We start from the raw sequence: 230,686 nt of genomic DNA, 5'->3' as shown, positions 1-230,686 counted from the left end.
AACTACCAGCTATATCAAACCACGCCGATTATTGAGCCGATTTTTAACTTTACCCTTGCTCACAACTATGGCGCGGCGTTTAGTTTTTTGGCAGATAAAGGCGGCTGGCAAAAATGGCTATTTAGCGGACTGGCACTGGCTGTTTCCCTTGGCATCATGGCGTATCTACGCAAAATACCCCAACAAGCCAAATTATTGGCTTTGGGCTTGTCATTGGTGATGGCGGGCGCTTTGGGCAATTTGATTGATCGGGTACGTTTGGGCTATGTGATTGACTTCTTGCATGTGCACTATGGCAATGCGTGGCATTTCCCGATTTTTAATATAGCTGATGTGGCGATTAATATTGGCGTTGTGTTGATTTTAATCGATGCGTTTTTATTAGAATCCAAACGTAACACCCTTTAATTTTTAGATGGATGAACAACCGCATGAATCATGACATTATTACGCCAAACGAACAAACCCGCATCACTCAAGACTCAACTGTTGATTTGCATTTTGAGGTCAGCTTAGAAAATGGCACCGTCATCGACTCAACCTTTGAGCGTGGCGAACCTGTTCGCTTGGTGGTGGGTGATGGTAGTCTGCTTGAAGGGTTTGAGAAGGTACTTATCAACTTGACAGCCGGTGACACGCGCACCGCATCGCTGTCGCCTGACGAAGCGTTTGGTCAATGGAACCCTGATAACGTACAGACTTTTAGTCATGCGCAGTTTGCCGTGACGGGCAATCTGCCTGAAGTGGGCACCATGATGGAATTTGAAGACAAAGGCAAAACCACGCTCGTGGGTGTGGTCAGTGACGTCACTGAAGACGCCATCAAAGTGGATTTTAACCATCCATTGGCAGGTCAAAATATACTGTTTAAAGTGCAGATTTTTAGGGTGACGCCAAAAGACAGTAAAGGTATCACACTCAGCTGATATTTAGCTGAATGGAAGCTTTCAATAAACAATCACTGACAATAAAAATCGCTGATTAACTCTCAGCGGTTTTTTATTGTCTATCAATTAACCGTTTGGGTATCATCGTCTGCCGCATCACCTTCTTTTGCGTCTGATTGTTCTGCCAGTCTTGCACGCTGCTCAAAACGTTCGCCCGTCGCTTTAATACCCCACACCAATTCCACAAAAGCGCGGTTATTGATGAGCGGCTCATCTTCAATAATCAAGAAATAGCCCGTTTTGTTGATCCATAAAAACACAATACTGGTATTGGGCATCAACATATCAATACTGGTAAAAAATGACACCCCATAGCCATGTACCGCCCAACCGCGTTGCTGTTGGCGTTCTAAAAAGCCATAAAAATCGGCGGCGGCTACCGACAGCGTCTCTGCTTGTTGCTGGGTAAAGCCCATTTTTGCCAGACAGAAGCCTTCATCTGACGCAATTACGACGCGGCGACTACCCGATAGACTCGCTGCTACATATTTTAAAAAATTATCCAGCTGCACGTGCGGAGCGATCACCCGCTTTTCAATGGTCTCAATCCAACCTTCTTCGATAAACATATCTAGCCAAGTGTCACTATAAAGCTCACCCCATGCCCGCGCCGTCATACTTTCTTCAGGGGCGAGCACCGCTTGCAAGGCTAGTTGCTGCTCTGAGGGATTGGCACTTGAAAAACCATGCAATACCCCGGCAGGCGTTAAAATTATATAAGTGTCGTTTTGTTCTGGCATGGTGCTTTCCTTAAATTTTGATAGACGGCAAAGGTCATGTTGTCAATCACTGTGATAGGCTTGGTAAATTCAAAAGCTAATTCATTCGGCTATAATTAAGCGGCTTGCTTGGCAAAATATTCTTTGGTTTCAAGCCATTTGTCATTAAAATCCCATTTGTTTTTTGACATTTCCCACCAAACCATACTAAATGCCAATCGGTCATGACAAACAACACAATGGTTAAAGAACTCTTCCTCGATTTCGGCAATTTGCTCAGCTTGGTCTTCTGGATCGTCTTCTTCTTCCATGATATCTAATAGCGAAGCAATCGTCATTTGTGCCACTACTTTTGAGTCATCAGTGGACACACGTAGTTGGTGTTGATAAGTGTTCATTGAAGGCGATACCAATACGCTCCAGCGCGTGGCAAGATTGCTGACGCTAAACACATACTCACCATGATTGACGCATTGGTCAAACCCTTGTAGCAGCGTTGGGGTTAGTTTTTCTCTCACTTGGTTGAGCATACGGTCACCAAAATAGGGCACGTCAAACCAACAACCATAAAACATATCGGCTAACGCACCTTGCAACGGCTCTTTTTCATCAAGCTCCATCGCTGCCATGATGCGGCTGGTGTGGATATCCATGTTCATCGGTTGGTCAATCACTTGTCGACTATAGAGACGAAAACTAAGCCAATGTTTTTGAAATTTTCTACGATTACGATTCGACAATGAATACATGCTGATTCCTCAAAAAATTAGCCTAATTATATAAAAAGTTATGTGACAAGGGTGAGGTATTAATGACTAGTGCTATGAAAAATCCACGCATTTATCCCCTACTATACTATTAAACCCGATTGCAATCAAAACGCTTCAGCATAAAAAAAGCGCAACTTCATCTAAACATGAATTGCGCTATTGGGCAAGATGACAAGCTTGACCGATTAATCCAATAAGGTATCCATCAAATCAATCATAAACTCGCCGTCTTCTTGGGTCATCGGCTCAAAACCGTCGCTCATCCCCAGTTCTTGTAATACTTGTTCGCCCTCTGCGGTGTCTTTTAAGCTTAATAAGGCATCGATAAATGGCTCACTGTCGGCAAAACTCTCTTTAACCAGCAACACATGGCTGATATCGCTCAAATCACTTTCAACCAATACCTGCATTTGCGATAAGGTCAAGCGTGACAAGCTATGATAGACATCTGATAAAAAGAATGCCGCATCGGCTTCGCCTTTAATCAAATTACGCGCAGCGGCTTGGTAAGTCTCGGTAACTTTCCAAGTAATGTCAGCTTCTAACAAATCCACGGCTTCTAGCAAACGAAGCCCAATCAATTTGACATCATGGTTGTCTGCCATGACAATGGTGCAGCCTGCTTTTAAATCCTCAAGTGCTGCAATGCCACTGCCGGCTTTTGCAGCAATCACCATTTCATCAGATTTGCCCAGCGGACGAGCCACGGCGCGATAACCCTGCTCCCGAATCATGGTCGCTGCGTCAAAGGGATTGGCATAGATAATATCCACGTTTTGCGCTTGGATTAAGTCGTTTTGTTCATGCGCAGACGCGGGTGTCAGTAAGTGAATGTGAATGCCGGATTTTTTTTGTAGCAGTGTATTGAGCATATGCCACCCTGCAAAACGCTCAGGTGCGAAGTCAGGCGCAATGAGTAAATTAATTGTCATTAGGCTTGCTCCTCTAGCATTTTGCGATACAGTGCTTCAGCTTGCGCGATTTTGCTGCGTGATGGTTTACGTCGTACCGACGTATAGCCAACCGTTTCGCCATGGCGGATATTGGGCACAGCTGTCGCATACACCCAGTAGTAGCTACCATCTTTGCACAAGTTTTTGACATAGCCATGCCATTTTTTGCCCGCTTCGACTGTTTGCCACAAGTCTTTAAAGGCGGCTTTTGGCATTTGTGGATGTCGCAAAATATGATGCGGCGCGCCAATTAATTCATCACGGCTATAGCCACTGATATCTACAAAGGCGTCATTGGCGTGGGTGATAATGCCATCTAAATCCACGCGTGACACGATAAGTTTGCCATCGGGATAAGGTAGCTCGTTTTCGGTGGTATAAACGATACGACTTGAGCCATCTGAGTAAGTCAGACGATGCGCTGTAGCATCGCCAGCAGGTTGGTCCATATCGGGTAATTGTACAGATTTCATTACCTCTCCTTATAAATTTTTGATGGATAAATTTTTGATTGAGTCACGGTTGCTAATATTAGTGATAGGCTGACTGTGATAGACTCAAAAGGGGAAAATTTTTACTGTTTATAAGTTTTAGATAAGTTTTGATAAGGCTTCAGCCGCACGCTTCATATCCAAGAACACTAGACCCAATTTGGCATTTGGTTTGGTCAAAATGGTCAATACCGCTTCTGTACCCGATGCCGACATAATCACATAGCCTTTTTCGCCTTGTACCATGACGCGCTCGATACTGCCACGCGCGAGTTCTCGACCTGCACGGTCACCGAGTGATAGTAGCGCCGCTGACATCGCACCGACACGGTCTTCATCAATGCCCGCTGGCAATGCTGACGCAATCATCAAACCATCGGTCGAAATCAACGCCGAGGCTTCTACATCAGCTGAAGAGCTGTTTAGGTCGTTTAAGATTTGTTGAAACATATCGGTACGCATATCAAGAACCTTTTTAGTAAACAAAATTAGGGGTTAGTGGGCAAATTTAGTGGGCAAAATAAAAATAAACTTGCACCCATGCAATCCGTATTAAAATCATTCTTAATTATGGCTGGCATCGTGCAAAAATAATAGGGCAAAAATAGAAGGGAAATGTTGTTAAGTGAGGGGCTGATTAAGCGGTGCTCATCGGTGGTTTATGGAGGTTAACGGTTCAACCCCCGTATCCAATCTATAATCGCAACTGAGTGTCACATAACGTTTTGCTGGGTAGTATGATAACATAATTTAATAAAATTTTTACATTTTATTACAATGCAAAGAGACTGAAAAATTTTAGTGAGCGTCTGTGATGTGATATTCATAGGATAAAAAAAAGCCAAGACAATAAGCGCTTGGCTTTAATAATTAACTATAAGAAAACCGTAACTATTAAGGCTATTTAGCGTGAACCACTTGTTGGTGCAAACGCGCCAATCCATCCACCATGCGCTGCTGCAAGATAGCGGTAATTTCATTTCGGGTTTTACCCGCAGGGTCAATGGCTGCTAACGGCAACACATACGCTTTGGTAGGACGATTATCAAGGACACGTTTGACGCTATCTATCAAGCCAATATCGCCATAATACGGAATGTTTTGGTCAAGCTCGCCATCTTGGTTGACATAGCAAATCACAATCGGTTGAATGAGCACTTGGCTGTCCATCGCAGACTGCAATAAGTTACCATATATACGTTTAATCGCTGTGCCGTCTGTGGTCGTCGCTTCTGGGAAGAAAACCACGGGTGAGCCTTGCGATAAAAACTCACTCATTTGCTCACTGATTTTACTGGTATCGCCCGAACCGCGCTTGATAAATAAGGTATTGGCGGTGGACGCCATCCATCCAATCACTGGCCAATGCGCAATTTCGGCTTTGGACAAAAAGAAAGTCGGTATAATACTACCCACCACAGGGATATCGAGCCAAGAGATATGGTTGCTCGCCCATAGCGCGTGATGTGTCGGTATTGGCTCAAGTGCAGTCACCTCAATGCCTAACGATTTGAGCGATTTTTTACAGAATTTTTGAATCAATTGGATGATTTGCTGATTATCGGGATTTGGTGTGCGGCTAATTTGCCAAGCATAGCCAATACCTGTTTGAATCGCAGCCATTAAGCTCACAACGCGCTTGCTGCGTTGCCACTGGGTCGCCAAATTCTTTTTACTGTAGGTAGCAGGTTGTCGCAGTTGTTTTGCCGTTTCGCTTAGTAGGTTGTTAATCGTCAGCACAGATGGGGCGAGGTTAGAGTCAGATTTTTGCATAAGGTAAGTATGTGAGTGAAAAATTGTGGATGTAGTATAGCAAATTATTGGGCACACGGCTTACTGCGTCTTTTTGAGTTTCAACAATAACCCAATAGCAATCACTAAGTATCAATAGCCGAGTAATAATAACCGACTAATAATAACTAAGTATCAATCACTCAATAACAGTAACCAAACCCGGTTCATCTTGATTAAGATTAGCACCTTTGCCTTTATCAATAAACAAGTTAGTGCAAATAGTGCTGATAGCGCGGTTTAACTTGTTCAAACGGCAACCAAACAAACACATCGGCACAATCAAACTCAGGGTCATAACAAGCCGCTTCACCAAGACTACAGCCCATTTTGACATACATTTTTAACAGCGCTGGCAAGGCAAAATTTTGCGGATTCGCCAAGTCCACATCAGCCACTTGCGCCAAATCGATAGGCGATAATTTGTCTTCTGGCAATTTACGGGTCACTTTGACATCTAACTTGGTGCTATCAAGCTGATGATCTAACCAGTTTTGCACATTGCCCTCTTCCATCGGAACTGAGGCGCAGCCCATAAATGCGTTGACATTGTAAGCTTTGGCGACTGCCGCGATGGATTCCCACAAATGATTAATCGTGGTAATACCTCGGTAATCTGGGTGCACACAGGTGCGACCGATTTCTAGCACATTATAGGGGTAATCATCGAGCAAGCGACCCAGTTTAAACTCATGCTCGCTATAAAACTGCCCAGCCTTTATCGCGCCGTTTTTATCGAGTAAGCGGGTGGTTGCCACCGCGAGTGGTTGCCCAAAGCTATCTTGTTTGGTTTCGTCATACACCACCACATGGGTGCAATAATTATCAAAATCATCCCGATCTAGCGGCTGCTCTGAGCTTGGATGAAATCCCGCAAAACTTACTGAAAACGCTTGGGTAAAGGTCAAAGTACGTAGGCGCTGGGCATTGAGTAAGTGCTGCTCGGTTTGTAGCGAAAACTTATCCTCACTCACGTTAATAATTACTGACTTAAATAATGGGCGATGACGCGCACTTGGGCGGCTAATCGTTGGCTTCACCAGCGGTGCTAGCGTCTCTACCACTGGCATATCAGCAAAATTATGTGCCAGCAACTGCGCCATCAACTGGGTATTAAAGAGACTATCAACAGGATAAGTGGCGATATCTTCGTATAATTTGGCGCCGTTATTTTGTTCTACAAAATTAGTTTGTTCTACAAAATCAGTCATCTTAATGTCACCTATGGTGGTTTTTGCTATGGCATTAGCCAGCTGCTGAGCGAAAAATGCCTTAGCTTGTCATTGACTCATTCTCAAAGCTACAAAGCCGCCATCATCCGATTGGATGGTCAGTCAGTCTGTATAAGGTCAGTATGCGTGACACCCGTGTCTTTTCAATGACGTTTTCATGGCAAAACCATGACTAAACCTTCGTCTTTACCTCCGTTTTAAGTTACTAATTGTAAATTTGACTAAAAGTTCTGCAAAAAAAACCTTATATTGATATACATAACCCATCTATCGTGTCTAGCACTTTTTCTAACGCGGCTATCGACTATTTAAGCGAATGTTTAATTTAATATAATTAGATATAGACACATTTTTACACTCACAACGAAAGGATAAATCATTGGAGTATTTTGAGCGTTATGAAGGTGGTGAAAAAGCCATCTTAGTCCATTTAAATATTACCCATCTCAATGACCCAGACGATTTGGAAGAATTTGAATTGCTGGTGGACTCAGCTGGGGCGCAAAAACAAGCCTTGGTCACAGGTACGCGGTCTAAGCCTGATGCCAAATATTTTGTGGGTACAGGTAAAGCTGAAGAAATCGGGGAACTTGTCAAGCAATACGAGGCAGATATTGTCATTTTTAACCATAGTTTGACCCCATCGCAGGAGCGTAATATTGAGCGCTTGGTGCAGTGCCGTGTGCTTGATAGAACGGGTCTTATCTTGGATATTTTTGCCCAGCGTGCTCGAACCTACGAAGGTAAACTGCAAGTTGAGCTTGCCCAGCTCAATCACTTAGCGACTCGCTTAGTACGCGGCTGGACGCACTTGGAACGCCAAAAAGGCGGTATTGGTCTGCGCGGCCCAGGCGAAACCCAGCTTGAAACCGATAGACGCTTGTTACAAGTGCGTGTCGGGCAGCTCAAAGCCAAGCTTGATAAGGTCAAACAAACCCGCGCGCAAGGTCGTGCCAAACGCCAAAAATCATCAGTACCGACAATTTCATTGGTGGGTTATACCAATGCGGGTAAATCTACCTTGTTCAATACCCTGACCCATGAAAACACCTATGCCGCCAATCAGCTATTTGCGACGCTTGATCCGACGTTACGGAGTGTGTCATGGTCAGGCGTGGGTAAGGTGGTACTTGTCGACACGGTCGGTTTTGTTCGTCATTTGCCGCATGAGCTAGTGGAAGCCTTCCATGCCACGCTAGAAGAAACCTTAGAGGCAGATTTGTTACTGCATGTCATTGATAGTCACCGTGAAGACATGCATGAGCAAATCGCCGCGGTACAATCCGTGTTAGCGGAAATTGATAATCAAGTGCCTGTGCTAAATGTGTTTAATAAAATTGATCTCACAGGTGAGCCGCCGCACATCGGTTATAGTGATAAAGCCAAGCCCAATCGGGTGTATGTCTCTGCCCATGAGCAATTAGGTATCGAGCAACTCACCCTTGCCGTGCAGCAGTTATTGGTAGGTCAATTACAGCGGTTTGAATTAACCTTACCCGCCAATTTTGGACAATTGCAACACGAACTGCATAAGTTAGAAGTGATTGAAGACCTCAGCTATGATGAAACAGGTCAAACCAAACTGACTGCCATGATGTCGGTGGACAAGCTTAAGCAGTTGTTGGGTGAATTCGGTATCGCCCCTGAGGAAGTGTTGTCGCAAGCACAAGCCAAACTGCTTGCGCCAGTGCTTGAACCATTTGAACAATTACTACAGCAGCCATTGGATACCGCCGACGAGACATAACTTGTTAGCCATTTAACAATATAACAATAGTAGACCTGTATCAAAATTTAAGTTGGTGCAGGTTTTTTTTGGCTGAATAAATGACCATACCACGCGATAAACTGCGCTTATTGACCATAAGTTGATTAAATCTTAAAAATATATTCGTCAATTTGTCATTCTTTTGTCATGTCGCCCGTTGCGCTATCAGATTTTTTTCAGTTATTTTGGGGGTTGTTTGAGTTTATTTTTTATCAATATCAAACATTTAGGTTATTTTCCCCAATTTATGTGGATAACCATGTGGATAACTTCTGACTTGACAACAATAAACCGCATATCGCTATAGGTTATCTCTAAATTGGTCATTTTTTAACCAATTATTTTATTTATATAAATCATAGAGTTATAGTTTTTTGCAAAGTGCAAGCAAAAAATTTTACTTTTTTTTTAAGATTTAAGGCTTGAAAATTTGATAGTTTTTATGGCTAAAAATTTTGAGCCCTTGTTTTTCTAATCCTTCGTATCCAACCCAAAAGGTCTACAAGTTTTTTGGCCATTTTTCCTCTTTTTCCCCTTATCTGATTTTTTGTAAACTTTAACCAGTTTTTGACAGATTTATGGTATATTTCCTGCCAATTGTTTTATAATATTGTTATCAAATGTCATTGAAACATAACGAATTTTATCTTTTTATGTCGGTTTAAAGCATTACGCTAACTTCAAATTTTATAGTCATGTGCTTTACAGTCACGTATTGTCAAAAATTTAACATAGGTATATTTATGGTATTGTTTGCAAAGAAACCTCGCCTACCTTATTGGCTAGCGGCTTCTCTATTGTCATTGGGCAGTTTGGCAAATATGCATGCAGCGAACGCTGGCAATATGTATGTGTTTAAAGACAGCAATGGTCAGGTGCTGTTGACCAATGTAGTCAGCAACAACCGCCCTGCAGGGAATAACTTCCAAAATTTTACCAAAAAAGTCAAAGTGACTTATTACGCGGATACCAATGTGCATAGTTATAGCAATTGGGGCGCCAATGAAGCTGCAGTACCTGCCAGTGCGCGTGGCAACAAAAATAGCTACGATAGCATGATTTTGGCTTCGGCGCTGCGTCATGGGGTCGACCCTGCATTGATGAAAGCCATGATGCATACTGAATCAGGTTTTAATCCCAATGCGCGCTCACCTGTTGGGGCTCAAGGGTTAATGCAATTAATGCCCGCGACGGCTAGACGGTTTGGTGTGTATAATGCTTGGAACCCTGCGGAGAACATCGAGGGCGCAGCCAAATATTTGAAATTTTTGCAAAGCCGTTTTGGTAATATCCAGCATGTGATAGCGAGCTACAATGCGGGTGAAGGCAACGTCATAAAGTATGGCGGTATTCCCCCCTTTCGTGAAACTCGTGACTATGTACAACGTGTGTTAAGCCGTTACAACAATCTATATCGTAATGACCCCAATCTTCGCTCTAGCACTAGCAGCAATGGTTTGCAAAATGTTAGCTACAATTCCGCTAACTCTTATACTATCGTCCGCTAGCAAGCGTGTCTATCACCGCAAAGCCAGAAGCCTAAAGCCAGTTTAATACTGGCTTTTTTTATGTTACAAATTTATGCCACTTTTCCCTTTAATTTGTTGCATTAAACGCTATTATACTACATATCATAGTTAACTTATTATCGATAAGTATATTTAATCGTTTGATTGTCTTTAGGAAACCGTCATGTTACGAATTGGCTTATTTCTTTTAACTAACCTAGCGGTAATGGTGGTGTTTGGTATCGTCATGAATGTCATCGCGCCAATGCTAGGGTTCAATTTGGGCGGCACAGGCACGACTAGCCTGCTGGTGATGTGTTTCATCTACGGTATGATAGGGTCTTTTGTATCGCTGTTGATGTCAAAATGGTTGGCAAAACGCTCTACAGGTACGCAAGTTATTGAACAGCCTGCTACCCAGTTGGAAGTTTGGCTGGTCGAAACGGTTCGCCGTTTAGCGCAAAACGTCAATATTGATATGCCAGAAGTGGGTATCTTTGATAATCCATCGCCCAATGCCTTTGCGACAGGTTGGAATAAAAACAAAGCTTTGGTTGCGGTATCGACTGGGTTACTACAATCGATGAACCAAGAAGAAGTCGAAGCGGTACTTGCCCATGAAATTGGTCACGTTGCCAATGGTGATATGGTGACCTTAGCGCTTGTGCAAGGAGTGGTTAACAGCTTTGTGATGTTCTTTGCGCGCATTGTGGGTTTATTTGTAGATCAGGCGGTATTTAAAAATGACAGCAATTCACCTGGCATGGGCTATTACATTACCAGTATGGTGTTAGATATTGTGTTTGGTATTGCTGCACAAGCGGTTGTCATGTGGTTCTCTCGTTACCGTGAATACCGTGCGGATGAAGCAGGCGCGCGTTTGGCGGGTAAATACAACATGATTGCTGCCTTAGAAGCGTTAAAACCTGCCAGCCAGCATCCCGACTATATGCCACAAGGCATGAAAGCCTTTGCGATTAATGAAGGTAAAGGGGGATTTAGTTTTGCCCAGTTATTTGCCAGCCATCCCTCCCTTGATGACCGTATTGCCCATTTAAAAAAATTGGCTCCCTAATTATTTTGACCACTTGTTTTAACAAGGTAAAAAACCCAATCAGTGATTGGGTTTTTTAGTTAGTTTGTAATACATTTAGAAAATACCTTTGACAGTATTAAAATGACTTATTTAGCCAGTTTTTGTGCATCCATGGCATCTTTGTGTAGACGGGTGTTGAGCTCATCGATGATTTCAATCCAACCTGCATCTGCACGGTATTCGTCTTTTAAAAATTTACGTTGGTTGTCGCTCCAAAAAGGTGCATCGCTCAGCTGGACTGATTGCGCCAGTTGATTTTCTTGAATAAATTGTTCAACCGCAGCATCATCGCCATCCATACCCATTTGTTCAAACAACATATTAATGTTTCTTTCGCCATCTGTCATCATTGTAGTTCTCCTAGTACTCTAAAAAGTATCAATGGTTATTGTAATATCATTATTTTTTAGCACTCATTTTAGTCAAAAATTATCAAAAAAGTGCCATGGGTTATTCTTACCGTTAGACCATTGTAGCCAAAATTGGGTAAAAAAAATGTGATTTGATTGTATAGTGTGGTTATTTCATGTAAAAAAACCAGCCTAATGAGACTGGTTTTTTTCGGTTAAAATATTCTAACCTAATTAGTTAGGAAGTAAGTGGCTTACCGCATCACGCTCTTCAGCCAATTCAGTTTCGGTGGCTTTCATTTTTTCTTGTGAGAAAGCCGATGAAACGTCTAGCCCTTCAACGATTTTCCAATCGCCATTTTGGCAAGTACATGGGAATGAATAGATAAGACCTTTTTGGATGCCATATTCACCGTTTGAGTAAACACCCATAGATACCCAATCATTCTCGTCGGTGCCTAGTGCCCATGAACGAATGTGTGCAATCGCAGCGTTTGCAGCAGATGCCGCTGATGAGGCACCACGTGCTTTAATGATGGCAGCACCACGTTGTTGTACGTTAGGGATATAAGTACCTTCGTACCAATCACGTTGTACTTGCTCTAGGGCAGGTTGACCTTTTACAGTCGTGAAGGTCAAATCTGGGTACTGGGTTGAAGAGTGGTTACCCCAAATGATCATTTTTTTGATGTCATTCACAGTAGTTTCAGTTTCTTCTGCCAATTGCGCCATACCACGGTTGTGGTCAAGACGTGTCATCGCTGTAAAGTTACGTGAGTCTAAGTCTGGGGCATTGCGCTGTGCGATTAAGGCATTGGTGTTGGCTGGGTTACCCACAACCAATACTTTGACAGTACGGCTAGCGTTGTCATTTAACGCTTTACCTTGTGCAGAGAAGATGGCGGCATTGGCTTCGAGCAAATCTTTACGCTCCATGCCTGGTCCACGAGGACGGGCACCCACAAGTAGTGCATAGTCCGCATCTTTGAACGCAACATTAGCGTCGTCAGTTTGTACGACGCCTGCTAGCAATGGGAATGCACAATCTTCAAGTTCCATTACCACACCTTTTAAGGCTTCTAAGGCTGGCGTGATTTCTAATAATTGTAAAATGACAGGTTGGTCTTTACCTAACATATCACCCGATGCGATACGAAATAATAATGAATAACTGATTTGACCAGCAGCACCAGTCACCGCAACACGAACAGGCTGTTTCATTGAAAGCTCCTATTATGATAAGTACAAGATCCTTTGCAAAAGCAAGGCAGTGAAAAAAGCAGAAAAAGTTGTCTAAAAAAGCTTGCCTAGTTTATCACTTGTCACCATCAAAGACCATAAATTTATGGGGTCAATTGTCGGGTGAGCTTGACAATTATGGGTTAAAGTAAGGCAAAGAACAAAATAAAAAACGCTTAAAACTAGGCAAAAATTGATACCGCCATCCCTCAATAATTACCATCAATCAAAAATTGACTAGGACAGGCGTAAGAGCGGGTGGCACATTGGGCAAACCGTCCGTTATTGTCATAGCACACGTTAATATAGGTCAATACAGATTGACCTGCACTATTTTTTTGACAGAAAAAATTAAACGAGTTTGGTTTCATGCCAGGGTTTAAAGATAATAATTGGTGGCTCAAGCCACTGGACGTGAATCGATAACTGCGACCGCTACTGAGTTCTTTTGGGAGTTTTAATTGACTGGCAAGCGAGTTAATGGTACGAAAATAATTAGGGGTACTTAGGCCACTACAGCGGCCATACTGCTGCCAGATATTTTTGCGAATATTACCATCTGGAATGACTTTTGAGGTGATCTTTTCTTGCAGTGGCGACATGCTGTAACGGCTATTACTACAAGACTGGTTCGCCACCCGATAAAAATTCACCGTCATCGGGTTGCCTTCGATACATTGGCGAAGATTACCCATGTATGGGTTGAGCTTGCAGACAGCAGGGGATAATTCCACCCCTAAAACACTGTCGGCATGGGCAGCTGGGGTCGCTATAGTACCCATCACCGCCAAGCAGCCAACTGACAAATAGCCGCTAAACCTTGCGCTTTTTTGATGACTTGAGTTGATAACTAAACTCGCTAAATTTTCCGCCACCTCATCTTGAAACTTTGCTCTAATCTTTAACGACCCCAATGTGGCGGCGTGTGATGCCGCGTGCAAGTTGGTAAAATCGAGTAATGTTTTTAGACAAGATGACAGCATAACAATTAAACCAAATAGTTGGTGATTAAAAACAAGCAGGTTGCTTTAACGTTTACAGTGAGCTTTTAAATTTACAGTGAGCTTTTAAAATAGAAGTGATAAAAATGGTCATTGACTTATTAATTTTTTGCTTGAAATAACTAAATTTTTGCCAAACGAAACTAATGTTTATGAGTCATGCCAATTTTTTGAAATCATACTAACTAGGTCAGATTTTGTAAACCCTGTATATACTAAAAAACAACAGTAATTTATTGAACATTATCAATCAATTAGCTGTTGTTTTTGCGAAAATTTAGCAGGTTTATTTAATTCAGATTAATTTAATATTTAGCAGCAATGGTACCCATACGCTGACTAATCGGTTGGTTGCTGCCGCCAAGAAGCACATCATAATTGGTCGCATTTTCCATCACAGCTTTGACATAATTGCGCGTTTCTGCATAAGGAATGGTCTCAACATACTGATCGGCTGCTAGGCTACCGTTCTCAGGCTGCCAAGTTTTGGCCTTACCTGGCCCTGCATTGTAGCCCGCGGTGGCTAGTACAGGCTGACCGCCCAATTTATTTAAAATATCGCCCATATAATACGTACCATAGCGGATATTGGTATCGCCCCCTGCGACGCGAGATGGCTCATACGGTTCGCCCAATTTACGTGCGATATAGCGCGCGGTGTCTGGCATGATTTGCATCAACCCCCCTGCCCCGACACCCGAACGCGCGCCGATATTAAAACGGCTTTCTTGACGCATGATGCCATACGCCCAGGCAGGATCGATGCCTGCTTGGCGGCTGTATTGCACGACACTAGACTGATGGGGCATCGGGAATGCCAGTGCCGAATTTGGAATCGTTTTGGTAGACTCCAATGCGTAGATAGCACGGTCATACCATCCCATGTCCGATGCGGTTTGCGCCGCTGCCAAAATCATCGTCTCATCACCACGGTCACGTGCTTTTTTTACTGCCCAGTTCCATTCACGGTTGGTATAGGCAGGATTGGCGGCAAGTTTATAGAGGGTAAATGCGCGATTAAAGAAACTATCGCTTGCGAGGCGTGAGTAATCACTATTGCTCACCGGTGGATTGGTCGGTAAGCGGTCAAAACGCTGCCCCAGTTGGTCTTTGGAGAGCAGTCCATAATAGTCATTGGTTTGCGCCAATTGACTAAATAGCTGATTGGCTTGTTGACGCTGCTGGTTAGTGCCGCCCAATTTGTAGGCTTTGGCAAGCCAATATTGCCATATCGGTTGCTGCTGATTTTTATAGTCCATTGCGCCAATGGCTTGTGCCAAATCTGACCATCGGCTATAGCGTATCGCTGCTTGGGCATAGTTTTCGGCTTCTTCATTATTAAATGGTACGCCCAGACTTTTTTGCATCCAATCAACCGCGTCACTACTAAACCCTTGATCGGTATTGACGCCCATCCTTGCCACACCCAAGGTACGGTAGGCATATTGACGAGTTTTGGCATCAAAAAACTGCGGGTTTCGCCCCACATCATAGTTGAGCTGCATCGCCGCTTCACTGACAGATTTTTTGGCAAGTTGCCCTAAGCCATATAAATATAAATACCGATTGCTGGCGGTCGCTGGCATACTTCCGATTTGTGAGAAAAACGCATTGGGACTGCTACTGATGCTCATGAGCTGATTGTAGCTCATCTGCACGCCCAATCGGCTGGCAAGCTGCACGATGTCACCATTGTTGCCCGTGCGTAGCATACGGTACAGTCGCTGCTCACGGTCATCATTGCTAACCATGCGATTGCCATTGAGCTCTGTCGCCAACTGTTGGCAAAGCTGTGGCAATTTTTTATCAGTATTGAGCCAAACATTACCTTTTTCGGTATAAGCGCGCATGCTATCGCCACCATGATTGAAGCCTAACGCAATGGCACAAGCTTCACTAGCATCAGGATTGGTTACATAGCTCGCCACTTGTCTAACCGCATCATAATCACCCATCCGCGCTTTGGTTTCCGCATAATCCGCTGCCAATTTTTCTGCCATCGCTGTTTGTGGATAACGGTTGGCAAAACTCACAATCGCTGATGCCGGCTGAGCGTCTAAGTCTTTATTAAGCTGCCAATATTCTGGATACATGGCTAGACTGCCACCCGCCATCATTTGCTGATAGTTGCCCATTTGCGATAAGTTGCCACGGCTAGCTTCACGTTCGGCTTGGTTAAAATAACTATCCGCCGTGCTAGGCGTCCCTACAGAATAGCTACTTGCACAAGCAGACTCTGCAAAAACAGCAATCACACCGCATGAAATCATCGAAAGCTTGAGATTTTTCATAATATATTGGTAAGACCTTTAATAAGAAATAAGATAAATAGGCAAAAAATGACAAAAGTAATGTAAAAATTGGTTAACCTTGCTGAAGCGATTATAACGATTGTCGACTAAAAAAAATTTACCCAAATCTCAACTAATTGTATAAAAATGTTGCAACTTATTTTATATAACCAATAGTTTTTTAATTTTAAATTTAATTAACTATAAATTATATATTATTTGGCTTATGATAAGTCTTCTATTAGCGACCAATAAATGCGATAAGCCATGACCCATACCCAACACGCCCTAAATATTCAACAATACCAAGACAAATCCCACAACTACCTTAATAGCGCTGTCCATGCGCAAGGCGCTGAGTTCGACAAAATAAAGCAGTTGATTGAGACGCACAAGCTTGCGCATATATTGGATTTGGGCTGTGGCGGTGGGCACGTCAGTTATCAGGTAGCGCCTGTTGCCACATCAGTAATTGCTTATGATATTACCCCTACGATGACCGAAGTTGTCGCCAGCCAAGCCAAAACACGCGGCCTAACCAATATTACCACGCAAATCGGTACGGCGGAAAAGTTACCCTTTGCCGACCACCAATTTGATGCCATTATCACGCGCTATTCTGCGCACCATTGGCAAAATGTACCACAAGCGCTATTTGAGATGCATCGCGCCCTAGCTGACGGTGGCAAAGTGGTGATTGTCGATGTGTTGGGCAATAGCAACCCTGTGCTCAATAATTTTTTACAGACCATTGAAACCATCCGCGATCCCAGTCATGTCAAAGATTATAGTCTTGCCGAGTGGTTGTATTTTGCAGAAATCACCGGCTTTAGCGTGACGACTGTCGAGATGCAAAAACTGGCGTTAAATTTTGACAGTTGGGTCGCCCGTATGCATACCCCTGATACCAGCATACAAGTGATTCGAGCCTTACAAAAAAATTGTGCCGCGCCTGTTAGACAATATTTTGAGATAGATGAGGCTGGCAATTTTAGCACCGATGTCATTTATTTAGTGCTGTCAAAATAATCACTACCGCATCTTGCCAAAAAAATCTGTTATAATTAAGGGTTTATTTTAGGCGAAACATTTAGGTGTAGTCATGACAGTTGCTACTTTTGACCCAAAAGCACAGATTTCCAAAACTCAAAATTTGGTAACGCCAACGCTAGCGGCGAGTGTTGAACCCACCAGGCCACCAGCAGATACTCGTGTCAAACGCGTGTTTATCGAGACCCAAGGCTGTCAGATGAATGTGTACGACTCTGAAAAGATGGCAGATGTGCTAGGCGACTCCCATGGCATGGTGCTGACGGACAATCCTGAAGAAGCCGATGTGCTGCTCATGAATACCTGCTCGATTCGAGAAAAAGCGCAAGAAAAAGTATTTTCTGAACTCGGACGCTGGAAAAAGCTTAAAGAGAAAAACCCGAATCTGGTCATCGGTGTGGGTGGCTGCGTGGCGTCACAAGAAGGCGATAAAATCCAAAGCCGTGCCCCGCATGTCGATATGGTGTTTGGACCGCAAACCCTGCATCGCCTGCCAGAACTGTACGACCAATCCACCAAACAGCTGGATGTCAAACCCAAAAACCGTATCGGCGTCGTCGATGTGTCTTTCCCTAGCATTGAAAAATTTGACTTTTTACCCGAACCCAAAGTGGAAGGGTTTAAGGCGTTTGTATCTATCATGGAAGGCTGCTCAAAATACTGCTCATTTTGCGTGGTGCCTTACACCCGCGGGGAAGAAATCTCGCGTCCCCTCGATGACGTACTGGCCGAGATTGACAGCCTTGCTAGCCAAGGGGTACGTGAAGTAACGCTATTGGGGCAAAACGTCAATGGCTACCGCGGCGAAAAACACGATGGTACGATTTGCCGTTTTAGTGAGTTATTGCATTATGTGGCGCACGTTGACGGCATTGAGCGCATTCGCTATACCACCAGCCACCCACTGGAATTTAGCGATGATATCATCGAAGCGTATGCCAAAATACCAAAACTGGTATCCCACCTGCACCTACCTGTGCAAAGTGGCTCCAACGCTATCCTAGCCGCCATGAAGCGTAACCACACTATTGATATCTACATTGAGCAAATCCGCAAACTGCGCGCGGTGCGCCCTGATATGTATTTATCAAGCGATTTTATTATCGGTTTTCCCAATGAAACCGACCAAGATTTCCAAGATACGCTCAATCTTGCCAAAGATTTGGATTTTGACCATTCGTATAGCTTTATTTACTCCAAGCGCCCAGGCACCCCTGCGTCAGACTTGCCCGACAATGTCGATATGGCAACCAAAAAAGCCCGTTTGGCTGAGTTTCAAAAGGTGATTGTCGATTCGACTTGGGCAAAAACCCAAGGCATGGTGGGTCAAACCGTGCGTGTGTTGGTGGAGCAACATGGCGACCGCAATCCTGAATTTTTGATGGGAACGGCGGATAATACGCGAACGGTATTGTTCAAAGGCGATGATGCGTTGATTGGTAAACTGGTGATGGTGAAAGTCACACGTGCCATGAGTCCGCATTTGGTGGAAGGTGAGTTGGTTGAAGTTTTAGGTTAATATAATGGCATTTGACATGTGGTTTGATTGTGACAATGAGAAAATCAATTGTCAAATCTCGCATGAGGACGAACGTATTTTACGTTTAGCCGAAGGTAACACTAACTTTTCAACGCTTACTTGGCTATTGGATAACTTTTATAATGACCCAGTGATTTATCCGAATGTTGCTAAATCACTGGTCGTTGAATTAAATAATTTGGCAGACTATTTTGCGAAAAATAACCGTAAGCAATATATCACTCACTGTCAGAAAATCGAAAACTTTATCCGTTTGTCAATTGAAAAAATGCAAGTTATTCATTGCATCAGTGACTAAAACACATAATTTAAACAGTAGATTGTGTGTGAATTTTCATCGCCATTACTTGGCGAATCATTTCACTGATATGTTTTTTAGTATCATCATCTTGGGTTGCAAGCCAATCACTCACATCTTTATCCAGCAAATGCTGTTGTTCTCGCAACCGATTAAGATGAGAAATTTGTGTCGCTCTTTGAGCATTTGAGAAATCGTATTCAGTTTGCATATTGTTTTTCCTCGTTTTTGGTTGCTTTTCGTGCAGATATTAACCGAATCATATCATCATTATCCACATAGCAATAGACAACAACTAATAAGCGATTTGCCATTCCTAATAATACAAATCTTGGTTCATCTTGGTCAAAATCTTCACGTACTAGCGCATTCGGGTCAAGTAATGCAATTTTTGCTTCATCAAAACTTACACCATGTTTGATTTTATTACTCTCAGCTTTATTTTGGTCAAAAGTTATTTGTATCAATTTAGCGACCTATATTCATTTTTTCATTAACACTAGAAAAATATATCACATCTCTTTTTCTTTCGTCACCCTTAACACTTCTTCCAGCGTGGTTTTCCCTGCCAATACTTTTTTGAGTCCATCGGCACGAATTGACGGTGTTTTGCTGCGCGCATAGGCTTCTAACTCAAACTCGGCTGTTTGGCTATGAATCAGTTGTCGCAGTTTGTCATCGACAGGCACCACTTCATAAATCGCAGTACGTCCCCGAAACCCTGATTGATTGCACTTCTCGCAGCCCACAGGTTTTGGCAGTTTAATCTCTCCGACTTCGCCTATTTCAGTAAAAATTTGACTTTGAAATTCATCGGCGGCTGTCCACGTGTGGCAATGCGGACACAAGGTACGCACTAGTCGCTGTGCCACCACGCCAATGAGGCTTGATGACAACAAAAACGGTTCAACCCCCATATCTTGTAGCCGCGTCACCGCACCAATCGCGGTGTTGGTATGCAGGGTCGAGAGTACCAAGTGACCTGTGAGTGACGCTTGCACCGCAATTTCCGCAGTCTCTAAATCGCGAATCTCCCCCACCATCACCACATCAGGGTCTTGGCGTAGCATGGCTCGCAAACTACGGGCAAAGGTCATGTCCACTTTATTATTGACTTGGGTTTGCCCGATACCATCTAGCTGAAATTCAATCGGGTCTTCAGCGGTCAAAATATTACGGGTGTTATCGTTCAAATCCGTTAAAGCCGCGTACAGCGTCGTGGTTTTGCCCGAACCTGTCGGACCTGTGACAAGAATAATGCCATGGGGGCGATGAATTAAGTGTTTAAGCTCGCTATAATCATTGTCTGACAAACCCAAATAGGTCATATTTAACCGACCCGCTTGTTTATCCAAAAGCCGCATCACTACACGCTCACCAAAATTTGATGGCAAGGTCGACACCCGCACATCCACTTCTCGCCCAGCCAGACGTAATGAGATGCGTCCATCTTGCGGTACCCGTTTTTCAGCGATATCGAGTTTTGCCATCACTTTAATACGCGACACCAGTAGTGGTGACAGTTCCCGTTTTGGACTGACGATTTCTTTAAGCACCCCATCTACCCGAAAGCGCACCGATAGCCGTTTTTCAAAGGTTTCGATATGGATATCTGAGGCGTTTAGGCGGATGGCTTCGGACAATAGTGCGTTAATCAGGCGAATGATGGGCGCGTCGTCTTCTTGGTCCATCAAGTCTTCCGTCTCAGGGACACTGTCAGCAAGACTCATCAAATCGGGATGGTCTTCAAGTCCAGCGGCAATATGCTGAGATTCCCCTGTGTTGCCTGCATAGACAGCGGCTAACTGCTTTTCAAAATCATCACTTTGCGCCATGGCAAAATTCAATGGCAGTGGCACCCCTGCTTGACTGGCAAAACGGTTGGCTTCGTTGATGGCTTCCATGGGGGTATCCGCCGTCATCAACAAGGTCGGCGGGGCAGTTAAATCTTGCGAGTATTGCAACAGCAGTTGATGACGTTTGGCAAAACTATAGGGCAAGGCAATCGGATTTAGCATAGGGATTATCAAATGAAATAAGCCAAGAAAAGATGCGTTCCATTGTAGCTTATCAACAGGACAAATCCTACCAAGGCGCACAAAAAGACCCTGAGACAAGCTATATTTTGTTATACTAAAGCATTTTTTACTGATTGATAACCATGACAATCAAACTCTAAAAAGGGATGACAATGACCCAAACTACTTCAACTCAAAATCCTGCGACCCAAAATTCTTCAAGCCAAAATACGCTGACCGCCCCAAACGACCTGCTACACATTGGTTCGCGCACATTTAACTCTCGTTTGCTTGTCGGTACTGGCAAATATACAGATTTGGCACAAACAGGCGAAGCCATCGCTGCCAGTGGCGCACAAATCGTCACTGTCGCCATTCGCCGCGTAAATATCGGGCAGAAAAAAGATGAACCCAATCTACTCGATGTGATTTCTCCCGAAAAATACACCATTCTACCCAACACCGCTGGCTGTTTTGACGCGGCTAGCGCCGTTCGTACCTGTCAATTAGCGCGTGAATTGTTGGATGGGCACAACCTTGTCAAACTTGAAGTATTGGGCGATGAAAAAAACTTGTATCCCAACGTCATCGAAACTGTCAAAGCCGCTAAGACCTTAATTGATGATGGCTTTGATGTGATGGTGTACACCTCAGATGACCCAATTGTTGCCAAAGAACTAGAGAGCATGGGATGTGTGGCGATTATGCCATTGGGCAGTTTGATTGGCTCAGGTCTAGGATTGCTCAACCGCCATACTTTAAGTCTAATCATTGAGCAGACCCAAGTGCCGGTCTTGGTGGATGCAGGTGTGGGTACCGCTAGTGATGCCGCCATTGCCTTGGAATTAGGCTGTGATGGCGTACTGATGAACACCGCGATTGCCCATGCGCAAAACCCTGTATTGATGGCCTCTGCCATGAAACATGCGGTGATGGCTGGACGCGAAGCCTTCTTGGCGGGTCGTATGCCAGCACGCTATATGGCACAAGCTAGCTCGCCACAGACTGGCTATTTTTTCCGCTAATTTATTATTTCACACTTAAGGACATCGCATGCGTCTGCTCACCGCCATTGACCAGTTATTCATCTTACTTGAAAATCGCAATCAGCCGATGCACATTGGTGGGCTGTTCTTGTTTGAGATTCCCGATGGCGCAAGCGATACCTTTGTCAGTGATTTGGTGCAGCAGATGGTCACGCAAAAGACGCCGCCGAGTTTTCCGTTTAACCAAGTGTTATATCATCTAGCATGGTGGAAAACCGATGAAAATTTTGAAGTCGACCATCATTTTCGCCATATCGCCCTGCCAAAACCGGCACGCATCCGTGAGCTATTGACTTACGTGTCCCAAGAGCACAGCAAATTACTCAACCGTGCCAAACCGATGTGGGAATGTCACATCATCGAGGGAATTGAAGGCAATCGTTTTGCGTTGTATTTTAAGATTCATCATTCTATGGTCGATGGGATAGCGGCGATTCGTTTGGTGAAAAAATCGCTATCAGAATCGCCAACCGAGCGTATTAGCTTGCCAATTTGGTCGCTAATGACCCGTCATCGTCACCAACTCGATGCGTTGATACCAGAAGATAAATCCATTCTGCGTGTCGTCAAAGAGCAAGCGCTGGCTATCCCACCCGCCATCAAAGCCTTAGGTAAAAATGTGGTGGAGCGATTTCACAAAGACTACATTACCACCACCCAAGCGCCAGATAGCCCCCTCAATCAACCGGTATCAAGCTCACGGCGTATCTCTGCCCAATCTTATGAGCTTATTCGTTTTCAAGCCATCGCCAAACATTACGCCGTGACCGTCAATGATGTGATTTTGGCGATTTGTTCGGGCGCGTTACGCCGTTATTTGCTCGATATCAATGGCTTACCCAAAAAACCCTTGATTGCCTTTGTACCCTTATCACTGCGCGATGACAACGATAGCGCAAGCCAACACGTTGGCAATCAAATTACCTTTATTTTAGCCAATCTTGCCACTCACCTTGCCGACCCTGTTGCACGGTTAAAGACGATTAATGGCAGCACCAAAAATAGTAAAAAACGCTTTTCACGGATGAAGCAAGCCTCGTCGATTATTTATAGTGGGGTTGCTTATAGCCGTTCAGGATTGCAGGTACTTACGGGTCTGTTTCCCGATTATCGCGGTTTTAACTTGATTATCTCAAATGTACCAGGCTCCCATCAGCCATTGTATTGGCAAGGGGCAAAACTGCAGGCGTTGTATCCTGCCTCGATTGTGCTCAATGACCAAGCGATGAATATCACCTTGTGTACTTACGTGGATAAAATCGAGTTTTGTATCGTCACCTGTAGCCAAATATTGCCCCATAGCCAACGATTACTCGCCTATATGGAAGAGGAACTCAAGCAATTTGAATCGCTCATGAACAATTAGGCTAATGCAAACTTTTATAATAAAAAACGGCAGTGACTGCCGTTTTTTAATGAAATAAACTTTATTTTATATTTAGTGATTTAAGATTTTTGACAAGAAATCTTTCGCACGCTCGCTACGCGCACCGGCAAAGAATTCTTCACGGCTGCAGTTTTCAACAATATGACCTTGATCCATAAAGATAATACGGTTGGCGACTTGGCGCGCAAAGCCCATTTCGTGGGTCACACACATCATGGTCATGCCCTCATTAGCAAGCTCAATCATCACCTCAAGCACCTCTTGAATCATCTCAGGGTCAAGTGCGGAAGTTGGCTCATCAAACAGCATTGCAATCGGGTCCATACTGAGCGCACGCGCAATTGCCACACGTTGCTGCTGACCGCCTGACAATTCGGCAGGGTATTTTTTGGCATGCGCTGACAGGCCCACGCGGTCAAGATAACCCAAGCCTTTTTTCTGCGCTTCAGACTGACTACGACCCAATACTTTGATTTGTGCCAAGGTCAAATTTTCTAAGATGGATAAATGCGGAAACAGTTCAAAATGCTGAAATACCATCCCTACCCGGCTACGTAGTTTTGGCAAGTCGGTTGCTTTGGCGCCGACCGACATGCCATCAATCAAGATTTCACCTTGTTGAAAGGCTTCAAGCCCATTGACGGTTTTGATTAAAGTTGATTTGCCGCTACCTGATGGACCACAGATGACGGTCACATCGCCTTTATGCACATGCGCGGTACAGTCGGTCAATACTTGAAAGTCGCCATACCATTTACTGATTTTGTTGACATTAATCATGATATCGGGACTGGCGTGTCCACTGTTTGATACCAAGCCACCAAATTCGTTGAGCCAGGTGGTTTCATCAATTTTAGTAACTACTGACATGTTATTTTCCTTTATTCAATATTGATTAAGCCATGCGAAAGCGTTTGCGTAGGTGGTTGACAGCGGTCGATGCGGTTAGACTGACCACAAAATAAAACGCCCCTGCCAGCAAGATATAGGGGGTGAGTAACCCCATCAAGTCACCGCGCACGTATGAGGCTCGGAAGAAATCCACCAAGCCAATCGCAAACACCAACGTCGTATCTTGGAACAAAATAATCGACTGTTGTAGAAGTAGCGGAAACATCTTGCGAAACGCTTGTGGCAAAATAATAAAGCGCATGGTCTGACCATACGTCATACCCAAGGCTTTAGCAGCATTGACCTGTCCTTTGCCAATTGACTGGATACCCGCACGTACAATTTCAGAAAAATATGCGGCTTCAAACACCATAAATGCCACCACGCACGAAGTAAACGCGGTATCCAACGTCAAATACGTGCCCGTCACCAAGTTGTACACCATCGGTACAGCAAAATAAAACCAAAGCAATACCAACAGCAGCGGCACTGAACGGAAAAAGTTGACATACAGCTTGGCAGGCACGGCTAAAATTTTTATCCCTGATAACCGCATCAAGGCTAGAATCGTACCCAGCGCTAAACCGCCAATGATAGCTAAAAATAACACTTTGAAAGTGATCCATAAGCCACCCATCAACCCGGGCATTGCGGCTTGTAATTCCATCATATTCATGCGCCACCCCCATCGATTTGACCTTTGATGCGTAATTTTTTCTCAAGCCAAGTCATAAAATAAATCAACACCAAATTAAACAATAAATAAATAATCGTGGTAAAGGTATACACTTCGATATTGTTCTGGGTATATTCACTGATAGTTTTGGTTTGACTAATCAGCTCAGTAACCCCGACCAATGAAGCGACCGAGGCATTCTTAAAACAGTTGGTAAGCTCAGAGCTCATCGGTGGCAGAATCACCCGAAATGCCTGTGGCAAGACGATATGGCGATACGTCTGTGGCAAGGTGAACCCGAGCGCATAGGCAGCATTGGTCTGCCCTTTTGGCAATGATTCAATGCCCGTACGCACTTGCTCAACGATACGCGCCGCAGTAAATAACCCAAGACCAATACTTGCCGAAATCACCGCCGAGGTATTTGGGTCTAACTCCTGAAACCACCATTTTTGTAAGGCAGGTGTCAGCCAAGTAGGTGCCACATAAAACCAGAAGAATAACTGTATTAATAGCGGAATGTTACGAAAAAAACTCACATAAGCCGTACCAATCGCTCTAGCAGTTTTATTTGGTAAAGTACGCATAATACCTAAAATCGTACCGATAATTAAGGCAATCAGCCAGCCACTCCCACCAATGACCAACAGCCATTTAAAGCCTGTTAATAGCCACTGCCAGTAGACTTCATTGCCTACACCTGTTGGTTGCAGCAACACGCCCCAATTCCAACTATAATTCATTGCCACCCCCAAAATCCTGTCTAGCAAATTGATTTACCCAAAAACTAAAACTGACGTAACCACAATTGATAGGTGATGACGTCAGTTTTATGTTGGATAGTAACCTTCCTAACCTAGTTTGTTGTTATCCCATCAACTAAGGTTTTGTTGCACTTGCAATTGCATTGCTTGCAGATGCCACAGCGGTTGCCACATTACTAGCGCCCGTTGCTACGGCGTTGACGGTAGCAGATGCGGCTGCATTAGCAACGTCTTTTGGTTGCGCGCCGTCATGTGGGTTTGCTAACAAGTCTTTTAAGTTGTCAGACATTTGGAAGTTCATATTGATGTTTTTTGGTGGAATCGGTGACATGAACCATTTTTTGTAGATGTCGTTGATTTCACCTGATGAATAAGTCGCAACCAACGCATCATCGACTACTTTTTTGAATTCACTATCGTCTTTACGCATCATACAGCCATAAATTTCATACGATTGTGGGGTACCAATAATGACCCATTTGTTTGGATCTTTGGCTTTGGCTTTTTCACCCGCAAGCAGTACGTCATCCATCATGAAGGCTGCCGCACGACCGCTTTCTAACATCAAGAAAGATTCGCCGTGGTCTTTGGCAGAAACGATGTTAATGCCCATTTTTTTGTCATCGTTGAGTTTTTTGATAAAACGCTCAGAGGTAGTACCTGCGGTAGTCACTAAGGTTTTGCCTTTTAAATCCGCAAAATCTTTGATGCCTGAATCTTTAGCGGTTAATAAGCGAGTACCAATCTCAAAGAAACCGTTTGAGAAAGCCACTTGTTTTTGGCGCTCTTCATTGTTGGTGGTTGAACCACACTCTAAGTCAACCGTACCATTTTGTACCAATGGGATACGGGTTTGTGAGGTTACGAGGTTGTAACGCACTTTGAGGTCTGGCATATTCAATTGTTTTTTGACTGCGTCAACAATTTTTAATTGGAGGTCATGAGCATAACCCACAGGTTGGTTTGGCGTACCTGCGATATAAGAAAATGGAATTGAGGAATCACGGTAACCCAGTACGATTTCCCCTGATTTTTTAATTTTATCGAGCGTTTTTTCACCAGTAGCCGCTGCCGCTGGTTGGCTACCTTCAGTCCCTGCCGCTTTGTTGTCGCTGGCTTTGTTACAACCTGCAAGACCTAATGCCATAATAGCAACAGTTGCTAAGGCGATTGGCTTTTTAGAGATTAAAATCATCCTATGATCCTTGTCGTATGATACGTTCTTAGTTAATCTTTTCGCTGTGTGGCATTCAATGCCAAATCGAGTAAAAAGACTCCCCCCATCTCTTTATGCTTATCCTTCCCTGTCCTTCATCATCTCTCATTGCACCTATTAAAATTTGGCAAAACCTTGCACAATGACTGATAAAAAATAGTTTAGGATACTCAAAAGATTTAAAATGTGTGTTTATAGTAATTTACTTTTCTGTGTTGTGACAATAGATTTACAAAAAATATTTTTTTCTTTATCGACAATTTTTTTACCATTTTTTTGCTATTTTGTATTTTATCCCCATTTATAGCTCAATAAATTGATTAAAACTCACTTAAGATAGGTTATTTATGACAACAGCGACTCAAGTACTTCACGATTTTGATATGCGCCAACGTTTTTATTTTGAGAAAAGCCCTGTACGCGGTGACGTGGTACGCATCAATGACAGCCTGCAGACGATATTGCAGCAAAAAGATTACCCAGTTGCCCTGCAAAAACTACTTGGGGAAATGTTGGTTGCGGCAAGCTTGCTGATTGGTACATTAAAAATCGAAGGTCGTCTATCCATTCAATTACAAAATTCAGGTGCAGCCGCGGATACTGAACAGGACAGCTTAACTTGGGCGATGGCAGAGTGCGACCACCAAGGTCACATTCGAGGTCTTGCAGAGTGGACAGGCTCGTGGCAATCCGCACAAACGGCAAATGATGCCTTTGCCAAACTTGGTAAAGTGGGTGAAGGGGTGTTATTTATTAATATCCAACCCGATGCCACGTATGGCACACAAGCAGAAGGCTATCAAGGCATCGTTGAGCGTGTGTCAGATAACCTAGCTGATTGTTTGGCACATTACCAACAGCAATCCGTACAGATTCCTACCCTAATCAACTTGGCTTGTGATGGTGAGCAAGCGGGCGGTATCGTGCTGCAGTTGCTACCACGTACCACAGAAGAAGAGTATGAGACGGTGGATAATGACTTGTTCCCCCGCTTAAAAATTTTAACCAAAACGCTAAAAGCTGAAGAATTAACCACCTTGCCAGCTGATGAGATTTTATATCGCTTGTATCATGAAGAAGACGTGGTGACGGCTGAGCCTATGCCGTTGACCTTTGCTTGTACTTGCTCACAGCAGAAAAGTGAATCGGCAATTTTTCAGTTGGGCAAACCAGCTGCATTAGAAATCGCTAATGAGCATGGGGGCGCGGTGGCGTTAGATTGTGGTTTCTGCGGACATGTTTACCGTTTTGATCACAAAGATATTGAAATGATTTTTGCTTAATTTAATGGATTGCATAGCTACTTTTACATCATTTAAAATAGCGCAATATTGGTTACGCTTCTAGTTGATGTGATAGCCAAAACTAATACCAAAGTTACAAGTTAACTTTGGTATTTTTTTGCATATTTGATAAGTTATAAGCATCAAGTTTGCGATAACTTAAGTTAAACTTGATAAGTTTTAGATTAAAAATTAATTAGGAAAATAATATAATAGAAAATAAGGATATCGTTATGTCAGTGGCAAAAAATATTGAAATTAGTAGCAGCTCAACGGTAAGTTTTGAAGATGCGATCAAAAAAGGCATTACACAAGTCAACAAAACGGTTAATAACGTGGAAGGTGCTTGGATTAAAGAGCAAAAAGTACGCATTAGTGATGGTAATATCACTAGCTATAACGTGATGATGATTGTTAGCTTTGTAATTGAAGATGACAGCACTGATTTAAAATAAAGATTTTATTTATCCATAAAAAACCCTAGCATAGGCTAGGGTTTTTTGTTAGTTGCCATTACTCTTCCACCCATTTGCCTTTTCGATAAACCAAGGCAAATTTAGTCGCTTTTCCGTCTTTTTCTGAGCCGATATATTGCTCTGCATTTTTACGACTCCAACGCAAAATTGTTGGATTGCCCTCATTGTCGGTATCTGGCGCGGTAAATAAATACTGGAATTTATCTTCCAACTGATCTTGTATCGCGCGTAACTCTGACAGTTTTGGTGGGCGCGTCTCGCGCACTTTAGGAAATTTTGACGCTGCCAAGAATAACCCTGCTGCCCCTTCACGCAAAATATAATGGTCATCAAATTTTTGTGATTTGAGTTCTGGCATAGGGATTGCGGTCATGCGTGGCGGCGCTGCATCGCCATTTTTGAGCACTTTACGGGTGTTATTGCACTGCTGACAGGCAAAATAGGCACCAAAACGCCCAGTTTTAAGCACCATTTGCCCATCGCATTTATCACAAGGTATGGTAGGCACATCGTCATTGCCTGCGGTTTCAAAGACGCCTTTTTCTAATAGATAGCCATCACAGTCAGGATTGTTACCACAGACATGGAGTTTTAACCCGCCATCGACGATATACCCATCCATCGCGGTATGGCATTTCGGGCAGCGTTTTTTCTCAAGTAGCGCTTGTATCTCGTCGTTGTTGTCCGCGTCGTCCTCACCGAGATTTTGGCTCTCTTTACTGGTTTGGCTATGAAAGGCTTCCACAGGCATCAAATTTTTGGTGCCTTTACAACGCTCTTTGGGGGGTAAATTATAGCCGGTACAACCCAAAAACACCCCTGTAGAGCCTGTACGGATCTGCATTGGGCGCTGACATAAGTCACAATGGATATCTGGGACATCGGTTGGGTCATTGGGCTTCATGCCGTCTTCGTCTTTGGCACGCTCTAACTTGCCTTTAAAATCGCCATAAAAATCATCCAGCACTTTTTTCCAGTTTTGCTGACCTTCAGCGACTTCATCTAGGTTTTCTTCAAGCCCAGCGGTAAAAGTATAGTCCATCAAATGCGGAAAGCTGTTAACCAATCTGTCAGTGACAATATCACCCATTTTTTCGGCGAATAAACGTTTGTTTTCTACCTTGACATAACCACGTTCTTGAATGGTTGAGATGATAGCGGCATACGTGGACGGACGACCAATCCCACGTTTTTCCAGTTCTTTGACTAGGCTTGCTTCAGTATAGCGTGCCGGTGGCTTGGTAAAATGTTGGGTAGGCTCGATACTATCGACCACCAATTTTTCCCCAATTTTTACATCAGGTAATAGATTGTCTTCATTTTTGGCCGGGGGCTGTACTTTGGTATACCCATCAAAGGTCATCACCCGACCTTTGGCTCTAAGCTCAACCTCACCAGCATTGACAATCAACGTCATGGATTGGTACTGCGCAGGTGGCATCTGACACGCCACAAACTGGCGCCAAATCAGCTCATATAAACGCTGGGCATCGCGCTCCATGTCTTTTAGCGAGGCAGATTGTACAAGTACGTCTGAGGGGCGAATCGCTTCGTGCGCTTCTTGGGCGTTTTGCTTGTTGCCATACACATTGGGCGATTTTGGGACATATTTTGTGCCGTATTGTTTGTCGATAAAGCCGCGCACACTGGTGAGTGCATCCGCTGACAAAAAAGTACTGTCGGTTCGCATATAGGTGATATGACCTGCTTCATACAGGCGCTGAGCTAGCATCATGGTTTTTTTGACAGGGAAACCAAGGCGGGTACTGGCGGCTTGTTGCAGTGTCGAGGTGATAAAGGGTGCAGCGGGTTTTGACTGGGTGGGTTTTTCTTCCCGATCTGCTACGATAAAATCGGATGTTTCAAGCAATGCGACAACGGCATGGGTCTGTGCTTCGTTTTCTAGCGACAGGGGTTTGCCCGCTTTTTTTACCGCTTCTAGGCGAATGGTCTCTTGTTTGGCTTGCTGGCTGTGGGTATTACTGTGGATTTCCCAATATTCCACTGGGGTAAAAGCACGAATTTCACGTTCACGCTCCACCACTAGACGCGTGGCGACAGATTGTACTCGCCCTGCCGATAGTCCGCGCGCTACTTTTTGCCATAGCAATGGCGATACCATAAATCCTACCACACGGTCTAAAAATCGTCTGGCTTGCTGCGCGTTGACACGGTCATAGTTTAGCTTGGTGGGGCTTTTAAAGGCATTTTGAATCGCGTTTTTGGTGATTTCGTTAAATACCACACGGCTGTATTTGTCATCACTGCCGCCGATGACCTCTTTGAGATGCCAGGCAATCGCTTCCCCTTCTCTATCCAAGTCGGTTGCAAGATAAATTTCTTTGGCGTCTTTGGCAAGGGATTTTAATTCTTTAATCACTTTAACTTTGCTGGGTAGAATTTCATAATGTGCCACCCAGTCGTGCTCGGGGTCAATCCCCATGCGCCGTACCAAGGCTTGCTGCGCTTTTTGCTCTTTAGTGAGCTTGGTATCCGACTTATCGTCGGTTTTTGCTGCGCCAGAACCCGACACAGGTAAATCACGCACGTGCCCCACACTAGAGCGGACGATAAAATCATTTCCCAGATACTTATTGATGGTTTTGGCTTTGGCAGGGGATTCCACAATCACCAAGGCTTTGCCTTGCCCCGACGTTTTAGGCGCTGTTTTTGATGCTTTTGATGCGGCTGTTGATTTGGGCGCGGCGGCTTTGGTTGCGGCTTTTTCAGCGGCTTTGGTGTCTGTTTTTGTATCAGCCGTGTCCGTGGTTTTGGTTGATTTTCTCGCTGTCGGTGTTTTACTCATGTTGGGTTCACAAAATCATTAAAAAGGGTAAGTTAAAATACGAAAAGTTAGTTATTCTGCACCAATTTGGCATAATCATGCAATTTACTTTTTAACATGATTAGGTCTTTTTCGGTGGTTTCAAGTTCTGATTTCATGCCCAGTTGGCTATTTTCTTGCCAATAAATACACACAAAATTGGCTTTACAGCTTAAACCTTTAATGGTTGTTGCGATGGCGTCCGGCAAATCCACCTCCCGATTATCGAGCGCAAAATTAGCGGGATAATGCCCGGTAAAGGGTCGCCATTTGCCCTCAATCACTTGATAATCACAGGGGCGCATCTTCGCGTCCTCAATCACCACGCCGTATTGCGCCATCATGCCTTTACCGCGTTCACCTGTATCGCCGATAATCCAATCAGGGCATGCGACCAGTTTTGGCTGCACGCCGACGCGTCTGGCTGCCATGCGCAGATTATCACGCATGGTCTCGCGAGCAGAGGGTTTTAACCCCATGATACTACCGATAATAAACACCCCGATGGCGATGGCTATCCATATTCCCATTGATTATATCACTCGTACCAGCTGCTATTTTTGGATTTTTTAGATGAGGTTTTTGCTTCAGTTTTGGTGTCAGCTTTGTTTTCGGCTTTGGCGTCAGCTTTATCAGTCGGCTGCAGCTCGGAAGCTAGCATATCCATAATTGGCTGCCACTGGGCTTGAATGTCTCGATACGGTTTTTGGCTTTTATCAAAAATCGTCAAGCCGCGCTCTGCCAAGGCTTGATAAATACTACGCTCAGATAGCCAAGCCAGTGGCTGCTGCCCAATATCAGTAAAATACGCCATCAGTTTTTCGGTCGGCTCATTGTCCTGCATCAATTGACTACGCACGCGATTGGCAACCAGATAAATATCGACTTTGCCTTTGCGGATACGTTTGATGTCTTCTAGGCTTTTTAAAAAGCGTTTGGTACTATCAATATCAAAGAAAGCGGGTAAAACAGGAATTAAAATTGCCTTGCACTCGGCAATCAGCTGTTCGGCTTTAGTGCCTGATAACGCACCTGGGGCATCAATAATCAGCCAGTCATTTTTACCCAAGGTTTTTGGGATATCACCGATATCATTGCTATCGCGCCAGTCAATACCGATAATGGCAGGTACGTCCGCTGGGCGCATTTTTAGCCACTGTAGGCTTGATTTTTGGGGATCTGCATCTGCCAATGCCACTGTTTTGCCTTTGTTTGCCAATGCCGCCGCTAGACTGACCGCAATCGAGGTTTTACCACATCCCCCTTTTTGATTGGCGATTAAAATTTTTTGCATGACCCTCACCCTGTTGATAAAAAATTAATGCAATATCACCACATTAACTCAAAATTTTGACCCTGTTAATTTGACGCTATTCATTTGGTTGTATTAAGTAGCCTAACAAAATTTTAACCATTGATAAATGCTTTTATATAAATAATCTGCTAAATTAAAAAATATCAATTCATTAACGGTTTGATCGGTTTAGCCAGTTTTTGACTGGCTAATAGCGACTTTAAACTTCAAAGGTACCACCATGACGATGCTTTCATTCATAGAGACCTATCACCCAGCAACCACCTCAAAAAAAATGCTTGGACTGTTTGCTATCACTGCCTCGATGACAGGTTGTGCTACCTTGGGCGGCGGATTAACACCCACTCAGTGCCAACAAAGCAATTGGCAAACCATTGGTTATCAAGATGGTTTACTGGGTCGCAGTCAAGATTATATTCAAAAGCATATCAAGCAATGCGCTAAAGCCAATGCTGTACCCAACCAGCAACAGTGGCGACAAGGTCGTGAAGCAGGGTTAAAACGTTATTGCACACCGCTACGTGCTTACCAGTTGGGACGTGAGGGCTATGACTACAATGATGTATGCCCACAATCGATGACGCTTGATTTGTTAAAAGCGCATGACGAAGGTTATCTCAACTACCAACGTGAGCAAAGGCTAAATCAACTGTGGTACAACACCGACCCATTTTGGGGCTCACCCTTCTATAGTAATCGTTTTGGTGGTTGGGGCGGTTTAGATAGAAGGTCACGTCCGTATTATCCGCGGAGTGTACCTAACAACCGCTATCCAAAATACACTGATACCCATCAGCCTACATCAAGCCAACCTGTAGCGCCTCGCCCTGTTATGCCAAGCCCCGTTACCCCTAGCAATGATGCAAACATAGGGTCAAAAAAATAATCGCGGCTAAGATAAAAACAACGTGACAAACTTATCTTGAAATTTTGTTTTGAAATCTCGTTGCACAATCTCATTGAACGATGGAACCCGATGCGTCATGACAATAATTTATAGGTTAAAACTAAAAAAGAAGTTCGGGTGTTTTTAACCGAAGTTTTTTATTAAACCAGTAGCTTATTAAATCAACCGCTTATCACCTCAATAGCTTAACCCATTACAGCAGCCAAAATAGCCGTGTGCTTGACCCGCTTAGTTATCAAATCAAAGGATTGATTGTCGGTATTTTTTGGCTCTCAGCGTTTTGGCTGGCATTGGATTTTTGAGGCGCTTTGGGTTTTTGAGACCCTTTGTTTTTCTGAAACTGGGTGGGGTCAAAAGTTTGCACGCTTGGGGCAATCGGCACCCCTTTTTGCTGCAGCTGCTCATCAATCTGCCCCGCTTGGATGTTTTCCCCTTCAAATACACGGATATGCTCATCACGCTGTAACTGCAAATTTTCAAAGTCAAACAACTCACGGTCAGCCAGCTGTGACGGTGCGACATTTTGCATCGCGCCAAAAATTGAATCCAAACGATTCGGGTATTGTTGGTCCCATGCGCGCAGCATGTCATTAATCATCGCCCGTTGTAGGTTTTCTTGGCTGCCGCACAGGTTACAAGGAATAATCGGAAACTGCTTGTAGTTGGCATATTTGATAATGTCTTTTTCTTCCACATACGCAAGCGGACGAATCAAAATATTTTGCCCATCATCCGATAGCAGTTTTGGTGGCATGGCTTTGAGACTACCGCCGTGAAATAAATTTAAGAAAAACGTCGCCATGATATCATCACGGTGATGACCGAGTGCCACTTTGGTTGCACCGATTTGTTTGGCAAATCCATATAACGAACCACGTCGCAGACGTGAACACGCAGAACAGTAAGTTTTACCTTCTGGTACGATTTGCTTGACCACGCTATAGGTGTCTTTTTCTAAAATATAATAGGGAATGCCGTGCTCGGTCAGATAGTTGGGCAAAATATCTTCAGGATAGTCAGGTTGCTTTTGGTCAAGATTGACGGCAATCACATCAAACTGAATCGGTGCTATCTTCTTTAAGAACAATAAAATATCCAGTAAGGTAAAACTGTCTTTACCGCCTGAAATACACACCATGACCACATCACCGTCTTCAATCATGTTGTAGTCACGAATCGCCCAAGAGACCAGCTTACGTAATTTTTTTTGTAGCTTGCGAAAACGCGCGGATTTGATGTCATCGCCTTTGCTGTCACCTTTAGCATCGCCCCAGCTTTGCTGCGCTTCATTGTTTAACGCTTCGTTTTCTAAAGCATCACTGTCTGACGCCTCACCACCCCAATCATTATCATCAAGCCCATCTATGTCACTATCTAAGTCTACGTCACTCTCTAATAGTTGGGCTGATAATTGGGGATTTAATTCAACAGCAGGCATGGTTGCTGCTGGGCTTACAGAATTGTTTGATTGCATAAGATACCTAACTGATGATAAACCGATAAATAAACCTATGATGACGCTATCGCCTATCAACGACGCGTCATTTATTGGAAAAATTGCAAATAAAAAAAAGCATTTAACGTAAGGCAGACCAACTCCTCACAATAAATGCTTGATTGAGCGTATCTATAACCGCCTATCAGATAGAAAACAGAAAACGCCTATCACATAGTCGGCTATTATACGGCAAAATTGCGCGCTTGTAGTCATTTGAATGACATCTTGCTGTTTTAGAAGATATTTTTTATCCGCGTCATCCAACTGGTATTTTCTTTTTTCATTTGCGCCTCGATTTGTTTTTGCTGCTCCTCAAGCTTGATATCCATCAGATTTTTTTCTTTAAATAAACCATATTGGGCATCGCCTTTATAAAACTCAGTTTCACGATAACTGTCATACGCATGTTTGAATAGCACATTGAGCACAGCGGCGAGCGGCAAAGCAATCAGCATACCGGCAATGCCTGCCAGTGCCGCCCCGGCAAGTACCGCAAATATCACCCACAATGGTGATAAACCAATTTTATCACCCAACAATAACGGCTGCAAAACATAACCTTCCACCGCCTGCCCTACCATAAAGGCACCGACAATTAGCACTAAATGTACCCAGTCCACGCCAAATTGAAACAGCCCTGCAATAATCGCCGCAATAAAGCCAAGGGTAAAGCCAAGATACGGCACAAAACTTGCGATACCCGCCATCATACCGATGATAAGACCGACTTTAAGTCCAATGAGTTGTAATTGCACCGCGTACACCATACCGAGCAACACCATCACCAGTAGCTGACCTTTGATAAATGACATTAACGCTTCATCACTTTCTTTGGCGATACGATAGACCGATGGAATATAACGGTTGGGAATCATATGACGCATTTTTACCAAGCGCTCATCCCAATTATATAAAAAATAAAACATCAAAATCGGCACCAGCACCACAATGCCCGCCACGTTGATTACATTCATGCCTGATAACATTAAATTGGTAAAAAATGAGCGCGCATCGGTGATATTGTAGTTTTCTTTGAGATAATCCACCAAGCCTTTGGACATATCACGCACTTGCATGGCAGGCAAGCGTATGGGGGTGTGAGAACGCACCCAGCCTCGCAGCGTATTGTTATAATAGTCAATTGCCGTTGGTACATACTTCCATGCCGATTGTAACTGCTCCCACACCAGCGGAATGAGCCACCAAAGTATCAATCCAATCATCAGCCCAGTGGACAAATATACCAGCAAAATCGCCACCCAGCGGCGAATGTGTGCCTTGTCCTGTAATTTTTGCACGAGCGGATTAATCGCATACGACAAAATAAATGCTACCAAAAATGGTAAAATTACCGATTGCAATTGATAAATGATATAGCCTATTGCAACCAAAAATAGCGATATAAATACCCGTTTGAAAAACACATCTTTCGTAAATCGATAAGGGAATGGGTTGTACATAGGTTCCTCAAAAAAGCCAAATACGCCAAAAATATAAGGGTAATGTCAAATAAAAGACGGTCACTGCCATCGTTGTATTTTTGACTAATTTTAGGTAATTTGACAAAAATAGATAGCGCAAACTGCACAACTCATACAAATATTTAAAGCTATGTTATAACGCCCTATCACATTTGTGGGGTTAGAAGGCATCATTAATGATAAACAGCCTAATGCTAGCCAGCTAGCAAAGCGATGGATTATTTTTCTTTTTGATGGGAATTTGGGTATAATGCGCGTATTACTTTTCCCAATGATTCTGGCGATAGGAAGACCATGACTACACAACCCACTTCGTTAAGTTATAAAGATGCTGGCGTCGATATCGATGCTGGCGAAGCGTTAGTTCAGCGCATTAAATCAGTTGCCAAAGCAACTAGCCGCTCTGAAGTCGTCGGTGGTTTGGGTGGATTTGGCGCCTTGTGCCGTATTCCACAAGGCTATAAATCCCCTTTATTGGTCTCAGGGACTGATGGTGTCGGTACCAAACTCAAACTGGCTTTACAACTGCATCAACATGACACCATTGGTCAAGACTTGGTAGCGATGTGTGTCAATGACCTGCTAGTCTGTGGCGCCGAGCCGTTATTTTTCTTGGATTATTATGCCACAGGAAAACTGGACGTCGATACCGCGGCAACGGTTATCACCGGTATCGGTGACGGCTGTAAATTGGCAAATTGTGCGCTCATCGGTGGCGAGACGGCTGAAATGCCGGGTATGTACCAAGATGAAGATTATGATTTGGCAGGTTTTTGTGTGGGCGTCGTCGAAGAGTCGGAAGTTATCACGGGTAAAAACGTTGCCAACAGTGATGTATTAATCGGTATCGCCTCTAGCGGCGTGCATTCAAATGGTTACTCACTGGTGCGTAAAGTCATTGAAGTCAGCGGTGCGGATGTTGCCACTGAACAATTAGACGGCAAAGCATTAAAAGACATGTTGATGGCACCGACAAAAATCTATGTCAAAGCCATTGGACAACTGCAAAAAACCTTGGGCAACGCAAGCTTGCATGCGATGGCACATATCACCGGCGGCGGCTTGACGGAGAACCTACCACGCGTATTGCCCGACCATTTGGCGGCGCAAATTGATGTGAAATCTTGGACATTCCCGCCTGTATTTGCTTGGTTGCAAGAAAAAGGCAATATTGCGCAAATGGAAATGTACCGCACTTTTAACTGCGGTGTGGGTTTTGTCGTCGTGGTACCGGCAGATAAAGCAGACCAAGCCATTGCCTTACTCAATGACCAAGGCGAAACCGCATGGAAATTGGGTGAAATCGTTGAAAGAACAGGCGATGCGGTAACCTATCGCTAATGTTATCCGCGACTCAATCGGTTACTTTACTATTGGGCTATTTTACCCTTAATTTACCCTTAAGCTAATTTACCATTGAGCTAGTTTACCCTTGCGTTAATTTAAAAGGTGCGTTTTTACGCACCTTAGTTTTTCCAACCTATTGCTTTGCTATCCTTATGAAGTTGAACATGACAAACCCTACCCCGTTAAAAATTGCCGTCCTCGTCTCTGGCAGTGGCAGTAACCTGCAAGTATTAATTGATAAGCAGCTACAGCAACTATTGAACATTCAAATCGTGGGCGTGATTAGTAATAAAGCCGATGCCTACGCGCTTGAGCGCATCCGCCTTGCCAATGAGCAGCAAGCTAATATTGCAACCGCAGTGATTGCGCGTGACGATAATGGCAAAAAATATACCCGTGTCGGTTTTGAACAACGGGCACTGCAAGAATTGCGCGCGTGGCAACCTGATTTGGTGGTGTTGGCAGGATTTATGCGGATTTTAACGCCGCTGTTTATTGATGGTGTCACCAGCAAGGATGGATTAAACGTGCCGATGATAAATCTGCACCCGTCACTGCTGCCCAATTATAAAGGCTTAGATACCCATACCCGCGTGCTACAATCTGGCGAGCGCTATCATGGTTGCAGCGTGCATCTGGTAACGAGCGAACTCGATGCAGGGGAAGTCATTGCCCAAGCGGTGACCTGCGTCAACGCGGCTGAGAATGCTAGCCAATTACAACAGCGCGTCCATGCGATGGAGCACCAATTGCTGCCTATGGTAGTGGGGTTATTTGCTGAGCGGATTATTTCGCTTAACAATAACCAACTCACCAACCGCCTTGGACTCAATTTGCCTATGAAATTATGGTTATAGTCAAATTATGGCTCTAGTCAAAAAAAACGCCTACAATCAAATTTAGGCGTTTTTTATGTGTATCACAGTTTACCCTCGAAGTGCCCATACACTCAATATCACGATTAGCAAAAATACATAGCGCCCTACCCACACGTTATCTAAAAATGCGTTAAAGCAAAGCTTGCGGTCATAGGTAAGACATTGTTTATTTTGTCGATAAAACATGGCAACGATAGGTAACAGCGCCAATACTGAAAGCGCGCCAAAATAATGCCAAAACACGCCCGCCAAACTGAGCAAAAACACCCCTTGAAGTAGGCTAATTATCAACACATCGTGTTTACCAAATAAAATCGCGGTGGATTTGACCCCGATTTTTAAATCATCCTCACGATCTGCCATCGCATATTGGGTATCATACGCCACCGTCCAGCACATATAGCCGAAAAACAGCAGCCAACACCAAATATCAACCTCGGTCTGACCTGTTAATACTTGCGATACCGCAACATACGCCATCGGAATCGCCCAGCCGAAAGCTGCCGCCAAGAATACTTGCGGCAAATGGGTAAAGCGTTTCATAAACGGATAGATAAACGCCAACGCCACCGCACCAAATGACCAAATAAAAACCTGCACAGGCAAAAATATTAATAGCGATGCACTCACCCAAGATAAAATTAAAAACGTCCAAACCGCTTCTTTACCCGTCAAGCGACCATCCGCCAGCGGTCTACCTTTGGTTCGCGATACATGACCATCGACTTTTCTATCAGCAAAGTCATTGATGGCACAGCCTGCCGCTCGCATCAACACCGCACCTGTCGCAAAGATTGCCACCACATGCCACGGTGGGAGTTGCTCAAATCCTTTTGCCGCCAAAAAAACCGCCCATAAAGTCGACCAAAACACCAGCTCAATGCCCACAGGCTTATCAAAGCGGGTCAAGTGAATATAGGCTTGTAGCTTATCTTTAAAAGACAGAGTGTGTGTAGTCATAGCATGTTTAATTAAACTAATCAAAAAGGGGGATAAAGTTGATGCTAGTGTAACGCTAAACGTTAGCCAAATCGTCGATAAATTTGTTACCTTAACTTTACAGCTGTAAGCCAATCATCAGCAGCTCATAATCCAGCCCAATCGGCGATTGGTCTTGCAAATAGCGTCTAAATGTCGCTGTATCGATGCTGTCTTTGCCAGAGACGGCGCCGCCCATTTGCTTGAGATTTTTTAACAGACTTTTTAAATTGTCATAAGAAAAAGCAAACGATTGCTCGGTGTGATAAATTAGCGTGCCTTGCCGCTGTTGCCGCAAGGTCTCTATCGCCGCTAGCCAAGCGTGACTGGATAAAAAATCAAAAACAGGTAACTTGGGAAAGCGCTGACGGACTTCATAAAAAGAGCCTGCCACCGGAATCGCCAAATGCAGCTGACCTTCGGTTTTAACAATGCGCCCAAGCTCTGCGATAACACTTGGTGATGTCCAATGAAGGGCAAAACTACTCATTACCAAATCGGCAGATTGATTTGCCAATGCCATATCTGCCATATTGGCGCAGAGCGCTTGGCTGTGCAGCATCATTGGGGACTTTGGTAGCGACGAGACTGGGGTAGATGACAGTGGCATCGACAAAAGATGCTCGACTCGCTGTTGCCAAATTGCAAGCATACTGGCAGCAGTATCGACGCCATATAACTGAGCGGAAGCTAACGCTGCGTTTTGTAGAAACTTTGACATCACTGCCTGAGTCAATTTTCCTGTGCCACAGCCCACATCAACCATGCACATATCGGTTACGCCAGTATGGTAACGCACAATGAGCTGCGCCAAGTGCTCTGCCACCTGCGATTGAATCGGTGTGGCGGCATCGTATGAGGTGGCAAATTGTTCAAAAACAGGGGTGACTCTAGAGGACATAATTGACTAAAACAACAAATCAGTTAACTTTAACACTATTAATCAGCCCTGCATAGTCATAATCGTCTTGTGTGAGCAAATCAACCCCGCAAGGCAAATTGCCTATCCAATCCAAAAAGCGATTAATCATAGCTTTGCCAACAAAAGATTTGCCATGCTGCGGCACAATCATCTCGACATCTAACTGTCGAACCGCATCTGCCCAAAAGCGGGTGACTTTATTACTGACCATGTAGCGCTGATGAAATCCTCGCATGGTCGGAATATGCGCGTCAAAATCTTCCACTGGCACATTCGCATCACCCAACAACGAAGCCCCCATATCGCCTGAAAATAAAATTTTGCTGATGGGGTCATAAAACTGAAAATTACCTTCTGAATGCAAAAAGTGCGCAGGCAAAGCAAATAACTGGCTTTTCCCCAAAGGCAACACCGCGCCTTCATCTGGTAGCGCAATCAAGCGCTTAAGATACCCTTCTTGCAGACGGTCAGTGGTAAACGCGGAGTTAAGATGCGGTAAAAAACGCTCCCACAATCTTGAGATGACGATATTGGCTTGGGTATGCAATAGCCAACGCGGCAATGACGCAATGATATCGGGGTCTTGGTGTGAGCCAATCACATAGCGAATATGCCTTATATCCGTATGTTTGAGTAGTGCTAGGGTGAGCGGCGTATAGGTCAAATCCCCACCTGGGTCAATAACCGCGCCGACAGTTTCCTCATCTGAGTGCAAAATTAAAAATTGATTGGACTGAATACCGTCACCTTTTACCAAATCACTAAACATAATGCACTGATGCTTGCCATTATCAAAAATTATTTTACCGCTCATAACCTATCTACCCATTTAACCGACAAATAAAACTTAAACTACTGATAAAAAACGCTATCACACACGCTATAAAATTGTGCAGCAAAGTGACTTTGAGGGACTTTGAATGACTTTGCAAACCATTGTTAACCGTTCGTTATTTGCCTCAATAAACTGTCTTTAAACCCTTAAAAATAGTAAGGATTATAGCACTTTATTGACGGGGTTGAGGGCATTTCTGCTTAAATCCATGTTAACTAAATTATGCTCAAATTTGTTTTTAGTGGTATCATACCAAGCAATTTTTTAGGCAAAATTTGTGTGCTTTAAGCGCATGATTGCTGCAAACGGTAAAGGCAATTTGTTATGATTTTGGCACTTGAAAGTGTATTTGACCAATGCTCGGTGGCATTCGTGGATTTAGCAGGTAATGTCATCGCTGAACAGACCCTGACGGGAAATCGTCTGCAAACCCAGCAAATTTTGCCGATGATACAAGCGCTGATGACGGCATCATCGATTGATTGGTCACAACTGACTGCGATTGCTTTTAATCGAGGTCCCGGGGCTTTTAGTGGCATACGCATTAATACGGCGGTAGCGCAAGCCATCGCCTTTGCCCATGATTTGCCTTGTTTGCCGGTATCAAGCCTGCAAGCTGTCGCCCAATCGGCATTTGAACTACACCAACGCCCTCACGTATTGGCGCTGACAGATGCGCGCATGAACCAAGTGTACGCAGGTGAATACGCCATGAGGGATGGCATCATGCAGCTTGTGGCAGGCGCTACTGAGCATTTGCTTGATTATGACAGTGTGATAGACAAAGACTTAGCCTTAGTAGGGAATGGCGCAACCTTGGTCAATGCGCAGCTAGGTCAAGCCATCTTTGCCGATATTCGCCCCTCAGCGATTATCATTGCCAAACTTGGGCTAATCTTGTACCAGCAGCACCAATCCGTCCCTGCTGAGCTGGCGTTGCCAGTTTATTTAAGAAATAATGCGTGGAAAACCCTAGCCGAACAACAAAAGGCTTAATTTATCGGCTGATTACTCATGTTGTGTTAAGTTTGACTCGCTACCCTTTACCTTGTTATAAGCGCAAAAATTGTTAGCTTTGACTGTTAATAACTAACATAGTTGGATACGTTATGGATCTTATTTTGATTTTTAAAGCCATCATCATGGGCATGGTTGAGGGCATTACCGAATTTTTACCGATTTCAAGTACCGGGCATTTAATTCTTGCCGATTCCCTGTTAAATTTTTGGACCAAAGACAAAGCCGACTTGTTTATCGTCGTCATTCAGCTGGGTGCGATTTCAGCGGTAATTTATTTGTACTGGGGACGGCTATGGCGCGCCTTGATGGGACTTATTACGGGTAAAGACCCTGAGCGTAAAAACCCGCGTCAATTGGGTATCTCGCTGATTATTTCCACCATTCCGATTATGCTGATAGGTTTGCTGTTTGATAAAGCGTTAAAAGCGGCGTTATTTAACCCAACCGTGGTGGCAATCTCATTGATTGTCGGTGGTTTGATTATCTTTTGGGCAGAGCGCCAACAACACAAACATACGGTCAAATATGCCGAAGCGGAAGATATTGATATTAAAACGGCGATTATCATTGGTTTGATTCAATGTCTTGCCTTGATTCCTGGTACTTCTCGCTCTGGTTCTACCATTATTGGCTCCCTATTTTTGGGTGTATCACGTAAGGCGTCTGCGGAGTATTCTTTCTTCTTAGGTATTCCTGTATTAGTAGGTGCTGGCCTATTAGATCTGACCAAAAACCATCATATTTTGACCAGCGCTGAAGACTGGACCATCATGGCAGTGGGTGTGGTGGTCTCATTTATTTTTGCCATGATTTTCATCAAATGGTTGGTTAACTGGGTCAGTACCCGTGATTTTACGATTTTTGCTTGGTGGCGCATCGTGGTAGGCGTACTGGTACTCATCGCTGGTATGTTAGGCTATATTTGAATCCCTATGCTATCTCATCAATCAATCCAACTGTATTATGTTGACACTTTGCCAAGCGAGCAGCGTTTGGCAAACGTCGAAACCATACTCGCCCCTTTATCCGTCAATTTACAACCACAAAAGATTACTAGCAAAGTAACTCAAAAATGGCTGAAATCAGTCGATGATAACAGTGTGCTGATTGATGAGGTAGGTGATGTTTTTGTCATCGCAGCGGGCATGAAAGTCAGCCCAAATTGGCAAAACCTACAACAGCGGGTGGTCAAAGCGGGCAAAAAAACTGAACTGCTACTCAAAGCCATGCAGCTACAAGCCAGCATGACTGTCATTGATGCAACCGCAGGGTTTGGGCATGATAGCTTAATCTTGGCAAGTACCGGTGCCAGTGTGACTTTGCTTGAACAGCAGCCACTCATGTTTTTGCTACTGCAACTAGAACAGCAAAAAATGGCGCAGCATCGCAACTGGCAAAAATTGATGAGTCGATTAACGATTTATCATGGCGATGCGATAGAATTGCTGGCTAAGTTGCTAAAAGTCGACCGTGTCTATCTAGATCCGATGTTTCCCGCTGATAGCTACAAATCAGCGGTTAATAAACATATGCAGATGTTGCATACTGTGACGACCCCACCGTCGATTGCGCAAGCCCAACAATTATTGTCGGCGGCGTTGGCGCAAATAACCCCCAATGGTATGGTGGTAGTCAAACGACCTAAATCAGCGCCTTTTCTTGCAAACCAATCGCCCAACCTAAGCCTATCAAATGATATCGTGCGTTTTGATAATTATTTGAACAGCATTTAGTTTGAATAGCGTTTAGATGAAGCGTTAAAAAAAGCTGATGGGTATCAGCTTTTTTTGTGGGTTTAGTTGTTATTGACCAACCTTTTGGTTACCGACGGCAGGCGCTGCATCATCGCTGGCTTTTGGTGCGTTGGGCGAAGCAGGTGCATTATCAATCACGGTATCATTTTCCGTAATCTTATCCATGTCTGAATTATCCGCGCCGCCGTCATCTGCAGCGTCTGCCTCGGTGTTACTCGCTGGCATCGCATCAACAGGGGTCGCTGCTGTGCCACTGGCGCTGGTAGCGTCAGGACCGGCATCTACGGTGGCATTGGCTTCGGTCACAGCGGCGCTATTTTTTTCATCGGCAGGCGCAGCTGACATTGGTACGGCTTGTGATTCTGCCGCTGATGCTGCCGCGGCATTGTCTGTGCTGTCTGTCTTTTTATCACAAGCTGTCAACGTAAGCGCCGATACTAAACTCAGCATGGTGATTTTTGCTAGTGTGTTTTGCATGGGTAATCCTCTACTATCAATAAATCGCTCAACCCGACAACGTACTTGATAGTCTATATAGTAAAAATTGCTCAATCAACAAGGTTGCTAATTCAAAGATGATAATGATATCACCTTAAATTTTGCCATGGCATTGCTTGTATTTTAAACCCGAACCACATGGACAAGGGGCATTTCGGCTAATTGCTAAGTTGGCATAAGGATTGTCACCATTTTCAGCCATCTCTGGACTCGCGGTTGCCGCTGCTGAGCCGCTTAGACCAAATGAATACGTGGCTCGCGTGCGTTGCTGGCGGTTACGCGCAATCATGTCTTCATCGTCACTTAGCTCACCGGTCACGCCATTCATTTCTTGGTGCTCAAAATGCAGACGCATCATCTCGGCTTGTTCACGTTGCTGGCGCTCAAGCTCAGCGATTTCTTCTGGCGTTGGGATATGAACACGCGCTAAATCTTGCACGGTTTCAGACTTGATAGCACCAAGCATACTTTGGAACAATGAGAAAGACTCAGATTTATATTCTTGCTCAGGATTTTTTTGCGCATAGCCTCGCAGATGGATACCTTTACGCAGTTGATCCATTTGGTTTAGATGTTCTTTCCAATGCTTATCTAGACTAGATAGCATAAAGTGACGCTCAAGCTGGGCGGCATTTTCTTCACCCATTTGCTCACGGCGAGCACGGTAGTTGAGTAACGCAGCCTCGATAATTTTTTGGCGTAAGCCTTCTTCATCCAAACGACGATCGGCATCTAGCCAGTCATTGATTGGCATATGAATACGAAACTCACTTTCAAGCTCGTCTTCAAGCCCATCAATGTCCCATTGGTCATCAATCGAACCGGGTGGCACGAACTGGTCAATCAAGGCATTGTACACATCGTAGTGCATCGCTTCGATACCTGCTTGTAGATTACTTTCGGCAAGCAGTTCATCGCGCTGTTTATAGATAACCTTACGTTGTTCGTTGGCAACGTCATCGTATTTGAGTAGGCTCTTACGGGCATCAAAGTCGCGGTTTTCCACTTTGCTTTGGGCGTTTTCAATCGAGCGTGACACCATTTTGTGCTCAATGGCTTCGTCTTCTTTTAGCCCCATGGCGCGCATCATATTCACCACGCGATCGCCAGCGAAAATCCGCATCAAGTCATCTTCAAGCGACAAGAAAAAACGCGACTCCCCTGGGTCACCTTGACGACCCGCACGACCGCGCAATTGGTTATCAATACGGCGCGATTCGTGACGCTCAGAACCGATAATATGTAAACCACCCGCCTCTAGCACTTGTTGGTTTCGCACTTGCCATTCGGCATGGGCTTGCTCTTTCATTTCAGGGGTGACGTTGTCGATTTTGGCGAGCTCTGCTTGCCAGTTACCCCCCAAGATAATATCAGTACCGCGACCTGCCATGTTGGTGGCAATAGTGACCGCATTGGGGCTACCTGCTTGCGCGATAATATCGGCTTCACGCTCGTGCTGTTTGGCATTAAGGACGTTATGTTGAATGCCTTCTTGTGTCAATAACTCTGAAAGCACTTCACTGGCTTCAATGGTTGCCGTCCCCACCAAAATCGGTGCCTGTTTTTCTTGAATGCGTTTGATTTCGCGAATGATGCCTTGATATTTGCCCATTTTACTTAGGAAAATTTGGTCATCAAGGTCAATACGCTGAATCGGTTTGTGGGTGGGGATAATCACCACATCTAAATCGTAAGTTTGTTTAAATTCCGCAGCTTCGGTATCGGCTGTACCTGTCATGCCTGAGAGTTTGTCATACAGACGGAAATAATTTTGGAATGTCGTGGTGGCAAGCGTTTGGTTTTCGGCTTGGATTTCAACTTGTTCTTTGGCTTCAACCGCTTGGTGCAAACCTTCTGACCAGCGGCGACCGGGCATGGTACGCCCTGTGTTTTCATCGACAATGATGACTTCGCCTTCATGCACGATATAGTGAATGTTTTTAACAAATAAATGGTGCGCACGAATCGCGGCTTGAACGTGGGCTAGTAGTGGCAAGCGCGTTGGGCTATATAGGCTCTCATTTTCGCCAAGCTCGCCTTTTTCTACCAAGAATTTTTCGATTTTCTCGTAGCCTTTTTCGCTGATTTCGATTTGACGATTTTTTTCATCAATCCAAAAATCCTGCTCACGGTTTTCGCGGTTGCCTTCTTCGGTTTCTGAGCGTTTGAGGCGCGGGATGATGGTGTCAATCAGCCTGTACATAGCCGATGAGTCTTCGGCTTGACCCGAGATAATCAGCGGCGTACGCGCTTCATCAATCAAAATCGAGTCAATCTCATCGATGATACAATAGTTGAGTCCGCGCTGTTTTTTCTCATCTAGGCGAAATACCATATTGTCACGCAGGTAGTCAAAGCCGTATTCGTTGTTGGTACCGTAGGTAATATCTGCGGCATAGGCCTCAAATTTTTCCATCGGGTCTTGCTGTGAGTAAATCACGCCGACAGTCAAGCCCAAAAAGTCAAACAACGGGCGGTTTAGTTCGGCATCACGGCTTGCCAAGTAATCATTGACGGTAACCACATGCACGCCTTTACCGCTAATCGCGTTGAGATATATCGCAAGCGTTGCCATCAAGGTTTTACCTTCACCCGTGCGCATCTCGGCGATTTTACCTTCGTGCAGGGTGATACCGCCGATGAGCTGTACATCGTAGTGACGCATGCCAAGGACACGTCTTGAGGCTTCACGACAGACCGCAAAAGCTTCAGGTAAAATGGCATCTAGGCTAGTACCCTGCGCAAACTGGGTTTTAAATTCCGCAGTTTTCTGTTTTAATGCTTCGTCAGAGAGGGGCTGGATTTTGGGTTCTAAGGCGTTGATTTTGTCGACCAACTTACGCATTCGCTTAAGCTCACGGTCGTTTTTGGTGCCGATAACCTTGCCTATCATTTTGCCTAACATACGAGGATTTTCCTAAAGTGCTCAAATCAATAAGTGCGATGACTTTTAATACGATGATGGTTAATAAAGGTATTCAAAATAAATTTTGCTATTATATATGGGTTTGCTTTTTTTAGATACAAGGTTATGACAGCCTGTAAGTTTGAAACGCTCCCCTCTATTACCTTTATCTTTATGAATCCATCCCCATAATTGAGCTTTATTTTCGAGATTTTCATTGTTGAAATTTTCTTGAAAGATTTTAACCCATCTTTGCCATTATGCTATCGAGTTTGCCATGACTGCCCCATTGACCCCACAACAACTGATTCATCAATTACCCAAAGCCGAACTACACGTACATATCGAAGGCACATTTGAGCCGGAGCTGATGTTTGCCATCGCTAAACGCAATCAAATTGATATACCCTACCAAACCATTGAAGATGTCAAAAATGCCTACAATTTTCATAATTTACAATCGTTTTTGGATATCTACTATGCCGGCGCAAACGTTTTGGTCAAACAGCAGGATTTTTATGATTTAGCGTGGGCGTATTTTGAAAAATGCCAGGCTGATAATGTGGTGCATACGGAAATTTTCTTTGACCCACAGACCCATACTGAGCGGGGGGTGGATTTCGCCACCTGTTTTCAAGGGCTTTATCAAGCCAGCTTAGATGCCAAGGCAAAAATGGGCATCACCTCGCATTGGATTTTGTGTTTTTTGCGTCATTTGAGCGAAGACAGCGCGTTTGCCACCCTTGAGCAGGCCTTGCCATTTAAAGATAATATCATTGGCGTGGGGCTTGACTCTAGCGAAGTGGGCAATCCACCCGCCAAGTTTGAACGGGTATTTGCCAAAGCTCGAGCGCTTGGGTTTTTGACGGTGGCGCATGCGGGCGAAGAAGGCGATCCCGCGTATGTTTGGCAAGCGTTGGATTTGTTAAAGGTCAATCGTATCGATCACGGTGTGCGCTCGGCAGAAGATGATAAACTCATGCAACGCTTGATAGCTGAGCAAATGCCGTTGACGGTGTGTCCGTTAAGTAATCTTAAACTAAAAGTGGTGCAAGACATGGGCGAGCACAATATCAAAACCATGCTGCATCAAGGCGTGTGCGTGACGGTGAACTCAGATGACCCGGCATATTTTGGTGGCTATATGAATGACAACTTTGTCGCTATTGAGCAGGCGCTAGCGCTATCAAATGAGGATATCAAACAATTGGCAATCAACAGCTTTAACGCGTCTTTTATAGATGATGCTGAAAAACAGCATTGGATCTCAAAAATCGAATCGCTTTAAGCTTTTAAATAAGTTGGTAAATAAGCTCTAAAAAATAGGCTGGAACTAACGCGCATTTGTGCATCCCAGCCTTAACCAACCTCACACACCCAACATGGTGCGACAAACGCACCTGTTGCTTAACTTCATAACGTTTAACCATTATGACCCAGACCATGCCTCACAATCTTGACCATCATACCCCCATGATGCAGCAATATCTCACCCTAAAAGCGGATTATCCCCATGCCTTGGTGCTGTACCGGATGGGCGATTTCTATGAGCTATTTTTTGATGATGCCAAGCTTGCTGCCGATATTTTGGGCATCACCTTGACCCGACGTGGCAAAGATAAACAGGGCAATACCATCCCGATGGCAGGCGTGCCGTTTCATTCGGCAGACGGCTATATTGCTCGGCTGATTAATGCCGGGCAAACCGTGGTGGTCTGTGAACAAGTTGAAGAAGAAAAGACTGAAGACGAGCCTGAAGAAAACATTGTAGCAAAAGACACTGCAGCCAAAAGCATAGCAAAAAAAACCAGCAAAACAAAAGCCAATGCCGCTAAGATTATGGAGCGTAAAGTCGTCCGTACCTTGACCGCAGGGACGCTGACCGATGATAACCTCATCACCCAAGGACAAACGCCAACGGTCGTCGCGATCAGCTTTGCCAAACAGCAAATGTCGGTGGGATTGGCGCAGCTGGATTTGGCACAAGGACAAATCCGCGTCACTGAGCTTAACTGCGACAGCCATACTGCACTACAAAGCGAGCTTGCTAACGCGCTCGCCCGCTTTGATCCCAGTGAAGTGCTGATAGATGAACAGCTGTCTGAGGCATGGCAACATTTTTTGCAGGATTGTCTGAGCGCAAATAGTCCAACAGCTAGTCTGCCGCCGATTTTGTCACAGCCGCACAGTTATTTTCTGCCCAATAACGCCCTTGAACATCTGACCCAGCATCTAAGCGTCACCACGCTGGCAGGGTTTGGCATTGAGCAAAAACCGCTTGCCATCTCATCGGCATCGGTTGTACTGCATTACGGCAAACAGACCCAGCAAGCTGATTTACGCCATATTTGCAGCCTACAGCTCGAGCATAACGGCGATTTTTTGCAGCTTGATACCATCAGTCAGCAAAATTTGGAAATTTTTAAACCCGTGTTGGCATCGGGTATTTCGCTGTTATCGGTGATTGATCATTGCCAAACGCCGATGGGCAAACGCGCTTTAGTGCATCATTTGCGCCGACCGCTACGCAATGTCACCCTGATTAACCGCAGGCTTGATGCGGTTGAACAACTGATGCAATTGCCGATAGCAGCGTTTGAATTGCTTAAACAAACATTAAGCGAAATCAGCGATATCGAACGCATTGGGGGACGCATTGGCTTGGGTTCAGCAAAACCGACCGATTTGCTCAAATTGCGTCTGAGCTTGGCGCAAGCGTTAGCGTTGTCAAAGCAGTTGCAGCAATATTTTGATTTTAACAACATAACGACGCTAACTGCCGAGACGCCTTTGCTTGCCATGCTTAGCAAACAGCTACCTGATTTAGCTTTAACTGACAGTTTTGCCAATATCCATGCCTTGCTAGAGCAAGCGATTGTCGATGAGCCGCCCGCCCACATCCGTGATGGCGGCATGATAAAAAAGGGCTATGACCCACAGCTTGATGAATTGCAAAATCTGCATGGCAATATCGAGCAAACTTTGGAAGCATTGGCGGTGCAAGAGCGGCAAAAAAACAACCTGCCCATGCTCAAAGTGGGCTTTAATAAAGTGAGCGGATTTTATTTTGAACTTAGCGCCCTGCAAGCCAAGAATGCGCCTGAATATTTTACCCGCCGTCAAACGCTCAAAAATGCTGAACGCTTTATCACGCCAGCGCTCAAAACCATTGAAGAATCCTATTTATCGGCACAAGGGCAAGCGTTGATCCTTGAAAAACGTATCTATGAAAACCTGCTGGGTCAGCTCAAATCACAGCTTGGCGATGTGCAGCGCCTTGCCAAAGCGATTGGGTATTTGGACGTGCTTGCCAACTGGGTCAGCCTAACGCGTTTGCAGAATCGCTCTCATCATAGTAAAAACTGGTGCCGCCCGTTGTTTAATACCACGGATGATACCGCAAGCCTCAATATCCAAGGCGGACGGCATATCGTGGTTGAAGCAGGTCAACAGCGCCAAGCTCACCATCAGAGGCCATCGCTTGACCCATTTGTCGCCAATGACTGTGTCATGGGAACAGCCAATCAACTTGAACGCTTGATGCTCATCACCGGGCCCAATATGGGCGGTAAATCGACCTACATGCGTCAAACCGCCCTCATCGTATTACTTGCTTGTTGTGGTGCATATGTCCCTGCGCAGTCGGTAACACTCGGTCGTATTGAACGGATTTTTACCCGCATTGGCTCGGCAGATGACTTGGCAAGTGGTAAATCTACCTTTATGGTCGAGATGATTGAAACCGCCAATATCATGAACCAAGCCAATGCCAACTCATTGGTACTCATGGATGAAGTCGGTCGTGGCACCAGCACCCAAGATGGTCTAGCGATTGCGCATGCGTGCGTGAATTATTTAGCAGAAAAAATCGGCTGTTTGACCCTATTTGCCACCCATTATTTTGAGCTCACTGAACTGGCTGAGCGACACCCCAAAATGTTTAATCAACACCTTGTCACCCAAGAAATCAATGGGCAGTTACTACTACTGCATAAAATCGCACCCGGGGCGACGCATCGCAGTTTTGGATTGCATGTCGCCAAAATGGCAGGTTTGCCGCAAGACTTATTAGCCCAAGCGCAATATTATTTGGATAACCAAAGCGAACAAAAAAATTTGCCCAACAATCCTTTACCCTATCCACCAAAAGATGAGCGGCAAATGGGTCTGGATTTGCAAAGTGCAGCAGCTGACTATCAAACGTTGAAGGCTGATGAATATAAGCTTATCCAACAACTCAACGCCCTAAACCCTGACGAGCTGACGCCGAAACAGGCGTTAGAATTTATTTATTCATTAAAGGAATTGTTAAAAAAAGCGTAACGCGCTAAAATAATACGATTGTATTTTTTATGCTTTTAACATTTGTGCAACTAAAAAAAGGTAGCCACCGCCATGACTTTCGTCGTTACTGATAACTGTGTTCGTTGTAAATATACTGACTGCGTTGAAGTCTGTCCTGTGGACTGTTTCTATGAAGGTCCGAATTTTTTGGTCATCCATCCTGATGAGTGTATTGACTGTGCGCTGTGTGAGCCAGAATGCCCTGCCAATGCGATTTTCTCAGAAGATGAAGTGCCAAAAGGTCAAGAAATATACATTGAACTGAACGCAGAACTCGCCGAAAAATGGCCAAACATCTCTGCCATGCACGACCCACTACCCGATGCCAAAGAATGGGATGGCGTACCCAATAAATTACAGTATATTGAAAGATAGCCTTTCTAACATACGCCATTTAGGTGATTTTTAGCAAGATGCTATAAACAGGATTCTATAAACAAGATGCTATAAAACAGCCTATAGAACAAGGACGGCAATCAGTGAATATTGATTGCCGTTTTTATATTGTCATCTCTTATTATGCCAACGTTGTTGTCTATCTGCTTAACTTAACCTCTTTAGCTTAGCCTATTTTTTTACGAATTGATTATGAAAAAAAACGCGCCATTGGTTAGCGCGTTTTTAGTGTCACAGTAACATCAGCCTTTTACGGCACTGCCCCAAACTGGTACCACGGTTTGCATCAATGGTTTTAATAGTTTGATATTTGCTGCAAAGATAGAGCCTGTTTGCATCGCATTGTGTGCGCCTGTATGGTCAACCACAGTACCACGTGCTTCAGTGACAATTAATTCACCAGCACATATATCCCAAGGTTTGATAGACATTTCAAAATAACCATCAAACCGTCCCGCTGCGACATATGCCAAATCTAACGCGGCTGAACCCACACGGCGCACTTGACCGCCTTGTTCGCAGATTTTTTGTAAGCTTTCAAAATGCTCTTTGGCATACGATACTCTACCTTCCGCGCGGTTACGCTCAAGCGGATGACCTGTGGTAAAAAAGCCGCCATCAATGGTTTTATGCTCACTGACGCTGATACGGCGTTGGTTGAGACGGGCGCCTTTACCACGACTGGCTGAGAACATCTCATCACGCACTGGGTCATAGATGATGCCATGTTCGGTGACGCCATTTTTTTGCACGCCGATTGAGACACAAAAATGCGGTAAGCCATGAATAAAGTTGTGGGTACCATCTAATGGATCAATGACCCAGCACCAGTCTTTATCATTGCCCTTGCCTTCTTGTAGCCCAAATTCTTCACCCAAAAACGAGTGGGTTGGGTAGCTTTCTTTAAGCATCGCGATCAATAATTCTTCGCTATAACGGTCGATTTGGGTCACCAAACCATCTAAGCCTTTGCTTTCAATCGTGAACTCTAGCTTGTGGCGATTGTTGTGTGCATTTAAAATCTCTTGACCTACTTTTTGTGCAGCGCGGGCTGCCATGACGACCATCGGTTCCATAATTGACCTTTTGTTGAAGGATAAAAATTTAAAATTTATGACAAAATCGTTTGCATCTGTTTGACCACACCCGCGACATCTAGCCCACAATCGGCTAATTGCTGCTCAGGGCTGCCATGCGCGATATATTTATCGGGGATACCGATATTAAGTAGCGTTGGCAAGGTTTGGCTTGTTTTTGCTGCTTGAGCAACGAGGTATTCATTGACCGCACTACCGGCACCGCCCATGATTTGGTGTTCTTCAAGAGTAACAATGGAGCAGTTTTGCGCCAATAGAGTATCTATTAATTCGCTGTCTAACGGTTTAACGAACCGCATATTATAAACAAAAAACGTCGTCGTTGGGTAAGTTTCGGCTAATTTTTGACACGCCGTGACCGCCGTCTTTACCATGGTACCAAAAGCAAGCACCGCAACTTTTTTAGCCACGTTGCTCATACCTTCAGCAGTGGCATCAATAGTCTGTTCAAGCGCTGCCTTACCGATTGGATACATCGCTTGGTTTTTATCAATCTCTGCCCCAATGCCGTTACCGCGTGGATAACGTACGGCAGAGGGTCCAATATGCTCATAACAGGTATTGAGTAAGTTATAGCACTCATTCTCATCTTTTGGACAAGCAATCACCATATTAGGCACAGTTCGCATAAAGGCGATATCAAACACCCCCGCATGAGTCGCACCGTCTTCACCAACCAAGCCCGCACGGTCAATGGCGAACATCACATCCAAATTTTGCAAAGCCACATCGTGAATCAGTTGGTCATAGCCACGTTGTAAAAATGTGGAGTAAATCGCGACAATTGGTTTGACGCCTTGGGTTGCCATACCACCCGCTAGGGTCACTGCATGTTGCTCGGCAATCGCCACATCAAAGAACTGGCTAGCAAAGCGCTTGGCAAATTCGGTCATGCCTGAGCCTTCAGCCATCGCAGGGGTGATTGCCATCAGTTGTTTGTCTGTGGCGGCTTTATCGCAGATAAACTCGCCAAACACTTGCGAGTATTTTTTGGCGGGGGTGGCTACAGTAGCTACGGGCTTTTGGCTGTCAACTGGCACAGATTTTTCTTGCGCTGGGTTGATTTTCTTAAGTTTGGTAATGGCATGATAAGTAATCGGGTCACATTCTGCCGGTAAAAAGCCTTTACCTTTCACCGTATGCACATGGACAAGCACCGCACCTTTCAACTGCTTGACCCGTTCAAATACTTGAGTCAATTTGGCAACATCATGCCCATCAAACGGTCCAAAATACTGAAAACCGATGGCTTTAAACAAGTTTTCGGGGAACACTTCATCAATGAGTTTATTGGCGATTTTCTCAGGTAATGTCTCTAACTGAGAGGGTTTAGGAATACCTTTTTCTGCCAATTTTTCGACAATTTTATTGGGCAAGCGCGATGTCCAGTCATCTAAAGCTTCGTTTGCCATGTGCAAATAATGACGAATACGGCGGTCTTCACTGGAGATGACGCGCTTGGTAAAAATCGCATCACCGTTTTTATCGATATCGACTGCCAAACCACGCTGCCAAAGGGTGGCTAAATGTTTAGAAAATCCGCCCGTTGCCTGTGAGATTGACATGTCATTATCGTTGAGCACCACAATCAAATCGGCATTTTGCTGCACCGCGTCATTCATCGCTTCAAACGCCATGCCGCCTGTCATAGCACCATCACCGACGATGCTAACCACTTTGTCATGTTTGCCTAAATAGCGCATAGCAAGCGACATGCCCAGCCCTGCAGAAATCGCCGTCGATGAATGCCCAACGCCAAAAGTATCATACTCAGACTCATGACGCTCAGGGAAAGCGGTCAGCCCATGTTGGCTACGAATGGTGGTAAGCTTGTCACGGCGACCCGTTAAAATTTTGTGGGGATAGGCTTGGTGCCCTACGTCCCAGACAATTTGGTCTTTGGGTGAATTAAAGACATAATGCAGTGCAATGGTGAGCTCTACGACGCCAAGGTTAGAACCAAAATGCCCGCCGCTGACGCCCGTTGTATACAGCAAAAACTCACGCAGTTCATCGGCTAATTGCTGTAATTGCGCGGTACTCATTTTTTTTAGGTCATCAGGACTGTCCACACCATCGAGCAGCGGCGTATGCGGCTTTAGCATAGGGATGGTATCAAAGGTTTTTAATGGGTATTTTTGGTTAGCTATTTTAGTTTTTGACATATCTTGGCTGACACTTTTCATTGCTTACAGGGACTCGATGAGCCCTGTTGACACAGGTGAAAAAAATAAATAGTTAAAACGCACAATGACTATTAACACCTTATTGCTGGCACAAAATTGACAGACTGCCAAAGCGTTGGGCGCTTGAAAATCTAGGTGGCTAAGCTGGCATTACCAGCTTTGAATTGCCAATGTGGCGCATGAATGTGGCATAATAGCATTTTTTTGTTGATTAAACATCAAACCTCGCTATTTTAGATTGTATCTTATAGCTTCTATAAAGTTTAGACTAAAGCCTTGAGTTTTTGATAAATTTTGACAAAAAAGTTGCGTCAGATAGCATGTGAGCCTAGCTTGCGGGTTATTGATAAGATGGGTAATGACGCTATCCTTCTTGATATTTTAATCAATGCCTTCATGTAAAGGGCACTTTTATTTTTGGGTTTACCGACTTGGTTCAGTTGTTTGAGTCAGTGGGTCATTTTTTTGGAGTAGTGGGTGTCGTATCAATTTATCACGCAAGCAACCTTACCAACAGCGCATGGGCTATTTGATATTCATGTGTTTGAAGATACGGACGACACGGCACGCGATGCGCTGGGCAATCGCAAACATGAACACGTTATGCTGACGGCAGGCTTGCCCACGGCCGATAAATCCAAAATCCCATTGGTACGCATTCATAGCGAATGTTTGACAGGGGATGCCTTTAGTTCGCTTAAATGCGACTGTGGCCCTCAGCTCAACGCCACCATGCAGATGATTCAAGCTTATGCTAAAAATGGCGGCTGCGGGGCGATTTTATATTTGCGCCAAGAAGGGCGCGGGATTGGACTGACCAACAAAATCCGAGCTTACGCGCTGCAAGACCAAGGACATGATACGCTTGATGCTAATTTGCTGCTCGGTTTGCCTGCCGATGCTCGCACCTATGAGATGTGCAAGCCGATGCTTGAGCATGTCGGTGTGGATAAGCTAAAGCTGATAACCAACAACCCCAACAAAATTGACTATCTCAATGATATTGGTATTGAGGTGGTAGCGCGCGTGCCGCTGTTGGTGGGTGTCAACCCCCACAATGAAGCCTATCTCAATACCAAAAAAGCGCGTATGGGGCATATGATTGAGAATGGATTATAAAATTCATTCTCATGACATCACACAAAACCCATGGTTTATTTTTACCATAAATTAATCCCAAGCGCGCCCAGCATCATTTTTGCCCCCACAATCAGCAGCAGACCACCAAACATGCGCTTTAAGGTGTTGGCAGGCAATTGGTGCGCCAATTTTGCCCCCACTTTGGCAAATAAATAACTCATCACTGAAATACACAAAAACGCAGTGATATGCACAAAGCCAATCGCCTCAGCGGGCAAACCCTGTACATCTTTGCCAAAAAACATAAACCCGAGCGCTCCCGCAATGGCAATCGGTAAACCACAGGCTGCTGACGTACCCACCGCTTGTTGCATGGTCAAACCAAAACGGCTCAAAAACGGCACGGTAAAACTGCCACCGCCAATACCAAAAATCGCCGATGCTGCGCCAATCAAGCCCCCCACCCCTGTTTGCACAGGCGCAGATGGCAAGTGAGTGGTCGCGACAACTTCCGATTTTTTAGCCAGAAGCATTTTTAGCCCCATAAACAGCGCCATGCCTGCAATCAAAAACGCCAAGACCTTACCATGCAATAAATCTGCGATATAAGCACCAACAAAACTACCAACCACCAAGCCAATCGACATATTGCGCCATACATCCCAGCGCACGCCACCGCGCTTATTGTGCGATTGCATGGAGCTTATCGATGTCACCACAATCGTGGCAAGCGATGTCCCGACCGCCAAATGGGTAATAACGTCGCTTGGATAGCCATACGCTTTAAAAATCGCCATCAGCACGGGTACGATAATCAATCCGCCACCGACACCAAATAGCCCAGCACAAGTGCCAGCAAATGCCCCCGCCAGCAAAAACCACAGATACATCATTTTTTGCATTTCCTTTGATTAAAAATAGCGTTAGTATAGCAAACTTATCTTTTTGACGTTTGTAACATTGTGCCTAAGCTTATAAAACCCACCCTATGTACCCATCCTTATGAGAATTGATTCGCTTTGCCATACCCACTTAGCCAGCACCCACTCAACCAACAGCCAGCTAATTGATTGGATGGTGCTAAGCTATCACGACCAGTCGCCCACCGACCATAACCGACCGCATTTTAGCCGCCCCCATTTACTCACTGCTGATACCCAATCAGGCGGACGTGGTCAACATGGCAGAACATGGCAATCACCGCTAGGCAATGTTTATTTATCGCTGTATGTGCCGACACAAGCCTATGCTTGGCAGCAAAATCTTTGCTTATCTTATCGATTAGATGGTCGCTTGTCACTGTGCGTGGGTTATCAGCTCAGTCAAATCCCTATCATAGAAGCCATCAACCAAACAAGACTGGCAAAGCATTTGCCCACCATTGGCGTCAAATGGGTGAACGATGTCGGTTTTTATCAACCACAAGACAACCTACCTGACCAATTTCAAAAACTCTCGGGTATTTTGATAGAGCCTGTCAATGTCGCAGGTCACATGCTAGGGGTCGTCATCGGTGTGGGGGTCAATATTGCCCATGCCCCTGTGCTGACCCAGCAAACCCAAGAAGGCTTAAACTACCAAGCAATAAGCCTTCAAGACTTGACAACGCAGCGCTTACAGCCCAGTGAGTTTTATCAGCCCATTAGCGATGCCATAGCCAATGCGATTGGGCAATTTAATCAGCTGCAAGCGGCTGAAGCGAGCGAGCAATTTATCCATGATTTTGCCCAAAGAGACGTATTAAAAAACAAGCATTTGCAAATTCATAACGCCTTATCTGAGCAATCAATAACAGGCATTGCAGCAGGTATTGATGCGCAAGGCTGTCTACTCATTGAGCAAGCAGATGGCAGCATACAAACGATTTGGACAGGCACCATTCAAGTTTTGGATTCAGCCGTTTCATCCTTGCAGGCAAATAAACACACATAAAGCATCCCACTCAAAGGCTATTATTTATGACAAAACTTTGGCTAGACTTGGGTAATACCCGCTTAAAATATTGGCTAACAGACGATAGCGGTCAAGTGCTCGATCATGCGGCTGAGCAGCATTTGCAAGCGCCTGCCGAATTGCTCAAAGGGTTGACCTTTCGGCTTGAACGACTCAATCCTGATTTTATCGGGGTGTCATCTGTACTTGGACAAGCCGTCAATAATCACGTCGCAGAAAGCCTAGAGCGATTGCAAAAACCGTTTGAATTTGCCCAAGTCGATGCCAACCACGCGCTGATGTCAAGCGACTATAACCCTGCCCAACTTGGCGTTGACCGCTGGCTACAAATGCTCGGTATCATCGAGCCTAGCAAAAAACAATGCGTGATTGGCTGCGGCACTGCCGTTACCATTGATTTGGTCGATCAGGGTCATCATTTGGGGGGCTATATTTTCCCCAGTATCTATTTGCAGCGCGAGTCGCTATTCTCAGGAACGCGCCAGATTAGTATTATTGATGGCACTTTTGATAGTATAGATTCAGGCACCAATACCCAAGACGCGGTGCATCACGGTATTATGTTATCCATTGTTGGGGCAATCAATGAAACCATTCATCGCTACCCACAATTTGAAATCACCATGACAGGCGGTGACGCCCATACTTTTGAGCCGCACCTATCAGCCAGCGTGGAAATTCGGCAAGACTTAGTATTGGCGGGACTACAGCGTTTTTTTGCCGCTAAAAAATAACATTAAAAATCAAAACTAAAAACCAGAAATAAAATTAACCGTTAAGAAAAAAAAGGAAATTACTGATGAAAAAAATCATTCAAACCACAAGTATCGCCTTACTCACTACGAGCCTATTGACCGCCTGTATGACTGCGCCTACGTTGCCCGCCAAACCAACGCCCTCAACAGTCAACCAACCCGCCAATGCCACTCGCACGGTCACGCTTGCGCTGGGTCAAAACATCTTTGTTAAAGAAAACCAGCTAAATCTGACTTTTGATAAAGTGCTCAATGATAGCCGCTGTGCCACAAGTGTACAGTGTATTTGGGCAGGTAATGCTACAGTAGCGGTCACGGCTATGACTACTACCTCTCGCCCACAAACTCTCAACCTATCGATTGGGGATTTGCGCGGTGACTTGCGTCAAACACAGCGTTTCGCCAATATGGATATTACCCTGACTGCGCTATCATCCACCCCTGTATCTAGTCAATCTGCTGCCACGTCAACCAGCAATCTGCCTACTATCACCTTGACGATTAAGCAAATTCCTTGATTGTTGTATCCCTAAAAAAGTAATAAAAAAAAGGGGTTAATTACCCCTTTTTTATACCTAATTAGTGGTTTAAACCGTTGCCACCATCGGGGCTTCACGTTCAACTTTTAATTTCAAAATGCGCGATGTTGAAGTTTCTAGAATGGTAAACTTATAGGCACCGATATCAATGGTTTGATTGACTTCTGGGACATCGGTCAACTGCGAAATCAAATATCCGCCAATGGTGAACTGATCGGCATCGAGTAGCAAATCTGGATCGTCAAGCTCCAAACGTAGTTGGTGCAAACTTGCTGTGCCATTCACAATCCAATAATCGTCATAGGGGATAATTTCTAAGGTTTCATCTTCATCAGGGAACTCACCTGCAATCGCCTCTAACACATCAAGCGGTGTCACAAGACCTGCGACTTGACCGTATTCATCAATCACCATTGCCAAATTACCTTTGGCTTTTTTAAGCATATTGAGCAGCTTTAGATTGTCAATGCTCTCTGACACAAACACAGGCTGCTGCTTGTTAAGTAAGGGTTTAATGGCGGTTTCAATATCTGCGACATTGTTATCAAGCAAATCCAAAAAGTCTTTGGCGCGTACTACCCCAAGCACTTTATCAATGGTATCTCGGCACACAGGGAACAAGCTATGCGGCGTATCAAGCAATTGCGCGCGCATTTCTTCGCGGCTACCGTTGATATTGACCCAAGAGATATCATTGCGCGGCGTCATGATGGTATGTACATCGCGCTCATTGAGCGCTAGTACGCCACTAATCATATAACGCTCTTCTTGCGCAAAAGGCATACTATCAAAATCAAAATGTTCTGAATTATTCTCTGGGGTAACCGCTTCTTCAGTTTTACCACCCATTAAACGTAAAATCGCATCCGCGGTACGGTCACGAATCGGAATTTGATTTTCATATTTGGTTTTATTGCGTTTGGCTACTTGGTTAAACGCTTCAATTAAAATTGAGAACGCAATCGCCGCATACAAGTAACCTTTTGGCATATGAAAGCCTAGTCCTTCAACAATCAAACTAAAGCCAATCATCAGTAGAAAACTTAAACACAAAATCACCACGGTTGGATGACGACCGACAAACTCGGTGAGCGCTTTAGAGGCAGCCACCATCAATGCCATGGCAATGATCACTGCCGCCATCATGATTTCAAGGTGTTTTGCCATACCTACAGCGGTAATCACCGCGTCAAACGAGAACACCGCATCTAAAATCACAATCTGTGCGACAACCGCAATAAACCCTGCTTGCACTTTACTTTGGTTGGTATGCTCAGGTTTTCCTTCTAGCCGCTCATGCAGCTCCGTAGTTGCTTTAAACAGCAGGAACACCCCGCCTACCAATAAAATAATGTCGCGAACCGATAAATCAAAACTTCCTAATGTGAGAACAGGATCGGTTAAGGTGATGAGCCATGACATCATGGACAAGAGCACCAATCGCATGAGTAATGCTAAACCTAGACCTAAATTTCGGGCTTTAGCGCGCTGGTGCGGCGGGAGTTTATTGGCTAAGATGGCAATAAAGACAAGATTATCAATACCTAAAACAATCTCAAGAATGACAAGCGTCGCAAGGCTTAGCCACGCTGACGGGTCAGATAGTAGTTCTAACATAGTGGGTCAGTTATTCTCTTGTTATGAGGGGCAAAAAATAAAAACAGCAAAAACGAAAAATCAGCCGTTACCTTAGCAAATCATAGCAAAAAATCAATGACAATTTGTGTCTGCTTTTTTAGATGGCATGCCAATTGTGCCAATACAACACTTGGTCTTTAACCTTACCCAAACCCTACATAGCTACTGCATCAACTGACCTTGCCAAAAAATATACTGATCGGTCATTTCATTTGATTCACAAATTCTTGATTTAGGTTAATTTAATCGATAGGACAGCGAAACTTCATTATGACTTTACAAGGATAAGTATATGTCACATCATCGCTTTATGCGCCGTGCCGCCAAAGGATTGCTTTTTTCTTCCATCGCATTTTCTGCGTCTTCTTATGCCTCAAGCTATTACAACTGTGCCAATGCCACTGGCTGTGTCGCAGTCACCTCCCTAAGCGCCACCTCAGATTTTGCAAAAACCAAATACCCTATCGTACTTGCTCATGGGCTTGGTGGCTGGAGCAAAATGTTTGGTTTGGTCGATTATTTTAATGGCATTCCTCAAGATCTCACCAAAAATGGCGCAAGTGTGTATGTGACCAAGACATCAAGTGTCAATGACACCGAAGTGCGCGGTGAGCAGCTACTCCAACAAATCAAAACCATCATTGCCATCACCGGCAGCCCGAAGGTTAACTTAATCGGTCATAGCCACGGTGGGATTGATATTCGCTATGTGGCGGGGGTTGCGCCATCGCTAGTCTCGTCTGTGACGGCGATTTCTAGCCCTGAGCAAGGCTCAAAAATGGCAGATTGGACGGTCAAAATGGTGACTGAAGGCAGTGCAGCTGATGGCTTACCCGCTGGCGAATTTAATACCGCCTCTTTAATGGCAATCAAATTTTTTGAATTGGTGGGCGGTGTGATGGATATTGGATCTGGCGTGCCACTGAATCAACTGCAGCAGCAAGATGGCTGGGCAGCCGTCAATTCACTCACCACCAATTACGCAGCCAAATTTAACCAAAAATTCCCTGCAGCAATGCCGACCAGTTATTGTGGATACCCAAAAAACACGGTGGTCAATAATGTACGTTACTACTCATTTAGTGGCGCCCAAACTATGACCATGCTTGTCGATCCGTCTGATACGGTATTGGGGTTGACGGGTTTATCATTCAATGGCGAAGCCAATGATGGTCTTGTCTCACCCTGCTCAAGTCGTCTCGGTGAAGTGATTCGTGATAACTATAAAATGAATCATATGGATTCAGTGAATCAGGTATTTGGCATTGTCAGTTTGCTAGACACCAATCCATTGACTGTCTATCGCAACCAAGTCAATCGCTTAAAAGGTCAATCGTTGTAAGCTTATGCCTATGGTTCCTTCAAACAACCCTGACACAAACCAACGACCGATAAACTGGCTAATAATCGTATTAGCCAGTGGCATCATCGCATTATTGATAGCCTGCATCCTGTGGTTAAAACCTAAGGACGCTGTCAAAACAGCCAATCCTTTGCCGCAGGATGCCGCTAGTGCGATGCCATCTGGTGTATTGCCGTCCAATCAAACCATCACGCTCGCCCATGCATCCTCCGTCAGCGCGAACGCTAACCCCTTGCCCACATCACTGGCCACATCGCTGCCCAAATCACTACAAGGCACCCAAGTCGATGGCGAAATTATTATCGATGAAAATAAGCAATTGGTGGTGACCGCAGGTTTGCGCCGACTGTTTGATTACTTTTTGTCCGCACAAGGGGAAGAGCCCTTAACCCAGATTGAACAACGGGTGATTGCCTATATTCGTGAACATACGCCTGAGCCTGCCGCAAGCCAAGCGGTTAACATTTTTCAAAATTATCTCACCTATTTGACTGCTGTCAGCCAGCTAGATAAGCCTAAAGTACAGCAAAACCCCAACGTCAGCGCATTAGATTTATCTGCGATTAAGAACCAATTACGCGCAGTACAACAGCTGCAAGCCCGCTATTTTGACGCCAAAACCCGTGAAGCCTTTTTTGGGGATGAACAAGCCCTCAATGACTATAACATGACGGTCGTCGAAGCCAAGCAAAACGCGCAACTGAGCAATGACCAGCGCCAAGCCATCATTGATAAGGCACAAACTGCCTATATCGCCAGTGTTAAAGACCCAAATCTACAGACAAAGCTAACCGAGCAGCGCAATATTGACAAGTTATTAGCGCAAACGCAGCAAATGCAGCAGCAAGGGGCAACGCAAAGCCAAATCAATGCCTTGCGTAGTCAATACGTCTCGCCTGAAGCGGTCAAACGGCTTGAGCAGCTTGACCAATCCGAAGCACAATTTGCACAGCGTGTGGCAACTTATCAGACACAGTCTAACCAAATACTGAGCAAATTGGGTAATGTGCCGCAAGCACAGCAACAAATTGTGGCATTACAGCAGACGATGTTTACGCCTGAAGAACGGCTACGCCTAGATGTATTGACAAAGCAGCGTTAACTTCCCCGTTAAAATGAGTTAAAGGAGTTAAATGCCCTGTTGAATTGCCACAGGCGCGTTTGAGCCTATTTTACCCGGTAGCGGGCTGAACGTGCGTGGGCATCCAAATTTTCTTCCACCGCCAATATATCGGCGGTTTTTGCCAACGTTTGGCTACCTTGCTCGCTACAATAAATAATCGAAGATTTCTTTTGAAAATCATACACGCCAAGCGGTGAACTAAAGCGTGCGGTACCTGACGTTGGCAACACGTGATTAGGGCCAGCGCAATAATCGCCAATCGCTTCAGGGGTATAGCGCCCCATAAAGATAGCGCCCGCATGGCGGACATCTTTGAGCATCGCTTCTGGGTCATCTACCGATAATTCCAAATGCTCAGGCGCAATGCGGTTAATCACCTCAATACCCTCTGCGCGGTCTTTCACCAAAATCAGCGCGCCACGGTTGGCAATCGCCGCTTTAGCGATGTCAGCTTTTGGCAAATCTACTAAGGCTTTTTCGATTTCCTGCGCAACTTTTTTAAGTAACGGCTCAGATGGGGTGACAAAAATCGCTTGCGCGACAGTATCATGCTCAGCTTGCGACAATAAATCCATGGCTAACCAGTCGGCTTTATCATTTGCCACACCTTCGGCATATACCAGTACTTCCGAGGGGCCGGCAATCATGTCAATGCCCACTTGCCCAAACACGGCGCGTTTGGCGGCTGCCACGTATTTGTTGCCAGGTCCTGTGATTTTATCAACTTGCGGGATGGTGTTAGTACCGTAAGCCAACGCTGCCACCGCTTGCGCGCCCCCAATGGTAAAGACTTTATCCACACCCGCCAAATAAGCGGCTGCCAATACCAAGGGATTTAGTTCACCATGAGGGGCAGGCACCACCATGATAATTTGCCCGACCCCTGCCACTTTTGCGGGTAACGCATTCATTAAGACACTCGATGGATAACTTGCCAGCCCACCTGGCACATAGATACCCACTTTATCAAGTGGCGTAACTTGTTGTCCAAGCGTATTACCTAGCGCATCTTGATACGTCCAGCTTTCTTGCCGTTGGCGCTCGTGAAAAGATGTGACGCGCTGTGCCGCCAGTTCAAGCGCTTGCTTGATTGTAGGGTTTAACCCATCAAACGCTTGTTTGAGCTTTTCTTGTGGAATCTCTAGCTCAGCAAAGGTTTTGGCAGGATGGTTGTCAAATTGTTGGGTCAGCTTTAACACCACCTCATCCCCACCCTGACGCACTTGCGCGATAATATCATCGACCGTAGCCAGTAGCGCTGAATCATTTACCGTTTCAAAAGCAAGCAGCTCTGTCAATTCCTGCTCAAAACTGGCTTGTTGGCTATTTAACAATCGCATGGTATTCCCCTAAGAATAAAAAATGACTAACCCATAGCATAACAAATTTTTCATGTATGAAAGCGGATTTTTAGCCTGCACAGCTTTGCCAACTCATCCAAATCGGCGCATCAAAGCTTGCGCATCAAAATCAGCTAAACCGAGCAAACCCGTCACCACTTTTAGTTTTCGCCCAGTTAAAAAAAGACGTCTTAATAACGTCTTTTTTAATTTTCAATGTCTTGATTTTCAATGTTTTTATCTTCAAAGACAACTTTAATAATGCTGTAGATTGTCGAGTGCATACACAAAGGTTTGGATTTTCGCACCATTGTCAAGCGTGGCGGTTACTTCAATGCGCTGATAGGCTTCACCTTCAAACTCATCTAGCCGCGCCCAATGATTGACCAAATCATCCGACGAAAACACCCATCCGGCTACCATGTCGCCTTGTTCATCTAGGATGACTGCAGGAAATCCAAGTGCCGAACCCCAACCGCCATCTGGCATCAAATGCCCACGAATAGTCGCAGGTTGCCAACTGCCGTTGTTGATGGGTGTCATGATACTGTGGTTATCGCGATTGGGCGCTAGCGTGCCATACACAAAAAGATGCTGCATCATGGTAATTTTTGAACCGTTACTGGGTGTTATCAGCGACGCTTTGCTTGAAACTTTCAATGATTGGCTCAAGCAGGGCAAATTTGCGTTTATAACTGACTTGATTGACAATCAAACGCGAAGAGACTTGGCAAATCTCTTGGCGCGGCTCTAGACCATTGGCTTTTAAGGTATTACCGGTATCGACCACATCTACAATCAAATCACCCAAGCCTACCAATGGCGCAAGTTCCATGGAACCATAGAGTTTAATCACATCCACTTGTTCACCGCGACTGGCAAAAAACGCGCGCGTCACATTGACATATTTGGTGGCAATTCGAAGACGACGACTGGGTAATTGTAGCCCCACTTTACCTGCCGTCATCAAACGGCATTTGGCAATTTGTAGGTCAAGCAATTCATATAAATTGCTTGAGCCATGCTCCATCAGCACATCTTTACCCGCTACACCAAAATCCGCCGCCCCATGCTCCACATAGGTTGGCACGTCACTGGCACGTAAAATCAAAATCCGCACGTCAGCATGCGTGGTCGGGAAAATAAGTTTACGTGATTCTTCTGGGTCTTCAAGTAGTTCGATACCTGCCTTTTTTAGCAGGGGCAAGGTATCTTTTAAGATTCGCCCTTTGGATAACGCTAAGGTAAGACCGTTATAATTGGCATCATTTGCTTGTATCATTGTCTTATACCTGTTATTCGCCTTTTACCCGCTCAATGGTGACGCCCAAGCCGCGCAGTTTATCTTCCACATACTCATAACCACGGTCGATGTGGTAAATGCGCTCGATACAGGTCTCGCCCTGGGCTGCCACCGCTGCCATTACCAATGACATAGAGGCGCGTAAATCGGTTGCAATGACAGGCGCGGCATTGAGTTTATCGACGCCTTGAACAACGGCAGTATGACCATCGACCTTGATATTTGCGCCCATACGTTGCAGCTCAGGGACATGCATGTAGCGATTTTCAAAAATATTTTCAATAATGGTACTGGTACCTTCTGCAATACAGCAAACTGTCATGAGCTGGGCTTGCATATCGGTTGGGAACGCAGGGTGTGGTAATGTGCGGATATCAACGGCTTTTGGACGACCCGCCATTTTGACATTAATCCAGTCGCTGCCAACGGTGACTTGGGCGCCCATTTCTTCAAATTTTTTAAGCACGGATTGCATTAAGCTTGCTTCAGTTTTTTTGGCAGTCACTTCGCCGCCTGTCATCATGGCAAGCGCAAGATATGAGCCTGTTTCAATACGGTCTGGTACTACTGAGTACTCACAGCCATTCAATTTGTCAACGCCTTCAATGGTCATATAAGCGGTGCCAATGCCTTCAATTTTTGCGCCCATTTTGACAAGCATATTAGCCAGATCAACCACTTCTGGTTCACGCGCACAGTTTTCTAGGTGCGTGGTTCCTTCCGCCAATGCCGCTGCCATGATGGTGTTTTCAGTGCCGCCAACCGTGACCATATCAAAGGTAAAATGACAGCCTTTTAGCCGACCGCTAGCGGGTGCTTTGGCTTTGACATAGCCATTTTTAACGGTGATGGTCGCTCCCATCGCTTCCAAGGCTTTTAGATGTTGGTCGACAGGGCGTGAGCCAATTGCGCAGCCACCAGGTAGCGACACTTCAGCCTCCCCAAAGCGCGCAAGCAGCGGTCCCAATACCAAAATCGATGCACGCATGGTTTTGACCAGCTCATACGGGGCATAGTAGCTATTGATGGTACTGGTATCGCAAGTCACCGTATCGCCGTTCTTTTCAATGGTGATACCCGTTCCCGCAATCAATTTGACCAAGGTATTGACGTCTTTGAGTGTCGGTACATTGTGCAGGGTGGCGGGGGTTTCTGCCAAAATCATTGCCGCAAGCAAGGGTAATGCCGCATTTTTTGCACCAGAGATGACCACTTCACCTTTGACCTGGGTGCCACCCGTGATTAAAAATTTATCCATGTGTTTCTCCTAAAAATGGCTTATTGCGCAGCTTGTTTGGCTTGCATCTCATGCCACTGGGCATAGGTCAACGCTTGGATATTGAGTGCATGGATTTCACCTGACGCAAATTTATCAGACACCAACCCCAATACGGCTTGTTGACGTGCGACAGGACGTTTACCCTCAAAGCTGTCATCCACCACGCGCACATCAAATTTGTTGCCTTGATTGGCAGCTTCGATTTTGCCACTCGGAAAATGGGGTTGTAGTAAAGTAATTAAATCTTGTGCGTTCATGGGAAATACCTAATAAAAGAGGGGTAAAATTATACTATTTTGCTGCGTAGCATAGCATAATTTTTGCTAAGTTTATACGTTATACAAAATGCTTAATTTACGCTAAAAGCGTCCTTAATCCACGTAGGCGTTGGCATGACAGCCTGCCGTGCAGCTAAAACGCCTTCATAAATTACTACATCAAAGCGAATGTCAAAGGTATCAAATTGTGGATGCGCTTGTAAAAAAGCTGCGGTGGTTTTAATGATTTTACGTTGTTTGGCGGGGGTGATACTGTCTAAACTTGTGCCAAATTGGCTGGCTTTTCGTTGACGCACTTCGACAATGACTAAGCAAGGGATTTTTTGCGTCAGCTCAAGCATCACCAAATCAAGCTCGCCCAAGTTTTTGTAGTGCCAGTTTTTGGCAAAAAACGTTAAGCCTTGCGCTTCAAGGTAGTGTTTGGCGAGGGTCTCAAAGTGGTCGCCTTGGCGTTGTTTTGGTGAGGTGAGTTTCATTTTGAAGGATGATTGACTATGTTAAAATGAAATTTATTATACTTTGAGAATTAAACAATGCAAAATCCAAAATGCCAAGTTTATCCTAACCTTCCCTTTGAAAATCTCATTCCCGCCATTGATGCGATTCATTATGACGGCCGTACATTGCGAGTAACATTGCTATTTAAACCACAAGATTATGAGTTAGTATATTTAGACTTTGAATATGTCATGGGTTTTAGAATGCTTAGAGAAGGAGATTTACTAGACTTTCCAAATGATGAATACCCTAAAAATTGGTTATTATCTGTTTCAGAAAATGGCTGGTATGAACAGGAAAAATTACGAAAAGGCTTTACTTCACAATATGTCTTTGACATGAAGGGTAACCGCCCAAATGAATTCTTTATTCTGGGTGAAAGTGATTGTATTAGTGTTTTAACGAGTCTCACAGATGTTCCAAAAATAACTTTCATTGAACGATAATTTTATAAAGAAAACGAGAAAAATATGACTTCAAATCAAGGCACACTCTATATCGTCGCCACCCCGATTGGTAATTTATCCGATATCACCGCCCACGCCATCGACTGCCTAAAAAGCGTGGCTATCATCGCCTGCGAAGACACCCGCACCTCGGGCAAACTGCTCAACCACTTTAACATCCCCACCAAAACTTGGGCTTATCACGATCACAATGCCGAAGTACAGACCCCTAAACTGATTGAGATATTACAGTCAGGGCAAAGTATCGCGATTATCAGTGATGCCGGCACCCCACTCATTAGCGACCCTGGTTTTCGACTGGTGCGCGCCTGTCACCAAGCCGGTATCAAAGTCTCGCCGGTTGTCGGTGCCAGTGCTGCCATAGCCGCCTTATCGGTCGCAGGATTACCCTCAGACAAGTTTTATTTTTACGGCTTTTTGCCTGCCAAAACCGCAGGACGCCAAAGCGAATTGACTAAAATCAAGGATTTAACCGCCACGCTGATTTTTTATGAAGCGCCCCATCGTATTGTTGAGTGTATCGATGACATGATTATGGTGCTTGGCGACAATCGACAAGTGACGTTTTGCCGTGAGATAACCAAAACGTTTGAAACCATTTATCCATCAACGCTTGGTGAACTAAAGCAGTTTGTTGCAAGCGATGCCAATCAGCAAAAAGGGGAAATGGTACTGGTGGTCGCTGGGGCAAGTGAATTACAGAATCATGATAATCAGCACGATGAATTGCTAAAACGACTATTGCAAGATTTGTCAGTGAAAAAAGCCGCACAGCTCGCGAGCGATATCACAGGGACGAAAAAAAATGCCTTATATGACAGAGCTTTACGACTACAACGGATAGTAGAATAAACGCTGATACTTTTCATCAGCGCTACCCCGTCAAGTGATGAAATATATTAACCATCGCTAAAATCGCAACTATCACTAATCATTAACACCAAACTAATTAGCGGCTAAAAGCTAAAACAACCTAAGACACACTTTAGTTAATGCAAAAAAGTTGGGTGCAATCACGCAGCTTTTTTGGGTGATTAATGCAAATTTTCCCCAATTAAAGCAACCAATTGTTCCGCGATTTTATCTTTACTGGCTTTTTCTAGTGTCGCCCCTGCTGCTCTATCCCTGAAAAACACCGTCATGGCATTGTCATCACTGCCAAAACCAATATCGGTGCGGGACACATCATTACAAGCAATCATATCTAAGTTTTTGGCGTCAAGCTTGCCACGAGCGTATTTTTCTACATCTTGGGTTTCTGCCGCAAATCCTACCACAAAAACATCAGGGAATTCTTTGGCAATGGTCGCCAAAATATCAGGATTTTTCACCAAATCCAGTGCCATCTGATCTTGCGTTTTTTTAATCTTTTGCGGCACGACATCACGCGTGCGGTAATCAGCGACCGCAGCCGTGGCAATAAAAATATCGGTCGCTGTCCTGACAGGTTCGACTTCGACATCATTGCCGAATTCATCATGGTCATGATGGTGGTGATGATGCTCATGGTCATGATGAGGGTGGTCATGGTCGTGATGGTGGTGGTCATGGCACTCACATATATCGTCACTGGCGCATTGGCGAGCAGTCATTAGCATTTCTTCAGCCGATAACACATCGATACGATTGACCAGTAGTGGCGTTGGTAGGGGCACTTTACCCCCAACGATCAAGGTCACCCTCGCGCCTGCATTACGGCACGCTTTTGCCAGCGCAAATCCCATTTTGCCCGTGGAATGATTGGATAGATAGCGCACAGGGTCGATGGCTTCAATCGTTGGACCTGCGGTGATTGTCACATTTTTACCCGCCAATACTTGTGGGGTGATTTGCGCTGCGATGAAATATTGCACGTATTCAAGCAACTGCTCTGGCTCTGGCAATCTTCCCTCACCGATATCACCACAAGCTTGCTCACCGCTGGCTGGTTGGATGATTTCATAATCATAATCGGTTAACGTCTGCAAATTAAGTTTGACCGATGGATGTTGCCACATTTGCTGATTCATAGCAGGCGCCACCAAAATCGGGGCAGCGGTAGCAAGGCAGACGGTAGTGAGTAAATCATCCGCTATTCCCATGGCCAGTTTGGCAATCGTATTCGCGGTAGCAGGCGCGATAATCAGTAAATCCGCCCATTTTGCCAGTTCAATATGCCCCATTCCCAGCTCAGCGCTCTCATCCAACAAGTCGATATGCACTGGGTTACCCGTTAAGGCCTGCAGCGTTAACGGTGTGATAAAGGCTTGTGCGCTTGCCGTCATAATAACACGGACGTCATAGCCATTTTTAATCAATAGTCGGGCAAACGAGGCGGATTTGTAGGCAGCAATACCGCCTGTAATACCAAGAAGGATATTTTTCATAAGATAAAAGCACTAAAAAATTTTGCCTATAGTAACAATTTTCCGCCATTTTAGGTATGATTAATCATCATTTATTAGGAAATGCCTATGGCAATCAAAGACTGGCACCAAGACGAGCGCCCCAGAGAAAAGCTACTGCAAAAAGGCGCTGAGAGTCTATCCGATAGCGAGATTTTGGCAATATTCTTACGCACAGGCACCAAAGACCAATCCGCCATCGAACTGGCTCGTGGCTTGATTGAGAAATTTGGCAGTCTGGCTCAGTTACTATCTGCGCCTAGTGAAGCAGTCATGGCGTGTCACGGTATCGGCATGGCAAAATACGCGCAGATTTTGGCAAGCCTTGAGATGGGCAAACGCTACCTTGCCAGCCAAGTCAAACAAGCCCCTACCCTTAACGCCAGCCAATTGGTCAAAGACTATCTGACTACGCAGCTGCGACCGCTCAATCGCGAGGTGTTTGCGGTGCTGTTTTTGACCAATCAACTCACCTTAATCCAGTATGAGGTATTATTCACAGGCGGTATTTCATCGTGCTCAGTATGTGTGAGGGAAGTGTTGCGCTGTGCGTTAAAATACGGGGCAAGTCAGCTTATTATCGCCCATAATCACCCAAGCACCTCTGCCACAGCGTCACAGGCAGATCTGGAAATTACTCGCAGTTTGGCAAAAGCGTGTCAGCTTGTCGATATGACTTTGATTGACCATATTATCGTGGGTCAAGATGGCACGCTTTCTTTACAAGAAACAGGCAAGATGCCTTAGCGTTTGACGCGGTTTTTAACCATTATTACTACCCAAATCATCATCAGTAAACCAATGATTAACGCAATCATCGCAAAAATGGGTGAAAAAATCGACAAAGCCGACAGCCCTATCGCTGTCCCGGTTTCTGCCACTGAAACAGCGGGATTTGCCAAACCGCCCGTCGTCGCAGTCGAAGCCACGCGCGTGGTGGCAGCTGTACCTTTAATCGTAGCCGCAGCGCCGCCGCCAGCAATGATCGCTAGCGCCCAAGTCATGGCAGGACTCATATCGGTCAATGTCGAAGCCATGACCAATGTTCCTGCAATCCCTGCGAGCGGTACAGCAACCGTATCTAACAGATGATCAACCAACGGGATTAAATAACTGATCGACTCTGCAATACTGGCTACGCCTAAAATAATTAACGCAGGGGTGGATGCCACCCATTGCCAGCTATCATTAAGGGGAATGATATGAAAATATGCCGCACAACTGAGGGCAAACAGCGGTACAAACACACGAAACCCACTACTTGCCGCCAAGCCAATCCCAAGAAAAATACTTAAAATCATTTCAGTTGTCATATGTTCTATAGTCTAAGTATGAATAATGTTACCACTATCATAAATAAAAATTATTAAGAAAAAAACACATATTTAATTAGCATCGCGAAACACATCACCACAATCACCGGTCGAATAAACTTAGTGCCCCCTTTAACGGCCATCCTTGCACCCAATGAAGCACCAATAAATTGCCCCACCATCATAGCAACTCCCACTGACCAAAGCACTTTTCCACCCAACACAAAGAACATCAATGAGGCGGCATTGCTGGTAAAGTTGAGTAATTTGGCATTGGCAGTCGCGGTAATCATATCCAAGCCCCGCATGGTGATACCGCCTAGCGCAAAAAACATCCCTGTACCAGGGCCCAAATAGCCATCATAAAAACCAATTAAGGGTGACATCCCATATTGCCATTTATTTTTGCTGATTCGTGGTGCAGATTTGACCTCACCAATATTGGGTGCAAACAGATAATAAATACCAATAAGCGCGATTAAAAAAGGAATGCCTTTGGCTAATAGCACTGGCGGAGAAAGTTGCACAGCCATAGCGCCTAGCACAGCTCCGACAAAACAGGCGATAATCGAACGCCAAATTTGCTTGGGGTGAATCTTGCCTTTGCGTATCATGGTAATAGAAGCAGAAAGCGAACCTGCAGTCGCTTGCAGCTTATTGGTGCCCAAGGTATAAAGCGTAGGAACATTTGCCATTAACAGGGCAGGAATAGTTAGTAAGCCGCCACCCCCTGCCATGGCATCTAAAAATCCTGCAATCCCCGCGACCAACGTTAACATCACTAGTACATCAAAACTCAGCTGCATCATATTTCCAAAGGTTAATTGAGGAGTTATCACTATAAACAAAAAAACCCCATAAGCGCGAACCTATGGGGTTTTTTTAATCAGGATGATTAGTCACGGTCTACTAATTCAACGTATGCCATCGGTGCAGCATCGCCATCGCGATAACCACATTTGATGATACGTAAATAACCACCTGGACGCGCTTTGTAGCGTGGGCCTAGTGTCGTGAATAATTTACCTACAGTCGCTTTATTACGTAAGCGGTTAAACGCTAGACGACGGTTAGCAACTGAATCTTCTTTTGCCAAAGTAATTAGCGGCTCTGCCACACGGCGAAGCTCTTTAGCTTTAGGAAGAGTAGTTTTGATGAGTTCATGTTCAAATAGTGAGTTGGTCATATTTTGGAACATGGCCTTACGATGGCTGCTGGTACGACCCAACTTAACTCCACTGTTACGATGTCGCATGGTCAAACTTCCTTTAAATTTTAACGGCTACGGTAAGAGAAGCGGTCATCAACACGTAAATCAGCAGGTGGCCAATTTTCAAGGCGCATACCAAGTTCTAAGTCTTTAGAAGCAAGGACGTCTTTGATTTCAGTTAATGATTTCTTACCGAGATTTGGGGTTTTTAACAACTCAGTTTCGGTGCGTTGTACCAAATCGCCAATGTAATAGATATTTTCCGCCTTCAAGCAATTTGCTGAGCGAACCGTTAATTCTAAGTCATCCACTGGGCGAAGTAGCACAGGGTCAACTTCTTCTTTTTCCTTAACAGGTTCTGGGGTAGCTTCCGCTTCAAGGTCAACAAATACGGCAATTTGCTGCTGCAAAATCGTTGCTGCTTTACGAATCGCTTCTTCTGGATCGATAGTACCATTGGTTTCAAGTTCGATAACCAAACGGTCTAAGTCAGTACGTTGTTCAACACGGGCATTTTCAACTTGGTATGCCACGCGTAAGATTGGGCTATAGCTAGCGTCCAATTTTAAACGACCAATAACTTTGTTATCACCAGAATCTTTGCGTACATTGGCAGGCTCATAACCACGACCTACTGCTACACGCAAACGCATTTTTAAATGACCACGATCACTTAATGTACCTAAAACTAAATCAGGATTGATAATCTCTACATTGTGAGGTAACTCAATATCTGATGCTAGTACAGTGCCAGGACCTTGTTTGTCAAGGGTCAAGAATACTTCATTTTGATCATGCAATTGGATCGCTAAACCTTTTAAATTTAATAATAGATCTAGCACATCTTCTTGCAACCCTTCAAGGGTTGAATACTCATGATCAACGCCTTCGATTTCAGCTTCGATTACAGCTGCACCAGGCAATGAAGATAATAGAATACGACGTAGGGCATTACCTAATGTATGCCCAAAACCTCGTTCTAACGGTTCGAGCGTGACTTTGGCGTGTGTTTCATTGACCGTGTCCACATGAATGGCATTCGGTGTAAGAAACTCAGTAGCATTTAGCATCATTTGTCACCTCGACTTTATAGTAAAATTAATTATTTAGAGTACAACTCAACGATTAAGCTTTCGTTGATTTCGCTTGGTAAATCAGCACGCTCTGGCGCTTGTTTAAAAGTACCTTGCAATTTGCTGTGATCAACTTCCAACCATACAGGTGTGCCACGTTGACCCGCCAATTCAATTGCGTTTTTGATACGTAATTGTTCTTTGGCTTTTTCGTGTACGGCAATCACATCACCATCTTGTAATTGGATTGAAGGAATGTTCACACGAACAAACTCATCACGACCCGCTTTTTTTACTAGAATAGCACGATGGCTAACTAATTGGCGAGCTTCTGCGCGAGTTGCACCAAAACCCATACGATAAACAACGTTATCGAGGCGACGTTCTAACATTTGAAGCAAGTTTTCGCCAGTTGCGCCTTTCATACGCGCAGCTTCTTTATAGTAGTTTGAGAATTGACGCTCTAACACACCATAAATGCGTTTTACTTTTTGTTTTTCACGAAGCTGTGCAGAATACTCTGACGTTTTGCTACGTGGATTACCATGTTGACCAGGGGCACGGTCAGCTTTTTTGGTTTTTTCTTCGTACGCTTTTACGCCTGATTTTAATTGTAAATCAGTACCTTCACGACGAGAAAGTTTTAATTTTGGACCTAGATAACGGGCCATGAAAGTCTCCTTATACGCGACGTTTTTTCGGTGGACGAGTTCCGTTATGAGGAATCGGGGTTATATCGCTAATGCTGTTTATTTTATAACCCAATGCACCTAAGGCTCTTACCGCAGACTCACGACCAGGTCCTGGACCTTTAACCAAGACATCAACATTCTTGACACCATATTCTTGTGCTGCTTTACCAGCAACTTCAGCCGCAACCTGTGCAGCAAATGGTGTAGATTTACGTGAACCACGGAAGCCTTGTCCACCAGCGGTGGCCCAAGCCAAAGCATTACCTTGACGATCGGTAATCGTTACAATGGTGTTATTAAAAGACGCATGGATGTGCGCTACGCCCTCAGCTACCGAGCGGCGAGTCACTTTTTTGCGACTACGAGTGTCTTTTGCCATCTTTTAGCTTCCTAAGTTAATTATTTTCTGATTGCTTTACGTGGACCCTTACGAGTACGCGCATTTGTTTTTGTGCGTTGACCATTTACTGGTAAACCGCGACGATGACGCAAGCCACGATAGCAACCTAAGTCTACTAAACGTTTAATATTCATCGAGATTTCACGACGCAAGTCACCTTCAGTCGCATACTCTGCAACTTGGGTACGGACAGCATCAAGCTGAGTATCATTTAGTTCACTGATTTTAGTAGTTGGTGCAATGTTTACCGCTTCTAAAATTTTAGCAGCAGTGGTACGACCAATACCAAAAATATAAGTGAGTGAAATGATAGCGTGCTTGTTGTCCGGAATGTTTACACCGGCAATACGAGCCATTGACATTTCTCCAATTATAAGGAAAAGATGAGTTAATCATCTACTGATGTAGCATTTTGAAACACTTGGTTATCTACAAATGTGTCAAAATAACGACAAGTAGCGGATAATACAGTATCCGCTACCTGATTTCAAGTCCAATCTAACAATTTAGATTAACCTTGACGTTGTTTATGACGCGGTTCTGCACTACAAATAACGCGAACAACGCCTTTGCGGCGTACAATTTTGCAGCTACCGCAGATTCTTTTTACAGATGCTTGAACTTTCATTTTCAGCTCCTAGTAGTAGTTATGAATGCTTGACTTCCATAGTTTGCATCAGCGAATAATCATGGTATTGGTGAGTCATTAAGTGCGCTTTAACTTGGGCAATAAAGTCCATAATCACGACCACACTAATCAGTACTGAGGTACCGCCTAGATGAAACGGAATACCAAACGCAGATTGCAATATCATCGGCATCAAACAAATAATTGTCATATAAATCGCACCAATAAAGGTTAAGCGATTTAATACATGATCTAAATAACGTTGAGTTTGTAAACCTGGACGAATACCTGGAATATACGCCCCACTTCGTTTCAAATTCTCTGATACTTCTTTTGGACTAAATACCAACGCGGTATAAAAATAACAAAAGAAAATAATCAAGGCTGCAAAAATTACCAAATACAGCGGCTGGCCGGGTGATAACACTAATGCCATATTCTGCAAGAAACTTTGAAAAATATTGGGATTGGGTGATTGACCTACCCACTGTCCCAAACTCGCTGGGAATAACAACAATGAACTGGCAAAAATCGCTGGAATAACCCCTGCCATATTAATTTTTAATGGCAAATGCGATTGCTGCTGTGCATATATTTTTCGTTCTTGCGATTGCTTTTGGGCATAGTTGACTGGGATACGGCGCTGTGCACGCTCAATAAATACAATCCCCGCCACCACCGCTAACGCCAATAAACTAAATATCAACAAGGCAATCATATTCATTTGACCTTGCTGGACAGAGTTAATTGACTGTGTGACCACTTGTGGAAAAGTCGCTACGATACCCGCTAAAATTAGCATTGAAATACCGTTACCAATACCACGTTCAGTAATCTGTTCACCTAACCACATCAAAAACATCGACCCTGCAACCAACGAGGTTACCGCAGGAATATAAAAACCAAGACCACTGGTTAATGTGAGATTCTGACTAATCAACCCTGTACACATACCAATTGATTGAACCAAAGCTAAGGCAAGGGTTAATTGGCGTGTATACTTGTTGATTTGGCGTTGACCGGCTTGGCCTTCTTTTTTTAATGCATCCAATGATGGTATAACCGCCGTCATCATCTGGACAATGATTGAAGCAGAAATATAAGGCATAATCCCGAGTGCCATGACTGACATCCGCTCTAATGCCCCACCAGAAAACATATTAAACAAACCTAAAATAGTATTTTCATTGGTTTGAAAAAATTTCGATAAGCTTTCTGGATCCATACCAGGAATAGGTACGTGTGAACCGAAACGATAGACGACTAAAGCACCCAACAAAAATAGTAAACGATTAAATAATTCATCGTACTTACGAATAAATGCTAGAGGATTCATCGATGTTGAATGCTTAGTCATGTAGGATTACTCCTCAACAGTACCACCAGCTGCTTCAATAGCCGCTTTAGCACCTTTAGTCACTTTAACACCTTTAAAAGTATATGCTTTGGTTACGTCACCTGAAAGGATGATACGAACACGTTGCATATCGTGGCGAATGATATTCGCTGCTTTTAAAGACTCAACGCTTACCACGTCACCATCAACTTGGTTCAATTCTGATAAACGCACTTCTGCCGTTACCATTGCAAGTTTACTGGTGAAACCAAATTTTGGCAAACGACGGTATAAAGGCATCTGACCGCCTTCAAAACCTGAGCGAATACCAGAACCTGTACGTGAGGTTTGACCTTTGACACCACGACCACCGGTTTTACCGATACCAGAACCGATACCACGACCACGGCGAAGTTTATTTTTTCTTGAACCTTCAGCTGGGCTCAATTCATTTAAACGTAGACCCATTATACTTCCTCCACTTTAACTAAGTAGTTAACGCGGTTTACCATACCACGGGTCGAAGGGGTATCTTCAACTTCGACAGTATGTCCAATACGACGTAACCCTAAACCTTTCAAACAAGCTTTATGGCTTGCTAGGCGATGGGCACTCGATTTTACTTGAGTAACTTTCATTTTTTTCATGTTAGCTCACCTTAGCTTAGCCCAAGATTTCTTCAACTGATTTGCCGCGTTTTGCCGCAACTTTTTCAGGAGAAGACATTTCTTTTAACCCGTTGAAAGTTGCACGTACAACGTTAGCGGCATTGGTTGAACCATAGCATTTTGCTAATACGTTTTCTACGCCTGCAACTTCTAATACTGCACGCATTGCACCACCCGCGATAACACCGGTACCTTCAGAGGCTGGTTGCATATACACGCGGCTTGCACCGTGGCTAGCAGTAATAGGATGTTGAAGGGTTGTACCTGCTAAATCAACGGTAATCATATTACGTTTGGCAGCTTCTAGTGCTTTTTGAATCGCTGCAGGCACTTCACGCGCTTTACCACGACCAAAACCAACACGACCATTACCATCACCTACCACTGTGAGTGCGGTGAAAGAAAAGATACGACCACCTTTTACAACTTTAGATACACGGCCAACTGTGACTAAGCGCTCTACTAAACCGTCTGTTTGTTCAACTTTTGCCATGATTAGAACTCCAATCCATTTTCACGAGCGGCTTCAGCTAATGCTTTAACACGACCATGATATTTAAAACCGCTACGATCAAACGCAACTTTAGTAATACCGGCAGCTTTAGCGCGTTCTGCAATTAATTTACCAACGGCAGTTGCAGCTTCGATGTTGCTAGTTTGACCAGCACGTAAAGTAGTATCTAACGTTGAAGCTTGGGCTAATACTTCACCACCCGTTGGTGAGATAACTTGTGCATAGATGTGGGTGTTAGTACGATTAACAGATAGACGATTTACGCCTAAACCACGGATATGTGCACGGGTTTTTTTCGCTCTGCGAAGGCGAGCAGCTTTTTTATCAAACATGTCATTTCACCTTATTTTTTCTTAGCTTCTTTACGAGCGACATACTCATCGCTATAACGAACGCCTTTACCTTTGTAAGGCTCAGGTGGGCGATAGCCACGAATGTTTGCTGCTGCTTGACCTAGCTTTTGTTTGTCGCTAGATTTTAACACGATTTCAGTCGCAGTTGGAGTTTCAGCAGTAACACCTTCAGGTAGTACATATTCGATTGGGTGTGAGTAACCTAAGTTTAGGTTAACTTTATTGCCAGCAACAGCGGCTTTATAACCAACACCAATCAATTGTAGACGACGTTCGAAGCCTTCAGTAACACCTTTAACCATGTTGCTTAATAATGCACGAACTGTACCAGTGTGCATCCAACCGTCTTTGGTGTCAGATTTTGGTGAAAGAATAATTTGATTATCTTCCTGTTTTAGCTCGACCAAATCATGCAGGCGTAAAGTTAGCGTACCTTTGCTACCTTTAACTTCAACCTGCTGACCGTTCAAAGTAACACTTGTACCATTTGGTAGTGCTACAGGGGCTTTAGCCACACGAGACATACGGGTAATTCCTATAAAAGTGATAAAAAAACGAACAGGCACAACAAACTATGCCTGTCCCTCTTAATGTTGATTAAGCTACGAACGCAATAACTTCGCCGCCTAATCCAGCTGCACGAGCTTCACGGTCGCTCATGATGCCTTTACTGGTAGAGATGATTGCTACACCTAGACCTTTTTGGACACTTGGTAGTGCATCTTTACCACGGTATTGACGTAAACCTGGACGACTATAACGTTTAATCGTTTCAATAACTGGTTTACCTTCAAAATATTTTAACTCGATAGTTAATTCAGTTTTACCTGTACCAACTTCTTGAGTTTCTGCGGTTGCAACATAACCTTCTTTCACTAGCAAATCAGCAATTGATTTACGTAGTTTTGAGTTTGGCATAGTCACAGACGCTTTTTGAGCCATTTGTGCATTACGGATACGAGTCAACATATCAGCAACGGTATCTTGCATACTCATATTGTTTCCCCTTACCAGCTTGCTTTATGAACGCCAGGTACATCACCTTGCATTACTTTTTCACGAATCATGTTACGTGAAAGACCAAATTTACGGAAATACCCATGTGGACGACCTGTCAATGCACAACGGTTACGTAAACGTACTGGTGAAGCGTCACGTGGCAGTGCTTGTAATGCCAGCATGGCGTCCATACGTTCTTCATCAGTTGCGTTAATGTCGCTGATAATTGCCTTAAGCTTTGCACGCTTCTCAGCATATTTAGCAACAGTCGCTTCGCGTTTAAATTCGCGATTAATCATACTTTTCTTTGCCATATTGCCTTATCCTTGCTGTTAGCCCTTGAATGGGAAGCCGAATGCTTTAAGCAATGCACGACCTTGATCATCAGTTTTTGCGGTAGTCGTAATGGTAATATCTAAACCACGAATACGGTCGATTTTGTCAAAGTCAACTTCAGGGAAAACGATTTGCTCTTTGATACCTAGTGAATAGTTACCACGGCCATCAAATGCTTTATCTGTAAACCCGCGGAAGTCACGAATACGTGGAATAGCGATTGAGATTAAACGATCTAAAAATTCGTACATCTGTTCGCCACGTAACGTTACTTTACAGCCGATTGGCCATTCTTCACGGATTTTAAAGCCTGCAACTGATTTGCGAGCTTTGGTTACTACAGGTTTTTGACCGGCAATTGCCGTCATATCCGCTAATGCGCCCTCAAGAACTTTTTTGTCTTGCGCTGCATCACCCACACCCATGTTTAGGGTGATTTTGGTGATTTTAGGGATTTCCATAACGTTGGCTAAACCAAGCTCTTGCTGAATTTTTTGCTTAAGCTGTTCGTTATATTGTGTTTTAAGTCTTGCCATTACTGATACCCTTAGATGGTTATGCAGTCGCCACAACTTCACCAGATGAACGATAAACGCGTTGTTTTTTGCCTTCGTCATTCAATTGGTAAGAAATACGATCTGCCTTTTGGGTTGCTGCATTATAAATTGCAACATTTGAAATGTGTAAAAATGCTTCTTTCTCGATAATACCACCTTCAACGCCAGTCTGTTGGTTTGGCTTTTGGTGTTTTTTAACGATGTTGATGCCTTCAACTTTTACACGGTCTTCTTTTACTGCTAGTATTGTACCTTGCTTGCCTTTATCTTTGCCAGCAATTACAATCACTTGGTCGCCTTTACGTAATTTTGCCATGTTTTCCTCACAATACTTCTGGGGCTAATGAAACAATTTTCATAAATTGTTCGCCACGTAGTTCGCGGGTTACTGGTCCAAAAATACGTGTTGCAATTGGTGCTTTATTGTTGTTCAACAACACAGCTGCATTATCATCAAAACGTAGTACTGAACCGTCAGGACGACGTACACCAAACTTCGTGCGTACGACTACCGCGTTCATTACATCACCTTTCTTGACACGACCGCGTGGAATTGCTTCTTTCACAGTCACTTTAATGATGTCGCCTACTGATGCATAACGACGATGTGAGCCACCTAGCACTTTAATGCACATAACTCGTTTTGCACCACTGTTGTCTGCAACTTCCAGCATTGTTTCAGTCTGAATCATCGCGTTACTCCATAAATTGGCAAAACAAGTCTTTGCCACAATAAGCCATTTTTAAGGTGGCGTATTGTAGCAGTTACTGACTTACTTTGCAATTATAACTATCTATTTAAGTTAAATTAAATATTAACTGCTTTTTCTACGACGTCTACTAACACCCAAGATTTGGTTTTTGATAGTGGACGTGTTGATTTGATACGAACTGTATCACCAACGCCACACTCATTGTTTTCATCATGAGCATGTAGTTTGGTAGAACGGCGAATCATTTTGCCATATTTGGCATGACGAATACGACGCTCAACAAGTACCGTAATGGTTTTATCCATTTTGTCACTGACAACTTTACCAGTGACTGTACTTTGTTCAGTAGCGTTAGCTTGGTTGGTATTTTGCTCACTCATGATTAAGCCCCTTGGTTTTCGGTGTTCTGTTTTTCAGAGATAAGAGTCTTGATTTGAGCAATCGTACGACGATTTGCTTTAATCTCATGGGTGTTGCCTAACTGACCAGTGGCTTTTGCCATACGAAGACGAAATGTTTCTAATTGTTTTTCGTCTAGTAATTGGGTCAGCTCTTCGACTGATTTGTCTTTAAGTTCACTGATCTTCATTACATTATCGTCCGTTTAACAATGGTGGTTTTGAAAGGCAACTTGGCAGCTGCAAGCGTGAACGCTTCAGTTGCTAGCTCGTCAGAAACCCCTTCGATTTCATAAAGCATTTTGCCTGGTTTGATTTCGCATACCCAGTATTCTACTGGACCTTTACCTTTACCCATACGAACTTCTAGTGGTTTTTCGGTAATTGGTTTGTCTGGGAATACACGAATCCAAATTTTACCACCGCGCTTGATACGACGTGAAATCGTACGACGAGCAGCTTCGATTTGACGTGCAGTCATACGACCACGTTCTACTGATTTAAGTCCGATTGTACCAAAAGATACGCTACTACCACGGTGAGCTAACCCCGTATTACGTCCTTTTTGTACTTTACGAAACTTGGTACGTTTTGGTTGTAACATATCGATTAACCTCTGTCTTTAGCTGGGCGCTCACTACGTGGGCGGTCGCTACGATCATTACGAGCACGACGTTTTTGAGGTGCACGTGCTTGTTTTTCTTCTTTGACTGGATTATATACACGGTTCATGCCATCAAGCACTTCTCCACGGAAAATCCAAACTTTTACACCGATAGTACCGTAAGTGGTTTCTGCGCGTACATTTGAGTAGTCAATGTCAGCACGTAATGTATGCAAAGGTACACGACCTTCACGATACCACTCTGAGCGCGCAATCTCAGCACCGCCAAGACGACCTGATAGCTCAACTTTGATACCTTGTGCGCCAGCTTTCATACTGTTTTGAACAGCACGTTTCATAGCACGGCGGAACATCACACGACGTTCAAGTTGTGAAGCAATACCATCAGCCACTAGACGTGCGTCTAAGTCTGGTTGGGTGATTTCTTCAATGCTAACTTGTGCTGGTACGCCCATTAATTTGGTAAGTTCTTTTTGTAGGCTTTCAATATCTTCGCCTTTTTTACCAATGATAATACCAGGACGTGCCGTGGCGATAGTGATTTTAGCTGCGCCCGTAGGACGTTCGATGCTAATACCGCTGATCATCGCTGCTTTAAGCTTTTTCTCTAAATATTTACGAACTTGTAAGTCGTTGATTAAGTATTCAGAGTATTTTTTTGGATCTGCATACCAGTTAGCGTTTGATTTACGGATTACGCCAAGACGGATGCCGATTGGATGAACTTTCTGTCCCATATTATGCTCCTACCTTAACTGTGATGTGGCAAGTACGTTTGCTAATACGGTCAGCACGACCTTTGGCACGTGGTAAAACACGTTTTAACGTAATACCTTCATCCACATAAATGGTAGAAACACGCAATGTATCGATGTCTAAACCATTGTTATGCTCAGCGTTAGCAATCGCAGATTCTAAGCATTTTTTAACCAATTTAGCGGCTTTTTTGTTGCTAAAGGTTAAGATATCTAATGCACGCTCAATTGATTTGCCGCGAACTTCGTCAGCAACTAAGCGTACTTTTTGTGCCGAAATGGCGGCACCGCGTAATTTTGCAGTTACTTCCATGATGAGCACCTTATTTCTTAGATTTCTTGTCAACGCCGTGACCACGATATGTACGGGTTGGGGCGAATTCACCAAGTTTATGACCAACCATTTGCTCGTTTACGATAACAGGTACGTGTGTACGACCGTTATGAACAGAAATAGTTAAGCCGACCATTTGTGGCAAAATCATTGAGCGACGTGACCAAGTTTTGATTGGTTTGCGTGAGTTAGTTTCTAACGCATTCTCAACTTTGGCAAACAAGTGCGCATCGATGAATGGACCTTTTTTCAATGAACGAGGCATGAAATTATTCCTTATTTCTTATTGACGCGACGACGGCGGATAATCATGTGGTCAGTACGTTTGTTAGAACGTGTTTTAAGGCCTTTAGCCTTTTGACCCCATGGGCTGGTTGGGTGTTTACCGAAGTTACGACCTTCACCACCACCGTGTGGATGGTCAACTGGGTTCATTGCAGTACCACGAACGGTAGGACGAACGCCACGCCAGCGGTTGGCACCTGCTTTACCCAATGATTTAAGGTTATTTTCAGTGTTTGATACTTCACCGATAACCGCACGACAATTTACGTGGATACGACGAGTTTCGCCTGAACGTAAACGAACGATTGCATAGATACCATCACGACCCAATAATTGAACCGCAGCACCTGCTGAACGAGCGATCTGTGCACCTTTACCGATTTTAAGTTCGATATTGTGAATCACTGTACCTACTGGAATGCTACGTAGTGGTAAGCAGTTACCTGGGCGAATTGGTGCAGTTTCACCAGAAATAACGGTATCGCCTTGTTGCAATTTTTTTGGTGCGATGATGTAACGACGCTCACCGTCTGCATATTTAAGTAGTGCGATGTGCGCAGTACGGTTTGGATCGTACTCAATACGCTCTACAACAGCAGGGATGTTGTCTTTGTTACGTTTGAAGTCAACAACACGGTAATGCTGTTTATGACCACCACCGATATGACGGGTAGTGATGCGACCGTTGTTGTTACGACCACCAGTTTTGCCTTTTGACTCTACTAATGCTGCATAAGGACGACCTTTGTGAAGGTGTGGATGCACCACTTTCTCGACAAATCGGCGACCTGGTGATGTCGGTTTGGCTTTTACGATAGGCATTGTGTAATCCTTATTCGTTGTCAGCAGCAGGTTGTTCTGCTACGTCGGCTACTTGAACATCTTGACCAGCTTTTAAGGTCACATAGGCTTTTTTGAAGTCTTGACGACGACCTACCGTGCGACCAAATCGCTTTGTCTTACCTTTAACATTCAAAGTGTTAACTTTAACTACTTCAACACCTTCAAACATTAATTCTACGGCTTTTTTAATCTCTTTTTTTGTCGCGTTGGTGTCAACTTTGAACACTTGCACACCTAAAGTATCGCCCAAGATTTGAGATTTTTCTGAAAATACAGGTGCTTTTAGTACCTGATATAGTCTTGCGTTATTCATGCTAACACTCCCTCAATTTCTTTGGCGGCTGCGACAGACATGATGACTTTGTCAAACGCAATCAGGCTAACTGGATCAACTTCAGTGCTACCTAGTACGCTGACGTATGGAATATTGCGAGCAGCTAAGTAAAGATTTTCGTCAACTTCATTGGTAACGATTAATGCTTTAGGGGCATTTAAGTCTTTAAGTTTAGCGATAAGCTCTTTAGTTTTTGGTGCTGAAATGCTGATGTCATCAACCAATACTAAACGGTCTTGACGAATCAATTCAGCAAGAATGCATTGCATGGCACCACGGTACATTTTACGGTTCACTTTTTGTGACCAATCTTGTGGTTTGGCTGCAAATGCGCGACCACCACCGACCCAAATTGGGCTACGGATGGAACCTGCACGTGCACGGCCAGTACCTTTTTGACGCCATGGTTTTTTACCACCGCCAGATACTTCACCACGCGTTTTTTGAGCACGGCTACCTTGACGACCACCCGCTAAATAAGCGGTAACTACTTGGTGTACAAGTGCTTCGTTGAATTCACGACCAAATGCTACGTCTGATAGCTCAACCGCCGAACCTGTTACTGTATTTAGATTCACGTTAATCCCCTTGATTAAGCTTTAACTGATGGACGTACGATAACGTCGCCACCGTTGGCACCAGGAATTGCACCCTTGATAACTAGGATACCTTTTTCAGCATCAACTGAAATCACTTCTAAGCCTTGTACGGTCACACGTTTGTTACCCATTTGACCTGGCATTTTTTTGCCTTTAAATACACGACCCGGTGTTTGGTTTTGACCTGTAGAACCCACAACGCGGTGAGATACTGAGTTACCATGTGTCCAATCTTGTGAACGGAAGTTGTGGCGTTTGATACCACCTTGGAAACCTTTACCTTTGCTGGTACCAATTACGTCAACGATTTGACCTACTTGGAACAAGTCAGCAGCGATTTCACTACCTGCTTCGCGGCCTTCAAGTTCGCTGTCTTCGACGCGAAATTCCCAAGTGCCACGACCTGCAGCAACGCCAGCTTTTGCAAAGTGACCTTTTTGAGCTGCATTAACACGAGAATCACGACGTTCACCAGTTGTTACTTGGATAGCTTGGTAGCCGTCTGTGTCTTGTGTTTTGATTTGAGAGATACGGTTGGCAGTAACTTCAACAACAGTGACAGGAATTGAAACACCTGCTTCTGTGAAGATACGAGTCATGCCGCATTTTTTTCCGACTAAACCGATCGCCATGTTGTTAACCTCTTAATTTTTACTGTTATTCAATATAGGTGTTACCCTAAGGGGTTAGCCTAATGCGATTTGTACATCAACACCCGCCGCCAAATCTAACTTCATCAGTGCATCGACTGTTTTGTCAGTAGGCTGAACGATATCTACCATACGTTTGAATGTGCGGATTTCGTATTGGTCACGGGCATCTTTGTTCACGTGTGGTGAGGTTAAGATGTTAAAGCGTTCAATGCGAGTTGGTAGCGGTACTGGACCACGAACTTGTGCACCTGTGCGTTTTGCGGTATCAACAATCTCTTGAGCTGATTGGTCAATCAGACGATGGTCAAAAGATTTAAGTCTGATACGGATTTTCTGGTTAGCCATGCCAGTAAGCTCCTAATATAAAGTTTGATATGGGTTAATTTGCGTTGGGTGTTAAGCTGTTATTGAGTAAACACCTAACTTGCATTTTTTACCTGTTTTTGACAGGCACTTTTTGAAAGTAAAAAAATTTCAGTCCCACTCAAACCATTAACTTGCAATACATAGATAGCATTATTAATAGTCGGTGAAACTGTCTTCTTTAATTTCGTGTCGCAAACAATGGAGCGACTGTATTAAAGGGCTTATTCTTTTATGAATTGACGAATCATCTTCGTCGCCCTGCAATAAGTTAAGTGGGCTGTATTATACCGATTTTTTGGGTAAAAGCAATAGGCTAATCTAGCAAAATATCATATTGTTCTTGGTTAAAACGGTTATCACTCTCCAAGTTAATCGGGCGACCCAGCAAATATTCCATTTCTGCCACCGTATCCGCCTCAATGGTTTCAAGCAAATCAATCACCCCACTATTTGCGACGACAGTAAATTTCTTAGGGGCATTATAGGTTCTAGCGCAGCGCATCAATTCGCGGAAAATCTCCAAACACACGGTTTCGGCACTTTTAACAAAGCCTTTACCGCCACAGGTTGGACACGGCTCACAAAGCTGTTGTTGTAGGCTCTCACGCGTGCGCTTGCGAGTCATCTCTATCAGCCCAAGCGCTGAGACTTCGCTGATGTTGGTTTTGGCATAATCGCGCTTTAATTGTTCTTGCAGGCTTGCTAGCACTTCATCGCGGTGTTGTTGCTCTTGCATATCGATAAAGTCAAGAATGATAATCCCGCCCAAATTACGCAGTCGCAGCTGACGGGCGATGGCGTGGGTGGCCTCTAAATTGGTTTTATACACCGTATCTTCAAGAGAACGCCCTCCGACAAAAGAGCCTGTATTGACATCAATGGTGGTCATGGCTTCGGTTTGGTCGATAATAAGATAACCGCCTGATTTGAGATTAACACGGCGATTGAGCGCGTCTTTTAAATCCTCTTCAACGCGGTGAACATCAAATAACGCCTGCTCGCCTTCATACAATTGAATACGTGGATAAATGAGTGGGACAAATTCTTTGGCAAAATGACGAATAGCATCAAACACTCTAGCGTTATCGACCGTCACCCTTTCAGTCTGCTCACCAATCAAATCTCGAATCGCGCGCAAAGGTAGTGATAAATCTTGATAAATCAGCTCAAAACGGCGATGGGTCGGCGTTTGTTCACGGCGGGCTTGTACCATACGCCAAAGCTGTAGTAGATAATAAATATCTTCTTCTAGCTTGGATTGCGGGATATTTTCGGCAGCGGTACGGGCAATCAATCCGCCTTGTAGATTGACTTGGTGCATCAGCTCGCCAAGCTGTGTTTTTAACCGCTCTCGCTCATCGCCATCAATCCGCTGAGAGATACCGATATGTTCACCATACGGCAAGTACACCAAATAACGCGAAGGCAATGACACATCCGTCGTCAGTCGTGCGCCTTTACTGCCTAATTGGTCTTTAATCACTTGCACCAAGATACGCTGTCCTTCATACAAGCGGTTTTCTATCAACTCGTTAGGCGGTGGCTGATAGGTGGTTGTGGTCATCGCAAGCGTGGTGGTGTCAGGGTCTAAGGTGTTGTCAATTGCGGGGTTTTGCGGTTTGGGCGGTTCAATGGCTGAAAGCTTAGGACGCAGGGTCTGCATATCATTGACGTGCAAAAATGCGGTGCGTGATTGCCCAATGTCGATAAACGCCGCCTGCATGCCTGGCAATACGCGCACCACTGTGCCAAGGTAGATATTGCCTACTGAGCCAAGTTTGCTATGGCGTTCGATAAAGATTTCGTTGAGTATCCCATCTTCGAGCACCGCGACTCGGCTCTCAGATGGGCTAATGTTGATGAGTAGTTCTTCGGTCATTATTAACAGCTTTTTAAAATTTTTAGTTGCCGTTATTCTACTCGAAGTTAGTTATCTGCACAAAGCTAAACTAAATTAGCTGTTGTTTTAGTTCATTGATTGTGGTCACAAGCTTAGTTGGATGTTCTTTTGCCAAAACATCGGCTTTTTCACAGCCATAACTTACAGCAATGCTATCCATCTGTATTGCATTTGCCATACGGATGTCATGAATACTATCACCGACCAATATCGCATCTTCCACCGTTTTACCCGTTTCGCTCAAAATTGCTTGCAGCATGAGCGGATTGGGCTTACCTGCGGTTTCGTCAGCGGTTTTGGTGAGCGTAAAAAACGCTTGAATGCCAGAATTGGGTAGCACGCGCTGCAGCCCTTTTCGTTTTTTCCCTGTGGCAATCGCTAGTGTTTTGCCTTGTGCGTGTAAATCTTGAATCAATTCTTTAATACCATCAAACAGTTTGTCGTTGTCGCAATGCTTGACATAATATTCTGAGTAAGTCGCTAAAAGTTCATCATATTTATCGCTGTCATTGGGAAATAGCATGGGAAACGCATCGACTAACGCAATGCCGATAATAGATTTTGTCGCTTCATCAGTGACGGTTAAACCGTGCTTTTCAGCAGCATAGCGCATGGCATCGACGATTAAGCCCACCGAATCCATCAACGTGCCATCCCAATCGAAAATGATTAGCGATTTGTCTTTGAAATTATTTGTTGTCATTTTCTATCTTCAATTTCATTAAAATAGGGAGATAATAATTTGTCTTGCTGACATTCAAACTTACCTTTTTTTAAACTATACACTTGAAATTGATTGTCGAATCCTGCTTTATCTTCATCGTCAAAATAATGAAGCAACCCATATGAGCCAACAGCATTTTTAGCAAGCCACTGATAAATTTCTAAAACGTCAAAAAATTCTTGCGATTTATGATTATGAAACCCAAAAATCATAAATTGATAGTTGCCATTTAGAATACCCGTTTTAATCTGTGGATTTTCTAAATTTTTAAAGGTCATATCTATTTTAGAAAGAAATTCTTGCCAAATTTTACCCATCATCTCTTCAGATTCGTTGGCTTCATTAAAACCTTCTCGGACACACACCCAACCATAATATTCAATCATTTTCATTACCAATTAAACTTTGCATATCCTCTGGCAATTCGGCTGTAATTGTTTCATATTCTGGAATAGCAAGCTGATAAGCATGCAAGCACAAACGGCGCACGCTTTTATCGCCTTTAGCTACATTCGGATTATATTTATCATCACCCAATAATGGATGCCCGATACTCGCCAAATGCACCCGAATTTGGTGGGTACGCCCTGTCAGCGGTTTGGCTTCAATTAAGCTGACTTTTTGACCATTTAACTCAAATTTTTGCAACACTTTAATTTGGGTTTGGCTTGGCTTACTGTCTTCGGATTTTACATCTACTTTGACACGGCGTTCACCGCTTTTGCCTTCTTGTGTGGCAGGCAACGTGTATTTTAGTAGCGGTTTATCAATGGTTTGTGTTTCGCTACTTATCCAACCTACCACCAAACACAGATAGGTTTTTTGCAAGGTTTTTTCTCGCAAATGCTCTTGTAAAGTTTTAAGGGTTGAGCGTTTTTTGGCAATCATCAGTAAGCCAGAGGTATCTTTGTCAATGCGGTGTACCAACTCAAGGTATTTTTTACCCGTTACTTCTCGCATGGCTTCAATCACGCCAAAACTCTCGCCACTGCCGCCATGCACCGCCATACCCGATGGTTTATTGAGCACGATTAAACCCTCATCTTCATATACAATGCGCTCAAGCAAGCTCTGGGCAAAGTCAGGGCTTATCACGGGTTTTTCACGCGTGGCAAGCTTGATGGGTGCAATGCGCACCACGTCATTACGCTGCAGTTTATCGTGGGGTTTACAGCGTTTGCCATTGACACGGATTTCGTCGGAACGAATCATGTTATAGACGTGTGAGCGCGGCAGTCCTTTAAGACGACCCAACAAAAAATTATCAACACGTTGGTCATGCTGCTGGCGCGTGACGGTCAAGTAATTGACTTTAGCAAAATCTAAAATATCGTCATCTGCAGACTGCGGTTGTTTACTAGGCGGTTGTTTACTAGGCGTGCGTTTTGGGGTTTGATGAGCCGATTGCTGCGATGGGGTGTCGCGTTTTTTGCTAGGATGGGCAGGACGTTTGGGAGACTGCGAGTGCTCTGTCATATTTTGATAGCCGTTTACATAAAAATTTGCTATAGTTTAGCAGTTTAGTGCCTGTGCCGCTATGAATTCGCGCCATCAATTCGACTTAAACCCTGTTAAGCTTCATTTCAAAGTAGTGTATGCGGGATAATTAAACTGTCGCTTTTGGTGTCGCCCATACAGCCGAAATTTATTCATGGCAGTATGACTCACGATAGGGCGCACTAAACTGCCAATATTTATAGATTTTAAGACTGATTTTAATCAATATCAGCACACGACATACGAGTAACGAAGATAATTGTCATTTGAAAACATGTTCAAATAGTTTGTAAAGATTAGTGATATATAGAGATAACAGATAAATGGTGGGTTTTGTGCCTTACAACCACAAAACTGCTGGTAACGATTAGCGTATTATGCGCCTAGGTAAATGAACTCAGTAGTTGCGATTTTGAGATAAACGTTTACGGTTTTGGATGATTTACCATTTTAAATTGCCCACGCCTTTGTAAAACCTAACTTATCAGGCTTGCCATTTAAAGCGAAAACTAACGCTAACACTTTTTGACCAATAGGGAAAAAGGGTTCATTCATTTGTCCTAAAACGCACATTGTTTTGGGCAACAACCCCCAATCCAGCATGATGGCTGTATTTACCTAACAGGCTTACAACCTCGCTATGGCAATAATCCAACTTCATCATGCAATTTTTGGTGAACAACAAACCTTGTTATCAAGCGTTGTCAAGCCACTTGCGCTTGCTATCAGCGAGTCTAGTCAAAACTGTTTGACGTTGTTTCATCAAATGTTTGATAGCAACATTTATCTACGCTCGTATGTTTTGTGTGTTTAGGAGAAAACACATGAAGCGCATCCTCATCAATGCTACCCACGCTGAAGAAATCCGTGTTGCCCTGTGCAATGGCAATCATTTGTATGATTTCGATTTAGAAAACCGTACCCGCGAGCAAAAAAAAGCCAATATTTATAAAGGTCATGTGACCCGTGTCGAGCCATCGCTTGAAGCGGTATTTGTGGAATACGGTTCACAACGTCAAGGTTTTTTACCGATTCGTGAAATCGCCCCAGAGTATCTAGCAGGCGACCCTCGCTCTACCACTAACATCAAACAACTGATTAAAGAAGGCGATGAACTCATCGTTCAGGTGGAAAAAGAAGAACGTGGTAACAAAGGCGCTGCGTTATCTACTTTGATTTCATTGGCGGGTCGTTATTTGGTATTGATGCCCAACAATGCGCGTGGCGGCGGTATCTCTCGCCAAATCTCTGGTAAGTTGCGCGATGAGATGAAGCAAGCGTTAAGTGATCTAAGACTACCCAAAGGCATGAGCGTTATCATCCGTACCGCAGGGATTGGTAAAACCACGGATGAATTACAACAAGACCTTGACCATTTATTAAACATTTGGAAAGGCATACAACAACAAAGCCAAAAATTTCCCTCACCTCGCCTGTTGCACCAAGAAGCTGGCGTAGTCACCCGTGCCGTACGCGACTACTTGCGTGATGATATCACGGAAATTTGGGTCGACAATGAATACGCCTATAATGAAGCGGCGAATTTTATTGAAGCGGTGATGCCGCAGCAAGCGAATAAACTGCGCAAATACACTGACTATGAGCCGATGTTTGCCCGTTTTGGGATTGAAAAACAAATCGAAACCGCCTACCAACGTGAAGTACGTTTGCCAAGCGGCGGTTCGATTGTGATTGACCAAACTGAAGCCCTGGTATCGATTGATATTAACTCATCAAAAGCCACCAAAGGCGCGGATGTCTCAGAAACGGCGTTTAATACCAATTTGGAAGCGGCAGATGAAATCGCCCGTCAATTACGCTTGCGTGATATGGGTGGTTTGATTGTTATTGACTTTATTGACATGGCAACCGATGACCACCAAAAACAAGTGGAAAATCGTCTCAAAGAAGCCACCAAAAACGACCGTGCGCGTATCCAATTCGCTGAAATTTCACGTTTTGGACTACTTGAAATGAGTCGTCAACGCTTGCGTCCGTCACTTGAAGAAGCAACAGGTTACCTCTGCCCGCGTTGTCACGGTACCGGTATGATTCGTGACTTGCGTTCACTTGCTTTGTCAATCATGCGTCAAATCGAACAACGTGCACTACAAGAGCGTCATGGCGAAATACAGGCCGAAGTGCCAACCGATATCGCCGCATTTTTACTCAACGAAAAACGTGAAACGCTGGTGTGTCTTGAGCAAGAAAGTGGCACGCGCATTACTATCTTGCCGCATGCGCATCTTGAATCCCCCGAGTTTAATATCACTTATAACAGTGATGGGTTTGCGCCATCGAGCTATGAGCGTGTCGCCGAAAGCCAACAACAAGAATATAAAGACCGTGGCTACGATACTAGCAACTGGCACACCGATGACAATGAAGTCAGCCGTGTAGCACCGACAGGTAATCATAATGCCTGGAGCAGTGCTAGCAACGCCGCTAATACCACGCCTAACCCTGCAACACCATCCAATAAACCTCAGCAAACTACCAACAATACGACTGCCCCCAAAGCTGCCGCACCACAGCCCGCGCAGCCGGCTGCCACTGTGCCTGCAACCTCTGCAGTCGCTTGGCTATCGAACTTGTTTGCTCCTACCCAGCAAGCCCAAGTCACTCCACATTTTAGTGGTCAAGATGCCGCTTCGGCGATTGAAAGTCTCGTCAATACCGGCGCGCAAAGCTTGGGTGTGCAAGGTCAAATCAATCACGCCGCATTGACGGCAAGCATCCCTGTAGTGAGCACAAACACCAGCGAAACTAGTGCCAATCCCTATCAAGAAGCGTCTCAACAACCTTCAGCCACGGCTGAATCAAGCGATAAAGATGCCGAGCGCCGTAAACGTGGCAACCGCAAACCAAAGGCTAAAAAACCAAACCGTTATCAATCTGAAACGAGTGAGGCGGAAGTTTCATCACAGGACACTGACAGCAATAAAGACAAGTCAAACGATGCGTCAAAAACTGCCAAAACGAGTGAGCTGCCAAAACGCGAGCCGAATAGTCGCCGTGACAGCCGCGGGGTCAAAGAACGTCGTGCTACACTAGCGAATGAGGATAGTAACGCGGTTGTAGTCAATGATGTGACAGCGACTGATACCGCTGTTGCCCCTGTCGATGGTAGAAAAAACAACCAATCCAGAGCAGACAAACCGAAAGGCACCAAACAACGTGACCCCAACAGTGTGCAAGTTCAAGTATTTAAAACTGAACAACAGCAGCCTATAGCTGCGGTTGAAACAACGCATCTCTCGCTAGATGCCAGCAAAAGGGAAATTGCAAAACCTGAGGTGCAGCCACTAGCATCGGCTACGATGCCCGAACCCACAACACCCGAACAGGCAATTCAGACGCCAGTTAACCCTAGCAGCGTTACAGTGTCCAATGACGAGGTAGCAGAGCTTTCTACAGCATCCACACCATCTGCGCCATCCGCTGAGCAAGCCCCTGCCCAGCTGGCAGTGACACCGAGCCAAGGTCGTGCCAAAAATGACCCACGCGAAGTGTATAAGGCTTATCAAGCGCAATTTAGCCCAGTTGCCTCTGTGGTGAGCACTTCGGTGACAAAAATTTCAGGTACGGTCAGTCAGTTTATTAACCAGTACCTAGATAATGCCGCCGAAAAAATGGCAACCGACAGCGTGGTTAGCTGCTTTATCCAAGCCATCGACGCTTTTAATCATCAAGCTGCTACCACCACTACCCCAGCAAAAGATAATGTCGTAGTGGCTGAACAACAGCGTTTTGGGCAGTATTTTAGAAATTATGGTTATGCCAGTTTATCCGCGCAAAACTTGGATGATTATCATACGGCCATTTTGCCCGCCAGTCAGTTCCAATGCCAAGCAGGCAAAACTGACGCTGCGCTGCCAATAGTGACTAAACGCGCCATCAATGATCCACGCGGCGCCATAATTGATACCGCTGTCGCTCAAGCGCCGACTGACTCAAACCCGTCAGTTGCTGAGCCTACCCCCAATCAAACTGACAGTGTCACCGGTCAAGTAGAAGCAGCCTCAACTCAATCAGCCTCACCCAGCCAAAACCACCTGTCATATCAAGCAGGTAGCGTAGGCGCATGGATTGTGGCGCGCTTGGGCGATAAAGGTCATGCGTTGATTGAGCAAGGTAAATTGGTCGAAGCTTACTTGCAAGCACACAATGCGCCAGTCGCTAACCGACCAACCGAGCCAGTCTCTGCAACAACAATAGCAGATGACGCTACAGCCAATCAGGACGTTGACTTAGTGCCAACAGCTGATGAATCCGCAGTAGCCTTTAATACTGACAGCGAAGGTGTTGAAGCAACGGACGTAGAAGATAGCGCAGAAGCAGCGGCGCAAAAACGTAAAACCACACCGGTAAGTTATAAGAACATGATTGAAAGTGTGGCAGAGCAAATGAAACCGGCAACCGTTGGTATGCTGACCTTGGCAACCCCAAAAGCACCCAAAACCCGGACGCGTAAAGCTAAGGCGAGCGAAAAACCAGCAGCCAAACCCAAAACGCGTACCAGTAAAAAGGTGGAAAATGCCGTGGTTGTCACTAAAAAATCCACCACCACTCCCCAAACTGACGTAGCGCCCTCTCACGATGAGTCGGTAACGCCGCAGCACAATCAGTAAGTCAATCGTGTTTGCATGTATGTATAGCAGTAAAAAAAGCAGTTCAACATAAACTGCTTTTTTATTTTAGCTACAAATTTTAGATACAATGAATGAGTGGGCTTGTCTAATGGGCAGGCTTATTACGAATTTTTGAGATGACTGTCATGATCGCAACTACCACCAAACCTGCTACCAAACCAACCAGTGCATTTAATAAGTTAGTGGTTAAGCCTGAAAACGCCCCTGACAAGTCACCTAAATGTTCAATCCCATGATATAACGCACCAACGCCGTGTGCCAAAATACCACCACCGACCAAGAACATCGCCAAAGTACCGGCGATTGATAGCACTTTCATCAAAATAGGCGCAAAGGCTAATAAGGCTTTACCTATACTTTGTGCCGCTGATGACGATTTTTGCTGCAAGTGCAGCCCCAAATCATCTATCTTGACAATCATGGCAACAAAGCCATACACACCCACTGTCATGATGAGTGAAATTGCTACCAGTGTTGCCGCTTTATTCAGTAAAGGCACCGTTGCCGCGATGGTGCCGAGTGTAATCACAATGATTTCAGCGGATAAAATAAAATCTGTCCGCACTGCCCCTTTGATTTTTTCTTTTTCATGCGCCACCAAATCCACACTTTCATCGGCATTGGCTGCTAACCGCTCGGCTTGCTCGGGATCATTGCTCGCGGGGTGTGGCCAAAATTTGTGCACCACTTTTTCTGCCCCTTCATAACACAGATATAAACCACCAATCATCAATAATCCTGTTACCAAGGTTTGTGAAATTGCACTGATAATCAAAGCCAGCGGCACTAAAATCACTTTATTGACTAAAGAGCCTTTGGCGACACTCCACACCACAGGCAACTCGCGATCGGCTCGTACCCCTGATACTTGATTGGCGTTGAGTGCCAAATCATCGCCCAACACGCCCGCCGTTTTTTTGGCAGCGACTTTTGTCATCACCGATACATCATCTAGGATGACACTAATATCGTCGAGTAAGGTTAATAAACTAGCAATTGCCATGATAAATTCCTAAAAAATAGTAAAAGATGAAAAAATAATAATAGTTATTAAACTGGCTGACGATTTATTAGTTTACAAATTTGTCATTCAAACACAATGTTTAAATTGTATTGCAACTTATCAAAAGTTATTTGCTTAAACGCTGAATTTTTTTAAAAAACCTAGTTAAGCAAACTTTGTTAAACAACCTTTTAATCCATTAATAGAACTTGGCTTTGAGCCGGTTGCTTTTAGCGCACCAAAAGATTGAAACAAGCGGAAAGATTGAGACGAGCAGAAAGATTGGAACGGGCAAAAATGTGAGCCCCGACCTAGTAGACCTGATAGATTATTAACAATAAGTTGACAGGGGTAGCGCTCATACGCCATAACAATATGGTAAAATAAAAACCTATATTAACGTTCTGTGGGTTTTCTCATGCTCATTCGTTTTGCAACTTATCGTTCTAAAACCTCATTAGCTACCCGTTTAATTACCAGTGTCATCACCGTGGCTGGCATTGTTGGTTTGGCAGGTTGTGATAATGCCCAATCGCGCACACCCGTCAATTCTGAAAGTCAGAAACACGAAGCGAGTAGCAGCTCAGCCACCGTGACAAAAAATGAATCACAGCTACAGCAAATGCTGGCGGCAAATTTAGCCGAATCAGGTATCACCGCCAAAATCACCTCGGTGACAGCGACGAGTATGCCAAACATCTATTGGGTCAAAGCCGAAGGTTTACCGGCATTTTTCACCGATGCGACAGGTCAATATGTGGTACAAGGGGATATCATCAAAGTCGGTGGTGCCAAACCTGAGCACATCTCAGCGAACTTGCAAGCGCAAGATGCGAAAGCCAGCCTTGCCACCATTGATAAAAAAGACATGATTATCTTCCCTGCCAAGGGGCAGACGAAAGCGGCAATATATGTGTTTACCGATGCAGATTGTGGTTATTGCCGTAAATTCCACAGTGAAATTGATGAAGTAAATGCACTGGGTATCGAAGTACGTTATCTACCTTGGCCACGTAGTGAACAGACCATGCCAATCATGGAAAAAATCTGGTGTAGCAGTGACCGCAAAAAAGCCTTAACCGATGCCAAATTGGGCCTGCCTATCAATGCACCGACTTGCAGTAACCCCGTACGTAAAATTTATGAATTAGGCGCAAATTTGGGTATCAATGGCACCCCAGCCGTGTTTGACACAGAAGGTCATCAACTTGGCGGTTATGTGCCACCTGCTGAATTGGCACAGGCGCTCAACCTCAAATAAGTTCATCACCCCTGATGGGATAAAAACCAGCTAGTGCTCATTAGCTGGTTTTTTTATTTTAATTTTTTTGGGCAATTAGATTTTATACCTTACCAATCACAAGTTAGCATGGTATATTTAGCTAGCCAATTTTTAAACTTTTATTTTTATATTTTTGACATTTGAGAATTTTTTTTATGAATAATCGACCTATTCAATTAGCGATTTTAGGGCTTGGTACTGTGGGTACTGGGGTGGTTGAACTGCTACAAAACAACCTTGATGAAATGATGCGTCGCACAGGACGTGAGATTAAAATTACCCACGTAGGGACGCGTCGCAACCGTACCGATATTCCAACAGACATCAAACAATCTGCCGATTTGCTTGCTATCATTCAGCAAGATGATGTGGATATTGTGGTGGAATTGATGGGCGGTACGACCACAGCTAAAGAGGTGATTTTAGCGGCAATCGAGCATGGCAAACATATTGTGACTGCCAACAAAGCATTATTGGCAGAACATGGCAATGAGATTTTTGCCAAGGCAGATGCCAACGGCGTCAAAGTGGCGTATGAAGCCGCGGTTGCCGGCGGTATTCCGATTATCAAAATCTTGCGTGAAGGCTTAGCTGCCAACAAAATCGATTGGCTCGCGGGCATCATCAATGGTACAGGCAACTTTATCATGACTGAAATGCGCGATAAAAAGCGCGACTTTGCAGATGTCCTCGCTGAAGCCCAAGCCCTGGGTTATGCCGAAGCCGATCCGACATTTGATGTCGAAGGGATTGATGCTGCGCATAAATTAACGCTACTTGCGTCAATTGCGTTTGGTATCCCGCTACAATTTGACAAAGTTTACTGTGAAGGCATTACCAAAATCACCCAGCAAGATGTACGTTATGCCAACGAGCTTGGCTACCGTATCAAGCATTTAGGGTTTGCCAAACGTCGTATTTTAGACAGTGGTGAAGAAGGTATTGAATTACGTGTACACCCGACTTTGATTCCAAAACAGGTGTTACTTGCCAATGTGAATGGGGTAAAAAATGCCATCATGGTTGACGCAGAGCCTGTCGGACAAACCTTGTATTACGGTTCGGGTGCCGGCGCAGGCGCGACCGCATCCGCTGTGATGGCAGATGTGGTGGACATGGTACGCGCCCTTGCTGAGACCAATGATTCAACCGCCAATTTGGTGCCGCATCTGGCGTTCCAGCCTGAGACACTCAATAACACACGCATCTTATCAAGCGATGAAATGATCACAGGCTACTATCTGCGCCTACAGGTCAAAGATGATTTAGGTGTACTAGCAGAAGTCACCCGCATTTTAAGTGAGTCTAAAATTAGTATTGATGCAATTTTGCAACAGCCAGCACATGATGATACTAGCACTGATTTGCCTGTCATTATTATGGTTGACCCCGTTGTTGAGCGCAATATGAATGAAGCGATTGCAAAAATTGAAGCGTTAGATACCGTGACAGATAAGGTGGTGCGCATTCGGTTGGATGAGTTAATGCAGTAAAATTTAGGTAGACTTGACTGAGATATTTTACAGTATTTTCAGTAGTTTAATTTGTATTTTAACTATGATAATATGAAATGTATCGCATTAGCAAAACTTAAAACATCTATTGTGATTGGCATGGTTGCCGTTTACAACCCTGTTTATAGACCCTAGTGATTTAGGTCGTAGTTTGCTTGTGACAACAGAAACCCTAACTCAAAGGAAATTTAATATGGAAAATTCAGTCGTAATCGTGGATGGCGTTCGCACCCCAATGGGTGGATTCCAAGGTGATTTGAACGAAGTATCAATGCCAGAGCTTGGTGCAACCGTGATTAAAGAAGCCGTTAACCGTGCCGGCGTAAAACCAGAAGAGATTGACGAGGTTATCATGGGGTGTATCTTAACCGCAGGTGCAGGTCAAAGCCCAGCGCGTCAAGCGATGCGTAAAGCAGGTATCCCAGATGCCACAGGCGCAGTCAATGTCAACAAACTTTGTGGTTCTGGTATGAAAGCTATCATGCTTGGTGCCAACTCAATTCGTAGTGGTGAGTTTGATATCGTGGTAGCAGGTGGTATGGAATCAATGACCAACGCCCCTTATGTACTACCAAAGGCACGTGGTGGTTATCGCATGGGAGATGGCGAGATCAAAGATACCATGTTCTTAGATGGTCTTAAAGATGCTGATACCGGCAAGTTAATGGGTGCATTTGCGCAAGAAATGGCAGATAAACGGGGCATCACACGTGAGGCGATGGATGCATTTGCTATCGAATCGCTAAAACGCGCCAATACTGCCATCAATGAAGGTCACTTCAAAAACGAAATCGTTCCAGTTACCGTGAAAACTCGTAAAGGCGATGTGGTCATTGACACGGATGAACAACCTGGTAAAGCCAATGTAGACAAAATCCCAACCTTAAAACCCGCGTTCTCAAAAGATGGTACAGTCACTGCCGCTAACTCAAGCTCAATCTCTGATGGGGCAGCCGCCGTTGTATTGATGTCAGAAGACAAAGCCAAAGAAAAAGGTTTAAAACCAGTCGCACGTATCGTTGCCCAAGCCACTCACTCACAACACCCAAGCGAATTTACCATCGCGCCCATCGAGTGTGTGAAAAAAGTTTTAGCAAAAGCTGGCTGGAGCAAAGAAGACGTTGATCTTTGGGAAATCAATGAAGCATTCGCTATGGTAACCATGCTTGCTATGCAAGAAAATGACCTTGACCATGCTAAGGTTAATATCGAAGGCGGTGCTTGTGCATTAGGTCATCCCGTGGGGGCATCAGGTGCGCGTATTGTAGTCACACTCATCAACTCACTCAAACGCACAGGCGGCAAAAAAGGCATTGCCAGCCTATGTATCGGTGGCGGTGAAGCCGTTGCATTAGCGATTGAATTAATCTAATTGTCTCATGCTAAAAAAAATCCCTAATCTATATTAGGGATTTTTTTACTCAACGATCGATCTATAACAATCAATCTATCAAGCAATCATCTGATTTTTAGGTTGATATAACTTATGATTGCCAAAGCTAAAAGATTACCCATCACTGTCAAGTAAAAAGCCCTACGAAATTCTGGTTTGGTTGATTTATGGCGCAATAACCAATGGGCAAACGCCGCCCCTACCCAACCCCCAGCAAAAGCTAATTTATGGAGTGACGCTTCTTGCACGCGCCAATCTCCATTTTGTGCAGCTTTTTTATCATGCGCGTATAGCAGATAGGTCGCCAAACTTATCGCAAAATACCAACCAATAATCCATAAGGGTAAGTGCTTAACCAGCACAACAGCGGTCAGTAACACAAAAAACAGCACCCCAATAGCCACCCACGTGAGTAATGTTTGATTTTTAAGGTCATTTTGAGCTTGACGAACTTGGCGGGCATGTTGCTGGGCAATTTTTTGTCTGACAAACGTCTGTTGCTGCACGTTGATAGCACAGGGTTTGCCATCTCTGCCTTGCCCTATTTCAAAAACTACCGCTTCATTAAGCACAGGACGTTGGTTTGCTCGGTATTCACTGATATGAAAAAAGATGGCTGAGTTTTGTAAATTGTTATCCGTCCGCTCAATAAATCCAAAGCCTTTGTCATCTTGCCAGCGGGTTATTTTGCCCTGATATTTTGTCATCGAAAATCACCTAATATATATGTTGATAACTCATTATTTTTTATTACTTATCTTTTATAACGCCTTATTGGGTGGGCAATGGTGTTTCGCGCTAAGTGCTCTACCCGACTTTTTTCTATGTTTTTAATTTATTGCTAAAAGCCAATTTTTTTTACGCTTGGTTGCAAAAGTTACTTAAGACAACTGCCAATTACACCCTCTAAACAAAAATTTATCAAATCCTACTACTTAATGGGAGCTTTTTTCAGTAATCTTGTTTGCAAGTCGAACGATTAAGCGTATGACATTTTTCATCGTTTTTATCATCGGCGATTTCAACAATCAAGCATCTGTTTCAACAACCAAGTAGCTGTGAAACAGCTAATTTGTTGAATTTTAAAAATTTTATTATAACAATTTTCATTTAACTATAAAAAACTATCTTATATTTATTTAGTTTTTAACTTAACTACCTTAATAAAAAATAAACAATAAGATATCTAAAGGAGATTTTTCCATGGCAAGTTTAATACGTTTACGCGATATCCAAGATACCCACGTTGACCTTTTAGGTAACGATTATTTTGATCCAACTGGTAAAACCGCTTATGGCGCCAATGGCGACAAAGTGGGTAGTATTCAAGGTGCTTTAGTTGATGAGAGCACAGGCCGTATTCGCTATTTCATTGTTGATGTAGGTGGCTGGTTTAGCTCGAAAGAAGTTTTAGTACCAGCGGGTCTAGCTCGTATTCAAGACGACAATGTATACTTTGATTCGCTCAGCCGAGATACTGTTGAAACAATGGATAGCTACGATCCTGACTACAATTACAGTATTGAAGAACAAACGGTTCGTGACCGTCACGTATTTGACCGTGCTGCCACACCTGTTAAGCTTACTGATAACGATTACCAATCACCTAATACATTACAGTTACTTGAAGAACGCATTTCAGTCAATAAAGACAAAATCGTAGCGGGTTTACTAAAAGTTGGTAAACATGTTGTGTCTGAGCCACGCACTGTCAACGTTGAATTAACTGAAGAACAAGCGCATATCCAGCGTACACCAGTTAATAAACCTACTGATCGCAGCATTGGTGATAATGACAATGCTACTATTGAGGTTGAACTTGAAGCAGAACGTGCAAATGTTAACAAACAAACTTATGTCACTGAAGAAGTTAACGTAGATAAAGTGGCACAAACTCGCACTGAGACCTTTAATGAAACCGTTCGCCGTGAAGAGTTAGATGTACAAAAAGATGGCGTTGAGCGTGTAACGGGTGTTGATACCGTCGATGGTAATGTATCACCTGCAATTGATCCAAATGCGCCCCGTAAACTTTAATAATTAATATCATTAGATAATTGATTACTATAGATTTTAACTTCTGCCAACGGTGTTGCCATTGGCTTGAAAAAGGCAGATGATTTCATCTGCCTTTTTTGTGGTTGTTATATATTATTACAGGATTTTGGAACAATAACTTTGCAATGGAAAACACTTTATGAAAAACCCGATGACAAATACTACCGAACTAGACACTAATGATACCCATACTCATGATAACATTGTCAAAACCGTCGATCTTCGTGAAGATACCACTAACACCTTAGAGCTATTAGCTGAACGCCCCCAAGTGCAAATTGAGCGATTTATCAAAGACAATATTAAATTATCAAAAAAAATTATTAGCCAAACAGTTAACGTTCCTGTGACACTCAATCAAGAAGTCTTAGTGATTGAACATGTGTTTACGCAGCCTAGTGCCTCTCATGATAATTTAGTTAGTGTGGTTACTAATAACGTCAATGTGCCACAGTTGATGGTGAATGGGCAAGCGATTACTTTAGGCGATACCCCGATTGAGATTCCTCTACTTCAACAAACAGCGAAAGTGAATATTGAAACCATTGTGGCGGAAAAAGTACAGTTAATGACCCAAAACGTCAGTCATGAAACGCAAATTCCTGTGACATTGCGTCATGAAGAATTGGTGACTGAAAAAGTTGAATATGATGAGCCTACGGTATTAGCGACAACGCATATCGCCCCTGAAGAGGTTAACCTAGTTTCAAAGTAATCCCATTCTACTTTGGGTGAGCTCGCTTTGGCTTCTGTTGGTGTGTCTTTTGTTGGCGTGTGTTGGTATGTAATTTGGCTGTGGCATACATCAACATAAGTGTTGTAATGTCACACCCAGCATTTTTAATTGATTAGGTTTAATCAATTAGGCTCGATGATGGGCGGGTAATGTTGATTTATGGCTAATCTCTGGCAGTAAATCCAAAAACCCTTGGATATAAGCCACCTCTTTACTTGTGGTACGGGTCGCCGCATAAAGCTGGCAAAACACGCCTTCCCCCAATGCCCTTGATATGACCCAGCCTTTTTTTTCGTATTCATTGACCACCCAATTCGGTAACGAGGCAACCCCACGTTCGCTCGCAACCAGCTGAATTAACATCGCGGTCAATTCTGTGGTTCTTAGTTTCTTGGGCGCAAGTCCTGCAGGGGCAAAAAAATGCGCGATGATATCAAGGCGTTTGGCCTCCACAGGATAGACGATGAGCGTTTCATCAATCAAATCTTCTGGCAAAATCGGCGATTTTTTATCGACTAATGGGTGCGTTGGTGACAACACCAAGCGACTTTCATATTGGAATAACGGCAGATAGCTGATTCCCTCCAAGGGTAAGCGACTGGCTGTGATAAGCACATCAATTTCTTCATCGAGTAGCATTTGGTGAGGCTCAGGTTCAAAGCCTGAGCTAAAGTCCAGCTCAACATCTTGCCATTCCCTGCGATAACGATTAAGGATAGGCATCAACCAATCAAAACAACTATGACATTCCGAGGCCAAACGCAATTGTCCCGTTTGACCACGACCCAGTCTTTTAAGGTTGGCGGTGGTACGATTAAATTGCGGTAGCACACTGTCCGCAAGTTTGAGTACTTCTTTGCCCGCCGGGGTAAAGCTTAGTGGTCTTGAGCGGCGATTGACGAGGCTAACACCATAATAATTTTCGATTTCTTTGAGCTGATGGGAGACTGCTGATGCCGTGACATACAAGTCCTCAGCCGCGGCAGCAAGCGAGCCTTGCTCACGTAGTGCGGTCAATAATTGAAGGTGGCGGATTTCAAGCATAAAATAATTTTACCATTTGCCAAGCCCAAAAGAAAAAAGTTCACGATTTGGTGAAACCATGAACTACTTTAACAAGAAACGTGAAAAAAGTTAATCAGTTTCAATGTCAAAGCGGCAGTATTACCCAGTCACCTTGACTAACTATCACTGATAATTTGGTTTTCTTCATCTTTGATATAACGGGTAACGAGTAATTGGTCAATTTTATGATGATCAATATCGACTACTTCAAATTTATAACCTTGATATTCAACAAAATCCGCAGGACGAGGAATTTTGCGCAGTTTATACATCATAAAACCCGCTAAAGTTTCATAATTATCCCAATCAGGAAAATCTTCGATACCGAGCGCATGTTTGACATTTTCAATCGGTGTAGTACCTTCAATCAGCCATGAGAATTCATCACGCTGGATAATCTGCTGCTCATCTTCAATCGGTGCGACCCAATCCCCCATCACTGTCATCATGATATCAGAGAGCGTAATGACACCGACAATGAGCGCATACTCGTTCATTACCACAGCAAATTTTTCTTTACTAGAGCGAAAACGGTCTAGCAGCTCGGATAAGGTTAATGTATCGGGGATGATTAATACATTACGAATCGTAGTTTCATTGAGCAAAATTTGCGACTGGTTACTAAGAAGTTTTACCAAAATATCTTTGGTATCGACATAGCCAATCACTTCATCAATATGGTCTTTACATACCAAAAATTTTGAATACGGGTAATTGGCGATTTTTTGGCGGATACTTTGCTCAGACTCGCCAAGGGTGAAATACACCACATCCTCACGGGTGGTCATGCTAGAGGGCACATTACGTTCTTCAAGCTCAAAAACGTTTTCGATAAAGTGATGTTCTTGCTTGAGCAGCACCCCCGCTTGTGCACCTGCATCCACCACGGCAGAAACATCATCAAAGGTGATATTTTCTTCTCTTACCATGTTGATTTTAAAAATTCTAAAAATCAGATTTGCCAGCCCGTTGATAATCCATGCCAGCGGCTTAAATACTTTGATTGACAACAAGACAGGCTCAATCACCGCTAACGCCACGCGTTCTGGGTTAATCATGCCAATGCGTTTGGGAATCAAATCAGCAAACAAAATAAACAACAAAGTGACTAGCAAAAATGACATTATAAAACCGATATTATCAAGCATTTTGCCTTGATAAAATGGCGAAATAAGGTCAATAAAGTAGGGACGAAGCGCAGACTCACCGACAATACCGCCCAAAATTGCCACGGCATTTAGCCCTATTTGTGAGGTAGCAAAAAATTCGGCAGAATTTTCTTGTAAATGTAAAATTTTATTGGCGCGATTGTCACCCGATTCTGCCAACAACTTTAGCTTGATGCGTCTAGCACCTGCCAAGGCAATTTCGGAAATGGAGAAAAAACTGGAAATCAACACTAATATACAAATAATTAGTAGATTTTGGAATAAACTCACAATACACCTATATTTATCTATTTTTATCTAGACAACATAACAGATTTGGTAAAAAATTTCTTAGACTTTATAGTAAAGCAATATTAGTAAAAAAACATGGCTGAAGAAAACTGGCCGCGTAAAAAAACCCTTGATTGAAATCAAGGGTTTTTGTTACAACAAACTGTTTATACACGTTCAATAATGGTGGCAATCCCTTGACCCAGACCAATACACATGGTGGCAAGACCGAGTTGGGTGTCTTGTTGTTCCATCACATTTAGAAGTGTGGTGGTGATACGTGCACCCGAACAGCCTAGAGGGTGACCTAACGCGATAGCGCCACCATTTAGGTTAACGATGTCTAGTTTGTCTTGTAGGTTTAAGCCCTTAAGAACCGATAAGCCTTGTGCGGCAAATGCTTCGTTTAGCTCGATGGTTTGCATATCGTCGATGCTCATGCCAGCGCGTTTTAAGGCTTTTTTGGTGGCAGGCACTGGCCCATAACCCATGATAGCGGCATCACAGCCTGCAACTGCCATACCGCGAATACGGGCACGCGGTGTTAGTCCTAAATCTTTGGCTTTTTGTGCAGACATGATAAGCATCGCAGATGCACCATCAGATAAGGCTGATGAGGTGGCAGCTGTTACGGTACCGCCTTTAGGATCAAATACGGGGCGTAATGCCGCAAATGATTGCATATTGGCATCAGGACGAATCACCTCATCGATGGTGCAAAGTTGTAGGTTACCGTTTTCGTCATGACCTTCAATGCCGATGATTTCGTTCTTGAAACGACCTTGCTGTGTCGCTTCCCAGGCACGGCGATGTGATTCTACACCAAACGCATCTTGTTCTTGACGGCTGATGTTATTCATACGTCCGAGCATTTCAGCGGTTAAACCCATCATGTTAGAGGCTTTTGCATAATATTTTGAAGCCTCTGGGTTGATGTCAATACCGTGCATCATGCCCACGTGACCCATATGCTCAACACCGCCGATAATGAACACATCACCTTGACCGGTCATGATTTGTGCCGCTGCGGTGTGAAGCGCTTGCATGGATGAACCACATAGACGGTTGACCGTTTGACCTGCCGTAGTACGTGGTAATTCAGCCAATAAACCAATGTTACGACCAATATTCATACCTTGCTCTAGGGTTTGGTTGACACAGCCCCAGATAACATCTTCTACAAGTTTGGTATCAAACGGGTTACGCGCTACCAAGGCTTTAACAAGCTCGGCAGACATGCTGTCAGCGCGTACATTGCGAAACATACCATTTTTTGATTTGCCCATTGCGGTACGAACGCCATCGACAATCACGACATCTTTTGGACTTAATGTAGTCATTCTATTCTCCTTAAAATTTATAATCGTCGATTACGCTTGTGGGTAAAAAGTTTTACCATTTGCCGCCATATCACGAATCATTTGTGGCGCTTCATAGGCTTTACCTAGGCTTGCGTATTTGTCGCAAAGGGCTAGGTAATTTTGTAGGCCGATTTGGTCGATGTAACGACATGGGCCACCACGGAATGGCGGGAAACCAATACCCATAATCATCGCCATATCTGCCTCTGCAGGTGTCGCCACGATGTTGTCTTCTAAGCAGCGGACCGTTTCATTACATAGTGCAATCATCAAACGATCGATAATTTCTTGGTCTTCAAACTGTTTTGGTGCATCGATAAATGGTTTTAATAATTCAACGGTTTGTGGATCGGCAGTTTTAACTGGCTTGCCTTTTTTATCCGTTTCGTATTTGTAGAAACCAACGCCATTTTTTTGACCTAAGCGATTGGCTTCAAACAATATCTGACCGCTCACTTTGTAGTCGGGTTTCATACGGTCTGGGAAGCCTTCCGCCATGACTTCTGCCCCATGAACTCCTGTGTCAATACCCACAACGTCCATCAAGTAAGCAGGACCCATTGGCCAACCAAATTTTTCCATGACTTTGTCGATTTGAACAAAGTCAGCGCCTTGTTTAATCAATAAGTCAAACGCACCGAAGTAAGGGAATAATACGCGGTTTACTAAGAAACCTGGGCAATCATTTACCACCACGGGCACTTTACCCATTTTTTCTGCTAACGCTACCGTAGTCGCTACCGCTTCTTCGCTTGATTTTTCACCACGAATTACTTCAACTAGCGGCATACGATGGACTGGGTTAAAGAAGTGCATGCCGACGAAGTTTTCTGGGCGCTCTAGTACCGAAGCTAAATAGGTGATAGAGATAGTCGAGGTGTTAGATGCTAGGATACAGTTGTGTTTAACTAGCCCTTCAACTTCTTTTAATACCGCGTGTTTAACTTTTGGATTTTCAACAACCGCTTCAATCACGATGTCAGTCTCACCAAAATCACCGTAGTTGAGCGTAGGACGGATACGGCTTAAGGTTTCGCCCATTTGTGCTGGGGTTACTTTACCGCGTGCCATACCGCTTGATAGGTGTTTGCTGGCCTCGCGCATACCTAAGTCAAGTTGCTCTGCCTTGATGTCTTTCATGATGATTGGCAAGCCTTTTGAGGCGGCTTGGTAAGCGATACCACCACCCATGATACCTGCGCCCAATACAGCAGCTTCTTTAATATCATGCGCTTTGGCGCTGTGCGTTTTAGCAAGTTTACGAACTGCTTGGTCGTTTAAGAATAGACCGACTAGGCTTTCTGCTTGTGGGGTTTTTGCTGCTTTTGCAAAACCTGCAGATTCAATTTCTAACGCTTTGTCACGTGGTAGGTTCACGTGTCTTTCGATGGACTCTAAGGCAATTTTTGGTGCTGGGTACTGGGCTGGATTGGCTTTTGAGAACAGTACACCTTTGGCTGAGTTAAACGCCATGGTTTGTTCTAGGGCGTTTAATTTGACTGGATTGATTTTTTCGTCATGGCGTGCTTTCCAATCTAGATCGCCTGCGATACATTTTTTGACTAAATCAATCGCTGAAGCCTCTAACTGGTCAGCGGCAACAACCGCATCCACCATACCGACTTTCAATGCAGCGGCTGGTTTTTGTGCTTCGCCAGTTGCGATGATTTCAAGCGCGTTATCGATACCGATGATACGTGGCAAGCGCACTGAACCACCAAAGCCTGGGAAGATGCCCAATTTAACTTCGGGTAAACCGATGCTCGCTTTGTCACTCATGACACGGTAGTCACACACCAACGTCATCTCTGTACCGCCGCCCATGGATGCGCCATTGATTGCCGCAACTTTTGGGAAAGGCAGGTCTTCAAAACGGTTGAATGTTTTGTTGATGTCAAGTACCCACGAAGCAATCTCGCCTTCTGGTTTTTTGAAGTTACCAACAAATTCAGTGATGTCTGCACCAGCTATGAAAACTTTTTTTCCTGAAGTAACGATTAGACCTTTAACGTCTGAAGATTGTTCTAATGCCGTGACTGCTTCGCCAAATTCTTTGATGGTGGCTTGGTCAAATTTATTAACGCTCTCAGTTTGATTATCGTAGTTTAATTTAGCAATACCGTCTTCGAGTAGCGATACCGAGATGCTATTTCCTTGATAAATCATTGCTAACTCCTTGAGTTATGTTGAAATCAACGGGGAAAACCGAAAAATGATGTTTTGCACGATGTCTTTATATGATGTCTTTAAAAGATGCTTGTGAAAAGATGCTTATTAAAATTTTTACATACCGCAGACAAAACAAAATCTTGACTAGTTTACTATGTTTGCGATAAGTTGAGAATAACGCAAATGACTGTTTAGTCATTGGCTAGCAACGGGGCCGCTGCTGCGGGTTTTGTTGCCAAACTTACTATCTTACCAGTTGGCAAAAGTCAGCAAAAATGTCCTTAAAGCAGCCAATTTTTATCCCTAACCCCTCTATTTGAATTAGACATACTGCTTGACATAATTGGCGCTTAGCGTGGTGGAGTTGACGCAAATCTGTAAACTGCCAGCAGGCACCTCACTTTCGAATTCCTGCAGATGCGCTTTGATAGCATCGGCAATCCGCTGCGCCAATGATTGAATGGTAGCGTCATCACGCCCTGGCATCAGATAAAAATGCGCCATAACAAAGGCTTCATCTCCGCTATCGCTCAGTCCCACCAATACGTGGTTTGGGTAGTAGATACGTGATTTGATATCACTTTGTAGCTTAAAGTTGCCAGACTGCCATAGCGTATCATTGACCCGTGCTAATAGGTTATCGGGCTGACTAATAAGATGGTCGTGACTCACTTCAATAATGACATTGGGCATGGTGTTATCCTTTACTCTTGAATTAAATCTGCAAATTTGGCGTTTACTGCGCCTGCTAAATCCGACGGTGACAACTCAATCTCTAAGCCGCGTCTACCGCCACTACAATAAATGGTCGCAAAGTGTTGTGCCGATTGATCGATGACCGTGGGCAGGCGTTTTTTTTGACCGAGCGGGCTTACCCCACCTAGCACATAGCCTGTGGTACGTTCTACCAATTTGGGGTCTGCCATTTGGGCTTTTTTACTGCCAATGGCTTTGGCGATTTTTTTTAGGTTTAGCAAATGCTCAACAGGCAGTATCGCAACAGCGAGTTTGTCGTTGTCATCTTGCACCACCAAAGTTTTAAATACCCGCTTTGGCTCAACTTGTAGTTTTTCTGCTGCTTCAAGCCCATAGCTTTCACTATGAGCGTCATGATGGTATTCATGTAATTGGAAGTTGATTTTTAGTTTTTTGGCAAGATTAACGGCAGGTGTCATAGCGGTTTCTTAACAGGGTTTGGTGATTGAACATAGTCATTCATCATAACCAAACTGCGGGTTAAAACAAAGCACATTGGGTATAAAAAACGTATAAAAAAACCAGCCAACTATTTTGCTAGTGACTGGATTTAGTAAAGTGCTAGATACTAGTTGTTGCATAGGCTTTAATGTATAGCCTTTATTTTATAAATGGCGCATTACCCATTAGCTTGCTTTTGAGACCATATAATCGACGGCAGCTTTTACTTCATCATCAGAGGCTTGACTACCGCCTTTGGCTGGCATTACACCAGATTTTCCTTGATAGCCGCTGATGGCGTGTTTATACAGCGTGTCTTTACCTTGCGCAATGCGAGGTGCCCAAGCGGCTTTATCAGCAAGTTTTGGTGCGCCCATCAAGCCTGCTGTGTGACAAGTGGTACATACACTACCAAACAATTTTTCGCCAGCATCAGCAGAAACTTGGGTAGCGGTTGCTGTCGTCGTGGTGGCAGCGGCTGAGGCGGCTGTCGGTGGCACAAATGAAGCAGGCTGTGAAGCCACTGGCATGGGATGGTTTGCACGAGCGATTTCACCTTGCTGTGCGGCAATTTCTTCGGTTGGTTTGCTTTCAGCTGACTCATGCTTACTACATGCGCTCATGGTAAGACCTAAGGCAAGCATAAGACTGGCTAGCGTGGCATTGCGTGTTGATATCGGTAGCATAACCTTTTCCTTTCAAATAAGGTGAAATCTAATTTCACATCAATGTATAAATTTTTAATAGCCCTACAAACTGTTTTTGCATGGTAATGTTTTACGTGGTAATGTCGACTGGCAAATGGCTAGTACGACATTTAGCGGTATGTTGTTATCACATGAGAATTAGTGACTATATTAGCATTACTGCGGTATGAATAAAATAACATTTTAAAGCCACCTTGCTAAATCATTACTATCATTGTGTATTTTGTTACAATAACGAGCAAAAATTTTTACTGGCTAGCTAAAACAGGGCAATTGGCTACGAGGAGGATTTTTTAGTTTAACGGGTTATTAAAAAGCTAAAATTTACATTGACTTACATGGGATATTTAGTTAAAATTCGCACCTATTTTTATCCTAATCTGAGCTGATGCCAAACCATGGGTAGGTTGGCTAATAATCACCTATACAGCCAGATTAATGTTCCTGACCCACTAACCCCGCTTTGTTGATAGCACATTCACTGTCTATCAATCAGCCTAGACTTAAGGAGTCTACATGCCAGCAGTAAAGGTAAAAGAGAACGAACCTGTAGATATCGCAATTCGCCGCTTTAAACGTGCTTGTGAGAAAGCCGGTATTTTAGCAGACGTACGTAAACATGAGTTCTATGAAAAACCAACTCAAGAACGTAAACGCAAAAAAGCAGCTGCGGTAAAACGTTACAAAAAGAAAATGTCACGTGAATCAGTACGCACGACTCGTCTTTACTAAGGTAATTTGTCGCAAGACACCCAATACCAGTAAATGATAAAATCCACTTTGTTAAGTGGATTTTTTTATGCTATGTTGCTAACCACAATTTTAAAAACGCCATTAGCTAACATTAAGGAGCGTTAAAACCATGAGTACCATAAAAGACACCCTGACCGATGTGGTCAAAACTGCCATGAAAGTGCGTGAGCTTGAAAAAGTTAAAGTGCTACGCAGCGTACAAGCGGTGATAAAACAAATCGAAATTGACCGCCAAATAACGCTCGATGATGCAGGTGTACTAGACATCTTACAAAAGCAAACCAAGCAGCGCCAAGAGTCGCTCGCGATTTTTGCCGCCAATGGTCGGGAAGATTTGGCACAAAAAGAACAATTCGAGATTGATGTGATTAGTCAATTCTTGCCACAACCCATGAGTGAAGCAGAAATTGCCAATCTGGTAGCTGCTGAAATTGCTGAGCAAGGTGCCACTTCAATGCAGCAAATGGGCGCTGTGATGAATGCGCTGAAAGTCAAAACCGCAGGTCGTGCTGACCCCGCTTTGATTTCAAAGTTGGTCAAAGCGACATTGGGTTAACCATTTAAAACATGATAAAAAAGCCATAAGATTTGCAATTATGGCTTTTTTTTAAGTTTATTTTTACTGATGAGCTTGCATCACTTGAGACAGCAAGTCCAAGGTTTCTACCAGTGGCAGTCCAACCACATTGCTATAGCTACCGTCAATCGCTTTGACCCACGCAGCGCCCAGCCCTTGAATGGCATAACCGCCTGCTTTGTCTTGTGGTTCGCCCGTATGCCAATAATGCGCCATCATACTGTCAGTGAGCGCAATAAATTTGACATCGGTTTTCACCACAGTGTGCTCAGCATAATCAATCTGCCATTCACCACCACGCTGCGCCAGTCGGCTCACTTGTACTGCAGTCCATACTTGGTGCGAGGCATTGCTCATTTGCCGCCACATCGCACAAGCATCGGCAAAATCTATAGGTTTTTGCAGCACTGACCCATCCGGCAATACGCCAATAGTATCGGCGGTAATCACCACACACTCGGTCATAGCGGTTGGCAAAACTTGTAAAGCGGCTTGCGCTTTTTGACTCACCATACGCCCAATATAGTCAATCGCCGATTCTTCTGCTAGCGGTGATTCATCAATATTGACTGCCGCGCAAGTATGTGGCACCGCAACTTGATCTAACAACTCACGCCGCCTCGGTGAGGTGGACGCCAAGATAATCGGTATAGTGGCATTAAATTGATACATAATAATTTCTCAATACGCTTATCGCGTATAACGCAGCATGACAGCGACTAATAGTGGCCAAATTAAGGTACTCACGGCAACGGTATAAAGTAATTGGGGTGCAAACACCCCTTGGGTAAATAAATGCAGAAAAATTAACCCAGATTGATAAATCAGCAGACAGGCGCCCGCAAGCAACCATACCAAGTTCGAGGACAATTGGCGTAAATAACCACTGACAAATTTGATAAAAAATGCCACCAGCACTGCACATAAGGCTTGCTGACCGATTCGGCTATCTGTGAGTAAATCAGCAAACAGACCAACCACAAACGCCAATCCCATCCCAATTAAAGTCGGTTGAAATATCAGCCAAAAAATCAGCATCATAATCATCCACATCGGACGAAATAGCGCAATCTCTGCCGACAGCGGATACACACTAAGTACCGATGCGATGATAAAACTGATTGCCATCACAATATATAAATGCTGTTTGGTTTTTTTGCGCTGAACGACGACCATAATCAGTGATTTTAAACCTTCTGCTGAAGCAATAAAACATAAGACGTATTGATAAAATTGGCAGCGGGTTTCACCATAATCTTGGCATAGCCCCCCGCTTGCTCGGCTTCTATTTTTGCCACGCGTCCAACAGGAAATCCGGCAGGAATACGACCACCAAGCCCCGATGAAATCAGCTCATCGCCAATGCGTACATCCGATGCCTTAAAGATATAATCTAGCACCAAATACTGCGGATTACCTTTACCCGATACGATGGCTTTTTGCCCGGTACGTTTGATAGTCACGGCAACGGATTGTTGGTCATCGCTGATTAACACCACACGGCAGGTATCGGGATAAACATTCACGACTTGTCCAAGAATGCCGTTTTCATCAATCACCGTTTGCCCGACAATCACTCCGTCTTTGCTGCCTTTATTGATGACCACCATTTGCCGCAGTGGATTGCTATCGGTACCAATCACGTGCGACAACAGCAAATTAAACTGGTCTGGCGTGGTGGCGGATAAAATCCCTTGCAGTCGGGCATTTTGCGCAACAAGATAATCTTGCTGCTGTAATTGCGCTTTGGCATGCACCAACTCAGCTTTTAACTGGACATTCTCACGGCGTAACGCTTCTTTTTCGGTCATAGTACTATCAAGCCAGCCTGCAAAAAAACTTGGATAAGCCGATACTTGATAGATGGGCTGCATGGCGGCATGGGTCGCGGTACGTACTGGCTGAAACCAACTGCTATTTTTACTATCCAATAACATCAGCACAATCGCCGCAAACACCACAATAAGGGTCTTGCGAATGGCGAGCGGTTGTTGGGTAAAAATAGTAAGTGACATAAGTAACATCCAAGCAAAATCCGTGACGGTCAATACAGCGCGCGATAACAAGCCATCAGGATAGCAAAAATCTTTTAAACAAAGCTATCGTAAAATCATCTTGTCAATAAAGCAATAAAACCGCTATTAAAAAATAGCGGTTAACGGTAACACATCAGTTAACATCAGACAAAAATCATATTCAATGCTTTGTTATTGATAAACTCTAACGCTTTACCACCACCCCGGCTGACACAAGTCAAAGGGTCTTCAGCTACCGTGACAGGCAAGCCTGTCTCGCGTGAAATCAGCTCATCAAGATTGCGTAATAGTGCACCACCACCGGTTAATACAATACCACGCTCTGCGATATCGGCTGATAATTCAGGCGGGGTTTGCTCAAGCGCCGCTTTGACACCTGAGATAATACCAGCAATAGGATCGCTTAAGGCTTTTTGGATTTCGGCAGAGGTAACCATAAATGACTTAGGCACCCCTTCTGCCATACTACGACCACGCACTTCCACTTCCAAGGGGTTTTCGGGATCTTCAATTGCCGTCCCTACTTCGGTTTTGATGCGTTCAGCCGTGGTTTCACCAATCACACAGCCGTGGGTACGGCGGACGTGAGTGATAATCGCTTCATCGAACACATCACCGCCGATACGAATGGAGTCGGCATACACACAGCCTGATAGCGCAATCACCGCAATCTCTGTGGTACCACCCCCGATATCCACCACCATCGAACCACTGGCTTCATGCACGGGTAATCCTGCACCGATCGCAGCTGCCATAGGCTCTTCAAGCAATAAGGCTTTGTTTGCGCCTGCCGATTCAACCGCTTCACGAATCGCACGACGTTCTACCAAAGTAGATTTACAAGGCACACAAACAATCACGTTTGGATTGGCTAAAAAGCGTTTCACTTTCACTTTGTTGATAAAATGCTTGAGCATTTTTTGGGTCACTTCAAAATCGGCAATCACACCGTCTTTGAGTGGACGAATCGCAGTGATATTATCTGGGGTACGACCTAGCATCTGTTTGGCATCAAGACCGACGGCAGCAACGGTAGGATTTTGAGTACGGTTACTACGAAGCGCAACAACCGTTGGTTCATTGAGGACCACACCTTTACCTGGGGTGAAAATTAACGTGTTGGCAGTGCCAAGGTCGATGGCGATATTACTTGATAAAAATCCGAAAAGGCTCATGTATCATTTCCCAGTGATAACAAAACTACACTGCAAGCAAAGCAGAAATTAGCGGGGTGTTTAATCGCACATCGAGTCAACAACGCATTTTTTAAAAGAGTTTATTTAAAAGCCTTTAATGCCGATGTTTCTAATGCCCATGTTTCAAAACCACCCTATTTGCACACTAGCAAAAAATCTGAAGCAAGCTGCTTACAGCCGCTGTATTTTACATAAAAAATAGCAAGAAACTCTTAACGATTAACAGTTAAAAGGCTATCTTTTTAGATAAAAAAGGTGACGATGATTTTAAAGAGGTTTAGGCGATAGTGACTTTAATGCGATTAATTTGCGTTTAGTAAGAATAGTGCTAGATTATAGCGGTAAAATATCGCAAAATATAGTGATTTAATCACATTCTATCTTTATTCACGAATTTTTTGTGACAAATTATTTAGGTCACATCACCCTATTTTTCAAATTTGTTATTAAAAGCAACTAAACTTATGCAACTGTTTTTTATCAAGTTTTATCAAGTTTTATCACGCTTTATTATAGCCTGTTGCTATAATTGGCTGGTGTAAAATCGCATCAAACATTTGCCTTGTTTGTCCGTTTTATTTTTGTTTGTACTTAAGGAACTCATCATGTCGCAGACGCTTTCAACTGATGAAATTATGAACATCGCCAAACTTGCTCGACTTGGCGTGACCACTGAGCAGGCAGATAGTTATGCCAATGACCTAAGCAAAATCCTATCGATGATGGATATTTTGGCAGAGGTCAATACTGACAATATCGCACCGCTTACCAATGTCCATGATATGACCCAGCCACTGCGTGAAGATGTTATTGGCGGTAATGGGGTCGAAGTCAATCGTGAGCTAAATCAGTCCATTGCGCCAAGTGTCGCTGATGGGCTATACCTTGTGCCACAGGTCATTGAATAAGCCACAGCTCATCGAATAAGTTGTCAAATTTTTGTTAATTAATTATAAGTGAAAATTATGTCTGAACTACATACGTTTTCGGTTGCCCAATTGGCAGCAGGTCTAAAAAATAAAGACTTTAGCAGTACCGAACTTACCCAGCACTTTCTTAATCGGATTGCCCAGCATGATAAAGTCATCAACAGCTTTATCACAGTCACGCCTGAACAAGCATTAGCGCAAGCCGCTGCCGCCGATAAATTATTGGCAGAAGGCAAAGGCGCAGACTTGACGGGCGTACCACTGGCTCATAAAGACATTTTTTGTACCCAAGGCGTTTTAACCACTTGTGGCTCAAAAATGCTAGAAAACTTTGTGGCACCTTACAACGCTACCATCGTTGAAAACTGCCAAAATGCAGGCTTAGTCATGCTTGGCAAAACCAGCATGGATGAGTTCGCGATGGGCTCGGACAATGAGTCATCAAACTTTGGCGCCGTGCACAACCCTTGGGATATCAGCCGTGTACCAGGCGGTTCATCGGGCGGTAGCGCAGCTGCGGTTGCAGCAGGTTTTGTGCCCTTTGCCACAGGCTCAGATACCGGTGGCTCGATTCGCCAACCTGCGTCATTTTGTGGTTTGACAGGGATTAAGCCAACTTACGGACGTGTCTCACGTTATGGGATGGTGGCGTATGCGTCAAGTTTTGACCAAGCTGGCAGTTTTGGTAAAACCGCAGAAGATTGTGCTTATTTGCTGAGCGTGTTATCAGGCCATGACAGCAAAGACTCAACATCCGCCAAAAAAGAGGTGCCGGATTTTGTCGCTAGTTTGACCAGCAAACGCCAAACCAATGCCAGCCATGATAAACCGCTTCAAGGGTTACGCATCGGCATCCCAACCGAATACTTTGCCGATGGCTTAAATAGCGAGGTTAAAGCCAGTGTAGAAGCGGCATTAAAACAATACCAGGCCTTGGGTGCAAGCTTAGTGGATGTAAATTTGACCAAACCTGAAATCACCCTTGCCACTTATTATTTGCTCGCCCCAGCCGAAGCTTCATCTAACTTATCGCGTTATGATGGGGTGCGTTATGGCTACCGCTGTGACAGCCCAAAAAACTTGGAAGATTTATACACCCGCTCACGTTCTGAAGGCTTTGGTGCCGAAGTACAGCGCCGTATTTTGATGGGTACCTATGCGTTATCAGCGGGTTATTTTGATGCTTATTATGTCAAAGCGCAAAAAGTGCGCCGCCTAATCAGCCAAGATTTTGCCAAAGCCTTTGAAAGCTGTGATGTCATTGCCACCCCAACTGCGCCAACGACGGCTTATAAAATCGGTGCAAGCCTTAGCCCTGCCGAAATTTATATGGGGGATGTTTATACCATTGGCGTGAATTTAGCCGGTTTACCTTCATTAAGCCATTCAGTGGGTTTTGATAGTGATAATCTGCCTGTCGGCTTACAGCTGATTGCAAAAGCATGGGATGAAGAGACACTACTGCAAACTGCCGATGCGTATCAGCAAGTCACTGATTTTCACCAACAACTATCACCCATCGCCAAAGCCTAAGGAGCCTTGTTATGACAAACGAAAATAAACCGCAAGCGCCTTTAGTGGATGGCTACGAAGTGGTTATCGGTATCGAAATCCACTGCCAACTCAATACCAACACCAAAATTTTCTCATCGGCTTCAACGCTATTTGGGCAAGAACCCAACACCCAAGCCAATATCGTTGACCTAGCCATGCCAGGGGCGCTGCCTGTACTCAACAAAGATGTGGTAGAAAAAGCGGTGATGTTTGGGCTTGGCGTCAATGCTGAAATTGGTATGATGAATGCCTTTGACCGTAAAAATTATTTTTATCCCGATTTGCCAAAAGGCTACCAAATCAGCCAAATGGCGCACCCGATTGTCGGTACAGGCTATATCGACATCGTGGTCAATGAAGGTGAAAAAAACGAATACCCCAAACGTATTCACATCACCCGTGCTCACTTAGAAGAAGATGCGGGCAAATCGGTGCATGATGCGGTGCCACAAATGACAGGCGTGGATTTAAACCGCGCCGGTACGCCGCTGATTGAAATCGTCTCGGAGCCTGATATGCGCTCAGCTGCCGAGGCGGTTGCCTATGTCAAAGCCATTCACCAGTTGGTCACTTGGCTCGGTATTTCTGATGCCATTATGGCGGAAGGCTCATTCCGTGCCGACTGTAACGTCTCCGTGCGAAAACCCGGTGCCGACTTGGGTACTCGCTGTGAGATTAAGAACCTTAACTCGTTTCGCTTTATCGAGCGCGCCATCACGGTGGAAATCGAGCGTCAAATTGACTTGATTGAAGACGGTGGCAAAGTCATACAAGCCACTCGCCTATATGATCCAGACAAAGACGAAACGCGCTCAATGCGTACCAAGGAAGAAGCCAACGACTACCGCTACTTCCCAGATCCCGACCTTTTACCGGTGCATATTGATACCGCAACTTTTGAACAAATCAAAAACGCCATGCCAGAATTGCCAGTGGCACGTCGTGAGCGTTTTCAATCGGCGCTTGGCTTACCTGAATATGATAGCCGTATTTTAACCGCTAACCGTTCGCTCGCTGATTACTTTGAGCAAGTAGTGGCAAAAGTCGGTCATGATAACGCCAAACTGGCTGCTAACTGGATAATGGGTGACCTGCTCGGCGCGCTCAACAAAGATGAAAAAACCATTGAGCAAAGCCCGATTTCTGTCGCCCAATTTGCCAAACTGCTAGAGCGTATCAAAGACAATACGCTATCAGGCAAACTGGCCAAACAAGCCTTTATCGCCCTATTCGCTGGCGAAGGCGGTGACGATGAAACAGCCGTGGATAAAATCATTGCCGATAAAGGTTTGAAACAAGAAACCGATACAGGCGCGATTAAAGCGATTGTCGAAGACGTGTTGAAAAACAACCAAGCGATGGTCGATGAGTACAAGTCAGGCAAGGAAAAAGCCTTTAACGGTCTTGTCGGTCAAGTGATGAAAGCCTCTAAAGGTAAAGCCAACCCGGCGCAAGTTAATCAGCTGTTAAAAGAATTAATTGGATAAGTTGGTATTGCAAATTCTGTCATTTTTGGTAGAATAGTACACCTTTCGGGGCGTAGCGCAGTCTGGTAGCGCACTTGCATGGGGTGCAAGGGGTCGCGAGTTCGAATCCCGCCGTTCCGACCAAATTAAAAAGGCTTACGTGTTACGTAGGCCTTTTTCTTTTTGAGTTTTTTTATACCTATTGTCACAGTATTTTTACGTGAATATGACAATAGTTTTTTTGTTTTGATAGATAATTTATTGATAAAATTTTCTCCGTATTTGACTGTATTTTCTGAAAAATCATGAGCGCGATCATTAAATCATTCCTTGCTAACTATAAACTGACAAATTTGGCTGCGGCTTTGGTATGGGTGGTTTTACCCCTCCCCGCGCAAGCCGATAGCGGTCATCAAGCACAAACCAACAAAGATGCGATTGTACGTTCTTGTCCCAATCGTTTATGCCCCGTCGTGCAGACCCTACCCAAAGGCATCAAATTTAGCTGGGTATTAGCCAAAAATGGCTTTGTGAACATTGCCGATTCTACCTTGTGGGTATCCACTGCTGACATCAAATAACTGGTTGTATGTTTTCAAATTTTTCTTAAAAAGCCTGTCATGAATATGATGGGCTTTTTTGTTATGATAGTCTAAGCTTAATGTTGAACGAGTCGATTATGTGTTACCCAAAAATCATTATTTCAATTGAAAAACAACAACTTACTTTACATCTGAGCCCCACCCAATCACAAACTTACCCCATCTCTACTGCCAAAAATGGTATTGGACAACTGCAGGATACTGGCTGTACACCGCTCGGTGCGCACGTGATTAGCGAAAAATTTGGTGATAATTTACCTATCAACAGTGTATTTGTGGCACGTCAATTTACCGGCGAAATTTATGACGATCATTTGGCAACTACATTTCCCAATCGAGACTGGATTTTGACACGGATTTTGTGGTTAGAGGGAAATGAAACGGGCTTTAATAAAGGCGCCAATGAGCAAGGGGTGTGTGATACCAAGGCGCGTTACATTTACATTCATGGCACGCCCAATACCGAGCCGATGGGCATTCCGCTTTCTCATGGCTGTATCCGCATGCGCAATCAAGACATTATCACACTCTATGACCAAGTGGATATTGGTACAGCAGTCGAAATTTTGCCGTAAATTTATCAAAGTTAACCTTAATAATAATTTAGAAAATATTAACCCATGTAATTATTGGTTAAAAAAAATTACAAAATAGCTTTTTTTTATTTAGGTTTTAGGCATATAATAACCGTGTCACATCAATCGGCTTTAACTTTAATTAATATTAATAAGGTAGATTGATTATCAAATAACAATGAAAAGGAGCTGATTATGTCAGTCGAAACATTACACAATATCGCAGAAACTCGCCGTTCTATCTATATGCTCAATGACCAATTGCCTGTCTCAAAAGATGAGGTGGTTAAACTGGTTGAACATGCCGTGTTACATACCCCCTCTTCATTCAACTCACAATCAAGCCGCTTGGTGGTATTGTTTGGTGAAGACCACCAAAAACTTTGGCAAATCACCGAAGATTTGCTACGCGCGATGGTGAATGATGATGAAAAATTCAAATCAACTGCCGATAAAATGGCCATGTTTAAAGCCGGTGCAGGGACTATCTTGTATTTTGAAGACCAATCAGTGGTCAAAGGCTTACAAGAACAATTCCCACTTTATGCGCATAATTTCCCAGTATGGGCTGAACACACCAGTGCGATGCACCAATATGCAATTTGGAATGCCTTAGCCGCGCTCAACATCGGGGCAAACTTACAGCACTACAATGGTGTGATTGATGAAAAAGTGGCGCAAACATGGAACATCGATAGCAACTGGAAACTCATTGCACAGATGGTATTTGGTGGTATCGCCGCCCCAGCGGGTGAAAAAACCTTTGAACCTATTGAAAAACGCTTAAAAGTTTACGGAAAATAATTTTTTAATGTGCATCACAATGCACGTGGCAGTGCATGTGCTAGTGACAGCAAAAAGCCAATATCTGACGGTATTGGCTTTTTTATATAAATTTGATTGCCATTAACTAAAAAATTAGCTCAGTAAAAACCCGACAATATACCGCATATTATCTACTGTCGGTATCGAAATTAGCGGCTAAATGCTGTCATCCATGACTGACCTAACTAGTCATACAGTGATTGACTGATTAGTGCTTTCTGCAGAGGCAATTTTCTTTAATTCACATGCCTACAATCAAGCCAAACTACTACCAAAACTTTGGTGCATTTTTAACCGTTTTTAGACTCACCGCGCATTGCTCGGCACTGGCTTGCTCACGCCCGCTAAACCAACCCACCGCAAATAGCGCATTTGGGTCGGTTTTGGCTTTCTCAAGATAGTTAGCATGACCGACCACGTTGTCATTATATTCACCGAGTACGTCTTGTGCAGGCTCTAAGTATTGCAAGAAAGCATTGAGCTCAGCTGCTTTTTTTCCTTTTTTGCCATTGGTTTGGCTGGCAAAAAGCGGCGCAGCAAACTCACTGACATAACGCAGGCTTTTTAGGTCTTTACGGACACCATGCTGGCTTTCAGTATCGAGACTGGCAAATTTATCACTTGCCACGGCAATCGCGGTAAATAGTTTTTCCAACTTCTTGGCAACAGTGGCTTTGGCTTTTGGGTTGTCCGCAGGTACGGCTAAATGGGTAAAACCAATCAGCTCTAAGAGCAGAATTTGAAAATCATTGGCTCTGACGGCATCAATCGGCATGATATCGACTGCCGTTGACCACTCGACATGCGGTGCACCGACTGACTCTAGCAGGGGCTGGGTTTTTATTTGCAAGATTTCTTTATCGCGATACTCCCCTAACAAGCTAAAGGTTTGTTTGAGTACCATCAGCCAATTTGGGTCAATATAATCTTGGGCAAATTTGAAATGTTTGAGGGCAGTACGTAAACGCCGAATGCCGACACGCAGTTGGTGCACTAAGTTGCCATCGGGACTGCCTTCAGCAATTGCAGAGGCATTGGGCAAAATCTGCACTAGGCAGTTATTGACCACTGCCTGCAAAAACGCAAATTGGCTGATGCCTTTATGTAATTGCAGCACAGCCAAATCCGCTTTGACAGGCTCGGCAAATTGCTTATTCGCGAGTAGCAAACTACCCCGCTGGGCTTTGGTAACGGTTGATAAATATAATTTGTATTTTTTGCACCAAGTTTTTGCAATGTCAATCAAATCACTTGGGTCACCTTCAAGCAGCTCAAATTCAATTTCATGAATATCCGATTGGGTTAACCCGTGATTATTGACGGATTTTTGTGAGATTAGGCTACCTATGCCAACTTTGCCGATATCATAAGCGATTTCGATGCGGCTGTTATTTTTCTTAATTTGGCGAGAAGTGCGTTGGACATCGGTAAAATATTGCACGGTTAAGGCTTGAGCGAGCTGGTCGAGCGGCATGATGCTAGTCAGCTGCGCTACGACTGTTGGCTCTGTAATCAGTGAAACATCGGGCACAAGGCTGCTAACATCAAGGGTATCTGGCGTACCCGTCAGGCTCAGCACGGTATTGAGCTCAACGCGTTTGGCAACGCCGTCACCCGCTGTTTTGAGGGTTTGTACCCATTGATTGTCTTCAAAACGAATACGCAGGGCGATGCCTTGTTTGGCAAGATGTTGATTGGGGGTATCAAAATAATACGCCGATAGCCGCTGTTGCTGCGCAGTTTTGGTGTCGATGTTTTTTCTTAAGACGCTTTGTTGATAGCTTGGGACAGCAAACTTGAGTTCTAGTTCGTGCATGATGGTGTCGATTAACCTATATAGCTAACGGATAAAACACCATCATAGCACAACTTTGCTTTTTAAAAATAACCACTTGGCTCATTTGTTGTTGGTAAAATTTTAAAGCATTTACATAACGCCCTATGATAAGTGATGACCAGTTACGCAATCACATCCAAACCTTCTTCTTTGAGCGATGTAAAGTCAGGTACTGATATAAAAAAAATCCATTTTAAGCTATCATAACCACAAAATTTTGATGAATTTTGTAATAAATATTCACACTGACCCTCGATTAAATAGGTTTTTTAATAAATGTCAAACGCTACCGCTGACCAAACTCCGTCTTCCCAACTCACCAAAAACCCAAGCAAAAAAATCAAACCCACCGCGCGGGTGCGTAAACGTTTGCAAGACGCCCCACCCGTTACCCTAACAGTGACCAATCTTGCCCATGACGGACGGGGCGTGGCAAGTTACGGTGACCAGCCCGACCATCACCTCGATAAACATGGCAAAAAAGTATTCGTCAGCTTTGCGCTGCCCAACGAGACCGTGAGCGTCAAAATCACAGGCTCACGTAAAAGTATGGAAGAAGGTGATGCGGCTCTCGTGTTGGCAAACCCAAACCCTGAACGCACGACCCCGCCTTGCCCGCATTTTGGGGTGTGTGGTGGCTGTAGCTTACAGCACTGGCAACCCGATGGGCAGATTCAATTTAAACAATCGGTACTGGCAGAGCTGCTCGAACACCAAGCCCATATCCAGCCTGAACACTGGCTTCCCCCATTGGTTGCTGACCGTTTGGGCTACCGCACCAAGGCACGTATGGGCGTGCGCTATGTCGAGAAAAAAGGCACAGCATTGGTCGGTTTTCGTGAGCGCGCCAGCAATTTTTTGGCAAATTTAAACGAATGCCATGTGCTTGACCCGCGTATCGGCTTTGAAATTGAGAACTTAAAAGCGCTTATCAGTTCGCTTGACGCCCGTGACCATATTCCACAGCTTGAGTTAGCGATGGGTGAAACACTTGAGGATGTTATTGATAGCAAAAAATCAATTGCCATTATTGTCCGTCACATGGTGGATTTAGGTGAGCATGATATCGCAAAACTGCAAGCTTTTTTTGCCAAGCGTAACTGGCAGTTATTTTTACAGCCCAAAGGTAGCGACACGGTACATCGTATTGACCAGTTATATGAGAACACGCCTAATGCGCGCCCATCAAGCCTGACGGCACCACCGACGGGCGGTTTGTTTTATCGCTTGCCCGAGTTTGATGTGACGTTTGAATTCTCGCCACTGGATTTTACCCAAGTCAATTTGTCAGTCAATCGTAAAATGACCAAGCTGGCAATTGATTTGTTAGCGTTGCAGCCAGGCGAGCGAGTGCTTGATTTGTTTTGCGGCTTGGGCAATTTTAGTCTGCCACTGGCGCGTCAAGTGGGTAAAACGGGCTTTGTAATTGGTGTCGAAGGCAGCAGTGAGATGACCGAACGCGCCAAAATGAATGCCACCGCCAACGGCTTGCACCATACCGACTTTTTTGCCCAAGATTTGACCAAAGATTTCTCGAGTGAGCCTTGGGTTGGGCAAGTCGATGCCCTGCTGATTGACCCACCCCGCTCAGGCGCCTTAGAGGTGATGCAGTATCTGGATAAATTCAATGCCAAACGCATCGTCTATGTGTCGTGCAATCCGATTACGCTTGCCCGTGATACCGCCGTGCTGCTTGACAAAGGCTACAAGCTCACCCACGCGGGCGTGATGGATATGTTCCCGCACACAGGGCATGTGGAAAGTATTGCACGCTTTGAGAAACGCTAAAATTTGGCTTTATTCATACAATTCATATAGCGTACGTTGACTTTATCAGCGTACCATTTGGTATTGTAATCGCGGCTGAGTTTTGCCCCAGAGATGACCACCTGTGGCATGATGGCAGTAGGTGCGTTTTTGCCAGTTTTCATTTTGTAAAGACTACCGATGGTGCGATAGGTTTCGGTATTTTCAAAATCTTGGCTTTTTTCTTTTGCCAAGTCCATGCGCACTTGTCGCTCCGTCAGGCTAATCATGCCTTGTTGTATCATTGATATCAGCGCCTGCTCACTTTGGCTGATGTTAGCACTGATTTTATTGCCTTTTTCATAAATCAATAAATCCCCGTCATAGTCAATCTTGGCATCAGATAACTCGTGCAGCATTTTTTGAAAAGCGGCATTACGGCTTGAATACATCCCTGAGTTGTAGTCAGCGAAGCGATAAATCGGGTCTTGATAATTGGCTTTATACAGTAACAAGCGATGGATACCATAGTACAATCCGCCATATTGGCTATATAGGTCTTTACGCAGTTCAAGGTTATTGCCATTCATACGGCGATGGTCACGCGCATAACTTACTTGCACCTGCATTGAGCCTAAGGTGGTAATCGGGTCTAATTTTTCTTCGATATCCCCGCCCACCAATTTGGTGACGCTGTTCAGCTTGCTGGCATAATATTTGCTTGAAAAATACGCAAACATCTGATGATAAATATCGTCAAGTTCTTCTTCGGTTTTGACTTTAGCGATTTGTTTTTCAAAGCTGTTATCGGGCGTAGGCTCAGTTTTTAGCATGGTGCGAAAATACGGGGCTAGCGTTGAGCCCAATTTTTCTTCCAACTCCTCATTCATCGCTTTTAGGCTTGATTGCCCCAAATTCGGGACGGGCGGATTGGCTTTAAAATTAGACTCTTGGTCGATAATGGCGACCGCGGTACAAATATTTTGCGCATTTTTTTCTATTTTTAGGGTATCAAATATTTGGTTGATGTCTTGTGCCCAGCTTTTGCTATCTTGTCCACGTTTGGGAATCAGTTTGGCAATTTGTTTGGCACCAATGGGCGAGTTAGCGTCGGTTTGCGTTTGAAAATACTCACACCCTGTCAACCCAAGCGATAAAGTCAGCGTTATCGCCAACTTTGACAGGGTTTTACCAAAGTTCGCAAGGCTTATTGCGCGGGTCATGGTAAAATCTGACGCTATAGTAGTCGCATTTGTAACAAAATGAGATGGTAATTTCATTAAACTCACCTATACTGAACAAGATAGTTTTATCTTAATTTGGATTGAGATTCACTCAAATCGCTGATTGGGTCGTTGCCTAACACTCATTTGAATGATACAAAAATTTTATCGACGGGTTGACTTGCAATTGTTTGCTAATAGACACATCTTAATAAAATTAACACATGAATAAGCGTAATAAAGTTAGTGTTAAATGGCTAAACGTGGGCACCCCAAAACGGTTATGATATATAAAACGGTTAAGATATATAAAGTGGCTATGGCATTTATTTTATTTTAACCTTTAACATTTATTTTAAGGCCTAACACGCCTAAAACCAACGCACTATCATAGCTAAAACGCGCTGCTATAGCGACTACTCTGTCATATTTTATTATTGCTAGCGCAGTATCAAATCAAACTTAATCACACAAAAATTCACAGGGAAAGTGAGTTGATAATTTTAAATGAACAAGGTTAGTTTTTTTGCTCTTTGAGGAAATCTGGTAAGTAAGGTGTAGAATTGACATGGTAAAAATACGAGAAAGTTTGCCGCTATTGGATGGAAAAGACGTTGATCATGATAGTACCACGATGATTGCGAGTATCACTGCCAGCCAGCGTCATTTCACCCATACTGACTTGCCCATTGTCTCTGAGCCTGCCAGCCACATCATCGATGAGCATACCATTGATACCGAAGCTTGGCTGGTATCGATGGCAAAACGCGCCCATCTCACCGAGCTGCCTGAGCTGACCAAAGCCTGTCAACTACTCAAAAATCAAGATTTAAGTACCGAAAGCAACCGCTCTAATGCGTTTTTGACTGGGATTGGGATTGCCGATATTTTGGGTTATCTGTACCAAGATGAAGCCACGCTCGTTGCTGCGATGTTATATCGTGCCGCGCGTATCCAAATTTTTACCCCCAAACAAATCCAAGCCACCTTTGGCGATGAAGTCGCAGAGCTGGTTCAAGAAACCCTAGCGCTGGGGCGACTGTCCGATTTGATAGAGAACAACAAGCGCTTAGAAGACCACTTTAACAACAACCAGCGCGAGCAGTTATCGGGCATTTATAATATGCTTATCTCGATGACCAACGATGTGCGCGTAGTGCTAATCAAATTGGCTGAGCGTACTTTTGCGATGCGAGAGCTGTCGTATGCCAGCCCAGAGCGTCAGCAACGGGTCGCCCGTGAGGTCATGACAATCTATGCGCCGCTAGCGCATCGTATGGGTATTGCACAGCTTAAATGGGAGCTTGAGGACTTATCGTTTCGTTATCTTGCGCCTGACCGCTACAAAGAAATCGCCAAATTACTCTCTGAAAAACGTAGCGAGCGCGAAACCTATATCGACCGGGTTGCGCAACAACTGCGCGAGGCGTTAGCTGCCCAAGGGATTGACGGGGAAATCACCGGTCGTGTCAAACACATCTATTCGATTTATCGTAAGATGAAACTCAAATCACTGTCGTTTGACCAGTTATATGATATCCGCGCACTGCGGGTACTGGTGCATAACAATGCCGATTGTTATCACGTATTGGGGCTGGTGCATGGTTTGTGGCGTTATATCCCCGAACAGTTTGATGACTACATCACCAACCCAAAAACCAATGGCTATCGCTCGCTACATACCGCGGTGATTGCTGAGAACAAATCGCTGGAAGTACAAATTCGTACCTTTGACATGCACTATGAAGCTGAACTTGGCATGTGTGCACACGTCAACTACAAAGAAGGTACCAAAAACAAAAAAGACGACTATCTGACCAAAAAAATTAGCTCACTGCGTCAGTTATTACTCAATCAAGAAAATGCTGACAATCATGACCCCTTAAAATTTGTATTAGATAAACATGTTGAGCATGAGCATGGCGAGCTCGATGAAGAAGAACAAGTCGTTGATTTTGGTGAATTTGAGCGGATTTATGTGTTTAGTCGTGATGGCGATATCATCGAATTGCCCAAAGGCTCAACTGTGCTTGATTTTGCCTATCATGTGCATACCCATGTCGGCAATCGCGCCCAAGCTGCTCGCGTCAACAAACGCTATGTGCCGCTGACCTATCAGCTCAAAACAGGCGAACAAGTTGAGATTATTACCAAGCAATCACGCGAACCAAACCGTGATTGGCTAGTGGCATCCTTAGGTTATATCAATACCAGTCGCGCTCGTAGCAAACTGCGCCAATGGTTTAATAAGCAAGACCGTGATAAAAATATCGAAACAGGTAAGCACATATTAACCAAAGAATTGGCGCGCATGTCGGTACACCCTAACAGTATCGATTTAAACGACTACGTCAAATTTTTTAATGCCAAAAATAGTGATGATATTTTGGTAGGGCTAGTCAATGGCAACGTTGAATTGCATAATTTGACCGGTCATATCAGTCGTCATCTAGATTTAGAACCCGAAGTCACTGATACTGAGCTTATCCCAAGCGTTCACCCCAAAGCCACAGGTAAGCTAGATGCGTATAAAATCGAAGTCGATGGCTTAGATAACATCGCTATTCACTTGGCAAATTGCTGCTCGCCGGTGCAAGGTGAGTCAATTGCAGGGTATATTACCCAGTCCAATGGCGTATCCGTCCACCGCAGTGATTGCGTCGAATACGAGCGATTAGTGGAGCGTGAGCCTGAACGCGCTATTAGTGCCGCTTGGTATGGCAATAAAGGCAAAAGCCAATTGGTACAAATATACCTTGAATCGTATGACAGGCGTGGCTTGCTCAAAGACCTGACCCAAATCATCGACCAAGAAAATGTCAATATCCGCCAAGTCGATACCCTAAGCGGGGATGATGATATCGCGCGGTTAAATTTTACCATAGAAGTGACGGGGCTAAGTCAGTTGTCCAAGCTTTTGGCAAAACTAGAGCAGCAACATGGTATTATCTTGGCGCGTCGTATCGTCAATAACAAGTCTTAATGCTTTAAATAGGAGTCACACGGCACATGCCAGAATTGCCCGAAGTGCAGACGACAGCGACGAGTCTGCAACCTTTGCTCAATCAAACCGTTGAAAAAGTTAGCGTCTTTCAGCCCAAATTGCGCTGGGCGGTGCCTGATGACTTGGTGATTTTGGTAGATTATCAACTTGTCGACATTGAGCGCCGAGCCAAATATCTGATTCTCACCTTTAAAGGTGCCGCGGGGCAAAAAAAACTGCTCATCCACTTGGGGATGTCGGGTAGCTTACAGCAGCATCCTGTGGGGTTTGACAAGCGTAAACACGATCACGTGATTTTGACGTTTAATAATGGCAAAAAACTCACCCAGCTACATTATCATGACCCACGGCGGTTTGGCATGTTGCTATGGTTAGAGGACTATGAAGACAAGCTGATTACCCATTTGGGTGTAGAGCCGCTCTCAGAAGACTTTAGCGCTGATTATCTATATCACCATATCCACAATCGCAAAAAACCGATTGAACGCCCCATCAAATCGGTGATTATGGCGCAAGAGATTGTGGTCGGTGTGGGTAATATCTATGCAACCGAAAGCCTATTTTTATCAAAAATTCATCCGTTGACCCCTGCCCATCTCATCAGCCACGAACAGCTGACCACCTTGGTCGCCCATATTCGACAAGTCCTACAAACATCGATTGAAAAAGGCGGATCAACGTTAAAAGATTTTACCGTAGCCGATGGACAAACGGGGTATTTTCAGCAAACGTTATTGGTGTATGGGCATAAAGGCGGCGATTGTCCGAGCTGTGGCACTGCCATCGAAAACGTCAAAATCAATCAGCGTGCCAGCACGTTCTGTCCCACTTGCCAGCCGCTGATAACCCGCAAAAAAACCGTGAAAAAATCAGTGAAAAAACCGCTCAAAAAACTGCTCAAAAAACCGCTCAAAAAATAGCGGCTCTCCTTTAACGTAAAAAAAACTGCGGCAAAGACAATTTTACTTGATAATTCTTGGCAAAATTGATGTAATGTTCCTGAACTATTCAGCAACAACCTAGCAAAACTTGTTAGGTACAACCTGTCAGTCAACCCCAGTTATTTGGTTATCTAGTTGCCTAATTATTTATTTAGTTAGCTAGTTACCTCGTTAATGAGGGCTTGCTGCCAGTTAGGAACCTGCTATGAAACTATTAAATACGATTGCGTCAGCCGTAGCCTTGATGATTGCAACGATGACTTGCAGCTTTGCCGCTACCGAAATTGATGAAAAAGATTTTGGTCCAACCTATGGCTCCATGGTCGCTGATACCATTGTGGGTAAGCCATTGGGCGCATTGGCAGTGGTGGGCGGCGTGGTGACAGCGATTGCCAGTATGCCATTTACCATCTATAACGATGAAATCGATCAGGTAGAACGCAAGCTGATTCTTGAGCCACTGGCGGCACTCGATCGCTGCTTGGGCTGTACCCCTGCTGAAGACCAATATTTTCGCTCCCAGCGCCCCAATAATAACCAAGTGCGCATCACCGTTGATGGACCTTCTGAGATTTTAATCGACACCAACCAAAAAGTTGTTGTGAAAACCCCTTAGTTTTTTCGTCAACGGTTCAAGCAAGCAATTGGTCACCGCTGATTGCTTTTTTTATGACTGTTATGTTCATGATAATTTTTTTGCACCGATAAATTGTTTGCTATAGTCGCTTTTAAACGAGTCTGCTCATCATTTGTCAAAATTTGGCTTACTGCTCGTATAAAAAGCGCTCGTATAAGCTTGTATAAAAAGTTGATTACCAAGGAAGATAACCGTCATGTCAAATCTAACGCTAAAAACACCGTCAGCCTTAGCCTCACACCCTACGCAGCAAACCATTCAAATAGCCACCAAACACCCTGCCACACTGGCGGCGACGGTGTTTCGACCCGATACGGTCAAAGCAGCCGTGATGATTGCGCCGGCAACAGGCATCAAACGGCAGTTTTATCAAAATTTTGCGCAGTATTTGATGGAGCATGGCTATGGCGTCATCAGCTATGACAATGAAGATATTGGCGAGTCGATGCAAGGCGACCTCAAGCACTCTAATGCGTCACTGATTAGTTGGGGGCGCTACGATATGACTGCGGTGCTTGATAGGCTGATTCAAGAGTTTCCCAATACCACCTATCATCTGGTCGGTCATAGCGCGGGCGGTCTATTATTTGGTTTGATGCCCAATCATCACAAGTTCACATCCGTGTTTAACGTTGCCTGTTCGTCTGGGCGAATCCGTAATATGGCGATGCCGTATCGTGCCAAAGCCATGTGGTTTATGGATGTATTTATTCCTGTGTCCAATGTGGTGTTTGGCTATACCCAATCAAGCAAAATTGGCATGGGCGAAGACTTGCCCAAAAATGTCGCCAAACAGTGCCGAGATTGGTGCAATGGCGCAGGCTATATCAAAACCGCCTTCGGTAAAACAGTGAAAACCCACTATTACAATGAGGTTAACTTGCCTGCTATGTGGGTGAATGCGCCCGATGATGATATTGCCAATGATAAGAATGTCGCCGATATGATTCGGGTGTTTCCCAACATGCAAGCGACCACCCAAACGCTAAAACCCAAAGATTATGGCTTACAGCATATCGGGCACATGAAATTTTTTAGCCGGCAAAACCAGCTACTTTGGCAGCAAACCCTGGATTGGTTACACCAACATGGGTAATTAAACAAGGGGCATGGTGATTATGCCCCTTGTTTGCTGCTAACAGTAGGATGAAAACAGCACTCTAAACGTTATCATTTTAAAAGATAGATTGCTAACAACCCACGCGGTTAAAACGGCACGGGGCTTTCCCATTCCATCCACACACCCGTGTTGGGATGTTTTAAGCGTAATTTGTGTGCATGCAAGCAAAGCCTAGGCGATAAATCAAACGCTTGACCGCCCAATACATCTTGCGCGTAGATGGGGTCGCCAAGCATCACATGCCCGATATGCAGCATATGAACGCGTAGTTGATGACTGCGCCCTGTGACAGGATGCAAGGCGACACGGCTAACTGCCTTACCCTCACGCAGTTCGTGATGCAAGGTTTCATATTTCGTATAGGCACGTTTATCCCAATTCATATCGACGATATGCTTGGGTTTTTGTGGTGGGTCGTAGCGCACCGGCACATCGATTTCGCCTTGCTGTGGCGGCGTTCCCCAGACCAGCGCTTGGTATTCTTTGCTCGGAATACGCTCGATAAATTGTTTGCTGATATGGCTTTGCGCCTCGCTATGACGCGCAAAAATGATAATCCCTGAGGTGTCCATATCAAGTCTGTGAATAAGTTTGACGTTGGGGTCGGCTTTGAGCAGGCGCGATTGCAAGCTTACTTTGAGTTCTTTACCATCCACCGATAACAGCCCGTGCGGTTTGTCGATGACCCAAATGTCGTCATCGCGATAGAGGGTAACAGATTTGGCGAAGTCGTCAAAGAATGACTGCGGCTGCTGACTTTCTTCAACATTACGCTGTGCAATGGATTCTGGGGTTAACGCTTGGGGGAGTTGTCGCATGGGTGGTTTTTAGTCTCTAAAATCTATTTGATTGAAAATTGATAGTATTTAAATCACTATTTGCGCTCTGACCTTTGGCAAACTTCACCAAAGTCAAGCGTCCAAACGCAATTAAAAATCCTTTGGCAAATTTTTTATGTGCAACCGTTATGCTTTCGCCATTATCGCAAAGACTTCTTTTGCCGCTTGCAACGTGGCATCCAAGTCTTCTTGCGAATGCTCACTACTTATAAAGGCTGCCTCAAAGGCGGATGGCGCAAGATACACACCGCGATCGAGCATACCGTGGAAGAAGGTCGCGAATTTTTGCGCATCGCATTGGCACACCTCTTCAAAGTTTTGTGGCAATGTATCGCTATCAGTAAAAAACATCCCAAACATACCGCCACAGCGCGTGGTTTTAAAGCCAATACCCGCATCTTTCGCCAACTGTTCAAGATTATCAGTCAAGTAAACGACTTTTTCACTTAATGCGTCATAAAAACACTCAGCCGTGAGCAAATCAAACATGGCAATACCGGCACGCATCGCCAGTGGATTGCCCGATAAGGTGCCTGCTTGATACACACCGCCTAACGGTGCGATACATTCCATAATCTCACGTTTACCACCAAATGCCCCGACTGGCAGACCTGCACCGATGATTTTACCAAACGTGGTCAAATCAGGGGTGATGCCAAAATGGGCTTGCGCTGACTGTAAGCCAACCCTAAACCCAGTCATCACTTCATCAAAAATTAGCACAGCGCCATGCGCGGTACACTCGGCACGCAAGGTATCGTGAAATTCTTGCGTGGGTACAATCATGTTCATGTTGCCGGCGATAGGCTCGACAATCACACAAGCAATGTCATTGCCAAATTGCGCAAAGCAGTCTTTGATGGCTTGCGGGTCGTTGTAACGAATCGTGATGGTATGTTTGGCAAAATCGGCAGGGACGCCTTTTGAGCTGGGTTCACCGATATCTAGCATGCCCGAACCCGCTTTGACCAGCAGACTGTCGCTATGACCGTGATAACAGCCTTCAAATTTGACAATCTTGTCGCGTCCTGTATAGCCGCGTGCTAGACGAATGGCGGACATGGTGGCTTCAGTGCCTGAGCTGGTCATACGGATTAATTCAACACTGGGAATCAATTCGCAGATTTTGTCCGCCACCGTGGTCTCAAACGTGGTGGGGGCGCCAAAGCTTAACCCGTCATCTGCCGCATTTTTGACCGCTTCAATAATATGGGGGTGCGCATGACCCAAAATCATCGGTCCCCATGAGCCCACATAATCTATATAGGGTTTGCCTTCGGTATCATACATTTTGCTGCCACGGGCACGGCTGATAAAGACAGGCGTACCCCCCACGCCTGCAAATGCCCGCACAGGTGAATTTACACCGCCAGGGATATGGGCTTTGGCTTGTCTAAACAGTAATTGGTTGGTTGTCGAGTTGTTTGAGTTATTTGAATTCATGGGACGCTCAGCTAGATAAATTTTTGCCTATTTTAACAAAATTCGGGGGTATTGAATACGCTTGCCGTCTATCTTGAATTTAGCTGGCTTGAATTTGGCTGGCTTGAATTTGGCTGGCTTGACTTTGGCTGACGAAAAATAGGGCTCGTTGATAAAAAATGTGGTTTTGGCTTTTTTGATATGTCCCTACTTTTTTGCCTCAATGGTAGTGACCAAGTGAGCACTATTTTTAACGCTAAAAAACCCCAATGCCGTGCACTGGGGTTGTTGTTTTGCGGTTTTTGACCCATTATTTTACTGGGCAATTATTTGTGGGCTTTAAACGAGATATTGGGTACTGCCAATTCGTTATATTCGCCTTTTTCATTTGACTTCCTCCCCTTGCTAAAGCAAGGGGATTCCTTCTACAAGACGGTCAAGCCCGACCGCAAGAATGTTCCGACTGGCATTGATATCTCTATCATGCCATGTGCCACACGAAGCACATATCCATTCTCTTATTCCAAGCGATTTTCTACCTTTCGGACTATTGGCGGTGATTTCACCGCAACACGAACATCGCTGGGTCGTGTATCTCTCATTCACGATTTCAAAACGACAACCTGCATGCTTGCATTTATAGGTCAGTTGTCGTTTCAGTTCAAACCAGCCTGCATCGTAAACCGATTTGGCGAGTTTGCCTTTTTTACTATTAAATTGATTACTCTGAATATCACCGACCACGATTAGCGCATTATCTTTAACTAATTGGGTGGTGAATTTGTGGATTAGGTCTTGGCGTGTGTTTTTGATTTTGGCATGGATAGCCTTGATACGTTTTTTGTTTTTGGCACGTTGAGCAATGGCTAAATCTTTGGCATAGTTGAGCGTTTGTTTGATGGTGAGTTTGTCACCGCTTGAGGTAGTGGCACTGTCTTTAAGTCCTAAGTCAATACCTACGCTACCCGTTCCGCATTGTGTTTTAGGGTAGTCTTTGACTGTGATACAGGCATACCAACGGTTACGGCTGTCTTGGACGACCTCAAGGGTGTTAATTTGATATAGGCTAAGGTTGTAGCTGTCCCATAGGTCGATGATTAGCTTTTGCCCTTTGGCTAGGCTTAGTTGCAAGGTGGATTTTAAGCCTTTTTTACCTGTTTGGTGTGTGGCGATGTGTTTGATGGCAGATTGTTTAAACGGTAGCCAACCCAAGCTTTTACGCTTTGATTTTGGGTTATTGGTTCGCCAGTTTAGTTTGGCTTTTTTGAATTGGCGACGCGATTTGGCGTGGGTTTCATTGATGGCTTGGATAGTCTGACTGTGTAAGCCAAGTAGTTCACCGCTACCTTTGGTGTATTCGTTTAGGTCGTAAGCACTAAAGAACTTGCCAGTCTTTTGCAGATGCTTGTAACTCAAGTCATTCACATAGTTCCATACGAAATTCACTAAACCGCTTAGACGGTTAAGCTTTGCTGTGTGTTTATCTCGTATGCGTAGCTTGAGTGTTTTCATGCAAATTATTTTAGCAAAATTTATGCAAGCGTTATAGTGTACAAGTTGCCTTATATCCACCGCCTAAAGTCGGTGGTTTTACGGCAACGGATGATAAACTGGATGACTAAATATCTTCAAGCTTTAGCACATCATAAGCGGGGGTTTCATACGGGTGTGCCTGTTTTAACGCTTGCACCACCGCTTTGATGCGCTCATCTGCAACCACCATCTCGACTCGCCATTCTTCGATTGTTTGTAATTGATTGGTGGTACCAATAAAGGCTTGATTGCCTGCCAATGGCATAAACTGTCCTGTGCCCAACACCTGCCAACAGCAATACTGATAATTGCCAATCTGCCCTGCCCCTGCGTCAAACAAGGCTTGCTTTACAGCGTCTAGATAATCGGTCGGTATGTATGTGGTGAGTTTATACATGATTGGTTTTTTCATCCCTGTCATTATTAGGTATCTGCCTTAATCTAGCATATTTTTTTTGCAAAAAGCCATTTGCTAATCCGTTTTGTCCCCTATCGTTAAATCCGCTTACCAAAAAAATTATCCGTTAAACTGGCTATACATTATATAATATTGTATAATGTATTTTATTACAAAAATCTCAAGTGTTTTATTCAGGTGGCGTATGTTGTTATTTTCTATTGCTGATTATAGTCATCCAATGGTGGGTGGTATGTTGATTGGGCTCTCTGCGGTTATGCTGTGGTGGAGTATTGCCAAGATTGCTGGCATCAGTGGCATTGTCGCTAGTCTCTGGCAACCAAACTCACCCGATTTTGCTTGGCAATTGGCGTTTTTTGTGGGCTTGCTAGTATCGCCTTGGGTGTTTGCTATGTTCTTTAACTTGCCAACCATCACGGTATCATCATCGCCTTGGCTGTATGTCATCGCAGGGTTATTGGTCGGTGTGGGCACGCGAATGGGCTCAGGGTGTACCAGTGGTCATGGTATCTGTGGCAATGCGCGCTTTTCACCGCGCTCACTGCTGGCAACCATTGTCTTTATTTCCGCAGGGTTTGTGACGGTGTTTATCGGTCGTCATTTGTTGGCATTGATTTAATTGAGACGTTAGGGGCATATATCATGCGAAAAGAAATTGTGTTATTGATTAGTGCTATCTGTGGGTTGGTTTTTGGTACGGGTTTGATTGTCAGTGATATGGCAAACCCAAAAACCGTGCAAAGCTTTCTTGATCTCGCAGGCGATTGGAATCCTGCGTTGCTGTTTGTGATGGTTGGCGCGCTCATTGTCGCCACCATTGGTTTTAATTTAAGTCGCTTAAAAAAGACCAGTCTATCGGGTGCGCCGTTTCCACCGATTCGCCGCGGTATTGACAAGCGCTTGGCGATTGGGTCGATGATATTTGGTATAGGTTGGGGCATCGCTGGTATCTGCCCTGCCCCTGCGGTGGTGCTCATGGGCATGGGTATCTGGCAAGGGGTGGTGTTTTTTATCGCCATGCTAGTAGGTATGGGGATGGTGATAGCATTTGATAAAACCCAATCCGCTTAGTCATCATTAGTCATCAGTAGGGTGAAATAGCCGATAAAACCCACCCGCCATGAGCCAACTGGCTAGTTGCTGTGGCGTTTCTGTTTGCCCTTGCCGCACCCAATAAATATAGGTGTGATACAGCATTCCTGAGGCAAATACCAGATTGTACTCCCCGCTTTTATCCTGATTTGGCGCGCTCGTAGCTTGGCAAGTCAATGCCTGCTTTTTGCGGTATTCGACAAAAATTTTGCTATTAAGGAGTGTGTCTAAAATCAGCCCTTCAAAGCCTTGGTTGAGCAAAATCTTGGTCGACAACTCAAACTTGCTCAGATAATCAAACACTTGTCGCAAAAACGCATAAAACTCGCCCTCGCTTGCCGCCGTCAAGTCGATAAAAGGAAAATCATCCTCAATCTGCGCCAAATAGTCTTTGAGTAGCGCAAGTTTGCTATCGTAATTGCGATAATACCCCATGCGACTCACACCCGCCTTTTGGGTCAGCTCGGTGACGCTGATATCAGCAAATGGCGTGGATTCCATGAATTTGAGCAGCGCTATGGCGAGCGAACGTCTGACCACGGTGTTGGCATTACCCATGATATGCGCCTGCTGTCCAAAATCACTCAAGCTCGACTCAATACTCGTACCCGTGGGCGATGGAAGCGGTGTGAAGGTTGGCTTTGGCACGCGTTAATCCTTTCAACTCAAGCCTTTACTTAATTTATCAAAACAAAACGGACCCAAATGTCACAGTTGCAGCAGCCTGCTGAAAAATTAGTATACCCTAATCAGGTAGCGGGTTGAACTGTTTAGCGGTCAACCGCTGTTATACAAAGACAGATACAGCCAAAAAGCCACTGCAAAGTAGCCTGCGGCAGGTCAGCTATAAGGACAACTATTAAGGAAAATAAGGGGAAAGCGATATATGGAAGGTCAATCATTTGATACGGATTTTCTGGTCATAGGCTCAGGCTTTGGCGGTAGCGTCTCGGCGATGCGACTGACCGAAAAAGGCTATCGCGTGATTATCGCGGAGCAAGGCAAGCATATTTCTCCTGAAACCATGCCCAAAACCGTGCGCGATATCAAGCAGTTTTTGTGGTTGCCTGCGCTCAAATACAAAGGGTTTTTTTCGCTTCAGCTATTTAAGCATGTCATGGTGCTGCATGGTAATGCGGTGGGCGGTGGCTCAATCACTTATGCCAACACCTTATTACAACCAGAAGACAAAATTTGGCAACAAGGTAGCTGGGCAGGGCTGCACGACTGGCAAGCGGTGATGCCACAACATTATGAGACCGCCAAACGCATGCTAGGCGTGAGCCAAAACAAAAAAGTCGGTAACGCAGATTTGATGCTACAAAAAATGGCAAACTTAAGTGGCGTGGGTGATAGTTTTTATCTCACCGATGTGGGCGCCTACTTTAGTGAACATGACAAGTATGCTCATCCCCCTGTCAATGGTGACCCGTATTTTGGCGGCGCAGGTCCTAAGCGCAGTCCCTGTATAGGCTGTGGTGGCTGTATGGTGGGCTGCCGTTATGGCGCCAAAAATACCCTAGATAAAAACTACCTGTATTTTGCCCAAAAAAATGGCGCTACCCTGCTCGCTGAAACCAAAGTCACGGATATAGTACCGATAGCTGATGCTAGCAAATCATCAAGCGACCCTGCCTATCAAAACGGTTCACAAGGCTATCGGGTGACGCTGCAATCAGCGGATAAAGGTGAGTATCAAATCACCACCCAACAGATTGTACTGTCAGCCTCTAGCCTCGGTAGCCAAAAACTGCTGTTTGAGCAGCGCCATAAAGGCAATATGCCCCATATTTCCCCTTATCTTGGCAAGCGTATCTATACCAATGCTGAGTCCTTGCTAGGCGTACGATTTTTGGATGACCAACATGGCGCCATGAGCGATGGCGTGGCTATTGGTTCTGGGATTTATTTGGGCGATGGCACACACATTGAGGCGACGCGCTATCCTGAAGGCTTTAATATTGCCTCCTTTTTGGCGACGTTAAGCAATTATAAAAACGGTAAAAAAATGTCGCTACTGGTTTGGTTATGGTGTTTTATAGTGCAGTTTATCGTCAAGCCCCGTCAGACGTGGCGTGCATTTCGACCGCATAATATGGCAAAACAAAGCCTTATCTTGCTATGTATGCAAAGCACGCCCTACGCGCTTGAAATGCGCTATCAAAAAAGCCCGTGGTGGCGGGCTTGGTTGGGTAGCCGCTACCAGATGCAAACCTATGGTCCTGCCATCCCCGCCTTTATTCCAGAAGCAAGCGCGTTTGCCGAGCAGATGGCAACCCAAATGGGGGGAGTCGGTTATGGCGTGCTGTCGGAAGTATTTTTGAACATCCCAACCACCGCGCATTGTATGGGCGGGATTTCGCTGGGCAATTCTGCCGCAGATGGCGTGGTCGATAAATATCACCGATTGTTTAATTATCAAGGGTTTTATGTCTGCGATGGCGGCAATATCTCGACCAACTTGGGCGTCAACCCAAGCCTCACCATAACAGCGTTGACAGAGCATGCCATGAGCCATATTCCGCACAAATTAACCCAGTTACTGCATGCTGCGGATACCACCAGGCAAAACGTGACGCTGGTTCAAAAAGATGCTAGCAAGATACCGGCTTAACTGCTATGTTGAGTTAAAATTTAACTAAATGATTGGGATAATACACATGACACCTCAAGACAACTCAGATTCAACTAATTCGGATGCAACTATCAATGCCATGCAGCAGCAGTTTGACATCATGCGAACGGCTAGCCGCCAAGACCAATATGTTGATTGGTCAATTCGTAGTGCACGGCTAAAAAAATTAGAACAGCTGGTGATGGACAACCAAAGCGAGATTATCACCGCTATTCATGCCGACTTTGGACAACGCCCAGCGGCTGAAACCACCATGCTTGAATTGTTCCCAACGCTTGAAGCCATTCGTTATACACAAAAACACGGCAAGGCTTGGTCTGCCAAACAGCCCGTCAAAACTGGGATTTGGTTTTTGCCCGCTCGTAGCTATATCCAGCCGCAGCCGTTAGGGCTCGTGGGCATTATTGCACCTTGGAACTATCCGCTGTATTTGGTGATTGCACCGCTGGCTGCCGCATTGGTGGCAGGCAATCGTGCGATGCTCAAAGTCTCAGAAGCGTCACCGAATTTTGAGCAGTGGCTGGCTGATGCGTTACCCAAATACTTTGCCGCAGACGAAGTGACTTTGATTACAGGGGGTGTCGAAGTCGCGCAAGCCTTTAGCCGCTTACCGTTTGACCATTTATTTTTTACTGGCTCTACCGCAGTGGGCAAACATATCATGAAAGCCGCTGCCCAGAATTTGACCCCTGTCACCCTTGAGCTGGGCGGCAAGTCCCCTGTCGTGGTGACGCCAAGCGCTGATGTGGCAAAAACTGTCAACCGCGTATGGACAGGCAAAACCATGAACGCAGGGCAAACCTGTATTGCGCCTGATTATGTGTTGATGCAGGCGGATAAAAAACACGCCTTTATTGAACAATCAACCGCATGGCTTGACGCCCACTACCCCAATCTTACAGACAACCCTGACTATAGCTTTGTCATCAATCCCAAACAAGCCAGCCGCGTGCAAGGTTATCTTGATGAAGCCAAACAGCGCGGTGCCACCCTCATTCCACTGACCGATTATGAAGTGAATATTGAGACTGGATTTTTCCCACCGATAATTGTCACCGATTTACCCAGCGATGCTAAATTGCTGACAGAGGAGATTTTTGCCCCTGTATTACCACTGGTGTCCTACCAAGACTTGACGCAAGCGGTGGCGTATGTGAATGAGCGTGACCGCCCACTGGCGCTGTATGTGTTTGGCGAGGACAAAGCCGACACCGACTACGTACTCGCGCATACGGTGAGTGGCGGCGCCTGTATTAACGAAACTATTTTTCACATTGCCCAGCAAAATCTGCCGTTTGGCGGTGTCGGGGCATCGGGGATGGGGCGTTACCACGGCAAATATAGCTTTGATACTTTCTCTCATCCAAAAGCGGTGTTTAAACAAAGTCACCTTAACTTCGCGCATTTGCTCCAACCACCGTATGGCAAGACCTTTTGGAACATGATGAAGGTGATATTAAAAGCTTGATTTTAACCGCCTGATTTTTACAACTTGAAAACGTTTAACCCCACGCTTGCGATGGCGTGGTTGTTTACATGGCTTAACAATAAAATGGATTATTGATAATAGTTGTCGTGCTTTTTGAGCCACCAGTTCATGTTATCTTGGCGTTTGGCACGAAATTGTTCCAATCTTTTGGCAATAACCGCATTGTGCGCTCGCGCGGTATCAAGCCCAAACAGAATCGGCACACTGACAAGCACGCCATAGCGCCATTTTGGGCTAGGCAGTCCCAAGCCATCGCCAATATCATCACCCACTAAAGTCCGTGTGACACTGGCATTGACCCGCTCAACCAGCTGTCCACGTTTGTTATCCTCACCCATAATTTGCGAGGGTAAATCATGCAGCGCTTTGGCGAGCGGTTTACCAAATTCAAAATCTAATTGCTGGGTTGCCAAATAGCTATAAAGCCATGCCCACGCCTCGGTTTCATCTTCAGGAATGCGCGCCAGCTCAATCCCCATCCACCAACTCGCCAGTTGCCATAAATGCATGATGCCTTGTGATTCTTCGGCGCTGATTCTTGCGCCCAGTAATTTTAGTCCGCGCATAATGAGTAGTGAAAACTGCAAGTGGGTTGCCACCATATCGGTTTGGTTAATGGGCAACCCCCAGTAGCCACTGTCCCAATCATGACTGCATAAGTGTTGTCGTACCAGACCGTGTGTCTGACGCACCTGCAGACTTTGTCGCCAGCCTTCTGTGCCGATTGCCAATGGGGGTTGCTGGTTGCGGCTAATCGCTGGGTACTCAGACACTGCCAAAATATACGCATAGGTTCGCATGAGCCTTGGCAATGCATCATGCACTAACGCCCCTGTTTTGATGAGTGGCAATGAGAGCGCAGGGATACTATACCCTGCCATTAGCGCGACATTACGCAGTAACCAAATCAGCATCAACGGATAGCGCCGATAGGCAATTGCACCAATCTCGGCAAGCTTGGCATCATACCAACTTGGATATTGGCAAAACTGCTGATAAAGCGTCTCAAACGCTGGCTGTTGCAATAACGCTTTGGCTGCCGATACATTACTTGTTTGCGCTATCCCTTGCTCATGCAAAATCAATTGCTGCAGGGGTTTGGAGAATTTGATACCGCTGGATAACAGCACATCGACAGGCTGATCTGCGACACCATACCCCTGCTGCATCTGTTGCAATAAATCCTTTGACACCTCAAAATCACGGGGCAATAAAAATCGTTTGATACGCTGCAACACTTGTAAATCAGCATGGTGGTCAATGTCAGTATTGCGCCCCAGTGTCGGCAAATCGGTTTGATAAAGCAGGTTCATAGCAGTGATGAATCAGTAATGAATGAATAGATAGCCTAGCGCATTTTGGCAACTAAAAAATACTTATGTGCCAAAAAAAAATCGATTTTTTTTGTTTAAAAATGTTAGACCTTAATCGACTGGGTATATTTACTGGCTGGATGAATTTGATCGTAGCTTGCCTGATGGGTTTCAGTGACCTGTGGGATAATGATTGGTTGGATAATGAAGGCTTGGGTAATGATGACTAGCATAGCGTTAGTCCATGTCACATTTATCGAACTATTTTGTCGCTGACGCTAAGCCTATTTTTGATTACACTATAGCCAACCTCTCTTGTCTTAACAGTATCAAAATCGAGCTACCCTTTGAAATCACCTAGAATCTTAGAAACGCCACCCAATTGGACCGAGGATGAAAAACCCGCGTTACCCGGTTCACCGCCGAGTATTGCTCACTCTCGATCAAAAAGTATTGTGTATTTTGTTATCGGCGTTTTTATTGCAATTTGTGGCGGCTTGGGCAACGGCATTATTACCGCAAATTTACCGCAAATCCAAGGCGAATATGCGCTAACACCCTCACAAGTGGCTTGGATACCTGCTGTGTATGTGATGGCAAATGTCAGCGCCAACCTGCTGCTGTTTAAAGCGCGTCAACAATTTGGGTTACGCTGGTTTTCTGAAATATCCTTGCTGATGTTCATGCTGGTGATGTTTATTCATATATTTGTGCAAAACTACCCGATGGCTTTATTGGTCAGGGCGATGGGAGGCTTTGTCGCGGCGCCGTTATCCTCACTTGGACTGTATTACGTGATGCAAGCCTTTAGTAGTCAGTATCGCCTACAAGGTTTATATATTGGTTTTGGGGTCAGTGCGCTCGCGATTCCGTTGGCTTGGATAATGTCCCCTTATTTGGTCAATGTGAATGACTGGACTCGGCTTTATACCTTTGAGTTTGGTTTGGCGCTGTGTTGTTTTGCGATGGTGGTCGCCGTCAAGTTGCCACGAAGTCTACGTATCGAAGTGTATGAGAAGAAAGACATTCTCACCTTTTTGTTATTGGCGCCCGGTTTTGGGTTACTGTGTGGTGTGTTGGTACAAGGGCCTATTTTATGGTGGGAAAACTCACCCTTATTGGCTTATATGCTTATTGGCGCGTTGGCGCTGTTGATGTCAGGCTTTTTCTTTGAGCATTACCGCAAAAATCCCTTAATTATGACCCGCTGGCTGGGAAGTGTTGCGTTATGGCGTTTTGTGATCGGCGCTTTTTTACTGCGTTTGATTATGTCTGAGCAAAGTTACGCGGTGGTGAATTTTTTAAAATCCCAAGGTCTAACGTCCGACCAGTTTGTGGGTTTTTATACGGTCATATTTTTTGGTATGTTGGCAGGTTTGATAGTCAGTGCACTGACCTTTTCACGAGATCATTTGATTCCGCCAATGGTAGTAGCGACTTTGCTCGTGGCAATTGCCAGTGTATATGATGCCAATATGCTCACCAGTGACGTGCGACCCCAAAATTTTTATCTCAGTCAATTTGCAGTCGCGTTTGCAGGCTCACTGTTTATGGGTCCATTGGTATTGATGGGATTTGGGCTGACGCTGCGACAAAGCGTTAATCATGTCATCACCTTTATCATATTGTTTGGTGCGACCCAAAACTTTGGTGGGTTGGTAGGCTCGGCTTTTTATAGCACCCTGCAACAGCAGCGCACCCAGTATCATAAACAAAGTATTTTACAGCAAATGCAATCGACGGATGTCACGGTAACCCAGCGGCTTCAACAATACCAAGTAGGGTTTAAACCCGTCATCACCGACAGCAGTTTATCGCAGCAACAAGCCCAACAATCCCTCAACCAAATTGTTACCCGAGAAGCGCAGATTAAAGCGTATGGCGATATCATTACTGTCAACAGTTACATTGCCACGTTTTTATTTGCTTGGGGTATGATTAATATCGCCCGCAAAAAATACATTGAAAATCGGCAAAAAGTAGCAATTAAGCAAACTTAGACTGGATAAGCTAGATGGGTATAACAAGGCGACCCAATTAGATAACTGTTTTTTTAGATAACAGTTTAATGATAAATTGAATGACCAATAAAATTTAATCATCAATAAAATGCTTACGGAAAACCCAACTCATGAGTAGTGAAGCAACAACCCAAAATGATGCGCCAGCTGATGACAGCGAAAATAAACCTGTACAGGCGCCTGAAAAGATTATTAACCCTAGACCGCTTACCTTAATTATCATGTTGGTGGTTTTTTTGCTCGGTGTTGGGGTGATTTTATGGGCATGGCATTTAGGTCCGTTTAATACGCCACTGCAACAAACTGAAAACAGTTATGTTAAAGGCAATATCACCCTATTGTCGGCACAAATTAATGGTTATATCGAAAAAGTCTACGTCACCGATTTTGAGGACGTCAAACAAGGTCAGCCGTTAGTTAAAGTCAGCAGTGCTAACTACTCACAGCAAGTGGTACAAGCCGAATCAGGACTGGAACAAGCGACTACTAATTTAGCCAACCAGCAACAAATCATCGAGCAGCGCAAAGCCGATGTCAAAGCCGCGCAGGCAAAAGTAGCACAAGTTAAAACCCAGCTAGAATTGTCGATCCAACAGCTAAAACGACTAGAATCCTTGGTCGGTGTTGGCGCAGTGTCACAAAATGAAGTCGATACTGCCAAAGCGGCAGTTAAAAACAATGAAGCACTGATGAGCCAAGCAATGGCCAATGTCGATGTCGCCCGCGAAGGTCAAAAGACCGCGGAAGTAGCAAAGATTGGTTTGGTGGCACAGATTAAAAGCGCCAATGCACAGTTAAATCAAGCCAATACCAACCAAGAATATGGCTTAATCACCGCCCCGACCTCAGGAAAATTAGGGCAAATCAATATCCGTACCGGTCAGCTGGTGACACAAGGCACGCAGTTGGTTTACCTCATTCCAAAATCGATGTGGGTCATTGCCAATTTTAAAGAAACCCAAATTGATAAAATGAAAATCGGGCAAAAAGCGTGGTTTACTGTCGATGCCCTAGGCAAACAAAAATTTACGGGGGTAGTCAAAAGCATCTCCCCCGCAACAGGGTCAGAATTTAGTGTCATTAAAACCGACAATGCCACTGGGAATTTTACCAAAGTGGTACAGCGCATTTCTGTACGCATTGACATCGATGACAACCAAAGTCGTCTGAATGAATTGATGCCAGGCATGTCGGTAGTGACAACGGTAGATACGTCAAGTTAGCAAATTAACCCTTTTTTATTCTCCTCTACCAAACGCAGTTTAGCCAGATAAGCTTAAAAAATCTTTCGCTAAATAAGCTGGGTTAGGATATTGATAGAACCCCTCACCCGTGGCTTCACCCAGTTTATTGGTATCGACCAGTTCTGCTTTGAGCTTTTCAGCGGGCTGCTGCAAAGAAGGGTCCGTTTTTGCCAGTTCATTAAAGATGTTGTAGTTGGTTTTCATGCCATTTTTATCCAAAATCGCCATCGGTCCAAAGGGTGAACCCGTGGCTATCATCCACGTTTTATCAATGGTTGCGGCATCGGCAACACCGTTTGCCCACAGTTTTAACCCCGCTACCAATAACGGAATCAATAAGCTATCAAGCACATAGCCCGATTGTTCTTTTTTTACCGCTATCGGTAACATAGCAATGGCTTTGGCAAATTCGATGACGTCAGCATAGACTTGTGGGTCGCAGCTTGCTGCCGCCATCAACTCCACCGTATTACGGATGTGGATGTGATTGGCAAAGTGCAGCATCAAGAATTTTTCTGGGCGGTTAGTAAAGGTCGATAACACGCTTGGCAATAGCGTCGATGAGTTACTGGCAAACACGGTTTTGGTAGGGGCGGCGGCTGAGGCTTTTTGATAAAAATCTTGTTTAATGTCTAAGCTTTCTGGCACCGCTTCAATCAATAGGTCTGCATCTTTTAGCGCCTCATTCAAGTCAGTGGTGTAAGCCAAATTTTTGCTAGCTGCTGCCACTTGGGCATCGGTTTCACCTAGGTCATGCTGATGCTGATTGGCAAGGTCGGTAAAGCGGGTTTTCGCCTTAGCAATCGCGTCATCGTTAATATCATAAATAGTCACGTTAAACCCATGAAACGCACATTGCACCGCAATTTGGTTGCCCAATACGCCACTGCCTGCCACGGTAATATTTTTATAGGGTACTTTGGATAAATCCGCTTTGGGTGGTTTTAAAAAGTCAGGATTTTTAAAGGCGGGATTGGGGTATTGATAAAATCCTTCGCCCGTTGGCACACCCAGTTTATGTTGCTCGATGTACTCTTTTTTGAGCATATCAACGACCGCTTGGTCCTGTTGTTTGCCCTTAGCTACAGCAAGCTTGTAAATATTGTAAGGGGTAGTCAGCCCCAGCATATCATAAAAAGCAAATGGTCCCATCGGCGAGCCTGTGCCAAGCATCCAAGTTTTGTCGATGGTTTGAGTGTCAGCAATGCCTTGGATATACAGCTGCATCCCTGCATTTAACCAAGGATTGAGTAGTGAATTTAGTACATAGCCCGAGGTTTCTTTGTTGACGATAATAGGCACCATGCCGATTTGTTTGGCAAACGCGGTCACCGCATCAAATACGTTAGGGTCAGTATCAGCATGCGACATAATTTCGGCAAGATTGCGCTTCCAAATCTCATTGGCAAAGTGCATCATTAAAAACTTAGCAGGACGGTCGGTAAATTTGACCAAATCACTGGGCAACATGGTAGATGAGTTACTGACAAATACGGTTTTCTCGGGTGCGGCTGCTGAGGCTTTGCTATAAAAATCTTTTTTGATGGCGACATCTTCGGGCACCGCTTCAATCAACAAGTCTGCGTCTTTTAAGGCGGCGCTTAAGTCTGAGCTATAACGCAAGTTTTGTTCAGCCTGTTTGGCTTGTTCGCTTGTTTCGCCCAAATCAGCCTGATGACGTTTGGCGATATCGGCAAATTTGGTTTTGGCTTTATTGAGCACCTCGTCATTGATATCATAGACAACAACTTTAAAACCATGAAACGCCGCTTGTACGGCGATTTGATAGCCCAAAACACCACTGCCTGCGACTGTTATGTTTTTAAAGTTAGAAAGGGTATTCGATTCTGACATACTATGCTCCTAGCGTTAATGAGCAAATACGCGATTTCATAATTGATGATTAAGGTAAATTATTTTTAATATTATCGTATTTGCTGTCGACTATTTTTGATTAGATTAAAAGAAAAAAAACCGTTAGCATGTTCAAACACTAACGGTTTTTGATTTATTTATGGAGATTGAGTTTTTCACCCAATTGATGAAATTTTTGGTTTATTTCATCACGAAATGCGTCCAATTTTGACGAATGGTCAGCTTTGCGTTGTTCACGCCATACTTGTTGCAAGTGTTTAACCGACTGGTCATGTGCTTCTTTAGCTGCGATTATTTCACTTTGTACATGAGCTACGTCAAAGCGTTGGCTATGCGTGTTATACTGCGCAAAAAAGTCGTTGAGTGGTTGCTCGTTTTGCTCTTGAACCAACGTTAAAATCGCCACTTCACCGTCTTTTAGATTTTGGGCAACGTATTCAAGTAACGATGATTGACCAAAAGATACTGCCGCACCGACATCACTACCGAGTACCATACCCAGTGAGCCGCCGATTAACAAACCTGCAGGTCCGCCCAATACGCCAAGCAATGCACCAAACAGACCGCCCATAACCGCCCCACCACTAACTTGTTCGCCTTGGTCTAGGCTATCGACCGTTGTGATCACACTGTTTTCTTTTTTAATGAGTAACGCTTGCGCAATCAAGGTTTCAGCGTTGCTTTTGTAAGCTTTAAGCTCGGTAAAGGCTTTGTAGGCTTCAGTTGATACATCAAAAATAGTGACTAAAATATTTTGTTGTGCTTTCATGGCTGTTATCCTTATTTTTTTAATTAGGTTTTTTTAATTAAAGGTTATAAAAATCTTTATCAAATGCCTGTTTTAGGTTGGTTGGCTCGGCACGTTTTTTATGATTTAAACGATGGCGCGTGGTCGAGGCGGTTTGATAAGCTCGAAGACGCGCGTGTTGTAAGTTACCAATCGGACGGTTGGCTTCAATACAGCGAAACGGGGTAAATGACAAATGCTCCATAATGTCAAAGTTGCCGTCATCCGGTACATCTTGGCAAGGGATGGTAAGTTTTGCTACTGTCACAAAAGGCGCATCTTTTTCATCCCATTCTTTGGTCAAGTCATTGATGGGTTGGTCTTTTAAGTTACGGCACAGCTGGATTTGCACATCAAACTCATAATCATGCTCACGGATTTCTTGTAAAATCAAAGGACGAATCGCCTCGCTGGTGGCATTGACATCTAGGTCACGGCGTTTGATTTTGGCTTGTGACGCTTTGGTCGGGGCGACACGGATTTTTGCCATATAGTCGCCATGACGCACCGCCCCTTGTGAATAAAAACTGTATAACAAAGTATTTTGCGGTTTGATGGTTTTAAATTTACTAAAAGCCCTAAAAGTCTTGAGGGATTCTTTGGATGGTAGTTTTTTGCCATATTGGGTAATCCAGTCAAAGGCAAACTTGGCTTGACCTTTTGCGCCTTTGGCAAAATAATCATTTAATTGTAAAAATAGCCGTGAAATATAACTATAGTCTTGAATGGTGTTACAAAAGAAAATAGGGAAATTAATCAGATTGTAGTCAAAGTTTGGGCTATCTGGCTCATCTGGCAGTAATTTTTCGCCTTTGACACCAAAGACTTTAATCGCCAACCCTTGAGAAAGCCCCAACTTGTTGTCGGCAGCCACACGAGATGAGCCGTTAGAAAAACGAATCACCGCTTCATGACGAGCGGGTTTGGCATAGATACCTTGGGCATATTCTTTGGGCAGTTTTGGTAAAATCTCAAAGTTGGCTTTTAACGCACAGTAGCCTTTGGCATGGGCATCTCGGGTGTGATAGTTGATTTTGCTAACTGTGTCTGATTTGCCGATATAGTCACGAATATCTGCGGTGATTTGGTCGATGGCTTTTTCATCGTCACTCGTAAGCTGGTCGATGGCTGGGTCAAACTTGGCATAACGACGACCGAATAATTTATTTAACATGATGATTGTCCTTTGTTATTTTCATCAGGTTAGGTGTACTAAAAATGCCTAACCTTTTTTTATTTAGTTTTACGCTAATATGAATTTTCGTTAAGCTCACTAATCCATTTGAGTGCCGACAAGCTTGGTACAAAAAGATATTCACCGCCTTGTAGGGTATTAAATTGCAAAATATTGGTATGACGCTTACGAATTGGCTCATCGGGTACGGTGAACACATCGCTATCAGCGTCACTACCTGCGTGTACGCCTAGCATTGGGTCACGTTCTTCCCCAAGGTTCATAAAGTTACCGTCATTAATCCATTGGCTTTGCAAAAACTCCAGCGTGTCCATGGCATGCGCGTTGATACCGATAAAAAATAAACCACGCTCTTGACCATCGTCTTGGGTCACGTTGGGCGGCACGATATCGCCATACGAAACGCTACGGCGGATGATACGGTGAAGACGCACATCGCTTAGAATAAAGTCTTTGGTATTGCGGGGGTTCATACGGCGAGCATGAGCACCAAACGGGCAGCCTTTGCCATAGGGATCGTCCGTGTAGTCAAATTTATTGTTTGCTACATTGTCTTTGCCGAGGGCTTCATCATCGTGGTCTGGGCTTAGGGTAATGGGGGCACCCGAACGCCAGCGACCGAACATTTTTGCCCCCAGTTTATCGGCTTTAGCTGGGTCATTGTCGCTTTGTTCTAGGCAATAGCGGTGAAAGTCAGCCACATTACTGCGGTATTTTCGCAGTACCATAAACGAGCCGTTTTTACCCAATACTTCAGGCTGTGGCATGGGGGGTACCACGCCCGCTTCACCTTTATAACCTAACACAAATTCACCCGCCGCAATCGGTCGTTCGGTGTTATTTTCAAGGCTGATACCACTGCCATCAACTTCTGGGTTACTGATGCCATCGCGATAACCAAACACGTTTTTGACGTCACCATCTGCGCCAAAATCATGTTCCACTAAGATTTCGATGGCGTTACGGCTGATATCTAGATAAGGGGCAAACGCCTGTTTAAGTTCGGCAAGTTTGGCTTGCCATTTTTCTTGGCTATCGGCAATCAACGCGCCGCAAATATGAATATCGCCTTTATCACCAAATGGCGCAAGCCAGTTGCTAGGGTCATTATCGCCCTTGTCACCCAAGATATCGGAGCGGCCTGCCATCCCTGTTTTGAAATTTTCTGGGAAAGAATCAAGCGAGCTTTGCGGTAAGCCTAAAGCTTTTAGCCCCTCATACGTCATCACAATGGTCAAATTGGCATCCATATCTTTTTGGAAATTTTTTGAGCCTGTGACGTTTGGTAATACCGCTTTTAGTAATTCACGACCCGCGTTGCTGTCATTGACTTTTAGCGCGACAAGCGTGCCATAGTAAGGTGCAGGGCGGTCATGCAAAATGATGGCTTGAATATCCTCAAGTTCCATCGTGGCGATATTGGGATAGATAGCGTTCGTTGCCCGTGTGGTGACGCTGTGCAGCTGCGTGCTGATTTTTTGTTTGGCTTCGTGTACCCGTTCTTTGACACTGCCTTTTTCAGTGGGTGTATCGCTGTGTTCAAATTTGTCTTTAACGGCCTCTATGCCATGCTCGATACCATCTTGTAGATGGGTTTTTAATTTGCCCAGTAGGCTTTCATTCGCTGGGTTGTCGTTATTCATGGTCGTTCCTAGCAGGGAATTTTAAAAATTTGATGCTAAGAACCTGTTCACCATACACCACGCTAAATATGGCTTGTGGTAAAAATCACGCAACAAATGGCTTTTGTATTGAAATTTTAACCTAAAGCTTGCTCATTTATAGTACGCTTAGACTAATACCCTTATAATAGTATGCTGATAAACGTGATATAGTGAAGACAGGTTCTAAGCGGGATTATTGGGCTTGTTCAATGGCTTTATTGATGCCACGCACGATTTTGTCATTACGCGCAATATCACGAACCGTCAGATGAGGCACACCCACATACCAACCGGTAGCGGTAATCTGATGGTCAAGAATGAATTGCTTGACAGTCGGGTCTTTAATCCCAGGCCAACCCTCTACATTGCCAAAAATCAAGTCCATCAGCTCTGGAATTTTGGTAGCAAAGTCATTGATGTAGGCATCCCAGTCGCCATCATAGGCGGTACAAAACAGGAGCTTAGTATCATTGTCTAAAAACACCAACCGCAAATCATGCAAGGTGCCTACATTGGTCGCCCCTGCAAGATTGCCTTTGGTGATTTCTAAAATTCGCTTGATACGAGCTGCCCCATCTTTGGTTAAGGGAGCGATGGCGGTGAGTTCAGACACTTTGCCTGATTTTAAGCCCTTTGCACCGGCACTGGTGACAGAATGGTCATAGCCATCATTAGCGCCCTCTTTGAAGTTTGCCATGAGCATTTGTGCTTTTAAAGCCACATCGTCTAATAAAGAAAGTTTTTCGTTGTTTTCAGTTGTCATGTTTTATTGCCCTTATAGTTCGTTGATCATTAAGTAAAGTGCTTGATTTAAATTTATTTATCCCATTGTTTTATTATTTAAGATTTAAATCTTTTTCATTATATAAGCCGTAAAAAGTAAAAAGCGTTAAAATAACTTTTATCACCCATAAAATTACAAAACTAAACTATTGATTAAAAAATGACATACTAGAAACCATAAAACCGAAGCATTAATTTAAAAAATTCTCATTACAATTAATAGATTATTTAACTTTTAAATATAAAATCTGTGTAGAAAAATCACTTTTCCTGCTATGTGGGACCTCAAAAAATTTGGGACCTTGGACTTTGATGATTAACTTTAGCAAAGTAGCTTGCTGGTCTAATCTCACCCTATAACTGGCTATCACTTTTAAAAAAAGGTCTATCAGTTAAAAGATTTATCAGTTAAAAGATGCTTATCATGGCTAGGGTACATTCCACTCACCCTGTCGGATGATAGATATAGATAGGTATAGACGAGACGCAAAACGTGCCTTAGTTAGCACGTTTTATCACAAGCATTTAAGACGCCTTTAATATGTCTTTAAGATGAAGTTAAGAGGCGATGGCGTGTTTGGGTGTTTCAGTGGCAGGTGTTTTTGAGGCTGCCGTGTCACGGGTTTGTTGCGGGGGTGCATAGTTGTTAGCGACAATTTCACCGAACGGTCCTGTCAAATTTGGCTTGACCAAGGTGTTTTGGGTGTCAATCGGTAATAATGGGAAAACCAATTCAGCAAAACGATACGCTTCTTCCAAATGTGGATAACCTGAGAAGATAAAGTTATCGATGCCCAAGTCGGCATATTCTTGAATACGCGTGGCAACAGTTTGTGGGTCGCCCACCAGTGCCGTGCCTGCGCCACCACGCACCAGTCCAATCCCTGCCCATAAGTTGGGCGAAATTTCTAAGTTATCACGGCGACCGCCATGCAATGCCGCCATACGCTGTTGTCCCACCGAGTCCATTTGGGCGAATTTGGCTTGGGCAGCGGCAATGGTGTCATCATTGACATGACTCAATAATTCATCAGCGGCTTGCCAAGCGGCTTCATTGGTTTCACGCACAATCACGTGCAGACGAATACCATAGCTTAATGTGCGACCTTTGGCAGCGGCTTTGGTTTTAAGCTGCTCAATCTTCCCTTTGACGGCAGCAGGCGGCTCACCCCACGTCAAATAACTGTCAACTTGTTCGGCAGCCAGTGTTTGCGCCGCCTCAGATGAACCCCCAAACCACAAGGGCGGATATGGCTGTTGTAGAGGGGGATATAGCAATTTGGCATCTTCGACTTGCAAGCGTTCACCGTTAAAGGTAAAGGATTCGCCTGTGTGCGAGCGGGTTAAAATCTCTCGCCAAATCGTGGTGTATTCACTGGCTGTCTGATAACGCGTGGCGTGATCTTCAAAGATGCCATCGCCTTTAAGCTCTTGTTCATCGCCGCCTGTGACCAGATTAAGCAGTAATCGACCATTTGATAAACGATCAAAGGTGCCTGTCATACGAGCGGCAAGCGCGGGTGTCGTCACCCCGGGGCGTAATGCCACCAAAAACTTTAAGCGAGTGGTCGCATCAATCAGACTAGCAGCGACCAACCAAGGGTCTTCACATGAGCGACCTGTCGGAATCAACACGCCTTCATAGCCAAGGTTATCGGCTGCCACTGCAATTTGCTTCATATAAGTATGGTCAACGGTTCTTGCCCCTTTACTCGTGCCTAAATAACGACTGTCGCCATGTGTCGGTATAAACCAAAAAATTTTCATCGTAACCCCTGCTTGTAAGCTCAAAAATTGATTAAGATAACTCACCTTTTGTCGTTGGCGTTTTATCGGTAGCCATAAGCTTAAAGCAAATATCGCGCAATAAAAAATAACAAAAACTGCTTTGGTTAGCACAAAAAATACTTAATAATTTTGCTGCTAACCCTATCAATTTAATCGCTAAAGCAGTGACATAAAAAAAGCTTTACAGTTTTCACCATAAAGCGTTTTTATCGTCAAATGAAGTCATATCAACAGCAGATAAACAAGCCCAAATCTTAAAAATAGCACAGCAAGCGAGACAACAAGCGAATTTGACGCGTATTACATCGGATGTAGCAGATGATAAGTTTTGCCAACTTGCTTATCAGTATTTAGCGTTAGCTGCTAGGTTGTATGGCATCATGCATTGTTGCTTGGGTTAACGTGGGGTTACACAAGGCTAAAAACTGATAGCCAAATCCTCGTAAAAAATGCCCTTGTCGCACCGCGAGCAAAGTGGTATTTTGATGAAATAGCGGCTCGCAACCCAGTAATGTTAACTGGGTATCTTTATTGGGATTGAATGCCATATCGGCGATAATACCAATGCCCATACCAAATTCCACATAAGTTTTTATCACATCAGAATCCAATGCGGTCATCACGATATCAGGCTGTAATTCTGCTTTGGCGAACGCTTCATCAATCATCGTTCGCCCGGTATGACCACTAATGTAAGTGATAATCGGATAATGGGCTATGTCGGCAAGCGTTACCTGTTCAAGCTGGGTTAGCGGATGGTTTGGCGGCACCACAATCGCATGATACCAGTGATAATAAGAAAAAGTCACAAGCTCGCTATAGCTTGACAAGGCTTCGGTGGCAATGCCAATATCCGCTCGTCCATCAAGTAGCATTGCCGCAATTTCTGGCGGTGCGGCTTGTAGCAATCGCAAATGCACTTTAGGAAAAAGCTGTTTAAACGCTTGCACAACGGGCGGCAAAATATAACGAGACTGGGTATGGGTGGCTGCGATGGTCAATTCGCCTTTATCTTGGCTGGTATATTGTTCAGCCAAGGTTTTGATATTGTTGGCATCATGTAGCATCCGCTCTACAATGACCAACAATTCTTTACCCGGCTCGGTCAAACCTAATAGCCTTTTACCCTTACGCACAAACAGCCCGACGCCAAGCTCATCTTCTAAGTCTTTGATATGTTTGGACACACCCGATTGTGAGGTAAATAATGCATTGCCTACTTCCGTCAAGTTATAGTCACAGCGCACCGTTTCTCGAATAATACGAAGTTGTTGAAAGTTCATAGTCTGTTGCCCCAAATAATCCGATAATGAATAAAATTAGTGTAAGCCGAGCGGCCTAGGACAACAAACGCCTATCAAACAAATTAATATTCCAAAATTACATATATCAATCACACAAAAAAACAAAATTAGAATAACCCAAACAGTTTGTTGCTCGGGTTATATTTACTCATACTGAGCTGGTGATGTCAGCTAATACACATACACACTAAGGCATGTGCCCTTTAGGCGACGGATGGATGGTTTTTAGGGAATGATTGAGTAGTTTGCGGGTGTAGTCTGGCTTCGGCACTCGATAAATCTGGCACTGCCACAGAGGGTAATATTTCGGCTTGTTCGACTTGTTTATTAATGCCTAACTGCTGATTGGCTTGCGCTGATTTTTCTTTAATGGCTTGGGCGCGTCGGCCTTTGGCGGGTGCCCACTCAAGTATCGGTAACGCGCGCGCCACCGCTAACACAATACGGTCACGCAACTGTTGGCTTGAGACGGTGTATTCTGGGGTAAAGTCTTTATCTGTCGCATACACGCCAATTGGTAATGTTTGGGCTTGGAAAAAACTAAACAATGGGCGAAGCTGGTGCTCTAGTACCAGTGCATGACGATCGCTACCGCCAGAGGCAGCCAACAATACCGGCACATCCACGAGCGCGGTTTGCTCCACAAAGTCAAATAAGTGTTTAAACAATCCGGTAAAAGACGCGCGATACACCGGCGTTCCTACAATCAAGGCGTCCGCCGCCTCAATCGCTGCCAAGTCGTTTCGCACACGTTCTGGCAGTTGGTTACGATAAATCGCCCCACTGAGTAAAGGCCCGATTTCACTCAGCTTGATAAAATGCACGTTGATGGGCGTGGCTTGTGCCAACTCATCTACAATATTTTGCACCAGACTTTCGGTTTTTGATGGTGTGTTGAGCCCACCCGATACCGCAACGATATTGAGTGGCATGGCTGGATTTGGTTGATTTGTGAAATTTTGAGTGATAGACATCTTTGTTCCTTAATTTAGTGTAATCAGATGAATCGATGACATGTCGATAACCTCATTAAACAAAAAATTAAGCCGCTTGTGAAACAACAATATCTGCATTATTTAGCTGATTTTTTGCTATATCAAATTTGCCATATCAAAGTCAAAGTGGCAGACCTGCATGACTACAATTGGCGTTTATCGACCCATTGAGCCAAACTATCGCCTGTGGCTTGCACCAACATCACCAATGTCACCAAAACCACAATGACTGATACCATCATTTGCACATCAAAGCGCTGATAGCCATAACGATAGGCAATATCGCCCAAGCCCCCCGCCCCAATCGCGCCAGCAATGGCAGACGAATTAATCATGGTGACAATCGTCACGGTAAACCCGGCAATAATGCCAGGCAATGCTTCGGGCAATAAGACATACCGAATAATCTGTGTACGGTTGCAGCCAATCGCTTGTGCCGCTTCTATGAGCCCTGGGTCAACTTCACGCAGACTCACTTCGGCAATTCGAGCAAAAAAAGGGGTCGCTGCTAAGGTTAACGGTACCACGGCTGCCCACACACCATAGCTTGTACCGACAATCATTCGAGTGGCTGGAATAATAGCCACCATCAATATCAAAAAGGGAATAGCACGCACGATGTTCACCGACCAACCCAAACTTAGATTGGTCAAAAATGACGGGGCAATACCTTGCTCGCTTGAATTGACCAATACCAATGCGATCGGTAACCCCAATAAAAACGCTAAAATCGCTGATACGCCAACCATAATCAGCGTATCAATCAACCCCGTCAGTAACAACTCAAGCATAACCGATTAACTCCACATGCAAAATTTGATTTCCCAAGCGATGCGCCAACTGGGCGACATCTAAACCCGTGGTTGCGACGCCAACGACGATATTGCCTACCAAGTAGCCTTGAATGGTATCCACTTGACTTTGATACAAAGAGACGGGCGCTTCAAATTGCGCAAAAATTGCTTTTAAATCAGGCGCAGATTTTACTGGGGCAACGTATCTTAGGTTGAGCAAGGTATGAGTGGCATTGTGTTTGTCGGTGAGTTTATCCTCACCCAAATCAATGGATGACTGATTATAGCCTAGTAATTCTTGGGTCATGGTGTGCATGGGTGAGGCAAATACTTTCCACACCGGTCCTGTTTCAACGATTTGCCCTTGGTTAATGACAATCACTTGGTCGCAAATATCTCGAATGACTTGCATTTCATGGGTAATGAGCACAATGGTAATGCCAAGTTTTTTATTAATTTGCTTGAGTAACTGCAAAATTAACTGGGTACTTTCTGGGTCTAGTGCTGATGTGGCTTCATCACACAATAAAATTTTGGGTTCATTCACGAGCGCCCGCGCAATGCCCACCCGCTGTTTTTGACCGCCTGATAGCTGGGAAGGATACATCAATGCTTTATCACTGAGACCCACCATCTCTAGCACTTGCGCCACACGTTTATTGATATCAGCCTGACTTACTTTGGCGACTTTTAGGGGCAAGGCGACGTTGTCTTGTACCGTTTTACTCGACAGCAGATTAAAATGCTGAAAAATCATACCAATGCCTTGTCGCAGCTGTCGCAGCTGTGCTTGGCTCAGTGCTGCCACATTGTTATCATCGATATAAACATGACCATCACTAATCGACTCCAAGCCGTTGATAATGCGTAACAACGATGATTTGCCCGCCCCGCTTTTACCGATAATACCCAGAATTTTGCCTGTTGGCACCTCAAGTGAGATATCTTTTAGTGCATGAATCGCTTGCGCTTGTCCTTGATAAAACTTATTGACCTTATCGATTCGGATATAGGGAGGTGATGAATGACTGTCATCTTGGGTAATATGAGTAAACGACTGCATAGCATGATCCTTTGTAATTGTTATGGCTAAAACTTGTTAACGCATTACGAGGTCCAACCTGGAAACCAAAGTTTCCCCCCGATTTCTTTATTTAGCACTTGTTTTACGTTAGGGGAAGTTTGATAAATGTGAATAAATTTTTTCAGCTGTTCGGCGCGCTCAGGATTTTTTTGGGCAAAATCATCCCGAGTGACAAATAAAATCGCATAGCGGTTGTTGGTAATATCATCAAAGACTAAAGCTTGATTAGGGTCAATGGTTTTGGCTAAGCGCAAATAATGCGGATAGCTAAACACCAAATCAGCATCATCAACCGCTCGTGCGGTCTGCGGCCCTTCGACTTCAATAAACTGCAATTGTTTTGGATTGCTGCTGATATCGTTTAAGTTAGACAGAAAATTATTTGGGTCTTTTAGCCCAATTAATTTTGCCTGTTGCAGCAGTAGTAGCGCTCGCCCTTGATTAACAGGGTCATTTGGCACCACCACACGGGCACGCGTCGGCAATGCTGCTAGGCTTTGGTATTTTTTAGAATACAAACCGACATGGGTGGCAACCCCTTTCCCCAAAGCCGATAGCTTATACTCTGGATGCTGTTTGAGTGCATTGGTTAAAAACGGCTGATGTTGAAAATAATTGGCATCGATGTCGCCACTGTTAAGTGTTACATTTGGGGTATTCCAATCCGTAAACTCGACCAATTTGACGTTGATACCTTGCTGTTTTGCCGCCGCGACTGCTTCTTTAAGTGGATTGGCAAAAGGCGGGCTAATACCGATGGTTAACGGATTGTCTTTGGTGACGTTTGATGCTTGGCTTTTATTGTAAAATGCCCAGCCGCTCAGTAACACCAAGACAGCAATGATAGTTACCCCTAAAACAGTAGCACGATGTTTTGCTGCGATTGCCATAATAGCTCCTTAAAAATGATGGTTTAAAAATAGCTGCTTAGAAATAGCTGCTTAAAACATAAAAAACTGATAGCACTAAAAAATGTCGTCTAAACAAGCGGTTAACATCGAAAGCTTTGCACTGGGTGTGAAATGAGTAATCGCTCACCTTTGCCAATGAGCTTGTGGCGTAGACTGCCTTGTTTGTATTCGGTTTTGAAGCGTCCACGACGTTGTAGCTCAGGAATGACATACTGGATAAAGTCCTCGTAAGACTCAGGCGTGACCGTGCGAGTGACGTTAAAACCATCAATTCCTGTCTCGTCCACCCAGGTTATCAATGCCTCAGCCACCTCGCGCCCATCACCCACGATTAGCGGATAGCGTCCCCCTAACCGATGCTCGGCTATCAGCTGCGCTTTGGTAACCTGCTGATGCTGAAAGCGCTGGTTCACCGACGCAATGCTATTGGTTTGTTGGTAGGCAATCACCTCATCATCGGCATACTGTGATAAATCAATCCCCACCGAACTTGAGTAATGTGCCAATCCTGCCTCGCTACTGGCATAGCCTTCATACTCCGCCAGTTTTGCTTGAGCAAGGTCGTGACGCTTGTCAGTTACTACTGTGATTCCCATCAGCACTTTGATGTCATTGGGATTGCGACCCTGTGCTTTTGCCAACTGGCGAATCGTCTCCACCTGCCGTTTAATCGCTGATTTTTCACCACCCCCAATAAAAATCGCCTCCGCGTGCTGGGTGGCAAATGCCAAACCTTTGGCTGATGCCCCTGCTTGAAATAGCACTGGCGTGCGCTGAATAGACGGCATCACTTGAAAAACGCCGTCACTTTGGTAAAAACGCCCTTGATGGTGAATCGCTTTTACCTTGGCAGGGTCAGTGAAAATGCGCGCCTGTTTGTCTATTTTGACTGCATCGTTTTGCCATGAGCCTTCCCAAAACTGGTAGCACAACTGCAAAAACTCGTCCGCTTGCTCATAGCGTACATCATGCGCCTTTAGCCCTTGATTACCAATCAACCGTTCAGCGCTGTCCAAATACCCTGTCACGATATTCCATCCCAAACGACCTTGGGTTAAGTGGTCTAGGCTTGCCATACGTCTAGCAAATTGGTAAGGCGTCTCATAACTTAAATTTACAGTGATACCAAAGCCCAAATGCTCAGTCACCGACGCCATGGCAGACACCAAGGTGGTCGGGTCATGGCTTGGCAATTGCACCGACTCTTTAAGGGTCACATCAATGTTATGTTGATAAACGTCATAACACCCTGTGATATCCGCCAAAAACAACCCATCAAACAGCCCTTGCTCCAAGGTTTTTGCCAAGCCTGTCCAATAGCTAAGCTCATTGAATCGATAAGATTCATCCCTTGGGTGCGTCCACAAACCATGATTGATATGCCCAGCGCAATTCATATCAAAGGCGTTAAGAATAATCGGCTTTGGCAGGTTATTTTCTTGTTTCACCGTCTCACCCATCACAACGTCCCTCGCCGTGGCGGCAATACCCCATTGAGTGCATAGTTGGCAATAAAGTAGTATTTCCACCGTGCCGCATCGTGCAAGGTATGCACCCGTGCGTTTCGCCAATACAGGTCTAGCCCTTTGTCACGTTGGCTACCGCGACTGCCTGCTAGCTCAATGAGTTGTGAGGAGGTTTTTAGTGCCACTTCGGTGCTTAATGCGCGCACTGCCGCGACCGCCAATGACGCTTGGGCAATATTTTGCTCATTGGGCGTTGGACGAGCGGCATCGATGGTTTGGGCAGCGTGTTTGAGTAACACCTCCACCGCTCGCACATCTGCCGCACTGCGCCCAATTTGCAATAGCGTGAGTGGGTCATCGGTGGCTTTATCCACGCCCGAATCAATCCAAGGACGAGCTTGCCGCACTTGTACCAAGGTTTCTTCAAACGCCCCACGTGCAATACCTGTCTCAATGGCGGCGTGCAACAGCTGGGCAAACGGCCCGCAAACCGTTGGGTTTTGATAGGCTTTATCAAAAGCAATGACATCGTCTTTATCCACAAAAACTTGGTCAAATAATACCGTGCCTGAGCCTGTGGTACGTTGACCAAAACTTTGCCAATCATCAATCAGCGTGAGACCTTTGGCATCTCGCTGCACAAATGCCAAAAATTCGCGGTCGTTGTCGTCTTTTACCAAAGTCGGAATACGGTGTGCAAACAGACTGCCTGTGCAGTAGAATTTTTCGCCATTGATTAGATAACCGCCTGGCGTTGAGGTGAGTTTGGTGGTTTTATCAACGGCATTTTTGGGCTTAAACTCAGCCAGCGCATTGCCTAGCCGCGCCCCTTGTAATACTTCAGCAAAAATTCGTTGCTGCTGGGCTTCTGTCCCTGTGTTTTTTAATACTTCTAACGCATAGTAATGATTTTGTGGAATTTGCCCAATCGCCCCATCTGCACCACTCAACAGCGCAATGATTTGAGCGACGGTCCAACTTGATACATCAGCGCCGCCAAAGCGTTTTGGCACGGTGATTGCCCATAACCCTGATTGGCTCAAGCTGTCAATTTCTGCAAAGGGTAATAGCCGTTCGCGGTCTCGTTTTATACGCGCTTGTTTAAACGATTGGGCAAGCTGATAGGCGATTTCTAATGCTTCGTTGTCCGACTTGATGATATGGGCGACGGGCGTAGGTTTGACTAGCGAAGCTTGAGCGTCCCTTACTGGACGGGTGATGGTATCTGACATGGTGTTTTCCTTACTTTCTAAATCCAAGCATGACGGTTGGGCAATTTGTGATTTAAGTAATAATCGCCCAATGCGTGCAACTTCCAGCGCACTGGGTCATGCAAAGTATGCACGCGGGCATTTCGCCAATGCTGATCCAAGCCATGCTCGCTAAGTGATGAACGACTACCGCCAATTTCAAACAGTTTTTCAGAAATCGTGAGAGCGGCGTCATTGGCATATACTTTGGCTTCTGCTACTTTGATAGACGCGAGTGCTGCCTCTTCTGCGGTGACAAAATCCAATCTATCCAGCGCATCCAAATAATCAGCCGCTTCTTGCAGTAATAGGATAGCCGCATCCAAGCGTACTTTTAACTTTCCCACTACTTGTAGCAAATACGGCTCAAAGCGCGCAGCTTCGACTTTGGCATCGACAATGGGACGGGCTTTTTTTGCCACAGCTAAGGTGTCTTCAAACGCCCCTTCTGCAATCCCGACATCAATCGCCGCTTGTATCAGCTGAGAATAAGCCCCTCGATAGGTCGGTGCATCGCTAAGCAAGCGCTCATCAAAAATTAGCTCAGGTAGGACTTTGACTTGGTTAAGTTTGACCGTGCCGCTTGAGGTGGTACGCAGTCCAAAACCATCCCAATCATCTACTACCTCAACGCCCGTTGCGGTTTTATCAATAAGGGTAAGTACCACATGACCCTCAGGGTGTAAGGCTTTAATCGCCAAGTAATCGGCAAAACTGCTGCCTGTTGAATAGAATTTTTCCCCGTTAAGATAATAACCATTGTTGGCAATGGTCAATGTCGTCGCCAAGGTTTTGCTGTCTTTGGTGTCACGTTCTGGCCCGCCATTGGCTAAGCGACTGCCTGACAAAATCTCACCAAAAATAAAGCGTTTTTGACTGTCATTGCCGATGATATTGATGATATTAAGTAGGCTGATTTGATTTTGTGGAATCAATCCAATATTGGCATCGGCTTTGCTCAAAATACGAAAGACCTCTGCCAAGGTGCGATTTGACACTTCGGCGCCGCCATATTGTTTGGGAATACGTATGCCGCCAAGCCCGGTTTGGCTAAATAGATCCATCACTGCAAAAGGCAATTGTCGCTGTTGGTCGCGCTCGTCGCGCTTGATGAGGGCAAAAGCCGCCACTTGCTTGGCAGCTTGAATGGCTTGCTCATCAGTGACAATGCGTTGCGCTTTGGCATATTTATCAAGTGGCTGATTAAAATCCGTCATGCTAATTCCTTACCGCTAAATGCTTGAATAAGGCATCATGGTAAAGATTTTTTTTCGCAAAGATAACCAAGATATTTTGCTATCTATAGCAAGAAATGTGATGAACAATATGTCATTTGATTGATTGGGTGAACATAAAAAAAGCCCATCAATCTTTTAATGGGCTTATATCAGGGCTTAGACCAACAGGTAAATTGTTGGATGAATTTCAAATTAATAACAAAGCTAATTTATCGCCATAGGTTTTTTCAAACCATCAAAAATATCCCCACTGTCGGCTATAATTTACTGTCAGCTGATATTGATTTTCATCGATACCCGCTGCTTTGAGGGCTTTTTTTAACTCCCACGTATCAAAGACGGCTTGGGAGCAATGATTGCTAAAGCCAAATTGCGCTAACACCGTCTTTGGCAATGGGATTTGACTTTTGATAGTGGTTGATTGGGTGATCATAAATTTATCCAATAGTTTGCAAACACATGGTTAGAGAGCCAATAGCCCAGCGGTAGATTGACCAAAACACCCGCTGTAAACGCAAGTACAGGTTTAATGCCCACGCTTGCCAATGCTTTAAATCGCGTTGTCATACCAATGGATAAAAACGTTAAGGTAAAAAACCAACCGCGATAGTCTTTGATAAGACCTAATGCTTGTTTATTAAAAGCTTCAGCGTTGGGTGCAATCAGTACAAATAAGGTCGTGATGATTGAGGCAATAAAAAAACCGATAATAAACTTAGGAAATCGACGCCAAATCTCTGATTTATCAATTCGCTCGTTCGTTGAAGCACGCTCCCAGACAGTGACCGATAAATAAGCTGCCAAAAATGCCCATAATCCAACAAACATATCTCGGCCTACCACTTTCATTAATGTAAAAGCTTGGGTAGCAGACTCATTACCAATCGCTTCAACCGCTGCAAAGCCAGCAGCATCTGCAAATTCAGACGTTCCAATCCAGGCACCAGCAATCGCAGGTGGCAAATCCAACAGCTTACAAGCAAATGGCAGCGCAAAAATCATAATTACCGCCCACACAATCACCAACGAAATTGACGCTGCCACATGCTCATGCTTGGCTCTACAGGCACCGCCAATGGCAATCGACGCTGACACCCCACATACCGAGCCACCTGCACCAAGGGTCGCTGCAAATCGGTTATCAAGCTTGAATACTTTTGTTGCTACGAAATAAATGGTAGAAAAAGTCACAACCGAAACAATTAAGGCTTGCACAATGGCGGCCGGACCCGCTTTTAAAATCGTAGTGAAGGGTAAGGTCGCCCCCATTAAAACAATACCAATTTTGACATAGTATTCGGTTCTCAGCACTTCCTTTAATTTATCAGCAATTGAGGTAAAATTGCCAAGTAACAGACCAATGAACAAGGCTACTAAAGGACTTTCTAGTTGCCATGCTTTGACGACCTTATTACTACTTAAAATCAAAATGCCCGCCGCCATCAAAAACAATAAGATAAATTTGGCTAAAAATGGGGGTAATTTTATTTCAGGTTGCGCGGATTTGGCACCCAAAAATAGCAATAACCCAAAACCAATCGCTAAGCTTAGCAGTCCTAGGATTGAATGGCTAACTAGGTTAAATAACTCACTAAAATCTGACCAAGGTTTTATTTTGACATTTAAGTTGGCGATAGGTATTTGCAATATATACAAGGTGCAAATCACCACCACAATAAATAGTCCCAGCACAACCGACCAATTATCCTCATTTTTTAAAAATTTCATGACCTCACGCTCCTTTCTCCCAGTATTGATATAGCACTTGTATCAAATGAAAAAGGCATTATTCCATAAATTATTGATTACACTTAGTAACCATAACTGATATGAATATAATAAATTCTGCTAACAGGCGGTACTGTGAGCGCATAATGTTTAGGTGGATTTTACTTACTGACTTAGCACCAATAAAAGCACTGAGCAAAGCTTCGGCTAGCCCAGACAGAAAAATCAAATCGATTAATTTTATCATTAAAAAAGCCCATTAATTTTTTAATGGGCTTTTGCTCAATAAAGGGTGCTAAAGGGTGGCAAAGAGTGCCAAAAGGTGTCAGTTGCTTGTCATTGAACGATTGACAGACTCAATGCACCGCTAAAATCTTATCAAGTACAATTTGCTCAAATGGCGCAGTTTTAGTCATATTATTACGGGGATGTGGCAATAAGATTGGCAAATCCAGTCCAATTTTGCCTTGTTCAATTAAAATCACCCTATCAGCCGTGATGACCGCTTCACTGACATCATGGGTCACTAAAATGACCGTAAATCGATGTTCTTGCCATAATTTGACCAACAGTTGCTGCATATCAAGACGGGTTAATGCATCGAGTGCCCCCAATGGCTCATCAAGTAGCAACAGCTGCGGACGATGAATAATCGCTCTAGCCAAAGCCACTCGCTGCTTTTGTCCCCCTGACAATGCCGATGGCCAATCATCAGCCCGCTCTGCCAAGCCGACTTCCGCTAACGCTTTCAACGCTTGCGCTTTCCAGTCTGGCGTTTTTAGCCCAAGCCCCACATTTTCCAGTACCGTTTTCCAAGGCAACAATCGGTCATCTTGGAACATCAGCCGCGTAGATTGTCGCCATGCCTGAGGTGACATGGCTTGGTTGGCAATTGACATGGCTGTCAACTCCCCGCTACTCGCTGTTTCTAACTGCGCAAGTAAACGCAGCAATGTTGATTTACCACAGCCACTGTGCCCGACAATAGCAATAAAATCCCCACTTTGAATGTGCAAATCTAGGTTTTTAATGACTTCTCGATTGTCAAATTTTTTGACCACATTTGTTAAGCTTAAAGCCAATCCTGCTGAGGTTTTTAATGGCGTTCTGGATGACGCTGACAATGGTGCTGACAATGGCGTTGACATTAGTGTGCTCCTTGTTGGTAAGCGGGGTGCCATTTGAGCCAAACAAATTCAAGCTTTTTGGCAATAAAATCGGCTAAAAACCCTAATAATGCATAAACCAAGATTGAAAACATAATGATATCAATCTGAAAAAACTCGCGAGCGTGCATGGCTAAATACCCAATGCCTGTGGTGGCCGAAATGGTTTCCGCCACAATCAGCGTCAGCCACATAATGCCCAATGAAAAACGCACCCCCACCAAAATACTCGGTAATGCCCCAGGTAAAATCACTTCTTTAAACAATGCCCAACCTGTTAAATCATAGCTTTTTGCCATCTCGACCAGATGTTTATCCACATTACGCACACCATGATAGGTATTCAAATAAATCGGAAAAAATGTGCCAACTGCCACCAAAAAAACCTTTGCCGCTTCATCAATCCCAAACCACACGATGACCAAGGGAATTAATGCCAAATGTGGAATGTTTCTCAGCATTTGAAAGGTGGTATCCAATAAGGTGCGAAATACAGGCAAAGTGCTGGTCAATAGCCCAAACCCCAACCCAAACAACCCGCCAATCAACAACCCAGCAAACGCTCGCAGCGCACTAATGCCTAGATGCTGCCAAAGCTCACCACTTTTTATGAGTTCATAGCCCGCTTGAAGAACGGCACTGGGTGACGAAATATTTTTAAGGTAAGCCTCAGGCAGTAATTGATAACTTGCTACCAGTTGCCAACCCGCCAACATAAGTAATGGCAACCACCAACCCCCTGTACGCGCAAATAGGGTTTTAACAACCTTGCGGGTTGACAATGTCTTGACTGGCGCATTCACCCTTATCGGTTTCGTCGGTAGCGGCTTTGATGCCGCGACCACTGAATTATCCGCAACAAAACTTGACGTTTTCATAAACAATCTCTCAATGCAAATTTATCTTTATTAAGCTAACTGTTAAAAGCCTAACTGTCGGCTGTATCGCTTCAACGTAGTAAGTGCAAGCTAGCGTCATAAAGGTTACCTACCCTTTTTTACTAGGTTTTTACTAGCTTTTTACTAGCCATGTTTTTACTAGCCATAGGGTTTACTTGGGTGGATACCAGACAATATCTTTTACCTGTATTTGTTTTGGCAGCAATTTATTTTTATAAAAAGTATCCGCTTCTTGCTGCTGCGCTTGAATGATGTCATCGGTGATATAGTTGACACCGTAGTTTCTTGATTTCACCGAGGCTAACGCCACGTCAGGTTTTAGATTGGTGACTTTTTGGATCATTTTGCTAAAAGTTACCGGGTCAGCGGTAATGGCTTTATCCGCTTCATCAATGGCTTTGACAATGTCTTTAACCACATCGGGATGTTTTTGAGCAAAATCCGTTGATGCCAAATAAAACGATGTATTATTGGGCTTAAGACCTGTAGCATCGGTCAAAACTCGCGCTTTTAGCTCAATTTTGGCACTCGATAGATAAGGCTCCCAAACGGTCCAAGCATCCAATTTCCCCGATTCAAAGGCAGCACGGGCATCAGATGGCTGTAAATACTTGACATCTATGTCAGCAAAACTCAATTTGTCACGTTCCAATGCTTTTAGTAATGTATAGTTAGCACTAGAGCCTTTAGTCACCGCCACAGATTTACCTTTTAATTCAGCCACTGACTTTAAGGTTGAATTGGCGGGGACAATGACGGCTTCAGACTGTGGTGAAGGTTTTTCATAGGCCACATACACTAGATTACTACCTGCAGCTTGGGCAAAAATGGGCGGCGTGTCCCCTGTGGTGCCAAAGTCAATATTGTTGGTATTTAGCGCTTCTAGCATCGGCGGTCCCGATTGAAACTGCACCCAATTGACTTTGATGCCTGATTTTTCGAGCGACTTTTCAAGCAGCTTACTTTCCCGCAGATACACCAACGCTCCTGAACTTTGTAATCCAATACGCACTTCTTCAAGTGGTTTTGCATCACCGCTCTTAGCGTCATTGGTCTGTGCTTCATTGGTGTTTGCCGCATTGGCAGATTTGGTGGTATTTTGCTGGCAACCTGCTAATAGCAAGCTAATACTAAACCCCGAAATAAGTAGAGCAGAAACTTTTTTCATTACAACACCTTATGCAATATTTAGGACAATTTGTCCTTATCCTCAAAATTTTTCATTTTTTTCGATATGAAATGCTATCAAGCGCTATCAAACATCATCGAATGGCGCTATTATTCCACAGAATAATAACAAAGCTTAATAATTATAATTGATAAGAATATAGAGGAATTTGCTAACCGCTTTAATTTATTGTTTATTGATAGCGGAAGGGTGTGTGGACAGATAAATGCTATTCTGCGTAGAGAAAAACATAGGGCGCAATCGCTACAGCCAGTGCTGGACCGTTCATTTATTCGGGGTAATAATAGCGGACAAACATTCCTAGATTGTTGTTCGTGTATTTGTAAAATGCGTTATTCTCTTAGTCATGCCGTGAAATAGCTTGCCATAGGATATCAAACAAAGGATCAAAGTCAGCTGTCATCGGTTTGGCAGCGTTTCTTAACACGTGCATCAGCCCCAATCGGGTGATAAACCCCATAAACACATCTAATAAGGTTTTAAGCGAGACATTTTGATTAAGCTCCCCACGCTGCTGCCCATCCGACAACACTTGCAAAAAAGCTTCCATCAAATCCTTGTTTTCATAAATGGCAATATGTTGATAGTGGGAGACAGGAATCGCTGTAGAAAAAAACAATACCGCATCAGGATTGTGGTCAACAAAATCAAACATCACCCATAGCGTCTTACGCAGCCGGTCTTTGACACTATCAATACCGCTCAAATGGTCAATCATTCGAGCGGCTAGGCGACTAAGCACTCGATCTAAAATCACATAAATCAGCGTGTTTTTATCGCCAAAATATTTATACAAGGTCTGCAGTGACACGTTCGCGTGTTTTGCAATTGACTGCATAGTCACACTATCCGCAGCGACCTCACTCTCACCACTGGCATACAGTGTAATCACACTTTTTTCGATTTTATCTAAGGTTGCAGGTCGTATCTGCGCAAGTAAGGTTAAATCACCCATTGTATTACTAGGACGTCCAAGCGTCATTGGCTTTTTCAACGCAGTCATAACATTCTCTATTTAGATATTTAAAAAATAGTAATATAGGTTACCATATCTGCAGACAATATTGTTCTCATTTTTTATCTTTGTTATGATGGCGGCATTATTTGGCTATTTAATCATAATCTTAGGGTTTTTAGTTAGTATTACATTGGTAATATAAATTACCTTTATAATATAATTTAAGGATAAATAACTATAAATACCCGAGCAATTTTTTAAGGTAGTAATTAATATTACTATTATAACGGTTTAATTAATCTCTCAATAACGAACGAGGAATCAAGGATGATCAACCATTTTGAATCAAGCTGGATGAACGAAGAAGTCGCCATACTAGAAGAGACTGCCAAGAAGTTTTTTCAAACTTGGATTGATAAAGACATCGAGTGGCGAAAAAACGGCATGATGGATAAAGAAGCATGGCTTGAAGCAGGCTCGATGGGCTTTTTATGTGCATCGATGCCTGAAGAGTATGGCGGTGCCGGTGGCGACTTTCGTCATGAAGCGGCATTGATTTATGCCCAAGCCGATGCGGCCTTGAGCGGATTTGGTGGCTTTTTGCATTCAGGTATTGTGGCACCTTATATCTTGCATCATGGCAGTGAACAGCAAAAACAGCGTTGGTTACCAAAAATGGCAACGGGCGAATTGGTTGGTGCGATTGCGATGACCGAGCCAGGGACGGGGTCAGATTTACAAGCTATCAAAACCTATGCCGTTAAAGACGGTGATGACTACATTTTAAATGGTTCTAAAACTTTTATCACCAATGGTCAGTTGGCCAACCTAATTATCGTCGCTTGTAAAACCGACCGCGAAAAAGGCGCTCAAGGGGTATCTCTCTTGGTGTTAGAAACCGATGGTCTAGCGGGCTTTGAGCGGGGTCGCAACTTAGAGAAAATCGGTTTATCGTCACAAGATACCTCAGAGTTGTTCTTCAATAATGTGCGTGTCCCACAAAAAAACTTATTGGGCAGTGTTGAAGGCATGGGCTTTATTCAGTTGATGCAAGAGTTGCCACAAGAACGCTTAATCATTGCTTTGGCGGCGGCGGGGGCGATTAAGAAATCAATTGAGCTTACCATCGAATATACCAAAGAACGCCACGCCTTTAACAAGCCTGTGTGGTCATTTCAAAATACCCGATTTAAACTTGCCGAATGTAATGCGGACTACCTTGCCGTCAGGGCGATGTGTGATGCGGCACTCGAGGCCCATCTTAACAAAAAACTGACCGTACAACATGCCGCTCTATTAAAAGCCTTTACCACGGATAAACAAGCCAAAGTCACGGATGAATGCTTACAGCTATTTGGTGGCTATGGTTATATGCTGGAGTATCCGATTGCCCGATTATATGCTGATGCCCGAGTGCAAAAAATCTATGGCGGTACCAATGAAATCATGAAAGAGTTGGCGTCTCGTTTTATGTAACTCATCGTTTTATATGGCTGCGCCACTTTTTAGCCAGCCTAGATATTAGTATCAGATATTAGCATTAGCCATTAGCCATTAGCAATTGACAAATTTTAATCATGATTAAGGAAAATCAAATGAGTAATACCGCTTATATTTATGATGCTATCCGCACCCCGCGTGGCAAAGGCAAATCCGATGGCAGCTTGCACCAAGTCGCTCCAATTTGGTTAATCAGAGAACTGCTGACAAATTTACAGTCGCGCAATCAGTTGGACACGCAGTTGGTGGATGATGTGGTACTAGGTTGTGTCACCCCTGTTGGTGAGCAAGGCTCGGATATCGCCCGAATTGCGGTAATTGATGCCGGTTGGGCAGAATCGGTGGCAGGCGTTACCCTATCACGGTTTTGTGCATCAGGGTTAGAGTCGATTAATTTAGCCGCAAGCAAAATCATGTCGGGCATGGAAGATATGGTGGTGGCAGGTGGCGTGGAGTCTATGAGCCGTGTCAAAATGGGGTTAGACGGCGGTGCTTGGTACATGGACCCACGCGTCAATACCGCCACCGGCTTTGCCCCACAAGGCATCGGCGCTGATACGATTGCGACCTTAGAAGGCTTTAGTCGCAGTGATGTTGATGCATATGCTACCGAGTCTCATCGCAGAGCCCAGCAGGCTTCTGAGCAAGGGTATTTTGCTAAATCGATTATTCCTGTTAAAGATATCAATGGTCTGATGATTTTAGACCATGACGAAACCATTCGCGCTGATACCAGCGTTGAGCGCTTGGCAGAATTAAAGCCCTCGTTTGCCATGCCAGGAAAAATGGGCTTTGATAAAGTGGTCTTAGATAAATATGCCACGATTGAAAAAATTAACCATGTGCACCATGCCGGTAACTCATCAGGTATCGTTGACGGGGCCGCGTTATGTCTGCTTGGTAGTCAATCAGCGGGACAAGCGGCGAATTTAAAACCCCGTGCCAAAGTCACGATGGCGGCAGTGGTGGGGTCAGAACCGACGATTATGCTAACAGGTCCGACACTGGCCGCAAGAAAAGCCTTAGCCCGGGCGAATATGCAGGTGTCTGATATTGACCTATGGGAAATTAACGAAGCGTTTGCAGCGGTGCCAATGAAAACGGCAAAAGATTTAGGGCTTAATATGGATATCGTGAATGTCAACGGTGGTGCGATTGCTATGGGACATCCATTAGGCGCAACAGGAGCAATTTTGATTAACACTTTGTTAGATGAATTGGAGCGTCGTGATTTGACCACTGGACTTGCGACCTTATGTGTCGGTGGCGGTATGGGTATTGCCACGATTATTGAACGTGTTTAAGTCGCCTATTTAATTGAATTAAAAAACTGAAGAAAAAAGGATGTTTCTATGACCAGTCTTACCAGCCAAGCGGCGAATCAATTGGCCAATTTTTCTGCCACTGACGACGATAATACTGTCATTTTGACCATTCAACAATCTCGCAAAATGAATGTGCTTGATGAGCATTTTAGCAATGATTTAGAAAAAATCGCTCAAAGTTTTATTGAAGACAAAGACAGCAAAGGGCTTATCATCACCAGCGATAAAGATAGCTTTATCGTGGGTGCCGATATCGACCAATTTGCCAATATCCAATCCCCCAAGCAAGCTTTTGATTTTGTTGAACATTTCAAAAAGGTGTTACGCAGCCTTGAAACCTGCGGTAAACCTGTCGTCGCTGCATTAACAGGCACTGCCTTAGGTGGCGGGCTTGAAGTAGCGTTGGGCTGTCATTATCGCATTGCCGTTGACCAACCGAATGCCAAATATGGCCTGCCTGAAGTCAAATTGGGCTTGTTACCTGGGGGCGGTGGTACGCAGCGTTTAATGCGTCTTGTCGGTATGCAAAAAGCGTTAGAGTTGATGACCCAAGGCACTAAGCTTACCACCCAAGCCGCTCATCAGCTTGGCATTATCGATGCGGTAGTTACTGATAAAACATCACTGATTGAACAAGCCAAACAGTGGATTCATGAGCACCCAACCGCTCAGCAGCCTTGGGATGTCAAAGGCTTTAAAATCCCTCAAGGTAACGCCTTAACCCCGCAAAATGCCCAAATGCTGAGCATTGCCCCTGCGATGGCAAATCAAAAATCGCATGGCAACTACCCTGCCATTACCCACATTTTATCCTGTGTGTTTGAAGGTAGCTTAGTGGACATCGATACTGGTCTGGCGCTTGAGTCTCGCTATTTTGCCGCCTGTGCCATGTCACAAGTGTCAAAAAATATGATTGGCACGCTTTGGCACCAACTCAACAGCATCAACAAGGGCCAATCTCGTCCAAAATCTATCCCGCCATACCAAACCAAAAAAGTCGGTGTGTTGGGTGCAGGGATGATGGGTGCAGGTATTGCCTATGTCTCTGCTAAGGCAGGCATTGACGTGGTATTGCTCGATACCACGATGGAAAATGCGGATAAAGGCAAAATGTATTCAGAAAATTTGCTGGATAAAGCGATTGCCAAAGGCAGAAGCAATGATAGCAAAAAACAATCCTTGCTGGACAAAATTCAAACCACCACGGATTATGCAGATTTAGCGGATTGTGACTTGGTGATTGAAGCGGTGTTTGAAGACCGTGATATTAAAGCCAAGTGTACCCAGCAAACAGAAGCAGTCACCGCTAGCGATGCGATTTTTGCGTCAAATACCTCAACCTTGCCAATTACCGGTTTAGCCAAAGCGAGTGGCCGTCCTAAGCAATTTATCGGCTTACACTTTTTCTCACCTGTCGATAAAATGCCGCTTGTGGAAATCATTATGGGCGAGCAAACCGATGAAACTACGTTAGCCAAAGCCTTTGACTATGTATTACAAATTGGCAAAACGCCGATTGTGGTCAATGATAGCCGTGGTTTTTATACGTCTCGTGTGTTTGCCACCTATATCACCGAAGGCTCTGCTATGCTCTCTGAGGGCGTCCATCCCCGTCTGATTGAGGTAGCTGGTATCAAATCAGGTATGCCTGTCGGACCGTTGGCACTGCAAGACGAGGTGTCTTTAGGTCTGATGCTGCATATTAATGAGCAAACCAAAAAAGACTTACAAAAAGAAGGCAAAGAAATGCCGCATCACCCCGCCGATAGCGTGGTCGAGCTGATGGGCAAAACCCACGGGCGTTTGGGTAAAAAATTCGGCAAAGGGTTTTATGACTACCCAGAGGGAGGTGAAAAACAACTGTGGCCCGGGCTATCAAACTTATTCCCTGTCGCAGACAAGCAGCCTACTCAGCAAGAGCTTATTGACCGTTTTATGTGTATCCAAGCCAATGAAACCGCCCGTTGTTATGAAGAAAACGTGATTAATTCAATCGCAGATGCCAATATCGGCTCTATCTTTGGCTGGGGATTTGCCCCGCATCATGGGGGTACCTTGCAGTTTATTAATGCCTATGGCGTTGATAATTTTGTCGCACGCAGTCAACAACTTGCCGAGCGTTATGGTGAGCGCTTTGCCCCTGCCCAAGTTTTAGTAGCTATGGCAAAAGCGCATAAGGAGTTTGTTAATGAATGACGCCATAGCCGCACTGGGTATAGCTGACTGCTTAACAGGGCTAAAAGTTATTGACTTATCACGCAACTTGCCGGGTCCATTTGCCACACGACTGCTCGCTGATTTGGGGGCAGATGTGATCAAGTATGAACCCAAGTCAGGTGACCCTGCACGGGCGTTGGGCAATTTGTTTGATGCTTTAAATCATGGCAAAGCTTGTCACAAAATGGACTTCAAACACCCCGATGATATTGCTAAGCTTAAAAGCGAAATTGCCACTGCTGATGTGATGATTGATAGTTTCCGCCCCAACGTATTAGAAGGCATGGGACTTTCGCCACAGGCACTGCTTGCGGACAACCCAAAGCTGGTGATTGTTTCCATCACTGGCTATGGTACGACGCCCAACTGGGCGGATAAAGCCGGGCACGATATCAACTTTATGGCAATGAGTGGCGTACTTGACCAACTCAAAACCGCATCGGGTGAACAAGCCATGCCCAATGTTCAATTTGCCGACTTGGCTGGCGGGAGTGACACAGCGGTTATCGCTTTATTAGCGGCCGTTGTCAATGCCAAGCTAACTGGCAAAGGTCGCCATATCATCATCAGCATGACCCATAGTTTATACAACCATTTGGTGATGCCAAAAGCGACGGGGAAATTTGTCAAAGCATTAACACAGGTAACACCGACGCCTGAGCAGGATTTTTTAGGCGGCGTGCTGCCATGTTACCGGCTATATCAGACACAAGACGGTCGTTATATGGCAGTCGGTTCGCTTGAGCTAAAGTTTTGGCAAGGCTTGTGTCAAGCGTTAGACGTTAATGAACATGCGGCTAGCCATTGGCAAATGGGCGTACTGCCTACTCATCCGCAGAGCCAAGCCGCTGCCAAGGCTATCGCCCAAAAATTTGCCTCGCAGCCACTTAGCCACTGGCAGCACTACTTTACCCAATTTGATGTGTGCGTGACGCCTATTTTAACCTTGGCAGAAGCCGCCTGTCATGAACTATTTGCTAATCAAGATGAGTATGGTAATGTTAAGCTTTGGTGTGATAATGATTGCAACTAGGCTATTCATTTGCGTCACTATCAACTCAAGGCACAGTAATTGATAGTAATCAAAAAGCGCGGCAATACGCGCACCCTAATAGGCCCATGGAAAAAACCTTTTCAAGGGCCTATTAGCCTATTTTCTAAGGACAGAAAAAGGATAACAACATGGAAAATTTTTGGACAAAATTTTATGACCCTGCCACCGCCGCACACATTCCCGCTTTAACAGATCAATCGTTAATAGAATTTTTTGATGATCGTTTAACGGCCTTTGCCTCACGAGAATTCACCAGCAATATGGAGAGAGCTATCAGCTATCAACAGGCGGATAACGTCGCACGCCTAGTCAGCCGCTGGCTACAAGCCCAATCCTTAAGCGCAAATGCCAGTGTCGCTATCATGCTGCCTAATGTACAAGCGTATTTACCGGTCATGATAGGTGCGATTCGCTCAGGGTATGTTTTGACGCCGATTAATCCGCTACATACAGCTCGTGAATTAGAGTTTCAGTTGATTGATGCCAATACTGAAGTTATTTTTATTTTAGAAAATTTTGCTCACACTTTACAAAAAATCATTGATAAAACCCCAGTGAAAAAAGTCGTGATTATCCGTTTAGGGGACTTGTTAGGATTAAAGGGTAAAATAGTCGATATCGCTGTAAAATATGTCAAGAAAATGGTAGAGCCTTACCAAATTGACCAAAAGTATCAGCCATTACGATTGGGTCAAGTGATGAAAATCGCTAAATCCATGCCTTACCAACAGCCATCCAAATCACTTGATGATGTTGCCTTTATCCAATACACCGGCGGCACCACTGGCAGACCCAAAGGCATCTTGCTGACCCATCGAAATATTTTGACAGCAGTTGAACAATACTATCAGTGGTTTTTGCCGGTACTCAACCAACAAAAAAATGTCGAACAAGTATTCCATAGTATCCTAGCGTTGCCGCTATATCATATCTTTGCGTTTATCTTTTCCATGTTAGGCATGAAATCTGGCATGCGCATGACCTTGGTGACCAACCCTAAAGACATTGCCAGTTTTATCAAAATATTATCTGCTAAGCCGTTTCACATTCTTCCTGGGGTTAATACCTTGTTTCAGGCATTAGTTAACCACCCCGATTTTAAAAGTGTCGATACCCGTCAACTAAAATTATCAATCGCGGGCGGTATGGCAGCCACCCCCGCCACGGCCAAGGCTTGGCTTGAGCTTACAGGCTGCCCCTTAATAGAAGGATGGGGCATGTCCGAAACTATCGGTGCAGGCACGTGTAACCCCCTCACCAATCATGAGTACACTGGCGATATTGGCCTACCTTTACCGAGTATCGATATCAAAATCTGTGATGATGTGGGCAATGAAGTGGCGTTAGGCGAAGTAGGTGAAATCTGTATCAAAGGTGATAATGTGACTATAGGTTATCATAACATTGACAACACCGATTATTTCTTACCTGAAGGCCATTTAAAGACAGGCGACATTGGGATGATGATGCAAAACGGGCATATCAAATTAATGGATCGCAAAAAAGATATGCTGATCGTCAGTGGCTTTAATGTCTATCCAACCGAAATTGAAGCGGTGCTGTTAAATCACCCGAAAGTCCAAGAATGTGCCGTGATTGGCGTTGAAGATGCGCTTCAAGGACAATCGGTTAAAGCCTATATTGTCAAATCAGATGACAGTTTGACGATAGATGAGCTTAAAGCCTTTAGTCATGAGCAATTAACCGGGTATAAACGGCCACGCCAATATACGTTTATTGAGCAATTACCCAAAACCGCGGTTGGCAAAATTCAAAAAACTGAACTGCGGTTACTTGAGAAAAATAGTAAATAATGGTGTCAGCCCAGGGAATGGTCGGATGTTTACCTTTCAATCCCCGAAAAATCACGTAACCCCTTGATATCACTGCAATAAAAAAGCCCCAATCAATCGACTGGGGCTTTTGGAATATGGTAGGCATAATCTGACTCGAACAGACGAAAACCTTTAAGTTAAATTACCCTAAATTGCATGTTAGCAAAATCTATGAGATATAGGACTTACGCAAAAGCAAAATTTTTTGCGTAAGTCCTAATATACAAGTTATGGTTTAAATCAATACGATAGTTTATTGCTGAAATGAGAAAGCCGTTAATGGGGAGTCCCAGTAACGGCTTACAAGTTCAATAAAAACAGGTGTTTTGACTAAATTGTCGGCTCAATCTTTTCCCCATCTTCTTTGATAAAGGTTTTGGTTAAGGGCGTATCAATCAAATCTAGTACAACTTCGGAAGGACGGCACAGCTTAACGCCTTTATCACTCACAACGATTGGACGATTGATTAGAAGTGGGTCAGCTAACATAGCTTCAATAAGGTCATCATCAGTCAAACTAAGGTTATCTAGTTTACGTTCAGCGTAAGGCGGCACATTTACACGCAGTAATTGTCTTGGGGTAATACCCATTTTGGTAATTAAATCACGCAGGGTTGTTTCATCAGGTGGGTTATCCAAATAATGAATAACAGAAGGCTCAATGCCTTGATGTTTGATAAGAGCAAGCGTGTTGCGTGATGTGCCACAGTTAGGGTTGTGGTAAATTGTGATATTTTGCATACTTGTTCCTTTTTAAGTTTTAAAATTATTGAATTATTGGCAACCAAATTGCCAATGCAACCAATGTAGCCACCAATACAGGCAAGGTTAAAATAATACCGACTTTAATATAATAGCCCCAACTCACCGTAACATTTTTACTGGCTAAAACGTGCAACCATAATAAGGTAGCGAGTGAGCCAATCGGGGTAATTTTCGTGCCTAAATCACAGCCTATTACATTGGCATAAATCATGGCTTGCTTTATCATGGGGTCATGGATAGTCGCCTCATCAATCGCTAAAGCTTGAATTAGCACCGTTGGCATATTATTCATGACAGATGAAAGTCCTGCCGATAATAACCCTGTTCCTACTGTAGCTGTCATCATGCCATGATTAGCGAGTTGGCTTAACTCATGAGCTAAATAATCGGTCAGCCCTGCATTTTTTAAACCATACACCACCAAATACATACCCAATGAAAATATCACCACTTGCCACGGGGCATTTTTGACAATCGGCAGCACCGTTATTTTTTTACCCATTTTCGCTACCACAAGCAACACCAACGCGCCAACCCCTGCAATGAAGCTAATGGGTACACCTATAGGCTCAAGCACAAAAAAACCCAACAAAAGTAACGCCAATACCACCCAACCCATGATAAAGGTATTTTTATCCACGATAGCCGATTGTGAGTTTTCGATTAAATCCAACGCATAAACCGTAGGAATGTCTTTATGATAAAACCCATACAGTACCAATAATGAGGTGACAACCGCTACCACGTTTACTGGTATCATCACTTTGGCATAATCGGTAAAAGGGATTTTAAAAAAGTCAGCCGACACAATATTTACCAAATTAGACACCACGAGCGGAATACTGGCGGTATCAGCGATAAACCCTGCTGTCATAATAAAAGCAAGGGTAGTCGCAGGGGAAAAGCGTAACGTGGTTAAAATCGCAATCACAATGGGTGTTAATATCAAAGCCACACCATCATTGGCAAACAATGCCGATACCACCGCCCCAAGTAGCACAATAAACGCAAACAACCGATTACCGCTACCTTTTGCTAATCTTGCAACGTGCAAGGCGATATAGCGGAAAAAGCCTGCTTCATCAAGTAACAGACTAATAATGATAATAGCAATAAAGGCAAAGGTAGCGTTCCAAACAATATTCCACACTACAGGAATATCGGCAACCGTTATTACCCCTAATAGCAAAGCTATCCCAGCCCCGATACTGGCAGTCCAACCGATACCCAAGCCTTTAGGTTGCCATATTACAAATATCAAAGTCACTAGAAAAATGAGTAATGCGGTAATCATTGACTGCCTATAGAAACCTGTTAAAATTGAGCTATACTATAATCTATATATTTGGATATGTAAATATATGAATAAAACAGACTTTCTCAAGGCGTTAAGCGACCCCACCAGATTAAAAATTGTGCAACTACTTAATCAGAAGCAAGCGTTATGCGTGTGTGACATCATCAGCGAGTTAGACCAACCACAGCCAACTATCTCACGGCATTTAAACCAATTAAAGCAAATCGGTATTTTAGAAAGTGAGCGTAAAGGCACTTGGATTTGGTATTCGATTAGTAAAGAGTTACCAAATTGGGGCAAAGCGGTAATTGGTGCATTGGAATTAAATTAAAGGCGTTTCCTCGCTTAATTCAAAATACCTCTCGATGGGTGTTTTTCCCTTCAAAGCTGAATGTGGTCTTAGCCAATTAAGGCTATGTCTGAGCTGTTTTATTTTAGGGGAGAGTTACAGTCGGAAAAATCCAAAATAATAAAGCCTTGATCATCTTGATACGAGACCCCTTGTAGCCAGTTATATTCAGAACGCAACGTGGTAAAGTTGTTGTGGTTAGGCTTGATAACAGTGAGTTTGTCCGCTTCATTGGTCGCTTGAATGGTTTTATCAAGGTATAGGGTAAATTTGAGTTTTCTGTCGCCAAGTATTTTGGCGGTATCTTTTAAGGCTCGATAGGCATAGATTTCATTGACACGATTGGCGTTGGCAAATTCTTTGGCACTAATCAATACTCGTCTGCCGCCAGACTGCAAACGATGTAGTTTATTAACCGCCAGTGTTATCAAGTCATGCTCGGCTTCGGTCAAGTCGAAACCCGCTTCAATCAGCGTATTGGGTTTGATAATCATTACTTTATCAGCACCTTGATTGTAAAAACTTTGCATAGTCATGGGCTACTTGCTATCAATTGGCTCAAATTATTGTGAGCTTGATTATAGAAGTGAGCATGATGATGGGTAAAATCGTAATCTATGTTAATCTATGTCAGTTACAAAAGTTAATCAAAATTCATTCGTTTCAATGATTTAGAAGTTATTTTTCATTATTTATTTCGAATCGCTTTTAATGTGCGTTAAACTGCTAGCTTCACCCATCTGTACATTTATATTCACCTATCTGAACATCTTGATTCACCTATCTGTACATTTATATTCACCAGTCTGTACACATATCTGCGTGCAAAGCCGCTACCATGGCGGAATACAGAGCCTCTATAATTTAATAATATAGATAATACTAATACTAATGTTTAATGAAATTTAGAGTGATAAGATTATTTTGATAAAGTTTAATTCCTATCATAAAAACAAATTTACATGAGACATTCGATATCAAGCATAATTACTTATTTTTTAACTACACCAAACCCTTCATCATATAGCCACTGTATCTCATTTTTATCATTATATAGACTTAGTGAAATTTGACAGCCTTGTTCAATATCAATATCATAAAATTCGCATTGTTCCACCATTTGACTAGGCGACAAATACAGCCACGCTTGTGGCTTAGCGGGTTGTAAAATAGGTTTGGTAAAATCACCGCTATAATCTTGCCATTCTTGTTGTTGCTTTTTAAAACTTGGATTAAACGTATTAACGTATTTTTCGATAACCAGTTCATTATCCGTAATCGATTCTGCATTCATTCGATACAGGGCTTGATACTGTCTATCTCGTAACGGGGTGAATTTTTGATACAGTTGCTCGGTCATTAGACTACTTTCAACTGCTGTATTTGAAAAAAGCTCATCGCCTTCATCATAAAAATATCGCTCACAAAACCCTTGTATCTCGCTATCATCAAATTGGGCAAATAGACAGTTATCTTTATCAAAACGCAGTCTAGCATCTATTATGAGTTGATTATTTTGCCAGGGTAACAACTTTGCCAAATCATGGGTTGGGTAAACATTGGCATTGTTATAACCTTCATAACCTGGGTATTTAAAGGCAATGATTTTTTTTTCTTTAGATTTCTTTTGTTGCATGTATTTGCAATGCCGATAGTTAAATTGGGGGATGATAATATTTGGCTCATGAATCGTTTCTCGGCGGTGACGATTAACTCGCCCTGCGGTCTGTACAATAGACTGAACGCTTGATGCGTCAATAACTGCCCAGTCAAAGTCATGGTCACGCCCCACTTCTTCGACAGGCGTGGCAATCACGATAAAGGGTACATCGTTTTGTTGGCTGTGGTTCATAAGTTCGATAATTTCGCTATCTTGCTCGATGGTTTCATTGCCTGTTTTACGTTTTTTGCCATCTTTATGACGACTTAGTAAAGTGTCTAAGCGTTGTTCTTTATAAAAACGATTGATTCGCCAATCATTGGCATGATAGCAAGCGATATGGGCGTGTTGCCAATGATTGGCAAAATAATGAGCAAGGCTAATAGCATGGTGAATATTTGCTACCCGAATCAAGCCAAAGGATAGGCATTTTTCCCCATTTTGCCATTGCCAAGCGTGTCTATCATGCAAGATTTGGGCAGATTCAAGTACCGCTTGTTGCCAATCGCTAATCGTTGCCTTTGGCATGGGTTTGAGTTCGGCTAGGCGAAAACTCGTCTTTTTGGCTAAAGCAAGCTGTAATTCATTGAGGTGTGTTTGGTAAATATCTTTAAAGTTTTTATCGTCAGCTTGGGTGTCGTTATCTTGCGTTAGCGTTTGTTGCCAAATTTTGGGCGGGTTTTTGCTATCAATTTCATTATCGACAATGGCAATATTAAATGCTTGTTTGTCATTGTTTAGCAAGGCTTGTCGCATGGCAATGCCTGATTCAAAGGCACGATGCACGCTAATCGCCAAGGTTTTGGACAAAGTTGCCGATGAGCAAATCACGTGGCGACCGTACATGGCGGAAAGTTGCACCAGTCGCAATACCGCCATCAAGGCTTGCGGGTCGTAGCCGTCAATTTCATCGAGTATCAAATCACTACTCATAAGCCGTAGCAAGGCTTTGACATGATGCCCTTGTTTGTGTGGCTCGCCCGCTGCTATCAGATAATCAATGGTTGAAACGAGCAAAGGCGATGCCAATAACGTTTTGCCATCATTGTCACTTATAACGCCCTTTTTGGTGGTTTTCTCAAACAATGGGTTAAGCCACGCAGGGATATCATAATCTTCTCCTTTGGCATCAAATATCGGCTCTGGGGGATTTTCATCTTCGTCAATTCCTTGGTTATTTTTGGCTTTTTCAAATAGTTCTTGGGTAATATTGTCGCCGATGACGACGGCTAATTCATCATCGGATAGATTCATGGATTTTTTGAGAGCGTCACCTGTCTGTAAAGTCAAAGAACGCAAATTTAACGCAATACAAATACGTGGGTCATTGGGTCGCAAGGTACAAGCGGTGCGTAGATTCATTCGAGTCTTACCGCTCCCTGTACCTGCGATATTAAAAACAAGCGTAGGTACATCGGGATATTTATCGGCGAATTTTTGCAAGGCATTGCCAGCAACATTTTGCCACTTAAAATAAGCGTTTTGCGTGGGTGTTTTGATATATTCGACGGTCTGCTCACATAGTCCAGACAAATTTAATTCTGTCATCATTTTGCAGGCGATAACACTGGCTCGCTCGCCCACGCTACGTAAATGCCATTCTAGCGGTTGATTGTGTTGTTTTTTACTATCAACAAAACAGGTATTAGCAAACAGTTGCGTGGGAGTTGGAGTGGCAGGTTGCACCATGTCCAGATAATTGACCGCAGAAATGGTATGGTCAGCGTGAATCAAGGCATTACGAGCATGTAAACAGAGGGCTTTATAATAAGTTGGACTGGCGTTGGTAGGCAATAATTTGGCAAGTCGTGCCATGCGTTTTTGATAACTATCAAAAATGCTTTGTGGTAACTCGCCTGCACAAGTGAGTTGTTGGGTACGAGGTAATGGTTCACGTACGTGTTTGTCTTCGTTAGGATAGCTTGCATAGCCTGTTGGGTCATCTGCTCCCAATAATCCATGATGAGTGACAATCAAATAATCCACCGCTTCAATGCCGTTTGCCACGCCATCATCGACTTGTTTTAAATCACCTAAGGTAAAAATATTACGGTTTTTATCTTTGGCAACTTGTTGCCAAGCGTTTTGCCAATCAAAGTTATTGTGTCGGAGTTGTTGCAGTAGCTTGACGGATAGCCATTCATGGCGGATATCATCAGCGATGATTTTATTTGCTTGATTAGGTGACAGTTTGTTTTGAAAATGTTGCGATGCTTTGCCGATATCATGCATATCGCCTGCCGCTCCTGCCAATAGACTTGCTGCTCTGACCCAGTCGTCGATTTGTCGCTTGGTATAAGGCTTGCCAGTTGAAGCGACAGGGTATGCCCCTTCGCTATTAAACCGATGCTTTGCTCCCACGACCCACGCCAGCTTCATGCGTCGCATACCGTAATTGATGTAAGCGGCGACAGCGGTTTGGCGAGTGATGCCTTTTTGTTTTAGGGCTTTGCGGACTTCGGTTAGACCTTCCATGGTCATGGGGGCTTGCCATGTGCTTTGTCCTGTGCGGATGGCGTAGCTGTCGAGTACGGCTCGGGTTTTTTTCAGGGCTTTTTTTTCGCAAGCAGAGATAAAAATGACGTGCATTTCATTTTTTCCAAATTAATTTTTCTGTTTTTATAAGCTTATCATTTTCACTTAATATAAAACTAAATTCTATAATGAATATTAACAATACGACATCGTGTGTCTTTTATCTACTTTTGCCTGCTTTTTATTTGGGCAATACTATGCTAAAACTAGATAGAATTAAATAAAAAAGGAGAAATGAATGTCAGATGCTTCCACAATTCCCATCGACCAGTATCGGCAAACGCTTGCTGAATCGGTGCATTTTAGTAATAAAACGATTAATTCCAATATCGAAAAAGGCGGTATTCGCTTGGCAAAATCACAAGCCTTGGATTTGCCCTATATCAGTGCGAGAACATTACTTGCTGACGATATCACCATTCCCACTGACTACCAAGCCAATGCAGGCAAAATACCCACTATGTTTAAGATAATCAAGGCGGCTATGCTTGATGAAAATCTTGATGAATTTGAAGATGATTTAAAAAATATAGCTAATATTCTTAAACAAGATATCGTCACTATTTTTGATAATCCTTATCAGTCTAAGCTTAAGCACATTAATATCCGTATGCGTCAGCTATTACTTCCTAAAGAAGAGAGTTATCTTTCAATAAGCCCAATTAGTGCAGTTGGTGTTAATTATTGGCTTACTTCTGAAATCGAAAGAATTAAAGAAGTTCGGCAATCTGACGATAAATTTCATAATATTACGACAGCCGTTTTTGGTATTGGCGGTTCAAATATTCAAAATGTGGGGTCACCAATTTTTATTAGAACATTACAACGCCCAATTTATCTAACTGCCCCAACTGCTAATGATACGATACGTCAAGCCTTTAGCCTGTATTACAAAGGCTTAGACTACTATATCCCCAATAAATTGCCGAAAGACAAACTTGTTCAGCCCGCATTACTTGCTTGGGCAGATTTGGTGAATCAAGGTATTGCTACTACAGAACAAGATTTAAATAACCAAGACTGGAAAAACAAAGGCATTGAAGCCACTAGTACCAATATGGATAGCCGTGAAGCCGAGCAACAATTTTTGACCCATATCTTACGCATCGTCTTGGCTCAAGGGCGAGAAGCTAAAAATAGCCTTGAACAAGTGGCTGATAGATTGCCCAATATCACTAAAATAAGCGATGAAACGTATGACGAAAATCCAGGGGAAATGGTGAGTAAAGAACGGGTTGCTTTAACACCATTACAGCACCCAAGCGTCGATTTAGCCATCCAAGGACTGATTGACCCAAAGCTACGAGATGAAGGCTGGATGACGGCGTTTGCCGAGCATTTGGCAAAAAATATCGTCCGTCAATCCTACGAAGTCGAAGGACAAAGTAACCCTGTTACCTTTGTACTCGAAGATAGCACCATACCATTTTTGGCTCGCCGAATTCGTGGCTTGCTCTACAGTCATAAGGAGTTAGCATCATGAGTTTTTTAGCGGTCATTCCGCATATTCAAGTGCAAGGGGCAAATCTGCAGACCAGCGGGATTTTGCTCGGTGGCGTACCTTTGATGGCATCCACTATGTTCGCTCATGCGTTGGCTCGCAAATTGGGCGTGAAGGACACAGGCGTGATTTATATTCACCATGACAGGCAAGATTTGGGTGGCTTTGCCTATGGACGCTTTACCCCTGCCCAACGCCGTGGCTCTGCGTTTATCAATAAAAACGATTATTCATCAAAAAATCCCAATGCCTTATCGTTACAACCAACGGCAAGCTGTCATTTGCATCTTAGTTTGGTGATACGATTTGATTGTGTTATTGATTCAGACGTGTTAATTGAATTATTAAACAATCAACGATTTGCAGGCGGTCAAATTATTGAAATTGGTAAAGTTGAAATTTTTGAAGAAAAAGATTTATCAAAAATTTTTTCCAAAAATATTAAGACAGGCTTTGTGGTGCTAGACCGTCACGATGTGTTATTAGCGTACCAACAATCGCAAAATCTCAATCGTTTGCAAGCCTTTACACGGCTATTGGCACTTACCAAGGACGGCTTAAATCATGCCTTTGGTGAATATCATGGCTTAAGTTTTTTGTCAGCGACGAATCTAGGCTATGCGTTGCTTGAAGAACCAAAAACGGATAGAACGGGTGTGCGACAAGCCTATACGCTTGATAACGATGTGATAGAAACGCCCCACGCCTATGCCGAGCCATTGATTGGCTTGGTGCAATATGTGTCGATTCGGCAGTTACTCAATTTTGCCAAAGTCCAACCGTCTGACGATGTGGACTTATCTGAAGAAGAGCAAGAACCGTACCAACCGCAAAACCCGATTGCCGAGCCGTTACGTCAATTATCTGACAACCCACAAGAGTTATTTTGGCAGTACCAATGGCACACCCATAATGGTGGCGATGTGTTTTTATTGCGACAATCTATTTAACCTTACTTTTGAAACTAAACTTTTACCTAACCAATGTTAAAAAACAAACAGGAGTTCTATTATGGCAACTTTCAAAAAATTACCCGCAAGCCTAGCCCTACAACGTGGTACTGTTATCAGCGACGGGGCATTTTTTCATCTGATAGATGGCAAAACTGAATCATTAAAAGTCATGTATCATGGCATTCGTGGTACACAAAATGTGGCAGGCAATAAAAGCAAAGGGTCAGCATCGGGCGAATCAGTTGCTCGTGAAGTCAGTAATATTCAACAAACCGAATCTGCCAAATTATTACCCAATGCCAAATTATTGGTGACGTGGGATTTTCGTTTGATTGACTTGGCGGATATTTTGTTTGCCAGTGCGACTAAAGCAGGGGCAGATAAAAGCGATGAACAAGCATTTCGCAAGGCATTTCAAGGTTTTGTGGCTCGTGCCAAAGACAGCGATGGGCTAAAAACGGTGGTCGGTCGTTATGTGCGTAATGTTGTGAACGGTCGCTGGTTATGGCGTAATCGCTTGGTGGCAGAAAGCATTGTAATTACGGTAACACCCAGTCAAAATTCGGAAAAATCTTATACCTTTAAGGCGTTAGACTACAATTTAAACAGTTTTGACAATCCTAGTGCGGATGAGCAGGCATTAGCCGAGATTTTATTAACAGGGGCAAAAGGCGATGCAACCAATGCAGGGCTACATATCGAAGCGGTAGTTGATTTTGGCATGGGTGGTGTGGAAGTATTCCCTTCACAAAATTATCTAGAAGATAAACCCAAAGGCTTTTCTCGTTCGCTGTATCAACTTAACCCTGTTCGCCCCCAACGTGGGGCAGACAACAACCAATTTTTGGGGCAAGCGGCATTACGTGACCAAAAAATCGGTAATGCGATTCGTACCATTGATACGTGGTATCCCAATGCCGAAGAATACAATCATAAACCGATTGCGGTAGAGCCAAATGGGGCAAATCTTGAGCATCAATTTTTTTATCGTGTGGGTAAAGAAAAAATGTCAGCGTTTGATATTTTAAAAGAGATTGATGACTTAGACCCCAACAGCGAAAAAGGGATGTTTTTGATTGCCTGTCTGATTCGTGGTGGCGTATATTCTGAGGGAGATTAAGATGTCATTTGAGTTTTATGTGGATGTACGTGTGATTGAATCGGCAGATACGGTCGATTTATCACTACCGACCATTCGCAATCAGATTTATGCGGTATTGCATGGCACGTTTCGAGCGTTGGCATTGGTGGATAAATCACCATATGCCATAGCATTGGTCCCTTCCCCAAAGCTTAAAGCAAAGCAAGCGGATTTCGAAAAAAAATATGGCAAGTCGCCCCGTTTTGATTTTGATATTTTTCGGGTATTTTCGGATAGTAGCGAGGCATTACAGCGATTGGTAGATAGTATTAGCCAACATTGGAAAGTACGGGATTATAGTGTGGTCGGTACGCCAACGCCTGTACCAACAGCCAAAATCACAGGCTGGCAAAGTTATCGTCGTTTTCGCATTCCTACGGCAAAAATGGAACGTACTCAACTGTCTGACAATAATGTGCCATTACGAGAACGTCGTCTAGCCACTGCCAAAGACTTGCCGTATCTTAAAGTTGCCAGTAAAAGCACAGGACAAGTTTTTACCTTAACCATCGATATTGTACCGATGGAAAATGCAGGTGACGGCGTGCCAGATGGCTATGGTTTGGCTCGTGCCAGTCAGCCGTTTGCTTTGCCGATATTCTAATTTAAAAAAGCAGTAGGCTTTTATGCTTACTGCTTTTTCATTTATCAAAGAGAAAAACATGAGCCAAACTCATAATAGTCATTTACGTAAGCAACGTAGCCGTCCGCTGATGTTGTCCAAGCGGGCGTGTGTGTTTTATCTTGAGCGAGTTCGAGTCATTTTAAAAGATGACCGTATCGTGTATCTGACCGAAAGTATGCAACCGATTGAACATTTTTATAATATTCCCGAAAAAAATACCGCTTTTTTATTACTGGGTAAAGGTAGTTCGATTACCGATGCCGCCGCTAGACGTTTGGCAGAATCAAATGTAATGGTCGGTTTTTGTGGTTCAGGCGGTTCACCATTATTTAGTGCATTAGATTTGACCTTTCTAGCCCCACAAAGTGAGTATCGTCCTACCGAATATATGCAAATTTGGATGAAAGCATGGCTTGATGATACGACACGGCTGTTGATGGCAAAGGTGCTATTACAAGAACGTATTGAAATTGTCAAAAAATACTGGCAAAAAAATCCACTACTGACATCATATGGTATTCGCCTAGATGAATCGGCGGTAGTTAATTTTTCACAAGCGATAGAATCGGCAATGAACCAAGAGCAGTTATTGACTGCCGAAGGTCGCTGGGCAAAGGTATTATATAAAAGCTTGGCGGAAGGCTGTGGCTTTAAATTTACCCGCGAGGAAGGCAAAAATGCCAATGATGATATCGCCGATATCGCCAATAGCTACCTTGACCACGGGAATTATATCGCTTATGGCTATGCGGCAGTTGCATTACATGGGTTAGGTATTAGCTTTGCTCTACCGATGCTACATGGTAAAACCCGCCGTGGTGGTTTGGTGTTTGATGTAGCAGATTTGGTCAAAGATGCGATGGTGATGCCACAAGCATTTATTTCGGCAAAACTGGGGCATAATCAAAAAGAGTTTCGGATGCAACTTATCGAGATTTGCCAAGACCAAGATGTGTTAGATTATATGTTTGGCTTCGTTGTAGACACTTGCCAAAAAATTAAATAAAATCAGCTGCTTATAAAAAGCACTTTAAAACGAAGTGTCTTGACTGAATTAAAACGTATATAATTGATATCTGGGGATTTTGTCAGAAAATTCTCCAGTTCGCCATCGCATAGATGGTTTAGAAATTTTCGCCCTTTTTAGGGGGTTTAACGGCTTTGTTCGCCATCGCATAGATGGTTTAGAAATAAGCGTATCGGGTTCCGCTATATGCCCCATTAGTTCGCCATCGCATAGATGGTTTAGAAATTAATGCCTTTTGCCACATTTCGACCCATTCAGTTCGCCATCGCATAGATGGTTTAGAAATTACAGCATTTGCAAAGACAACACATTTGCTAGTTCGCCATCGCATAGATGGTTTAGAAATGATATTGATACCACATCCCCAACAAAATCCGGTTCGCCATCGCATAGATGGTTTAGAAACCAACAAAATCCGCTACTGATTTTGATACCGAGTTCGCCATCGCATAGATGGTTTAGAAACAATGCAAAAACAGTTTACAAAGCAACTTGGCGTTCGCCATCGCATAGATGGTTTAGAAATGAAAAAGACCCTAAGCAACCGCCCAAACTCGGTTCGCCATCGCATAGATGGTTTAGAAACGAAGGTAAAGCCTTCATTGCGGGCTTTGTTTGTTCGCCATCGCATAGATGGTTTAGAAATATATCAAAAAAAAAGGTGATAAGGTGATAATGTTCGCCATCGCATAGATGGTTTAGAAATTGAGCGGCTTTAAGTTTTGATAAGTCGGTTTGTTCGCCATCGCATAGATGGTTTAGAAATTAACCCCATCAGGCTTACCGTTGGGCACATAGTTCGCCATCGCATAGATGGTTTAGAAAAGTCAAAATCAGGGTCAACTATTTTTAAACGTGTTCGCCATCGCATAGATGGTTTAGAAAACCAAGTCGCTGTTGTCACGGAACTGTTCGGCGTTCGCCATCGCATAGATGGTTTAGAAATTTGCTATCCAAAATGGAAACCAAAATCCTACGTTCGCCATCGCATAGATGGTTTAGAAATTAGGCGAGAACTTAAAAAAATGTCGTCATTGGTTCGCCATCGCATAGATGGTTTAGAAATAGAAAAAGGCTGCTTATTCGTCAATCGCAGTGTTCGCCATCGCATAGATGGTTTAGAAACAACAACCCCTACCCTGCATAACCTTTATACAGTTCGCCATCGCATAGATGGTTTAGAAAAATGGCGGTCATGACATCGGTTTTTGGTTCGTGTTCGCCATCGCATAGATGGTTTAGAAAAAAATAGCGGTCAGCTCTCTTCGATGAGTCGGGTTCGCCATCGCATAGATGGTTTAGAAATTTGAGACCACCACACGCACCGCCCAATTTTTGTTCGCCATCGCATAGATGGTTTAGAAACGGTGGCGAAGAGCTTGCGCTCAACATCCATAGTTCGCCATCGCATAGATGGTTTAGAAATGTGTCATTGGTAGCGTCCGCATTCATGGATAGTTCGCCATCGCATAGATGGTTTAGAAATTGAGCTGCGCCTGGTAAATGGTCAATACGTGGTTCGCCATCGCATAGATGGTTTAGAAAACAGCATCACAACAATTTGACACGCTCGACGCGTTCGCCATCGCATAGATGGTTTAGAAACAAACCTAAAAGCACGTGTCCTACGCTAGTGGGTTCGCCATCGCATAGATGGTTTAGAAATGTGACGGTCAAGTCACCATCAAAAACAATATGTTCGCCATCGCATAGATGGTTTAGAAAAACTTTGTTGTCGTTATCAACGTGAACGCTACGTTCGCCATCGCATAGATGGTTTAGAAAGATGTGTGCGACCAAATGGATTTAGCAGAGCTGTTCGCCATCGCATAGATGGTTTAGAAACCGTGGCAAAGCAGGCACATTTAGCATTGAGCGTTCGCCATCGCATAGATGGTTTAGAAAGGTAGGTAATAAGGCAAAAAGTCGGCTTTTAGGTTCGCCATCGCATAGATGGTTTAGAAAGAGGACAAAACTGCCACTCCGCCAAAAACTGCGTTCGCCATCGCATAGATGGTTTAGAAACACTGCTGTATGGTAGTCAGTCTCAAGGGGCAGTTCGCCATCGCATAGATGGTTTAGAAAATGATTTGCAGATAGTCCACCATGATTGCTGAGTTCGCCATCGCATAGATGGTTTAGAAATCAGTGGTGATTTGCGTAAACGTCTTGCCCGTGTTCGCCATCGCATAGATGGTTTAGAAAAGCCGTGATATGGGCATCAATCAAGATTATCAGTTCGCCATCGCATAGATGGTTTAGAAAAATGACTGACGCAGTGATTAAGCGACCACAAAGTTCGCCATCGCATAGATGGTTTAGAAATCTTTAAACTTTATTTCACACTTCACCGACTCGTTCGCCATCGCATAGATGGTTTAGAAAAAAATCTAAGTGTGGGGCTATGTTTTGCGTGAGTTCGCCATCGCATAGATGGTTTAGAAATAGAAAAGATAATGCGATATCTGAACCGCCCTGTTCGCCATCGCATAGATGGTTTAGAAAAGTAATAGAGTTAAAAAAATGCAATTTATAAAGTTCGCCATCGCATAGATGGTTTAGAAAACCAATCACAGGCAATAAAGAGTTTGTCTTTCGTTCGCCATCGCATAGATGGTTTAGAAATTGATGCTGCTTAACAATGTCAATGGCTTCTTGTTCGCCATCGCATAGATGGTTTAGAAATACAGTTGTATCTGCATTGGGGATAAATCCTGGTTCGCCATCGCATAGATGGTTTAGAAAATCAACAAGCCAGCGACACGGTTACCAGTAGGGTTCGCCATCGCATAGATGGTTTAGAAATTCAACTGTCGCCAGCTTTGTCAATATCGCTGGTTCGCCATCGCATAGATGGTTTAGAAATTTTTCGGATTTAATGCAATACCAACACAGGTGTTCGCCATCGCATAGATGGTTTAGAAATAAACCAGACGCGACTGAGCGTCCTATGACGCGTTCGCCATCGCATAGATGGTTTAGAAATAAGCGAGCGTTCAGCCACTCGCTAGTACCTTGTTCGCCATCGCATAGATGGTTTAGAAATTTGCTTGCTTGCCACCCATCCAATCAGCTTGGTTCGCCATCGCATAGATGGTTTAGAAAATCACCCGGTCCCACTCACACCCTTTACTGCGGTTCGCCATCGCATAGATGGTTTAGAAAAGTCATTGTAGCTAGACTCAAGCTGACCCTGCGTTCGCCATCGCATAGATGGTTTAGAAAAAGGAGGATAAACTATGCGTAAACAATTTGACGTTCGCCATCGCATAGATGGTTTAGAAAGCCATGGGTGCAGTCTGGTGCAGTTGACCAAGGTTCGCCATCGCATAGATGGTTTAGAAATCTTGGCTTTTATCGTACGCTTGATGAATTGTGTTCGCCATCGCATAGATGGTTTAGAAAGCTTGCACCCAATTCAATACTGGCGCCTTTCTGTTCGCCATCGCATAGATGGTTTAGAAAAGCATAGGCAAAGAGAGCCAAAGGCAACAGGAGTTCGCCATCGCATAGATGGTTTAGAAATTTGTCGTTGGCTTTGGTTATGTCTCAGGCGCGTTCGCCATCGCATAGATGGTTTAGAAAAACAACATATTGCAGTCTTGGACAATCCCACAGTTCGCCATCGCATAGATGGTTTAGAAAGTAAAAGTCTGACACTTTATAAGTTGTATTAGGTTCGCCATCGCATAGATGGTTTAGAAAATAATGCTTGCAGTGATGTACCGTTACGGGCTGTTCGCCATCGCATAGATGGTTTAGAAACTAACGATGGGACGGGGGAATCCCATGAATAAGTTCGCCATCGCATAGATGGTTTAGAAAGTTGACGATATCAAAATCCAAAACTATCAACAGTTCGCCATCGCATAGATGGTTTAGAAAACAGATAACCTTGAACAGAACCTTAAAATCACGTTCGCCATCGCATAGATGGTTTAGAAAATGAGGGTAGATAGCTTTTCATTGTCTTGGATGTTCGCCATCGCATAGATGGTTTAGAAATAGTATGTTTGCCTATCTTTGACGTTAAAATCGTTCGCCATCGCATAGATGGTTTAGAAATTCAGTGAGCACATGATTGATGACTTCAGGGCGTTCGCCATCGCATAGATGGTTTAGAAAATTAACCGAATAGGATGCAGTTTTAGATTTATGTTCGCCATCGCATAGATGGTTTAGAAACATGAGCTTGATTGATATTGTTCATGCACCCTATCAAATTTTTCTAGTATATATCTACTTTGCATTTTTTTCGTCAATATTTCTCATTTTTATACGAGATAGTCCTAATCTAAAGTTAAGGTAAGCAATTTAATATATTGAATTTTTGCTTATGTATTATTTTATTAGTATGTGGATTTAGAGTCGTACCGTGAAAACTCAAAACTTTATATAGTCCGTATAACAACTTTTGTATCTATTTTTCCAATCTCAAGACGGTTAACTAAACTAGTGTGTCAATGTCTTGAAGTTTCTAATAGCCATGTTTTTAATTTGGAGGGAATAACTTTGAAAGGATTTTTTTAGGACATGAAGGTTTTTTAAAATGAGTGATAAAAGCTAAAAGAAATAAATTCAGTTTCATCTCTTTTAAATTTGAGTGGGGGTGAAAACCTACTTGCTCAAAAATTAACCAAGGCACAATTTGGGCACAAAATGGGCACACAAGATTTTTAAGCGATTTTTCTGTGCCCAAAATCACAAAAGTGGTCAAATTATTTACTTCGCAAAAACCGCCCAAGCCCTTGATATCACTGCAATAAAAAAGCCCCAATCAATCGACTGGGGCTTTTGGAATATGGTAGGCATAATCTGACTCGAACAGACGACCCCCACCATGTCAAGGTTTGCCACGATTCGAATCTTATTTTATATTAATGTACTTTAATATATATTTTCTTTAATATCAATGATTAATAATACGTAATTCCTTTATCAATTTAAATGATTTAAAGCATACTAGAAATTTACGGGCACGAAAAAAATTCAAAAATTAGAATTTTTTTACCCCCCACCCTTTCACTTCATTTAAGAAAAATAACGTAATTCTCCAAAATTTTATTAAAATATATTAAACTATTTTTTAATTTAAAGTAAAATTAACAATAGTAATTGTTGTTCTCAATAATATATTCATGATTCTATCGAGAGTAATACCTTGCGGTGGAAATTTACCTTCATGGTAGTGGATAGCTTGGTCAAGATTAAGCATTGTGATTATGTTGTAAATCACTTTTTAAGAATTTTGATTGACAAAGAAAGTTATCACTCATGAATGATTGACAAAATAGCTTGTAAATCATATTGAGCGATTTTTGATTGACAAGGCTAGTTTTTGAAAGCTTTCTTAACTGCTTTAAATAGCTGTTGCCATAATGTATCATCTGCTAAAAAAGGCATTTCTTTCACCAGTTTTTGGCTTCGTTCACCCTGATTGTCCCTGATGCTACGGATGATTCTATCGGCATAATCATTTGGCATATCCATCAGCTCTTTTATCGCATCACGTGCTTGATTGTGTTGATACAAATAATGGCTTTCTTGATATAAATCATCTTGAATGACACGGGATACAAGCTTGGCTAAATACAGCACGTGCGGCGTCAAATCCAAAAAACGCCAAATCGGCAATGCATTGTCAACATTACCCAAGTGCAAGTTAGACTTGATACCATCTTCAAAGATTTGCGTGGTCTCAAATTGATATTCACCGATCAATTTTGCCATTAGCGGCTTAGAGACGGTATCTAGTATTTTGTCATAATCACGGCGATGTTGTGTGCTGTCACTGATGGCAGATGAAATCGGCAAAATCATCGGTTCACTTAATATTCCATCTCGGTATAGTAAATCATTGACTAAAAACCGATGCACTCGGCCATTACCATCGGCTAATGGATGAATATACACAAAGGCAAAACTTAACACCGCTGCTCGCATAATAGAAGGTTGCCCTTGCGTAACATCAAAAAAGCTCTGTAACCCTGCCAACATGTTGACAACTTGCTCAAAAGGCGGCGCAATGTAGTGGACTATTGGGGTAAAGGTGCGCTGCTCGATCTGTCCAATAAATACTGGAGACTTTCGAATTCCCAATTGCGGTAATGCGGTCTTCTCCCCTAAAATTGCCTGTTGTAACTGCGTTAATTCACTATCGGTTATAGGTAGGTCGCCTTTTCCCGTCCGCTGAGCGATCACTTGGGCAAAGCGCTCAATGCGTTTGGTCTGTTTACCCTCCCCTTCAATTATAAAACTGGCTTTACTTTCCCGTAAAGTTAACCATACTGCTGAGCGTAATAGTAAATCTTCACCAAATTCATGATTAAGCGACTGCAGCATTTGTACGATATCAAGTTGTGCAGCTTGTTCAACTTGCGTGGTTTTTACCACCATTGGGCAAAAATCTGGCGTACCTGCCAAATTATTATTAATACGCCAACGACTATTTTTAGTGACTTTATCGGGCGATGCGGTGACTACCTTAGCATCATCTAGCGCATCAACATAGTTGCCACTAATATTGGCAGTAATGGTTAAAGTATTCCCCGTAAACCATTCGTATAAAAAGCCTGCACGTCTGGCATATTGTCCGGTGGGCTCATTAGTTATCCAGTCAACCAATAGAGAACCATCGACCTGATGAAATAGTCGATACATTAGCTCATAGTGCGGAATTTCATGACGTAGATAAAATTGCAAATGAGCGATCACAGTGTCGGCTGGTTGTTTGCTAAACTGATAAACTTCTTCTCTAAAATCATCTTCTAGATGGCTTTCTCGGCGCCCCCCTAGACGGCTTACTAAATACAATGGGAACGCCAACTCAATGTTAAAATATTGAATAAGCCAGACTGCGCCAATTGGATTTTTGATAGAATGATACGATTCTTTAAAAAGACGCATAACTAACCATTGCAACATAGTATTTATTTAAAAAGGATTGTGCAGAAAATTAGTAATAAATGCAACAAAATAGATATTTCAATAAATTATGCAACAAAATAATTTTATTTTTATATTTTGTATTGATTAAATTACAGGCATTTGTACTATTAATCCCTTCTTAATATTATTTTGCTTGCATGACGGTATACTCCTAAATATTGAAGCCTCCCATGCCTTCAGTTCATATAAATAATTCATAATTGAATGATTAAATGTTAAAATAGCCATTAAAATATCAAAAATGAATTATTAATGGATGCTCATTTAATATGCGATTTGACTTCTATACACCCTCAGAATTTAGTAAGTCACTGGGCAAACGCTTAAAACAGCAGCGTTTGTACCAGAATCTGACGCAGGTTGAACTTGCCCAAAGGGCTGGCATTGGACTAAGTACCGTTTCTCGTATTGAGTCAGGAGAAGGAGGAACGCTCGATAACGTTATCCGCTATGCCATGTCGGTAGGGCTAGTGAATGAATTTGCCGACCTGTTTGCAAATAACCCTAAGACGATTGATGAAGTGATAGCACAAAAAACGCTACGCAAACGCGCTTCAAGCAAATTGTAAGTGATATGGATATTAGACTACAATTTGGTATTTAGCCACGAGATGTGAGAGGAAGTGAAAGGATATGGCTATTCAAAAAATCCTTCAATCATCAATACCAGATGTGAGACTGTAAAATATTTTGTGTAAACCTCATTATAAAACATAAGTTTACACAGGAAAATATCAATGAAAGATTCAACAGAAGTTTTGCTTGAAGAACTATTAAAAGACTACCAAACCCCCGAAAAAATCTTGGGTGAAAACGGTATCTTAAAACAACTCACTAAACGACTTGCCGAACGAGCCTTACAAGCCGAAATGACCCATCATCTTGGCTACGCCAAACACGACTACCAAAGCAAAGCTAATAAAGAAACGCTTGATGACTTCATCAATCATGAACCTAAAAATGATTGGCTTGAGGACGAACAGCCATCAGCTGAAGAAGAAACTATCCAGCCTAGTACCCTAAGCGGAGAAACCGTATCACTTGCAGGCAAACCCGCTCGTAAGAATAGCAATGCCCGTAACGGCACCACTAAAAAAACCGTCCGTACTGACTTTGGTAAAATACAACTTGACGTACCAAGGGATCGAGTAGGCAGCTTCGAGCCACAATTTGTTAAAAAGCATGAACGCACGTTAAACGGCTTTGACGACAAAGTAATATCTCTATACTCTCGGGGCATGAGCACCCGTGACATTCAAGCGCACTTAAAAGAAATCTATGGCGTTGACGTTTCCTCCACCTTTATCTCAACGGTTACCGACAGCGTACTGGATGAAGTCAAACAATGGCAACAGCGTCCACTTGAACCGATTTACCCTGTCGTCTATCTTGACGGATTGGTGGTTAAAAATCGAGAAGAAGGCATTGCTCATAATAAATGTGTTTATCTGGCTTTAGGCATCAACACCGAAGGTCGAAAAGATGAGGAACGATTATAGTTCCGCAAGGGTCTTTGGATTGCCAAGAATCACTCGAGCACAGCTCTCGCCTTGCACTCGGGCGAAGCGATGCTTCGCTATTTCCTCGTTCAGGGGCCAAGTTCTGGCTATCGGTAATGAACGAGCTTAAAAACCGTGGGGTTAATGATATCTTTATTGCCTGCTGTGATGGACTAAAAGGCTTTCCTGAAGCAATTGAAACGGTATTTCCTAAAACCAAGGTTCAACTGTGTATTGTCCACCAAGTTAGAAACTCATTGAAGTATGTCAGCTATAAACAAAGAAAAGAAATAGCCACTGATTTAAAAACCATCTATGGGGCTGATACCCTTGCTGAAGCGGAAGATAATTTACTTGCCTTTGCCGAAAAATGGGACGGCGAACATCCACAGATATCCAAGTCCTGGCAAGAAAACTGGGGTCGATTAACCACGTTCTTTGATTATCCCAAAGACATCAGACGGGTGATTTATACCACCAATACCATTGAATCATTGAATGCCAGTTTAAGAAAGGTGACGAGCACCAAAAAGACTTTCCCGAATGATGATGCGGTATTTAAGGCAATTTATATGGCGCTTATCAATACGATGCAGAAATGGACGATGCCGATTCAAAATTGGAAACCTGCAATGAGACAGTTTGTGATGTTATATGGTCATCGGGTGGAAAGGTATTAATATAGAATATTTGTTTGCTTTTTAACCAATCGCTAATTTGGGTCTATTTTTAGGTTTACACAAAAATTCTTGCAATCTCGCGGATTGCTTACGGATGAAGTACAAGATTATGCAACAAATTGGCTGCGGCATTACAATCATGAAAGACCACACCAGGCCAACAAAGGAAGGCCTCCTCTAATGGCTGCTTAACCTCTACTTTTAACTTCGGTTATTTATGGGAGGATTACCTAGTTCGTATCTTAATTTGCTTAAACTGCCTTGATTAAAATCATTTTTATTTTCTAAACCTCTTAATTTTAAGGAAAAAGAGTATACAGTTACTTTATCAGCACAATATACTCCATTAATTCTTATTACCAATTAATATTTACTCGGCGATTTGGTGCTAGACATTCCACGGTTGAAGCAGATTTGGTTTGACCTTCACACTCTTTATAAATTCGGGTTGCTCCATTGGCATCGACTTTAATGTAATTCGGATCAATCCCCAGTTGAGCTAGCAAATAAGCCACGGTATTCGCACGCTGTGCAGATAAAACTTGGTTATAGTTAAAGTTACCCAATTTATCAGCATAACCCGTCACAGTAACCCGCTGGCTGCCGGACTGCTTAATGGCCTCTGCAATTTCTTCCACGCGGCTAAAGTCACGGTTAATCGCAGACTCATCATAACGGTCAAAGGCGAATAGTACGCTAGCTTGTGCAACTTGGGCATTCAGTCCTCCAACAACCAATGCATTTTTATCTACAGGTTGATTGTTGGCACCATATTGCGCCAAGCCCTGACAGGCTTCACCCTTCCAATAATATGCCTTGGCCAAGTAGTCTTTATCAAAATCGATACGTAACTGGCAGCGTTTGTATTGCTGGGTTTCAGGCACACGGATATCCAATACATAGTTCCATTCACGAACCCCAAACACGCCTTCGCTAAAATGTGGATGGCCCAAAATATAACGAATTTGGTCTTTGGTTAAGCCATTTTCCAGACGCAGTACCTGATCATATTCATAACGGTGAACTTGATCTAGGTAACTTTTTTTCACTTCTGGAAAATAAACGGACTCATCAGCCATCTGTAAATTAATCTGCTCTTTTGCATGTGTTAGACCACTCAGCACACCAGTTAAAAATACACAGCTTACAATTGTTTTTAATAAAGTTTTCATTGTCATCTCAATTCTTGATTAAATTTAAAAAACAAGTGGGAAAGAGCCATCATGCTCTTTCCCCACCATGCATTAATCAATTACACCACTGATACCAACACGTACACTTGGATCACCTGATGAACCGGCAGCAACACCACCAGCCAATGACCAGCGACCGTTATCCGCAGTTTTACGTAAAGTCAAACCAATTGCATTTTCACCGCCATGATAGGCAGCACCTGCCGCATAAGTGTATTTACCTGGAATGTACGGTGCATTTTCTAGTGCCATTGCCGCAGCAATACCTGCATTGGCTTTTTTCTCAACATCATCAATACGTTGATTTGTTGAGTAGAATGCTTGTTGTAACTGATCACCCAAATTTGTAATACGGTTACCCAATGCCTGATCGGCCTGATTGAGCGCACCTAATGCATCACCGACATTGTTATAAGAACCACCATTGACTTGATAATTTGGCGCATCAAAACTTTGCGTGATGTTGTTATAGCCAGCACCGCCGCCTAGGTATTGAGACAACTGCCCCATATTCACAGCATCGCTGTTTTGCACGCCATTGCTGACATTACTCACTACTTTACTGCCTGCATCAATACCGGAAGCGGTCACAGATGGACCATTTTTAATGCTCAAGCCACTGCTATCAATAGTGGTATTGCCAGCAACCACCTTATCAGTCGTTACAGTACCTGCATTAATATCCTTCGCTGTAACACTGTTCAGCGTAATATCATCAGCTGTTGACACCGTATAGTTAGTACTGCCATCTGCATTTGGATTGCTCACAACTTTGATATTGCTGCCTTCAGTCACAGTCGATTTAGATTGAACTGCGGTTTTGTTTACTGCTGCAATAGCATCGTTAATATTGCTTTGACCTGTTCCACCAATATTACTGAGATTTCCATTGGTGTCATAAGCACCAGCACCCATCATGTCGTGAATTTGACCACCATTCACAGCATCTTGAGAACCGGCAGCAATTTTACCGTCAGCAACATTGGTCACTTTTTGTTTGCCCGCATCGATACCATTTTTAGTTATGCTTGGGCCACCCGCAATGGTTAAACCATTATTATCAATTTTAGTGTCTCCGGTCGTTACACTGCCAGTTGCACCCAAATCAATATCTTTGTTTAAATCGACAATAATGTTATTGCCCTGATTTGAAACTATGACATTGCCATCTTTATTACTAAAATCAATAGTATCGTTTGGCTTCACATTGTTTGCTGTACCGCCATTGGTACTGACATTCCAGCCTTTATTGGCATTATTGGCCACTTGATTGACTGATTTGATTGCATCATCAATAGTACTTTCACCAGTACCACCAATATTGGACATGCTGAGCAGGCCGCCGTTATTGGCTGCATTACCGCCTAAAATAGATGCGACATTACTTTGCGCCTGGTTCAGCTGTTCTTCAGTCGCTGCACGGCCTTGAGATGCAAAATCACCACTTCCAAGTGTCTTATTACTCAAACCAGTCAATGTACCTTTCACTGAATCTAGCACCAGTGTGTTAGTGCCTTTTACAGTCAATTTACCTGCTTCAAGACTACTACTGCTCAACGTATTTCCAGTTGCATTCATTTCAGCTACAAATAAACCCGTATTACTTAATGATGCAGATTTTTTTCCATCCTTGTCTTGTGTAATTATGCCTGTTGCACTCAGAATAGATGTATTACCTAATATATCTGTCGATGTCACACTGTCAAATACCACATCTTTCTTCGTTGCTACAGTGACCTTATTCCCTGCCTGTTCAACCGCAATGTTGTCACCAGCAATAAACGTTACTGTTTCATCTGGCGTGATCTGTTTAACTGAACTACCTGCCACTGCACCCGTACCAGTTTTATCTGTCGTCAGTTTCCAGCCTGTATTGGCTATCGCTTTTACTGCATCAAGCTGACCACCATTTACTGCGTCTTTAGATCCTGCAGCAACTAGACCATCTGTTACTCCTGTGATCTTACCTGTCGATGCATCTAGCTTAATGCTGCCTGACTGTACCCCTGTCTTGTCAACAGAAACGACTGTACCTGTACCAGCACTATCCTTAATCGATAAACCGCCTGCATTGCTTAAGGACAAGGTATCGTTCAGGCTGTATTTGTAGGTATTCGTCGCCGCATCATAGGTCGCTGTTGTATTCGTACCATTTGCAAAGTTAACAGTGTCTCCCAGCTGTACATTGTCTGCTGGAATTACACCATTCACTGCAAAATTCAAACCTTTATCTGCCTGAGTCTTCGCATTGGTCGCAGTGTTATTTACCTGCTGAATTGCATCGTGAACCGTATTGGCTCCTGTAACTCCGCCAATATTGGTTGAAGTTAAATTGCCAGTTGCATCAATCTGTGTGCTGCTTCCCAATATATTCTTCACATTGTTTTGTGCTGTATATAGCTGACTGCCATTCACGGCATCTGTAGATGTTGAATTGACATCCCCAGCTTTAACATTGGTGATCTTCTGATTGCCTGCATTGATCCCTGTTTTGCTGATGCTTGGGCTGTTCGCAACCAGTGTGCCTGTACTATCAACAAAGCTTAAGCCTGAATTATTGATGACTGTGCCACCTGCAGTCACACTGTCAAATACCACATCTTTCTTCGTTGCTACAGTGACCTTATTCCCTGCCTGTTCAACCGCAATGTTATCACCAGCGATAAACGTTACTGTTTCATCTGGCGTGATCTGTTTAACTGAACTACCTGCCACTGCACCCGTACCAGTTTTATCTGTCGTCAGTTTCCAGCCTGTATTCGCTATCGCTTTTACTGCATCAAGCTGACTACCATTTACAGCATCTGTAGATCCTGCAGCAACAAGACCATCTGTTACTCCTGTGATCTTACCTGTCGATGCATCTAGCTTAATGCTGCCTGACTGTACCCCTGTCTTGTCAACAGAAACGACTGTACCTGTACCAGCACTATCCTTAATCGATAAACTGCCCGCATTGCTTAAGGACAAGGTATCGTTCAGGCTGTATTTGTAGGTATTCGTCGCCGCATCATAGGTCGCTGTTGTATTCGTACCATTTGCAAAGTTAACAGTGTCTCCCAGCTGTACATTGTCTGCTGGAATTACACCATTCACTGCAAAATTCAAACCTTTATCTGCCTGAGTCTTCGCATTGGTCGCAGTGCTATTTACTTGCTGAATTGCATCGTGAACCGTATTGGCTCCTGTAACTCCGCCAATATTGGTTGAAGTTAAATTTCCGGTTGGATCAATCTGTGTGCTGCTTCCCAATATATTCTTCACATTGTCTTGGGCTGTATATAGCTGACTGCCATTTACAGCATCTGTAGATGTTGAATTGACATCCCCAGCTTTAACATTGGTGATCTTCTGATTGCCTGCATTGATCCCTGTTTTGCTGATGCTTGGGCTGTTCGCAACCAATGTGCCTGCACTATCAACAAAGCTTAAGCCTGAATTATTGATGACTGTGCCACCTGCAGTCACACTGTCAAATACCACATTTTTCTTCGTTGCTACAGTGACCTTATTCCCTGCCTGTTCAACCGCAATGTTGTCACCAGCGATAAACATTACTGTTTCATCAGGACTGATCTGTTCTACCGAACTGCCCGCAACTACTCCTGTACCTGCTTTATCCGTAGTCAGTTTCCAGCCTTTTTTCGCTGTCGCTTCAACTGCTTGCAACTGACTAACATTCACTGCATCTGTCGCAGATTCACCCGCAGTTACGCCTGTGATTTTACCTGTAGATGCATCAAGCTTGATTGCACCGGCTTGTACACCACTGTTATCTACCTTTGTCGTACCTACAGTCAAACTGCCTGCATTGGTCAATGTAATGTTGTCATTCAGTCCATATTTGTAGGTATTGCTCGCTGCATCATAGGTCGCTGTGGTATTACTGCCATTGGCAAAGTTAATCGTATCGCCCAGTTTAACATTGTCGCCAGCTCCACCATTCACCGCAAAGTTCAAGCCTTTGTCTGCTGTCGCTTGTGCTGTATCTGCCAAGCCTTTGACTGTGCTAATTGCGCCATCAATAGTACTAGACGTTGTTCCGCCTATGTTATTTGCACTCAGACTGCCATTAGGGTTGACTGTTGTGCTACTACCCAATATATCAGCAACATCTTTTAACTGGCTACCATTAATCGCATCTGTGCTAGCATCACTAACTGTACCTGCTGCTACACCCGTAACTTTCTTGTTGCCTGCATTAATCCCCGTGGTCTTATTAATTACAACATCACCGACTGTAACTGTATCAAACGCTACATCTTTCGCTGTGGCAACAGTGACTTTATTACCTGCCTGTTCAACTGCAATGTTGTCACCAGCTACAAACGTCACTGTTTCATCAGGACTGATCTGTTCTACCGAACTGCCCGCAACTACTCCTGTACCTGCTTTATCCGTAGTCAGTTTCCAGCCTTTTTTCGCTGTCGCTTCAACTGCTTGCAACTGACTAACATTCACTGCATCTGTCGCAGATTCACCCGCAGTTACGCCTGTGATTTTACCTGTAGATGCATCAAGCTTGATTGCACCGGCTTGTACACCACTGTTATCTACCTTTGTCGTACCTACAGTCAAACTGCCTGCATTGGTCAATGTAATGTTGTCATTCAGTCCATATTTGTAGGTATTGCTCGCTGCATCATAGGTCGCTGTGGTATTACTGCCATTGGCAAAGTTAATCGTATCGCCCAGTTTAACATTGTCGCCAGCTCCACCATTCACCGCAAAGTTCAAGCCTTTGTCTGCTGTCGCTTGTGCTGTATCTGCCAAGCCTTTGACTGTGCTAATTGCGCCATCAATAGTACTAGACGTTGTTCCGCCTATGTTATTTGCACTCAGACTGCCATTAGGGTTGACTGTTGTGCTACTACCCAATATATCAGCAACATCTTTTAACTGGCTACCATTAATCGCATCTGTGCTAGCATCACTAACTGTACCTGCTGCTACACCCGTAACTTTCTTGTTGCCTGCATTAATCCCCGTGGTCTTATTAATTACAACATCACCGACTGTAACTGTATCAAACGCTACATCTTTCGCTGTGGCAACAGTGACTTTATTACCTGCCTGTTCAACTGCAATGTTGTCACCAGCTACAAACGTCACTGTTTCATCTGGCGTGATCTGTTCAACTGAACTACCTGCCACTGCACCCGTACCAGTTTTATCTGTCGTCAGTTTCCAGCCTTTTTTCGCTGTCGCTTCAACTGCTTGCAACTGACTAACATTCACTGCATCTGTCGCAGATTCACCCGCAGTTACGCCTGTGATTTTACCTGTAGATGCATCAAGCTTGATTGCACCGGCTTGTACACCACTGTTATCTACCTTTGTCGTACCTACAGTCAAACTGCCTGCATTGGTCAATGTAATGTTGTCATTCAGTCCATATTTGTAGGTATTGCTCGCTGCATCATAGGTCGCTGTGGTATTACTGCCATTGGCAAAGTTAATCGTATCGCCCAGTTTAACATTGTCGCCAGCTCCACCATTCACCGCAAAGTTCAAGCCTTTGTCTGCTGTCGCTTGTGCTGTATCTGCCAAGCCTTTGACTGTGCTAATTGCGCCATCAATAGTACTAGACGTTGTTCCGCCTATGTTATTTGCACTCAGACTGCCATTAGGGTTGACTGTTGTGCTACTACCCAATATATCAGCAACATCTTTTAACTGGCTACCATTAATCGCATCTGTGCTAGCATCACTAACTGTACCTGCTGCTACACCCGTAACTTTCTTGTTGCCTGCATTAATCCCCGTGGTCTTATTAATTACAACATCACCGACTGTAACTGTATCAAACGCTACATCTTTCGCTGTGGCAACAGTGACTTTATTACCTGCCTGTTCAACTGCAATGTTGTCACCAGCTACAAACGTCACTGTTTCATCAGGACTGATCTGTTCTACCGAACTGCCCGCAACTACTCCTGTACCTGCTTTATCCGTAGTCAGTTTCCAGCCTTTTTTCGCTGTCGCTTCAACTGCTTGCAACTGACTAACATTCACTGCATCTGTCGCAGATTCACCCGCAGTTACGCCTGTGATTTTACCTGTAGATGCATCAAGCTTGATTGCACCGGCTTGTACACCACTGTTATCTACCTTTGTCGTACCTACAGTCAAACTGCCTGCATTGGTCAATGTAATGTTGTCATTCAGTCCATATTTGTAGGTATTGCTCGCTGCATCATAGGTCGCTGTGGTATTACTGCCATTGGCAAAGTTAATCGTATCGCCCAGTTTAACATTGTCGCCAGCTCCACCATTCACCGCAAAGTTCAAGCCTTTGTCTGCTGTCGCTTGTGCTGTATCTGCCAAGCCTTTGACTGTGCTAATTGCGCCATCAATAGTACTAGACGTTGTTCCGCCTATGTTATTTGCACTCAGACTGCCATTAGGGTTGACTGTTGTGCTACTACCCAATATATCAGCAACATCTTTTAACTGGCTACCATTAATCGCATCTGTGCTAGCATCACTAACTGTACCTGCTGCTACACCCGTAACTTTCTTGTTGCCTGCATTAATCCCCGTGGTCTTATTAATTACAACATCACCGACTGTAACTGTATCAAACGCTACATCTTTCGCTGTGGCAACAGTGACTTTATTACCTGCCTGTTCAACTGCAATGTTGTCACCAGCTACAAACGTCACTGTTTCATCAGGACTGATCTGTTCTACCGAACTGCCCGCAACTACTCCTGTACCTGCTTTATCCGTAGTCAGTTTCCAGCCTTTTTTCGCTGTCGCTTCAACTGCTTGCAACTGACTAACATTCACTGCATCTGTCGCAGATTCACCCGCAGTTACGCCTGTGATTTTACCTGTAGATGCATCAAGCTTGATTGCACCGGCTTGTACACCACTGTTATCTACCTTTGTCGTACCTACAGTCAAACTGCCTGCATTGGTCAATGTAATGTTGTCATTCAGTCCATATTTGTAGGTATTGCTCGCTGCATCATAGGTCGCTGTGGTATTACTGCCATTGGCAAAGTTAATCGTATCGCCCAGTTTAACATTGTCGCCAGCTCCACCATTCACCGCAAAGTTCAAGCCTTTGTCTGCTGTCGCTTGTGCTGTATCTGCCAAGCCTTTGACTGTGCTAATTGCGCCATCAATAGTACTAGACGTTGTTCCGCCTATGTTATTTGCACTCAGACTGCCATTAGGGTTGACTGTTGTGCTACTACCCAATATATCAGCAACATCTTTTAACTGGCTACCATTAATCGCATCTGTGCTAGCATCACTAACTGTACCTGCTGCTACACCCGTAACTTTCTTGTTGCCTGCATTAATCCCCGTGGTCTTATTAATTACAACATCACCGACTGTAACTGTATCAAACGCTACATCTTTCGCTGTGGCAACAGTGACCTTATTCCCTGCCTGTTCAACCGCAATGTTGTCACCAGCGATAAACGTTACTGTTTCATCTGGCGTGATCTGTTCAACTGAACTACCTGCCACTGCACCCTTACCAGTTTTATCTGTCGTCAGTTTCCAGCCTGTATTCGCTATCGCTTTTACTGCATCAAGCTGACCACCATTTACTGCTTCTTTAGATCCTGCTGCAACAAGACCATCTGTTACTCCTGTGATCTTACCTGTCAACGCATCTAGCTTAATGCTGCCTGACTGCACCCCTGTCTTGTCAACAGAAACGACTGTACCTGTACCAGCACTATCCTTAATCGATAAACCGCCTGCATTGCTTAAGGACAAGGTATCGTTCAGGCTGTATTTGTAGGTATTCGTCGCCGCATCATAGGTCGCTGTTGTATTCGTACCATTTGCAAAGTTAACAGTGTCTCCCAGCTGTACATTGTCGCCAGCTCCACCATTCACCGCAAAGTTCAAGCCTTTGTCTGTGGCTGTCTTCGCATCTACACCTTTTTGAATATCGTTTTTGGTCACTGCACTTAAATCAACTGCATAATCCGTGACATTATTCGCATCTTTCGTGCCTGTACTCACTGTAACTGCTGTACTGCCTGCGGATACTTTTGACCCATCCGCATTAACAGTATAAGTTGTGCCTGTGCTGGTGCTGTTTGAGGTAACACTGGTGACATTGGTGCCTTTCACAACTGTTGATGATGCTTTTTTCACATCGGCGATGTTGGCTGCATTGGTGTCAACTGTACCGCCGCTGGCAACATTGCTAATGATGTTGCCGCCGGCATTGATGCCACCACTGGTGATGCTGACTGTTCTGGTGCTATCTATCGGGTTGGTGATAACAACGCCATTGGTATTGACAACCGTATTGCCTGCCGTCACTTTGTCAACATTAATATTTTTAGCTAAATCATAGTTAATAGTATTATCCGCACTGCGGGTAGCAACTAAATTTCCATCTGTATTGCGGAAATCAACTGTTTCACCTAGCTTAACTTTATCTGAATTAGCACCTTGGGCTGAGATACTGAAACCTTTATCAGTTAAAGTTGTAGTTAAAGTTGTATTTAGCTGATTTTGTGCAGAAAGCAACTGTTCCTCGGTCGCTGCTCGACCACTATTGTAAGTGCCTGCAGGATTCCACGTTGTATTGCTTAACCCAGTAACATCATTTGTCGAAGTATTTACCCTCACATTACCGGCTTTTAATCCAGTATCCGTTAAAGTATTGGTACCGACTTTAACTTCATTATTTTTTATGCTCGCAGAGCCTGTTGTCACACTACCATTGCTACCAAGATTTATTGTTTCAGCAAGACGAATATCCAGCTGATTTGTTCCATTGGCAACCACACCTATATTTCCAGTGGCAGCAAGTGTACCTGTTGCACCGCCTTTCACATTGAGCGTTTCACCAAGTTTACGCGATATTTGAGCCCCCGTATCACCAGCAAAGCTTAATGGTTGATTCACTGCGGTATCTAATGCAGTTAAGGCTGCACCTACATTACTGACCGTAGTTTTTGTACCTGTTCCTGCCGGGTTAGTTGTGACGGTATAACTTGGCGCACTAATTGCTCCAGTAGCTTGATTGGCTAATGCCCCACCACCTAATGCTTGTGCTGTTTTATTCGCTAGGTTGGCTAATTCTTCATTGGTTCGGAATAACTGGCTACCATTAATTGCATCAGTACTTAAATCAGATACTCGACCTGCAGCGACATTAATGATTTGACGTTCATTACGTTCACTGCCCACACTCACAGTTGATGTTGGATTTATGCCTGCATAACTATATTCTTTTCCGTTAATAACTGCGCCTGTTGTTGGAATTGCATTACCAGAAATCGATCCACTACCCAAGGCAACTGCATTTGTATGTGTAACTTTTGCATTAGTACCTAAAGCAAAACCATTGGTTGCAGATACATTAGCACCTGTCCCTATAGCATTCGAACTTTCAGCACCAGCTGTAGCTCCATTACCAAATGCATTCGCATTTAAACCTGCTGCATCTGCACTTTTACCTATAGCAGACGCATTGAGGCCACTTGCAACGGCACTTGTACCTAAAGCAAGCGTATCCTGTCTTAATGCTTCAGCCCCTTTACCCAATGCATTGGCATTCAGTCCCGTTGCTTGAGCAGCACTACCTATTGCTGTTGCATCCTGTTTATCTGCATAGGCATTTTTGCCCAGTGCATTGGCATTTATACCTGTGGCCTGAGCAGCAGTACCGATTGCACTCGCATTTTCAGCATAGGCTTTTGCCTGATTACCAATCGCATTACTACTGACGCTGGTCGCTTGTGCATTATTACCGAGAGCAGTGGCACTCGTTGCACTGGCTCTTGCACTTTTACCGATTGCATTACTATTCGCACCTGTCGCTTGTGCATCATCACCAATAGCATTCGCGCTGGTACCCGTCGCACGTGATTCATTACCAACAGCAGTTGCATTATTTGCTGTAACTAGTGCCTTACGACCAATTGCCGTACCTTGTTCACCTTTAAGTACCTGTGCTTCATGACCAATCGCCGTACCGTTATTTGCATCAACAAATGATTTACGACCAATCGAGATGCCCTGATCGGCTTTGGCGACCTCTGCATCACTACCGACCACAATCGCATAATGTGGCATATCTGCTGAATTATCATTGTCTGCCTGTGCATTTGTTCCGATAGTGATACTGTCTGTACCTTTACTCTGGGCCGTTGTACCTATCGCGACATTATTCTCATTATAAGCATGTGCCTGATCGCCTATGGCAACGGATGAGCGCTGTTCAGAGATCGTTTTATAACCAATTGCGACACTTTGTTTATCTTGTACATTTGTATCAAAACCGAGAGATACACTATTATTTGCATTATTACCCGTGAGTGCTCCCGCACCTATTGCCAAAGAGTCTGTCGCAGCGGCACTGGTATTATTTTTATTGGCTGACCTTGAACTATTAATGGAGACATATTTCACCATTCCTGTCGCAATTGCATCATCTAGCTGCTGCTTGTTGACCGCAGAATTGCCTGTTGTTCCAGCTGCAACGTTTTTTAATTCTGTTCCGCCACTTCCACCAAATGAAACCTGTTTCTGACTTGAATCCGTATATACCACCGTATTGGCTGGTGCTGTTCCACTTCCTGTCGATAGTGCTTCTATCGCACCTTGTACACTATAAGACGTACCATTGACTTTAAAACTTAATGTACCATCTGGATTAATGGTTGTATCATTACCCAATACATTTTTGATATTCTGATTTAACTGTTTCAGCTGATTAACATTGACAGCATCTGTTCCTGCGGCACCATCAGCTACATTGGTTATTCTTCTTTGAGTTAATGAGTTACCTATAGATACAACATTTACACCTGAACCACTATTATAAGCGTCGGTTAAATAACCGCCTCCAATAGAATTACTATTTGCAACGCTCGAAATACCTAAAGCGACATTCGATGCTCCTGCACGTGCATCACTCCCTAGAGCAACACCCCCTTGTCCATCGACCTTGGCATTGGAACCAACAACAACGGCATTATAACCAACAGATCCTCCAACCCCATTTTCTGCTTTTGCCTGGTAACCCAGCACAACTGCGCCATCCAAAGCATTGGTTTGATGACCTAATGCAACGGAATTTTGTAATGAACCATTGTTACCCTTATTGCTTTCACTACCAATAGAAATATTATTATTGCCTGTGAAATTGGAACCGGCTTCAGAACCAATCGCAATATTAAAATCGGCACTACCGGTTTTGCCTGAGTCCAGATTTTGACCTGCCTCTACACCGATTGCAATATTACGGTTACCACTAACATTTTGACCTGCCTGCTTACCAATGGCAATGTGTGCTGTCCGGTCACTTTTAGCATCCTGAGTCGAACCTATTCCTGCCTGGTAACCCACTGACACGCCGTACTCCGTATCTGTTTGGGCTCCCTGACCTACGGAGATTGCTCCAACCTGTGTTGCCTTGGCCTGATCACCGACAACAACCGCATTGATTACAGCCTGTGACTCTGCACCGATTGAGATAGCATTTTCACCTAAAGCCTGGGCACGGCGACCCGTAGCAATCGCATCCTTGGCTACAGCTTGAGCAGCATCACCAAGTGCAACACTTGACTCACCTGTTGCCAGGTTAGATGTACCTACAGCCAAACTATTTTTCCCGGCTGAAAGATTCGCTCCGCTACTTAATAAAGTCAGGAAACTATCTCTTTGAGCAGCGCTAACTGATACACCATTAATCGTAATAATATTATTTGGATTTTGACCGTTCGTACCCGGATCTGTTGTAACAGGAATACCATCAACAGCAATAATTCGATTATTATCGTTTATATCCGTTGTATATACAGGTGTACGTGGTGTACCTGTAGTTGAACCAATTGATGTACTATTTAATCCTAACGCGACTGCTTCCTTACCAATAGCGACGTTATTATCTCTATAAGCAAATGATTTCTCGCCAATACTAATACTGCCTGTAGCCATTGCATTGGCCGTTTTCCCCATACTAATGCTTGAATCCGCAGCAGCAACTGACTGATCTCCAATAGAGATTGCACTTTTACCCTGCGCTTGGGATTGCGGTCCGATTGCAACAGATTCATCACCGTTCGCTTGCGCATCCGCTGCTGTCGATTTGGCACGGAAATACTTAATGCCATTATAATCTTTACTTGGATCAACACTTAAAAGTGTCTTGATCTGTCCCAGATTAACTGCATCCGTATCGGCCGTACCGACTGCTAGTTTGGTAATTTTCTGATTATTTAAATCAGCCCCACTATTTAATGTGGCTAATCCGGTAACACCTAATGTGCCTGTAACTGTGGTTGCACCAGTAATTGCTGCACCATTTTTGCTTACAGTTAATTTATCATTCAGTGTGGTTGTACCTGTAACACCTAATGTGCCTGTAACCGTCGTTGCACCAGTAATTGCTGCACCATTTTTACTTACAGTTAATTTATCATTCAGTGTGGTCGTGCCTGTGACACCTAATGTACCGCCAACAGTTGCATTATTGGTTACAGCCAACGAATTCGCATTCACTGCACCTGTCGTCGTGACCGTTGTAAAATTAGGGTTATCTATTGTTTTTACAGTATAAACTGTTTGTCCATCACTACCTGTAGTCGGGGTGACACTGATATTTGTTCCTGCTGCAACTTCTGTTTTTGATGCCTTGACCTGTCCGTAATTCGCCGCATCTGTATTTGCCGTACCTGCCGCCAATCCTGTAATCTGTTTGCTATTTAAATTTGCACCATTATTTAAATTTGCTGTATTTGTTACATTTAAAGTACCGCCTACTGTAGTATTTCCTGTGACACCCAATGTACCGCCAACAGTTGCATTATTGGTTACAGCCAACGAATTCGCATTCACTGCACCTGTCGTTGTGACCGTTGTAAAATTAGGGTTATCTATTGTTTTTACAGTATAAACTGTTTGTCCATTACTACCTGTGGTCGGGGTGACACTGATATTTGTTCCTGCTGCAACTTCTGTTTTTGATGCCTTGACCTGTCCGTAATTCGCCGCATCTGTATTTGCCGTACCTGCCGCCAATCCTGTAATCTGTTTGCTATTTAAATTTGCACCATTATTTAAATTTGCTGTATTTGTTACATTTAAAGTACCGCCTACTGTAGTATTTCCTGTGACACCCAATGTACCGCCAACAGTTGCATTATTGGTTACAGCCAACGAATTCGCATTCACTGCACCTGTCGTCGTGACCGTTGTAAAATTAGGGTTATCTGTAATACTGACCTGATTATCACTACCAACTTTTGTTACAGTGATATTTTTCCCATCTCCCGTTACATCTGCATAAGCAGGTATGACTATCCCTGAAGCGATGACAATTGCTGCCCCTACCGTTACTTTTGCCGTTTTGGTTTTTGTTTTACTTTTTGCATTTTCCGAAACCGCAACCCATGCCCCTATGGAAGCATTCCAAACTACTCTATAGATCCTATTCATCATTACACCTTTTATTTATATGATTTATAACTTATAAAAAATAATGTGATTAACTGAAGTTACGCACCGCTAATAGCCTTAAGCTGGGCAAAAGCCGACTGATTAGCGGATACGAGTAACTTCAAACGCAAAGCAAAGTGATTTAACTTGGTTTTGATTTTCAAACACTCAAGCTTAAACACCGCATACGTGGCTAAAAACATATGATTAAACCGAGCCCTTTGGCTATGAGCAGGCGACTTACCCAAATTGGCATTTTGCTTTAACGACTTATGATACACTTCAACCTGCCATCGTTTTTGATAGCCGTTGATAAATTTATCCTTGTCGCATTGCAAATCTGAGCATACCAGATATAACACCCCTGTAGAATCGTCCTTGTTTGTAAAGACTCGGCGTAATAACAAGACTTCATCATGATAGTCATTTAAAAAGCCGCGAACAGGGGTATTATCGGGTAGATTAGATTCATCAATACGTACAAAGTTACCTTTTTCTCTATCATCCGGGGTTAAAGCCACCAAGCGATTTGACTTTAACGCAAAGATGAAATGCTTGTTAGCTTTACGAATATGTTTGAATGTCGCTTTGGCTGAAAACCAAGAATCAGCTAATACATAGTCGAATTTGACTTGGTTTTTGATTGCCCTATCAAACATATCAAGCAGTCGCTGATTTTTGGTTTTATCACTTTTACGTTTAACCTTGCCTTTGTCATCGGTAAAGACATTGGGTTTGGTGATGATGTCAAAGCTTAAGGGTATGTCGATATCTTTGCGATGATACAGACATTTAAGCAGGTTAATGCCTTTAACATTTTTGTTTTGAGTGTGGTCGTAGTACCAGCAGTTGATGTCGTCGACGCTTGTGTGCGGTTTGGGCTGTATGGTGTCATCAAAGATGAGATAGCCGATGGCATTGGGTGTGGCATTTTCATGCTGTCTTAGCATGGGTTTAATCAGTTGCCATTGTTCTTTGGCGGCGAGTGTTTCACTGTTTAGAAAGCGGGTGATGCTGTCATGGTAGATGCTCCCTTGTAGTAGATTGGCAAGTCCTGTGGCGGTGGTTTGCCCAAAACTTGCAATGAGGTAGTCGCTGTAGAGTTCTATCATGTCTTTGTTCATTTGTTTACTCTCGCTGACTGCTTTTTTTGTTATGATAGCGCTTTTTTAAAGGGCTGCGTAACTTCAGTGATTAATATCTCATACTCTAAGGAGATTGCAAATTTTTTTGTGTAAACCTAAAAAATAACCTAAAATATCACATCTAAATTTAATAAACAATAATCTACATTAATACCCCTCCACCCGATGACCGTATAACATCACAAACTGTCTCATTGCAGGTTTCCAATCTTTAATCGGCATCGTCCATTTCTGCATCGTATTGATAAGCGCCATATAAATCGCCTTAAATACCGCATCATCATTTGGGAAAGTCTTTTTGGTGCTCGTCACCTTTCTTAAACTGGCATTCAACGATTCAATGGTATTGGTGGTATAAATCACCCGTCTGATGTCTTTGGGATAATCAAAGAACGTGGTTAATCGCCCCCAGTTTTCTTGCCAGGACTTGGATATCTGTGGATGTTCGCCGTCTCATTTTTCGGCAAAGGCAAGCAGATTATCTTCTGCTTCAGCAAGGGTATCCGCCCCATAGATGGTTTTTAAATCAGTGGCTATTTCTTTTCTTTGTTTATAGCTGACATACTTCAATGAGTTTCTAACTTGGTGGACAATACACAGTTGAACCTTGGTTTTAGGAAATACCGTTTCAATCGCCTCAGGAAAGCCCTTTAGCCCATCGCAGCAAGCGATAAAAATATCTTGGACACCCCGATTTTTAAGCTCGTTCATTACTAAAACCCAGAACTTGGCCCCTGAACGAGGAAATAGCGAAGCATCGCTTCGCCCGAGTGCAAGGCGAGAGCTGTGCTCGAGTGATTCTTGGCAATCCAAAGACCCTTGCGGAACTATAATCGTTCCTCATCTTTACGCCCTTCAGTATTAATGCCAAGCGCAAGGTAAACACATTTATTATGAGCAATGCCTTCTTCTCGGTTTTTGACCACCAACCCGTCAAGATAGACGACAGGGTAAATTGGTTCAAGTGGACGCTGTTGCCATTGTTTGACTTCATCCAGTACGCTGTCGGTGACGGTGGAGATAAAGGTAGATGAAACGTCAACGCCATAGATTTCTTTTAAGTGAGCTTGAATGTCACGGGTGCTCATGCCCCGAGAGTATAGAGATATTACTTTGTCGTCAAAGCCGTTTAACGTGCGTTCATGCTTTTTAACAATTACTCAGGCATAGCCTTCGTCTTGCACTCGGGCGAAGCGATGCTTCGCTATTCCCTCGTTCAGGCTCGAAGCTGCCTGCTCGATCCCTTGGTACGTCAAGTTGTATTTTACCAAAGTCAGTACGGACGGTTTTTTTAGTGGTGCCGTTACGGGCATTGCTTTTTTTACGAGCGGGTTTGCCTGCAAGTGATACGGTTTCTCCGCTTAGGGTACTAGGCTGGATAGTTTCTTCTTCAGTTGATGGCAGTTCTTCAAGTAAATCATCATCGGTGTTGTGATTGATGAAGTTATCAAGCGTTTCTTTATTAGCTTTGCTTTGGTAGTCGTGTTTGGCGTAGCCGAGATGATGGGTCATTTCGGCTTGCAGTGCCCGTTCAGCGAGTCGTTTGGTGAGTTGTTTTAAGATACCGTTTTCACCCAAGATTTGTTCGGGGGTTTGGTAGTCTTTTAATAGTTCGTCAAGTAAAACTTCTGCCCGTTCTTTCATTGATATTTTCCTGTGTAAACTTATGTTTTATAATGAGGTTTACACAGAATATTTTACAGTCTCGGATATGGCTATTCAAAAAATCCTTCAATCATCAATACCAGATGTCAACATCGCTTAGCTTAGTATCTTCGGGCAGTATGGCAGTTACCTGCTCTATGAAGTTTTTTTAAAGGCTTCTTGGGCGTTAATGTCAGCCTGCGGGTGCTTACTTCTGGCACTTATCCAACTCATACCAATTCGAGCTAGTAGTTCGTAGATGCCATTGACGCTATAGCTTGCTTGGAAATGCTCGTGAGCAAGCTTTTGGATGTCTTGTCCTGTCAGTCTGCCGCCACCCCGTTTTGCTTGGCTGTCGACAATCAGTTGTTTAAAGCTTTCTATGTACTCGGGAGCCAATTTGCTGTTTCTGCCGCTTCTTGGTTTGTCATAGAGGCTATCAAGCCCTGATGCTTGGTAGCGTCTACGAGTACGTCGTGCAGTCTCAATGTTGATGTTGAGGTTTTCTGCAATCTCAAAGCTGTGTTTGCCAATGCGATATTGGTAAAGGATGTAAAGACGTGTTCTGGCTCTGGCGTTACTTTCAGTTTTGGCCAGTTCGCCAAAGTCATAATCATCTAGGCTGTGTTTTGGGTTTGATTCTTTCATATAGCTATAATACTATATTTTATGGGTTTGGTATAAGTACACCGCTTTCAGCTTTTCTGTGCCAGTTCGCTAATGTATTCATAGGTATGCCGAGTTCTTTGGCGGTTTGGCTGATATTGTTTTGATTTTCTTTGATTTTGGCGATGGCTTCGGCTTTGAAAGTGTCGCTGTATTCTACTCTTTTCCTGGTCATGGTAAACTCCTGTTTAGGTTGTTAGTTTACCAAATATTTTTCTCCGTTTTTTTCAGCATACATCACTCCTAGTACTGAAGTAAAATACTGTTATAAAATTCATCATTTGCTGTTTTTTAGCTTGACGTACATATTGCTATGCCCTGTTTCTGGGTTTTCTCTCATCTCAAATTTAAATAAATCAGTATACTTTTTCACCAAGTCCGTTAATTTTTTACAACCATAGGTTCTTGGGTCAAAATCAGTTTGCAGTAATCGCCATTTTTGACCCAGTAGCCCTGCGGATATCCATTCGCTTTCACTGTCTTCAAATATTTTTTTAATGGTATCTTTGGGTAGTTGAATATCTAAGGTGGGAGCAACTTGCTCTGTAGCTGGTAAAGCCTTTTCATTTGGCTTTGTAGATTGTTCAGCCTTAATGTTTGGTTCTTGACTTTCTAAGCTTTGTAGGTTTTCAATGTAGATAAAGCGAGTGCAGGCATTGCGAAAGGCTTCTGGGGTTTGCATTTTACCAAAACCATAGACAATTGCCCCTTGCTCTTTGAGCCTTATGGCTAATGCGGTAAAGTCACTATCACTGGATACCAAGCAAAAACCATCGAAACGCCCTGTATACAGTAGGTCCATCGCATCAATAATCATGAACCCATCTGTGGCATTTTTACCCGTGGTAAAGGCAAATTGCTGCATCGGCTTAATTGCATGGGCATTAATCGTTTCTTTCCACTGGCCATTTTTAGAAACAAAGTTACCGTAGATACGTTTAACCGTGGCTTCACCATACTTAGTGACTTCTTCCAAAATGGCCTTGATGTCTTTAGCAGCCACATTGTCATCATCAATAAGCACGGCAAGGCGATTGGTGTTTTCTTCAACAACGTTTAAAGTGGTTTTGACGGTTGCCATAATTTGCTGCCCTTAGCCTGTGAGCGATTATTTGGTTAAAGCATCGTCTAGCGCTTTATCATAAGCTTCTCGTTTTTCTAGGACTTTATCCAACAGTGCAATACCTGCATTGATATCACCTTTAGCGGCTCGGGCTTTAAATCGGGTTTCAATATCGTATTTGGCAATCATCAACGTCATGGCTTCATCGATTAATTTATTAACACTCACCCCGCGAGATACCGCAAGGTTTTTGATGCGTTCATGTTTATCATCAGTGACTCTAAGTGTGATAACGGACATCTGGGTTCTCCAATAATTGTTTAGGGGTAATTACTTTAAAGCTATCAAATACAAGTTCGCTTTGACGAAAGTCTTTTAAATTCTTGGTCACGATATAATGAGCATTTCCAGCAACCGCTAATTCCACAATAAAATTATCGCCTTCATCCTTTAAATTTGGTCGCCATAGATAGCTGACATCAATTAACCGACACACTGAATATAACGCATTAAATAGTATTTCTCTCTCTTCAAAGTTTAGCGCAACGGGATGGTCAAATACAGATTCTCGACCTATCAAATCTTCATACTCAAATAAAAGTGCATGGCTAACTAACGGTTTAAAATCCCCTGTTAAACAGCCTCGAATGACCAAGTTGTCATAGCGTGAGCCGAGGCAAGCACCAACAAGGATGTTAGTATCTAAAATAATATTCATAAAAAATGCTATCGTATGTGATAGCATTGATTATAATAGATTTATAGGCTGAATGATAGTGCACAAACATTGACTATAAAAATGGCTTTCTACCCCTTTATAATACTCCCAGAAAACTGGACCAAAAAATTGTAGCAAATAAGATAGAATAGCCCTTAAGCAAAGAGGTCTATATAATGACAAAAGTTCGTAAGCGTCACAATGCTGAATTTAAAAGTAAAGTCGCTGTTGAAGCTATTAAAGAGCAAAAGGCTGATACTAACAATCTATTGTTAACTGCAACGGTTATGAATACCCTACGGCTTGAAGACTGGCTAGTAAGTATGTCGCATATGTCAGAAGTGCTTGAGCCAAAACCACTACGGGAAAATGTTATCGAAAGGCTTAAAAATGCGTTGGCTTATTATCAATGAGTGTTAGTGTCCGTACTAAACAAAAACAGGTAATGCACGATAAACCGCAACAATGAAGAAAACTGCCAAGTCGAATTATTGCCAACGGATTGCTTATGGGCAATCCCGATTTCATAATCAAAAGATGTTTTACTTGGAACAAGATGGAATTTAGGTTCTTCATTTTGCTCGTGATAGCTCTGAAGTAGCGTGGTTAACTTACTATAAATCATACTATCAGATTTTTGATACTTGATAAGCCACTTATCAGCGGGCAGTAAGGATAGGGCAATGGGTAAAAATTCAACCAATTCTGCATAAGACAGTGGTAAGGCAGGCTGCCTGGTACTAAGTTTTTGAATTCCCACCGCCAGTAACTTTTGATAGCCTAAATTCTTCTGGGTAACCAATTGACGCAAATTTAGCATCAGCGCTTGACGTAACTTTTTTTCATCATCGTGAAAAACCGCTATTGGTGATAATTGGTTTGGCTCAATGGTAAAACGCGGTTGTTTTTTTCTTGTTTTTAAATTTGCTATTATTTTTGCCCTATCAATTAAATGTTGAGCAATATCATCATCAATGGAACTTTGCTGGATAATTTGGCTAAAGTTTGCATCCAAATCTTGATTATAAATCACATCGGCTTTAGCAAGTAAAGTTAATACCTGATTGACGCTATATCGATGAAAAGCAAAGGTCAAAAAGTTTTGATTCGCGCGATCGTCTTTTTCATCAAACATTGAACCCAACATGGGCAACGGTTGTTGCTCCCCTACTCGCTGCCAACTATCTTTGACAGCTTTTCGCTTGTCCAATATTAAACGATTGAGCAAAGGTTGCAGAGTTTTTAAATTCACACTATCACCCTCAAATTGATAGCCATTTTTGCCCAGTTTACGCCTATCAAAACCTGTGATATTTTTGAAAGTGGCTAAAGGAATTATAATATCTGCTTGCGTGATTTTATCTGTCGCCATCAACATAGCCGTATGAATATAATACTGAAAAGTGCGTTGTGGGCTGATATGCCCAACAAAACTGGCAATCGCGTGCCACTTGTCTTGAGCATCATGTACACCTAATAATTCGCTATGCAGACGTTGTCGTTGTTCATCTGTCTGCTGCGTTAATAATCTAGCGAGCGTTGGGGTGGCATTAAGTGATAATGCCAAATTGGTGGCGGTGCAATGTCGTAATCCGTGAAGCGTAATTTCTTGCGTTGCTCCAATGTCTGCCAACACTTGCTCTAGCAGATTGTTGGGTAAAGAATCGCCAATGCCTTGCATGCTATCAGCAAAAACAAAAATTAACTGATTCAATTTATCGGGTTTACTCAGCTTAAAAAAATCACTCACAAAATTGAGTTCCTCTTGGGTCAAAACCGCAAAAATCGGCACCCGCCGAATTGAACCTTCGGTCTTGATGGAGCGATGTTCATTAGGACGAATCAGCAACGAAGGATGCGGCGAAGATAACAGTTCTATATCTGAGAATTTTAGCCCAAGCAGTTCCTTTTTTCGCATACCTGTTCTGAAAGCGAGAATATAAAACACCCGAACCATCATCCCATCAAGTCCTTGGGTATTCAGGGTCAATTGCTCTAAGAAAGCCAAATACTGGTGAACTGAGAGCAGTTGAGCTCTTACCTTTAGCTTACTCTCTGCTTGTTCGATAGTAACTTTTGTGAGCCCAAAATTTGTTTCAGCGAAGTTATGTAAGCTCTGTAATCGCCGAGCAGCATAGGTGATATCTTGGTTACCTAATATACTTTTTTTATAATCGAGCATTTCATCATACATTTCAGTAAAGTCTTCATCCGTCCAACTATCAATAGGCTGAAAATTGGTAAAATAAATCCATTCATAGCCGATGGTGCTTAGGTATTGCAAAATCGACTGATAATTGGCAGATTGCCGCTTTACAAAATCAGCAATCCACGCGATCAAAATTCGTTCACTTAAACTGATGCCAATATGATGCAGTGATTGTAAGCGGTATAAAATATATTCGTCTTTTGTTGGTTTTTTATTGAGTATTTCGATAAACTGGGGACGATATTTTTTATCCATAACTTTATCGAAAATATTGTGAATATCTTTGACCAAGTCTGATCGTCTCACCTTTTCTTTATAGCTTGCTTTTGTAGCATCAAGCGGCTTTGTGCTTTGAATATCAAGCTTGGCTAGTGTCATCAAATCGTAATTGGCATCCAATTTTTTTGACGTTGCATTAGCAGATAACAAGTTTTCAAAATCGGCCTTTATCAGTCCCGTGGTACGATGTCTTCCTTGCATAACACCCACCAAGGCTTGGTCAATATCAACGCCGTCAAGCATTTCCCAGTGATAACAGGCATTTTTTAAGAGCCAACTAGGCGTGATTTTTTTAAGACCTAATTGATTGGTGATAGGCGTAAGACCTATTAATAACAACGCGTTGACATTAATGGCTTTAGGATATGTCTGACCACTTTGTTTATAACGATATAGCCAACACAGACTCATCGCATCAAGCAAAATTTGCTGGGTATTAAACAGCGTTTCATTCTCAAATTCATTACCGTAGTGTTTTGAAGGGTAACGTATGCTCAATAACAATCGATAATCATCAAACACTAAGAAATCATCAATCTTTTGACAAGCTTTTAGCAAGCTAGTCAGCCAAGCTTGCAGCAGCGTGGCATCATTAATGCCGCCGTAGATAATGCCACTAAAAATCAGCCAACTTAAGCTTTCTTCTATAGAAAAATCATCATGTGTCTGCCAATGGTGATGGACAGCTTTAATGATTTTGCGCAGCTTCTTGCCATTGGTGACATAACTATCAGTATAGCTAAGGGGATTTTCCTTGGGCTCAACATCAATCGGTGGCGATGGCACCCGATAATGATATTCTTCAATAATCTGGGTATTTTGATAAGTGATAAACTGGGTTAAATGGCGATGTGCCGACAGATAAGTTTTTTTATTATCATTGTAATACTGATTGATAAAGCCTTGCGCAGACAGTAAGAATTGCTCAAAGCCTAATTTTGAGATAGGAATAGCGATACGCCATAAGCGGGTAAAATCTTTGCTAAACTGTTGATTAAGTGAATGATAGGTAGCAAAGCATGGATTAGGACAAGGATAAAAAATTTGTTTGGCAAAAAAACGATTGACGTATTTATCTGCCTTGGCCCATTTTCGATGTCCTGTGTTATCTCGCTGTTGTTGTCGCCATAGCGATGAGAGTTTGAGAGATAACACTGATTTTCTATGTTGCCGAATGGCAAAATAGCTTAAAGCATTATTCGAGGCTTTACTTGCTATCGCTTTACTAAAGGCTTTATCGCTATGACGGATGGGCGTAAAATCAGCAATAAATTGCTTGGGAAATTTTAAAATCATGGTAAGTTATTTTTCTTTTAATTGATGAAGTTGCTGTTCAAGAAAGTGAATACTGTTATCTAATGCCAAGTCTGTAGCGATATGTTCAAAGGTATGGCGAACATCATGGACTTGTTTTTTTGAGGTTGAAGAAAATTTACCAAGGGCTTCTTGTTGGTTTTTCTCATGCCCTATCACGGTGTTTATCAGATGTATCGGCACTTGCCGTTTTTCTAATTGGGTGCGAACAAAATGCCGTGTCCAGTAAACATCAAGCTTAATAAAATCCTGTAAAAATGCATTCATATCGCCCCGTTTGATGGCGTGTAATTTATCAAATTTTTCGGAGAGTAAATTGAGCAAGGTAATATCGGCATCGTCAAACGTGACTCGATGTAATCTTGCTGTGATAGCAGGGTTATCAAGGGATTGGGTGCGTAAAATAGCAAGGATTTTTTGGTAGATGACCAAATGGTTAATTAGCGTGTCGCATAAAGGTATCAAGCGGTGATTTTGCACTTTCTTATTGGGTTTATCTTTTACCATTATCCAGCCAACTTCCAAATCGATATCTCTCACCGCACCCAGTGCATTGTTAGGACGAATGCCTGTCAATACACAAAACACCAGCCAGACATAGCAGCTTAATCGATTAAATAGTGGCTCAAAATCATTGGTACTAGCAATCCAATTTTGTACTTCTTCAAGCAATGATTTCACGCTGTCTAACGTTAATGCAAATGCTGAACCGACATTTGCATCGGTTCGCCGATTAGAATAGTCAAACACTAAATGATTCTGCGTATTAAGCTGCTGTAGTGCTTTAATGTAGTGTTTGACGATTTCACTGTTAGCATGACTACTATAGTACATAGCAGGTGCGTTAGGGGCAGGCATACGGCAAACTAGTTCGGCAATATGTCCATGACTACCAGCCAAATACCTTGTCAATAGGGTCGCCAGTGCCATCTCAATGCGGTTAATGGATAAGTACGGCAGTTCGAGTGATTCCCGTAACACTTTTAAATAGTCAGCAATTTCATTAATTTTGTTTTGGTTAATATCCGCTTCGATATTTGGCAAGTTGTCAGAATTGGCTAAATGATGTACCAATGCGACAGGCAATGGCAAACTGACTTTATCGCTGTTATTTTCAAATTCCAGATGAGATTGTTCAATTTTTCTGGGCGTAATACCTAGATGGTAGCTAAGTGTCACTTGGGTTTTCTGGATGGTAAATAATGAACTGGTCGCTATAAATAACGGCTGAATCAAGGTTTTAATAGGCATTGCCGTAATAAAACTCAGTAGTAGCAATTTAGCAGCATTTTTATGAGCCACTGACAATTCACTTGCTTGACTAACTAACGCATCAAAAGCAAGACGGTTAAACAAGACTTGATATCCCCACTGTGATAAAGCATGTGTGTCCGTATTAAAACGAAAATCTCGCCGAGAAATATACAGTTGCTGTAAAGTCAACTCAACCGATTGCAGTGGCGGATTATGAGCAATACTGACACTAGGACGATCTTGATAAGTTAAAAATTGCTGAGCATTTTCGACAGCTTCTTCAAATGTAATATTGGTTTGGGCATTACTGTCAATGTTAGGTAGTAAAAATTGTGTCTGTATATCAGGGGTAGTGTTTTCTAAATCTCGGTCAAATGGTGGCTTATCCCAACGATAATCATAGCTCAAAGGTAGTTGAAAAATAGGTTCTACGACTACTTGAGCAGATTGTGACGGCGTGCTGTTTCTATCTCTGAGTGCTTGAAATTCTTTGATGGCTTGCTGCTGATTTTGCTCATGTTGCTCATCATCACGCTCAATTTTAGCTCTTTGCCTTTTACCCTTATAAAAGCTTAATTGAGTGGCTTTGGCAATGTAATGCAATTGACGAGAACGTTTTTCTCCAACTTTAGCATCGTTGAGAATTAACATTTGATGAAGATAGTTATCAGCTGTTTGCTTTAGTCGTGAAGTGAATTCCTCAATGGCGGAGCTTGTATTCTCAAAGTCAATTTTATCCAGAGGTTCGGATTGTAGTACCTGCCAAATCCACTGATAATTCGGTGAGTTGGAGAAAATCGCCAATTTGATACGCAAAATAATGGTTTTATAATAACTCTTCAAACCTACAATTTTGAGCCGAACAGCAATAAGCAAAATCAGTAGCAACCATTGTTTTTTTAGCTGATTTTTTTCGGTTGTTTCTCCCAATCCCAAATAGTGCAGCAAAACTATCAGTTGTAATAAAGGCGGATAAGCATCTAGTTGTTTCTTTTGAAAGCCTTCAAAGGTTGACTGAAACACAGGCAACTCTGATAGTAATGGCTCATCAATAAGCTTTGATAGATCAATGTGTTCAATGGTGACATAATTGTTTAGCTCAATAACCAATTTAACCAAACTAGACTGCAAATTAGCAAGGATATCGTCATCTGGAAAATGATTACTTTTATTAATTGATTTTTCTTCGCTAAACAGCATTTCAATTGCTGTGATGATTTGGTCAGCCTTGATAGCTATCAAACCGTCTTGGTTTTCGATAGCATTGTTGGGGTTAGCTCCGATGCCAATTGAGGTTGTGATATCATCATTATTTGGCATCACTTTTTTCCTTGCCGTTATAAGCGGTGGCAATTGACATACCTAACAGCGGATAAAATTTGTTTTGGGTAAGCTTAGGATGACCAATAATTGATTGCCACTGTTCTTTGGTTAATAGAGATGCAATCTGCCGTCTAAGTCGTTCAAGTTCATCATCAACATTGAGCAATTTTTTCTGCCGAGCGATAAGTTCGATGGTTTCAAAAAAGATCATCCCTGCATCTAGCTGCTCATCATCAAGAGTTAAAACAGTTAATGGACGAACCAGCTGCGAGCTAGCAAAGTTATTGTTCAAAATAGCGAATAAGACAGTGAAGTTATTCAAAAAAAGATTTTGCTCCGCCGATTTTTGTAAAAATATTGGCTGGTGAATGGCGCGACTAATTTCTAGCTCTAATTGAGTCTCTGCCATTGTTTGAAAAATTTGGCGTTGAATGTCATACCATTGCTTTAGTTCGTCTGCATGATTCGAAGTTAGTTTTTGTAGGTATATCAGTGTCGGATTTGATAATTTAATAGTCATAGTCTTGTTAGATTAAAAATTTTTAAACAACATTTTAGTTTATTCTAACAAAATGTAAGGTTTTGGGAATAAGTGGGTGTATTCGCTGCGACATCTTATGTCGTTTTGTTTTGCGCTATTTGATTGATAAGCTATAATGATTTTTTGAAAAATTAAACTTCATTTGGAGCACTTGAAAAAGTTGAAACAATAACTTAATTTTTAAACAAACAAAAAAATACCGCCAAACTAGACGGTATTTTTGTAGCGCATAGTTAAAATGGACAATCATCATCTTCTATATTTACTAAAAAACTGTGTAAATTAATCACCCCTCTTTGCTTAAATATTTTGCAGTCATCACATTGCCAGCTCATAAAATCGTCTTGCTTTGGCAATTTGCAAGGATTATTTAACTCATACATTTTCCCGCATGTATCACAGCGGATATAAGAATCGTAGGCTTTTACCATCGATAGTCTCGTAATAAGCTCTTCAGAAGTGATATCATAATTCCGGCATATATGTTTAATATGCCATTCAAGCGAAAACGGATGTTGGTTTGGATAATTAAAAGGTTGCCAATAATCCTGGCACATTTTCAATGAATAGCCATTTAGCATATTATTTGTCAGTAATCGTACACGCATTTTAATGCACCTCTTCTATAAACTCTGAAAAATTGGCGTAAAATAGTCGACGAAGCTGACGATATCTTTCAAAATCCGTTTCATCACTATCAATTAATGGCAACTGTTGCTGTACCCAAACCATTAGCGCTTTATGTGATTTGTATTTTTGTTCATTGAGCCATTCAGACAGCTTATCGTCATTAGCAATACCATACTCAGTAATCAACTTTCTTGCCAAATCACAGGCAGTTTGGCTGACAAAATTCAAATTATTATGCGGTTTAATGGTTTGAAGCAATTTTTCATAATCAATAACCAACACGACTATTCTCCTTTCTCTTTATTTTGACTACTTGCGATTAAAGCTTCAAAGGCACTGCCATCACGGCGTGTCATATTCGGTACATAGCGACTATAAACCTTAAACAACATGGTAGTATTGGCGTGACCCATCTGCCTTGCGATCCATTCTGGCGCCTCTCCTGCGGCTAGCCATAGCGTTGCAGCCGTATGGCGGGTTTGGTAGGCATTACGGGCTTTTAACCCTAACAGTCGAAGCGTGGGATGCCACACTTTACGATTGACATTGTGATAATCGAGTGGCTCTCCTTCTCGATTGCAAAACACGAATTTTGAGCGACCATGTGTGACTTTGTACTGCGCTTGTAGCGCTTCATAAACCCACGGTGACATGGCGATATCGCGATTGGATTCCTGGGTTTTGGGCTTACCCATTACGCCTTTGACAAAGGCTTGGCGAACACGGATTTCACGGCGGTCAAAATCCACATACTCCCATGTCAGTCCATCAATTTCGCTGGTTCGCATGCCGGTGAAAAACCTTACGGTGTAATAGTTTTTATAGTCTTTACGCACGCCATTGATAAATTTCCAAACCTCTTCAATGGTGAATGGCTCAATATCAGGCTTATCAAGTTTTAAAACCTTGATATCCTCATAAGGATTTTCAAATTTATAGCGTTTTGCCGCTTCTTGCAGTATCATACGCAAAGTGGTCATTATCGAATTAATTCTGGCTGCTGACAGATGCTTGTTAGCTGTTCCGTAGGTCACTTTGGCGAGAGAAGTACGGAACGCTAACACATCTGCCCTTGTGATAGCGATAACACTGCGTTTGCCAAAATGTGGCACCAGATACTTATCCAAAATATCTTTGATTTTGCCGATGTAGCTTGCTCGCCATTCAATTTGCTTTTCTTCAAACCAGGTTTCAGCAAAGTCTTTAAATACGGGTGTGTCAGATTGAAAACTTTGCACACGCTCTTTGACTGCCATCAGTTCAATGCCTTTCTCACTTTTTGGGAAGTATTTGAGATAATCAAATAGTCCGAGGGTGATTTCTGCTTCCATTTTTTGGATGATTTTTTCCAGTTTTTTTCGATTTTCGGGCGTGTCGATTAGGTTGGTTGTTTCTCGACAGCGTTTATTCAAAAAGCGAAAATCAACAACAAGTTTATCGTAGCGCTTTCTAATTGAAGCCATGTATTTTCTCCAGTTTTATTGTAAAGCCATTGCATTAATGGTACCCAACAAGGTATTACGCATATCTTTTTCAATTTGTTCCCATATATATAAGATTTTACGACCACCAAATGGACGAATATAATGCACTCCTTCGATGAGCACATTATCCTTAAGGGTCACACGAATTGTGCGTGGCGTGTACTTAATGCGTTCAGAAAGCTCTTCTGTTGTCAGATATGTTTGTGTCATAATAACCTCTTAAGAAATGAAATTTATTATATATCGAACAACAAAATTGTTTTATGAAAATATTTTGTTGTTCGATAGAAGTACTTTAATGCAAAATGTAGGTCAATACAAGTACTTTTTACATCAATTAAGGTTTTTTATATGATAAAAAGTAATTTACCGGTACTTTTGGCAGAAAGACGTTTGAAAGTAGCTGATTTAATTCGAATGACAGACATCAGTAAATCAACGATGCACAAGATTTATAACGATCAAACCACACGAATTGATTTTGAAACGATTGATAAAATCTGCGAAGCACTTGATGTGCAGGTGGGAGATTTGTTCCAATATGAACCTAATAAAACAGGTAGTTAAATTCTTGGATAAGTCAGATAGTGAATTTATTTTTAGTAATCTATGAATAGGCTATTATTTTTTTGGTAGTTACTAATGAGGCTGATAGATTTAGAGCGTCAAAACTTAAAGCCACATTTTTTTAGGAAAGGTAAGTAATCAGCGATTTTTTTAGCATCTTTTTGTAGTTCATTAGATAAGCGATTGATAAACTCATTCATAGATTCACCTGAACGAGCAAATTTACCCCCAAAGTTATTGTCATTGGCTAGTAGTTTAGCAAATTTATTAGCTTGAATCGGTGTAAGCGTTTTAATTTGCTGAATTGAAGCTGTTGCACCACTATTCGCTGATTCAAATTTTGATTTGACAGACTTAATAGCGATTTCAAAGTGGCTAATACTCCGTCCCGTTTTTGTGGTTCTAAGTGTTAATTTGAACTCGCCTTGTTTATTGATTTGTTCAATAGCAGGTTCAAGTACACGGCGCTTAAATTCTGAAATTTGTGGGTATTTGTCTGCGACACCGAAAAATTCTTTCCATTCAAACACGCTCATGGCAGGGACTTTTCTGATATCTTGCCATTTTTTCACTAATTCATATAAACGTTTACTGCTACAGCCTGTAAATTCAATGGTTTTAACATAATCATATTTTGTGTAAGCCTCATTGGTTCTTTCAATCAAAAATGCTAATGGGTCAGAAAAGTGCAGAATAATATAGCCAAGTTGGTCTTGATAAGAAATTCCCTGTAGCCAATTGTATTCGGCTCGTAACGTCGTAAAATGAGAATGATTTGGCTTGATGACAGTTAGCTTATCTTCTTCTTTTTCAGTGTGACGAGTTAAGTCAAGATATAGGGTAAATTTAAGTTTCTTATTGCCTAAGGTATTCGCAGCTTCTTTGAGAGTTTGGTACGCATAGTTATCGCTCACATTATTAGCCGCCGCAAACTCTTTAGCACTAATCATCACCTGTTTGCCACCTGTTTTTTCTTTGTGCAGTTTATTGACTGCAAGCGTCATCAAATCATGTTCGGCAAAAGTCAAATCATAACCCGCCTCAATTAAAGTATTGGATTTGGTTATCATAATTTGGCTATTACCTCTGCCATAAAAGTTTAGCTCAGACACGTTTTTACTCAACACAATAAAATTGGTTAAATTATAAAAACGCTAAAAATTTCGCTCAAAATATAATGTACCTTAATGTACATGACTTACAGAAGCATAACAAAAATCCATGATGGTTGAAAATTTTGTCTTAACCAAGAATTTGTACATTAAAGGTAGGAATCTGTACAGGTAAGGGTAAGAATCTGTACAACTCATTCCAATAACTTGTACAGATTAAGGTAGCAATCTGTACACATTTGAACGCTGAAATGCAGTGATATGGCGATATAGTGAATTATCTATAACTCTTATAATATTGATAACTCTTAAATCAAGATTTTTTTGATAATTAAAATCCATAACAACCAAATTTTAACAATTGACTAAATAAACACCTCAATATAAGTTATGAGATTAAATTTTTCTAAACGTCACTATTTGTCGTTTTACTATAA

General features: G+C 43.6%; 206 protein-coding genes, 1 tRNA gene, 3 pseudogenes and 1 CRISPR repeat array (1 of these 211 cut by a window edge). Of the genes and pseudogenes, 73 read left to right on the top strand and 137 right to left on the bottom strand.

Features of this window, described 5'->3' with window-relative positions:
• Positions 1-408 carry the 3' portion of a signal peptidase II gene (gene lspA, locus ACAM37_RS02310; RefSeq protein ID WP_099808393.1) on the top strand. Its footprint begins 141 nt before the window's first position, so the window shows 408 of its 549 coding nt (coding positions 142-549); the start codon falls outside the window, past its left edge; its stop codon occupies positions 406-408.
• Between the two features lie 23 nt (positions 409-431).
• The gene (fkpB, locus tag ACAM37_RS02305; protein WP_007117200.1) at positions 432-926 is read left to right on the top strand and encodes an FKBP-type peptidyl-prolyl cis-trans isomerase; all 495 of its coding nucleotides are present in this window, start codon (positions 432-434) and stop codon (positions 924-926) included.
• 83 nt (positions 927-1,009) lie between these two features.
• Here the strand turns inward: fkpB and ACAM37_RS02300 are convergent, their stop codons facing one another.
• The 7 genes from ACAM37_RS02300 to ACAM37_RS02270 all read right to left on the bottom strand — a co-directional run bounded on the left by ACAM37_RS02300 (position 1,010) and on the right by ACAM37_RS02270 (position 6,882).
• On the bottom strand, positions 1,010-1,687 hold the full coding sequence (locus ACAM37_RS02300; protein ID WP_309593252.1) for a hypothetical protein: 678 nt from the start codon (positions 1,685-1,687) through the stop codon (positions 1,010-1,012).
• A gap of 95 nt (positions 1,688-1,782) precedes the next feature.
• Entirely contained in the window at positions 1,783-2,415 is a 633-nt protein-coding gene (locus ACAM37_RS02295) for a hypothetical protein (RefSeq protein ID WP_369626438.1), read from the bottom strand.
• A gap of 206 nt (positions 2,416-2,621) precedes the next feature.
• Positions 2,622-3,368 (bottom strand): phosphate/phosphite/phosphonate ABC transporter substrate-binding protein, encoded by a 747-nt coding sequence (locus ACAM37_RS02290; RefSeq protein ID WP_369626437.1) that lies wholly within the window; start codon positions 3,366-3,368, stop codon positions 2,622-2,624.
• The gene (locus ACAM37_RS02285; protein WP_188874774.1) at positions 3,368-3,862 is read right to left on the bottom strand and encodes a PAS domain-containing protein; all 495 of its coding nucleotides are present in this window, start codon (positions 3,860-3,862) and stop codon (positions 3,368-3,370) included. Before ACAM37_RS02285 ends, ACAM37_RS02290 begins: the two co-directional genes overlap by 1 nt.
• Positions 3,863-3,979: 117 nt before the next feature.
• Positions 3,980-4,342, bottom strand: a complete 363-nt coding sequence (locus ACAM37_RS02280; protein WP_007117205.1) for a roadblock/LC7 domain-containing protein — start codon at positions 4,340-4,342, stop codon at positions 3,980-3,982.
• Positions 4,343-4,780: 438 nt separating this feature from the next.
• Positions 4,781-5,653: a lysophospholipid acyltransferase family protein gene (locus ACAM37_RS02275; protein WP_369626436.1), complete on the bottom strand. Its 873-nt coding sequence runs from the start codon at positions 5,651-5,653 to the stop codon at positions 4,781-4,783.
• A 230-nt stretch (positions 5,654-5,883) separates the two neighbouring features.
• The gene (locus tag ACAM37_RS02270; RefSeq protein WP_369626435.1) at positions 5,884-6,882 is read right to left on the bottom strand and encodes a GNAT family N-acetyltransferase; all 999 of its coding nucleotides are present in this window, start codon (positions 6,880-6,882) and stop codon (positions 5,884-5,886) included.
• Positions 6,883-7,282: 400 nt separating this feature from the next.
• On the opposite strand from ACAM37_RS02270, the gene hflX reads away from it, so the two are divergent.
• The 3 genes from hflX to htpX all read left to right on the top strand — a co-directional run bounded on the left by hflX (position 7,283) and on the right by htpX (position 11,254).
• Entirely contained in the window at positions 7,283-8,650 is a 1,368-nt protein-coding gene (hflX, locus tag ACAM37_RS02265) for a ribosome rescue GTPase HflX (RefSeq protein ID WP_065253315.1), read from the top strand.
• Between the two features lie 764 nt (positions 8,651-9,414).
• Positions 9,415-10,179: a lytic transglycosylase domain-containing protein gene (locus tag ACAM37_RS02260; RefSeq protein ID WP_095355891.1), complete on the top strand. Its 765-nt coding sequence runs from the start codon at positions 9,415-9,417 to the stop codon at positions 10,177-10,179.
• Positions 10,180-10,363: 184 nt separating this feature from the next.
• A complete protein-coding gene (htpX, locus tag ACAM37_RS02255; RefSeq protein WP_369626434.1) occupies positions 10,364-11,254 on the top strand; it encodes a protease HtpX in 891 nt (296 codons plus the stop codon).
• A 107-nt stretch (positions 11,255-11,361) separates the two neighbouring features.
• Here htpX and ACAM37_RS02250 read toward each other — a convergent pair whose 3' ends face one another.
• From ACAM37_RS02250 to ACAM37_RS02235, 4 genes are all read right to left on the bottom strand, one after another.
• On the bottom strand, positions 11,362-11,625 hold the full coding sequence (locus tag ACAM37_RS02250; protein ID WP_050324722.1) for a DUF2789 family protein: 264 nt from the start codon (positions 11,623-11,625) through the stop codon (positions 11,362-11,364).
• 234 nt (positions 11,626-11,859) lie between these two features.
• On the bottom strand, positions 11,860-12,846 hold the full coding sequence (locus ACAM37_RS02245; protein WP_099834341.1) for a malate dehydrogenase: 987 nt from the start codon (positions 12,844-12,846) through the stop codon (positions 11,860-11,862).
• Between the two features lie 227 nt (positions 12,847-13,073).
• Positions 13,074-13,847, bottom strand: coding sequence for a T2 family ribonuclease (locus ACAM37_RS02240; RefSeq protein ID WP_369626433.1), 774 nt, complete (start codon positions 13,845-13,847; stop codon positions 13,074-13,076).
• 323 nt (positions 13,848-14,170) lie between these two features.
• Positions 14,171-16,156, bottom strand: coding sequence for a lytic transglycosylase domain-containing protein (locus ACAM37_RS02235; protein WP_369626432.1), 1,986 nt, complete (start codon positions 16,154-16,156; stop codon positions 14,171-14,173).
• Positions 16,157-16,423: 267 nt separating this feature from the next.
• On the opposite strand from ACAM37_RS02235, the gene ACAM37_RS02230 reads away from it, so the two are divergent.
• The 3 genes from ACAM37_RS02230 to ACAM37_RS02220 all read left to right on the top strand — a co-directional run bounded on the left by ACAM37_RS02230 (position 16,424) and on the right by ACAM37_RS02220 (position 19,044).
• A complete protein-coding gene (locus ACAM37_RS02230; RefSeq protein WP_099834344.1) occupies positions 16,424-17,185 on the top strand; it encodes a class I SAM-dependent methyltransferase in 762 nt (253 codons plus the stop codon).
• Between the two features lie 73 nt (positions 17,186-17,258).
• On the top strand, positions 17,259-18,725 hold the full coding sequence (gene miaB / locus ACAM37_RS02225; protein WP_099834345.1) for a tRNA (N6-isopentenyl adenosine(37)-C2)-methylthiotransferase MiaB: 1,467 nt from the start codon (positions 17,259-17,261) through the stop codon (positions 18,723-18,725).
• Positions 18,726-18,729: 4 nt separating this feature from the next.
• Entirely contained in the window at positions 18,730-19,044 is a 315-nt protein-coding gene (locus tag ACAM37_RS02220; protein ID WP_099834346.1) for a hypothetical protein, read from the top strand.
• A 10-nt stretch (positions 19,045-19,054) separates the two neighbouring features.
• On the opposite strand, the gene ACAM37_RS02215 is transcribed toward ACAM37_RS02220, so the two are convergent.
• Genes ACAM37_RS02215 through gspE form a run of 3 tightly spaced genes read right to left on the bottom strand, consistent with a single transcriptional unit; the run spans position 19,055 to position 21,062 of the window.
• Complete coding sequence (locus tag ACAM37_RS02215) at positions 19,055-19,255, bottom strand: hypothetical protein (RefSeq protein WP_065253323.1); 201 nt, start codon at positions 19,253-19,255, stop codon at positions 19,055-19,057.
• A complete protein-coding gene (locus ACAM37_RS02210) occupies positions 19,245-19,511 on the bottom strand; it encodes a BrnT family toxin (protein ID WP_050324716.1) in 267 nt (88 codons plus the stop codon). The genes ACAM37_RS02215 and ACAM37_RS02210 overlap by 11 nt, the downstream gene beginning before the upstream one ends.
• Before the next feature lie 45 nt (positions 19,512-19,556).
• Positions 19,557-21,062: a type II secretion system ATPase GspE gene (gspE, locus tag ACAM37_RS02205; RefSeq protein ID WP_369626431.1), complete on the bottom strand. Its 1,506-nt coding sequence runs from the start codon at positions 21,060-21,062 to the stop codon at positions 19,557-19,559.
• 173 nt (positions 21,063-21,235) lie between these two features.
• On the opposite strand from gspE, the gene ACAM37_RS02200 reads away from it, so the two are divergent.
• Together ACAM37_RS02200 and ACAM37_RS02195 are read left to right on the top strand one after the other, a co-directional pair.
• Entirely contained in the window at positions 21,236-22,087 is an 852-nt protein-coding gene (locus ACAM37_RS02200) for a thiazole synthase (protein ID WP_256999041.1), read from the top strand.
• Positions 22,088-22,115: 28 nt separating this feature from the next.
• Complete coding sequence (locus ACAM37_RS02195) at positions 22,116-23,474, top strand: WS/DGAT/MGAT family O-acyltransferase (RefSeq protein WP_007116976.1); 1,359 nt, start codon at positions 22,116-22,118, stop codon at positions 23,472-23,474.
• A gap of 72 nt (positions 23,475-23,546) precedes the next feature.
• Here the strand turns inward: ACAM37_RS02195 and ACAM37_RS02190 are convergent, their stop codons facing one another.
• From ACAM37_RS02190 to ACAM37_RS02175, 4 genes are all read right to left on the bottom strand, one after another.
• A complete protein-coding gene (locus ACAM37_RS02190; RefSeq protein WP_143351114.1) occupies positions 23,547-24,275 on the bottom strand; it encodes an amino acid ABC transporter ATP-binding protein in 729 nt (242 codons plus the stop codon).
• A gap of 115 nt (positions 24,276-24,390) precedes the next feature.
• Positions 24,391-25,062, bottom strand: a complete 672-nt coding sequence (locus ACAM37_RS02185) for an ABC transporter permease subunit (protein ID WP_050324714.1) — start codon at positions 25,060-25,062, stop codon at positions 24,391-24,393.
• Positions 25,059-25,805: an amino acid ABC transporter permease gene (locus ACAM37_RS02180; RefSeq protein WP_040404072.1), complete on the bottom strand. Its 747-nt coding sequence runs from the start codon at positions 25,803-25,805 to the stop codon at positions 25,059-25,061. The genes ACAM37_RS02185 and ACAM37_RS02180 overlap by 4 nt, the downstream gene beginning before the upstream one ends.
• Before the next feature lie 136 nt (positions 25,806-25,941).
• Positions 25,942-27,021 (bottom strand): glutamate/aspartate ABC transporter substrate-binding protein, encoded by a 1,080-nt coding sequence (locus tag ACAM37_RS02175; protein WP_096489271.1) that lies wholly within the window; start codon positions 27,019-27,021, stop codon positions 25,942-25,944.
• A 368-nt stretch (positions 27,022-27,389) separates the two neighbouring features.
• On the opposite strand from ACAM37_RS02175, the gene hslO reads away from it, so the two are divergent.
• Entirely contained in the window at positions 27,390-28,325 is a 936-nt protein-coding gene (gene hslO, locus ACAM37_RS02170) for an Hsp33 family molecular chaperone HslO (RefSeq protein ID WP_369626430.1), read from the top strand.
• Positions 28,326-28,558: 233 nt separating this feature from the next.
• A complete protein-coding gene (locus ACAM37_RS02165) occupies positions 28,559-28,780 on the top strand; it encodes a dodecin family protein (protein ID WP_065253328.1) in 222 nt (73 codons plus the stop codon).
• Positions 28,781-28,838: 58 nt separating this feature from the next.
• Here ACAM37_RS02165 and topA read toward each other — a convergent pair whose 3' ends face one another.
• From topA to ACAM37_RS02150, 3 genes are read right to left on the bottom strand one after another with little or no spacing between them, the layout of a single operon-like run.
• The gene (topA, locus tag ACAM37_RS02160; protein ID WP_369626429.1) at positions 28,839-31,607 is read right to left on the bottom strand and encodes a type I DNA topoisomerase; all 2,769 of its coding nucleotides are present in this window, start codon (positions 31,605-31,607) and stop codon (positions 28,839-28,841) included.
• A 47-nt stretch (positions 31,608-31,654) separates the two neighbouring features.
• Positions 31,655-32,155, bottom strand: a complete 501-nt coding sequence (locus ACAM37_RS02155) for a hypothetical protein (RefSeq protein WP_369626428.1) — start codon at positions 32,153-32,155, stop codon at positions 31,655-31,657.
• Positions 32,156-32,163: 8 nt separating this feature from the next.
• A complete protein-coding gene (locus ACAM37_RS02150) occupies positions 32,164-32,919 on the bottom strand; it encodes a ParA family protein (RefSeq protein ID WP_369626427.1) in 756 nt (251 codons plus the stop codon).
• A gap of 241 nt (positions 32,920-33,160) precedes the next feature.
• Here ACAM37_RS02150 and ACAM37_RS02145 point away from each other — a divergent pair, with 241 nt between their 5' ends.
• The gene (locus tag ACAM37_RS02145) at positions 33,161-33,826 is read left to right on the top strand and encodes a DUF2799 domain-containing protein (RefSeq protein ID WP_369626426.1); all 666 of its coding nucleotides are present in this window, start codon (positions 33,161-33,163) and stop codon (positions 33,824-33,826) included.
• Between the two features lie 256 nt (positions 33,827-34,082).
• Here the strand turns inward: ACAM37_RS02145 and ttcA are convergent, their stop codons facing one another.
• Entirely contained in the window at positions 34,083-35,285 is a 1,203-nt protein-coding gene (gene ttcA / locus ACAM37_RS02140; protein WP_472826333.1) for a tRNA 2-thiocytidine(32) synthetase TtcA, read from the bottom strand.
• Between the two features lie 293 nt (positions 35,286-35,578).
• Positions 35,579-36,805 (bottom strand): AI-2E family transporter, encoded by a 1,227-nt coding sequence (locus ACAM37_RS02135; RefSeq protein WP_369626425.1) that lies wholly within the window; start codon positions 36,803-36,805, stop codon positions 35,579-35,581.
• Between the two features lie 315 nt (positions 36,806-37,120).
• Here ACAM37_RS02135 and purM point away from each other — a divergent pair, with 315 nt between their 5' ends.
• Complete coding sequence (gene purM, locus ACAM37_RS02130) at positions 37,121-38,167, top strand: phosphoribosylformylglycinamidine cyclo-ligase (RefSeq protein WP_369626424.1); 1,047 nt, start codon at positions 37,121-37,123, stop codon at positions 38,165-38,167.
• A 170-nt stretch (positions 38,168-38,337) separates the two neighbouring features.
• The gene (gene purN / locus ACAM37_RS02125; RefSeq protein WP_369626423.1) at positions 38,338-39,030 is read left to right on the top strand and encodes a phosphoribosylglycinamide formyltransferase; all 693 of its coding nucleotides are present in this window, start codon (positions 38,338-38,340) and stop codon (positions 39,028-39,030) included.
• 69 nt (positions 39,031-39,099) lie between these two features.
• Here purN and ubiA read toward each other — a convergent pair whose 3' ends face one another.
• The 3 genes from ubiA to ACAM37_RS02110 all read right to left on the bottom strand — a co-directional run bounded on the left by ubiA (position 39,100) and on the right by ACAM37_RS02110 (position 41,765).
• A complete protein-coding gene (gene ubiA / locus ACAM37_RS02120; protein WP_369626422.1) occupies positions 39,100-40,011 on the bottom strand; it encodes a 4-hydroxybenzoate octaprenyltransferase in 912 nt (303 codons plus the stop codon).
• 97 nt (positions 40,012-40,108) lie between these two features.
• Positions 40,109-40,930 carry a methyltransferase domain-containing protein gene (locus ACAM37_RS02115; protein ID WP_369626421.1) on the bottom strand — a complete coding sequence of 274 codons (822 nt, stop codon included), beginning with the start codon at positions 40,928-40,930 and terminating at the stop codon, positions 40,109-40,111.
• Positions 40,931-40,949: 19 nt separating this feature from the next.
• Positions 40,950-41,765, bottom strand: coding sequence for an oxygen-binding di-iron domain-containing protein (locus ACAM37_RS02110; protein ID WP_312539429.1), 816 nt, complete (start codon positions 41,763-41,765; stop codon positions 40,950-40,952).
• A 345-nt stretch (positions 41,766-42,110) separates the two neighbouring features.
• Between ACAM37_RS02110 and tsaB the strand changes: the two genes are divergently transcribed.
• From tsaB to ACAM37_RS02095, 3 genes are all read left to right on the top strand, one after another.
• A complete protein-coding gene (tsaB, locus tag ACAM37_RS02105; RefSeq protein WP_369626420.1) occupies positions 42,111-42,782 on the top strand; it encodes a tRNA (adenosine(37)-N6)-threonylcarbamoyltransferase complex dimerization subunit type 1 TsaB in 672 nt (223 codons plus the stop codon).
• 113 nt (positions 42,783-42,895) lie between these two features.
• Complete coding sequence (locus tag ACAM37_RS02100) at positions 42,896-43,732, top strand: undecaprenyl-diphosphate phosphatase (RefSeq protein WP_313421735.1); 837 nt, start codon at positions 42,896-42,898, stop codon at positions 43,730-43,732.
• A gap of 6 nt (positions 43,733-43,738) precedes the next feature.
• Positions 43,739-44,539, top strand: a complete 801-nt coding sequence (locus ACAM37_RS02095) for a class I SAM-dependent methyltransferase (protein ID WP_144918063.1) — start codon at positions 43,739-43,741, stop codon at positions 44,537-44,539.
• 69 nt (positions 44,540-44,608) lie between these two features.
• On the opposite strand, the gene ACAM37_RS02090 is transcribed toward ACAM37_RS02095, so the two are convergent.
• Complete coding sequence (locus ACAM37_RS02090; RefSeq protein ID WP_096489283.1) at positions 44,609-45,037, bottom strand: hypothetical protein; 429 nt, start codon at positions 45,035-45,037, stop codon at positions 44,609-44,611.
• Positions 45,038-45,152: 115 nt separating this feature from the next.
• A complete protein-coding gene (secA, locus tag ACAM37_RS02085) occupies positions 45,153-47,963 on the bottom strand; it encodes a preprotein translocase subunit SecA (protein ID WP_369626419.1) in 2,811 nt (936 codons plus the stop codon).
• 277 nt (positions 47,964-48,240) lie between these two features.
• On the opposite strand from secA, the gene ACAM37_RS02080 reads away from it, so the two are divergent.
• The 3 genes from ACAM37_RS02080 (at position 48,241) to fdxA (ending at position 52,682) form a co-directional block, all read left to right on the top strand.
• Entirely contained in the window at positions 48,241-49,251 is a 1,011-nt protein-coding gene (locus tag ACAM37_RS02080; RefSeq protein WP_472826319.1) for an adenosine deaminase, read from the top strand.
• Positions 49,252-49,394: 143 nt separating this feature from the next.
• Positions 49,395-52,286, top strand: a complete 2,892-nt coding sequence (gene mutS / locus ACAM37_RS02075) for a DNA mismatch repair protein MutS (RefSeq protein WP_369626418.1) — start codon at positions 49,395-49,397, stop codon at positions 52,284-52,286.
• Between the two features lie 72 nt (positions 52,287-52,358).
• Positions 52,359-52,682 (top strand): ferredoxin FdxA, encoded by a 324-nt coding sequence (fdxA, locus tag ACAM37_RS02070; protein ID WP_007115596.1) that lies wholly within the window; start codon positions 52,359-52,361, stop codon positions 52,680-52,682.
• 263 nt (positions 52,683-52,945) lie between these two features.
• Here fdxA and ACAM37_RS02065 read toward each other — a convergent pair whose 3' ends face one another.
• Positions 52,946-53,779 (bottom strand): inositol monophosphatase family protein, encoded by an 834-nt coding sequence (locus ACAM37_RS02065; RefSeq protein WP_313421730.1) that lies wholly within the window; start codon positions 53,777-53,779, stop codon positions 52,946-52,948.
• Positions 53,780-53,814: 35 nt separating this feature from the next.
• Positions 53,815-55,965, bottom strand: coding sequence for a 1-deoxy-D-xylulose-5-phosphate synthase (locus ACAM37_RS02060; RefSeq protein ID WP_369626417.1), 2,151 nt, complete (start codon positions 55,963-55,965; stop codon positions 53,815-53,817).
• Positions 55,966-56,463: 498 nt separating this feature from the next.
• On the opposite strand from ACAM37_RS02060, the gene ribA reads away from it, so the two are divergent.
• On the top strand, positions 56,464-57,105 hold the full coding sequence (gene ribA, locus ACAM37_RS02055) for a GTP cyclohydrolase II (protein WP_369626416.1): 642 nt from the start codon (positions 56,464-56,466) through the stop codon (positions 57,103-57,105).
• A 41-nt stretch (positions 57,106-57,146) separates the two neighbouring features.
• Here the strand turns inward: ribA and ACAM37_RS02050 are convergent, their stop codons facing one another.
• Positions 57,147-57,959, bottom strand: coding sequence for a sulfite exporter TauE/SafE family protein (locus ACAM37_RS02050; RefSeq protein WP_007115592.1), 813 nt, complete (start codon positions 57,957-57,959; stop codon positions 57,147-57,149).
• A 109-nt stretch (positions 57,960-58,068) separates the two neighbouring features.
• On the opposite strand from ACAM37_RS02050, the gene ACAM37_RS02045 reads away from it, so the two are divergent.
• The 3 genes from ACAM37_RS02045 to ACAM37_RS02035 all read left to right on the top strand — a co-directional run bounded on the left by ACAM37_RS02045 (position 58,069) and on the right by ACAM37_RS02035 (position 60,292).
• A complete protein-coding gene (locus ACAM37_RS02045; protein WP_369626415.1) occupies positions 58,069-58,998 on the top strand; it encodes a biotin--[acetyl-CoA-carboxylase] ligase in 930 nt (309 codons plus the stop codon).
• Positions 58,999-59,024: 26 nt separating this feature from the next.
• Positions 59,025-59,753, top strand: a complete 729-nt coding sequence (locus ACAM37_RS02040) for a pantothenate kinase (RefSeq protein ID WP_050324692.1) — start codon at positions 59,025-59,027, stop codon at positions 59,751-59,753.
• Between the two features lie 65 nt (positions 59,754-59,818).
• A complete protein-coding gene (locus ACAM37_RS02035) occupies positions 59,819-60,292 on the top strand; it encodes a hypothetical protein (RefSeq protein ID WP_369626414.1) in 474 nt (157 codons plus the stop codon).
• Between the two features lie 69 nt (positions 60,293-60,361).
• Here ACAM37_RS02035 and ACAM37_RS02030 read toward each other — a convergent pair whose 3' ends face one another.
• Positions 60,362-61,930, bottom strand: a complete 1,569-nt coding sequence (locus tag ACAM37_RS02030; protein ID WP_369626413.1) for a TerC family protein — start codon at positions 61,928-61,930, stop codon at positions 60,362-60,364.
• 313 nt (positions 61,931-62,243) lie between these two features.
• Between ACAM37_RS02030 and ACAM37_RS02025 the strand changes: the two genes are divergently transcribed.
• Together ACAM37_RS02025 and ACAM37_RS02020 are read left to right on the top strand one after the other, a co-directional pair.
• On the top strand, positions 62,244-63,293 hold the full coding sequence (locus ACAM37_RS02025) for an esterase/lipase family protein (protein ID WP_369626412.1): 1,050 nt from the start codon (positions 62,244-62,246) through the stop codon (positions 63,291-63,293).
• 10 nt (positions 63,294-63,303) lie between these two features.
• The gene (locus tag ACAM37_RS02020; RefSeq protein ID WP_369626411.1) at positions 63,304-64,416 is read left to right on the top strand and encodes a lipase secretion chaperone; all 1,113 of its coding nucleotides are present in this window, start codon (positions 63,304-63,306) and stop codon (positions 64,414-64,416) included.
• 65 nt (positions 64,417-64,481) lie between these two features.
• On the opposite strand, the gene hisD is transcribed toward ACAM37_RS02020, so the two are convergent.
• The 6 genes from hisD to ACAM37_RS01990 all read right to left on the bottom strand — a co-directional run bounded on the left by hisD (position 64,482) and on the right by ACAM37_RS01990 (position 69,113).
• Entirely contained in the window at positions 64,482-65,777 is a 1,296-nt protein-coding gene (gene hisD / locus ACAM37_RS02015; protein WP_369626410.1) for a histidinol dehydrogenase, read from the bottom strand.
• Between the two features lie 255 nt (positions 65,778-66,032).
• A complete protein-coding gene (locus ACAM37_RS02010; protein ID WP_138018561.1) occupies positions 66,033-66,380 on the bottom strand; it encodes a gamma-glutamylcyclotransferase family protein in 348 nt (115 codons plus the stop codon).
• A gap of 16 nt (positions 66,381-66,396) precedes the next feature.
• Positions 66,397-67,059 carry an ATP phosphoribosyltransferase gene (gene hisG / locus ACAM37_RS02005; RefSeq protein ID WP_099834369.1) on the bottom strand — a complete coding sequence of 221 codons (663 nt, stop codon included), beginning with the start codon at positions 67,057-67,059 and terminating at the stop codon, positions 66,397-66,399.
• Between the two features lie 13 nt (positions 67,060-67,072).
• Entirely contained in the window at positions 67,073-68,338 is a 1,266-nt protein-coding gene (gene murA / locus ACAM37_RS02000; RefSeq protein WP_369626409.1) for a UDP-N-acetylglucosamine 1-carboxyvinyltransferase, read from the bottom strand.
• A 20-nt stretch (positions 68,339-68,358) separates the two neighbouring features.
• Positions 68,359-68,616, bottom strand: coding sequence for a BolA/IbaG family iron-sulfur metabolism protein (locus ACAM37_RS01995; protein WP_065263076.1), 258 nt, complete (start codon positions 68,614-68,616; stop codon positions 68,359-68,361).
• A gap of 92 nt (positions 68,617-68,708) precedes the next feature.
• Positions 68,709-69,113 (bottom strand): YraN family protein, encoded by a 405-nt coding sequence (locus ACAM37_RS01990; RefSeq protein ID WP_369626408.1) that lies wholly within the window; start codon positions 69,111-69,113, stop codon positions 68,709-68,711.
• A 57-nt stretch (positions 69,114-69,170) separates the two neighbouring features.
• Here ACAM37_RS01990 and ACAM37_RS01985 point away from each other — a divergent pair, with 57 nt between their 5' ends.
• Positions 69,171-69,581, top strand: a complete 411-nt coding sequence (locus ACAM37_RS01985; protein WP_007115576.1) for a hypothetical protein — start codon at positions 69,171-69,173, stop codon at positions 69,579-69,581.
• A 24-nt stretch (positions 69,582-69,605) separates the two neighbouring features.
• On the top strand, positions 69,606-70,454 hold the full coding sequence (rsmI, locus tag ACAM37_RS01980) for a 16S rRNA (cytidine(1402)-2'-O)-methyltransferase (protein WP_369626407.1): 849 nt from the start codon (positions 69,606-69,608) through the stop codon (positions 70,452-70,454).
• 182 nt (positions 70,455-70,636) lie between these two features.
• Here the strand turns inward: rsmI and coaBC are convergent, their stop codons facing one another.
• Positions 70,637-71,968: a bifunctional phosphopantothenoylcysteine decarboxylase/phosphopantothenate--cysteine ligase CoaBC gene (gene coaBC / locus ACAM37_RS01975; protein ID WP_309592728.1), complete on the bottom strand. Its 1,332-nt coding sequence runs from the start codon at positions 71,966-71,968 to the stop codon at positions 70,637-70,639.
• An 87-nt stretch (positions 71,969-72,055) separates the two neighbouring features.
• Here coaBC and radC point away from each other — a divergent pair, with 87 nt between their 5' ends.
• Positions 72,056-72,733 (top strand): RadC family protein, encoded by a 678-nt coding sequence (gene radC / locus ACAM37_RS01970; RefSeq protein ID WP_065253360.1) that lies wholly within the window; start codon positions 72,056-72,058, stop codon positions 72,731-72,733.
• On the opposite strand, the gene ACAM37_RS01965 is transcribed toward radC, so the two are convergent.
• The 34 genes from ACAM37_RS01965 to ACAM37_RS01800 form a co-directional block, all read right to left on the bottom strand.
• Complete coding sequence (locus ACAM37_RS01965; protein ID WP_050324676.1) at positions 72,730-73,299, bottom strand: DUF4126 domain-containing protein; 570 nt, start codon at positions 73,297-73,299, stop codon at positions 72,730-72,732. The two genes, radC and ACAM37_RS01965, sit on opposite strands and share 4 nt — an antisense overlap.
• A gap of 53 nt (positions 73,300-73,352) precedes the next feature.
• Positions 73,353-74,105: a TSUP family transporter gene (locus ACAM37_RS01960; RefSeq protein WP_050324675.1), complete on the bottom strand. Its 753-nt coding sequence runs from the start codon at positions 74,103-74,105 to the stop codon at positions 73,353-73,355.
• An 89-nt stretch (positions 74,106-74,194) separates the two neighbouring features.
• Entirely contained in the window at positions 74,195-74,554 is a 360-nt protein-coding gene (gene rplQ, locus ACAM37_RS01955; RefSeq protein WP_036593417.1) for a 50S ribosomal protein L17, read from the bottom strand.
• A 20-nt stretch (positions 74,555-74,574) separates the two neighbouring features.
• Positions 74,575-75,582: a DNA-directed RNA polymerase subunit alpha gene (locus ACAM37_RS01950; protein ID WP_007115569.1), complete on the bottom strand. Its 1,008-nt coding sequence runs from the start codon at positions 75,580-75,582 to the stop codon at positions 74,575-74,577.
• Positions 75,583-75,611: 29 nt separating this feature from the next.
• Positions 75,612-76,253, bottom strand: coding sequence for a 30S ribosomal protein S4 (gene rpsD / locus ACAM37_RS01945; protein WP_099808446.1), 642 nt, complete (start codon positions 76,251-76,253; stop codon positions 75,612-75,614).
• Between the two features lie 10 nt (positions 76,254-76,263).
• Positions 76,264-76,653: a 30S ribosomal protein S11 gene (rpsK, locus tag ACAM37_RS01940; protein ID WP_007115567.1), complete on the bottom strand. Its 390-nt coding sequence runs from the start codon at positions 76,651-76,653 to the stop codon at positions 76,264-76,266.
• Between the two features lie 20 nt (positions 76,654-76,673).
• Positions 76,674-77,030, bottom strand: a complete 357-nt coding sequence (gene rpsM / locus ACAM37_RS01935; RefSeq protein ID WP_007115566.1) for a 30S ribosomal protein S13 — start codon at positions 77,028-77,030, stop codon at positions 76,674-76,676.
• A 155-nt stretch (positions 77,031-77,185) separates the two neighbouring features.
• Complete coding sequence (gene rpmJ, locus ACAM37_RS01930) at positions 77,186-77,302, bottom strand: 50S ribosomal protein L36 (protein WP_040403280.1); 117 nt, start codon at positions 77,300-77,302, stop codon at positions 77,186-77,188.
• Between the two features lie 19 nt (positions 77,303-77,321).
• Entirely contained in the window at positions 77,322-78,659 is a 1,338-nt protein-coding gene (secY, locus tag ACAM37_RS01925) for a preprotein translocase subunit SecY (RefSeq protein WP_007115565.1), read from the bottom strand.
• A 6-nt stretch (positions 78,660-78,665) separates the two neighbouring features.
• A complete protein-coding gene (gene rplO / locus ACAM37_RS01920) occupies positions 78,666-79,106 on the bottom strand; it encodes a 50S ribosomal protein L15 (protein ID WP_007115564.1) in 441 nt (146 codons plus the stop codon).
• A complete protein-coding gene (gene rpmD / locus ACAM37_RS01915; RefSeq protein ID WP_007115563.1) occupies positions 79,106-79,285 on the bottom strand; it encodes a 50S ribosomal protein L30 in 180 nt (59 codons plus the stop codon). The genes rplO and rpmD overlap by 1 nt, the downstream gene beginning before the upstream one ends.
• A gap of 16 nt (positions 79,286-79,301) precedes the next feature.
• Positions 79,302-79,799 carry a 30S ribosomal protein S5 gene (gene rpsE / locus ACAM37_RS01910; protein WP_007115562.1) on the bottom strand — a complete coding sequence of 166 codons (498 nt, stop codon included), beginning with the start codon at positions 79,797-79,799 and terminating at the stop codon, positions 79,302-79,304.
• Between the two features lie 2 nt (positions 79,800-79,801).
• Positions 79,802-80,152, bottom strand: a complete 351-nt coding sequence (rplR, locus tag ACAM37_RS01905; protein ID WP_007115561.1) for a 50S ribosomal protein L18 — start codon at positions 80,150-80,152, stop codon at positions 79,802-79,804.
• Positions 80,153-80,163: 11 nt separating this feature from the next.
• Positions 80,164-80,697, bottom strand: coding sequence for a 50S ribosomal protein L6 (rplF, locus tag ACAM37_RS01900; RefSeq protein WP_007115560.1), 534 nt, complete (start codon positions 80,695-80,697; stop codon positions 80,164-80,166).
• 73 nt (positions 80,698-80,770) lie between these two features.
• The gene (gene rpsH, locus ACAM37_RS01895) at positions 80,771-81,169 is read right to left on the bottom strand and encodes a 30S ribosomal protein S8 (protein WP_065253364.1); all 399 of its coding nucleotides are present in this window, start codon (positions 81,167-81,169) and stop codon (positions 80,771-80,773) included.
• A gap of 11 nt (positions 81,170-81,180) precedes the next feature.
• On the bottom strand, positions 81,181-81,486 hold the full coding sequence (rpsN, locus tag ACAM37_RS01890; RefSeq protein ID WP_007115558.1) for a 30S ribosomal protein S14: 306 nt from the start codon (positions 81,484-81,486) through the stop codon (positions 81,181-81,183).
• 18 nt (positions 81,487-81,504) lie between these two features.
• Positions 81,505-82,044, bottom strand: a complete 540-nt coding sequence (gene rplE / locus ACAM37_RS01885; protein ID WP_007115557.1) for a 50S ribosomal protein L5 — start codon at positions 82,042-82,044, stop codon at positions 81,505-81,507.
• 19 nt (positions 82,045-82,063) lie between these two features.
• On the bottom strand, positions 82,064-82,381 hold the full coding sequence (gene rplX, locus ACAM37_RS01880; RefSeq protein WP_007115556.1) for a 50S ribosomal protein L24: 318 nt from the start codon (positions 82,379-82,381) through the stop codon (positions 82,064-82,066).
• A gap of 7 nt (positions 82,382-82,388) precedes the next feature.
• Positions 82,389-82,757, bottom strand: a complete 369-nt coding sequence (gene rplN / locus ACAM37_RS01875; RefSeq protein ID WP_007115555.1) for a 50S ribosomal protein L14 — start codon at positions 82,755-82,757, stop codon at positions 82,389-82,391.
• Positions 82,758-82,873: 116 nt separating this feature from the next.
• Positions 82,874-83,158, bottom strand: a complete 285-nt coding sequence (gene rpsQ, locus ACAM37_RS01870) for a 30S ribosomal protein S17 (RefSeq protein ID WP_007115554.1) — start codon at positions 83,156-83,158, stop codon at positions 82,874-82,876.
• Between the two features lie 2 nt (positions 83,159-83,160).
• Positions 83,161-83,367 (bottom strand): 50S ribosomal protein L29, encoded by a 207-nt coding sequence (gene rpmC, locus ACAM37_RS01865; RefSeq protein ID WP_007115553.1) that lies wholly within the window; start codon positions 83,365-83,367, stop codon positions 83,161-83,163.
• Complete coding sequence (gene rplP, locus ACAM37_RS01860) at positions 83,367-83,780, bottom strand: 50S ribosomal protein L16 (protein ID WP_007115552.1); 414 nt, start codon at positions 83,778-83,780, stop codon at positions 83,367-83,369. The genes rpmC and rplP overlap by 1 nt, the downstream gene beginning before the upstream one ends.
• Before the next feature lie 5 nt (positions 83,781-83,785).
• The gene (gene rpsC, locus ACAM37_RS01855) at positions 83,786-84,538 is read right to left on the bottom strand and encodes a 30S ribosomal protein S3 (RefSeq protein ID WP_007115551.1); all 753 of its coding nucleotides are present in this window, start codon (positions 84,536-84,538) and stop codon (positions 83,786-83,788) included.
• 1 nt (position 84,539) lies between these two features.
• The gene (gene rplV, locus ACAM37_RS01850; RefSeq protein WP_007115550.1) at positions 84,540-84,869 is read right to left on the bottom strand and encodes a 50S ribosomal protein L22; all 330 of its coding nucleotides are present in this window, start codon (positions 84,867-84,869) and stop codon (positions 84,540-84,542) included.
• Between the two features lie 10 nt (positions 84,870-84,879).
• Positions 84,880-85,155 carry a 30S ribosomal protein S19 gene (rpsS, locus tag ACAM37_RS01845; protein ID WP_007115549.1) on the bottom strand — a complete coding sequence of 92 codons (276 nt, stop codon included), beginning with the start codon at positions 85,153-85,155 and terminating at the stop codon, positions 84,880-84,882.
• A gap of 11 nt (positions 85,156-85,166) precedes the next feature.
• A complete protein-coding gene (gene rplB / locus ACAM37_RS01840) occupies positions 85,167-85,997 on the bottom strand; it encodes a 50S ribosomal protein L2 (protein ID WP_007115548.1) in 831 nt (276 codons plus the stop codon).
• A gap of 10 nt (positions 85,998-86,007) precedes the next feature.
• Positions 86,008-86,331 carry a 50S ribosomal protein L23 gene (gene rplW / locus ACAM37_RS01835; RefSeq protein ID WP_007115547.1) on the bottom strand — a complete coding sequence of 108 codons (324 nt, stop codon included), beginning with the start codon at positions 86,329-86,331 and terminating at the stop codon, positions 86,008-86,010.
• On the bottom strand, positions 86,328-86,930 hold the full coding sequence (gene rplD, locus ACAM37_RS01830) for a 50S ribosomal protein L4 (protein WP_007115546.1): 603 nt from the start codon (positions 86,928-86,930) through the stop codon (positions 86,328-86,330). The genes rplW and rplD overlap by 4 nt, the downstream gene beginning before the upstream one ends.
• Positions 86,931-86,944: 14 nt before the next feature.
• Entirely contained in the window at positions 86,945-87,583 is a 639-nt protein-coding gene (rplC, locus tag ACAM37_RS01825; protein ID WP_007115545.1) for a 50S ribosomal protein L3, read from the bottom strand.
• A gap of 54 nt (positions 87,584-87,637) precedes the next feature.
• Positions 87,638-87,949 carry a 30S ribosomal protein S10 gene (gene rpsJ / locus ACAM37_RS01820; protein WP_007115544.1) on the bottom strand — a complete coding sequence of 104 codons (312 nt, stop codon included), beginning with the start codon at positions 87,947-87,949 and terminating at the stop codon, positions 87,638-87,640.
• 334 nt (positions 87,950-88,283) lie between these two features.
• Positions 88,284-89,849, bottom strand: a complete 1,566-nt coding sequence (locus ACAM37_RS01815; protein ID WP_138018550.1) for an Rne/Rng family ribonuclease — start codon at positions 89,847-89,849, stop codon at positions 88,284-88,286.
• 70 nt (positions 89,850-89,919) lie between these two features.
• Complete coding sequence (locus ACAM37_RS01810; protein ID WP_313097764.1) at positions 89,920-90,573, bottom strand: HAD family hydrolase; 654 nt, start codon at positions 90,571-90,573, stop codon at positions 89,920-89,922.
• Positions 90,570-90,980 (bottom strand): Imm7 family immunity protein, encoded by a 411-nt coding sequence (locus ACAM37_RS01805; RefSeq protein ID WP_157797666.1) that lies wholly within the window; start codon positions 90,978-90,980, stop codon positions 90,570-90,572. Before ACAM37_RS01805 ends, ACAM37_RS01810 begins: the two co-directional genes overlap by 4 nt.
• Positions 90,973-92,070 carry an RluA family pseudouridine synthase gene (locus ACAM37_RS01800; protein ID WP_369626406.1) on the bottom strand — a complete coding sequence of 366 codons (1,098 nt, stop codon included), beginning with the start codon at positions 92,068-92,070 and terminating at the stop codon, positions 90,973-90,975. Before ACAM37_RS01800 ends, ACAM37_RS01805 begins: the two co-directional genes overlap by 8 nt.
• Before the next feature lie 661 nt (positions 92,071-92,731).
• On the opposite strand from ACAM37_RS01800, the gene ACAM37_RS01795 reads away from it, so the two are divergent.
• Both ACAM37_RS01795 and ACAM37_RS01790 read left to right on the top strand, forming a co-directional pair.
• Entirely contained in the window at positions 92,732-92,905 is a 174-nt protein-coding gene (locus tag ACAM37_RS01795; RefSeq protein WP_369626405.1) for a hypothetical protein, read from the top strand.
• A 10-nt stretch (positions 92,906-92,915) separates the two neighbouring features.
• Complete coding sequence (locus ACAM37_RS01790; RefSeq protein ID WP_369626404.1) at positions 92,916-96,722, top strand: Rne/Rng family ribonuclease; 3,807 nt, start codon at positions 92,916-92,918, stop codon at positions 96,720-96,722.
• 106 nt (positions 96,723-96,828) lie between these two features.
• Here ACAM37_RS01790 and ACAM37_RS01785 read toward each other — a convergent pair whose 3' ends face one another.
• Complete coding sequence (locus tag ACAM37_RS01785; protein WP_369626403.1) at positions 96,829-97,746, bottom strand: DUF808 domain-containing protein; 918 nt, start codon at positions 97,744-97,746, stop codon at positions 96,829-96,831.
• A gap of 418 nt (positions 97,747-98,164) precedes the next feature.
• Here ACAM37_RS01785 and ACAM37_RS01780 point away from each other — a divergent pair, with 418 nt between their 5' ends.
• The 3 genes from ACAM37_RS01780 to ACAM37_RS01770 all read left to right on the top strand — a co-directional run bounded on the left by ACAM37_RS01780 (position 98,165) and on the right by ACAM37_RS01770 (position 101,914).
• Entirely contained in the window at positions 98,165-99,007 is an 843-nt protein-coding gene (locus ACAM37_RS01780) for a DsbC family protein (protein WP_007115537.1), read from the top strand.
• Between the two features lie 176 nt (positions 99,008-99,183).
• The gene (locus tag ACAM37_RS01775; RefSeq protein ID WP_369626402.1) at positions 99,184-100,521 is read left to right on the top strand and encodes a homoserine dehydrogenase; all 1,338 of its coding nucleotides are present in this window, start codon (positions 99,184-99,186) and stop codon (positions 100,519-100,521) included.
• 214 nt (positions 100,522-100,735) lie between these two features.
• Positions 100,736-101,914, top strand: a complete 1,179-nt coding sequence (locus ACAM37_RS01770) for a thiolase family protein (RefSeq protein WP_312522427.1) — start codon at positions 100,736-100,738, stop codon at positions 101,912-101,914.
• A gap of 86 nt (positions 101,915-102,000) precedes the next feature.
• Here ACAM37_RS01770 and ACAM37_RS01765 read toward each other — a convergent pair whose 3' ends face one another.
• Positions 102,001-102,642 carry a DUF1294 domain-containing protein gene (locus ACAM37_RS01765; protein ID WP_138018543.1) on the bottom strand — a complete coding sequence of 214 codons (642 nt, stop codon included), beginning with the start codon at positions 102,640-102,642 and terminating at the stop codon, positions 102,001-102,003.
• A 496-nt stretch (positions 102,643-103,138) separates the two neighbouring features.
• Between ACAM37_RS01765 and ACAM37_RS01760 the strand changes: the two genes are divergently transcribed.
• Positions 103,139-103,972 (top strand): DUF2382 domain-containing protein, encoded by an 834-nt coding sequence (locus ACAM37_RS01760; RefSeq protein ID WP_138018542.1) that lies wholly within the window; start codon positions 103,139-103,141, stop codon positions 103,970-103,972.
• A 172-nt stretch (positions 103,973-104,144) separates the two neighbouring features.
• On the top strand, positions 104,145-104,708 hold the full coding sequence (locus tag ACAM37_RS01755) for a DUF2382 domain-containing protein (RefSeq protein WP_175405680.1): 564 nt from the start codon (positions 104,145-104,147) through the stop codon (positions 104,706-104,708).
• A 147-nt stretch (positions 104,709-104,855) separates the two neighbouring features.
• Here the strand turns inward: ACAM37_RS01755 and ACAM37_RS01750 are convergent, their stop codons facing one another.
• The 7 genes from ACAM37_RS01750 to ACAM37_RS01720 form a co-directional block, all read right to left on the bottom strand.
• On the bottom strand, positions 104,856-105,773 hold the full coding sequence (locus tag ACAM37_RS01750) for a LysR family transcriptional regulator (protein ID WP_007115530.1): 918 nt from the start codon (positions 105,771-105,773) through the stop codon (positions 104,856-104,858).
• A gap of 137 nt (positions 105,774-105,910) precedes the next feature.
• Complete coding sequence (gene paeA / locus ACAM37_RS01745; protein WP_099808456.1) at positions 105,911-107,233, bottom strand: polyamine export protein PaeA; 1,323 nt, start codon at positions 107,231-107,233, stop codon at positions 105,911-105,913.
• A 167-nt stretch (positions 107,234-107,400) separates the two neighbouring features.
• On the bottom strand, positions 107,401-108,573 hold the full coding sequence (fadA, locus tag ACAM37_RS01740; protein WP_007115528.1) for an acetyl-CoA C-acyltransferase FadA: 1,173 nt from the start codon (positions 108,571-108,573) through the stop codon (positions 107,401-107,403).
• A gap of 30 nt (positions 108,574-108,603) precedes the next feature.
• Positions 108,604-110,760 carry a fatty acid oxidation complex subunit alpha FadB gene (fadB, locus tag ACAM37_RS01735; RefSeq protein WP_369626401.1) on the bottom strand — a complete coding sequence of 719 codons (2,157 nt, stop codon included), beginning with the start codon at positions 110,758-110,760 and terminating at the stop codon, positions 108,604-108,606.
• Between the two features lie 324 nt (positions 110,761-111,084).
• The gene (locus tag ACAM37_RS01730) at positions 111,085-111,456 is read right to left on the bottom strand and encodes a 5-carboxymethyl-2-hydroxymuconate Delta-isomerase (protein ID WP_369626400.1); all 372 of its coding nucleotides are present in this window, start codon (positions 111,454-111,456) and stop codon (positions 111,085-111,087) included.
• A gap of 11 nt (positions 111,457-111,467) precedes the next feature.
• Positions 111,468-111,938, bottom strand: coding sequence for a Cys-tRNA(Pro) deacylase (gene ybaK / locus ACAM37_RS01725; protein ID WP_007115525.1), 471 nt, complete (start codon positions 111,936-111,938; stop codon positions 111,468-111,470).
• 207 nt (positions 111,939-112,145) lie between these two features.
• Positions 112,146-112,646 (bottom strand): c-type cytochrome, encoded by a 501-nt coding sequence (locus tag ACAM37_RS01720; RefSeq protein WP_007115523.1) that lies wholly within the window; start codon positions 112,644-112,646, stop codon positions 112,146-112,148.
• Between the two features lie 537 nt (positions 112,647-113,183).
• Between ACAM37_RS01720 and rpsU the strand changes: the two genes are divergently transcribed.
• Both rpsU and ACAM37_RS01710 read left to right on the top strand, forming a co-directional pair.
• Positions 113,184-113,399, top strand: coding sequence for a 30S ribosomal protein S21 (gene rpsU / locus ACAM37_RS01715; RefSeq protein ID WP_007115522.1), 216 nt, complete (start codon positions 113,184-113,186; stop codon positions 113,397-113,399).
• 130 nt (positions 113,400-113,529) lie between these two features.
• Positions 113,530-113,976, top strand: coding sequence for a GatB/YqeY domain-containing protein (locus tag ACAM37_RS01710; RefSeq protein ID WP_369626399.1), 447 nt, complete (start codon positions 113,530-113,532; stop codon positions 113,974-113,976).
• A gap of 63 nt (positions 113,977-114,039) precedes the next feature.
• Here the strand turns inward: ACAM37_RS01710 and ACAM37_RS01705 are convergent, their stop codons facing one another.
• The 4 genes from ACAM37_RS01705 to ACAM37_RS01690 form a co-directional block, all read right to left on the bottom strand.
• On the bottom strand, positions 114,040-114,669 hold the full coding sequence (locus tag ACAM37_RS01705; protein WP_369626398.1) for a Maf family protein: 630 nt from the start codon (positions 114,667-114,669) through the stop codon (positions 114,040-114,042).
• An 18-nt stretch (positions 114,670-114,687) separates the two neighbouring features.
• The gene (mreD, locus tag ACAM37_RS01700) at positions 114,688-115,173 is read right to left on the bottom strand and encodes a rod shape-determining protein MreD (RefSeq protein ID WP_201665758.1); all 486 of its coding nucleotides are present in this window, start codon (positions 115,171-115,173) and stop codon (positions 114,688-114,690) included.
• Positions 115,174-115,184: 11 nt separating this feature from the next.
• Positions 115,185-116,012, bottom strand: coding sequence for a rod shape-determining protein MreC (gene mreC / locus ACAM37_RS01695; protein ID WP_369626397.1), 828 nt, complete (start codon positions 116,010-116,012; stop codon positions 115,185-115,187).
• Positions 116,013-116,176: 164 nt separating this feature from the next.
• On the bottom strand, positions 116,177-117,208 hold the full coding sequence (locus ACAM37_RS01690; protein ID WP_050324652.1) for a rod shape-determining protein: 1,032 nt from the start codon (positions 117,206-117,208) through the stop codon (positions 116,177-116,179).
• Positions 117,209-117,834: 626 nt separating this feature from the next.
• On the opposite strand from ACAM37_RS01690, the gene gatC reads away from it, so the two are divergent.
• The 7 genes from gatC (at position 117,835) to ACAM37_RS01655 (ending at position 123,159) form a co-directional block, all read left to right on the top strand.
• Positions 117,835-118,137, top strand: a complete 303-nt coding sequence (gene gatC, locus ACAM37_RS01685; RefSeq protein ID WP_099834394.1) for an Asp-tRNA(Asn)/Glu-tRNA(Gln) amidotransferase subunit GatC — start codon at positions 117,835-117,837, stop codon at positions 118,135-118,137.
• A gap of 57 nt (positions 118,138-118,194) precedes the next feature.
• Complete coding sequence (gatA, locus tag ACAM37_RS01680) at positions 118,195-119,691, top strand: Asp-tRNA(Asn)/Glu-tRNA(Gln) amidotransferase subunit GatA (RefSeq protein WP_369626396.1); 1,497 nt, start codon at positions 118,195-118,197, stop codon at positions 119,689-119,691.
• Between the two features lie 11 nt (positions 119,692-119,702).
• Positions 119,703-121,199 (top strand): Asp-tRNA(Asn)/Glu-tRNA(Gln) amidotransferase subunit GatB, encoded by a 1,497-nt coding sequence (gene gatB / locus ACAM37_RS01675; RefSeq protein ID WP_369626395.1) that lies wholly within the window; start codon positions 119,703-119,705, stop codon positions 121,197-121,199.
• 46 nt (positions 121,200-121,245) lie between these two features.
• Positions 121,246-121,322, top strand: a tRNA-Pro gene (locus ACAM37_RS01670).
• Positions 121,323-121,483: 161 nt separating this feature from the next.
• A complete protein-coding gene (locus tag ACAM37_RS01665; protein ID WP_099808477.1) occupies positions 121,484-121,759 on the top strand; it encodes a hypothetical protein in 276 nt (91 codons plus the stop codon).
• A 98-nt stretch (positions 121,760-121,857) separates the two neighbouring features.
• Complete coding sequence (locus tag ACAM37_RS01660) at positions 121,858-122,355, top strand: L,D-transpeptidase family protein (RefSeq protein ID WP_369626394.1); 498 nt, start codon at positions 121,858-121,860, stop codon at positions 122,353-122,355.
• A gap of 195 nt (positions 122,356-122,550) precedes the next feature.
• Complete coding sequence (locus tag ACAM37_RS01655) at positions 122,551-123,159, top strand: nitroreductase family protein (RefSeq protein WP_062331949.1); 609 nt, start codon at positions 122,551-122,553, stop codon at positions 123,157-123,159.
• Between the two features lie 289 nt (positions 123,160-123,448).
• On the opposite strand, the gene ACAM37_RS01650 is transcribed toward ACAM37_RS01655, so the two are convergent.
• On the bottom strand, positions 123,449-124,996 hold the full coding sequence (locus ACAM37_RS01650) for a CYTH and CHAD domain-containing protein (RefSeq protein WP_369626393.1): 1,548 nt from the start codon (positions 124,994-124,996) through the stop codon (positions 123,449-123,451).
• Between the two features lie 297 nt (positions 124,997-125,293).
• Between ACAM37_RS01650 and rlmD the strand changes: the two genes are divergently transcribed.
• Complete coding sequence (rlmD, locus tag ACAM37_RS01645) at positions 125,294-126,805, top strand: 23S rRNA (uracil(1939)-C(5))-methyltransferase RlmD (RefSeq protein WP_369626392.1); 1,512 nt, start codon at positions 125,294-125,296, stop codon at positions 126,803-126,805.
• Here the strand turns inward: rlmD and ACAM37_RS01640 are convergent.
• Positions 126,802-127,986 carry a DUF1615 family protein gene (locus tag ACAM37_RS01640; protein WP_369626813.1) on the bottom strand — a complete coding sequence of 395 codons (1,185 nt, stop codon included), beginning with the start codon at positions 127,984-127,986 and terminating at the stop codon, positions 126,802-126,804. The genes rlmD and ACAM37_RS01640 overlap by 4 nt on opposite strands.
• A 568-nt stretch (positions 127,987-128,554) precedes the next feature.
• Between ACAM37_RS01640 and ACAM37_RS01635 the strand changes: the two genes are divergently transcribed.
• The 4 genes from ACAM37_RS01635 (at position 128,555) to ACAM37_RS01620 (ending at position 133,664) form a co-directional block, all read left to right on the top strand.
• The gene (locus ACAM37_RS01635) at positions 128,555-130,969 is read left to right on the top strand and encodes a RelA/SpoT family protein (protein ID WP_369626391.1); all 2,415 of its coding nucleotides are present in this window, start codon (positions 128,555-128,557) and stop codon (positions 130,967-130,969) included.
• Between the two features lie 26 nt (positions 130,970-130,995).
• The gene (gene mutM, locus ACAM37_RS01630; RefSeq protein ID WP_353551119.1) at positions 130,996-131,910 is read left to right on the top strand and encodes a bifunctional DNA-formamidopyrimidine glycosylase/DNA-(apurinic or apyrimidinic site) lyase; all 915 of its coding nucleotides are present in this window, start codon (positions 130,996-130,998) and stop codon (positions 131,908-131,910) included.
• Between the two features lie 226 nt (positions 131,911-132,136).
• Positions 132,137-132,547 carry a hypothetical protein gene (locus tag ACAM37_RS01625; protein ID WP_050324640.1) on the top strand — a complete coding sequence of 137 codons (411 nt, stop codon included), beginning with the start codon at positions 132,137-132,139 and terminating at the stop codon, positions 132,545-132,547.
• 217 nt (positions 132,548-132,764) lie between these two features.
• Positions 132,765-133,664, top strand: coding sequence for an alpha/beta hydrolase family protein (locus ACAM37_RS01620; protein ID WP_083710771.1), 900 nt, complete (start codon positions 132,765-132,767; stop codon positions 133,662-133,664).
• 110 nt (positions 133,665-133,774) lie between these two features.
• On the opposite strand, the gene ACAM37_RS01615 is transcribed toward ACAM37_RS01620, so the two are convergent.
• The 4 genes from ACAM37_RS01615 to ACAM37_RS01600 form a co-directional block, all read right to left on the bottom strand.
• Positions 133,775-134,506, bottom strand: a complete 732-nt coding sequence (locus ACAM37_RS01615; protein ID WP_076775205.1) for an RluA family pseudouridine synthase — start codon at positions 134,504-134,506, stop codon at positions 133,775-133,777.
• Positions 134,507-134,653: 147 nt separating this feature from the next.
• The gene (gene hemL / locus ACAM37_RS01610) at positions 134,654-135,970 is read right to left on the bottom strand and encodes a glutamate-1-semialdehyde 2,1-aminomutase (RefSeq protein WP_369626390.1); all 1,317 of its coding nucleotides are present in this window, start codon (positions 135,968-135,970) and stop codon (positions 134,654-134,656) included.
• Between the two features lie 384 nt (positions 135,971-136,354).
• Positions 136,355-137,461, bottom strand: a complete 1,107-nt coding sequence (locus ACAM37_RS01605; protein WP_369626389.1) for an RNA-guided endonuclease InsQ/TnpB family protein — start codon at positions 137,459-137,461, stop codon at positions 136,355-136,357.
• Positions 137,462-137,567: 106 nt separating this feature from the next.
• Positions 137,568-137,879, bottom strand: coding sequence for a YqfO family protein (locus ACAM37_RS01600; RefSeq protein ID WP_159676953.1), 312 nt, complete (start codon positions 137,877-137,879; stop codon positions 137,568-137,570).
• 205 nt (positions 137,880-138,084) lie between these two features.
• Between ACAM37_RS01600 and ACAM37_RS01595 the strand changes: the two genes are divergently transcribed.
• Both ACAM37_RS01595 and ACAM37_RS01590 read left to right on the top strand, forming a co-directional pair.
• Positions 138,085-138,519 carry a YeeE/YedE family protein gene (locus ACAM37_RS01595; protein ID WP_369626388.1) on the top strand — a complete coding sequence of 145 codons (435 nt, stop codon included), beginning with the start codon at positions 138,085-138,087 and terminating at the stop codon, positions 138,517-138,519.
• Between the two features lie 23 nt (positions 138,520-138,542).
• Positions 138,543-138,971: a DUF6691 family protein gene (locus ACAM37_RS01590; protein WP_353551131.1), complete on the top strand. Its 429-nt coding sequence runs from the start codon at positions 138,543-138,545 to the stop codon at positions 138,969-138,971.
• Between the two features lie 6 nt (positions 138,972-138,977).
• On the opposite strand, the gene ACAM37_RS01585 is transcribed toward ACAM37_RS01590, so the two are convergent.
• Positions 138,978-139,640, bottom strand: a complete 663-nt coding sequence (locus ACAM37_RS01585; protein ID WP_369626387.1) for a TetR/AcrR family transcriptional regulator — start codon at positions 139,638-139,640, stop codon at positions 138,978-138,980.
• 238 nt (positions 139,641-139,878) lie between these two features.
• On the opposite strand from ACAM37_RS01585, the gene ACAM37_RS01580 reads away from it, so the two are divergent.
• Together ACAM37_RS01580 and ACAM37_RS01575 are read left to right on the top strand one after the other, a co-directional pair.
• Positions 139,879-141,606, top strand: coding sequence for a GMC oxidoreductase (locus tag ACAM37_RS01580; RefSeq protein WP_369626386.1), 1,728 nt, complete (start codon positions 139,879-139,881; stop codon positions 141,604-141,606).
• A gap of 46 nt (positions 141,607-141,652) precedes the next feature.
• Complete coding sequence (locus tag ACAM37_RS01575) at positions 141,653-143,095, top strand: coniferyl aldehyde dehydrogenase (RefSeq protein ID WP_369626385.1); 1,443 nt, start codon at positions 141,653-141,655, stop codon at positions 143,093-143,095.
• 89 nt (positions 143,096-143,184) lie between these two features.
• Here ACAM37_RS01575 and ACAM37_RS01570 read toward each other — a convergent pair whose 3' ends face one another.
• Complete coding sequence (locus ACAM37_RS01570) at positions 143,185-144,429, bottom strand: oxygenase MpaB family protein (protein ID WP_369626384.1); 1,245 nt, start codon at positions 144,427-144,429, stop codon at positions 143,185-143,187.
• A gap of 104 nt (positions 144,430-144,533) precedes the next feature.
• Positions 144,534-144,662 carry a hypothetical protein gene (locus ACAM37_RS01565; RefSeq protein WP_369626383.1) on the bottom strand — a complete coding sequence of 43 codons (129 nt, stop codon included), beginning with the start codon at positions 144,660-144,662 and terminating at the stop codon, positions 144,534-144,536.
• A gap of 114 nt (positions 144,663-144,776) precedes the next feature.
• Between ACAM37_RS01565 and ACAM37_RS01560 the strand changes: the two genes are divergently transcribed.
• Complete coding sequence (locus ACAM37_RS01560) at positions 144,777-146,429, top strand: MFS transporter (RefSeq protein ID WP_369626382.1); 1,653 nt, start codon at positions 144,777-144,779, stop codon at positions 146,427-146,429.
• Between the two features lie 131 nt (positions 146,430-146,560).
• The gene (locus ACAM37_RS01555; protein ID WP_369626381.1) at positions 146,561-147,673 is read left to right on the top strand and encodes an HlyD family secretion protein; all 1,113 of its coding nucleotides are present in this window, start codon (positions 146,561-146,563) and stop codon (positions 147,671-147,673) included.
• A gap of 39 nt (positions 147,674-147,712) precedes the next feature.
• Here the strand turns inward: ACAM37_RS01555 and ACAM37_RS01550 are convergent, their stop codons facing one another.
• The 20 genes from ACAM37_RS01550 to ACAM37_RS01455 all read right to left on the bottom strand — a co-directional run bounded on the left by ACAM37_RS01550 (position 147,713) and on the right by ACAM37_RS01455 (position 170,813).
• Positions 147,713-149,548 (bottom strand): 3-hydroxyacyl-CoA dehydrogenase, encoded by a 1,836-nt coding sequence (locus ACAM37_RS01550; RefSeq protein WP_369626380.1) that lies wholly within the window; start codon positions 149,546-149,548, stop codon positions 147,713-147,715.
• A gap of 154 nt (positions 149,549-149,702) precedes the next feature.
• Positions 149,703-150,338: a DUF1269 domain-containing protein gene (locus ACAM37_RS01545; protein WP_060995805.1), complete on the bottom strand. Its 636-nt coding sequence runs from the start codon at positions 150,336-150,338 to the stop codon at positions 149,703-149,705.
• A gap of 37 nt (positions 150,339-150,375) precedes the next feature.
• Complete coding sequence (locus tag ACAM37_RS01540; protein ID WP_060995806.1) at positions 150,376-151,530, bottom strand: catalase family protein; 1,155 nt, start codon at positions 151,528-151,530, stop codon at positions 150,376-150,378.
• Positions 151,531-151,604: 74 nt separating this feature from the next.
• Entirely contained in the window at positions 151,605-153,194 is a 1,590-nt protein-coding gene (locus ACAM37_RS01535) for a Dyp-type peroxidase (protein ID WP_369626379.1), read from the bottom strand.
• Between the two features lie 214 nt (positions 153,195-153,408).
• Positions 153,409-153,978 (bottom strand): hypothetical protein, encoded by a 570-nt coding sequence (locus ACAM37_RS01530; protein WP_369626378.1) that lies wholly within the window; start codon positions 153,976-153,978, stop codon positions 153,409-153,411.
• Positions 153,979-154,556: 578 nt separating this feature from the next.
• Positions 154,557-155,765 carry an FMNH2-dependent alkanesulfonate monooxygenase gene (ssuD, locus tag ACAM37_RS01525; RefSeq protein ID WP_369626377.1) on the bottom strand — a complete coding sequence of 403 codons (1,209 nt, stop codon included), beginning with the start codon at positions 155,763-155,765 and terminating at the stop codon, positions 154,557-154,559.
• A 377-nt stretch (positions 155,766-156,142) separates the two neighbouring features.
• Positions 156,143-157,069: a CysB family HTH-type transcriptional regulator gene (locus ACAM37_RS01520; protein WP_065253420.1), complete on the bottom strand. Its 927-nt coding sequence runs from the start codon at positions 157,067-157,069 to the stop codon at positions 156,143-156,145.
• Positions 157,070-157,293: 224 nt separating this feature from the next.
• Entirely contained in the window at positions 157,294-158,022 is a 729-nt protein-coding gene (gene msuE, locus ACAM37_RS01515; RefSeq protein ID WP_369626812.1) for an FMN reductase, read from the bottom strand.
• A 206-nt stretch (positions 158,023-158,228) separates the two neighbouring features.
• Positions 158,229-158,876 carry a methionine ABC transporter permease gene (locus ACAM37_RS01510; protein ID WP_007117073.1) on the bottom strand — a complete coding sequence of 216 codons (648 nt, stop codon included), beginning with the start codon at positions 158,874-158,876 and terminating at the stop codon, positions 158,229-158,231.
• A complete protein-coding gene (locus ACAM37_RS01505) occupies positions 158,869-159,942 on the bottom strand; it encodes a methionine ABC transporter ATP-binding protein (protein ID WP_369626376.1) in 1,074 nt (357 codons plus the stop codon). The genes ACAM37_RS01510 and ACAM37_RS01505 overlap by 8 nt, the downstream gene beginning before the upstream one ends.
• A gap of 44 nt (positions 159,943-159,986) precedes the next feature.
• Positions 159,987-160,853 (bottom strand): MetQ/NlpA family ABC transporter substrate-binding protein, encoded by an 867-nt coding sequence (locus ACAM37_RS01500; RefSeq protein ID WP_369626375.1) that lies wholly within the window; start codon positions 160,851-160,853, stop codon positions 159,987-159,989.
• 101 nt (positions 160,854-160,954) lie between these two features.
• Positions 160,955-162,334, bottom strand: coding sequence for an LLM class flavin-dependent oxidoreductase (locus ACAM37_RS01495; RefSeq protein WP_369626374.1), 1,380 nt, complete (start codon positions 162,332-162,334; stop codon positions 160,955-160,957).
• Positions 162,334-163,572 carry an SfnB family sulfur acquisition oxidoreductase gene (locus ACAM37_RS01490; protein ID WP_369626373.1) on the bottom strand — a complete coding sequence of 413 codons (1,239 nt, stop codon included), beginning with the start codon at positions 163,570-163,572 and terminating at the stop codon, positions 162,334-162,336. The genes ACAM37_RS01495 and ACAM37_RS01490 overlap by 1 nt, the downstream gene beginning before the upstream one ends.
• 17 nt (positions 163,573-163,589) lie before the next feature.
• Positions 163,590-164,807 (bottom strand): SfnB family sulfur acquisition oxidoreductase, encoded by a 1,218-nt coding sequence (locus tag ACAM37_RS01485; protein ID WP_369626372.1) that lies wholly within the window; start codon positions 164,805-164,807, stop codon positions 163,590-163,592.
• 256 nt (positions 164,808-165,063) lie between these two features.
• Positions 165,064-165,261: a hypothetical protein gene (locus ACAM37_RS01480; protein WP_204155600.1), complete on the bottom strand. Its 198-nt coding sequence runs from the start codon at positions 165,259-165,261 to the stop codon at positions 165,064-165,066.
• Positions 165,258-166,556 (bottom strand): YeiH family protein, encoded by a 1,299-nt coding sequence (locus ACAM37_RS01475; protein ID WP_369626371.1) that lies wholly within the window; start codon positions 166,554-166,556, stop codon positions 165,258-165,260. Before ACAM37_RS01475 ends, ACAM37_RS01480 begins: the two co-directional genes overlap by 4 nt.
• A gap of 356 nt (positions 166,557-166,912) precedes the next feature.
• Positions 166,913-167,704 (bottom strand): ATP-binding cassette domain-containing protein, encoded by a 792-nt coding sequence (locus tag ACAM37_RS01470; RefSeq protein ID WP_198001260.1) that lies wholly within the window; start codon positions 167,702-167,704, stop codon positions 166,913-166,915.
• On the bottom strand, positions 167,704-168,600 hold the full coding sequence (locus ACAM37_RS01465) for an ABC transporter permease subunit (protein WP_257619666.1): 897 nt from the start codon (positions 168,598-168,600) through the stop codon (positions 167,704-167,706). The genes ACAM37_RS01470 and ACAM37_RS01465 overlap by 1 nt, the downstream gene beginning before the upstream one ends.
• Before the next feature lie 172 nt (positions 168,601-168,772).
• Positions 168,773-169,789 carry an aliphatic sulfonate ABC transporter substrate-binding protein gene (locus ACAM37_RS01460; protein WP_369626370.1) on the bottom strand — a complete coding sequence of 339 codons (1,017 nt, stop codon included), beginning with the start codon at positions 169,787-169,789 and terminating at the stop codon, positions 168,773-168,775.
• 361 nt (positions 169,790-170,150) lie between these two features.
• Complete coding sequence (locus ACAM37_RS01455; protein WP_227715569.1) at positions 170,151-170,813, bottom strand: TetR/AcrR family transcriptional regulator; 663 nt, start codon at positions 170,811-170,813, stop codon at positions 170,151-170,153.
• A 282-nt stretch (positions 170,814-171,095) separates the two neighbouring features.
• Here ACAM37_RS01455 and ACAM37_RS01450 point away from each other — a divergent pair, with 282 nt between their 5' ends.
• The 5 genes from ACAM37_RS01450 to ACAM37_RS01430 all read left to right on the top strand — a co-directional run bounded on the left by ACAM37_RS01450 (position 171,096) and on the right by ACAM37_RS01430 (position 178,678).
• Entirely contained in the window at positions 171,096-172,244 is a 1,149-nt protein-coding gene (locus tag ACAM37_RS01450) for an acyl-CoA dehydrogenase family protein (protein ID WP_065253426.1), read from the top strand.
• A 119-nt stretch (positions 172,245-172,363) separates the two neighbouring features.
• On the top strand, positions 172,364-173,572 hold the full coding sequence (locus ACAM37_RS01445; protein WP_007117086.1) for an acetyl-CoA C-acetyltransferase: 1,209 nt from the start codon (positions 172,364-172,366) through the stop codon (positions 173,570-173,572).
• Between the two features lie 48 nt (positions 173,573-173,620).
• Positions 173,621-175,789, top strand: coding sequence for a 3-hydroxyacyl-CoA dehydrogenase NAD-binding domain-containing protein (locus ACAM37_RS01440; RefSeq protein ID WP_369626369.1), 2,169 nt, complete (start codon positions 173,621-173,623; stop codon positions 175,787-175,789).
• A complete protein-coding gene (locus tag ACAM37_RS01435) occupies positions 175,782-176,843 on the top strand; it encodes a CaiB/BaiF CoA transferase family protein (protein WP_369626368.1) in 1,062 nt (353 codons plus the stop codon). The genes ACAM37_RS01440 and ACAM37_RS01435 overlap by 8 nt, the downstream gene beginning before the upstream one ends.
• A 149-nt stretch (positions 176,844-176,992) precedes the next feature.
• Positions 176,993-178,678: an AMP-binding protein gene (locus tag ACAM37_RS01430; protein ID WP_369626367.1), complete on the top strand. Its 1,686-nt coding sequence runs from the start codon at positions 176,993-176,995 to the stop codon at positions 178,676-178,678.
• Between the two features lie 351 nt (positions 178,679-179,029).
• Here the strand turns inward: ACAM37_RS01430 and arsC are convergent, their stop codons facing one another.
• Complete coding sequence (gene arsC, locus ACAM37_RS01425) at positions 179,030-179,440, bottom strand: arsenate reductase (glutaredoxin) (protein WP_369626366.1); 411 nt, start codon at positions 179,438-179,440, stop codon at positions 179,030-179,032.
• Between the two features lie 25 nt (positions 179,441-179,465).
• A complete protein-coding gene (locus tag ACAM37_RS01420) occupies positions 179,466-180,758 on the bottom strand; it encodes an arsenic transporter (RefSeq protein ID WP_099834437.1) in 1,293 nt (430 codons plus the stop codon).
• A gap of 67 nt (positions 180,759-180,825) precedes the next feature.
• Here ACAM37_RS01420 and ACAM37_RS01415 point away from each other — a divergent pair, with 67 nt between their 5' ends.
• Positions 180,826-181,092, top strand: a complete 267-nt coding sequence (locus ACAM37_RS01415) for an ArsR/SmtB family transcription factor (RefSeq protein WP_065253432.1) — start codon at positions 180,826-180,828, stop codon at positions 181,090-181,092.
• 98 nt (positions 181,093-181,190) lie between these two features.
• On the opposite strand, the gene ACAM37_RS01405 is transcribed toward ACAM37_RS01415, so the two are convergent.
• Positions 181,191-181,646 carry a replication initiation protein gene (locus tag ACAM37_RS01405; RefSeq protein WP_076775676.1) on the bottom strand — a complete coding sequence of 152 codons (456 nt, stop codon included), beginning with the start codon at positions 181,644-181,646 and terminating at the stop codon, positions 181,191-181,193.
• Between the two features lie 455 nt (positions 181,647-182,101).
• Positions 182,102-185,359 (bottom strand): type I-F CRISPR-associated helicase Cas3f, encoded by a 3,258-nt coding sequence (gene cas3f / locus ACAM37_RS01400; protein WP_369626365.1) that lies wholly within the window; start codon positions 185,357-185,359, stop codon positions 182,102-182,104.
• Between the two features lie 184 nt (positions 185,360-185,543).
• Here cas3f and ACAM37_RS01395 point away from each other — a divergent pair, with 184 nt between their 5' ends.
• From ACAM37_RS01395 to cas1f, 5 genes are all read left to right on the top strand, one after another.
• On the top strand, positions 185,544-186,788 hold the full coding sequence (locus tag ACAM37_RS01395; protein WP_369626364.1) for a hypothetical protein: 1,245 nt from the start codon (positions 185,544-185,546) through the stop codon (positions 186,786-186,788).
• The gene (gene csy2, locus ACAM37_RS01390; protein WP_050324604.1) at positions 186,785-187,756 is read left to right on the top strand and encodes a type I-F CRISPR-associated protein Csy2; all 972 of its coding nucleotides are present in this window, start codon (positions 186,785-186,787) and stop codon (positions 187,754-187,756) included. The genes ACAM37_RS01395 and csy2 overlap by 4 nt, the downstream gene beginning before the upstream one ends.
• Before the next feature lie 61 nt (positions 187,757-187,817).
• Positions 187,818-188,879, top strand: coding sequence for a type I-F CRISPR-associated protein Csy3 (csy3, locus tag ACAM37_RS01385; RefSeq protein ID WP_007117097.1), 1,062 nt, complete (start codon positions 187,818-187,820; stop codon positions 188,877-188,879).
• Between the two features lies 1 nt (position 188,880).
• Positions 188,881-189,504 carry a type I-F CRISPR-associated endoribonuclease Cas6/Csy4 gene (locus ACAM37_RS01380; RefSeq protein WP_099808514.1) on the top strand — a complete coding sequence of 208 codons (624 nt, stop codon included), beginning with the start codon at positions 188,881-188,883 and terminating at the stop codon, positions 189,502-189,504.
• A 58-nt stretch (positions 189,505-189,562) separates the two neighbouring features.
• A complete protein-coding gene (gene cas1f / locus ACAM37_RS01375) occupies positions 189,563-190,531 on the top strand; it encodes a type I-F CRISPR-associated endonuclease Cas1f (RefSeq protein ID WP_050324603.1) in 969 nt (322 codons plus the stop codon).
• Positions 190,532-190,628: 97 nt separating this feature from the next.
• Positions 190,629-194,737: a CRISPR direct-repeat array (repeat unit 28 nt; unit sequence GTTCGCCATCGCATAGATGGTTTAGAAA).
• 1,146 nt (positions 194,738-195,883) lie between these two features.
• Here the strand turns inward: cas1f and ACAM37_RS01370 are convergent.
• The gene (locus tag ACAM37_RS01370; protein WP_095356990.1) at positions 195,884-197,458 is read right to left on the bottom strand and encodes a Fic family protein; all 1,575 of its coding nucleotides are present in this window, start codon (positions 197,456-197,458) and stop codon (positions 195,884-195,886) included.
• 311 nt (positions 197,459-197,769) lie between these two features.
• Here ACAM37_RS01370 and ACAM37_RS01365 point away from each other — a divergent pair, with 311 nt between their 5' ends.
• From ACAM37_RS01365 to ACAM37_RS01350, 3 genes and pseudogenes are all read left to right on the top strand, one after another.
• A complete protein-coding gene (locus ACAM37_RS01365) occupies positions 197,770-198,069 on the top strand; it encodes a helix-turn-helix domain-containing protein (RefSeq protein WP_099808518.1) in 300 nt (99 codons plus the stop codon).
• Positions 198,070-198,237: 168 nt separating this feature from the next.
• Positions 198,238-199,679: pseudogene (locus ACAM37_RS01355) on the top strand (IS256 family transposase).
• A gap of 45 nt (positions 199,680-199,724) precedes the next feature.
• The gene (locus tag ACAM37_RS01350; protein WP_157819398.1) at positions 199,725-199,871 is read left to right on the top strand and encodes an integrase core domain-containing protein; all 147 of its coding nucleotides are present in this window, start codon (positions 199,725-199,727) and stop codon (positions 199,869-199,871) included.
• A gap of 164 nt (positions 199,872-200,035) precedes the next feature.
• Here ACAM37_RS01350 and tpgA read toward each other — a convergent pair whose 3' ends face one another.
• From tpgA to ACAM37_RS01305, 9 genes and pseudogenes are all read right to left on the bottom strand, one after another.
• Complete coding sequence (gene tpgA, locus ACAM37_RS01345) at positions 200,036-200,851, bottom strand: trimeric autotransporter adhesin/peptidogylcan-associated protein TpgA (RefSeq protein ID WP_369626363.1); 816 nt, start codon at positions 200,849-200,851, stop codon at positions 200,036-200,038.
• 72 nt (positions 200,852-200,923) lie between these two features.
• Positions 200,924-214,303, bottom strand: coding sequence for an ESPR-type extended signal peptide-containing protein (locus tag ACAM37_RS01340; protein ID WP_369626362.1), 13,380 nt, complete (start codon positions 214,301-214,303; stop codon positions 200,924-200,926).
• A 56-nt stretch (positions 214,304-214,359) separates the two neighbouring features.
• Complete coding sequence (locus ACAM37_RS01335) at positions 214,360-215,424, bottom strand: IS701 family transposase (RefSeq protein WP_472826318.1); 1,065 nt, start codon at positions 215,422-215,424, stop codon at positions 214,360-214,362.
• A gap of 168 nt (positions 215,425-215,592) precedes the next feature.
• Positions 215,593-217,089: pseudogene (locus ACAM37_RS01330) on the bottom strand (IS256 family transposase).
• Positions 217,090-217,245: 156 nt separating this feature from the next.
• Positions 217,246-217,737, bottom strand: coding sequence for a helix-turn-helix domain-containing protein (locus ACAM37_RS01325; protein ID WP_095356860.1), 492 nt, complete (start codon positions 217,735-217,737; stop codon positions 217,246-217,248).
• A 34-nt stretch (positions 217,738-217,771) separates the two neighbouring features.
• A pseudogene (locus ACAM37_RS01320) lies at positions 217,772-217,930 on the bottom strand (transposase); the annotation flags it as partial.
• A gap of 102 nt (positions 217,931-218,032) precedes the next feature.
• Complete coding sequence (locus tag ACAM37_RS01315) at positions 218,033-218,836, bottom strand: NYN domain-containing protein (protein ID WP_095356859.1); 804 nt, start codon at positions 218,834-218,836, stop codon at positions 218,033-218,035.
• Positions 218,837-218,863: 27 nt separating this feature from the next.
• Complete coding sequence (locus ACAM37_RS01310) at positions 218,864-219,118, bottom strand: hypothetical protein (RefSeq protein WP_076777017.1); 255 nt, start codon at positions 219,116-219,118, stop codon at positions 218,864-218,866.
• Entirely contained in the window at positions 219,099-219,536 is a 438-nt protein-coding gene (locus ACAM37_RS01305) for a putative toxin-antitoxin system toxin component, PIN family (protein ID WP_369626360.1), read from the bottom strand. Before ACAM37_RS01305 ends, ACAM37_RS01310 begins: the two co-directional genes overlap by 20 nt.
• 176 nt (positions 219,537-219,712) lie before the next feature.
• Between ACAM37_RS01305 and ACAM37_RS01300 the strand changes: the two genes are divergently transcribed.
• Positions 219,713-219,949 carry a WCX domain-containing protein gene (locus ACAM37_RS01300; RefSeq protein ID WP_095356856.1) on the top strand — a complete coding sequence of 79 codons (237 nt, stop codon included), beginning with the start codon at positions 219,713-219,715 and terminating at the stop codon, positions 219,947-219,949.
• Here ACAM37_RS01300 and ACAM37_RS01295 read toward each other — a convergent pair.
• The 7 genes from ACAM37_RS01295 to ACAM37_RS01265 form a co-directional block, all read right to left on the bottom strand.
• A complete protein-coding gene (locus ACAM37_RS01295; protein ID WP_369626359.1) occupies positions 219,943-223,320 on the bottom strand; it encodes a tyrosine-type recombinase/integrase in 3,378 nt (1,125 codons plus the stop codon). The genes ACAM37_RS01300 and ACAM37_RS01295 overlap by 7 nt on opposite strands.
• A gap of 6 nt (positions 223,321-223,326) precedes the next feature.
• Positions 223,327-225,912 (bottom strand): site-specific integrase, encoded by a 2,586-nt coding sequence (locus ACAM37_RS01290; RefSeq protein ID WP_369626358.1) that lies wholly within the window; start codon positions 225,910-225,912, stop codon positions 223,327-223,329.
• A complete protein-coding gene (locus tag ACAM37_RS01285; RefSeq protein ID WP_369626357.1) occupies positions 225,902-226,435 on the bottom strand; it encodes a hypothetical protein in 534 nt (177 codons plus the stop codon). Before ACAM37_RS01285 ends, ACAM37_RS01290 begins: the two co-directional genes overlap by 11 nt.
• 254 nt (positions 226,436-226,689) lie before the next feature.
• Positions 226,690-227,064: a PHD finger domain-containing protein gene (locus ACAM37_RS01280; protein ID WP_369626356.1), complete on the bottom strand. Its 375-nt coding sequence runs from the start codon at positions 227,062-227,064 to the stop codon at positions 226,690-226,692.
• 1 nt (position 227,065) lies between these two features.
• On the bottom strand, positions 227,066-227,368 hold the full coding sequence (locus tag ACAM37_RS01275; protein WP_369626355.1) for a hypothetical protein: 303 nt from the start codon (positions 227,366-227,368) through the stop codon (positions 227,066-227,068).
• 2 nt (positions 227,369-227,370) lie between these two features.
• Positions 227,371-228,549: an Arm DNA-binding domain-containing protein gene (locus tag ACAM37_RS01270; protein ID WP_369626354.1), complete on the bottom strand. Its 1,179-nt coding sequence runs from the start codon at positions 228,547-228,549 to the stop codon at positions 227,371-227,373.
• 15 nt (positions 228,550-228,564) lie between these two features.
• The gene (locus ACAM37_RS01265; protein WP_095356849.1) at positions 228,565-228,780 is read right to left on the bottom strand and encodes a hypothetical protein; all 216 of its coding nucleotides are present in this window, start codon (positions 228,778-228,780) and stop codon (positions 228,565-228,567) included.
• Positions 228,781-228,921: 141 nt separating this feature from the next.
• Here ACAM37_RS01265 and ACAM37_RS01260 point away from each other — a divergent pair, with 141 nt between their 5' ends.
• Positions 228,922-229,137: a helix-turn-helix domain-containing protein gene (locus ACAM37_RS01260; protein ID WP_095356848.1), complete on the top strand. Its 216-nt coding sequence runs from the start codon at positions 228,922-228,924 to the stop codon at positions 229,135-229,137.
• 98 nt (positions 229,138-229,235) lie between these two features.
• Here ACAM37_RS01260 and ACAM37_RS01255 read toward each other — a convergent pair whose 3' ends face one another.
• Positions 229,236-230,207 carry a RepB family plasmid replication initiator protein gene (locus ACAM37_RS01255; RefSeq protein ID WP_128681817.1) on the bottom strand — a complete coding sequence of 324 codons (972 nt, stop codon included), beginning with the start codon at positions 230,205-230,207 and terminating at the stop codon, positions 229,236-229,238.
• Between the last annotated feature and the right edge of the window lie 479 nt (positions 230,208-230,686).

This window comes from Moraxella sp. K23 (genome assembly GCF_041154765.1).
GTDB lineage: Bacteria > Pseudomonadota > Gammaproteobacteria > Pseudomonadales > Moraxellaceae > Faucicola > Faucicola tetraodonis.
This window is presented reverse-complemented; position numbering and strand designations above follow the sequence as displayed.

Excerpts from the sequence above, each read along its gene's own strand:
- fkpB (WP_007117200.1), top strand. The coding sequence starts at position 432 with ATGAATCATGACATTATTACGCCAAACGAACAAACCCGCATCACTCAA.
- ACAM37_RS02300 (WP_309593252.1), bottom strand. The coding sequence starts at position 1,687 with ATGCCAGAACAAAACGACACTTATATAATTTTAACGCCTGCCGGGGTA.
- ACAM37_RS02295 (WP_369626438.1), bottom strand. The coding sequence starts at position 2,415 with ATGTATTCATTGTCGAATCGTAATCGTAGAAAATTTCAAAAACATTGG.
- ACAM37_RS02290 (WP_369626437.1), bottom strand. The coding sequence starts at position 3,368 with ATGACAATTAATTTACTCATTGCGCCTGACTTCGCACCTGAGCGTTTT.
- ACAM37_RS02285 (WP_188874774.1), bottom strand. The coding sequence starts at position 3,862 with ATGAAATCTGTACAATTACCCGATATGGACCAACCTGCTGGCGATGCT.
- ACAM37_RS02280 (WP_007117205.1), bottom strand. The coding sequence starts at position 4,342 with ATGCGTACCGATATGTTTCAACAAATCTTAAACGACCTAAACAGCTCT.
- ACAM37_RS02275 (WP_369626436.1), bottom strand. The coding sequence starts at position 5,653 with ATGCAAAAATCTGACTCTAACCTCGCCCCATCTGTGCTGACGATTAAC.
- ACAM37_RS02270 (WP_369626435.1), bottom strand. The coding sequence starts at position 6,882 with ATGACTGATTTTGTAGAACAAACTAATTTTGTAGAACAAAATAACGGC.
- ACAM37_RS02260 (WP_095355891.1), top strand. The coding sequence starts at position 9,415 with ATGGTATTGTTTGCAAAGAAACCTCGCCTACCTTATTGGCTAGCGGCT.
- htpX (WP_369626434.1), top strand. The coding sequence starts at position 10,364 with ATGTTACGAATTGGCTTATTTCTTTTAACTAACCTAGCGGTAATGGTG.
- ACAM37_RS02250 (WP_050324722.1), bottom strand. The coding sequence starts at position 11,625 with ATGATGACAGATGGCGAAAGAAACATTAATATGTTGTTTGAACAAATG.
- ACAM37_RS02245 (WP_099834341.1), bottom strand. The coding sequence starts at position 12,846 with ATGAAACAGCCTGTTCGTGTTGCGGTGACTGGTGCTGCTGGTCAAATC.
- ACAM37_RS02240 (WP_369626433.1), bottom strand. The coding sequence starts at position 13,847 with ATGCTGTCATCTTGTCTAAAAACATTACTCGATTTTACCAACTTGCAC.
- ACAM37_RS02235 (WP_369626432.1), bottom strand. The coding sequence starts at position 16,156 with ATGAAAAATCTCAAGCTTTCGATGATTTCATGCGGTGTGATTGCTGTT.
- ACAM37_RS02230 (WP_099834344.1), top strand. The coding sequence starts at position 16,424 with ATGACCCATACCCAACACGCCCTAAATATTCAACAATACCAAGACAAA.
- miaB (WP_099834345.1), top strand. The coding sequence starts at position 17,259 with ATGACAGTTGCTACTTTTGACCCAAAAGCACAGATTTCCAAAACTCAA.
- ACAM37_RS02220 (WP_099834346.1), top strand. The coding sequence starts at position 18,730 with ATGGCATTTGACATGTGGTTTGATTGTGACAATGAGAAAATCAATTGT.
- ACAM37_RS02215 (WP_065253323.1), bottom strand. The coding sequence starts at position 19,255 with ATGCAAACTGAATACGATTTCTCAAATGCTCAAAGAGCGACACAAATT.
- gspE (WP_369626431.1), bottom strand. The coding sequence starts at position 21,062 with ATGCTAAATCCGATTGCCTTGCCCTATAGTTTTGCCAAACGTCATCAA.
- ACAM37_RS02200 (WP_256999041.1), top strand. The coding sequence starts at position 21,236 with ATGACCCAAACTACTTCAACTCAAAATCCTGCGACCCAAAATTCTTCA.
- ACAM37_RS02195 (WP_007116976.1), top strand. The coding sequence starts at position 22,116 with ATGCGTCTGCTCACCGCCATTGACCAGTTATTCATCTTACTTGAAAAT.
- ACAM37_RS02190 (WP_143351114.1), bottom strand. The coding sequence starts at position 24,275 with ATGATTAATGTCAACAAAATCAGTAAATGGTATGGCGACTTTCAAGTA.
- ACAM37_RS02185 (WP_050324714.1), bottom strand. The coding sequence starts at position 25,062 with ATGAATATGATGGAATTACAAGCCGCAATGCCCGGGTTGATGGGTGGC.
- ACAM37_RS02180 (WP_040404072.1), bottom strand. The coding sequence starts at position 25,805 with ATGAATTATAGTTGGAATTGGGGCGTGTTGCTGCAACCAACAGGTGTA.
- ACAM37_RS02175 (WP_096489271.1), bottom strand. The coding sequence starts at position 27,021 with ATGATTTTAATCTCTAAAAAGCCAATCGCCTTAGCAACTGTTGCTATT.
- hslO (WP_369626430.1), top strand. The coding sequence starts at position 27,390 with ATGACAACAGCGACTCAAGTACTTCACGATTTTGATATGCGCCAACGT.
- ACAM37_RS02165 (WP_065253328.1), top strand. The coding sequence starts at position 28,559 with ATGTCAGTGGCAAAAAATATTGAAATTAGTAGCAGCTCAACGGTAAGT.
- topA (WP_369626429.1), bottom strand. The coding sequence starts at position 31,607 with ATGAGTAAAACACCGACAGCGAGAAAATCAACCAAAACCACGGACACG.
- ACAM37_RS02155 (WP_369626428.1), bottom strand. The coding sequence starts at position 32,155 with ATGGGAATATGGATAGCCATCGCCATCGGGGTGTTTATTATCGGTAGT.
- ACAM37_RS02150 (WP_369626427.1), bottom strand. The coding sequence starts at position 32,919 with ATGCAAAAAATTTTAATCGCCAATCAAAAAGGGGGATGTGGTAAAACC.
- ACAM37_RS02145 (WP_369626426.1), top strand. The coding sequence starts at position 33,161 with ATGACGATGCTTTCATTCATAGAGACCTATCACCCAGCAACCACCTCA.
- ttcA (WP_472826333.1), bottom strand. The coding sequence starts at position 35,285 with ATGCCTGCTGTTGAATTAAATCCCCAATTATCAGCCCAACTATTAGAG.
- ACAM37_RS02135 (WP_369626425.1), bottom strand. The coding sequence starts at position 36,805 with ATGTACAACCCATTCCCTTATCGATTTACGAAAGATGTGTTTTTCAAA.
- purM (WP_369626424.1), top strand. The coding sequence starts at position 37,121 with ATGACTACACAACCCACTTCGTTAAGTTATAAAGATGCTGGCGTCGAT.
- purN (WP_369626423.1), top strand. The coding sequence starts at position 38,338 with ATGACAAACCCTACCCCGTTAAAAATTGCCGTCCTCGTCTCTGGCAGT.
- ubiA (WP_369626422.1), bottom strand. The coding sequence starts at position 40,011 with ATGACTACACACACTCTGTCTTTTAAAGATAAGCTACAAGCCTATATT.
- ACAM37_RS02115 (WP_369626421.1), bottom strand. The coding sequence starts at position 40,930 with ATGTCCTCTAGAGTCACCCCTGTTTTTGAACAATTTGCCACCTCATAC.
- ACAM37_RS02110 (WP_312539429.1), bottom strand. The coding sequence starts at position 41,765 with ATGAGCGGTAAAATAATTTTTGATAATGGCAAGCATCAGTGCATTATG.
- tsaB (WP_369626420.1), top strand. The coding sequence starts at position 42,111 with ATGATTTTGGCACTTGAAAGTGTATTTGACCAATGCTCGGTGGCATTC.
- ACAM37_RS02100 (WP_313421735.1), top strand. The coding sequence starts at position 42,896 with ATGGATCTTATTTTGATTTTTAAAGCCATCATCATGGGCATGGTTGAG.
- ACAM37_RS02095 (WP_144918063.1), top strand. The coding sequence starts at position 43,739 with ATGCTATCTCATCAATCAATCCAACTGTATTATGTTGACACTTTGCCA.
- ACAM37_RS02090 (WP_096489283.1), bottom strand. The coding sequence starts at position 45,037 with ATGCAAAACACACTAGCAAAAATCACCATGCTGAGTTTAGTATCGGCG.
- secA (WP_369626419.1), bottom strand. The coding sequence starts at position 47,963 with ATGTTAGGCAAAATGATAGGCAAGGTTATCGGCACCAAAAACGACCGT.
- ACAM37_RS02080 (WP_472826319.1), top strand. The coding sequence starts at position 48,241 with ATGACTGCCCCATTGACCCCACAACAACTGATTCATCAATTACCCAAA.
- mutS (WP_369626418.1), top strand. The coding sequence starts at position 49,395 with ATGACCCAGACCATGCCTCACAATCTTGACCATCATACCCCCATGATG.
- fdxA (WP_007115596.1), top strand. The coding sequence starts at position 52,359 with ATGACTTTCGTCGTTACTGATAACTGTGTTCGTTGTAAATATACTGAC.
- ACAM37_RS02065 (WP_313421730.1), bottom strand. The coding sequence starts at position 53,779 with ATGGAACCGATGGTCGTCATGGCAGCCCGCGCTGCACAAAAAGTAGGT.
- ACAM37_RS02060 (WP_369626417.1), bottom strand. The coding sequence starts at position 55,965 with ATGTCAAAAACTAAAATAGCTAACCAAAAATACCCATTAAAAACCTTT.
- ACAM37_RS02050 (WP_007115592.1), bottom strand. The coding sequence starts at position 57,959 with ATGATGTATCTGTGGTTTTTGCTGGCGGGGGCATTTGCTGGCACTTGT.
- ACAM37_RS02045 (WP_369626415.1), top strand. The coding sequence starts at position 58,069 with ATGAGAATTGATTCGCTTTGCCATACCCACTTAGCCAGCACCCACTCA.
- ACAM37_RS02040 (WP_050324692.1), top strand. The coding sequence starts at position 59,025 with ATGACAAAACTTTGGCTAGACTTGGGTAATACCCGCTTAAAATATTGG.
- ACAM37_RS02035 (WP_369626414.1), top strand. The coding sequence starts at position 59,819 with ATGAAAAAAATCATTCAAACCACAAGTATCGCCTTACTCACTACGAGC.
- ACAM37_RS02030 (WP_369626413.1), bottom strand. The coding sequence starts at position 61,930 with ATGTTAGAACTACTATCTGACCCGTCAGCGTGGCTAAGCCTTGCGACG.
- ACAM37_RS02025 (WP_369626412.1), top strand. The coding sequence starts at position 62,244 with ATGTCACATCATCGCTTTATGCGCCGTGCCGCCAAAGGATTGCTTTTT.
- ACAM37_RS02020 (WP_369626411.1), top strand. The coding sequence starts at position 63,304 with ATGGTTCCTTCAAACAACCCTGACACAAACCAACGACCGATAAACTGG.
- hisD (WP_369626410.1), bottom strand. The coding sequence starts at position 65,777 with ATGCGATTGTTAAATAGCCAACAAGCCAGTTTTGAGCAGGAATTGACA.
- ACAM37_RS02010 (WP_138018561.1), bottom strand. The coding sequence starts at position 66,380 with ATGATGCAGCATCTTTTTGTGTATGGCACGCTAGCGCCCAATCGCGAT.
- hisG (WP_099834369.1), bottom strand. The coding sequence starts at position 67,059 with ATGATACAAGCAAATGATGCCAATTATAACGGTCTTACCTTAGCGTTA.
- murA (WP_369626409.1), bottom strand. The coding sequence starts at position 68,338 with ATGGATAAATTTTTAATCACGGGTGGCACCCAGGTCAAAGGTGAAGTG.
- ACAM37_RS01995 (WP_065263076.1), bottom strand. The coding sequence starts at position 68,616 with ATGAACGCACAAGATTTAATTACTTTACTACAACCCCATTTTCCGAGT.
- ACAM37_RS01990 (WP_369626408.1), bottom strand. The coding sequence starts at position 69,113 with ATGAAACTCACCTCACCAAAACAACGCCAAGGCGACCACTTTGAGACC.
- ACAM37_RS01985 (WP_007115576.1), top strand. The coding sequence starts at position 69,171 with ATGCAAAATCCAAAATGCCAAGTTTATCCTAACCTTCCCTTTGAAAAT.
- rsmI (WP_369626407.1), top strand. The coding sequence starts at position 69,606 with ATGACTTCAAATCAAGGCACACTCTATATCGTCGCCACCCCGATTGGT.
- coaBC (WP_309592728.1), bottom strand. The coding sequence starts at position 71,968 with ATGAAAAATATCCTTCTTGGTATTACAGGCGGTATTGCTGCCTACAAA.
- radC (WP_065253360.1), top strand. The coding sequence starts at position 72,056 with ATGGCAATCAAAGACTGGCACCAAGACGAGCGCCCCAGAGAAAAGCTA.
- ACAM37_RS01965 (WP_050324676.1), bottom strand. The coding sequence starts at position 73,299 with ATGACAACTGAAATGATTTTAAGTATTTTTCTTGGGATTGGCTTGGCG.
- ACAM37_RS01960 (WP_050324675.1), bottom strand. The coding sequence starts at position 74,105 with ATGCAGCTGAGTTTTGATGTACTAGTGATGTTAACGTTGGTCGCGGGG.
- rplQ (WP_036593417.1), bottom strand. The coding sequence starts at position 74,554 with ATGCGACATCGTAACAGTGGAGTTAAGTTGGGTCGTACCAGCAGCCAT.
- ACAM37_RS01950 (WP_007115569.1), bottom strand. The coding sequence starts at position 75,582 with ATGATGCTAAATGCTACTGAGTTTCTTACACCGAATGCCATTCATGTG.
- rpsD (WP_099808446.1), bottom strand. The coding sequence starts at position 76,253 with ATGGCCCGTTATCTAGGTCCAAAATTAAAACTTTCTCGTCGTGAAGGT.
- rpsK (WP_007115567.1), bottom strand. The coding sequence starts at position 76,653 with ATGGCAAAAGACACTCGTAGTCGCAAAAAAGTGACTCGCCGCTCGGTA.
- rpsM (WP_007115566.1), bottom strand. The coding sequence starts at position 77,030 with ATGGCTCGTATTGCCGGTGTAAACATTCCGGACAACAAGCACGCTATC.
- rpmJ (WP_040403280.1), bottom strand. The coding sequence starts at position 77,302 with ATGAAAGTTCAAGCATCTGTAAAAAGAATCTGCGGTAGCTGCAAAATT.
- secY (WP_007115565.1), bottom strand. The coding sequence starts at position 78,659 with ATGACTAAGCATTCAACATCGATGAATCCTCTAGCATTTATTCGTAAG.
- rplO (WP_007115564.1), bottom strand. The coding sequence starts at position 79,106 with ATGGGTCTACGTTTAAATGAATTGAGCCCAGCTGAAGGTTCAAGAAAA.
- rpmD (WP_007115563.1), bottom strand. The coding sequence starts at position 79,285 with ATGAAAAAAATGAAAGTTACTCAAGTAAAATCGAGTGCCCATCGCCTA.
- rpsE (WP_007115562.1), bottom strand. The coding sequence starts at position 79,799 with ATGGCAAAAGTTGAACAAACAGACGGTTTAGTAGAGCGCTTAGTCACA.
- rplR (WP_007115561.1), bottom strand. The coding sequence starts at position 80,152 with ATGTTTGATAAAAAAGCTGCTCGCCTTCGCAGAGCGAAAAAAACCCGT.
- rplF (WP_007115560.1), bottom strand. The coding sequence starts at position 80,697 with ATGTCTCGTGTGGCTAAAGCCCCTGTAGCACTACCAAATGGTACAAGT.
- rpsH (WP_065253364.1), bottom strand. The coding sequence starts at position 81,169 with ATGAGTATGCAAGATACCGTTGCTGATATGTTGACTCGTATCCGTAAT.
- rpsN (WP_007115558.1), bottom strand. The coding sequence starts at position 81,486 with ATGGCAAAGAAAAGTATGATTAATCGCGAATTTAAACGCGAAGCGACT.
- rplE (WP_007115557.1), bottom strand. The coding sequence starts at position 82,044 with ATGGCAAGACTTAAAACACAATATAACGAACAGCTTAAGCAAAAAATT.
- rplX (WP_007115556.1), bottom strand. The coding sequence starts at position 82,381 with ATGGCAAAATTACGTAAAGGCGACCAAGTGATTGTAATTGCTGGCAAA.
- rplN (WP_007115555.1), bottom strand. The coding sequence starts at position 82,757 with ATGATTCAGACTGAAACAATGCTGGAAGTTGCAGACAACAGTGGTGCA.
- rpsQ (WP_007115554.1), bottom strand. The coding sequence starts at position 83,158 with ATGAGTGAGCAAAATACCAACCAAGCTAACGCTACTGAACAAAGTACA.
- rpmC (WP_007115553.1), bottom strand. The coding sequence starts at position 83,367 with ATGAAGATCAGTGAACTTAAAGACAAATCAGTCGAAGAGCTGACCCAA.
- rplP (WP_007115552.1), bottom strand. The coding sequence starts at position 83,780 with ATGTTACAACCAAAACGTACCAAGTTTCGTAAAGTACAAAAAGGACGT.
- rpsC (WP_007115551.1), bottom strand. The coding sequence starts at position 84,538 with ATGGGACAGAAAGTTCATCCAATCGGCATCCGTCTTGGCGTAATCCGT.
- rplV (WP_007115550.1), bottom strand. The coding sequence starts at position 84,869 with ATGGAAGTAACTGCAAAATTACGCGGTGCCGCCATTTCGGCACAAAAA.
- rpsS (WP_007115549.1), bottom strand. The coding sequence starts at position 85,155 with ATGCCTCGTTCATTGAAAAAAGGTCCATTCATCGATGCGCACTTGTTT.
- rplB (WP_007115548.1), bottom strand. The coding sequence starts at position 85,997 with ATGCCTATCGTAAAAGCCAAACCGACATCACCAGGTCGCCGATTTGTC.
- rplW (WP_007115547.1), bottom strand. The coding sequence starts at position 86,331 with ATGAATAACGCAAGACTATATCAGGTACTAAAAGCACCTGTATTTTCA.
- rplC (WP_007115545.1), bottom strand. The coding sequence starts at position 87,583 with ATGGCGATCGGTTTAGTCGGAAAAAAATGCGGCATGACTCGTATCTTC.
- rpsJ (WP_007115544.1), bottom strand. The coding sequence starts at position 87,949 with ATGGCTAACCAGAAAATCCGTATCAGACTTAAATCTTTTGACCATCGT.
- ACAM37_RS01815 (WP_138018550.1), bottom strand. The coding sequence starts at position 89,849 with ATGACCGAAGAACTACTCATCAACATTAGCCCATCTGAGAGCCGAGTC.
- ACAM37_RS01810 (WP_313097764.1), bottom strand. The coding sequence starts at position 90,573 with ATGACAACAAATAATTTCAAAGACAAATCGCTAATCATTTTCGATTGG.
- ACAM37_RS01805 (WP_157797666.1), bottom strand. The coding sequence starts at position 90,980 with ATGATTGAATATTATGGTTGGGTGTGTGTCCGAGAAGGTTTTAATGAA.
- ACAM37_RS01800 (WP_369626406.1), bottom strand. The coding sequence starts at position 92,070 with ATGACAGAGCACTCGCAGTCTCCCAAACGTCCTGCCCATCCTAGCAAA.
- ACAM37_RS01795 (WP_369626405.1), top strand. The coding sequence starts at position 92,732 with ATGGCAATAATCCAACTTCATCATGCAATTTTTGGTGAACAACAAACC.
- ACAM37_RS01790 (WP_369626404.1), top strand. The coding sequence starts at position 92,916 with ATGAAGCGCATCCTCATCAATGCTACCCACGCTGAAGAAATCCGTGTT.
- ACAM37_RS01785 (WP_369626403.1), bottom strand. The coding sequence starts at position 97,746 with ATGGCAATTGCTAGTTTATTAACCTTACTCGACGATATTAGTGTCATC.
- ACAM37_RS01780 (WP_007115537.1), top strand. The coding sequence starts at position 98,165 with ATGCTCATTCGTTTTGCAACTTATCGTTCTAAAACCTCATTAGCTACC.
- ACAM37_RS01775 (WP_369626402.1), top strand. The coding sequence starts at position 99,184 with ATGAATAATCGACCTATTCAATTAGCGATTTTAGGGCTTGGTACTGTG.
- ACAM37_RS01770 (WP_312522427.1), top strand. The coding sequence starts at position 100,736 with ATGGAAAATTCAGTCGTAATCGTGGATGGCGTTCGCACCCCAATGGGT.
- ACAM37_RS01765 (WP_138018543.1), bottom strand. The coding sequence starts at position 102,642 with ATGACAAAATATCAGGGCAAAATAACCCGCTGGCAAGATGACAAAGGC.
- ACAM37_RS01760 (WP_138018542.1), top strand. The coding sequence starts at position 103,139 with ATGGCAAGTTTAATACGTTTACGCGATATCCAAGATACCCACGTTGAC.
- ACAM37_RS01755 (WP_175405680.1), top strand. The coding sequence starts at position 104,145 with ATGACAAATACTACCGAACTAGACACTAATGATACCCATACTCATGAT.
- ACAM37_RS01750 (WP_007115530.1), bottom strand. The coding sequence starts at position 105,773 with ATGCTTGAAATCCGCCACCTTCAATTATTGACCGCACTACGTGAGCAA.
- fadA (WP_007115528.1), bottom strand. The coding sequence starts at position 108,573 with ATGACTACATTAAGTCCAAAAGATGTCGTGATTGTCGATGGCGTTCGT.
- fadB (WP_369626401.1), bottom strand. The coding sequence starts at position 110,760 with ATGATTTATCAAGGAAATAGCATCTCGGTATCGCTACTCGAAGACGGT.
- ACAM37_RS01730 (WP_369626400.1), bottom strand. The coding sequence starts at position 111,456 with ATGCCCAATGTCATTATTGAAGTGAGTCACGACCATCTTATTAGTCAG.
- ybaK (WP_007115525.1), bottom strand. The coding sequence starts at position 111,938 with ATGACACCTGCCGTTAATCTTGCCAAAAAACTAAAAATCAACTTCCAA.
- ACAM37_RS01720 (WP_007115523.1), bottom strand. The coding sequence starts at position 112,646 with ATGCTACCGATATCAACACGCAATGCCACGCTAGCCAGTCTTATGCTT.
- rpsU (WP_007115522.1), top strand. The coding sequence starts at position 113,184 with ATGCCAGCAGTAAAGGTAAAAGAGAACGAACCTGTAGATATCGCAATT.
- ACAM37_RS01710 (WP_369626399.1), top strand. The coding sequence starts at position 113,530 with ATGAGTACCATAAAAGACACCCTGACCGATGTGGTCAAAACTGCCATG.
- ACAM37_RS01705 (WP_369626398.1), bottom strand. The coding sequence starts at position 114,669 with ATGTATCAATTTAATGCCACTATACCGATTATCTTGGCGTCCACCTCA.
- mreD (WP_201665758.1), bottom strand. The coding sequence starts at position 115,173 with ATGGTCGTCGTTCAGCGCAAAAAAACCAAACAGCATTTATATATTGTG.
- mreC (WP_369626397.1), bottom strand. The coding sequence starts at position 116,012 with ATGTCACTTACTATTTTTACCCAACAACCGCTCGCCATTCGCAAGACC.
- ACAM37_RS01690 (WP_050324652.1), bottom strand. The coding sequence starts at position 117,208 with ATGAGCCTTTTCGGATTTTTATCAAGTAATATCGCCATCGACCTTGGC.
- gatC (WP_099834394.1), top strand. The coding sequence starts at position 117,835 with ATGTCGCAGACGCTTTCAACTGATGAAATTATGAACATCGCCAAACTT.
- gatA (WP_369626396.1), top strand. The coding sequence starts at position 118,195 with ATGTCTGAACTACATACGTTTTCGGTTGCCCAATTGGCAGCAGGTCTA.
- gatB (WP_369626395.1), top strand. The coding sequence starts at position 119,703 with ATGACAAACGAAAATAAACCGCAAGCGCCTTTAGTGGATGGCTACGAA.
- ACAM37_RS01665 (WP_099808477.1), top strand. The coding sequence starts at position 121,484 with ATGAGCGCGATCATTAAATCATTCCTTGCTAACTATAAACTGACAAAT.
- ACAM37_RS01660 (WP_369626394.1), top strand. The coding sequence starts at position 121,858 with ATGTGTTACCCAAAAATCATTATTTCAATTGAAAAACAACAACTTACT.
- ACAM37_RS01655 (WP_062331949.1), top strand. The coding sequence starts at position 122,551 with ATGTCAGTCGAAACATTACACAATATCGCAGAAACTCGCCGTTCTATC.
- ACAM37_RS01650 (WP_369626393.1), bottom strand. The coding sequence starts at position 124,996 with ATGCACGAACTAGAACTCAAGTTTGCTGTCCCAAGCTATCAACAAAGC.
- rlmD (WP_369626392.1), top strand. The coding sequence starts at position 125,294 with ATGTCAAACGCTACCGCTGACCAAACTCCGTCTTCCCAACTCACCAAA.
- ACAM37_RS01640 (WP_369626813.1), bottom strand. The coding sequence starts at position 127,986 with ATGACCCGCGCAATAAGCCTTGCGAACTTTGGTAAAACCCTGTCAAAG.
- ACAM37_RS01635 (WP_369626391.1), top strand. The coding sequence starts at position 128,555 with ATGGTAAAAATACGAGAAAGTTTGCCGCTATTGGATGGAAAAGACGTT.
- mutM (WP_353551119.1), top strand. The coding sequence starts at position 130,996 with ATGCCAGAATTGCCCGAAGTGCAGACGACAGCGACGAGTCTGCAACCT.
- ACAM37_RS01625 (WP_050324640.1), top strand. The coding sequence starts at position 132,137 with ATGAAACTATTAAATACGATTGCGTCAGCCGTAGCCTTGATGATTGCA.
- ACAM37_RS01620 (WP_083710771.1), top strand. The coding sequence starts at position 132,765 with ATGTCAAATCTAACGCTAAAAACACCGTCAGCCTTAGCCTCACACCCT.
- ACAM37_RS01615 (WP_076775205.1), bottom strand. The coding sequence starts at position 134,506 with ATGCGACAACTCCCCCAAGCGTTAACCCCAGAATCCATTGCACAGCGT.
- hemL (WP_369626390.1), bottom strand. The coding sequence starts at position 135,970 with ATGAATTCAAATAACTCAAACAACTCGACAACCAACCAATTACTGTTT.
- ACAM37_RS01605 (WP_369626389.1), bottom strand. The coding sequence starts at position 137,461 with ATGAAAACACTCAAGCTACGCATACGAGATAAACACACAGCAAAGCTT.
- ACAM37_RS01600 (WP_159676953.1), bottom strand. The coding sequence starts at position 137,879 with ATGTATAAACTCACCACATACATACCGACCGATTATCTAGACGCTGTA.
- ACAM37_RS01595 (WP_369626388.1), top strand. The coding sequence starts at position 138,085 with ATGTTGTTATTTTCTATTGCTGATTATAGTCATCCAATGGTGGGTGGT.
- ACAM37_RS01590 (WP_353551131.1), top strand. The coding sequence starts at position 138,543 with ATGCGAAAAGAAATTGTGTTATTGATTAGTGCTATCTGTGGGTTGGTT.
- ACAM37_RS01580 (WP_369626386.1), top strand. The coding sequence starts at position 139,879 with ATGGAAGGTCAATCATTTGATACGGATTTTCTGGTCATAGGCTCAGGC.
- ACAM37_RS01575 (WP_369626385.1), top strand. The coding sequence starts at position 141,653 with ATGACACCTCAAGACAACTCAGATTCAACTAATTCGGATGCAACTATC.
- ACAM37_RS01570 (WP_369626384.1), bottom strand. The coding sequence starts at position 144,429 with ATGAACCTGCTTTATCAAACCGATTTGCCGACACTGGGGCGCAATACT.
- ACAM37_RS01565 (WP_369626383.1), bottom strand. The coding sequence starts at position 144,662 with ATGCTAGTCATCATTACCCAAGCCTTCATTATCCAACCAATCATTATC.
- ACAM37_RS01555 (WP_369626381.1), top strand. The coding sequence starts at position 146,561 with ATGAGTAGTGAAGCAACAACCCAAAATGATGCGCCAGCTGATGACAGC.
- ACAM37_RS01550 (WP_369626380.1), bottom strand. The coding sequence starts at position 149,548 with ATGTCAGAATCGAATACCCTTTCTAACTTTAAAAACATAACAGTCGCA.
- ACAM37_RS01545 (WP_060995805.1), bottom strand. The coding sequence starts at position 150,338 with ATGAAAGCACAACAAAATATTTTAGTCACTATTTTTGATGTATCAACT.
- ACAM37_RS01540 (WP_060995806.1), bottom strand. The coding sequence starts at position 151,530 with ATGTTAAATAAATTATTCGGTCGTCGTTATGCCAAGTTTGACCCAGCC.
- ACAM37_RS01535 (WP_369626379.1), bottom strand. The coding sequence starts at position 153,194 with ATGAATAACGACAACCCAGCGAATGAAAGCCTACTGGGCAAATTAAAA.
- ACAM37_RS01530 (WP_369626378.1), bottom strand. The coding sequence starts at position 153,978 with ATGACAACTGAAAACAACGAAAAACTTTCTTTATTAGACGATGTGGCT.
- ssuD (WP_369626377.1), bottom strand. The coding sequence starts at position 155,765 with ATGAAAATTTTTTGGTTTATACCGACACATGGCGACAGTCGTTATTTA.
- ACAM37_RS01520 (WP_065253420.1), bottom strand. The coding sequence starts at position 157,069 with ATGAACTTTCAACAACTTCGTATTATTCGAGAAACGGTGCGCTGTGAC.
- msuE (WP_369626812.1), bottom strand. The coding sequence starts at position 158,022 with ATGCCACTCAATATCGTTGCGGTATCGGGTGGGCTCAACACACCATCA.
- ACAM37_RS01510 (WP_007117073.1), bottom strand. The coding sequence starts at position 158,876 with ATGCTTGAGTTGTTACTGACGGGGTTGATTGATACGCTGATTATGGTT.
- ACAM37_RS01505 (WP_369626376.1), bottom strand. The coding sequence starts at position 159,942 with ATGCAGTCGTTTACTCATATTACCCAAGATGACAGTCATTCATCACCT.
- ACAM37_RS01500 (WP_369626375.1), bottom strand. The coding sequence starts at position 160,853 with ATGGCAATCGCAGCAAAACATCGTGCTACTGTTTTAGGGGTAACTATC.
- ACAM37_RS01495 (WP_369626374.1), bottom strand. The coding sequence starts at position 162,334 with ATGGGTGAGACGGTGAAACAAGAAAATAACCTGCCAAAGCCGATTATT.
- ACAM37_RS01490 (WP_369626373.1), bottom strand. The coding sequence starts at position 163,572 with ATGTCAGATACCATCACCCGTCCAGTAAGGGACGCTCAAGCTTCGCTA.
- ACAM37_RS01485 (WP_369626372.1), bottom strand. The coding sequence starts at position 164,807 with ATGACGGATTTTAATCAGCCACTTGATAAATATGCCAAAGCGCAACGC.
- ACAM37_RS01480 (WP_204155600.1), bottom strand. The coding sequence starts at position 165,261 with ATGATCACCCAATCAACCACTATCAAAAGTCAAATCCCATTGCCAAAG.
- ACAM37_RS01475 (WP_369626371.1), bottom strand. The coding sequence starts at position 166,556 with ATGAAATTTTTAAAAAATGAGGATAATTGGTCGGTTGTGCTGGGACTA.
- ACAM37_RS01470 (WP_198001260.1), bottom strand. The coding sequence starts at position 167,704 with ATGTCAACGCCATTGTCAGCACCATTGTCAGCGTCATCCAGAACGCCA.
- ACAM37_RS01465 (WP_257619666.1), bottom strand. The coding sequence starts at position 168,600 with ATGAAAACGTCAAGTTTTGTTGCGGATAATTCAGTGGTCGCGGCATCA.
- ACAM37_RS01460 (WP_369626370.1), bottom strand. The coding sequence starts at position 169,789 with ATGAAAAAAGTTTCTGCTCTACTTATTTCGGGGTTTAGTATTAGCTTG.
- ACAM37_RS01455 (WP_227715569.1), bottom strand. The coding sequence starts at position 170,813 with ATGACTGCGTTGAAAAAGCCAATGACGCTTGGACGTCCTAGTAATACA.
- ACAM37_RS01450 (WP_065253426.1), top strand. The coding sequence starts at position 171,096 with ATGATCAACCATTTTGAATCAAGCTGGATGAACGAAGAAGTCGCCATA.
- ACAM37_RS01445 (WP_007117086.1), top strand. The coding sequence starts at position 172,364 with ATGAGTAATACCGCTTATATTTATGATGCTATCCGCACCCCGCGTGGC.
- ACAM37_RS01440 (WP_369626369.1), top strand. The coding sequence starts at position 173,621 with ATGACCAGTCTTACCAGCCAAGCGGCGAATCAATTGGCCAATTTTTCT.
- ACAM37_RS01435 (WP_369626368.1), top strand. The coding sequence starts at position 175,782 with ATGAATGACGCCATAGCCGCACTGGGTATAGCTGACTGCTTAACAGGG.
- ACAM37_RS01430 (WP_369626367.1), top strand. The coding sequence starts at position 176,993 with ATGGAAAATTTTTGGACAAAATTTTATGACCCTGCCACCGCCGCACAC.
- arsC (WP_369626366.1), bottom strand. The coding sequence starts at position 179,440 with ATGCAAAATATCACAATTTACCACAACCCTAACTGTGGCACATCACGC.
- ACAM37_RS01420 (WP_099834437.1), bottom strand. The coding sequence starts at position 180,758 with ATGATTACCGCATTACTCATTTTTCTAGTGACTTTGATATTTGTAATA.
- ACAM37_RS01415 (WP_065253432.1), top strand. The coding sequence starts at position 180,826 with ATGAATAAAACAGACTTTCTCAAGGCGTTAAGCGACCCCACCAGATTA.
- ACAM37_RS01405 (WP_076775676.1), bottom strand. The coding sequence starts at position 181,646 with ATGACTATGCAAAGTTTTTACAATCAAGGTGCTGATAAAGTAATGATT.
- cas3f (WP_369626365.1), bottom strand. The coding sequence starts at position 185,359 with ATGCACGTCATTTTTATCTCTGCTTGCGAAAAAAAAGCCCTGAAAAAA.
- ACAM37_RS01395 (WP_369626364.1), top strand. The coding sequence starts at position 185,544 with ATGTCAGATGCTTCCACAATTCCCATCGACCAGTATCGGCAAACGCTT.
- csy2 (WP_050324604.1), top strand. The coding sequence starts at position 186,785 with ATGAGTTTTTTAGCGGTCATTCCGCATATTCAAGTGCAAGGGGCAAAT.
- csy3 (WP_007117097.1), top strand. The coding sequence starts at position 187,818 with ATGGCAACTTTCAAAAAATTACCCGCAAGCCTAGCCCTACAACGTGGT.
- ACAM37_RS01380 (WP_099808514.1), top strand. The coding sequence starts at position 188,881 with ATGTCATTTGAGTTTTATGTGGATGTACGTGTGATTGAATCGGCAGAT.
- cas1f (WP_050324603.1), top strand. The coding sequence starts at position 189,563 with ATGAGCCAAACTCATAATAGTCATTTACGTAAGCAACGTAGCCGTCCG.
- ACAM37_RS01370 (WP_095356990.1), bottom strand. The coding sequence starts at position 197,458 with ATGCGTCTTTTTAAAGAATCGTATCATTCTATCAAAAATCCAATTGGC.
- ACAM37_RS01365 (WP_099808518.1), top strand. The coding sequence starts at position 197,770 with ATGCGATTTGACTTCTATACACCCTCAGAATTTAGTAAGTCACTGGGC.
- tpgA (WP_369626363.1), bottom strand. The coding sequence starts at position 200,851 with ATGAAAACTTTATTAAAAACAATTGTAAGCTGTGTATTTTTAACTGGT.
- ACAM37_RS01340 (WP_369626362.1), bottom strand. The coding sequence starts at position 214,303 with ATGATGAATAGGATCTATAGAGTAGTTTGGAATGCTTCCATAGGGGCA.
- ACAM37_RS01335 (WP_472826318.1), bottom strand. The coding sequence starts at position 215,424 with ATGAACAAAGACATGATAGAACTCTACAGCGACTACCTCATTGCAAGT.
- ACAM37_RS01325 (WP_095356860.1), bottom strand. The coding sequence starts at position 217,737 with ATGAAAGAATCAAACCCAAAACACAGCCTAGATGATTATGACTTTGGC.
- ACAM37_RS01315 (WP_095356859.1), bottom strand. The coding sequence starts at position 218,836 with ATGGCAACCGTCAAAACCACTTTAAACGTTGTTGAAGAAAACACCAAT.
- ACAM37_RS01310 (WP_076777017.1), bottom strand. The coding sequence starts at position 219,118 with ATGTCCGTTATCACACTTAGAGTCACTGATGATAAACATGAACGCATC.
- ACAM37_RS01305 (WP_369626360.1), bottom strand. The coding sequence starts at position 219,536 with ATGAATATTATTTTAGATACTAACATCCTTGTTGGTGCTTGCCTCGGC.
- ACAM37_RS01300 (WP_095356856.1), top strand. The coding sequence starts at position 219,713 with ATGACAAAAGTTCGTAAGCGTCACAATGCTGAATTTAAAAGTAAAGTC.
- ACAM37_RS01295 (WP_369626359.1), bottom strand. The coding sequence starts at position 223,320 with ATGATTTTAAAATTTCCCAAGCAATTTATTGCTGATTTTACGCCCATC.
- ACAM37_RS01290 (WP_369626358.1), bottom strand. The coding sequence starts at position 225,912 with ATGCCAAATAATGATGATATCACAACCTCAATTGGCATCGGAGCTAAC.
- ACAM37_RS01285 (WP_369626357.1), bottom strand. The coding sequence starts at position 226,435 with ATGACTATTAAATTATCAAATCCGACACTGATATACCTACAAAAACTA.
- ACAM37_RS01280 (WP_369626356.1), bottom strand. The coding sequence starts at position 227,064 with ATGCGTGTACGATTACTGACAAATAATATGCTAAATGGCTATTCATTG.
- ACAM37_RS01270 (WP_369626354.1), bottom strand. The coding sequence starts at position 228,549 with ATGGCTTCAATTAGAAAGCGCTACGATAAACTTGTTGTTGATTTTCGC.
- ACAM37_RS01265 (WP_095356849.1), bottom strand. The coding sequence starts at position 228,780 with ATGACACAAACATATCTGACAACAGAAGAGCTTTCTGAACGCATTAAG.
- ACAM37_RS01260 (WP_095356848.1), top strand. The coding sequence starts at position 228,922 with ATGATAAAAAGTAATTTACCGGTACTTTTGGCAGAAAGACGTTTGAAA.
- ACAM37_RS01255 (WP_128681817.1), bottom strand. The coding sequence starts at position 230,207 with ATGATAACCAAATCCAATACTTTAATTGAGGCGGGTTATGATTTGACT.